The following is a 225,877-nucleotide window of genomic DNA, read 5'->3' as shown; positions in this document are numbered from 1 at the left end:
GCCGTGCTGGCGGTCGTCGCGGAGGGGCTAGAAATCGACGCGGATGCCATCGCGCGCAACCTCGCGGTCGCCGGGGTCGGCGACGATATCGGCGAAAGCGCGGCGATCATTGCCGAATTGCTCGATGGATTGGAGGACTGACGCCATGGCTATCACCCTTCGCGACGGCGTGCGCCTGCATTGGCGGATCGAGGGCGCAGCGGATCGTCCGGTGCTGGTGCTGCTCAATTCGATCGGCACCGACCTGTCGCTATGGGATCGCACCGTTCCCCTGTTGCTTCCGGCGTTCCGGCTGCTGCGCATCGACACGCGCGGCGCCGGCGGCTCGGACGCCCCCGATGGCGACTATAGCCTCGCCATGCTCGCCGACGACGTTGTGGCGATCCTCGACGATGCGGGGGTCGCGCAGGCTGCGATAGCGGGGGTGTCGCTCGGCGGCATGGTCGCGATGCAGCTGGCACTCGACCATCCCGGGCGGGTGATGGCACTGGCGCTGATCTGCACTTCGGCGACGATGGATCCGGCGGCCTGGGCCGCGCGGATCGACACCGTCCGCAGCGACGGTACGGCGGCCATTGCCGATATGGCGGTCGGACGCTTCCTGTCGCCCGGCTTCGCGGCACGCCACCCGGAGATTGCCGACACCCTGCGCGACGGCATCGCGCGCCAGGCCGATGCAGGCTATGCCGGGGCCGGTGCGGCGATCCGGGACATGGCGCTGGCCGACCGCCTTGCCGCCATCGCCGTACCGACGCTGGTGGTGACCGCGACGCTCGACGTTTCGACCCCCTATGCCGGGCATGGCGAGCATCTGATGACCATCGCCGGCGTGCGTCACGCCAGTGTCGACGGTGCGCACCTGCCGCCGATCGAGGCGCCCGCCGCACTGGCGACGGCACTGCGTGGGTTCCTGTGCGCCGATGCGGCTGCAGCACAGGCCGCCGACACTTTGTTCGAGGCGGGTCTGGTCAACCGCCGCCGCGTGCTGGGCGATGCGTGGGTCGACGCCAGCCTCGCGCAGCGCACCGCCTTCACCGCCGATTTTCAGGCGATGATTACCCGTATCGCCTGGGGTGAGATTTGGGGGCGCCCTGGACTCGACGACCGTACCCGACGCCTGCTCGTCCTCGCCATCACCTGTGCGCTCGGCCGCTGGGAGGAATTCGCCCTCCACGTCCGCGCCGGTCTGTCGCAAGGCGGTTTCACCACCGAGGATCTCAAGGAGGTGCTGATGCAGACCGCCATCTATGCCGGGGTCCCCGCCGCCAACACCGGTTTTGCCGAAGCCCGGAAGATCATCGCCCTCATCGAACAGGAAGCCTGATGCCCGACGCCTATATCTGCGACGCGATCCGCACACCCATCGGCCGCCTGAACGGATCGCTGTCCTCCGTCCGTGCCGACGATCTCGCCGCGATCCCGTTGCGCGCGCTGATGGAGCGGAATCCGAACGTCGACTGGAACGCCGTCGACGACGTGCTGCTCGGTTGCGCCAACCAGGCGGGCGAGGACAATCGCAACGTCGCGCGCATGGCGGTGCTGCTCGCCGGCCTGCCCGATACGGTGCCGGGCGGAACGATCAACCGGCTGTGCGGATCGGGACTGAACGCGGTCGGCAGCGCGGGCCAGGCGATCCGCAGCGGTGACGCCGGTCTGCTGATCGCGGGCGGGGTAGAGAGCATGACTCGTGCGCCGTTCGTGATGGGGAAGGCGAACAGCGCCTTCGACCGTAGCCAGAAGATCGAGGATACGACGCTCGGCTGGCGGTTCGTCAACCCGGCGATGCAGGCGGCGTACGGCGTCGATACCATGCCGCAGACGGCGGAAAACGTCGCCGACGACTGGCAGGTCAGCCGCGCGGACCAGGACGCCTTTGCGCTTGCCAGCCAGCAAAAGGCCGCCGCCGCCATCGCCAGCGGACGCATGGCTGCCGAGATCGTGCCGGTCACCGTGCCCCAGAGGAAGGGCGACCCCATCGTCTTCGCGCAGGACGAACATCCGCGCGCGACCAGCCTGGAGGCGCTGGCCAAGCTCAAGCCGGTGGTCCGCGCCGACGGCACGGTGACCGCGGGCAACGCATCGGGTCTGAACGACGGCGCGGCGGCGATGCTGATCGCATCGGAAGCGGCGGCGGCGCGACACGGCCTTGCCCCGCGCGCGCGCATCCTCGGCATGGCGTCGGCCGGCATCGCGCCGCGCGTCATGGGCGCGGGACCGATCGAGGCGGCGCGCAAGCTTTGCCGCATCACCGGCATCGGCCTCGACCAGCTCGACGTCATCGAACTCAACGAAGCCTTTGCCGCACAGGCCATCGCCACCTTGCGCGACCTCGACATCGCCACCAACGATCCCCGCGTGAACCGCAACGGCGGCGCCATCGCGCTCGGCCATCCGCTCGGCATGTCGGGCGCGCGCATCGCCATGACGGCGGTAGAGGAACTCCACCGCACCGGCGGCCGCTATGCCATGGCGTTCATGTGCATCGGCGTCGGACAGGGTATCGCGCTGATGCTCGAACGGGCTTGATGCTCTGACCGGTTGCCAAGTTGTTCAAACAGGTCGCTACAGCAAGCGTTGGGCCGCCCTGTAAGGGGACGCGGCGATCAGGTTGGCGGCCCGACATGATACTGACGCCACGAACCGATCCGACGAACCATCTGGAGCAGCCGTTCGATGTGGAGCGGGTGAAGGGAATAGGCCATTGCCGTGCGTGATTGGGGGCGATGGCAGGGTCGATGGCTCTTGCGATTTTCATTCTAAGGCCTGACGAAGCCGGCGATGCCCGAACCCGCGAACAACGCGTGCAGTGCGCGGGCAGGACAGGCCCACGCACTGCACGCCGTTGCAACATCAGGTTCCTTTGCCGGTAGCTGAAGAGCCTCAGAAGATCTCGGACAGGCGCACGAAGCCTGCGACGGAATTCTCGCTGCTGGCCGCAAAGGCGGCGGCCTGGCCGCTGAGGGACCAGCCGCTGCCGAGCGCCTGTGTTCCCGATGCCTGCAGCGAAACCCCCTTTCTTGCTCCCTGGGCCGCGCGGACTTCGAACGGCACGGGCGAACCTGCCATCAGCAGGCGCGCATCGGCGTCATTGCGCGGTCCCGTGACATAGCGCATCGACAGATCGGCATGGCCTTGGTCGGTGCGCCATCGGGCGACCCCGCCAAGCCCGTAACGAACCCAATGATCGCTGTTGCGTCCCGCGGACAGGTTTAGCGCCCCGGCGCCATTCTCCGCAAATCGTCCCAGTCGTCCGACGGCATAATGGACCGATGTGACCGGACCGAGCGACCATGAACCGCTCTTCCAGGCATAGCCGACCGATCCCGAGATTGCGGTCGAATCGAGGGCAACCTCGCTACGCGCGATACGCGCAGGAGCATCTATACCGATCGTCCGGGCCACCGTTGCTTCGCTGCGTGCGCGCAGGATGCCCGCCACGACCGACAGGCCGGTCGCGCGCTCTAGCCGACCATATGCACCGACCGTCCAGTCGCGCATCTCGGCGTGGGAGCGTCGCGACGGCAGGTCCAGGTCGCCCCGCTGTATCCCACCGCTCACGCCGAAGCTGAAGCCATCGGCGCGGTAATCGACGCCCATCTCGCCGCCGCCCTGGCGTTGCCCGAAGCGACCGCCATTGCCGTCCGCGTCGACGTGACCATTGTTCCCGGTAAGGCCGCCCCAGATGTCGATGCCCTCCGCAAGCGTTGCGTTACCGCGCATCATCATCCCTTGCGCCCGGTGCATCGTCCGCCGCTGGCCGCCGCCGATCAACGCCGCGTAGATTTCGCCCGATCCGGCATCGAAGGCATCGAGCGCCGCCTCCTGATCCAGCATCAGGATGGTGTTGTGGACTGCAAGCGAATCCGATCCCGGCGCCCGGTTCAGCGATTTCAGCGCTGTGGCCGCCTGCCGCTGGTTGAAGGTCTTCGCCACGTCCGGGAAGGTTCGGACTTGGCTGACGCGGATCGCCGCGCCCGACGGGTCGTACTGCAACGCGAAATCGAGGAATGCCGACGTCTCGGTCAGGGAGGCGAAGGTGCCGCTAGACCCGCCTGTCGCGTCCAGGATGCGATAGGTCGCACCGTCGCGATAGTCCGTTTCAGGGTCGAGCGTGGTGACCGCGACCGTGCCGCCCTCGATCCGCGCCGTTCCGGCGACCGAAAGCAGATCGGTGCCGCCCGCCGCCGTCAGATCGACCGCGTAGGTCGACCCCGCGCGAAGGATCAGATCGCCGTCGAGCCGCAGTGTCGCCGTGCCGCCGCCCGGCGCGATCCGGCCTGCGACGTCCACCGAACCCAGCCGCCCACTGCCGGTCAGCGCGGCGCCGGCAGCAACGACGGTCGTGCCGCCCAAGGTACCGGTCACGTCCAGCGATCCGGTCTCGACGCGCATCGTTCCCATGAAGCCGGGCGACGTTCCGGTCAGCGACAGCGTGCCGATGCCGGTCTTGCGGATCGATCCGGTTCCGGAGACCGCAGCTGCATAGCGCCCGTCCGTCGCCTGATCGATCTGCAGCGTGCCGCCGCCTTCGACCGCAACGCCGCCGGCAAGACTGCCCGACGCGGCGCGCAGCGTGCCACTGCGCACGGTCGTCCCGCCGCTATAGCTGTTCGCGCCGGTAAGGATGAGCGTGCCGAGATCGGTCTTGAGGAGGCCGCCGCTGCCGGTGAGGGCGCTGGAGATCGTCGTGCCGTAACCGGCACCGGCGGTCGTGCCGTCGCCTACGCGAAACACCGTGTCCGCCGCGTCGAGGCGGACGGTGCCGCCGGTGACGTTGTAGCCATCGGTCGCGAACTGCGCGCCATTCCTCAACGTTACCTGTCCCGCCGCATTGTCGACGGTGACGGTGCCCGCCGCACCCGCAAAGATCAGGAGCGTTGCCGGATCATAGGCGCCGTTGCGCGTGCCGTTGGCGATGGTCCAGTTGGTCGCCGTGCTGGCCCAACTGCCGCTGCCCCCGGCCACGGTGCCGTCGCCCGCCGCACCCGTGCCGTCCCAGAGATCGAAGCTGGAGACTGGCGCGGTGACCAGCAGATTGACCTGCCCGGCGGTGGCGGTTTGTACCGTCAGGTCTGCCGCGTCATAGCCCTCCGGCGTCAGGCCGATCGCGAGGCCATTGTCGGTCAGCGCGCCACCATAGTTGACGAGGCGATACAGTCCGGCCCCGAACCCGCCGGCGTCGATCACGTCGAGCGTGCCGTCGAGCGTAAGGTCGCCGCCGACATTAAGGAGGTCGCTAGACCGACCTGCCATCCCGTCCGGGGCGCCGAGCTGATAACGGAGGAACGATTCGCCGGTCAGCGCCAGCGATCCGTCGATAGTCAGCAGCCCGACGACGTCGTTCGGTGAGACAACTGCGTTCAGGGCGGTCGTCTGTTCGACCCCGGCGACCGGCTGGCCTCCCGCGGCGATCGTGCCGGCACCGACCGATACCGAACCGCCGATCCGCCCCGAACCGGACAGCGTCGCATTGCCGCCGACCACGACGCGGGCTTCGCTCCCGCCGAACTGCCCATCGACCCGGACATGCCCGCCGGACAGCGCCAGCGTCGACGCGAAGTCCGTGCTGGTCCCGCTCAGCCGCGTATCGCCCGCCAGATGACGGATCGTACCGATGCCACCGATCGCCGACGTCAGGTCGAAACCAGTGTCGCTGTGGTTCAGGATCAGTTGCGCATCGGTCGCCGCCAATTGCAGGGACCCGACGTCGAACGTACCGATCCGGCCCGCCGGCCCGCCCGCTACGCCGCCCAGGTTGATCACCGTGCCCAACGCGCTGCCCGACCCGCCGATGCTCGGCGCGCGGAAATTGGCGTCGATCAGGGTCAGGATGTTGTTGCCGTGGATCGAGCCCATGACAAGGTCCTGGTGCATCTCGACCGTTGCGCCCCGCACGTCGAGCGTACCGCTGTTGAGCAGCAACCCGCCGCCCGCGAAGGACAACCGGGCGCCGTTGCTGACGGTCAGCGTGCGCGGCACGCCGAAGGCGAGGGCGGAGGTGTTGGCGACGTTGACCTCGACCACCGCGCCGTCGGTGATGATCGCCGACCCCGCCGGCTGGCCGCTCAAGCTGGACGCGATGTTCAGGTCGTTGCCGGTGGTGAAGCGGGTGCCCGCACCGGCGATCAAAAGGTCGGCACCCTGGTCGATGACCCAGCCCTGCGCCGCCGCAGGCGCGTTGACCTGTGCGCCGCCGGTCACGGTCAGCGACCCGCCCGTCGCGATCCGTGCCGGCGTCATTGTTGCCACCGCGCCGTCGGTCACGACCATATTGCCGGACACGTCGCTGCGCGCGGCCCCGATGAGCGCGAACGTGGTGCCGGTGCCGCCGACGCGAAGCGTGGCGCCCTGGCCGACCAGCATCGACGCGGCCGACAGCGCCCCGCCATTCTGTACCGCCAGCGTCCCGCCCTGCGCCTCGAACGCGCCGGACAGCGCCGTCCGCCCGGTCAATGCCAGTGTGCCCAGATCGGTCTTGGTGAACCCGGTCGCGTTGCCGATGTCGGAGGCGATGGTCGCGGTGAATCCGGCACCGGCGGTGGTACCATCACCGACCCGGATGGTCGGCGTCTGGTTCGCAAGCCCGATCGCACCGCCGCTCAGTCGATAGCCATCGACCGCGAATTGCATGCCGCCACCGGTAGCGATCGCGCCCGCGCCATTGTCCACCGTGACCACTCCGCCGGTCCCAGCGAAGATGAGCAGCGCCGACGGATCATAGAGGCCGCTGCGGCTGCCATCGGCGTTCGTCCAGTTGGTCGCCGTTGCCGTCCAGCTACCGGTGCCACCCGTCACCGTCCCGTCCCGCGGGCTACCACTACCATCCCAGAAGCTGAGCAGTTCGACTGGTGCCGCCACCAGCAGGTTCACCTGCCGCGCGACCGATGTCTGGATGGTCAGGTCCGACGCCGCGAAGCCCGCCGGCACCGTGCCCATCAGCAACCCGTTGTCGGTCAGGCTGCCCCGGTAACCGATCAGGCCGTATAGCCCCGGGCCGAACCCGCCTGCGTCGGTGACGTTTAGCGTACCGTCCAGCACGAGATTGCCGGTGCCATCCGACGTGTTCACGTTGATGAAGTCGCTGCCCGCGCCGCCCGCCTGGTTCGGCGCGCCGAGCTGGAAGTTCAGCACCGATGCCGACGACAGCGACAGCGCACTCAGTTGCAAGGTGCCGATCCCGCCGTCGCCGGGCGCGACGATCCCGTCGAGCACGTTCAGCCTGCCGCTGAGCAAGCCTCCCGTGCCCGCGATCGTCGCGCCGCCGCTGACGCGCAGTTCGTCCCCGCGGAACGCGCCGTTCAGGACCACCGTGCCGCCGCTGAGGTCGAACAGGCCCGACAGGCTGGCGGATTCCGTGCTGGTCAGCCGCGTGACGCCGGCGCGGTGCAGGACGCTGCCCGGGCCGTTGATGAAGCCGCCGAAGTCGAGCGTGCCGTTGTGGTTGAATACCAGCCGGGTGCCGGCCTGCTCCAGTGTCACGCCGCCGGTCGCGAACGTGCCCGGCGCGCCGGGCGCGGCCCCGTCGGCGCCGCCGATGTTGAGCACAGCATTGCCGAGCATCCGCACCGAGTTGGACTGGAACGCCGAATTGACCAGCGTCAGGCTCGCCGATCCCGACATGCCGAGCAGCGATCCCACCTCGATCCGGCTATCGGTGGCGGTGACACGGGCGGTATCGTGAATCGAAAAGCCACCGGAATGGTTTACCGCGCCGGCGCGTAGCGTCGCACCGGCGACGTCGATGGTCCCGCCCCCATCGACCCCGATGGTCTCGAAACTTGCTTCGCCACCATTTTCGATCCGCAGATCGCCGGAGATGTCGAGCGCGGTGTCAATGCTCATCAGCGAGCCGGTGCCGCTGACCAGCACCGACCCGCCGAGGCCGATCACATTGGTGACGGAGTCGCCGCCCAGATATTTGCCGCCATCGGTGATCGTCAGCCGCGCGTCATAGGTGCCCGGCGCGTCGTTGACCTTGCCGAGGTAGAGCGCACCCCTTGCCTGTATCGTCGATCCCGCTCCCGCGATGCTCACTCTGGCGACCGAACCCGCCGCGGTCCCGAAAATCGCGGAATCGTTCGTCCGGAGAACAGCCCCGTCGGTTACGGTCAGCGTGCCGCGCGCATTGACCCGTGGCGCGACATAGAGTTGCGCGCCCAGCGACACCTCGGTGCCCGTCCCGCTGACCAGCAGCGTGCCGTTGCCCGCCGTTCCGGTGATCTGGCCACCGCCGATGCCCGACTGGCCGTTGACGGTCAGCTTCGTCCCGCCGCGCACCGTCAGCGCGCCGGCATTGTTCGGGCCGATCTGCAGTTCGCCGAGCGTCATCGTTTCGTTGCGGTCGATAAGGACCGGGCCACTGGTCGGGACGTCGATCGTCACCGATCCATTGCCGGCCGGAACCTGGTTCGGGGTCCAATTCCGAGGATCGAACCAGTCGTTGCTGACCGATCCATTCCACTGTTGCGCGTGTGCGGTGCCGCTGAGCGCGGTGCAGGCCAGCAGACCGACGATCGTGCCGCGGCGAATCCTTCCCCATCCCGGACGTACCATTTCCGTGCCCCTTTTCCTTTAGATGAAAGCAGGATGCGGCTGGACTGGCGTGTTGCCGGGAGGAAGCGGGCAAGCTGTGGTGCAGCGTAGCAAATTGTCGTATGGACGATTTGCCCGGTCGTACGACGATATCGTTCGGAAGCGTCGTTCGGCAGAGCCGGTGTGGACGGCAACACTTGTCGTGAGGAAAGCGACTGACTTGCAACCGAGCGCGGATATGGCTGCTGAGCTTGAAGGGGGCGGCGTCAACCAACGACTTGACGGCTGGAAGTCGATCGCGGCGCATTTCAACCGGGACCGCACCACCGCGATCCGCTGGGCGCGAGACCGGGGAATGCCGGTGTATCGCATCCCTGGTGGCCGTACCGGCACCGTCTATGCCTTCCGCCATGAGCTCGATCGGTGGGCGGGGGCAGCTTCGTCCCAGCTTACGGAATCGGGAGGGACCAGTGCGGCAGCTCCCGAACAGCAGGTTTCAGTCCACGTCCCGCAATTCCCCCGCCGCCTGATACGGCTGGGTATCGCAGCTTCAGCAACCCTGCCGATTGCCGCGATCGCGATGGGGATGCTGATATCCCCATCGGCGATATCGCCGCTATCGGCACCGGGCGTTCCGGCCGACCCCGCGCTGGCTACGCGTTTCCTCGCTGCCCGCGATCTGGCCGCCGATCGCAGCGCTGAAGGGCTGGAGCGGGCGATCCGCTTGCTGGAGGACCTGGTTCGTCGGAATCCGGACTTTGCCCCGGGTCAGGTAGCGTTGGGCGAGGCTTTGGTTCTTTCTCGCGAATTCGGTCGCCGCAGCGATGCCGATGCCTTTGCCGGCGCTCGTATCCCGGCCCGTGCCGCCGTCCGGCTCGATCCGCAGCTTGCTGCGGGGCACCGGCTGATGGGCTTCATCGCCTATTGGAGAGATGGTGATCTCGCGGAGGCCAAGGCGCGCTTCCGCAAGGCGCTGGCGCTCGACGACGGCGATTCGATGACCCATTTCTGGCTGGGCAATATTCTGTCCGACCATGGCGACCATGCCGCGGGGTTGGCCGAACTGGACCGCGCGCGCCTCTTGCAACCCGGGTCGGTGGCCATACGGACCGATTTCGCCTGGGCATTATGGATGAGTGGCGAGGGCGTGGCAGCGTCGAGGGAATTGCGCGAGATCGTGGCTCGCCATCCCGATTTCGCGGTCGCACAGGATTGTCTCGCCATCATCGCCCTGCTCGAAGGCAGGCCGACAGATTATGTCGACTACTTCAGCACCTTCGCTCGTCTGCGTGGCGATGCAAAACTGCTGGCAAGGGCGCAAAGACTGACTGCGGTTCGTTCGGCTCCCGTGGCAGTTCTGCACGGAATGATCCTACGCCACGCACTGGAGGACATAGCTGCCGGAAACGACAATCGGCTCTGGGCGGTAACGGTCGCATCGATTGCGCGGGATCGTGCCAGGGTGATGGCTCTGCTTCAGGATGCAGAACGTCATGACGAACGCTGGGGTGGCTCGGGGTTCGTCGATCGCGTGCGTGCCATCTGGCAGGACGATCCTGCGCTTTTGAACTTTATCGACCGTCGCAAGCAATTCAGGATCGCCTGAACGTCCGCACCAGCATGGTGATGGCGTGGCTCACCCGATGCAATGAACGCAAATGGCTTGGACAGAGATGTCGGTGCCACGTCGACCGGACGCAACATCGCCCACCGGCAGTGCCTGTCGTCGAACTGGAGCGGGTGAAGGGAATCGAACCCTCGTCGTAAGCTTGGGAAGCTTCTGCTCTACCATTGAGCTACACCCGCATTTCAACGGCTTGGCGCTGATCTGATCGCCTTTGGAGCTCCGGTTTACAAATCCGGTTTACACTCCACGTGCGATGCGACGGCCAAGTGCCACGTTTCGGGCAGTGTCGTCAACGTAGATACGACGAATTCGCTCGATCTCTTCGGGCGACCAGCCCATGATGCTGGCGATCTCCTCGTTGCTCAGATCAGTGGTGGTCATCAGGCGTGTCGCGAAGGTCCCGCGCACGTCATGGAGATGCTTGCGGCGGACCACGGGCGCACCTCCGGCTTCGTCTGGTTCAGTATGAACAATGCCGGCCTTCCTGGCCACCCTCGTGACCTCCTTGCTAAGTGTATCCAGATTCCAAGGCCGGCCGGCGGTGGTCACCAGCACTGTGTCCACGCCTTGTTCGCGATGGCGCGTGCGAAGTCGGTCGAGCACGGCATCCAGTTCGGGAATGCGCGGGACCGTCGCGAACCTTCGGCGGCCTCTGCTTGCCTTCAGCGCCTTCTTCACGATCGCGAACTCGCCGACAGCGGCCCAAGTCAGTCGGGCGAGGTCCTCACGCCGCAGGCCGGTGACCGATGCAAGCTGAACGGCGTCGTTGACGTGCTCGTCGACCTCACCGGCGGCTTTCGCAAATGCGAAAAGGTCCTCGTCCGTCCAGATAATCTCGGCTCGCTGCCCATTGACGTAGAGCTTGCCGATCTTCTCGGCGACGTTGATGCGCAGCAGACCGCGCTGGATCCCAAACTTCAGCAGCGCGCGGAGAACGTCGATGCCGATATCGGCGGCACGCGGCGTCGCGGCCCGGCTGTCCCGCCAGTTTATGACTTTCTCGATCATGCGTTGGTCGTCGAAGATCGCCAGCGGGACCTTGCCCCATTTCTCCTCGATACGGTCGAGCGCCGATCCCCAGGTTTTCTTCGTATTGACGCTAAGCCTCTCCCATTCGGGGCTGGACGGCCGGTTCGGATCGCAGGATCGCCATTTCCGGATCAGCGACATCAGGATGGTCGGATCGGGCGCTCGGGCCGCCTCGCGGATCTTCTCCGCGGCGGCGATCGCTTCCAACGCTGCGGGCGTCAGCTTGGGCTTCCTCTTGCCGTCGGCCCACATGACCTGTGGGCCGCCACGCCAAGCATAGACGTACCACCGCGAGTCGCCGCTTGCGAGGCGCTTGGAGACGAAGTGGACGCCCGTGATCACAGGCGGTCCGCCCATTTGGCGAACACGTCCTCGCCGTCGTCGTTGGCCGGTCCGGTCGTGCTCAGCACGATGGTGCCGTCCGGCCTTACCTCGAGCGAGCTGACTGGTAGGCCAGCGACGGTGGCAGCCTTCACCAGCCGCTTAATGTCGACGACACTGACCTGACTCTTGAGCCGCTGGCGGCGCACAGGCTTTTCCTCCCGAGAACTTGCTGCGTTCTCGGATCCTCGCTTCAGCCCTTTCGCGGCGGACACGCCTGCGCCGCTCCGCCCGGGCAGGGACGGGTCGGCAGTCCCCTCCATATCGGGGGGCAGCGGGAGAACAATCTGCTCGGGGGTTGCCCGGCCCGTGTTCTCGACCACCGCACGGCGCGCTGACGCCCCATGTGCGGCTGGATCTTTTTTTCGCGTCACGGGAGCAGGCTCACGCTTCGCCGCTGGCAGACCCCCGGCCTAGGTGACGACGATGGCCGAGGGTCGGCCAGCGGTAGCTTCTCTAAGATCGCCGCACCGAAGCACCTGACAAGGCAGGGCTTCGGTAATGAGCGTGGACTCGATCCGGCGTGCTGTCCACTACCCCCTCAAAAAGAAGATGGTTACCGTAGCTTCAATAACTAGCGGTACGTCTTGGCCGCCGGCGGTCCCGCCTTCCGGAACTGCGCTCGAACGGCGCGGTGGAGGACCTCGAGGCGGCAGCCTCGAACCCCATCGTTTGTCATAGGGCACGCGGCGAGCATGCGAATTTTGCCGCTATGACAAAAGATGGCGATCATGCGCGGGCAACCGCACACGATCGCATGTCTAGGCGCCAATCATGGTGGCGCCGACCCGGTCTAAGCGCAGCTAAAGTGGCTGCGGCACTTTAGCGGTATTGCGCTGCAAATTCTTGCTATGCCATTTCGTCGATCTTGGCATAGCTTTTCTGGGCGAGCGCGGCCGTTCGGGCCGCGTTTTGGCATAGCTGCCGCGAAAGCACTCGGATGGTCGGCGCTATGCCATTATCGGCTTGAATGTCACCGGGGCATCACGGCCGGACATCCGTTCTGCGGAGGTCTTCGGGCCGGCCGGCTTTGGGGCCGCGGCATAGTCGGGCCGAAGCTGTTAACGTCCGGCAAGGGGCCCCGCGGTGCTTCGTTGGGCGCTACGACCTACCGGCGTGGAATAACTGCAGGCAGGCCCAGCTTCGATTGCTGACGGGTAATCTGGCATCCGGTACGGTGCCGCCCAGCCGTCGGGATTGCGCAGCCGCACGAGTTCCGGACGAACGCCATAGATATCGAAGAAGCCACCTCCGCAGGATTTGGGCGAGATGCTTCTACGACGCGAGGCCGTCGATAAAGGCATCATCGATCCGACGTTTGAGGTTTTTGTGCATAAGTGCTTCGGTCCCGGGACGAAGATGCGGGCAGCGGAGCAGGTAATCAGCGTCGCCGCTTGCGAGATCGGGCGCTGTTCGACCTAGGTGTTTGATCCCACGGTTTGATGGTGCGATCCTTTCGTTGGAATGGAAGGAAGCCGCATGGGACAAGTTCGTCATGGGTGCGCCACGACCACGCACGCCGTCCGAGCAGCAATACAGCGATCGCAAGCTTCGCTCGCGACGCTGAGCCGAGAGCTGGGGATCAACCCGAAGACGGTTGCTAAGTGGCGCAAGCGGGCGACGGTTGAGGACCTGAAGACCGGGCCGAAGGCCCCTCATTCCACCACCCTGTCCAAGGAGGAGGAAGCAACGGTTGTCGCGTTTCGGCGGCACACACTGCTTCCGCTCGACGATTGCCTCTACGCGTTGCAGCCGTCGATCCCGCATCTGACGCGGTCAGCTCTGCACCGCTGCCTCCAGCGACACGGCATCTCGCGCCTGCCGGACATCGAAGGCGACAAGCCAAAGCGGCAACGCTTCAAGCGCTACCCCATCGGCTTCTTCCACATCGACATTGCTGAGGTGCAGACTGCCGAAGGCAAGCTCTACCTGTTCGTCGGCATTGACCGCACCAGCAAGTTCGCGGTCACCCAACTGGTCGACAAGGCCGATCGCCGGACAGCTTGGGAGTTCCTCGAACACCTGCTGAAAGCAGTGCCGTATCGCATCCACACGATCCTGACCGACAACGTCCTATGTCGGGAAGCAGCGGCGGGTTTTGGCCAGCAGATATCCATGCGCCGACAACCGTCGGCGCGGCATGCAATCTGAGCCAGATGGCTCCCACCGTCAACGGGATCGCTCCCTGCCATAGCAAACACAGGATCCAGCAGCGCCGAGGCGGCCGTGGTCCTCACCATCCTTAAAACGAGATACGCACCCAGGTGGAAGGCCCGAACATTATCTACAGGGTCGCTCGACGAGCGCCCTCACGGCACTTGCAGAGAGGGGTCCTTCCACCTGGCATCCGACCGTTCGAGGAACGGCCGGTACTCTGTCCCCGTCTTGATGACGGCGTGAGCCACGCGCGCCATCTTGGCGGTGAGCGCCGTCATCGCCTTGCGGCGACGGTCGGCATCGTCCGCGTGCCCGGCGACATATCGTCCGAGCTTGTCGCGGAAGCTGTTGTCGCGCTGACGCGCGGCGACCTGGGCAGCCATCCAGAAGGTCCGGCGCAGGCGCGCATTGCCGTACTTGGACAGCTTCGTGCGGCCACGGAACGTGCCTGACTGACACGTTGCGAGATCGAGACCGCAGAACTTCAGGAACTGACGATGATGGTTGAAGCGCCGCAGATCACCGGCCTCGGCCAGGATGGTCAGCGCGTTGATCGGACCGATGCCCGGAATGTTGCGCAGCAGCTGGTAGTCGACGTCATCGGCGAGCCGCGCATGGGCCAGCCGCTCGATCTCGTCTCGCTGGTGGATGAGGCTGCGGCCCTGCGCGATGACCATGCGGAACATGGTGATGGCGGCTGAGTTCTCCGGCACCGGCAGTGCCGTCGAGGCGGACGCCGTCTCGTAGATGTCGTTGATGAGGCGTGCCTTGGAGACCTTGCGGCCGATGAGCGGCCATGCCGCGGCCGAGAACGCCTCGCGGTCCAGCGCCGTGATGGTGGCCGGCGTCGGAAACCGCTCGATGAGCGCCAGGAACCAGTCGGACCGGCTGTTGCCTGCGAAGCGGGCGATCTCGGGGAAGTACAGCGGCAGGTAGTGGGTCAGGATCCGATGCCAGGTCTGCGTCTTCATCCTTGAGATCGTCTCGTGAGTCTTCGAGAGCTCCTGCAGGTCGTTGATTCCGGCCACCAGCGGGTCGACGTAGCGCTGCGTCGCACCGATCCGCAGCATGTGCAGGATGACCTGCGCGTCCTTGGAGTCGTTCTTGTCCCAGCCGTTGTGCAGCGCCTCGCGCGTTCTGGCGAGCGCGACCGACGAGATGAGGCGCAGCTCGAACCCTGCCGTCAGCAGCCGGTGCGCCAGCGTACGATGGTAATTACCCGTCGCCTCGAACCCGACGATGATAGGGCGCCCGATAGCAGCGAGTTGCTCGGCAAAGCCGTCATAGTCCTGCCTGGTCGCCATGACGGTCATCCGCCGGCGCCGGCCGCCTTCCGGTCGCTCGATGAGAACCTCCTGTCGGCTCTTGGACATGTCGATGGCTACCAGCACGGCGCCGGCAGGCGTAGAGGTGAGCTTGGTCATGGTCGGTCGGCCTCCAAAGTGTTGTCTCGACAACCTCACTTTAGATACCTGCTGACCGGCCATGGCTTGCCCTGATGAAGTCTGCGGCCGCTACGCGGCCTTGTCTTCATCAGGGCCATAGCGGCTCCCGAACCAGCGCTTCCCAATGTGCTATGGCATTCAGTTCGCCGAGCAGCCTCGCAATCGCAACACCGCCTGGTCCCGTCAGATGCGCTTCGACATGATCTGCGAGGTCAACGACATCGAGCACCGGCTCACCAAGCCGAACCATCCGTGGACCAACGGACAAGTCGAGCGGATGAACCGGACCATCAAGGAAGCGACCGTCAAACGCTTCCACTATGAGAGCCACGACCAGCTCCGGACGCACCTCGCCGACTTCATGGCCGCCTATAACTTCGCTCGCCGGCTCAAGACGCTCAACGGGCTCACACCCTACGAATACATCACCAAGATCTGGACGTCAGAGCCAGACCGGTTCATCGTCAACCCGATCCACCAGATGCCGGGACTGAACACCTAGCGATCGACAGCAAACTTCGAGGAGCCTCCAACGATCGGTCGACGAACGCGCAACACTGGCCGATAGGTGAATGTCAGGTTCGGAGCCGGACCATGGAGGTCGCAGATATCAATCGGCGTCGGTAGGACCCTTCTTCGCCACTCAGCTGCCGAATGTCCGTTCCCAGGTGCGGTCCGTCCGCTGATCCATTTTGGAAGCGCAAGACGGGCGCGTAGCCAGCAAAACTACGAAAGCCGGAGGGAGGCCGCCTCTCGGCGAACCTCCCAAATTCCTTTGACGATGAGGGGGCCGTAGCCCGCATTCTTAAAGCCCGGGGGGCGGTGATAGTTCGAGGGGGACCAGTTGTCATTGTGGTAGGTTCGCGCCCTCGCAAAATACGGCGTGCTCGATTATGCCATTCATATGGCAGGACCAAACCTAAACCAGCAGGCAGCAATCGAGGCAACGCAAGGCCCAGTCCTGATCATCGCAGGACCTGGTTCCGGCAAGACCTACACGCTGGTAGAGCGCATCGTTCGCCTGATATGGGTTGAGGGGAAGCGGCCGGAGCAGTTGCTGGTGGTCACCTTTACCGAGAAGGCTGCCCGCGAGCTGATCACTCGCGTGTCCAACCGCCTCCTTGAGCTCCGCATCTCGTTCAACATCAATGAAATGTATATTGGGACCTTCCACTCGATCTGCTTGCGCTTGTTGAAGGATCACCGCGAGTTCACCCGCCTCAAGCGCAATTTTTCCCTGTTCGATCAGTTCGACCAGCAATATTTCCTATTCCAGCGCTTGGGCAAATTTGACGAGATCGCCGACATCGATCTTGTCATCGGGAAGGAGCAAACCGGCCGCTGGAACCGCGCCACCCAGCTGATGAAGTGGCTGAACAAAGTCGCCGAGGAGGCGCTCGATGTCGCGGCCCTCAAGACCGGCGATGATCCCGCCATTGTCGCACTCGGTCACGCTGCCGACCTCTATCAAGAGCTGATGCTTGAGCATAACGCCTTGGACTTCTCCGGCATCCAGGCGGAGGCCCTGCGATTGCTGGAGGAAAATCCGGCAGTTTTGAGCGAGGTCCGCCAGCAACTGACCCACCTCATGGTGGACGAGTACCAGGACACGAACACCATCCAGGAGCGGTTGCTCTTCCTCCTTGCCGGGGATGAGCAGAACATCTGCGTCGTGGGCGATGATGACCAGGGCCTATATCGGTTTCGCGGTGCCACCATCCGCAATATCCTTGAGTTCCCGAGCAATTTCGCTCCCGGTCGGTGCAAGCAGGAGCGCCTGACGATCAACTACCGGTCAACGCCGGATATCATCGATTTCTACAACCGCTGGATCGCGGACGAGGATTGGAGCGAAGGCGACAGGACCTTCCGCTTCGACAAGAGCATCGTGGCGCGCGACGAGCAGTTTCCCGACACGCCGTCCGTCGTGAAGCTCCGCCAGTCCGATGACGGTGATTTCCATGAGGAGGTGGTGACCTTCCTCCGCTCCCTTCGCGACAAGGGTCTAACCGATTGGAACCAGATCGCGTTCCTGTTCCGGTCGGTGAAGAACGATAAGGTGCTCGCTCTGGCGCGGCACCTGGAAACGAATGGCATCCCGGTCTACTCCCCGCGTTCGAACCTTTTCTTCGAACGCGAAGAGGTTCGGTTGATGATCGGCGCATTGCTCTTCCTCTTCCCCCGCTACCCTTCGATCAGGCAGACGCGAGAAGGGATGGAGCTGGCGATCTGGGAATACTACGATCACCAGTGCTTCCAGGCGTTCGCGCAGGAGCTGCGCAAGCCCGAGAACGCGAGCTTGCTTGCGTTTGTTCGCCCACTCGCCAAGCGCCACATGGCTATGACGGAAGCAGCCGACTATGGCCTGACCGGGCTTTTCTATCAGCTCCTACAGTTCCCGCTGTTTAGCCGCTTCCTTGGCGAGGAAATGATAAACTGGGTGGATAAGGGGCGCGCATCGCGCAACCTCGCCCTGCTCTCGCAGCTGCTGACCAAATTCGAGTACCTGCATTTCATCACCGTCATGAACCCAGAATACCTGGATCGCGACCTCCTGAATCTGTTCAACCAGTTCCTGCGCTTCCTCTACGACGGCGGCATCGACGAGTACGAGGACGACAGCGAATATGCGCCCAGCGGGTGCGTTTCCTTCCTGACCGTTCACCAATCGAAGGGCCTGGAATTTCCCGTCGTGGTCTGCGGGTCGCTTGAGGCGGTGCCTCGCAAGCAGTGGACGGACATCGATGTGGCGATGGAGCCATACCTCGCCAAGCGGCCGTTCGAGCCCTTAGACCGGATCAAGAATTTCGATTTCCGGCGTCTCTTCTACACCGCCTTCTCCCGAGCCCAGAACCTGCTGGTGCTCGCCACCGAGGAGAAAGAGGGGCGCGGCCGGTCCCCCTCGAAATATTTCGCTGATGCCTGGGCGGAGCTGCCAAACTGGCGCGATCCCGAGTTCCATGCCGAGCGCATCGACTTCGATGTGGTGAAGCAGATCAACCTCAAGCGGCAATACAGCTTCACCTCCCACATCGCGCTGTTTGAGACCTGCGCAGAGCAATATCGCTTCTTCCGTGAGCTCGAATTTGCGCCCGTCCGCGCCAGCGCCCAGCTCTTCGGCACGCTCGTCCATCAGACGATTGAGGATGTCCACAAGGCGGTGTTGCGCGGCGAGGGGCACATCGTCACCTCTAGCCAGGTCGAGGATTGGTTCGAAACCAATTACCACTACCTTTCGCGCCGCGAACGACAGTACCTCAACCAGCTCGCGAAGGGGGCGGCGCTGCGCCATATCGAACGCTATGTGAAGCGCGAGCGGCGGCATTTCGACCGGCTGAAAGAGGCCGAGGTCGATATCTCCATGGTCAAGGACACCTACATCCTCAACGGATCGGTGGACCTGATCCGCGGCGAAGGCGATACGGTCGAGCTGATCGACTTCAAGGCCGAGAAGAAGCCCGACCTAGTGCGAGATCGGGAGCGATTGCAACAATACCGGAAACAGCTTGAGGTCTACGCACACCTGGTGGAGGAGAGGACGGGCCACACGGTCAGCCGCACCCATCTCTACTATACCAGCGAGGAGAGCGGAAATCCGTTCATCAGCTGGGACAAGGACAGCAAGGCGATCGACCGCACCATCGCGGACTTTGACCGGATCGTCGGCCGGATCGAGGCCCGCGATTATCGGATGAAGTCGCGGCCGGGGAAAAAGTGCGAGGACTGCGACGCGCGATTCTACTGTGACATGAAAAATTGGAAGTTCTTGGAAGGGTAAATGCGAGTGAGTGACGGACAGGAAAGCTTGGACTTGGGTCGGCAGCAGGAAGGCCGGGTCGAGGAATACAAGTTCGAGCCGATCAAGGGCTACCCCATGCTCAACTGGCGCGGCAAGCGCCCGTTCACCTCGACGCAGTTCTATCCAGCGCAGCTCAAGGAGGTGCACGGCGAAGAAGTCGATGGCTGGCGCAACAAGATTTTCTGGGGCGACAACCTCCAAGTCATGAGCCACATGCTGAAGAATTTTCGTGGACAACTCGATCTCATTTACATCGATCCGCCTTTTGATTCCAAAGCTGATTACCGTAAACAAATTTCGACAAAGACAGGCAAGGCGCATGGAAATTCAAGCGCGTTTGAAGAAAAGCAGTATGCCGATATCTGGGTGAATGACCAATATTTGCAATTTCTTTATGACAGACTTATCCTTCTAAAAGAATTGATGTCGTCGTCTGCCAGCATATTTCTGCATTGCGATTGGCATAAGGTGCATCATATCAGATGCATCATGGATGAAATTTTTGGATCTGCAAATTTTTGCAACGAAATTAGTCGCATAAAATGCAATCCAAAAAATTCTGGACTCAATAAATTCGGAAACATCCACGACACCATTCTTTTCTATCGAAATGGTGGAGGAGAATATGTCTGGAACCCTTTAAGGGAAGAGAAGTCATCAGATGATTTGACGCGCCTTTACGAGAAAGTAGATGGCGAGGGTCGTAGATTTACCACAGTGGCGTTACACGCTCCGGGCGAGCGTGCTGGCGAAACTGGTCGCCCATGGCGAGAAATTCCTCCGCCAAGAGGGAGGCACTGGGCCTATGTTCATGCTCAACTCGATCAATTTGATGATGACAACCTAATTGAATGGTCATCGTCCGGGAATCCGCGCCTCATTCGGTATGCCGATGAAGACGATGGCAACAGGGTCCAAGATATTTGGACCATGAAAGACCCACAGTATGTCGACTATCCGACTGAAAAATCAGAGCTTGTCCTTGAAAGAATTATTAGCTCATGCTCAAATGAGGGGCAAATAATATTTGACTGCTTTATGGGTTCAGGAACTACGCAGTCTGTAGCCCAAAGGCTTGGCCGGAAGTACATTGGCGCAGACATAAATCTGGGCTCCATTCAGACTACGACCAAGCGTCTCATAGAAGGCCGCGCGGGATCACTCGGTGCGCCTGGGCTCGAAGTTTATAATGTCAATAACTATGACATTTTTCGAAACCCAGTCGAAGCAAAGGACCTACTCATCGATGCGCTTGAGGTTTTCCCTCTCGAACAACACAGCGTATTTGATGGAGAAAAGGATGGGCGCATGGTGAAGATCATGCCCATCAATCGGATCGCAACGAAGGCTGATCTTGCTGAACTCGTATCTGGCTTCGATCAAAAGCTCTTCCAGCGACGCCAAGATGAGAAACCCAACCAGCCGGTAGAAAAAATCCTGCTCGTCTGCATGGGCCATGAGCCGGATTTGAAGGCAGAGCTCGAACTCCAGGCCAAGCCATTTAGGATTGATGTCGAGGTCGTGGACATCCTGCGCGACAAGTCTCAGCTTGAATTCAAGCGGGATTCCGAGGCCAAGATCGCAATCCGCGATGGCGAGCTCTTGATCGAGAACTTTTACCCAATGAACCTCCTTCAAAAACTGTCCTTGCAGCAGGAGCAGGTCGGCGAATGGCGCGAGCTTGTGGACAGTGTGATGGTCGATTGGAACTACGACGGTGCTGTCCTTCAGCCGACCGTCGTCGACGTCCCCGGCAAGGACGATTTTGTCATCGGCCGCTACAAGGTCCCGGCAGATGCTGGCACGGTCCGCGTGAAGATCACTGACCTCCTTTCTGAAAGCTGGGAAGGGGAGATCGATGGCTAAAGCAACCAATGCCAGCCAGCAGGAAGCCGTGCTTGGCGAGTTCGCCTTCTTCAACTTCCTATGGGGGTTCTACCGGAGCAACCGGGGCACGATCCGGCGCGAGTATCGCGATCTGACCAAGAAGTTTCTCGACTTCAACGACCCCGACCACAACCCCAAGGCGTTCCTGCGCACCCCGCAGTTCGAAGCCCTGGAAATGTATGTCTTCCTCAAGGAGTTTCTGGGCAACGCGCGCGTCGAGCAGATTTTCAAGGACTGGTTCGACCGTGCTGGCAAGTTTGCCGACCGGACCGAAGGTGGCGTTGCCAACTCGCAAGGCCAGGGAACCCTGTTCGAGGCGGTGACGCGCGAGCAGTACCAGGTCGTGTTCGATATGATGAAGCGCAACCGGCGCACATATCCGAACTACATCTTCGCGCTCACCATGGGGACCGGCAAGACCATCCTCATGGCGACCTGCATCTTCTACGAATTCATCCTCGCCAACAAATGGCCAAAGGACGGAAAATACTGCCATAACGCGCTGGTCTGTTCCCCGGACAAGACCGTGCTCCAATCACTCCGTGAACTGGAATCCTTCCCGCTCGCGCGCGTGGTGCCCCCCGAATATGTGAACTTCCTCACGACGCATATCCGCTTCCATTACCTGGAAGAGACGGGCACTTCGCTGGATACGCTCGACCAGTCGCGCTTCAATGTGATCGTCTCGAATGTGCAGAAGATCATCCTAAAGAAGAAGCACAAGCAGGACAGCGCCATCGACACGCTCTTCCGGGCCACCCCGGAGGTGTTCAAGGAGGCGGGCACCGTCTACGCCGATGCAGCCGATCTCTACGGGTTCGATGAGCCCGAGGACGAGGCGGAGCTGACCACCAACCAGCGCTTCGAGAAGCTGACCCGGCTCGAACAGCTCGGCATCTATGTCGATGAGGCGCATCACGCCTTCGGCAAGGATCTGGCGAAGGACATGGGCATCGGGGCGAAGGCCACAGACACCAGCCTGCGCACGACCATCGATAAACTTGCGGCCAAGCTGAAGTCGGCCGGAACGCAGGTCGTGGCCTGCTTCAACTACACCGGCACGCCCTATGTCGGAAAAACGGTCCTACCCGAGGTGGTCTACGCCTACGGACTGAAGGACGCGATCAGCAACCAGTACCTCAAGACCGTCGACCTGAAGGGATACACGAACTCGCGCACTTCCGAGTTTGTGAAGATCGCCGTGAATGACTTCTGCGATCAGACCGATGGGCTTTTGCCCGAAGGACTGACGCCGAAGATGGCCTTCTTTGCAGCCAGCATCGACGAGGCGGTGAATGAGCTGAAACCGGCCGTCGAGCAGGTGCTCATCGACCGGGGCATCCCGACGAGCCGTATCCTAGTGAATGTCGGTGACGCCAAGCACACTAGCAATGACGATGAACGCGCTTTCCGACGCCTCGATTACCCCGAAAGCGAAAAGCAGTTCATCATTCTGGTCAACAAGGGCCGGGAGGGATGGAATTGCCGGTCGCTATTCGGCGTTGCCCTCTACCGTCGGCCGACATCGAAGGTGTTCGTCCTTCAGGCGTCGATGCGGTGTTTGCGCGCCATCGGCGATATGCAGCATACTGGCCACATCTATCTGTCAGAAGGCAACCTGGCGATCTTGGACGACGAGCTCGAACAGAACTTCCGCATGACCGTGAAAGACTTGAAGGGCGCTGCCAAGGACAAGGAGACCGTCGAAGTCCGCGTCAACGAGCCGGTCAGGATCAAGATCAAGCGCGTCCGTCGCGAATTTCATCTGGAAGAGAAGGTCCTCACCGAAGGGGCGGACCTGAGGTTCAACATGGCGGACAAAGCGGCATGGGCCGATCTGACCGACCGCTATCGGTTGATGGCAACGCACAGGACCGAGTTGGCGCCTGGGAAGATCAGCGACCGAGTAACCGACCTCACCGCACAGCGGTCGAAGCTGACCTACTCGCCACTCATGATCGTGTCCGAGGTCGCGCGGTACTTGAATCGCAGTCCCATCGAGATGGAAGGCCTCCTTGCATCTTCCGTCCAAGGGATGGACGCCACGGTCGAAGCCGTGAACGCCTACAACGAGTTGCTGCACGATCTGATCATCCCGCAGCTCTTCGGACACCTGTTCACGGTCAGCTCGACCGTGACGCCGGAGGAATACGAAGTTGACCTCGTGAAGGTCCCTGCCGAAGGCTTCTACCGGGTTACGGCCGAAAAGGACAAGATTGTGCGGCAGACCGACGCGCCTGCTGTACCGGTCGCCCACAAAAGCTTCCACCTCGATACCTACTGCTTCGACTCAAAGCCCGAGCAGACGCTGTTCTGGGACCTCATTCGCGAGGGTAAGGTGCGCAAGCTCTATTTCACCGGCATGCTCACCCATGGGCAGAGCGACTTCTTCATCCAGTACATCGACCCGGATTCGAAAGCAGTTCGGACCTACTACCCCGACTTCCTCTTCGAGCGTGAGGACGGAAAGATGGTCATCGTCGAGGTCAAGGGCGACCACCAAGTGGACACGCCGGTCGTGCAGGCCAAGCGCGAGTTTGCCGAACAGATGGCCGTCGCTTCTGGCATGACCTACGAGCTCATCAAGGGGACGGACGCTGAAGCCCATAGCTATGCGCGGCTTCTGAACTGACGCGGCGCGGCGTGAGATCGGTTCTGTGCCACCGATCTCACGCCGTCCTCGGTTACCCACGAGCGCTGGAGGTGAACCGTAGGCAGCTTTCAAGGAGAGGCTATTTGAGGGCTCGAACGGCAGCAATGGCGGCAAACCCACCATACTCTGAGGCCGAGCCGAATGGCGGGTTCAACCGGAAGCCGACGTTCAGTGCCTGTTGTGCGGCGTGGCGTTACGACCGAATCTGGTCCACACCCGCCGATAGCCTCGCCGCCGCGAGGACCCAGAACCGGTCATTCGCGCGCCCTTCCCAACGCCCCAACTTCCGCCGCTCATTCATCCCCGCGTTATAGCCGCTTTTGGCACGTGATTACCCGCTGCGGATGTCGTGACGTGACGTTTCCTCAGAGAGTGGATGCGGAGGTAGTCCTCCGTCCGTTGCCAAGTACCTTTACAGCCCGCCGGGCAAATAGCGGGCCTCGACTCCGGCGCAGGACGACCCGATGATGTCGAGACGACGAAAGGAGATTCCGGATGGACAAGTTCACGCTGCACAAGGACGCAAAGACGGATAAATGGCGGCTGGAGAAGGAAGGCTCGGACCGCGCAGTCAAGCTTTTTGACAAGAAGGCCGACGCAACTAAGGGCGGCGCTCTCGCGGACGCAATCGGCAAGGGCGGCGGCTCGGTCAGGATACGCAAGGTCGACAATACGATACAGGAGGAACGGACCATCAGGCCAGCGAAGGATCCGCGAAAGTCTAAGGGCTAAAGGTGTTCACTCTCCTGCCGGGAGCTGACCGGACGCGCCGAACTACACGGCGATCGCGCTGATCGCGCCCAAGAGGCATACGAGACTCAAGGGCTGCGTGGGGCCGAGCTGTTTCCACGGCTCGGCGAAGACGCGACAGCCTGACTTCGAAAGCGCGCCATCGACATATGGGACCGGGAACTATGGAAGTGCCTCGACGTTTCGCGGCGATCAGTGCCAGCCATAGCGGCGGCAGTCGACCGACATAGAAGCCTTTGCCTGTACCGGCGAGCGCCTCGGTTTCCCGTAGCAGCAGGTCCGCCCGCGGAAGCGACACGACCCCCGATCCTCCCCGGCGCGAAATCGCGCAGGAAATTCGCCTCGGTGGACACGATCTCACGATCTACGAGTTGGAGGGATCGCCGGTCGGACAGCGCGTCAATCTCGATCTGCGTGCCGTGCCGCCGATAGAAAAGCACATTTATCAAGTTGGAACGATGGAGCGCCCCCGCAGGAATCGACGATCGCGCGCCATCCGTCCAGGTGGAGATCAGGTGCAGCAAATTCGGCGACTCAGGGCGTTAGTCCCTTAAAGGACAATGCCTCAATGCGGGCGCGCAACTCCAAATAGCGTTCATTGTCGGATGGACGTCCCTCCTCGTTGCCGGAGGCAATGAACACTTGAATGCCCGCACTTGTATACTGCCCAGACGATGGTCGGGCAAAGTCCGGACTAGCAGATGCGATAGGATTCTGACGTGCCTGCGCCCAGGTGCGGGGGGGGATGACGCAATACCGGCCCTGTGTCACCAAGTCGGTGCGAAGATGGGCTCGACATCGCCGGCGGGAAGGACAAGGATTGAGCGACGGACGGGAGTGCCGGCTATTTAGGTAATGAAGGACGACGATGGCGGAGGCTTTGTATCAATTGCTGGTGCTCGGACGTCCGGACGCGCGAAGCGACCGGGTCATCGCCCAGTTGCAAGCACGCATCGGCGAGCTTGGGCTGGCGTCCGACACGATCGAAGTCCTGGCCGAAGCCGATGCCGACCGCCGTAAGGCTGCGCTACCGGCCGTCGCGCTGTTCATCGGCTATGATGGTGCCAGCGATGCGGCGCATCCGGCCCTTGGTCCGCTCCTAAGCGATTCCATCACCATCATCACGATGGTTTCCCACCTGGAGCGCGTATCGCGCGAGTTGCCGGAGCGGCTCAGGCACATCAATGCGCTGCCGGTCGCCCCCGACCAAAATATCGACCGCGTGGCGTCGCTTGTCCTTGAAAGCTTCCGCCTGCTGCGCCGGGAACGGCGCCTGTTCATCAGCTATCGCAGGGACGATTCCCAAGGCGCAGCCAATCAGCTTTACGACGCACTCGACGCCCATGGCTTCGACGTGTTCATCGACACCAGGACAGTGCCGCCGGCGGTCGATTTCCAAGATGAGCTGTGGCACCGGCTCGCCGATACCGATGTCGTCGTCATGCTCGACACCAAAGATTTTCGCAGCAGCCGCTGGACCACGGAGGAGCTGGCGCGCGCCAACGCCACCAACATTCAGATCCTCCATCTCCTCTGGCCGGGCCAGCCGGAGGATGTTGCCTCAGCCTTCAGCTTCTTCCATCCCCTGGTGGATAGCGACTTCTCCGGCGCCGATCCGATCGGCAAGGAGTCACGGTTGAAGGATGCAGCAGTGCGCGAGATCTGCGACCATGCCGAGCGGCTGCGCGCGCGCGCAATTGCCGCCCGCCATGCCTATTTGGTCGACAGCTTCTGCGACAATGCCCGCGATCGTGGTTTCACGCCCAGCGTGCAGCCCGAGCGCTGGATCTCGATCGACGTGGCGCCAGGCAATACCCTCGCGGTTGTGCCGACCATCGGCGTGCCAAATTCGCTAGGCATCAACCAGACCTTCGACGCGATCTCGAAGGCTGGCAGCGGTACGGGCGGAATCTGGGTGCTTTACGACAGTCGCGGACTATTGGGATCCTGGCTCAGCCACTTGGACTGGCTCGATGGCTATCTGCCGGTACGGTCGATGCGACTCGCGTCGGTCGATGGGGCGCTCAGGAGCGTTGTGCCATGATTGACGTGTTTTTGTCCGCCAGCATACCGTTGCCGACGCGTCACCGACGCTTCTACGAAACCACGGACGTCTTGGCGATCCGCGAGGCGGTCAAGGCACTGGTCGAGATCGTTCTGCCCGTAGGGCGTCTCACCTGTGGAGGTCATCCAACGATGACGCCGCTGCTCGCCCTGTTCGTGCGCGAGGCCAAGCTCGACTCAGATCATTTGACCATCTTCCAAAGCAAGCTCCACAATGCGGTCCTCCCTGCAGAAAATGCGGCTTTCGCCGATGTCCGGATAGTCGACGCGGCAGGAACCGACGTCGAAGCCAGCCACAGCAAGATGCGCGAGGCGATGCTGGCGAGCCGGCCGTTCAAGGCTGCAGTGTTCATCGGCGGTATGGAAGGCATCCACACTGAGGCGGAAATGTTCTCCGCGCGCTGGCCTAGCGGCAAGCTAATTCCGGTAGGTACCACCGGTGCTGCCGCGTGCGAGCTCGCCAGCCAAGAGCGGTTCCCGGCAATATTCCGCACCGAGCGAACCTATCCAACGCTGTTCCGGCGCCAATTGCTCGAGGACAGAGCCGAAGATTGAGAGCTCGGCGTCGGTATCGGACAAATCGGTCGCCTAACGGTACGAAGGAGCTTGGGGAGAGGGTATGGCAAGACGGGTATTCTTCAGTTTCCATTATGCGCGCGACGTCCGTCGCATTCAGCAGGTTCGCCAGTCCTGGGTGGTCCGCCCCGGTGGGGAAGCTCAGCCATTTTACGATGCTGCGGCATTCGAACAGGCCAAACAGCGCGCCGGCGGCATTGCCAAATGGATCGACCAGCAACTGGCCGGCACCTCTGTCACTGTGGTTCTGTTCGGAGCCGAGACCTATCACCGCGAATGGGTTAAGCACGAAATCAAACGCAGCCATGAGCTGGGCAAGGGCATGCTCGCGATTGACATCCATCGCATCAAGGACCCTCAGCACGGCGCTGACGTGCAGGGTTTGAACCCCTTGACCCACTGGGCGGCTAACCAGAGCGGCCGCTCAATCCCTTTCACAACGCTTTACCGGACCTATGACTGGGTCAACGACAATGGGTACGGAAACATGCCCGCATGGATCGAGGCCGCGGCGCGGGCAGCAGGCCGATAGCTCCCGGCGGCTATTTTGACGACTTGGCAGATAGGCGAAGCGGGGCGATCTCATGGCGTGGCTGACCGATAGCCAAGTCCGCGCTCGGGCGGCTGGCCAGGATTTCGGCCTGGGTTTCGAGGCCGGGCTGATCCTGCACCGCCTGCCGGAGATTTTCCGCTCGCATTTCGACATTTTTCTGTCGCACACGATCTGCGACGCGGAACTAATCCTTGGTCTTAAACTGTTTCTAGAGGCCGCTGGCAAGACTGTCTATGTAGATTGGATCGACGATCCAAAGATGGATCGTAGGCAAGTCACGGGCGAAACGGCCGAAACGCTTCGGACGCGTATGCGTCAGTCCGACAGTCTGTTCTACGCCTATTCCCGGCATTCGCGTACCTCCCGCTGGATGCCGTGGGAGCTTGGCTATTTTGACGGGTTCAACGGCAATGTCGCGGTCTTGCCGATAGTCCCGGATACGGGAAGGCTCGACTTCGAGACGGAGGAATATCTCCAGCTCTACCCAAAGGTCGATGCAACCGCTGTGGCGACCACCCCGACCTTGTTCATCAATCGGGCCCGTCGTCTCGAAACCGGCGAGCATCTGGACTTCGAGCGCTGGCGCAAAGGCAGCGAGAAGCTTCGGCCGAACTTCTAATCATGGTCCGGCTTTGAAATTGCATCCGAATTGGAGGAAAACGTTCCCGTAACCACGGGATGGACCCATATCTGGCGGCCGCGCGCGGGAACGACACGAATCGATTTAAGAGGAATAGGCTGATGGCGAGGAAATGTTTTCTGAGCTTTCACTATGACCTAGACGCCTGGCGCGTCCAGCAGATCAAGAATATGGGCACGATTCAGGAGCAGCCGCTTTTGGCCGCCAACAAATGGGAAGAGATCGAGGCGGAGGGCGACGAGGCGATTCAGAAGTGGATCGACAACAATATGAAGGGCAAGGAATGCCTTGTTGTTCTCGTCGGTGAGAAGACCGCCGGCCGCCGCTGGGTGAAGTACGAGATCAAGAAATCTTGGGCGAAAGGGATGGGCGTGCTGGCCATTCATGTCCACAACCTCAAGGATGCCGGCGGCAATCAGGGCACCAAGGGCAGCAACCCGTTCACAGGCCTTACGGTCGATGGCGAAGCCGTATCGGGCAAGGTCTATGATCCGCCTTACTCGACCAGCACCAAGGTCTATGATCACATCAAGTCCAACATCGCCGATTGGGTAAAGACTGCGATCGATGCACGCAGCTGACGTCGGCGCGCTCGGGTCCGGCGCGTTTGTGATGTCGCCGGCGAAGTTGGGCTGAGCCGTTGGCGATCGATCTGGCGACATTGGCGGCGGCCGCGCGGCGGAGCCGCGTCGAGGTAGCTGCCACGGCGCAGGCTGCGCGTCAGCGCGGCATGCGCACTGCCTTTCTGTGCCACAGCCACAAGGACGCGACCTATGTCGAGGGCATGCTGGTCCTGTTGAGCGAAGCAGGCTGGCGCGTCTATGTCGACTGGAAGGATCATGCGATGCCGGCGGTGCCCGACACGCAGACAGCGGAAAATATCCGGAGACGTATTCGCCAGTGCGATTTCTTCCTGTTCCTGGCGACGCCGAACGCGTTGGCTTCGCGCTGGTGCCCGTGGGAAATCGGCGTCGCTGATGGAATCAAGGAACATGAACGCATCCTCGTGATCCCCACCCAGAACGGTCAGACCTATTATGGCAATGAATATGTCGGGCTCTATCGCCGGATCGACTTTGCGAGCGATCATCGCTTGGCAGTCTGGCGCCCGGGAATGAACACCGGTGGCAGCTATATGGCGTCGATCTAACGGCGCGTCAGCGCGCCGCTAGATCGATATCGGGAAAGATCGCTGCGCCCTTCGAATGACTGCTTTCGGCGTTCGAATTCTGCGATCTGAATGCCCGAAGTTGGGGCGCGTAGCTGCCGTTGCCGATTAGATGAACAAGCGTCCGGTTATCCCGTCTTCGTGCCCGGAACCGGACAGGCCCCTTTCCCACCATAAGGGGAACTTTACACCCCGAGCACGATCATTGGCGTTGGGTTACTGCCGATTAGCAACGTCAGCGATCGTAGGGCAGCAAGGCGTTACGCAACAGGCACACCCTTACGCAAAACCTACATTTTTGTTCGCCGGAACGATATGGGCGCGCTTTTCCAATCGTGATCTGATCGATAAATCAACTTTCTACCGACAGCACAGCTATTCCGATCGGCTTGCTACCATCCAACCCGGATCAGCAGGGTCGTTTGTAAGGTTTTCCCAACCGTCGGAATAAGTGTCGACTTTGCCGCACGACATTTCCCTACCGACTTCTTCATCCAGCATCATTTCCAACCGAGCAAGGATGTCCGCGTCTTCGCCGGATGCGGCGAATGACGAGCCGCCATATTCTGGCATCGTCCCCATGCCGCGGGGGCATGGTGTCCTTGCTTTAACCAGCGCGGCGCCGACTTCGTCGCGCCAGTTATGCCGATCGATTTGCCCATCCTCCAGAAACGCATCCAGCAAGCGCAGTTGTGCGATCTCATCCCGATCGTTCATGGTCGGCTCCTGTTTTTCGTTGCTCGCAGCAGGGCGCGTTTCAGCCGCCGGCGCAACGCGTCGAGCCCGCGCTCGTCGACACGGAGCCGTCGTTGCAGCTCGGTCCCCTGCTTCCCCTCGAGAATTGCTTCCTGCAAAGCCAATAGCTGCAGATCAGATTTGAGCGCATCGCGGATGCTGGCGATCGTCCGTCCGTAATCGACGGTATCGATCGCCAGGTTTTCGGCGTGGAACGGGTCATCTTCGAACCCTGGGACGTCCATGTCGTCGATCAGTGCCAAGGTCCGACCCTTTGCTTCCTCGCGGTGGTCATCCCGGATCATGCTGCGCATGACGCCGATCAGGAACGGCACCATTTCCCAGCTCTGTCGGCACTTCCGTCTGCCGTCGAGCGCTCGCACCATCGCCTCCTGACGAAGGTCGGCCGCCAGCAGGCGTTGGTGGCGGACGAGATACTGCGACCGCACGATAAGGCGGTCACGTTGTTCATGTGTCAGGGTCGCCAGCCTGTCGCGAACCTCGTCCGTCGATAGATATGGATCGTGCTCTTCGCTTTCGGAGATGGGCGCTGGATCGATGGATAGGATGGCGGCCTCCTCTTACCCTATACGGACGGGACGGCACATTCGGATGGCGAGGTAAAAATTTTGTGCCAGATGTCCGAATTGGCCGGCTCGTCCGTATAGGGTGAAAGACCCTCACCGATTTGTCAGGCGGCCTTCGCCCACATTGCGCATTGCGTTTCGTCATAGGCGATGTTCGGACTGGTGACCTGGCGGGCAAGCCAGACGCTGGCGCGTTCGATGCCGTCGTTCAGATCGTCGGCGGGCTTGCGATCGACGTGGACAATTTCGTCGGGAGCGAGACGGAAATGCCCCCGCACATGCGGCTGGGGTACGATAACGCCGCGGTTGCCGGACTTCGGAAGCCACAGTCGGCAGTGGGTCTGAATATGGCAACGGCCGTACCGCGGCAGGACCAGCGTGATCCCGGTCAGCGCCGGGTTCGCGCCGGCGAGAAAGTCGAGGTGCATCAGATCGGTGTCGGTATCGACCGCCTGGCGGCCCAACCGGATCCGACCATCGATATCGAGCGGGTCGCCGGCAGTGATGGAAACGCCGGGTTTCAGCTTTCGGGTGCCGAGCAGCAGCCGGACGACGGCACGGGTAACGGCGGCTTCGAAGGTTGCGGTGGTCATCTGTTCATCTCTTCTGTTTCATCCCCAATTCCGGGGACGCTTCCCAATCTTGCTGATCTCAACCCCGCGGCCGTTGCCTACAGGTACGAACGATCTGGGCTGCGGCGTACTCAAGGCCCGCCATCCGTTCCCAGTCGTTGCTCCACGGCATGGACATCGCCACCTTCAGTCCGTCGCAGGCGATGGCGAGGGACAGGTCGGCCCCCGACGGTGTGAGATGCAGGCGGCCGGTCGCATGGCGAAAAAAGCTCAGGTCCGTTAGCAGGATCGGCTCTGGCGCGGTCAGTAGCGCGACATCCACGCGGACGGGATCGAGCGTTTCCGGCTGGAAGCCGGACCGGATCAGCATGACGTCACGGTTGCGGGTTTCGGCACAGCGGATAAGGGCGCTGTCATAGAGCCGCTCGGTCACCGGGGTGATCGACACGATCAAATTCTGTGCGCGGCATTCGACGCCGTAGGGCAGTCCGGTGTTTCCAGTGAACGGGACCGGGCGATCCGGGTCGAGTTCGGCAAGGATATAGTCGAGCAGTGCGACCAATGTGGTCGGCAGTGCTTCATCGAGAATGGGATACATCGGGATACCTGTGGGTCAGCGTGATCGCCGGACCGGCTGGTCCGGTTCAGGCCCCTTTTTTCATTTCACTTGGGGGCTTCGCTTCAGCAATTCGCCCTTCTTCCCGACCCGACAGCGGTCGCGGTTATCGCGGGACAGGGCGTTGCCGAGGACGGCAAACGCCATGCGATCCACTGCGCTTGCGCTGTCAGCAACCGATACCGCGCGGCGCACGGTGGCCGCAGGGCAAAGTTCGGCCATTACCGCCATCATGCCACGCCCGACCGGTCCCAAAGGCTGACGCTGCCACCATTGACCGAAGACCAGCGCCACGAGCAGCAGGGCCGCCGCGAGGCGAAAAACGGTTGGAAATGGGCGACGCTTCATTTTCTTTTCTCCAGCAGATTGCAACGCCGGAGCCGCTACCCCTCTGTATTTTCGATCGATTCTTCGGCCTGGATGTGTTGCCATACGTTTGGCTGCGGCAGGCCGAGCGGCAATATCTCGCGGTGGGTCTTGGTTCGTTAACGGGTTCCCCCTAGACCAGACCCGTTCGCCAGCAGGCGGACCGAGGCGTGGAAACCTCGTCGATAAGTAGCCGTACGCCCGGCCCGAATTCCATTCGGCCGGGGAGCGGGCGTGTATGTCCAGGGCACCTTCGGGGGCCTAAAGACGCTCGCGCCTGTCTTATCGCAGGTTTCCAATCTCCGGCTCACGGGCCGGCACCGCCTCGTTTCAACAGGGCGGTGCCGCCGGCTGGGGAAGCCGTGCATCGCCCGACACGGGGGTGCATATGGTTGCGGGACTTGGCCGCCGATGGCGATCGGCTTTTCAAACGACATCGATCCTTTCGGGCGCGTTGCTGCTTACCGCTTGCGGCGGCGGGGGCGGGGGCGGCGTCAACTCGTCCGGGTCGACTGCTCCGGTTCCAACGCCAGCGCCTCTGCCGACGCCGACACCGACGCCACCGCCCACCGCCGCCGATAGTGCGGAGTATAAAGCCTCTCCCGCCATCGTCGGCGCCAAAGCCGCGTACGCCTATGACAAGGGCATCACCGGCAAGGGCGTGACGATCGCGATCATCGACACCGGCATCGATAGGACCGGCGGCGAGTTCGCTGGTCGGATATCCCCCGACTCGAAATCGTTTGAGACGAAGATTGCCCGCTGCGGCACATGTGCCCCGGAAACTATCCAGTTCGATCTGCAGGACATCAAGGGCCACGGCACCCAGGTTGCGTCGGTAGCTCTGGCTGCCAAGAACAGCACGGGGATTCAGGGCGTCGCGTATGAAGCGACCTTGCTAGCGCTGAAGATCGCAGCGCCGGACATGACGAACGTCACCGCAACCTCGGAGATCAAGGAAGGTGACACCGCGGATACGGCCAATATTGCCCCGGCGGTCGTGTATGCCGTCGACAAGGGCGCGTTCGTTATATCGCTTAGCCTCAACGGCTTCGCCCGTGGTTCGATTGCAACCGAACAGCGACAGGCGATGGACTATGTCGTCAAGAACGACCGCCTCCTCGTCCAGTCCGTTTCCAACTTCGTCGACGACAAAAGCGCAGACATGGACATGATTCCCCGCAACCTGGTCGGCGACACCTTTCAGAACAAGGCGAACTTCCTGTTTGGCGTCCGGGTCGATGCCAACCTGAACGCTCCCAGCGGCAATGGCCTGCCGGGCGACCTCGCCGACCGAACGCTGGCCGTCGTCGCCAGCAATGTGTCCGTTACCGACAAGGACGGGCAAACCACGACGGTCACCGGCAACAGCTTCGCCGCACCTGCCATTGCCGGGGCGGCTGCGCTGCTGAAGCAATATTGGCCGCAACTCGGCGGCAGAGCGATTTCGCGGATTCTGCTCGATACCGCGACCGACCTCGGCGACAAGGGCGTCGACCAGCGGTACGGCGTCGGCCTGCTCGATATCGAGGCGGCGATGAAGGCACAGGCGCCTGCCGCCGGCTTTGCTGCCGCCAATGCGGTGTTGGCACGATATTCTTCAATAAGCCTTTCGGGACCTTTCGGTGATGGCGGACGCCTTGCGGATACGGTCGCGCAAATGACTGTGTTCGATCGATACGGCCGGGACTTCGCCATGACGGGTAGCGCTGGCATGCGCCATCAAGGTTCCGGGTTGCTCGCTGGACACATGCTGGGGACGATCGATCCGCCATGGCAGGGCGGCACTGCCAGCGATACAAGGTTCGGCTTCGCATCCGCCAGCGTCGGGCCATGGGGCGGCATGCGCTCCACTCGGCCGGCGACGGTCGCCTTCTCGCCTGCAGCGGGACAGACGCTAACCTTTGTCACCAACGGGGCGGTTGGTCAGGGCCGAGGGATTGCCGGATCGGCGCTTCGCAACGTAATTGCCGCGCCGGTCGGCACATCCTCGACATGGAATGGTCATGGCTGGTCGGCCGGCTTTGCTACAGGTACGACCCGCGATGGCCGTGCCACCTTGCGGACCGTGTCGGTTGCCATGCCTTCGGGGTTGGGCGTCGAGTTGTCCGAGCTTGCCGAGCGGGATCAAGTCCTTGGCCTGCAGGGCGTCACCGGCTTTGGCGTTTCGAGCGGCCGGACGAACCTTGCGACCGTCTCTGCCCGTCGCATGCTTGGGCGGGTACTGCTGTCGGCATGCGCCACTGCTGCTACGACGCACGTCGCGGGCGGATCGGACCTGCTGCGCTTTACCGGACCATTGACCGGCACTGCCTTCGCGTTCGATGCCGCACATCCTCTCGGCGGCGGTACCGTGACGCTCGGTGTATCGTCACCGCTTCGGCTCGATCGTGCTCGTGCCGTGGTCAATGCGCCGGTCGCGTTCGATCTGATGACCGGTGCGCTGTCGACCCGATCGGCCGTTGTCGACCTGACACCGACTGCGCGCGAGATGGACGTCGAGATCGGATGGTCGGCTTGGTTGTCTCCGACATCGTCGCTGCGGTTCGGAATCGCCCACGCCTTCGATGCCGGCCACGTCCCAGGCGCACAGGACACTGCCGGCTTCCTTAGCCTCACACTCCACTGATCTATGTCAAATCGAAAGGAATATTCGTGTACGACCGAAAAACGTTCATAGCGATAGCCCTAGGACTGCAGACATTTGGGTCGTCCGCCAGCGCGGCCGACCCCGCCAAATTTGACGTGGCAGGCATCCGACTGGGTGATACGCCTCAACAGGTGAAAACGGCGCTGATGCAAGCCGGCTATAAAATAACCGAAGTTCGCGAGGCGCAATCCTTCTCCCAACGGGTCACGACTGAGATCGCGAACCGAAAGGGTAAGACATTGCCCAGTTTGAAAGATGCGGCGGTCAGCGCCATCATTGCTAGCGGCCCGCACCAGGAGCGAGCTGACGTCCAGTTCTTACAGTTGGCCGGCGGCGATAGTGTGTCGCGCGTCAGTATCGCCATTCCAGGGACATCGATGACCGAGTCTGCCATGCAAAAGCAGCTTGCGACAAAGTACGGCAAACCTGATGCAATAAAAGACCAGGGGCTGACATGGCACTGGTGCGCACCGCAAGCTGTGAAAATTTGCGGAATGCTATACACAGGCGGTGACCTCGATACGGTATGGCCGACCCTTCGGGGCAGCACTGCCATGGGTGAAAATTCCATCACATTAGAAGCCGGTACCGACGTGGAGCGCCAACAAAAGCGTGCGTTCGATGCCGCAGTGCTGTCCGGCGCACCTAAAACCGACAAGGCCGCGTTCTGATAGACAAGCGGGGCGGCGCTGGCCGCCGCCCCGTTTACGCTTCACGCTGCGGCGGACGTCTGCTCCCATACATTGCGGAACTTGGCCCACTCATCCGCCCATAGGGCATGGTTCGTGTCGGTCAGGTCCGCATGCTCAGCCCCCCAGCCGCTGGCAGTATGCTGACGAGCCAGAATGCAGATATGGACGTGCGGCAGCGCACGGCTGAGTTCATCACCCGGTACATGGGTGATGACGACACTCGTCAACGCCCGCCCGCAGGCGAGATTGATCGCAGCGTAGCTCGAAGCCATGTCGACAAGATCATGGACCGGCCGATCCTGATCCCCCCGTACCGTCAGCACGGCGGCCAGCAGGCGCTGGTGGGATCGGATTGCATCGTCATATCCGTCCAGCAGGGTGGCCAGCGATACGTCGGCTACCCCCCGCGCCAGTACCAGACGGTGCTGTCTCGCCGTGATGGGGATGCCGCATTCCGTCGTGGCGGTCGTACTGGTCGGCTGCACCGGTGCGAGTTTGCTGCGAATGAGGAGCCCGGCCTCATTCGCGACCTGTTTCGCACGTGGGCGAAGCAGCGCATACCCTATGCTGTCACACCCCGGCTGACGCACGTCGTACAGCATATCCATCACCTGTGCCGGGCTCAGCCATGAGCGTTCACCGGTCGTCCCCTTCGCCTTCACCATCATCAATTCCATCTAGGCGGCGCGGGCTGCTCGCGACGCTTCGGTCCATTTCACCATCATGGTGCAGCCAGAAGGCTCCTTTCCAAAGAACCTTAACCATGAGTCGCTCGACCTCAAAGCAACTCGAAATTACCGTTCAGGACTATGTCTGCGCACGATCTCATCAACGCAGTCGTCGTTTGGTCCTTGGCTCACTAAGCAAGGACGGCATTTGTTTGAGCTGCCCCCTTCTGGGTCGTCCATCACTATGATAGTCTGGACCAAGGAAGGCCGATGGCGAGAATGACACAGAGGACCAGCCCACCGACCAACAGGCTTTCGAGCAAGACCGACAGAAAATAAGTAATAGAACGCCAACGGTACAAGCGGATGAACGCCGGGATGGACAGGCGACCGTAGAAGCGAAAGCCATTCGCTTCGCGCGCGGCAATATGAAATCCAAGTGGCACGAGGGATACGATGAGGGCGGTGATCCAATAGCCGACTCGGACAGCGTGCGGCATGGATGTTCACTTGGATCGCGTCGTCGAAATCAACGCACCATTGTGAATCTTGCCGGGCTCGCACCGGTTTAGCCGCGTGCCGGAGGCCGAAATTACCGCCATCGTCGACAATACGGCGGGCGAACCTGTCTGGTAGGGGGCGGTATCTGGCTCTACGCCACCGCGATCATCCACGCATTCAAGGTAGCCGATCCGCCACATTACCGCCGCGTTCTATAGGTCAGTTACAGTACAGATGCGCTACCCGCCCCCCCGCGCTGGCGCTGCCTTTGAAGAGCCATTTCCGGTTTACACTGGCATCTGTAAGTAATTGAAAACGTTACCGGCGGACTTGGGCCAGTTTACAGCGCATCGAGCTGATTTCCGCCATTCCGTGTAGCTTGGGAAGCTTCTGCTCTACCATTGAGCTACACCCGCCCGGGTCCTCCGCACTTACCCCGCAGCGCGGCGCTGTCAAGTCGGCAGCAGCAGCGAGGCATCGCCATAGGAATAGAAACGATATTCCTGCGCGATGGCGTGGGCATAGGCTGCCTGCATCCGTTCGCGCCCCATCAAGGCCGATACCAGCATGAACAAGGTCGATTTGGGGAGGTGGAAGTTAGTCATCAGGCCGTCAATGCCACGGAAACGGTAACCGGGCGTGATGAAGATCGCGGTGTCGCCTTCGAACGGCTGGACCTGTCCCGCTTCGCCGCAGGCGCTTTCGATCAGGCGCAGGCTGGTGGTGCCGACCGCGATCACCCGGCCGCCGGCGGCGCGGACGGCGTTCAGGCGATGGGCGGTCGCGGCGTCGATGCGGCCCCATTCGGCGTGCATCCGGTGGTCGTCGGTATCCTCCGCCTTGACCGGCAGGAAGGTGCCCGCACCGACATGCAGAGTCAGGGTCGCATGGCCGATTCCCGCCGCGTCCAGCGCGGCCATCAATTCGGGGGTGAAGTGCAGCGCGGCGGTCGGAGCGGCGACGGCGCCGGCTTCGCGCGCGAACAGCGTCTGGTAATCCTCGGCATCGCGCGCATCGGCACCACCGCGCTTGGCGGCGATATAGGGCGGCAGCGGCATCCGCCCGGCGCGCTCCAGCAGCAGTTCGACCGGTTCGTCGCCGGCGAAGTCGAGCGCGAAGCTGCCATCCTCGCTCCGGTCGCCCGCAGTCGCGGTCACGCCCGCGCCGAAATCGATCGTGTCGCCGTCGCGCAACCGCCGCCCGTTACGGACGAAGGCACGCCAGCGCCGCGGCCCTTCGCGCTTGTGCAGCGTCGCGCCGATCGTCGCATCGCCACGCCGCCCCTCCAGTTGCGCCGGAATGACGCGGGTGTCGTTGAACACCAGCAGGTCGCCCGGTCGCAGACAGGCGGGCAGGTCGCGCACGCCGCGGTCGAGCGTGGCATCTCCATTGAGCACCAGCATCCGCGCCGCATCGCGCGGGGCGGCGGGGCGCAGCGCGATCCGGTCGGTGGGCAGCTCGAAATCGAACAGGTCGACGTGCATCGGACGCGAACTACGGGGGGATGTTAGCGGGCGGGCTTGGGCTGGACCCGCTTCGGCGCGGCGGCAGCGGGCTTGGCGCGCGGCGCGGTGGCAGGCAGCGGCGCGACCGTTTCGGGCAGCGCGACCGGTGCCTCGGGCTGATAGGGCGGGGGATTGTCGCTGGCGACATAGGCGTGGACGATGCGCGACGGATTGGCCGGCGGCTCGCCCTTCTCGATCGCGTCGACATATTGCATGCCGTCGATCACCCGACCGAACACGGTGTACTTCTTGTCGAGCGCGAGGCGCGGGGCGAGCATGATGTAGAACTGGCTGTTCGCGCTGTTCTCGTCATTGGCGCGCGCCGCCGCCACCGCGCCGCGGACGTGCGGCAGATAGTTGAATTCCTTTTCGACATTGGGCAGCTTCGACCCGCCGGTGCCGTCGCCATCGGGATCGCCGCCCTGCGCCATGAAGCCGTCGATCACCCGGTGGAAGGTCAGGCCGTCATAGAATTTCTCGCGCGTCAGCGTCTTGATCCGCGCCACCATCTTCGGCGCGACATCGGGGCGCAGCCAGATCGTCACCCGCCCGCCGGTCGACAGGTCGAGGATCCACAGGTTGCGCGTGTCGGTCGTCGATGGCGGCGGGGCGCGTCCCGGCACGTCCATGACCTGCGCCATGGCAGGCAGCGCGAACAGCGAGGCGAGGAAGGCGAACAGAAGGGCGATACGACGCATGGAGTTCCCGAAACACGCGAGGGACAGGGGGTCTGGCAGCGGCGCATAGACCATGTCGTCGCTTGCGCCAATCTGAACATCGATACGCCGCCATGGTGCGGTTTCGGCAAAAGGGATTGGCAAACGGTCGAACGCCCGGCTATCACCCCATGCGACTGGACGGAGAACCGATCGGTCCGGCGTCGCTTCCACGAAGGCGACCGGAGAGGGGCAGGGCGCGAATGCGCTCGACACAAGGGCTGTTGAATGGCGACTGACGACGATCAGCACGTACCCGCAGGCGGCGCGACCGCGCTGGACGGCGGGCCGGACAATCCCCGCAGGCGCGACTATCTGTCGATCGGCGCGGTGGCATTTGCCGGGGTCGGCGCGGGCGTGATCGCGCTGCCGCTCATCAACCAGATGTCGCCCGCCGCCGATACGCTGGCGCTGTCGACGACCGAGATCGACCTGTCGGCGATCGAGCCGGGACAGGCGATCAAGGCGACGTTCCGCAAACAGCCGCTGTTCGTGCGCAACCTGACGCCCAAGGAAATCGCCGAGGCGGACGCGGTGCCGCTCGCCGACCTGCGCGACCCGCAGACCCTCGAGGAGCGGACCAAGACCGGCAAGAACAACTGGCTGATCACGCTGGGCGTCTGCACCCATCTCGGCTGCGTACCGCTGGGTGCGGGTGAGGGCGAGAACAAGGGCCCGTTCGGCGGCTATTTCTGCCCGTGCCACGGTTCGGCCTATGACACCGCCGGGCGCATCCGTTCGGGTCCGGCGCCGCAGAACCTGCACGTTCCCGAATATGCATTCACGTCCGACACCGTCGTGACGGTCGGCTGAGGAGAGAGTCATGAGCTTCCCCTGGGCCAAGCATTACGAACCGAAACAGCCGCTGATGCGCTGGCTGGACGAGAAGCTGCCGCTTCCCCGTCTGGTCTACAACGCGGTCGGCGCGGGCTATCCGGTACCACGTAACCTCAACTATTTCTGGAACTTCGGCGTGCTGGCCGGCGCGGCGCTGGCGGTGCAGATCATCACCGGCATCGTGCTGGCGATGCATTATGCGGCGAACGGCGCGGTCGCGTTCGATTCGGTCGAGCGCATCATGCGCGACGTGCCGTCGGGCTGGTTCCTGCGCTATGCCCACGCCAATGGCGCGTCGATGTTTTTCATCGTCGTCTACACCCATATCGCCCGCGGCATCTATTACGGGTCGTACAAGGCGCCGCGCGAAATGGTGTGGCTGTTGGGCGTCGTCATCTTCCTGCTGATGATGGCGACCGCGTTCATGGGCTATGTGCTCCCCTGGGGGCAGATGAGCTTCTGGGGCGCGCAGGTCATCACCGGCTTCTTCTCGGCGATCCCGGGAGTGGGCGAAACGATCCGCGTGTGGCTGCTAGGCGGTTATGCGCCGGACAATGCCGCACTCAACCGCTTCTTCTCGCTCCACTATCTGCTGCCGTTCGTGATCGCGGGCGTCATCGTCCTGCATATCTGGGCGCTGCACATTCCGGGGTCGAACAATCCGACCGGCGTCGAGGTGAAGGGGCCGCAGGATACCGTGCCCTTCCACCCTTATTACACCGCCAAGGACGGCTTCGGGCTCGGCGTGTTCCTGATCGTGTTCGCGTCGCTGATCTTCTTCGCGCCGAACCTCTTGGGTCACCCCGACAATTACATCCCGGCCAACCCGCTTTCCACGCCGGCGCACATCGTGCCCGAATGGTATTTCCTGCCCTTCTACGCGATCCTGAAGGCGTTCACCGTCGACTTCATCCTGCCCGCGAAGCTGTGGGGCGTGCTGGCGATGTTCGGCTCGATCCTGCTGCTGTTCTTCCTGCCGTGGCTCGACAAGTCGCCGGTCAAGTCGGCCAATTTCCGTCCGACCTATCGCCTGTTCCTGATCGTGCTGCTGGTCGACGTGCTGGTGCTCGGCTATCTCGGCGGGGCGGAGGCGACGCCGATCACCGTGCTGCTCAGCCAGATCGCGGCGGGATATTATTTCGCCCACTTCCTGGTCGTGCTGCCGATCGTGTCGGCGATGGAGCGTCCGCGCCCGCTGCCCAATTCGATCACCGAAGCGGTGTTGAAGGGCGAAGGCGGCACCTCGCCCGCGCAGACCGCCGCCCATGGGTCCGTCCTTCCGGGGAATAACAGCCCGGCTGCGGCCGAGTAAGGGAATCACGATGCTCTCCTTCGCTTCCCGTTTTCTCGCCCGCAACCTCAACCTCGTCGTCGGCGCGGGCTTTCTCTTCGCGCTGCTGCTCGGCATCTTCTCGACCGTCGGTGGCATGCTGCACGACGAGCCGGTCCATTCCGCCGAGCACGAATTTCACCTGAAGCCGCGTGAGGCGGGGCTGCAATCGGCGGGGCTGTTCGGCACCTTCGACAACCAGCAGCTCCAGCGCGGTTTCCAGGTGTATAAGGAAGTCTGCTCGGCCTGCCATTCGCTGCGACTGGTGTCGTTCCGCGATCTTGCCGCGCTCGGCTATGACGAAGGTCAGATCAAGACGATCGCCACCGACTGGCAGATCGAACAGCCGAGCGTGAACCCGGAAACGGGCGAGCCGGCGACGCGCAAGAACCTGCCGTCGGATCGCTTCCCGCTGGTCTTCGCCAATGACGTCGCCGCGCGTGCCGCCAACAACAATGCGGTGCCGCCCGACCTGTCGCTGATGACCAAGGCGCGCGACGACGGCCCCGACTATGTCTATTCGCTGCTGACCGGCTATAGCGCGCAGCCCGCCGAATTGCTGCGCAAGTTCCCCGAGGCGAAGACGCCCGAGGGGCTGCACTTCAACCGCTATTTCGCGACGCTGAACCTCGCCATGGCGCCGCCGCTGACCGCGAACGACCAGGTCCAGTATCAGGACGGCACCCGCGCGACCGTCGACCAGATGGCGAAGGACGTCGCGGCGTTCCTGACCTGGACCGCCGAGCCGAACCTGCAGAAGCGGCACACCTGGGGCGTGGCGGCGGTGATCTTCCTGCTGATCTTCACCGGGCTTGCCTTCGGCGCCTATCGCAACATCTGGCGGGGCATGAAGCATTGATCGTTGCGGATGCCGCCGGGTCGGCGGAGATCGCCCGGCGCATCCGCACCATCCCGGACTTTCCCAAACCCGGCATCCAGTTTCGCGACATCACGACGCTGATCCTCGACCCCGAGGGCTTGCGGCTGGCGGTCGACGCGATGGTGGCGGCAGTCCGTGGGCCGGTTGATCTCGTCGCGGGGATCGAGGCGCGGGGCTTCGTCTTCGCACCCGCCGTTGCGCTGGCGCTGGGCGCGGGCGTGTTGCTGGTGCGCAAGGACGGCAAGCTGCCCGGCGCGACCATCGCCGAAGATTATGCGCTCGAATATGGCACCGACCGGATCGCGATCCACGCCGATGCCTGTGCGCCCGGCGCGCGGGTGCTGTTGGTCGACGACCTGATCGCGACCGGCGGCACGGCACGGGCGGCGGTGCGGCTGTTGCGCAAGGCGGGGGCGGTGGTCGAGCAGGCGGTGTTCGCGATCGACCTGCCGGACCTGGGCGGGGCCGAATCGCTGCGGTGCGAGGGGATCGGGGTGTCGGCGTTGGTGGCGTATCCGGGCGAGTAGGAGCGAGACGACCGCAAGCAGACCCGTTCGTCCTGAGTGGCCATTGGGCCTGTCGAGATGGCGTATCGAAGGGCCGTTAGTGGCCAAGTGCTTCGATGCGGGTCGTGGACAGGCTCAGTCCCTACTCCGCACCAACGGGTAGTCTTGCGGTCATCCCGGCCCTACCCCCGCGCAGGCGACCGGACCGGCACCCCCGCCGCTGCCAGCGCGGCATGTGCATCCGCGACCGATGCCTCGCCGAAATGGAAGATCGACGCCGCCAGCACCGCGCTCGCATGGCCCTGGGTAATGCCCGCCACCAGATGGTCGAGCGTGCCGACCCCGCCCGACGCCACCACCGGCACCGATACCGCATCGGCGATGGTACGGATCAGGTCGAGGTCATAGCCGTCGCGCGTCCCGTCGCGGTCCATCGACGTGACCAACAACTCGCCCGCACCCAGCGCCGCCAGCTTCAGCGCATGTTCGACTGCATCAATGCCGGTCGCGCGCCGGCCGCCATGGGTGAAGACTTCCCAGCGCCCGTCGCTGCGCCGCGCGTCGACCGATGCGGTGACGCACTGGCTGCCGAAGCGGTCGGCGATATCGGCGACCAGTTCGGGCCGGGCGACGGCGGCGGAATTGACCGCGACCTTGTCCGCCCCGGCCAACAGCAGCGCGCGGGCGTCGTCGGGCGAACGCACGCCACCGCCGACGGTCAGCGGCATGAAACATACTTCGGCCGTCCGCCGCACCACGTCGATGATCGTGTCGCGCCCCTCATGGCTGGCACCGATGTCGAGGAAGGTCAGTTCGTCCGCGCCGGCCGCGTCATAGGCGCGCGCCTGCTCGACCGGATCGCCGGCGTCGCGCAGCTCGACGAAGTTCACGCCCTTCACCACCCGCCCGGCATGGACGTCGAGACAGGGGATGACGCGCGCCCGCACGGTCATGCGGCGGCGACCCGGATCGCCTCGGCCAGGTCGAGGCGGCCGTCGTACAGCGCGCGGCCGGTGATGACGCCCTCGATCCCCGCCTTGCCCTTCAACGCATGGATATCCTCGATCCCCGCCACGCCGCCGCTGGCGATGACCGGGATCGAGACGGCGGCGGCCAGCGCGGCGGTCGCCTCGACATTGCAGCCCTTGAGCATGCCGTCGCGGCCGACATCGGTGAACAGCAACGCGGCGACGCCGGCATCCTCGAACCGGCGGGCGAGGTCGGTGACCGAGACGGTCGACACATCGGCCCAGCCGCGCGTCGCGACCATGCCGTCCCATGCATCGACCGCGACCACGACCTGCCCCGGACAGGCGGCGGCGGCTTCGCGTACGAAATCAGGGTCTTCCAGCGCGGCGGTGCCGATCACGACCCGCGCGACGCCCAGATCGATCCAGCGATCGACATTGGCGCGGTTACGAATGCCGCCACCAAGTTGCACCCGGCCCGGAAACGCCTTCAGCACGCCTGCGACCGCATCGCCATTGACCGACTCGCCCGCAAACGCGCCGTCGAGGTCGACGACGTGCAGATGGTCGGCTCCCGCATCGGCGAACAGCCGCGCCTGATGCGCCGGATCGTCGCCATAGACGGTGGCGCGGTCCATATCGCCCTCCGCCAGCCGGACGATCTGTCCGCCCTTCAGGTCGATGGCGGGGAAAACGGTCAAGCCACCGACGCGCTGCGTCGCGGCGGACATCAAGGACGCCATTCGAGAAACCTCTCCAGCAGCGCGATGCCATAGCGCTGGCTCTTTTCGGGGTGGAACTGCACGCCCAGCAGATTGTCGCGGCCGATCGCCGCCGTCACCGGGCCGCCATGGTCGGTGGTGGCGAGAACATGGTCGCCGTCGAACGCATAGCTGTGCAGGAAATAGGCCTCGCCCGGCACCAGCAGCGGGTGTGCGCGGGCAGGGACGACATCGTTCCAGCCCATATGCGGCACGGTGATGCCGGGTGACGCCGGCAGGCGGCGGACGCTGCCGGCGATCCAGCCGAGACCGGCATGGGTGCCGAACTCCTCGCCGGTCGTGGCGAGCAACTGCATCCCGACACACACGCCGAGGAACGGCACGCCGCCGTCCAGCGCCCGCTCGCGCATCGCCTCGACCATGCCGGGAATTGCGCTGAGGCCGTTCATGCACGCCGCGAACGCACCGACGCCGGGCAGGACGATCCGGTCGGCACGCCGCACCGCGTCCGGATCGGCGGTGATCGACAGGTTCGGGGCGCCCGCTGCCTTCAGCGCGTTCGCGACCGAATGGAGATTGCCCGCGCCGTAATCGATCAGTGCGATCAAAACAGCGCGCCGATCTGGTCCGTGGCCAGCGTCATGGTGAAGGCGACGATCTCGACCGTGGCGACGCCGTTCACGACGAACGGATCGGTTTCCGCCACCGCGCGCACCGCGTCTTCCTCACCGCGGAACAGCAACACGCCCCCGGTCGGCGGATTGCGACGCCCGGCGAGCAGCATGACGCCCTCGTCCATCGCCTTCTTGATCCACGCGACATGCGCCTCGCGGTGGACGTCGACTTCGTCGAGCGGCTTCACATAGGTGAGCATCGCAAGGCTCATCGGCTGCATCGGACGGGCTACCATGTCACAACACTCCCTTGGTCGACGGGATGGCATCGCTCTTGCGCGGATCGATCTCGGTCGCGGTGCGCAGCGCGCGCGCCAGCCCCTTGAAGATGCTTTCGGCGATATGATGGTTGTTGGTGCCGTACAGCGTCTCGACATGCAGCGTGATGCCGGCGGCCTGTGCGAAGCTGTGGCAGAAATGGCCGAACATCTCGGTATCCATCGTGCCGAGCTGCGCCTGGGTGAAGGTCACCTTCCACACCAGCCAGGGGCGCCCGGAAATGTCGAGCGCGACGCGGGTCAGCGTCTCGTCCATCGGCGACAGCGCGTCGCCATAGCGGCGGATGCCGCGCTTGTCGCCCAGCGCCTTGGCGAAGGCCTCGCCGATCGCGATCCCGGTATCCTCGACGGTGTGATGCGCGTCGATATGCAGGTCGCCGACCGTGCGCACGGTCAGGTCGATCAGCGAATGGCGGCTGAGCTGTTCGAGCATATGGTCGAAAAAGCCGACGCCGGTCGACACGTCATAGGTGCCGGTGCCGTCGAGATTGACCGTGACGTCGATCGACGTCTCGCTGGTCTTGCGGGCGATGGTGGCGGTGCGCATGCGCGGTTCCATAGCGCCTGTGGGCCGGCATGCAACGCAACGAATCTTGACGGACGGGCAAACGCCGCTAACCCAAGGCCCATGACCCAGTCCGTCGCCGATAGCCTGATCCCGTATGACGAGATCGTCCAGGAAGCTTTGCGCGCCGTCGTCGGGCGCGTGCTCGGGCAGGTATCCGCCAGCGGCGGCCTGCCCGGCGAGCATCACTTCTACATCACCTTCAAGACTCAGGCCCCCGGCGTCGACATTCCCAAGCGGCTGATCGAACGGTTCCCGGACGAGATGACCATCGTCATCCAGCACCGTTTCTGGGACCTGACCGTCGACGAGGCGCGCTTCTCGGTGGGCCTGAGCTTCGGCGGCATTCCCTCGACACTGGTCATTCCCTTCGCGGCGATTACCGGTTTCCACGATCCGGCGGTCAATTTCGAACTGCGGTTCCAGGCGAATGACGAACCGGGCGACGAACCCGAACCGCATGATCCGCCCGAAAACGACGCACCGATCGCGACCAGCGAGGACGGGTCGAACGTCGTCGCGGTGGATTTCAAGCGCAAGAAGTGACGATCGAGGTCGTCGCCAGCCCGAGCGAGGCCGAGCGCGACGCGATCCTGCGCATCCTGTCCGCGCATAACGACGCGGCGGTCGGCCCGACCGAGCGGCGGCAGGTGGCGATCGTCGTCCGCGACGATGCAGGCGCGATCTGCGGCGGCCTGTGGGGGAAGATCGGCTATCGCTGGCTGTTCGTCGAATTTCTCGCGGTATCGCCCGAGCGTAAGGGGCAGGGGGTCGGCCGCGACCTGATGCGACAGGCCGAGGATCTGGCGCGGGAGGCGGGCTGTATCGGCATCTGGCTCGACACGTTCAGCTTTCAGGCGCGCGGCTTTTACGAAAAGCTGGGTTTCGGTCACTTCGGCACGATCGACGATTTCCCGCCGGGCCATGCGCGCTTCTTCCTGTCGAAGCGGATCGACTGAAGCCGCAGGGGGTTTGAATGCCCATGACCGACACCCGTACCGAAACCGACTCGATCGGCGCGATCGAAGTTCCGGCCGCCGCCTATTGGGGCGCGCAGACCGAGCGATCGATCGAGAATTTCCCCTTTCCCCCGTCCGAACGGATGCCGATCGGCATCGTTCATGCACTCGCGATCGTGAAGCAGGCGGCGGCGCGGGTGAACCGGGCCCACGGCCTCGACGCCAAGCTCGCCGATGCGATCGAGGCGGCGGCGGGCGAGGTGATCGCCGGCAAGCTCGACGACCAGTTTCCGCTGGTCATCTGGCAGACGGGCAGCGGTACCCAGTCGAACATGAACGCCAACGAGGTGATCGCCGGGCGCGCCAACGAAGCGCTTACGGCCAAGCGCGGCGGCAAGTCCCCGGTGCATCCCAATGATCATGTCAACAAGGGCCAGTCGTCGAACGACAGCTTCCCGACCGCGCTGCATGTCGCAGCGGTCGTCGCGCTCAACCGCGACCTGATCCCCGCGCTCGACCGGCTGGCCGGGTCGCTGGAAGCTAAGGCAAAGGACTGGTCCGATATCGTCAAGATCGGGCGCACCCATTTGCAGGATGCGACCCCGCTGACGCTGGGGCAGGAATTTTCGGGTTATGTCGCGCAGTTGCGGGATGCCTATCGCCGGCTGCGGGCGGCAGAGGGCGACCTGCTACGTCTGGCGCAAGGGGGCACGGCAGTCGGGACCGGCCTCAACGCCGCGCCCGGATTCGCCGAAGCGGTCGCCGCCGAGATCGCCGCGATCACCGGCCACGCGTTCGTCGACGCACCCAACAAGTTCGAGGCGCTAGCGTCGAACGATCCGCTGGTCCAGCTGTCGGGCACGCTCAACACGCTGGCGGTCGCGCTGACCAAGATCGCCAACGATATCCGGCTGCTGGGGTCGGGCCCGCGTTCGGGACTGGGCGAAATCGACCTGCCCGCCAACGAACCCGGCAGTTCGATCATGCCGGGCAAGGTCAATCCGACCCAGTGCGAGATGCTGACGATGGTCGCCGCGCAAGTGATGGGCAATCACCTGTCGGTCACGGTCGGCGGCATGCAGGGGCATCTGGAGCTAAACGTCTTCAAGCCGCTGATCGGCGCGGCGGTGCTGCGCTCGATCGACCTGCTGGCGATCGGCATGGTCAGCTTCGCCGAGCGCTGCGTCGACGGGATCGAACCCAACCGCGCGCGGATCGGCGAACTGGTCGAGCGCTCGCTGATGCTCGTCACCGCATTGGCGCCGGAGATCGGTTACGACAATGCCGCGAAGATCGCCAAGCATGCGCATCAGGAGGGGCTGACGCTGCGCGAGGCGGGACTGGCGCTGGGGCTGGTCGATGAGGCGACGTTCGACCGGCTGGTCCGGCCGGAAACGATGGTCGGATAGGCGCGATCGCTGTCCTACAGGGACGGCTTGTGCGATGTCGCTGGCGGGCTTTTGCCTCCTGCCTTTTGACATGGTGGTTCAGTGTTGGGCGTAGTGCACGCAAGCTGCACGAGTGTGAACTTTGTGAACTTTGGCATTGGCCCGTGGTCGGCAGGTGCGGGTCGTAGGGAACATTCGAGCCCCTCCTGCGCTGTATTTGTATAATGTTGGCGAGGAAACCATGGGCGCAACGACGATAGGGGCACTGGTCGGTGCCGCCATCGACAAGATGAGTGGCGATGATGATTCGAGCATCGACGGCGCGATCAAGGGCGCCGTCGTCGCCAATGTTCTGAAAGTCGTCGTGCCCATGGCGATAACCTACGCCGTCGGCTGGGCCGTCTTGCGCGGTGCCGGCGAATTGAAGGCGCAATTGTTCGAAACGGAGGACGCAGCATGATCGGACGGATTATTGGCGCACTGGTCGGGCGCGAAATTGATCGTCGGGACGGTCGGGGCGGGGCCAAGGGTGCTGCGATGGGCTGGCTGGCCGGAAGCGCGATGCGCCGCATGGGACCGCTCGGCATGATTCTCGGCGGCGGCTACGTCGCCAAGAAGGCCTATGACCGCCGCAAGCTCGACAAGATGCGACGCGGCTATTGAGAGGTTCGCGGTTGCCGCCGACGGTGACGACCGCACCCGCCCGGACGCCGGGCCGGCATTGGATACCGGGCAACCGGATCACCGCAAGGGGCGATGGATTGCCGTCGCCCCTTGACGCCGTGCATCGCCCCGCGCGATGAGGCCCCGCCATGAGCCATCTGCCAGACCCCGACCTTCACGGCTTCAAGCGCCGGGGGGTGTTGTTCGTCCTGTCCTCTCCCTCCGGTGCCGGCAAGTCGACGATCGCACGCAAGCTGCTGGCGGCCGAAAACGACCTGTCCATGTCGGTCTCCGCGACCACGCGCGCGGCGCGCGAGGGGGAGGTCGATGGCAAGGACTATCATTTCGTCGATCTCGAGGAATTCCGGCGCATGGTGTCGGATCACGAATTCCTTGAATGGGCGCATGTCTTCGGCAACCGCTATGGCACGCCACGCGCGCCGGTCGAGGCGATGCTGAGCGCGGGCAAGGACGTGCTGTTCGACATTGACTGGCAGGGCGCGCAGCAGCTGTTCCAGATCGCGGGCGGCGACGTCGTCCGCGTCTTCATCCTGCCGCCATCAATGACCGAACTGCGCCAGCGGCTGGTGTCGCGCAACACCGACAGCGTCGAGGTGATCGACGCCCGCATGGCGCGGGCTGCGGCCGAGGTCAGCCACTGGGACAGTTACGACTATGTCCTCGTCAACGACGATGTCGAGGATTGCTTCCGCAAGGTGCAGACGATCCTCGCCGCCGAACGCCTCCGCCGGTCGCGCCAGACCGGACTCATCGGCTTCATCCGCAAATTGCTGCGGGCACCGGGCGAATAACGATTTGACACTCGCCACCCCGGTGCGAGGCCGGGGTGGCGATGTCGAGGCGGGTCGCGTCCTTACGGCTGGGCGACCTTGATCTCCGCGGCATTGGGAGCGACCGGCGCGCCCTCCGGCCGCTCCGAAAAGACCGGCTCGCTGCCCGGGATCGTCCCCTCATCGGCAATCCCGGCGGCGTAGGAAGCGCTGGCATCGGTGCCATCGGCCTGATGGGCGCGGGGCGGGGGCAGCAGCTTCACCTCGTGGTCGCGACGACGCGGCGTCGATCCGCGCAGCGACAGCAGCATGCCCGCCGCGACGCCGACCCCGCCGAGGATCGCCATTGCCGTCCAGGGCCGCATCTGTGCTTCGAGCGCAAGGCTCTGCTTGCGGACATGGATATCCTGGTTCGATCGCTCGCGCCCGTCCCTGCGCGGTTCGAACAGATTGTCCTTGGCACCGGGCGTTGCCGGCGTGTCGATCGTCTGCGCCTCTTCCTTGAAGAACATTTCCATGAAGCGGTCGGCGCTGCGCGGCAGCAGGTTGCTCATCTTGGTCATCGCCATGCCGGTGCCGCCGACGGTCAGGTCGCGCTTCGGATGGGCGGCGGCGAAGCAGATCGCCTTGGCGACCAGTTCGGGATCATAGACGACCGGCGGCACCCGCGCGGGCTTGTCCATGCGGTTGCGGGCATGTTCGGGATAGGGGGTGTTGATCGCCGCGGGCTTGATGAGTGTCACCGAGATCGGGCGCCCTTCGGCCTCCATCTCCATGCGGAACGCCTCGGTAAAACCCTGTACCGCATGCTTCATCGCGCTGTACGCGCCCTGCACCGGCACCGTCCGATCGGACAGGATCGAGCCGAGATTGACGATCGCCCCGCCGCCCCGCGCGGTCAGCTCGCGCGCGGCATAGAGCGAGGCGGCGACGGTCGCGAAATAGCCGACGTCGAACACGCGGCGTTGTTCGTCGATGCCGGTCTCCTCCAGCCGGGCATAGAGCGCGACGGCGGCATCGTTGACCCAGGTGTCGAACCCGCCGAACGCCGATCGCGCCTTCGCTCCGATTCGTTCGGGGGCATCGGCGGCGGTAATGTCGATCGCGAGGAAATCGGCCTTGCCGCCGCGCAGGCGGATCGAATCGACCGCCTCGCGAAGCGCGTCTTCGTTGCGCGCGACCAGCAGCACCTTGGCCCCCTCGCGCGCAGCGCGGCGGGCGGTGGCAAGGCCGATGCCCGACGAGGCACCGGTGATGACGATGGTCTGTTCGGACAGCGGCTTGAGCGTGACGGCCATGAGGGGAACCTCCGAATGTCTGGATGGCGCGCTCAACGCACGGCAACCGTCCGGGGTCCGGGCCTCTATTGTTCGAGGACGGCCATACGCTGCGGCAGCACCGCCATCACCGCGCGGCGGGCGTCGCCGTCGATCGCGGTCCAGCGCGCGATCTCGTCGCGCGTACGGCCGCAGCCGAGGCACCAGCCGGTGTCGGTATCGATCGAACAGACCAGCACGCAGGGGCTTTCGATCGCCTGCGGCGCGACCGATTCGAACACGTCGTCCACCCGATCAGACCGGGATGCGGACATTCAGGAAAGCGGGGAAGGGACCGTTCCAGCCGCCATCCTCGACCGCGTCCTGCTGGACATAGCGGGCCGGGCGTTCGTCGCGGCGCTCGGGGGCACGTTCCTCGCGGTCGCGACGCGGGCGGCGTTCCTCACGCTCGGCACGCGGCGCACGCTCGCGCGGTGCTTCCGGTTCTGCGGCGGCGGGACGGGTGCGACGGCCACGGCGCGGCGCTTCCTCGACCGGTTCCGCCTCGACCGGCGCTTCCACCGGGTCGCCGCCCATCTCGAGCACCGGAATCTTCTGCCCGGTCAGCTTTTCGATATTGGCGATATTCTCGGCATCGTCGGGCGTGACCAGCGTATAGGCGACGCCGGTCGCACCACCGCGCCCGGTGCGGCCGATGCGGTGGACATAATCGTCGGGATGCCATGGCGCGTCATAGTTGAAGACGTGGCTGACGCCCTTCACATCCAGCCCGCGCGCCGCGACGTCGGATGCGACCAGGATCGACACGTCGCCCTGCTTGAACCGCTCCAGCTCGGCGATGCGCGCCGACTGGTCCATGTCGCCATGGATCTCCGCCGAGCGGAAGCGGGCACGCTGCAGGCTCTTGTTCAGCTCGCGGACGGTCGTCTTGCGGTTGCAGAAGATGATCGCGGTCCGCACGTCGTCCTGCGCCAGCAGCGTACGCAGCACTTCGCGCTTCTTGGCGGCGGCGACTGGCACGACATGCTGGCTGATGTTCAGGTTGGTCGATGCGGGGCGCGACACCTCGATCGTCTTGGGATTGTCGAGGAACTTGTCGGCCAGCTTCTTGATCGGCGGCGGCATCGTCGCCGAGAACAACAGCGTTTGGCGCTGCTTGGGCAGCTTGGTGCAGATTTCCTCGATATCGGGGATGAACCCCATGTCGAGCATCCGGTCGGCTTCGTCGATGACCAGCATCGAACAACCGGTCAGCAGGATCTTGCCGCGCGTGAACAGGTCCATCAGCCGGCCCGGCGTCGCGATCAGCACGTCGACGCCCTTTTCCAGCGCCGCCAGCTGGTCGCCCATCGACACGCCGCCGATAAGCAGCGCCATCGACAGCTTGTGGTTGGCGCCGTACTTCTCGAAATTCTCGGCGACCTGCGCGGCCAGTTCGCGTGTCGGTTCGAGGATCAGCGACCGCGGCATCCGCGCCCGGCTGCGCCCCTGTGCCAAGATGTCGATCATCGGCAGCACGAACGACGCGGTCTTGCCGGTGCCGGTCTGGGCAATCGCGACCAGATCGCGCATCATCAGCACCGACGGGATCGCCGCCGCCTGGATGGGGGTCGGTTCGGTATAGCCCGAATCGTTGACGGAACGCAGCAGTTCGTCGGACAGGCCGAGATCGGCGAAGGTCATTGCGGTTCCATGGCTGGGGAACGCAATAGGCCCGCGCTCCGGTAAATCGGACCGCGCGTCGCGGAAAATGCCGGAAAAGTCAAGTTTCGCGTGCCGGCCGCCTGCAATTCAGCGCGCCGGCACCAGCGCGCGGAACTGCGCGATCCGGCACTGACCGCCGGTGCGCGAGCGAATGACGTCGCGCGATGCGCACATCCGCCCGTCGCTGCTCGGCTTGATATACATGCCCGAATAGAAATCGAGCGAGGGGCAGTCGTCGGCCAGCCGCGCGCGCACCCGCCCGCCGCCATTGAGCAACAGGTCGACGCTGTCGGTACGGCTGATCGTCACCGCCGCGACATTCTGGACGGGCAGGCAGCGGTCGGTGCGCTTCTCGACCCACTGGATCGGCGGCAGCGCGCGCGGTGCGCTGAACGCGACGGGGGCGAAGGGCGCGCGGGGGACGCGAATGATCATCCGCTGGATGCGAACCTCGGTCCGCACCGTCGTCGCCGCCGCTGGCGTGTCGGCAACGCGACGCTGCGCAGCGCCGGGCAGGGCTAGCAGAAGCAACATCATGGTCGCTGCGGGAAGCGGCAGGGCGGTCACGCGAACAACATCTCCGATCGGAATTTAACCACAGATGAACTGGTCGCAAGGGGGTAGCGATGCTAACCGACCGACCATGATGCCGTCGCCCGTCGCCGCGATGGTCGCCGATGCGCGCGAGGCGCTGGGCGACCGGATCGTCACCACCGATGCCGATCGGATCGCCCCGTGGCTGACCGACTGGCGCGGCCGCTATCACGGGCAAAGCGCCGCGCTGTTCGAACCTTCCGCTACGGAACAGGTCGCCCGGCTGGTTGCGCTGGCGGCAGGACATGGCGTGCCGATCGTGCCGCAGGGGGGCAACACGTCGATGGTCGGCGGGGCGACGCCCCCTGCCGATGGTTCGGCGGTGCTGCTGTCGCTGCGGCGGATGGACCGGTTGCGCCGTATCGATCCGGGACAGGCGGTCGTCGAAGCGGGCGTCCTCCTCCAGACCCTGCACGAGTCCGCCGCCGACACGGGGCAGCGATTCCCGCTGACGCTGGGCGCGCGCGGGAGCGCCACGATCGGCGGACTGGTGTCGACCAATGCCGGCGGTACGCAGGTGCTGCGCTGGGGGAATATGCGGCGGCTGGTGCTGGGCGTGGAGGCGGTGCTGCCCGATGGTTCGATCCATGACGGGCTGGCGGCGCTGCCCAAGGACAATCGCGGCTACGACCTGGCGCAATTGCTGGTCGGGGCGGAGGGGACGCTGGGCATCGTCACCGCCGCGACTCTGAAACTGGCGCCGGCGATTGCCGAGCGCGCGGTCGCATGGGCCGGGATCGCCGATCCGCAGGCCGGGCTCGACCTGTTGCGCGCGATGCAGGCCGCGACCGACCGGATCGAGAGTTTCGAGATCATCCCCGCCGACACGCTGGCGCTGGCCGTCGCGCATGTTTCGGGGGCGCGCGCGCCGCTGGCGGGCGAGCATCGGTGGCAATTGTTGATCGAGGCGGTCGCAGCGCCGGGCGAGTCGCCGCCCGCGCCCCTGCTCGAAACACTGCTCGCGCAAGGATTCACCGCCGGTATGGTCGAAGATGCCGTGATCGCCAGCAGCGAGGCGCAGGCCGAAGCATTCTGGCGCCTGCGCGACTCGCTGTCGGCGGCGGAGAAATCGACCGGGCCGGCGGTCCAGCACGACATCTCGGTGCCCGTCGACACCATGCCGCGCTTCATGGTCGAGGCGGCAGCGGCGGCGGAGGCACGCTTTCCCGGCACCCATGCCACCGCCTTCGGCCATCTGGGCGACGGCAATGTCCATTTCCACGTCCGCGCGCCGGCCGGGGCCGATCCGGCGCGCTGGTATGCCGAGGATGCACCGGTCGTCACCCGCTTCGTCCATGACGCCGTCACTGCGGCGGGCGGGTCGATCTCGGCCGAACATGGCATCGGCCAGATGAAGCTCGGCGAACTCGAACGGCTGGGTCCGCCCGCGCGCCTTGCCGCGCTGCGCGGGATCAAGGCCGGGCTCGACCCGCTCGGCCTGTTCAATCCGGGCAAGCTCGTATCGCTTGCGCCCCGCGCGGCCAACCCATAGACGGTGGCACGAGGTACGCCCGGGGGGGCGGCCGTCCGGCCAAATAGTCGGGCAGAATTGAGTATCTGGAGACCCTGAAATGGCCAGCGCGCCGCAGAATCAATCGCTTCCGCTGTTCTATAATAATCTCGAGCCGCTTTCGAGCCAGACGCACGGCAATTGGAAGGTCCGTTCGTCGGATCGTGCGCCGTTCCTTACCGGGCAGCATGCGATTCCCGTCACCGTCGAGGAATTCCCGCTGGTGCAGCGCCGGATGCCGATCGTGTTCTCGGTCGGCGACGATCCCGTGCCGCTCGCGCTGATGGGCCTGAACGAAGGGGTCAACACCTTCCTCGACGACGAAGGCCGGCTGCTCGACCAGGAAACCTATATCCCGGCCTATATCCGTCGCTATCCCTATCTCCTCGCCCGGCTGCGTCCCGATTCGGACGAGCTGTCGCTGTGCTTCGATCCGACGTCGGACGTGATCGGCCCGTTCGAGGATGGCGAGCCGCTGTTCGACGGCGATCAGCCGAGCGAAGTCACCAAGCAGATCCTCGCCTTCAACGAGCAGTTCGAGCAGGCCGGCCAGAAGACAGGCATGTTCATGAAGGAGATCAAGGATATGGGCCTGCTGATGGACGGCGAAGTGTCGATCCAGCAGGAAGGCAGCGACCAGCCCTTCGTCTATCGCGGTTTCCAGATGGTGTCCGAGGAAAAGCTGAACGAGCTGCGCGGCGACCAGCTGCGCAAGATGCAGCAGTCGGGCATGCTCCCGCTGATCTTCGCGCACCTCTTCTCGCTGTCGCTGATGCGGGATGTGTTCGCGCGCCAGATGCGCCAGGGCAAGGTGCAGGCACAGCCCGTCGCGGTGCCGACCTTCTAATGGCTGCGTCCCGGCCGTTCCATGCCCAGCGTTATGCGCGCGGTGCGATCTTCTTCCACTGGACGATCGCGCTGCTCGTGCTGGTCAATCTGTGGATCGGCCTGGTCGGCGGGTCGATGGGTGTCCATAAGGCGGTCGGCATTACCGTGCTGGTGCTGACCGCCGGACGCATCGTCTGGCGCATCGCCAATCCGCCGCCGCCGCTGCCCGCCCATGTCGCGGGATGGGAGCGGTTGGCGGCGAAATGGACCCATCGCCTGTTCTACGTCCTGCTCGTCATCCTTCCGCTCAGCGGCTGGGCGATGGTGTCGGGTGTCAAGCGCTACCCGCTGGACTGGTTCGGGCTGTTCCCGATCCCCTATCTGCCGATCCCGCCCGCCGTGGCCGGGGCGGGGCACGAGGCGCACGAACTGCTCGGACTGTTGATGGCGGGGCTGGTCGCGCTGCACATCGGCGCGGCGCTGCGGCACCAGTTCCTGCTGCGCGACGGCATCGTTTCGCGCATGCTGCCGGGCGGTCGCCGGACGCGCTGAGCCGCGTTGCGATAAAGTCACGGTCAAATACAAAAAGGCTCTTGAAGCCGTCCGCGCTGCTTCCTAAATACTGGTTACACGGTTCGATGTCCCCCCTTTCGTTGGACCGTGCGGCGCGTTTTACGCGCCTCCTCCCTGAACCTTGGCCACCCCGTGTTTTGCACGGGGTGGCTTTTTTCTTGGGTTATTCCGCTGCGATGCGGTGCGTGGCGTCCATCGCGAAATCGGTCATGCGATCGAGCACCGACCGCACCAGCGCGACCGTATCGTTCAGGCCCCCGCCAGGCTGGTCGAGCGCCCTATCGAGGTAGAGGCTGCGGTCGATCTCCATCTGCAGCGCGTGGATGTTCGCGCGCGGCCGTGCATGTTCCGACAGGATGTGCCCACCGGCATAGGGGTGGTTGATCGCCAGCGGCAGGCCATGGTCGTGCACTACCGCCGCGACCATATCGGTCAGCCGGCCGGCCGCGGTCCGTCCATAGCGATCGCCCAGCACAATCCGCGCGGGATCGAGTCCCACCAGCGGCGGCATCGAATGCAGGTCCAGCAGGATGGCGACGCCGAACCGTGCCTGTGCCGCCGCCAAAGCCGCCGCCACCGCCGCATGATAGGGTGCATGATCGCCGTCGATCCGCTCGGTGACTTCCGCCCCGGTCAGCTTGCGTCGCCACATATTCTCGGCCCCGCCGCCCCGGCGCGGGATCAGGCCGATGCCGCTGCGGACCTTGTCCGATGCCGACAGGCCGGCGATGCGCAGCTCGGCACCGGCATCGACCTGGGGATCGCGGTCGCGCAGCGGCGAGCGGTTGAGGTCGATCCAGCCGCGTGGGCGCATCGCGACCAGCATCGTCTCCTGCCGGTGCGCGCCCAGCGCGACCGCATCGATATGGCGATCCTCCAACGCCGTCAGCCGCGCGACCGGCACCGTCAGCAGCGCCTGCATCGCTGGCGGATAGTCGCGTCCGGCATGCGGCACTGACACCACCACCGGCGACACCGGATCGGCCGGGCCGATGCGGCGGAAGGACGGGGGAGGGGCGGGGATCATGTCCCGTACAGGATCACGGCCCGCCGCACTTGTCGAGCATATCGCTGGAAAATCTTAACCCGGCCGGGCATAATGTAGCGGCTCGGGTCGAAGGGGTTGGGATGTACAGGATTTTGCTGGCCGAAGACGACCAGGTGATGCGCGAGTATCTTACCCGCGCGCTGGAACGTGCCGGCTATGGCGTCAGCGCGGTCGATCGCGGCACGGCGGCGATCCCGCTGCTGCGGACCGAATCGTTCGATCTGCTGCTGACCGATATCGTCATGCCCGAAATGGACGGCATCGAACTGGCGCAGCGCGCCGGTGAGATGGTGCCCGACCTGCGCGTCATGTTCATCACCGGCTTCGCCGCGGTCACGCTGAAGGCCGGGCGGCAGGTGCCGCACGCCCGCATCTTGTCCAAGCCGTTCCACCTGCGCGAGCTGGTAGCGGAGGTCGATCGGCTGTTTGCGGAAGAAAGAGTGCCGACCAGCAATTAAGCGCTTGTCAGGCGGCAATCGCGCCGCTAACAGCGCCACTCCGGTTTCGCTCTCTCCGGCAACAGAGAGAGCGCCGGGCGCGTAGCTCAGTGGTAGAGCACTGTGTTGACATCGCAGGGGTCGCAAGTTCAATCCTTGCCGCGCCCACCATTTAGAAAGCCCGTCAGGTGAACAACCTGGCGGGCTTTTTCGATTCTGAGCCGTTGCTTCGCGGTTCTGTCGCGAGGATCACCCTTCGCTTTCGGCATCGCCCAAGTGCACTTGGTCGCTCGGTTGGCGAAGCAGGACCGGTAGCACTTCGCAACGGATTCACGGTTCGTGACGCGAGTCGCGAACCTCCCGCTGAAGTATGATCGAAGTCGGTCCGGCCAAATCCCCGGAATCACGCCGTAAATACTTATGCTTGAGGGAATTGATTAAAATCAGGTTGAAATAAAGTCGGCTGGCATGTCATCACTGATGAAACCAAAATCGCAGGAGAGGGTCGAACACAACTTCGGGGGGAAGACGACATGGAATCGGTGCGATCCTATCATCGCGAGGAGCCGCTTGCGGACGTGCCGCTCCGTAAGCCTGCGCATATTCCGGCGCTCGACGGCCTTCGCGGCGCGGCGGCGCTGCTCGTCGTGATCTCCCATTTCCAGACCCTCGGCCTGTCCAAAGGCTATGTCCCGCAATCGGGAACCTTCGGGGTGATGATCTTCTTCGTCCTGAGCGGTTTCCTGATGGGCCATCTTTACCTGTTCCGCCCGTTCGACATGGCGGCGGTCACCCATTTCATGGCATCGCGAATCGCGCGGGTTATTCCGCTCTTCTACGCGGTGATTCTCGCTTCCTACATCGCATCGCAGATCGTCGGTCCCGATTTCGTCTATTATCTGACGACCTTCGACGCGGTGAAGCATTTGCTGTTCCTCGGCAGCAAATATGTCTTCTGGTCGATCCCGCCCGAAGTCGAATTCTACGTCGTCTTTGTCGGACTGTGGTACGTCGTCGCGCGGCGCCTGGTCCTGCGCTATCTGCCGCTGTTCGGGTTCGGGCTGGCCGCCATGTTCGTGTTGCAGCCGATGTTCCCGGGGATCACGGTCTTCAATTCATTGCCGATCTTCCTCGTCGGGGTCGGCGCGGCGGTGCTGTGCCGCTATGTGCGGTTCGACCGGATCGACAAACGGTCGGCGACGATCGTCCAGTGCCTTGGCATCGCCCTGATGCTGTCGATCTTCGCCGGGATCGTGTCGACCGATCCGTCCAAGACCGGGTTCGGATGGGAGCGCGGACGCGTGTATGAGAACCTGCCGATGGCGTTGTTGTTCGGCGCGTTCGTCCTGTCGTTCACGATCGACACGGCATTTGCCCGCTTCTTCTTCGCCAACCGCGTCATGCGACTGCTCGGCGCGTACAGCTTTTCGATCTACCTGCTGCATGAACCGGTTGCCGATACGGTCCGCAACGTGCTGGCGGGGTTCGACATGCCGATCGTGCTGGAGATCTTCCTCATCCTTTCCGCGATCGTCGTCGCCGCCTCGCTCAGCTTCCGTTTCTACGAAATGCCGATGCAGGCGGCGGTCAAGCGCGCGATTTTAGGGCTCGATCGCATCCGCGGTCGCCACGCCGCGGCGTGGCGCGCATCGCGAGCGGTGACGCGGTAGGTTCGGCAGGGGCGGCTACGCGGCGCTGGCGCAGGCCCTGCGAAGCGTCTCCGCGCACGTCCCGCTAATCTTCTGGCCAGTCCAAGTTGGAATTTCCGAACAGTATCGCCGGAATAATTGTGTTGTTGCAAACCGAACCCGCTCTTGATCTCGTCGTAGTGTAATTTTAGGAAGATCAGCTTCTATTGCACCACGTCGAACGATGATGCCTGTGACGGAGCGAATCGCATTAGAATTTCGGCATATCGTATGGAGTGAACGGACTGGCTTGCATTCCTTTTTTGGCACGGCGTCGGATCGGAAATTTGCTGGACATTGTTCTGCCAATATGACGTTGGCAGCTTGGATTGCACCGGGGGGTGCCTTGGGCGGGGTGACGAGCATGACGGAAACGAACCAGACGGAAGCCGGCGCGGGGCGGACACCCCGTCAGTCGTGGATGGATTTGTTGCGCGGGCTGGCGATCCTGCTCGTCGTTGCGTTCCATTCGGTCACGATCCTGAATCGGGTCGACCTCCCGCCTCCAGCATGGCTGAAGGAAATCACTGATTTCTTTGGCCACTACCGCATGCCCACGCTCATGTTCCTCTCCGGTCTGCTGTTGCCGCAGTCGTTGAAGAAGGGGTCGGCGGTCTACTTCGCGGGCAAGATGCGTAGCGTCTGGTGGCCGTATCTCGTCTGGTCGGCGGTGACGGCAGTGGTTTTCGCGCGCGATGTCAGCAGCGTGTCGGCCGTCCTGAGCTTGCTGAACGGCGGCAGCTACCTCTGGTTCCTGTATCTGATCGGGCTGTTCTACATCTTCGCCTATCTGATTAAGTCGTTCAATTTCCTGCTCGTTGCCGTCGCGGTCTTCGGTATCGCCGTGCTGGTGTCGTTCGGGTCGCCGGGCATCGTCGTGCATACGCGCATGTTCCATTTGATGACCTATTTCTTCCTCGGCGCGTTTGCCGGCCGTCACTGGAATGCCTTCCTCGCGCTGATCGACCGGCGCGAGAGCCTGTTCGCGGCTGCGGCGGCAGCGATTGGCGGGGTTTGCGTCGCCTATTTCGACCTCAAGACCAATCCGGCGTTTATTGCGCTGACCCTCGCGTTCGTCATCGCGGCGTGTCATCTGTCGCGCAAGGGGGCGGGCCAGCGCTGGACGCAATTGCCGAACTATGTCGGCCGCAATTCGCTCAAATTCTATGTCAGCCATTTTCCGGCAATCTATCTGTTCGACGTCATGGCCGTCCGGCTCGGCGTAACGACCGCCGACATTGTTGCCGTGGCCAGCATGGTCTTTGCCCTGTCGGTCGGACTGATCCTGTCGGTCGCGTCCGAACGGTCGAAGGTGGTGCAATTGCTGTTCAGCATACCGAAATTCACGAAGCCCTCGACCGCGCGCCCGGCCAGCGCCTGAAGCGCGGCGCGAGCGTGGCGGTGGCAACGTCCCATCGCCATTGCGCCCGGCGCGCAGGACGCTAGCATCCTCGCAAACCATCGAAAGGTTCGGGATGCGGCGCTACGATTGGATCGGTCTTGTTGCGGCGCTGACGGTCGCCACCCCCGCCGCCGCGCAACGGGTCGAGGAAGTGTCGATCGACCAGTTGCAGGCGCAGATGCGCGCGGGCGCGACCGATAGCGTTACCGTGACCCGCGCCTATCTCGCCCGGATCGCGGCGATGGACCGGACCGGGCCGACGCTGCGCAGCGTCATCGCCGTCAATCCCGACGCGCTGCAACAGGCGGCGGCGCTCGATGCCGAACGGCGCGCCGGGCGGGTGCGCGGGCCGCTGCACGGCGTGCCCGTACTCATCAAGGACAATATCGAGACGGCCGACCGGATCGCGACCACGGCGGGCAGTCTGGCGCTGCGCGACAACATCACCGGGCGCGATGCGCCGCTGGTCGCCTATCTGCGCCGCGCGGGGGCGGTGATCCTCGGCAAGACCAACCTGTCCGAATGGGCCAATATCCGATCGACCCGGTCGATGAGCGGGTGGAGCGCGGTCGGCGGGCTGGTGCGCAACCCCTATGCGCTCGATCGCACCGCCTGCGGTTCGTCATCGGGGTCGGGCGCGGCGATCGCGGCCAGCTTCGCGGCGGCGGCGGTCGGGACCGAAACCGACGGGTCGGTCGTCTGCCCGTCATCGATCAACGGGCTGGTCGGGTTCAAGCCGACCCTGGGTCTTGTCAGCCGCAGCCGGGTGGTGCCGATCAGCCATAGTCAGGACACGCCCGGCCCGATGGCGCGGTCGGTGCGCGACGCGGCGCTGCTGCTTTCTGCCATGGCCGGCCCCGACCCGACCGATACCGCGACCGCACGCACCCAAGTCCGCGACTATGCCGCGGGCCTGTCGGCGGACGCATTGCAGGGGCGGCGGATCGGCGTGATCCGGCCGAAGGGTATGACGCCACCGCTGAAGCAGCGCTTCGACGCGGCATTGGCGGTCCTGCGCATGGAAGGCGCGACGCTGGTCGAGGTGACGCCGCCCAAGCTGGACGGGCTGGGCGAGGCGGAATTGCTGGTGCTCCAGACCGAGTTGAAGGCCGATCTCGACGCCTATCTCGCCACCACCCCGGCGGTGGTGAAGACGCGCACGCTCGATCAGGTCATCGCCTTCAACCGCGCCAATGCCGCCACCGAGATGCCGTTCTTCGAACAGGAGACGTTCGAGGCGGCGGCAAAGACCAGGGGGCTGGACGATCCCGCCTATCGCGCGGCGCGGGCCAAGTCGCTGCGGCTGGCCGGCGTCGAAGGGATCGACGCGATGCTGAAGGCCGCGAAGCTCGATCTACTGGTCGAGCCGACCTATGGCGGCGCATGGCTGAGCGACCCGGTCTATGGCGACCAATATGGCGGGCCGTCGGCGTCCGAACTGCCGGCGGTGGCGGGCTATCCGCATCTGACCGTGCCGATGGGATTGGCGCAGGGGTTGCCGGTCGGGCTGTCGTTCATCGGCACGGCGGGCGCCGATCAGCAGGTGCTGAACGCCGGCTATGCCTATGAGCAGAAGGCGCAGGCACGGGTCGCGCCGCGCTATCCCGAGCGGGCGGAGGTGGGACCGGGGCTGGACGGGGTTCGGTAGGGGGCCGACGGCGTGGTTCCGGCGCTCGGCCGTGTTCGAAGCACACTCTTAGAGCGTGGTGACAAGCGGCAGAACCGTTCGTGCTGAGTAGGGGCTGAGCGAAGTCGAAGACCCGTATCGAAGCACCTGCCACCAACGGTCCTTCGATACGCCATTTCGACAAGCTCAATGGCTATTCAGGACGAACGGGTCAGGTTCATCTCATCAAGCGCTAATCATATCCCCGGGCGGGTGCAGGCTGGGATCCAAGGCCACGTGCGCAAGCCTTTGTTCTGCTTGGCTTGGAACCCCGCCTGCGCGGGACCGCTGCGAAAGTCGCTCGATCACTCGGAAACTTCTGTACCCCGGCGAAGGCCGGGGTCCAGTTGGGAAGGCTTTTCCGCACCCTGCTGACGTCCCCCAACTGGGCCCCGGCCTTCGCCGGGGTACAGAAGGTACTTTCGCAGAGTCCTGCGCGCGACCCCTTCCAACGTTCCCGCACAGGCGATGGCGCGCACCTACCCCAGCGTCTTCAGCAATTCCTCCCACCATATGACCCCCGGATCGATCGTCGCCACCGGCACCCGTTCGTTCAGCCCGTGCGCGAAGATCTCGCCCGGCTTCATGAACACGCCGCCGACGCCGAAGCTCGGTATCCCCTTCGCGCGGAAGTGCATCGAATCGGTCGCGCCCGCTTCCTGCATCGGCAGCACCGGCGTGCCCGGTGCGCGCTTGGCGACGACCGCTTTCACCGCGCCGACCACCTTCGGGTCGAGTGGCGAGGCGCCGGCTTCGATCGTGCCATTGTCGCGGAACGTCACCTGCACCGTCGGATCGGCGACCAGTTCGATCAGCTTCTTCTCGATTTCCGCGCGGGGCGTGCCCGGAAAGATGCGGCAGTTGATGTTCGCCATCGCCCGCTGCGGCAGCGCGTTGGGCGCATGGCCGCCGTTGAACATCGTCGGGACGCAGGTGGTCCGCACCTGCCCGACATAGCGTTTGTCGGCGGACAGGATGTCGGCGGCGGCGGTATCGGCAGGGTTGGCGGCGAACGCCTTCATCGCGGCACCCAGTTCGCCCGGCGTCGCGGCGGCGGTCCCGGCCAGCGACGCCTTGGTGATCTCGTTCTGCTGCGGGGGGAAGCGATAATTGGCGATCCGCACCACCGCATTGGCCAGCACCGCGATCGCGTTGCGCGGCCCCGGGCGGCTCGAATGTCCACCGGGATCGGTGACGGTCAGGTGCCAGTCGCCATAGACCTTCTCCGCCGCCTGCAGGCCATAGGCGATCGGCTTGCCGTCCTCGCCCAGCGCCCCGCCGCCGGCATCGGCGTTGAGCACCAGGCCCGCATTGGCGAACGCATTGGCCGCTGCCTGCGTCGTCTTCATCTCGGTCTCTTCGTCGCCGGTCAGCACCAGCACGAGGTCGCGTTTCGGCACCCATTTCTCGCGCTTCAGCTTCATCAGCGTCGCGACGACCAGCGACACATTCGCCTTGTTGTCGAGGCTGCCGCGCCCGAACACATAGCCGTCCTCGACCACCGGGGTGAACGGATCGCGGGTCCAGTCCTTCGCGTCGGCGGCGACGACGTCCATATGCCCCAGCACCACCGTCGGCTTGGCCTTGCGGTCGCGCCCGGCGATGCGCGCGGTCAGATAGCCGGTCTCTCCGATCGGCACGAACGTCACGTCGCCATCGGCAAAGCCCGCCGATACCAGCTGCTGCTTCAGATAGGCGGCATAGGCCGGCACCTGTCCCTCGCCCTCCACCGTCTTGAACGCGATGCCGCGCGTCAGCAGGCTCAGCGCTTCCTTGCCGGTCGCGGAGGTCGGCGCGTCCTGTGCGAAAGCGGCGGTGGGGAACAGGGCGGACGCGGCAAGGACGGCGAACAGGTGACGCATGGACTTCTCCGGCTAGGCTGTCGGGAATGTGCGCCGGGGAAGGGCCCGTGCGCAAGACCGCCCGACAAGTGTCATGCCCGAGCACGACGATCGCTCAGGCATGACGGACAGCAGCCGGGCGCATCGGTGTCGGGGATCGCGCCATGCTTCAACCTGATCGCAACCACGGCCCGGGCAAAGGCTGTAACTATGCCCTTGTTTCTTCGTAGCTTGCGGGCTGCGCGGCTTGCGCTGACGGCATGCCGGGGGGTACGGAGCGATCGGTCGCGACCTGCCTCGCCGCGATGGAGTTTCCATCATGACCGATCCCATCGCCCATGTCGTCATCATCGGCGGCGGTACCGCCGGCTGGATGACCGCCGCTGCCTGCGGCCGCTATCTCGACGATGGTCGTCGCCGCATCACCCTGGTCGAATCCGACGCGATCGGCACGGTCGGGGTGGGCGAGGCGACGATTCCGTCGATCCTCAACTTCAACAGGCTGCTCGGCATCGACGAGGCCGAATTCCTGCGCGAAACGCGCGGCAGCTTCAAACTCGGTATCGAATTCGTCGGCTGGCACACCGCCGATCGCGGCTATTTCCACCCCTTCGGCAATTTCGGCCGCGATATCGAGGGAGTCAATTTCCACCAGCTCTGGGCCAGGTTGAAGGAGCAGGCCGGAATTGGTCCGATCGGCGATTATTCGCCGACGACGGTCGCCGCGCGTGCCAACGCGTTCGGCCCGCCGCATCCCGATCCGCGTTCGCCGCTGTCGGGCATGGCCTATGCCTATCATATCGACGCCACGCTCTACGCCCGCTTCCTGCGTCGCCGGGCGGAAGCGGACGGCGTCGCCCGGATCGAGGGGCGCATCGTCGCCGTCGAGCATCACGACAACGGCCATGTCGCCGCCGTCCGGCTGGACGATGGCCGCCGGGTCGCGGGCGACCTGTTCATCGACTGCTCGGGCTTTCGCAGCCTGTTGCTGGGCGAAGCGATGGGGGTGGGGTTCGAGGACTGGTCGCACTGGCTGCCCTGCGACCGCGCCATTGCCGTGCCGACCGAACGCACCGAACCGGTGCTGCCCTATACCCGCGCCACCGCCCACGCCGCCGGCTGGCAATGGCGCATCCCGCTCCAGCATCGTACCGGCAACGGAATCGTCTATGCCAGCCGCTACATGGACGACGATGCGGCGGAGGCGCTGCTACTCGGCCGCCTCGACGCCGCACCCACTGCCGCGCCGCGACGCCTGTCGTTCACCGCCGGGCGGCGCGATGCGATGTGGGCGGGCAATGTCGTCGCGATCGGCCTGTCGGGCGGATTTCTCGAACCGCTCGAATCGACCAGCATCCATCTGATCCAGCAGGGGATATCGAAACTGTTCGCGCTGTTTCCGGATCGCGGTTTCTCTGCCGTCGAGCGCGACGAATATAATCGGCAGATGGCCGACAATTACCGGTCGATCCGCGACTTCATCATCCTCCACTACCATGCGACCGCGCGCGACGACTCCCCCTTCTGGAACCATGTCCGCACCATGGCCGTGCCCGACAGCCTGACGCGCAAGATCGACCTGTTCCGGCAGAAGGGGCGCATCTTCCGCTACGAGGACGAATTGTTCGCAATGCCCAGCTGGGTCGCGGTGCTGCTGGGGCAGGGGATCGAACCGGTCGGTTATGACCCGATCGCCGATGCACTCGACGAGGAACGCCTGCTCCCCGCCATCCGCCAGATGCGCAGTGCCACCGCGGCAGCGGTCGCGACCCTGCCGCAACATGGGGCGGTGCTGGCGCGGCTGTCACAAGATCGGCCAGTACCCTAATTATCATATCAATTGCCGGTCGCGATCGTCTGCTACGTGTAACCTTCGTCACCTTCGTCCGATTGCCGACGAACCGCAGCTATGCCAAAAGCAATAAAATTACACGCGGATGAGTCGGCATCAGACCGTCCACCGCGACCGACAGGAGAGTTTATGCGGGTCATCGATCATGTGATCGCGGGCGGTTCAGGCAATGCGGACGGTGCGACCGGCGCCGTCTTCGATCCCAATCGTGGCGAGGTGCAGGCGCATGTCCGCCTCGGCACGGCGGCCGATCTCGACCGCGCGGTCATGGCCGCACAGGCGGCGCAACCCGGCTGGGCCGCGACCAACCCACAGAAGCGCGCCCGCGTCCTGTTCGCGTTCAAGCAACTGGTCGAGTCCAACATGGACTCGCTCGCCGAACTCCTGTCGAGCGAGCATGGCAAGGTCGTCGCCGATGCCCGGGGCGATATCCAGCGCGGCCTCGACGTCATCGAATTCGCCTGCGGCGTACCGCATCTGCTGAAGGGCGATTACACGCAGGGCGCCGGCCCCGGCATCGACGTCTATTCGATGCGGCAACCCATCGGCATCGGGGCGGGCATCACCCCGTTCAATTTCCCGGCGATGATCCCGATGTGGATGTTCGGCGTCGCCATCGCCTGTGGCAACGCCTTCATCCTGAAGCCCAGCGAACGCGATCCGTCGGTGCCGGTGCGCCTCGCCGAACTGCTGCTCGAAGCGGGTGCGCCCGAAGGCATCCTGCAGGTCGTGCATGGCGACAAGACGGTCGTCGACGCGATCCTCGACCATCCGGCGATCGGCGCGGTCAGCTTCGTCGGGTCGAGCGATATCGCCCACTATGTCTACAAACGCGGCGTCGCGGCCGGCAAGCGCGTGCAGGCGATGGGCGGGGCCAAGAATCACGGCATCGTCATGCCCGACGCCGATCTCGATCAGGTCGTCGCCGACCTCGCCGGGGCGGCCTTCGGTTCGGCGGGCGAGCGCTGCATGGCGTTGCCTGTGGTGGTGCCGGTCGGCGACAAGACCGCCGACCGCTTGCGCGAAAAGCTGATCCCCGCGATCGAGGCGCTACGCGTCGGCGTGTCGACCGATCCCGATGCGCATTACGGCCCGGTGGTGAATGCCCAGCACAAGGCGCGGGTCGAGGGCTGGATCGCCAAGGGTGTCGAGGAAGGTGCCGAACTGGTCGTCGACGGGCGTGGGTTCAGCCTGCAGGGGCATGAGCGCGGCTTCTTCATCGGCCCGACGCTGTTCGATCATGTGACGCCGCAGATGGAATCCTATCGCGAGGAAATCTTCGGTCCCGTGCTCCAGATCGTCCGGGCGAACGATTTCGAAAGCGCCGTCCGCCTGCCGAGCGAGCATCAATACGGCAATGGCGTCGCGATCTTCACCCGCAACGGCCATGCCGCGCGCGAATTCGCCGCGCGGGTCAATGTCGGCATGGTCGGCATCAACGTGCCGATCCCGGTGCCGGTCGCCTATCACAGTTTCGGCGGGTGGAAGCGCAGCGCGTTCGGCGACGTGAACCAGCATGGCGAGGAAGGCGTGCGCTTCTGGACCAAGGTGAAGACGATCACCCAACGCTGGCCCGACGGATCGGCGCTGGGCACCCAGGCCGAGGATGGTGGCGCTGCCCGAATGCAGGACGCGTTCGTCATTCCGACGATGGGGTGACGATTGGATGGAGCAGATTTCGGCTTCTGCTCCATCTCGCCGCAAACGTCGCCCCAGCGAAGGCTGGGGCCTCATGCGGCTCCTGTCCCGTGCTATCACGGAAGGTCCCAGCCTGCGCTGGGATGACGTCTGGTTCTAAGGGTGATGGGTGCCTAGCATGTTCGATAGCCGTCATTTGCCCGGAGGCATTGCCAAGATGATGCAACGCCTGATGGTGGTGATACTGGCGTGGTTGGCGGCTGTGTCACCCGCCGCCGCGCAGAAGCGCATCTCGCTGACCTTCGACGACGCGCCGCGGGCGCGCGGCCCCTTTCTGACGCCCGATGAACGCACCGAGCGGCTGATCGCGGGTCTACGCAGGGCGAAGGTGCGGCAGGCGGCGTTCTTCGTCGTGCCGGGCAACCTGTCCGCGCCCGACGGGGCGGGGGGCGAGCGGCGCATCGCCGCCTATGTCGCCGCCGGCCATGTGATCGCCAACCACAGCTTCACCCATCCGGCGCTGAAATCGATGACCGCGCAAGCCTATCTGGCCGATATCGATTGGGCAGGGGATTGGCTGAAGGGGCGGCGCGGGCTGCGGCCCTGGTATCGCTTCCCGTTCCTCGACGAAGGCGGCACCGACAGGGCGAAGCGCGACGCGGTCCGCGCCGGACTGGCCGCACGCGGGCTGTCGAACGGCTATGTCACGGTCGACGGGTCGGACTGGAATATCGAGAACCTTACCGCGCAAGCGCGCAAGGCCGGCAAGCCGATCGACATGGCCGGCTTACGCGACCTGTATGTCGAGACGCATGTCGAGTCCGCCGAATTCGCCGACCGTCTGGCCGAACAGGCGCTGGGGCGGCAGCCGGTGCATGTGATGCTGCTGCACGAAACCGATCTCGCCGCCTATTGGATCGCCGATCTGGTCGCGGCGCTGCGGGCGAAGGGCTGGACGATCGTGACCGCCGATGTCGCCTATCGCGATCCGATCGCGAAGCTGCATCCCGATACGCCATCGGCGCAGGGCAATTTGCTGGAAGCGATTGCGTGGGAGAAGGGGGTGCCGGCACCGCGCTGGTACGAACGCAATACGCTATCGATCGCCGATCCGCTGTTCCGGCAGCGCGTGTTGCATGAGGGCAAATGATGGTGCGTCGGCATAGCGCTTCGGCGTCCCCCTACGAAGCGACGATCGGTTTCGCGCGCGCCTTGCGCGTCGGCGACCGGATCTTCGTGTCGGGCACCGCGCCGGTCGAACCGGATGGCAGCAGCACGCCGGGCGACGCCGCCGCGCAGGCGGAGCGCTGCTTCGCCATCATCGCGCAGGCGATCGGGCAACTGGGCGGCCGGATCGACGATGTCGTCCGCACCCGCATGTACCTGATCGATCCGGCCGATGCCGAGGCGGTGGGGCAGGTACATGGGAAATTGTTCGGCAGCGTGCGGCCCGCCGCGACGATGCTGGTGGTGGCCGCACTTCTCCGTCCCGAATGGCGGGTGGAGATCGAGGCCGAAGCGATAGTGGAGAGTGAAGCGTGAACCCGTTCGATCTGACCGACGACCAGCGTGAGATTCAGGAGTTGGCGCGTCGCTTTACCGCCGACGCGATCACCCCCCATGCTGCCGAATGGGACGAGAAGCACATCTTCCCGCGCGACACGATCAAGCAGGCGGCGGAACTGGGCTTTGCCGCCATCTACGTATCCGAGGAATCGGGTGGGATCGGACTCGGCAGGATGGAGTCGGCGCTGATCATGGAGGCGATGGCCTATGGCTGTCCGTCGACGTCTGCCTTCATCTCGATCCACAATATGGCGGCGTGGATGCTGGACGCGTTCGGTTCGGCGGAATTGAAGGCACGCTTCCTCTCCGACCTCGTGACGATGGAAAAGCTCGCCAGCTACTGCCTGACCGAGCCTTCCTCTGGATCGGACGCGGCGGCACTGAAGACGAAAGCGGTGCGCGACGGCGACGACTATATCGTCACCGGCACCAAGCAGTTCATTTCCGGCGCGGGCGACAACGACGTCTATCTGGTGATGGTCCGCACCGGCGGCGACGGGCCGAAGGGCATTTCGTGCCTGCTGATCGAGCGGGACATGCCCGGCGTCTCGTTCGGCGCGAACGAACGCAAGCTGGGCTGGCATTCGCAGCCGACGCGCGCGGTCATCCTCGATCAGGTGCGCGTACCCGCCGCCAATCTGGTCGGGGCCGAGGGGCAGGGCTTCTCAATCGCCATGCAGGGGCTGGACGGCGGTCGCCTGAATATCGGTGCCTGTTCGCTGGGCGGGGCGCAACGCTGCCTCGACGAAGCGATCGCCTATACCAAGGCGCGGCAGCAGTTCGGCAAGCCGATCGCCGATTTCCAGAACACCCAGTTCACGCTGGCCGACATGGCGACCGAACTGGAGGCAGCACGTGCGCTGCTCTACACCGCCGCGGCCAAGGTGACCGCGAACGCACCCGACAAGACGCGCTTCGCCGCAATGGCCAAACGCTTCGCCACCGACACCGGATCGAAGGTGGTCGATCAGGCGCTGCAACTCCATGGCGGCTATGGCTATCTGATGGACTATCCGATCGAACGCTTCTGGCGCGACCTGCGCGTGCATTCGATCCTCGAGGGCACGAACCAGGTGATGCGGATGATCGTAGGCAGGGAGCTGGTGAAGTGAAGATCCGCGCAAATCCTCCCCGGCACGGGGAGGGGGACCGCCGCGAAGCGGTGGTGGAGGGGGGTGTCCTGCTCCACGACGGTCGCGATTACGGGGCTCCCCCTCCAGCATGCTTCGCATGGTCCCCCTCCCCGCGCAACGGGGAGGATTTGGGATGATCCTGACCTCTGTCGACAACCATCTCGGCCGAATCCGGCTTAACCGGCCCAAGGCGCTCCACGCGCTCAACCTCGAAATGTGCGAGGCGATGCTCGCCGCGCTGGAGGCGTGGCGCGACGACCTGTCGGTCCATGCGATCCTGATCGACCATGCCGAAGGGCGCGGCTTTTGCGCGGGCGGCGACATCCGCATGATCGCCGACAGCAGCGCCGGCGACGGCGCAGCGGCACGCGCCTTCTTCGCGACCGAATATCGGCTCAACCACCGGCTGTTCACCTATGCCAAGCCGACCATCGCGGTCATGGACGGGGTGACGATGGGCGGCGGCGTCGGCATTTCGCAGCCGTGCAAGGTCCGCATCGCGACCGAGAACACCCGTTTCGCCATGCCCGAAACCGCGATCGGCCTGTTCCCCGATGTCGGCGGCGGCTGGTATCTGTCGCGGCTGCCGGGCCGGATCGGGCAATATCTGGCGCTGACCGGCGCGCGGCTGGACGGGAGCGAGATGCTGGCGCTCGGCCTCGCGACGCATCTGGTGCCGGCCAGCGCGCTGGACGACATCAAGCGTGCCATCGCCGACGATCCGCTCGCGACCGAGACGATCCTCGCCGACCACGCGACCACGCCCGGCGAAGCGGCAATCCTGACGCAGCGCGAGGCGATCGACCGCCTGTTCGCGAGCGACGATTTCGAGGAAATCCTGTCGGCGCTGGAAGCCGACGGATCGGACTGGGCGAGCACGCAACTGGCGACGCTGCACCAGCGTTCGCCGCTCTCGTGCAAGGTGTCGTTGAAACTCCTGCTCGACGGCAAGACCATGCCGACCTTCGAGGACGAGATGCGGCAGGAATATGCGGTCGTCACCCGCATCGTTCAGCGGCCCGACATCGTCGAGGGGGTCCGCGCGGTGATTATCGACAAGGACCACGCGCCGAAATGGGACCCGGCTACCCCGGCGGCGGTGACCGACCATATGATCGACCGCATCTTCGCGCCGCTTGGCGAAGCGGACGAATGGCAGCCATATTGATTGGGGAATAGCATGCCCGACTATCAAACCATCCTGGTCGAGAAGCGCGACGCGGTGACGCTGGTGACGCTCAACCGGCCGCAGGCGCTGAACGCGCTGAATGCGCAGATTCTGTCCGAACTGCTCGATGCGATGCGCGCGTTCGATGCCGATCCGACGCAGGGCTGCGCGGTCATCACCGGATCGGCCAAGGCGTTCGCCGCCGGGGCGGATATCAAGGAGATGCAGGAGATGGACTTCGCCGCCATGTATGGCGGCGACCATTTCAGCGGCTGGGACGCCTTCACCCGCACTCGCAAGCCGATCATTGCGGCGGTCGCCGGCTTCGCGCTGGGCGGCGGATGCGAACTGGCGATGATGTGCGACTTCATCCTCGCCGCCAATACCGCGAAGTTCGGCCAGCCCGAGATCAAGCTGGGCGTAACCCCCGGCATGGGCGGGTCGCAACGGCTCGCGCGCGCGGTGGGCAAGGCCAAGGCGATGGAGATGTGCCTGACCGGCCGAATGATCGGCGCCGAGGAAGCGGAACGCTGCGGCCTCGTCGCGCGCATCGTGCCCGCCGACGATCTGGTCGAGGATGCGGTGAAGACCGCCGCGACGATCGCCGCCATGGCCCCGCTGGCGGTCAAGGCGAACAAGGAAATGGTCAACGCCGCCTTCGACACGACCTTGGCGCAAGGGGTCCAGTTCGAAAGGCGCCTATTCCACGGTTTGTTCGGCACGGCGGACCAGAAGGAAGGCATGACCGCCTTCGTCGAAAAGCGGCCCGGCAACTGGACGGGGCGGTAGGAGAGACCAGCATGGCACGGATCGGGTTCATTGGCCTCGGCAATATGGGCGGCGGCATGGCCGCCAATCTGGCGAAGGCCGGGCACGACGTCCGCGCTTTCGACCTGTCGGCCGATGCGCTGGCACGGGCAAAGGCGACAGGGTGCCTGCCGGTCGCCGACGCGGTCGAGGCGGCGACTGGTGCGCAGGCGGTGGTGACGATGCTGCCCGCCGGTGCCCATGTCGCACAGATCTATAACGACGCCCTGTTCGATGCGGTCGATACCGGCGCGGTGCTGATCGATTGTTCGACGATCGACGTCGATACTGCAAGACAGGTGGCCGAAGCCGCCCGTGCGAAAGGATTGCAGGCGGTCGACGCGCCGGTGTCGGGCGGGATCGCCGCCGCGAATGCCGGCGCGCTGACCTTCATGGTCGGCGGCAGCGCGGCCGCGTTCGCCAAGGCCGCGCCGTTCCTCGAGGATATGGGCAAGGCGGTGATCCATGCCGGTGCGAACGGTGCGGGGCAGGCGGCGAAGATGTGCAACAACATGCTGCTCGGCGCATCGATGATCGCGACCTGCGAAGCCTTCGCCCTTGCCGAAAAGCTGGGGCTCGACGCACAGACCTTCTACGACATTTCGTCGGTCAGTTCGGGGCAGTGCTGGTCGATGACGAGCTATTGTCCGGTCGCGGGTGTCGGCCCCGAAACCCCCGCCGATCGCGGGTTCCAGGGCGGGTTCGCCGCCGCGTTGATGCTCAAGGACTTGCGCCTTGCCATGCAGGCGGCGGCCGGGGCGGGAGCCGATACGCCGATGGGCGCACGGGCGGCGGAACTCTATGCCCGCTTCGTCGAGGACGGCCATGCCGCCACCGATTTCTCCGGCATCATCCAGACGTTGCGATAGCGGCGGCTTGACGGGGCAGCGCCGATCCGCTTGGAACGCGGCTCCCCACGCGGACGTGGCGAAATCGGTAGACGCAGCGGACTTAAAATCCGCTTCCCTTTGGGAGTACGAGTTCAAGTCTCGTCGTCCGTACCGGCGGTTTTCCGCCGTTTTTGAGACTAAGCAGCTTCACTAAATGCATCGGTTTCAGGAACTGGTGGTAGTTTTGGTGTAATTGCGATGGGTGCCGAATCGAGCGCACTGATCGCATTGTCGATATGCGTGCCGTAGATGTGAACGTAGCGCATCACCATGAGTAGCGTTTTGTGTCCGCTGATTTTCTGGATTGTCGGTAGGTCAACGCCTGCCTGTACCAGCCGGGTGATAGCCGTATGTCGCATGACGTGCGGTGTGACCCGTCGCGGGGATAGGCCCGCGCGCTCCACGGCCCGTTTGAACTGCTTTGCCATACTAAGGCGATGCGTTGCGTCTTCGCCTTTGCGTTGTGACGGGAAGACCCATCCTGCCTTGTCCGTCGCTCGCTCGCGTGCAGCGGCAATATGGGCGGCGAGGTTTGGCGTAATGGGCTGTTCGCGCGCTCCTGCTTTTGCCCTTGCAAGGTAAATCCGCCGAGCATCAAAATCGATCTGATCGTACCGGACGCGTAGGATTTCGCCGTGCCGCATTGCTGCGCCCAAGCCAAATTCAACAAACAGGTGTAACAGCCCGTCTTGATCCCCGATCGCGGCATTCCGTAGGGACGTTGCATCCCCGTCGCTTAGAGGCTGACCGGGAAAAGGTTGGATGACCTCGCCATGTATGATTCGATCGTGGTTGCGAAGCTACGAAAGGATCGACGATGGTTTGGAATGAGGCCACCCGGGAGCGGTATCGCCGGGCCGAGGGTCGGTATGCAAGCGACTTGAGTGCGGCGGAGTGGCGGGTATTGGGTCCGCTTCTGCCGCCGCCGTCGGTTCGTGGCCGACGGCGGCGGACGCCGCTGCGGCGGATCGTGAACGCGTTGCTGTATCTGCTATGGTCGGGATGTCCGTGGCGTGGTCTGCCGCGTGATTTTCCGCCGTTCACGACCGTACAGTATCATTTCTACCGCTGGCGCGATCAGGGCTGGTGGCCCCGGATCAATGCGTTGCTGGTGGCACGTTCGCGGATGCTCGAGGGGCGCGATCCCGAACCATCGGCCGTGGTGATCGACAGCCAGAGCGCGCGTACCACCGAGAGCGGCGGTCCGCGCGGGTTCGATGCTGCCAAGAAGGTCAAGGGTCGCAAGCGCCACATCGCGACCGATACGTCAGGCCGATTGATCGAGGCGCGGATCACTCCGGCAAACGTGCAGGACAGCCATGGCGCCGTGCCGTTGCTCAAGGCGCTGGCCGCCCGGTTTCCCGGCCTGCGCCATGCCTATGCCGACCGCGCCTATCGCGGCAACAAGCTGCTCGACGCGGTCGCCGATCCGCGGCCATGGACCATCGAGATCATCACCCGCTCGCAACGCGTCGGACACTTCGTCCAGGAACCGCGACGATGGGTCGTCGAGAGGACGTTCGCATGGCTCGGTCGAAACCGGCGTCTCGCCAGGGACTATGAAGCCTCCGAACAGTCGCAGGAAGCCTGGTGCAACCTCGCTTCCGTCAAAACCCTCACCAGACAAATCGCCAGATCTCAATAACGAGTCAGACTCTTAGGACCGTAATCGCCTTGGGCGGTTCTGCACCCTTAGACACTACCGGCGCATCCTCCGCCTTGATCCACTTCCATTCAACCATGCGTTTGAAGAGGTGGGAGAGGGTGGCAAGTTCGCGGTTCACCGTCGCCTGTGCAGCGCCCGTGGACAGGCGATCCCGCACATAGCTTTGCACCATCTGCGTCGTGATTTTGTCCGCCCGGTGTTTGCGGAATGCCGGGATCAAATGCGTTACTAGTTGTCGGCGCTTCGCAGTCAGGTTCTTCCCTGTGCCCTGTTCCAACCGTTCAAGGTAGCCGGTGGCGGCTTCCTCGAACATGCGATGCGTCTTTCGACCTGTCGGCAAGCTAAGGCGATCTTCGCGAGCGTGGGTGCGAAGCAGTTCGATAGCGTCCTCCGCCTGCTGACGGGTGACGCCCTCGCTTGCCTTCCCAATGGCGCGGTGAATCCGACGCCCGTCCACCATGATGTTCACCGCGTATCGGACATCGCCGCCCCTCAACCCGGTCGCAGTTATCCCGTGTTCGGTGAGCGATGCACCTGCCGCCAGCCGTTTGATTTCCGGTCGCGTGAGACGAGTAAATTTGAGTGACACAACATGTTCCTTTCTTGGAACATGATGTCGATCATTCTTGGGGAGTCAATGATTCAATTAATTTAAGCGTAGCCTATATAGTTTCACGTAGTCTAAAAATAATAAGTGCTATTAAAAATTCTAAAATAGGAAGTTGTACGAAAGAAGTACTGATGAGGTAGGAAATTAGACCTGCGGTGACGGGTTTTGCACTTAAAAATCTGGTTGACCTGCGCGAATTGAGCGCTATCTGGACCTCATCGACGGACTAGGAGCGATGACGTGCCCAAAATTGGTCTCATGGATGCTGTGCGCGGTGCCGAAGGTCGCTTAACCCGGGCCGAGGCTGCCCAATATCTGGGTATGGCTCAATCAACGCTGGCTGACTGGCATCGGCGGGGTATCGGACCGGCGAGCGTCAAAATCGGTGGAAGACGTTTTTATCGACTGTCAGCGCTTCAAGCGTTCATCGGACAGCAGGAATGAACTTCCTTTTCCAGATTAAGATATGTTGAATGGGAAAAAGTATCGTTCAAAGTGATAGAAAAATTCACACCGTGAGTCTACGTGCTTACTTAATGAAAAGTGCGCACGGTATCTTTCTGACACCATATGCCATTTAAGAAATAACGATAGGGTGCCATACCCGGATCGATATTTAGATTTTTCTGATCAAAACTGTCAGATGAGCATATGATGACAGATTGTTACCTTCAATAGGTGCTACTAATATGTCTAGTATGTTAACTAATCCGCAACAACAAGTTAACAATATTTAATATAGTTAAACACGCAGGTTGTTTGTCTGTATCTGATTGGATTTCAATGTATTAAAATAGACTGAAATCTATTTTCTATATTAAAAAAATACAACACCATTCAACCCCACTCACAACCAACCCCCTACCCTTTTCCCTTATAGTGTCGATTTGAGACCGGTTCATTCATGCCGACCTCGAAGCGATGCTGCTCGCCTTGGATCGAAGAATGAAAAAGAAGGAAAGAGACAAGCGGTGGTCGCGCGTGCTTTCGAAGATGCATAGCCTTGGGGCAAACGCGTCTCACGTTCGTCCTAGCGCTGAGCGCACGACCGATGACGACGCTTTCTTCTTCAAAAGCGGGAACGATGACGATGGCCTGTTCATGATGCTATCGCATGAACCTTACTCGGACGAGGCTAAAGCGCTTGCCGCAAAGCTAGTCGCAGGCTTTCAGCAGTCGAACCGTGGGGCAAAAGTACCGGCGCAAAGCGCAATCGGCATCATCGTTGCCGACTTGATGCGTGCGGCGAATGAAGGTCCCTATGCATACCTTTACCGGCCTATTGGGTCTCGGACGTTTGACGACAGCGTCGTAGGATACGGACCTTTCACGAAGGCCTATAAGGCCGTAGCCGAGCAGGGGATGTTGATTGTAGAGCCGGGGCGGATGGATTTCGCTCCCGGCTTCAAGGGCACGGCAACCCGCTTCCACCCGACGAAAGCCCTACTTGATCTGGCAAAGACTTTCGGGATTGATGCTGCCGATTTCGAGGCGCATTTCCGGCCCGTTCCGCCCCGTGCCGAAATCCGTCATCCCATCCAGCTGCGCGCATCGACAAAGCGGCAGTACGAAGCATTCGGGAACAAGATCGTCGGCAAAAGGATGATTGTCGATTACGATAATCCCACTGTCATCGCGTTTGCGCGACAGGTGGGCGAAATCAACGGGGTGATCGGCAGTGCTACCATCAGTGCTGCCCACATCGGCTTTCAGCGTATCTTCAACCAAGGCGACGTGGCTGGTGTAAATTACGACAGGGGCGGACGGCTTTATTCGATCGGCGGCGGCTACCAGCAGTTGAGTGGTGGCAAGCGTTCGCGGATGACGATTGATGGGGAACCCGTCGTTGAATTGGATATTTCGTCTGACGTGACCCCGGTCTTTCATCCAGCTGCAACCAGAGACCGACCGGTGTTGTCGCGCACGAGCGCAGGTGAAGCAACGAGCGGGGTTAAGCCCGCCCGTTGCTGTTCGAGCCCGGCAGCGAAGGCTACCGGAGTGGCGTAGCCGAGCGACGAGTGCGGCCGCTCGGTATTGTAGTCGTCGACCCAGCGCGCCAGGATCGAGCGGGCCTGGCCGATGGTGAAGAACAGCGTCTCGTTGAGCAGTTCGTCGCGCATGCGACCGTTGAAGCTCTCGACAAACCCGTTCTGCGTCGGCTTGCCCGGCGCGATGTAATGCCACTCGATGCCCACGTCGCCGGACCAGGCGAGCACCGCGTTCGACGTCAGCTCGGTCCCATTGTCGCTGACGATCATCTTCGGCCTGCCACGTTCGGCGATCAGATCGGCCAGCTCGCGCACGACGCGCCGGCCCGAGATCGACGTGTCCACCACCGCCCGGAGGCATTCGCGCGTCACGTCGTCGACGATGTTGAGCACACGGAACCGCCGGCCGGTGACGAGCTGGTCGTGCACGAAGTCCAGGCTCCAGCGCTGGTTCGGCAGCGCCAGCACCGGCGCGGGTGCCCGGCTGCCTGTAGCACGCCTTCGTCCTTTACGACGACGCACCGTCAGGCCCTCCTCGCGGTAGAGCCGCTGGGTCTTCTTGCGGTTGATCGTGATACCGTCCCGGCACAGCAGGATGTGCAGCCGTCGATAGCCGAACCGCCGACGCTGCTGCGCCAGCTCACGCAGCCTTGACCGCAGATCGCCATCATCTGCCCGGCACGAGCGATACCGCATGCTCGTGCGATCCGCTCCGACAACCGCGCATGCCCGCCGCTCGCTCATCCCCAACGTCGCCTGGAGATGCGCGACCGCTTGTCGCTTCGCGGCGGGCATCACCACTTTTTTGACAGCAGGTCTTTCAACCCCGCGTTGTCGAGCATCGTGTCCGCCAGTAGCCGTTTGAGCCGGGCGTTCTCCTCTTCGAGCGACCGCAGGCGCTTTGCATCGGACACCTCCAGGCCGCCGAACTTCGCCTTCCACGCATAGTAGGTCGCGCTCGACATGCCGTGCTTGCGGCACAGCTCCGTCACCACCGCACCCGCCTCGGCCTCCTTCAGAATGCCGATGATCTGCTCTTCAGAAAACTGCTTCCGCTTCATTCCGTCCGTCCCTTCGAAGGGCCGGTCTCTAGTTCCATCTGGATGAAGAAACGGGGGTCACGTCACGTCAAGTCATCTGACCATCGCCATGGCGAGGCTGGGGTTGCCCATTCCTGCCGCCGGGGACCTGTACGTGGTTCCCGGTGTTCCACGCGCGATAGTAAAGCTTTACGTTAATTCCTCCCTAGGAAACGGCAATCCGTTGGGTAAGTGGCCTAGCGACGCTATCAAGGAATATGCTCGCGACGGAACGAAGGCAAAGCCTAACAGGCTGAAAGATGGCGTTCTTGCCGAGAAAGGTGCGTATACCGGAAAACTCGGTAGCGACTGGCCCATCAAGCTGATGAAGAAGTCAGTGCTTCCGTATTTTCCGGCACTCGATAAAATCGGCAGCGAAGGCATTAATTGGGGTGTTTTGCAGTTTGAGGAAAGCCAAGCTGTTGTAGATGCTGTCCACGAACTATGCACTGTTCACGGTGTAGTCGCTTTACCGGTGCATGATTCGATTATTTGTAAGCAATCCGATGCTGCGATCGTTAATGATGTCCTGTCCCGCTGTTTTGAACGTCGGATCGGCGTAAAGCCGAAGCTTAAGTCGAAGTAAGGTTGGGGGCCATGGTTATATGCCCGCTATGCCCCGTAAATGGCACCTACAGCGCCAAGTTGCAATTTTGGCTACCCCAAGTAGCCAATGACTCCGGCGTGTGCTGTACGGGCTTCTACGGGGCTTCTAGCGGTATTCAATCCCATAGTATCTATAGTAAGGGTGATGCACTTGATCCGTAGTCCATGGAACATCCGGCCCGGTGAGAGGATCGCATCAATGTGCCGTCGTCAGGTCGGACTACAATGACTGAAAAGACGTTTTTTTCTAAGGGTTCGTCATTTCTATAAGGTCACGTTCGACTATTGATTAGCGCGATATCGGTACTTCCGATAATAGCGTTCCGGCATCGAGGTCTAACGCTCGGGCGATGTCAATGAATTCGACCGCATCCAGCCGCCTCTCCCCGATTTCGTACCGGCTGACGAACTGCTGATGCCTGCCAAGAAGCTTGGCAAGCGCAGTCTGACTAAACCCGGCTGCCTTCCGGGCGTCGACCAGCCGCGCGACCAGCGCCCGATAGCGGGTATCAGCAAAGCCTTTGTTCCGGGATGATGGTTTCGCTGCCATTCGGCGGCAGTCGCAGCTATTGACCGCTACACAGAAACCGTGTGGAAAGCGCCAAAGCAGGGGGCGTACACATGGTAGATGAAATTGCTTGTCCAGATTGTGCGGAAAAGATCAAAGCAGAAGCAAAGGTATGCCGGTTCTGCGGATTACGTTTGCAGCCTGTAGAAACGCCTGACAGTCAAATTTCGGCAGATACAACGCCTAACCGAGTTGCAAATCCACGTTGGATGAATATCACAATATTTGTTGTGATAGGTATCATGTTCTTTGGATTGATGTTCGAGTTATCCGGTATCAATGATGTATCCTTTAAAGGACCGGATAAAGAGCTTGTAAGTGCTGCGAAATCCGTGATTGCCCAACAGCTTTCTGATCCGGCATCAGCGCAGTACGAGAACATAACTACGCTTGGTGACTGCCTGATCGGAAAGGTGAATGCAAAAAATAGGATGGGTGGTTATGTCGGATTTCAGGAATTCATTTATTATCCGTCATCAAAATCAGTCGTTCTCGATGTCGGGCTACCGGAAGAAGATTTGCCACTTGGTTTGGGGACGGAGCAGTTGGCGAGGCATTCGGAATTTCTGGAAAAGCGAATGGATTGTTCTGGCAGCAGGCAATCCGCAGAGACGAAATAACCTCTCCGGGGTCAGGCGGCGGACCTCGATAACCTTTTCATCAGTAGTAGGTAGCGCTGCAATTAGCCACGGGCACGCCTAATTAGCCGCCGTCGTTCGCGGTCATCCTTCGCCCGCTCCCACTCGTTATGATCGATCCCCGGTGGCTTCCAATGCTGTGAAGCCTTCGGGCGTGCAAACCGTGGTCGCGGTGGGGGCGGGTTGTCATCCGGTGGTGGCGCGCTTGGCGACCAAGTAACCTTTGGTCCGCGCGCACCACACCGACAGCGGAGCCGTAGCGCGAAGTCGGGCCAGTCCGTTGGCCAACCCTTTCGCCGCCAATGGGTTTGCAACTCGAAGGGGGAGAATAGCGCAATTCTACCGCAAGTACGGCACTCTGCTTGAACGGAACCGTCCTTTAGGTCCGTGAGATACCGGATAGGCTGAACCATCGATCACAGCGGCAAGGGAAGTTGGTTTCGATCCTGCTTGGGGAGCGGTTCGCCTGCATAGTCGCAAAGGTGTGCAGCCAACGTCGTTGCCGCCTCTACACGAAGGCGAGAGTCAGGGGCAGTAAGGCCGACTCGCGCCCAACCCGGTGCCGACAGTAGGGCAGCGGCAATCATTTCCTGCGAATTCAACATGGCGTTTTCTCCTACCGCAAAATAGAACAGAAAGAGAACGATTCGCAAGCTGGTTTGGGTTCATGTCGTGACCCGCATAAGCTGCGTAGGGAATGGTGCTGCCAGTTCCAATGCCTCTTCCATGGGCGCGGTAAGCCAACGCTCTTCGTCTTCGGGGTGCAGCAACACCGGCATTGCCTTTGGATGGATCGGGGCCACGATCGCATTCGGTTCGGTTGTTAGGAAAGCAAACACCGCGCCTTCGTCGGTCGGACGCCATATCCCTGCAAAACTGGTTATTGGCTGCGATGGTACGTCAAACCAATGCAAGGGTAGCTTGCCGTCGTCGCCACGAATCTGACCGTACTCGGAGAAGGCAGAAAAGGGCACAAGGCAACGCCGTAATGGGTTTGCCAACGTCGATCGCCACATCGGCGACGTGTAGTTGCGGACGTTTGTCACGTCCTTGCGAACGTCCTTACCGCTCTTACCCTTCGTCATCATTGGGAAGCCCCAAGCCATAACGTCGAGGGTGCGAACGCCATTGGTATCATGGACAATGTAGGCGGGTTTGCGGGGGAATAGTTCGGGGGCTGGCAACGCTACTAGGTTAGCGGGATGAGTGGCGTTGTATCGGGGGAAGAGGGAAGCCGCAGGAACCGATAGGGCATAGCGGTTACACATCAGTCGCCTCCTGTGCTCGTCCCGATCCCGCCCTACGCCGCCAAGGCCCGGTAAACACTTGCGCGGCCGACACCTAGCCGTTTGGCGATCTCGGTTGGCCCTACGCCTTCTGCATGAAGCGCGTGGATGCCAACCGGGTCACTGACCGCGAATTTACAACGGGACGATGATAAGGCAATATATGGCGCTGCATTAACGCAGTATAGTCAGGGGGCTATATGAGGTTTTTTGCAATCAGCGTCACTCTTGCATGCCTGTATGCTGCGACTGCGAAAGCAGAACCAGACCAATGCAAGGACGTACTACGAAACGGAACTTTTCGTTATGAGGAATATAAGAGTAACTCTTATTTCCAGCAAATATTGTATTCAAGATTTCTAGAGAGCACATTCGAAAATTCCAAAACAGATACCAGTCTAGGCATTGGAGTTCCCATTGGAAAGGCCGTAATGGGATCACTAAATTATGGTAAAGACGAATACGAGGCTATGCGTCGAAGCGTTGAACGTACCAACTTTCAGAAGATAGAACGTATCAATGAACTGTCGACGATGCTTTATTCAGGAGACCAGGGAATCTTAGATGCTTGGTCCGAATGCATTAAAAAGTTCGGTGGCGGCGTGAGTGTAAGATTTGATCCGCTTACGTACAACACAGTTCGTCTCGTTGTCGAATATCTATCGCAAGGGGTGCAGCATAAAGCAAAATTGTCTGCGCCAATAATAATAGGTAATATTGATCCCAAACGGACTACGAATCCCTACTGTTTGAAGAAGGGTGCAATTATAACAGCAGGAAGCCCTTGCAGGACGACCATTACTTTACCCGATGCGTGGACCACGCTCTCGGTGGACGTTAACGCGATCCAAGGTTCCGCCAGCGCGTTTCTCCCATCGCGAATTAGGTTGGTCGAACACAGGCAACGAGTCCCGGTTGAGTCGCTAAGCGGCGAATACTTCCGACGCGGGAATGTACGAGAAGCTTCGGTTTTCAACCTAACTAGCGAACAGGCTAAAGAGGGTTGGATGCTTGATGCAAGTACTGCAACCCACGCTGTCGGTAAGGTTTTTGATAACGGGCGCAACAACAACTCATGCTATGAATCCTTCATTTCAGTAAGGCCATATTCGGCAGAATACGGTTACAACGTTATTTCCCATACACGGGGCCATGGTGGCTGGACCGTCGGGTGTCGCGGTACGTACTACTTAGAAATGTTCAGAAGAGTTTGGGAGCCGGACAAGACGCTTAGGCCGCCAGCCCTTCCAAGTGTCTGATAAGTAGCCAAGGCTTCGTTCATACAGAGCCTTGGCGTTCTTCTCATTTTACAAAATTTCAGTCGATTTGCGACGTAATTACCTGTGCCGGAGGTACGGCAATCATCCATGCTTGCGCTTTTCCACCCTTTGTATCGCCGCGCGTGTGACACCATACCGGGCCGCTAGGACGCCCAAGGATACGCCTTCGGCACGTTGCACTAGGATTTCCTTGTGCTGGGCGTCGGTAAGGCTCCTAGGCCGTCCTAGGGCTTTTCCTTCGGCCTTCGCGCGCTGCAAGCCCGCTTGGGTGCGCTCAATAAGAAGGTCGCGTTCGAACTCTGCGACGGCGGCAATAACTTGCATGGTCATGCGACCAGCCGCGCTGCATAGATCGACACCCCCAAGGGCGAGGCAATGAACCCGAACGCCGATGGCGCAGAGGCTATCGACTGTTTGGCGAACGTCAGTTGCGTTTCTGCCTAAGCGATCCAGCTTAGTGACGACCAGCACGTCCCCCGCTTCCAGCCGATCGACCAGCTTCGCAAAGCCTTTGCGTTCCATGGTGGCGACAGAACCAGACACCGTTTCGGTGATGATGCGGCGGGAATCGATACTGAACCCCGCCGCTTCGATCTCGCGAACCTGATTGTCCGTCGTCTGATCGAGCGTGCTGACCCTGCTGTAAGCGAATACCCGTGCCATCACCCACTCCGTATCGATTTCCTGTATCGATACTGTCAGCGTATCAAAACGCTGTCGAGTCTATTTTACGATACAGGGCTAGCGAGTGTATCGGAATCGACCGAATTCGTTCGTTCGGTACACCAGCTATCCTATGGCACTATTGATTACGTCCTGTTGCACGCAGGCTAATTAAGCGCCTGCTCAATTACCGCATCATAGAAATGTACCGGTAATTCCATATTGCCAGTCCAATTCCGTCGGTCAGTGAGTCCAGAGCGTCGCTTATCCAGCAAGCTGCACAAATGCTTTTTTAACGATGTGCCCTCTAGCTGTGTATTATCCCATTCAAGCTTCAAAAGCCTAAACAGCAAATTCACCCGGTCGGTGTCTTCTAAATACTCAGATTCCAAAAGCGTACTTGTTAATGTTACAAGTTCTGGGTCGTCCTTCCACGCCGCTGATATCTGTTCCGGCAGTTTCTCCGGTAATGGCGATCCTGGGTCTAATATGATTTTAAGTAGACTATGATACACCTTGTCCACATTATTATCGAATGCCATACTTGATATCGATCGGTAAACCGAACGATCTAGTATTTCGAGTTCCTGATAATCACCATTCAGCGAAAGGCAGCACGCCAAAATAGCCTTAACTAAAGGCTTATAACTCGATTTACGCAACATTGCCTGAGCTATGACACTTGGTAACTCCGCATCAACATAGAACTCTTGGTGAACCCCACGAGATGCAAGGCTCGACGCCATAGAGATAAACGTGTCGTCAGTCCACGCTTCGGCAGGTGCCAAGTTAAACGCCTTAGAGAAAGTGGGTCTATCACCTCGCAGTATTGCAGAAAAGAGAATCTTAGACTGTTCTATAGTAAGCTTTTGAGTTTCATCAACGCCGACAACGGCAAAGCTAAGGGCATTCGCAAGATGTCTTGCTGTATCTTCGGGAATAGGGGACAAAACTAAATCCGTGAGACGAACGATAGTATCAGATGACATTCCATGGCTTACGCTAACAGACGACAAGGGCGGGGCGCCTACCATCGCCCAATCATGAGCATCTTCCGCAAAACGGACTGAGAAATCTGCTTGCTGCAAACCTTTCGTCTTCCAACGGCGCTCTGCTGCTCGCCAAGCTTCGGGGTCGCCGAAGTGTCCCTCCAAGGCTCGCTCTGCGGCCTTCATGAATTCCAATTGTGAATGACAATTATGAACTACAATAGCCAGTGGCCATGGCATAGAACTCAGAAACTCAATCAAATCTTGTCTCGGAAAACTCGACAATGCCAAAATAGACTGCGAGAAAGTGTTAGTAGAAGGGCTTACTCCAAATATGGAAACTGCGTTCAGTAATTTCCATGACGGAACCGCCTCTCCCAATTCATGCATTAACTTATAGTAAGTCATATTATCTAAAGATTGATACAGAAACGATATGCCGTTTGTATCTGACTTATCTAGTGGAGCATCTTGACGATTTTGAGAAACCTTGACGACATTGACAGGAATCGCGTCTGAAAAGCTATCCCATTCCGAATAGAAGAGCCTAACTATTCGATCTAAACCTTCGGCAGCACCGAAGGCACTGAAACCATCTAGTATCTGAGGGCTAATATTATGACCATGAGGAAGGCGCTTGACCCGGCGCATCACTGCCCGTTTACGTCGAATATCGCTGGGCCAAAAGGATTTTACTAGACGTCCTACAATCCCCGGTTCGTCAATTTCGAACAATGTGTTCCAGGCTGCTCTGCTGCCCGCCATGTCCGCCCGGGATAATTCGTTACGCAGCGCCTCTTCGACAATCTCTTCGGTCCCCTTCTCCCACACGCCTGCCAATTGCCCTCCGACAATTTCCTCACCGGCACTCAGTGATGACATTGCGTGACGCGCTAGCGCGAGCCGGGTTCGGGGATGATCCGACCCTAGGCCATCCATAAATAATTCTAGGGCTAACCGCGCGCCGTTTTGAACGAGGCGATCAGTTGGTTCTTCGTCTAACGTGCGCGGAATCCCGATGATTGCTGGACGCCGGTGATGAAACCCGTCCTCGGAGAAGCATCGGCTTGCGACGATTAGCCACACGTGACGCCAATGAGCAATACCCGCGATATGTTCGAGACGGTGTTCTACAACACCCATTTCCCCCGCAGTTAAAGCAGCGGCAGCCATAAATTCTTGAAGTGATCGGACATCAAAGCGTATTCTGCCTTCCTCCTTAGCAGATAACAAAACTAACCTATTCAATGCCAAGGTAGTGAGTTCATCAGCGCGTGAACTGGATTCGAGAGCGTTATAACCTTGATTTAAAAAATATGAGGACGCTAAAGATTTAAATTCTTCCGAACTCAGACGCGATGCGGCTCCCCCGTCAACTTCACTCTTTACCTGAAGTACTAATCCAGCTGCTTGATGGATCGGCCCAATATGCGCCAGATTGTTTTCTATAACACTTTGGATAAGGCCGCCCTTCGATTTTTCGCGACGCTTAAGTACTTCAAAATACTCATTGAACAGGGTCCATCGTGCGGCAGGTGCACTACCTCCGGTGTCTACAATAAGATAAAGAATTGTAACTTGTAGGGGAGTCACCATTAGGCGGCTGGTTGCGGGCGCAACGGCTGCCGATTCTAAGGATTTTAGCACCTTTTCACGGCGGCGCTCGTCATCGGGGTAGCGCGCTTCCCCCAGCGCTGCCGCGTAAGCAAGCGCGCGTTCCGGCGGAAGTTCCGATAATTCCCAATGCTCCCATAGGTTGGGGTCTAAATCGTCGTTATACCCCTGCGGCCGAGTTGTTAGAATGAACAACACGTCGCCTGATACAGAATTAACCTCGCTCGAAAATGCATTTATTGCTTCGATTATAGCGTCCCGTTCCCCACTGGGCGGTACTTCGTCTAGGCCATCTAGTATCACGACCCATGGATAGCAGCCGAGCCAGAGGCGTACGTCAGCCTTCTCCACTGATATATCCGAGGATTCACCTAGTTCTTCGGCTATATGTAAGAGCAAAGAGGGAAGCTTTTCCTTTGAATTACGGCAAGCTGTGATCCTATCTGCATAAACAGGAAGAGACACAAAGATAGGGAATCTGGCGGGAACATCGCTATTTATACCTTCGTTCTTCGCCCGTTGAATGATCTCTGGCGACAAAGACTTGATTGTATCATCACGTATCGCAACGGGATCGTTAGTTAAAAGGTGTGCCCGAAAAATTTGGGATAGCATCGTACTTACGGTGGATTTCCCCTGTCCGGGGCCCCCGAGGAGTACTATTTTATTTCTGCGAAAACGGTACTGCCTTGCAGTAGATTCGATAGTTTCAGGGTCAAGTTTTTCTTTTGAGCGTCTAATTAGAGAGTCGAGGACATTTCTCGCTGTTTTCTGACGAGCGGAATCGCCTGTCGTAACCGGAACATCTATGAAAACCTGACTCGCTCTAACGTCCGGATCGGCTACACTTCCTGCGTCCTTAAGTTCCGCAAACTGTTTCCGGCGGAGTGAAGTTATTAGCGAACGGCGAAGTACCTCGCGGAAATCAGGTCGTGAAAACCGAAAAAAATTGAACATTTCGCTCAATATGTCACCCGGTGTTATCCAAGCAGCAAAAGTTTGCCGAGTTTCCGGATCAGCGGCGAGCATGTCAGTGATTTTGTCCAAAGGCCATATATCATAATCAACCAGACCAAGGTCGGTCTTCCAAGTTTCCATAAAATCAGATATTTTTGTATGGCCGCCCCTTCGGATATCAGAACCGCGACCTTTTCCATCGGCACCCGACAGCGAGATATTGGTAGCAATAATATAGTATTGAGGAATCCTTCGGCCGGAAGACTGATCCAGATAGCGCTCCTTTTCGGCGGCTAAATGCGAAAGAAGCCATTCTGTATCATTGACGGCCTTACTCGATGGCTCTCTGTACTTTGCTTGAACAACCAAATAGCCGTCCCAAGAACGGGGTTCGTAGCCGGGAATTCGACCGGCGAGGGTCAGGTCTCTTCCGCCATCCGGACCCGATCCAAAGACGGTTGCGCTAGCGCCGAAAGCCTTCAAGCACATTGCTCGTATCAGGCGCTCGAACGAGTTTCCGCTAAGGTTGTCGAGGGTTAGGTGCACACTCTTTTCCTCAAATTTCGCCTGTTCCTAACCTCGCTGATGACTTCGGGTAAAGGGCTGTGCGTATCGCGAACTGAAGGACCGCCCGCGCAATTCACGTTCCTTCGAGCACGCAGCCCATAGACACAGAGCGCACACAATCTTGGTAATTCCGGTGTAATTGTGTCCGCAATTCGCCGTACCTTCCCGGAATCATTCATAGGATCGATGCCATCGCATCATGGATAAGTGTCTATGAAATATAGCAATCTGGTGCGATCCGGAATATTGCGCAACGCCGCTAGCCGAGACTTAAAATCCGCTTCCCATCGGGAGTGCGGGTTCAAGTCCCGCCGTCCGTACCACGGGCTGGCCGCCGCCCCGGCTTTCATGGCATGGAGCGGCGCATGACCCGCTTGCTGTTTCTTGGCGCCCTGCTGCTCACGCTCGCCGCGTGCGACCGGGGGGCGGACGAGCGACCGGTGGTGGTCGATGCGATCGAGCAGGATGGCAGCGGTAATACCGAACGCGTGTTGCTTCGCGGTGCGTTGGCGCAGGGACTGGTGCGTTTCGATGCCGCTGGACAGGTCGAGCCGGCCATGGCCGAGCGATGGAACATGGTCGATGACGGCCGCAGCTATATCTTTCGATTGGGCGATGCGACATGGAGCGACGGGCGGCCGGTGACCGCCGATCAGGTCGTCGTCGCGCTGCGCCGGGCGGTGCGGGTCGATGCGGAACACCGGCTGACCCCGTTCCTGCGCTCGATCGACGAGATCGTGGCGATGACGCCGCAGGTGATCGAGGTCCGGCTGAAACGGCCCAATACCGAATTGCTTACCCTGCTGGCACAGCCCGAACTGGCGGTGATGCGCGGCGCGCAGGGGAGCGGCCCGATGCGGCGGCTGACGGGCGAGGGCGTACGCCTGCGGGCGCCGGTCGATCCCGACGCGCCGGCACCGGTTCCGGCCGACGAAGTGCGACTGAACGGCATGCGTGCGGCATTAGCGATGGCGCGGTTCCGGGAGAAGCGCAGCGATCTGGTGCTGGGGGGCGGGTTTGCCGATTGGCCGATCGTGGCCGCAGCCGCGCCGCGACCGGCCGATATCCGCGTCGATCCGGCGCGCGGGCTGTTCGGTTTTGCCATTGTCGGGCGCGACGCGTTTCTGGCCGCGCCGCTCAACCGCGCGGCCGTAGCCATGGCGATCCAGACCGCCAACCTGCCCGCCGCAATCGATGCGAACTGGAGCGGCGCCGATACCGTTCTGCCCGAAGCGTTTGATTCGGCGAGCGCACCGGCGCTGCCGCCGTGGCGCAATCTGACGGAGGCGCAACGCTGGCAGACCTCTCGTGCGCAGGTCGCCGCATGGGGACAGCCGGTGACGGTGCGCGTCGCATTGCCCGATGGTCCCGGCGCGACGCTGCTGTGGGGACGGACGGCGGCGGCGCTGGCGCGGATCGGGGTGCGCGGGCAGCGGGTCGGACTGGATACGCCCGCCGATCTGGTGCTGGTCGACAGGGTCGCGCCCTATGACAGTGCGCGCTGGTATCTAGCGACGGCGTGTCGGGGATGCGCACCGGATGCGATGACGCTGATCGCCGCGGCGCGCGATGCCACGTCGCTTCCCGAACGGGCGCAGCGGCTGGCGGCGGCGGACGCTGCGCTGGCGGCGGATGTCGCGTTCGTGCCCGTCGCGCGGCCATGGCGCTGGTCGCTGGTCGCACCCCGGCTGCGCGGATTCCAGACCAATCCGCGTGGGGTGCATCCGTTGAACCATCTGCGCGGCGATACCAGATAGGGGGCATGGCAAAGCCGACCCGCATCTCCCCCGAACTGTTCGAACAGATCGCCGGACATCTCGACAAACATCCCGACGCGGTGCGCCGCCGGGTGGTCGCAATCGAGCGGCTGATGGAGCGGTCGATGACCATTCCGGGCACCAACCATCCGGTGGGCCTCGACTTCCTGCTGAACTTCATTCCTGTGGTCGGCAGCTTCATCGGTGCGGCGATGGGCAGCTATATGCTGTGGGAAGCGCGCAACCTCGGCATGTCGCGGTGGCAGATGGCGCGGATGGCGGGCAATGTCGGCACCGACTGGGCGCTGGGGCTGATCCCGATCGTCGGCGCGGTGCCCGACTTCTTCTTCCGGTCGAACACCCGCAACCTGCGGATCATCCGCAAGCATCTCGACCGCCACCATCCGGCGACGGCAACGGTCGAGGGCTAATTACGCCGCCTGCCGTCCGCCACGCCAGATCTTGATCCGGGTGCCCGGCGTCACTCCGCCCTGATGCGCTGGACAAGCGGCGTAGCGGCGGCGTTTGTCGAGGCAGAGCCAGACTTCGTCGAGCCAGCCGCGCTTGTTGGTGGTGATCCGCATCGATTGCGGCGTGATCCCCGGATTGACGCGGGCTATGGCCGCGGCGAGCTGTCCGGCGGTCAGATTCGGGCGACGCGATAGCGCCATCATGTTCGGAAAGCGCAGCTTCTGGAACAGGCTGCGTGATTCGTCGAAATAGGCGGCGGGCGATACGCCCATGCAGGTGCCATGCTTGGCATATTCATGCTGCAACAACTGCGCCGACGGGGTGACGCACAGATTTTTGGCGATGACCGATTCGGGCAGGATCGGCGTCGCGGTGCAATATTGCGGCCAGTCCTTGCCCTTTCCATCGGGCCACAGGCCGTGCAGCGTGAAGCCGAAACGGTTGCCGCCGCCGCACTGGAAGGCATTGCGCGAATCGTCGGCGCGCGTGCGGCAATATTCGGGGCTCCAGGTGATGGCGAGCGTGTAGCTGCCGATCGGGAGGACGCGGCGCGGCTGCGACGGGGTTGGCAGGTCGGGGCGCGGACGGTCGATCTGGGCCGGGACCGCGCATTGCAGCGTCTGTGCCTGTACGGCGGCAGGCAGCAGCAGCGCGGCGATGGCTAGGGCGATCCGCTTCATGCGTCGTCCTCCACGCTGTCGAACGGCGCGAACCATGCGGCGGCGTCGGGACGGAACAGGAAGAAAGTCGCTGCGGTCTGTAGTGCGACAGCGAGGATGCGCAGGATTCCGCCATTGTCGACGATCACCGCATTGCCCGCCAGGCCGATGAACAAGCTGCCGAGGGCGAAGACGGTGAAGACGGTCACGATCCAGCGTGCGACGTTGCTGGCGCGCTTTGCGGCGAAGAACCAGAGCAATAGCGCGATCAGTACGCCGGTCGCGATCATGCCGCCCGCCGCGATCGTGGCGCCCGATCCCAGCGCCGCCGTGTCGGGATTCTCGTTCAGCCGGGCGATGGTCACCGGCCATTCGATGATATTGCCGATCAGCCCGACGACGATCGAGGCGAGGTAGAGCCGGTCGAACCGGACGATCGAGACTGGACGCATGGCGTTCCCCGTTGCAGCGCTGGGCCGTGGTTATGCGGCGTCGAGGGTGAAATCCAGCCCGATATCGGCCGCCGGGGCCGACTGGGTCAGTCGGCCGACGCTGATATAGGTCACGCCGGTTTCGGCAATTGCCCGGATCGTATCGAGATTTACGCCGCCCGATGCCTCGGCGGGGACGCGACCGGCGATCAGCGCGACGGCTTCGCGCAGGGTCGGCGGGGTCATGTTGTCGAGCAGCAGATGGGTCGCGCCGGCGGTGAGTGCGGGTTCGATCTGGTCCAGCGAATCGACCTCGACGATGATGCGGTCGATACCCGCCGCCCGGGCGCGGGCGGTGGCTTCGTCGACCGAACCGGCGACGGCGACGTGATTGTCCTTGATCATCGCCGCGTCCCATAGGCCCATGCGGTGATTGGTCGCGCCGCCCATGCGGGTCGCATATTTTTCGAGGACGCGCAGGCCCGGAATCGTCTTCCGCGTGTCGAGCAGGGTCGCGCCCGTGCCTGCGATTTCCGCTACATAGCGGGCGGTGAGGGTGGCGATGCCCGACAGGTGTTGGACGGTGTTCAGCGCCGAGCGTTCGGCGGTCAGCAGCGCGCGGGCATTGCCGCGCAGGCGCAGCAGCGCGGTGCCGGGCGCGACCCGATCCCCGTCGGAAACCAGCGGTTCCAGAACCACTTGGCGGTCGAGATGGCGGAAGAAGGCGGCGGCGATGTCGAGACCGGCGACGGTGATCGCGTCGCGGCTGTCCATCACCCCGGTAAAGACCGCGTCGGCCGGGATGACGGCGGCGGCGGTGATGTCGCCCGCCTCGCCCATATCCTCGGACAGGGTGGCGGCGACGAAGGCGGGAAGGTCGAAACCGGGGAGCATGGCATTGTCCGACAAGGAGGAAGTGGAGCGGCTATAGGGCGGGGGGCGAAGTTGGTGAAGGTTACACGTAGCGGACGTTGCGGGAGCGCGTCCGGGATGGGGGGATGGACGACGCCGCTCGCCAGCATGACGCGATCCGAAGGTGTAGGAAAGTTCATGAAGCCAAGCGCGGCGCCAGTCGTTTCCCTGTCCGAACGAAATCGGAGGATGACGTGGGCGGACGGACGGTAGTGGTGACGGGCGCGGAATCGGGGATCGGCGCAGCGTGCGCGGCGGCATTCGGACGCGAGGGCGACCGCGTGGCGGTGCTGTATCATTCGGACAAGGACGGGGCCGAAAAAAGCGCGGCGGCGGTGCGCGAGGGCGGCGGGGAAGCGGTCACAATCCAGGCCGATGTTGACGGCGAGGGCTCGGTCGACGCCGCCTTCGCACAGGTCGAGGGGCGATGGGGGCCGGCCGACGTGCTCGTCAATTCGGCCGGGCTGAACATGACCGGCGTCACCGTGCGCGACATGGCGCTCGAGCAATGGCGGCGGCTGATCGACACCGACCTGACCGGCGCGTTCCTGACGTCGCGCCGATTCCTGACGTCGCGCCGATTCCTGACCGGACGCGGCGACAAGGTCGGGGATGCGGCGATCCTGCACATTTCGTCGATCCATGCCTATGCGGTGCGCGCGGGCGGCGCGGATTATTGTGCGGCGAAGGGCGGGCTGACCAACCTGGTGGAAACATTGGCGATCGAGGAGGCGGCGCGCGGCATCCGGGTCAATGCGATCGAGCCGGGCATGATCCTGACGCCGATGAACGCGCGGGCGCAGGCCGATCCGACCTATCGCGCGACCCTCGAGCACAATATCCCGATGCAACGGGCGGGGCGGCCCGAGGAGGTCGCCGATCTGGCGGTATTCCTCGCCAGCGACCGCGCGCGCTACATCACCGGCGCGCGGATCGTGATCGATGGCGGGCTGTCGCTGATGCAGGCGATCGGCGCATGAGCGGCGGTGTCAACATCGACGATCCGCACCGCAAGGACGTGGTCGCCGACAATGAGGTCGAGCTGGATTTCAACGTCCGCCGGATCGAGGACGTGACGCTCGACGGTCCGCCCGCGCTGATGACGCGCGACCTGATGAGCCCCTATGTCTGGCAGGAAGGCGATGGGCGGTTCGGGATGATGGTCCGCGCCGTGACGCGTGCGGGCGAGCCGATGACTGATACCGGCGTGATCTGGGCCGGATGGAGCGAGGACGGACGCCACTTCACGATGCTGGCCGAGCCGTCGATCGTGCCGGGGCCGGACGACCACGATGCCGGCGGGGTCGAGGATCCGACGGTGGTGCGCCGCGACGACGGCTATATCGTCTATTATTCGGGGGTATTGGGCGACCATGCCCATGGCGAACTGTCCTATGCGACGGGGCCGTCGCTCGACCGGCTGACCAAGAGCGGCGTGGCGCTGGCGTCGTCCAAGTCGGAGGGCAATACCAAGGAGGCGACGATCGACCGGACGCCCAATGGGCGCTGGCGACTGTTCTACGAATATGCCGCCGACGAAGCGTCGCGGATCGGCATGGCGATCGGCACCGACGTGGCGGGACCGTGGGAGGAACAGCCGACGCCGTTCATGCCGCGCGTCGACAGTTGGGACGACTGGCATCTGTCGACCGGGCCGCTGCTGACCGACGATCCGGCGATGCCGGTGATGTTCTATAACGGCGCGACCCGCGATGCGCGGTGGCGGATCGGCTGGGTGGCGTTCGATGCCGATTATCGCCGCGTGGTGGCGCGCGGGATCGAACCACTGATCACCCCGCCGCCGGTTGATGACCGGAGTGCGACCGATATCGCGTTCGCGGCGTCGGTGGTGGTCGAGCGGGGGGCGATCTGGCTGTACTATTCGCTGGAAGATCGGAAACTGGCGCGGGCGTTGATCCGGCGGAGTTGAGGGGGGCTCTTCCTTTTTCCTCCCTACGGCTCCGCCTCCGGTCGCTTCGAGCGGAGGTTCGAGCTTGCCGAACACCGTAGTCGAGAAGGGGTGCCCAAAGCGGGCCGTTCTCGACGAGGGTTGGGTCGGATTGGCCCCCGGACAATCCTGAACCATGCGGGGCATGGTTCACCCAACCCTCTTCTCGACAAGCTCGAAGCTGCTCGAACCGAACGGTTTGGGGGTTGGGGGTTAAGGATAAGGGTGGGGGTTAGGGTACTCCCCCCCACCCCCGCACCCTACCCCTTGCGCTGCCCCTCGACGATCGCGATCGCGCGCTGGACCGATGCCTCGATCGACAGGAAGCTGGTGTCGAGCGGTGCGGCGTCCGCCGCCATGACCAAGGGTGCGGTGGAGCGTGACGAATCGCGTTCGTCGCGAGCGCGGATGTCGGCGAGCACGCGGTCATAGGTGACGGTCGAGCCGGCCTTGCTCAGTTCGGCGTGACGCCGCCGGGCGCGGATCGCCGGGGTGGCCTTTACGAACAGTTTCGCATCGGCTTCGGGGGCGATGACGGTGCCGATGTCGCGGCCGTCGAGGACCGCGCCGCCCGGCTGCTGCGCGAATTTGCGCTGGCGACGCAGCAGCGCCGAGCGGACCAGCGGGTGGGCGGAGACGATCGAGGCGGTCTGGCCGGCTTCGTCGGTGCGCAGCCATGGATCGGAAAGTAACGCGTCGGGAAAGTCGCAGGCGGCGACGCAGTCCGCCTCGCGCTCCGGGTCGAGCCCTTCGCGCAGGACAAGCGTCGCGACGGCGCGGTAGAGCAGCCCGGTATCGAGATGCGGCAGACCGAAATGCTTCGCGAGCGCCCGGGCGATGGTGCCCTTGCCCGATGCCGCCGGGCCGTCGACCGCGATGATCATAGCGTTGCGCCGAGGCCACGCAGCAGCGTGGTGAAGGTCGGGAAGCTGGTCGCCACGGGTGCCATGTCGTCGATGGTGACGGGTTCGCGCGACACGAGGCCGGCGACGACGAAGCTCATCGCGATGCGGTGGTCGAGCTTCGCGGCGATGGTGCCGCCGCCGGGCAGCGGGTCGCCACCGGTGCCGTCGATGATCAGGCCGTCTTCGGTCTCCTCGACCCGCGCGCCGATCGCGCGCAGCCCTTCGGCCATGGTGGTGATGCGGTCGCTTTCCTTGACGCGCAGTTCCTCTAGCCCGCGGGTCACCGTGCGCCCCTTGGCGAGTGCGGCGGCGACGAACAGGATCGGGAATTCGTCGATCATCGACGGGGCGACCGCCGGGTCGACCTCGATCCCGGTCAGGGTCGAGGCGCGCACGACGAGATCGGCGACCGGCTCGCCACCGACATCGCGGCGGTTTTCGAAGGTGATATCGCCGCCCATCGCGCGCAGCACGTCGAACAGCGCGGCGCGGGTCGGGTTCAGCCCGACATTGGTGATGGTGACATGGCTGCCCGGCACCAGCAAGGCGGCGACGACCGGGAAGGCGGCGGATGAGGGGTCGCCGGGGACGGTGATCGTCTGGGGTTTCAGTTCCGCTTCGCCATGCAGTTCGATGACGCGGCCGGCCGATGTCTGCTCGACGGTCAGCTTTGCGCCGAAGCCGGTCAGCATCCGCTCGCTATGGTCGCGGGTCGGCACCGGTTCGACGACGCGGGTGATGCCCGGCGTGTTCAGGCCGGCGAGCAGGATCGCCGACTTCACCTGTGCCGAGGCGACCGGCAGCGTATAGTCGATCGGCACCGCCGGCACGATGCCGCGCAGCATGAGGGGCAGGCGGCCACCCGGGCTGGCGGTGATGTCCGCGCCCATCTGGCTGAGGGGTTCGATGACCCGACCCATCGGCCGCTTGCTCAAGGAGGCGTCGCCGGTGAAGGTCGCGGTTATCGCGTGGGACGATACCAGTCCCATCAGCAACCGGGTCGAGGTGCCCGAATTGCCCATGTCGAGCGCGGCGGCGGGTTGCAGCAGCCCGCCGACCCCGACGCCGTCGATGGTCCAGATGCCGTCGTCGCCCCGCACGATCGTCGCCCCCATCGCGCGCATCGCGGCGGCGGTGGCGAGCACGTCCTCCCCCTCCAGCAGCCCGGTCACGCGGCTGGTGCCGACGGCCAGCGCCGAGAGCATCAGCGAACGGTGGCTGATCGACTTGTCGCCGGGAACGGGCGCGGTGCCGGTCAGCGGACCGCTGGCGGCGACGGACAGGGGGGTAGGCTGGGCGTGGTGCATGACCGGCGGCTTTGACAGCGCGTGCCCGCTATGGCAAGGCGCGGCGCATCCGGGGCATGTGCCCTGTTCTTCCACGACACCGAAAGGTTTGGCTACACATGGTGAAGCCGGAATGGGGTACGAAGCGTACCTGTCCGAAATGCGCGACGCGCTTCTACGATCTGGGTAACGAAGACCCGGTCACGTGCATCAATTGCGGCGTCCACTGGACGCCCGAACCGATCCTGAAGTCGAAGCAGCCGCTGCCGTTCGAACAGGTGAAGGTCGAGAAGGAAGGCGCCAAGGACGCCGATCTGGGCGACGATCTGGACATCGAGGGCGACGACGAGCCGTCGGCCGACGACGATGTCGATCTGGGCGGCGACGACGATCTGGGCGTCGACACGTCCGACGAGGACAGCGACGCCGAGCGTTGATTTTTTTGGGGCGGCGGGCGCAAAAGGCGCTTGCCAAACCGGCGCCCTCCGCATAGAGGGCGCTCCTCCCCGCAAGGGGAAGCGAGGCCGCCGACCAGCAGCGGCTTTGCAAAATGGACGGGGCCGTAGCTCAGCTGGGAGAGCGCTGCAATGGCATTGCAGAGGTCAGGGGTTCGATCCCCCTCGGCTCCACCATTTTTCCAAGAACCCCGCGGTGACGCGGGGTTTTTTGTTGCGATGCTTTCCGGCTTTCGGACACGGTATGCCGTGTACCGCCGGCATCGTCGCAAATGCCCGGCAAAATGCGCGAGAAACGCGCGCAATTAAACCAGTATAGCGAACGGAGCGGCAACAGCCGCTAGCGGAAACCCCCTATGACAGGGGGCCAAGCGCTGCGATATCGTTCGCGACTATTCGTATATTCCGGGTTATGCGACGCCGACCGTGTCCTGATCGACGAATTGCTCGATCAGCGTCAGCGCAGCATCGCGCCGCGCCGCGACATCGTGTCGGAAGGCGAGGCGCCGCGATTCGTGCACTTCGTGCTCGATGGCTGGGGCTGTCGGTATCGACAGATGCCCGACGGACGGCGGCAGCTGCTGTCGCTGCTGCTGCCGGGCGACCTGTTCGATACGAACCCGCAGGTCGTGGCGCGGATGGACCATGCGGTCGGCGCGATCACGGCGATGACGGTGGCGGAGGTGTCGCCCGACGCGCTGTCGGCGCTGGCCGAGGCGCGGGTCGGCATCGCGCAGGCGCTGTGGTGGAACGATCACGTCGCGTTCGGTACGCATCGCGAATGGATCGCCAGCCTGGGGCTGCGATCGGCGCGCGAGCGGATCGCCCTGCTGTTCTGCGAAGTGTATTTCCGGCTGCGGCTGGTCGGGCGCTGTCCGGGGCTGTCGTGCGAATTCCCGCTGACCCAGGCCGATCTGGCGGAGGCGACCGGGCTGACGCCGGTGCACGTCAACCGGATGGTGCAGGAACTGCGTCGTGAACGGCTGATCGAATGGGCGGGGCGGACGCTGACGATCCTCGACCTCGACCGGCTGTGCCAGGTGGCGTCGTTCACGCCGGGCTATCTCCATCTCGACCGCACGGTGCCGAGCGCTGTGTAGAGTTTAATCCATTTTCGTGGAAGCGGGCCGGGGCCGTTCTGATCCGGCTTTGCCGGATCAGACGCCAGCTGTACCGCACGTCCCGCTTTCGGACCGGCGGGACGCGTTTGACGTTGGGCGAAATCGTAAACGAAACGTTAAGAGCGGTAATGATGAAACCGCAGCCCGTCGCCCCGCGCCGTCACCCCTTCCGCGCCAGCTTGTCCAGGATGGCGGGCGTGCCGGTGTCGAGCGACGACAGCGACCTGAAGCTGTTCGCGGTCAGCTTCACGGCGTTCTTCATCTGCTTCTATACGTTTTTGCTGTAACTCTGACGGCTAGGCCGGGCAGCCGTCGCGGCACGCCTTGTTCAGCCGGGCCGCGAGCCATGCCGAAATCAGGCACATGCCGGCGACGATCAGCAGCATGTCGGTCGGGCCGAGTCCGGCCTTGGTCAGCAGGATCACGCTGATCGCGCCGACCGTCATCGACGCGCAGTTGACGACATTGTTCGCCGCCACCGTCCGCGCGGTCTGGTCCTTGGTCACGGTGGTGGTCAGGAAGGCGTAGAGCGGCACGACGAACATGCCGCCGAAGATCGCGATCAGCGCCAGCGTGGCGAGCAGCAGCAGCGATTGCGGATGGGTCACGAAATCGATGACGCCGTACAGGCCATTGTCGGGCGCCGGCACCCAGTTGCGCGCCTCGAACGCGAAGGCGAGGACGCACGCCGCCATGGCGATCACCGACGCGGGCGAATAGCGCGCCGAAATCTGTCCTTTCAACAGCGCGTTGATGATGATCGATCCGATCGCGACCCCGATCGAGAAGATCGCGATGGTCAGCGACGCGACCTGCTGGTCGGCGGTCAGGATATTCTTCACCAGCACCGGGAAGATGACGATCAGCACCGATCCGATCGTCCAGAAGAAGCTGATCGACAGGATGGCGAGGAACAGGCGGCGGATATGCATCGTCGCCGCGATCAGGTGCCATGACGACGTCAGCGGATTGAAGTTGATGGTCAGTTCGGGGCCGCTGCGCGGGGCGGGCGGCACGAACCGGCCCGTCACCCAGCCGATCAGCGCGACGACCACCACCAGGCCGGCGGCCCATTCGACGCTGATCCACCCCGCGACGATCGTGCCGGTCAGCACCGACAGATAGGTCGCCGCCTCGATCAGGCCGGTGCCGCCCAGCACCTGATGATCCTCCAGATGCTGCGGCAGGATCGCGTATTTGATCGGCCCGAAGAAAGTCGAATGGACGCCGAGCATCACGACGGCACTCAGCATCATCACCACGCCGGTCGTGACATATCCGGTGCGCGCGATCAGCATCCCCGCCGCGCCGTACAGCATGATGCCGATCTCGGCAGTCTTGACGATGCGGATGATCCGCGCCTTGTCATGCGTGTCCGCAAGCTGTCCCGACAGTGCCGAGAGCAGCACGAAGGGCAGGATGGCGAGGCCGGTGGCCAACGCGTTGAAATTCTGTTCGCTCGCCGGGTCCTTGAACAGCTGGTAGGTCGCGAACAGCACCATCGCGTGCTTGAACAGATTGTCGTTGAACGCGCCCAGGAACTGGGTGACGAACAGCGGCAGGAAACGGCGCTGCTTGAGCAACCCCAGCGCATTTATCATTCGAACAACGACCTAATTATGTCCCCGCAGGGTGTTGCGGGGGTGTAGCCGAGCCAAGCCGCCCGCTTCAATCGCCGATTGCCGCTTTCGCCGGGGGGCGCCGCGGTGCTAGACCGCGCCCGTGTTGACGCTTCCCAATATTCTGACCTTGTCGCGTATTCTGGCGGTGCCGCTGCTGGTCGCGTTCCTGTGGTGGCCGATGTGGGAGGCGGGCTATGCGATCGCCTTCGCCCTCTACTGCCTGATGGGAATCACCGATTATTTCGATGGTTACCTGGCACGTGCGCAGGGGACGGTGTCGAAGCTGGGCGTGTTCCTCGACCCGATCGCCGACAAGATCATGGTCGCCGCCGTCATCCTGATGCTGGTCGGCACCCGGCATGACGTGGCGATCATCACCGGTATCCACCTGATCGCCGCACTCGTCATCCTGCTGCGCGAGATCGCGGTGTCGGGGCTGCGCGAGTTCCTCGCCGGCATCCAGGTGTCGCTGCCGGTGTCGAAGCTCGCCAAGTGGAAGACGACGCTGCAACTGGTCGCGTTCGGCGCGCTGATCCTTGCCGGCGCGGTCCCGGCCTATCCGTTCGTCCATATCACCGGCCTGATATGCCTGTGGGGGGCGGCGGTGCTGACCGCGATCACCGGCTGGGATTATCTGCGGGTCGGTTTGAAGCACATGGACAGTTGATGGCGATCGAGATCCTCTATTTCGCATGGGTGCGCGAAGCGATCGGGCAGGGCAGCGAGCGGGTCGATCCGCCCGCCGACGTCACGACGGTCGCCGGACTGGTCGACTGGCTCGCCACGCGTGGCGGCGGCTATGCGACGGCGTTCGAACATCGCGAACGGCTGCGCGCCGCGGTCGATCAGGCGTTCGTGCCGCTCGACACCGCGATTGCCGGCTCGCGCGAGATCGCGATCTTTCCGCCGGTGACCGGCGGATGATCCGCGTCGTCGTACAGGAGACGCCGATCGACATCGCGGCGGAGTTCGCGCTGGCCGAGGCGGACGATGCCGGCGCGGTGGCGACCTTCACCGGGCTGGTGCGCGGCGACGATGGCGTGACCGAATTGGCACTCGAACATTATCCCGGTGCCACCGAGCGCGCACTGGAGGGGCTATGCGCGGAAGCCGTCGCGCGCTGGACCTTGGCGAAGGCGGCGGTCGTCCATCGGGTCGGGCCGATGGTGCCGGGCGACCGGGTGGTGTTCGTCGCCACGACCGCGCGGCATCGCGGTGCGGCGCTGGAAGCCTGTGCGTTTCTGATCGACCGGTTGAAGACCGGGGCGCCGTTCTGGAAGCGCGAGCGGCGCGGTGGCGATGCCCGCTGGGTCGAGGCGCGCGAGAGCGACGATGCTGCGGCGGCGCGGTGGGGGTGAAGGGGGCAGCGCCTCGATAAGGGCGTCGACGGGGGCGGCCTCCCATTAGCACCAACGGGGTTCCGCCGGGGTGGTCGGTAGCGTCGCGTTCGGGGTGGGGCGTTCTCGACGGGCGCTTCTCGACCTCGCTCGAAGCTGCTCGAACCCAACGGTAAAGCGTTAAGCCACGTCTCAAGCAGAAGCCGGACGGGATCGCTCCCGTCCGACTCGTTCGTTCCTCGAAAACGGATCAGCCCAGCTTCGGCGCCAGCACGCCGTTGACGACATGGACCACGCCGTTCGACTGTTCGACGTCATATTGGGTGACATAGCTCTTGCCGCCGCCGACATCGGTCAGCACCAGCGCGCCGTTTTCCAGCGTCGCCTTGATCGGCTGACCTTCGACCGTGGTCAGCGTCGCGGTGCCGCCGCCGGCCTCGACCTGCGCCTTGAGCGCGGCCGAATCGAGCTTGCCCGGGACGACGTGATAGGTCAGCACCTTGGTCAACGACGGCTTCTGCTCGGGCTTGAGCAGCGTGTCGAGCGTGCCGGGGGCGAGGCGGCCAAAGGCTTCGTTGGTGGGTGCGAAGACGGTGAACGGACCCGGCCCCGACAGCGTCGCGGTCAGGTCGGCGGCCTGTACCGCCTTGACCAGCGTGGTCAGGTTGCTGGCCTTCGACGCATTGGCAACGATCGTCGCGGTCGGCAGCATCGGCGCGCCGCCGACCATCACCGGCGCGGTCGCGGTAGCGTTGGTATTGGCCTGTACGCCGGTCTGGACCGTGCCGACCGGGGTGGTCACGGTCGCGGTCGTGCCGGTCCGCGCGCCGGTCGTGGCGGTGGGGGCCGGTTGCGCCGGCGCGGTCTGGGCATAAGCGGTGCCGGCCAGCGACAGGGCGAGCGCGGCGGTGGAAATGGTGGCGCGAATCATCGGTTTTCTCCGGTGGTTGCGAAAATTGGATATGCGGTGCGTCGCACACCGACCCCGGAAATACGGTTCAGCGGCGAAAACGGTTCCCGCCGGACTGATTTGGATCAGCCGCGCTCGGCCGCCAGTACCTCGGCCAGCAGGCGGAAATCGCGTTCGCGCGGCGAGGCGCGACGCCACACCAGCGCGATCCGGCGCTGCGCATTTTGCGATTCGATCGGGCGGGCAGTGACGCCGGTATTGTCGAGAATGCCGGCATCGATCGCCATTTGCGGCAACATGGTGGTGCCGAGACCGTTGTCGACCATCTGGACGATGGTGTGCAGCGACGTGCCCATCATCATCGCCTGTCCGCGCAGTTCAGGCTGTTCGCAGGCGCGCAGGGCGTGGTCCTTCAGACAATGGCCGTCCTCCAGCAGCAGCAACCGTTCGGGATCGATATCGTCGGCGACCAGCGGGGCGGGGTCGCCGCTGTCGTTGCCGGGGACGGCGAGCAGCAACCGGTCCTCGAACAGCGGCGCGACCTCGACCTCGCCACAGCCATAGGGAAGCGCCAGCAGCACGCAGTCGGTGCGGCCATGGTGCAACCCCTCGCATGCCGCCGCGCTCGGCTCCTCGCGCAGGAACAGCTTCAGGTCGGGATAGTCGCGGCGCAGGCGGGGCAGCAGGCGCGGCAGCAGGAACGGCGCGATGGTCGGAATGACGCTCATCCGCATCTCGCCCGACAGCGGCCGTCCGGCGGCACGTGCCATGTCGGTCAGTTCCTCGGCTTCGCGCAGCACCTTGCGCGCCTTGGTCACGATGCTTTCGCCAAGCGGGGTGAAGCGGACGACTCGGCGGGTGCGTTCGACCAGCACGACCCCGATCAGGGTTTCCAGCTCGCGGATGCCGGCGGACAGCGTCGATTGCGTCACGAACGACGCCTCGGCGGCGCGGCCGAAATGGCCCGCGTCGCGAAGCGCGACAAGATATTGAAGTTGCTTGAGCGTAGGCAGGTACACCGACATGGGTGCGTTACTTATCGATTGCACCGATCATTCCCAAGGGGAATTCCGATTGGATCGGTCCGGATCGTACCTTATATCGCGATGCAGCAATTCACGGTGCGGCAACGCACCAAAAGAAAGGGCATCCTATGCTGACCGTTGGCGACAAGCTTCCCGAATTCACCGTTCCCGTCCAGCAGGGCACCAGCGCGCTGCCCGCCGGCGAGACGCTGAGCCACGACGCGTTCCCGGGCAAGTGGAAGGTGCTGTTCTACTGGCCGAAGGACTTCACCTTCGTCTGCCCGACCGAGATCGTCGGCTATAGCGAACTGAAGGACGACTTCGCCGATCGTGACGCCGTGCTGATCGGCGCATCGACCGACACCGCGCACGTCCACCTGGCGTGGCGCAAGTCGGACCCGGATCTGGCCGCCGCCGACTTCCCGTGGATCGCCGACAATGGCGCGGTGCTGGCGAGCAAGCTCGGCATCCTCGACAAGAACGAGCATGTCGCGTTCCGCGCGACCTTCATCATCGATCCGGACAATGTCATCCAGGCGGTGCAGGTCAATGGCCTGAACGTCGGTCGCAACCCGGCGGAAACGCTGCGCGTGCTCGACGCGCTGCAGACCGACGAACTGTGCCCGTGCAACTGGAACAAGGGCGACGACGTCCTCCAGGTCGCGGCGTAATCCATCCGGGCGGGGCCGCGGTCCCGCCCCCATGATCCCATGCGTCACCCCAGCGCAGGCTGGGGTCTCTCCGTAACTGGGAGACCCCAGCGTGCGCTGGGGTGACGTGTTTTCATCGAAGGTAAGAACCCATGTCGCTCAAGGATTTTGCGGGCGCGCTGCCCGATTTCGCCAAGGATATCCGCCTGAACGTCGGCTCGCTGCTGAACGAGACGGTGCTCGACCCGCAGAAGAAGTTCGGGACGATGCTGGCCTGCGCGCATGCCACCGGCCACAAGCCGCTGGTCGACGCGGCCGAGGCGGAAGTCGCCGACAAGCTGTCGCCCGAAGCGGCCAATGCGGCGCGCGCGGCGGCGGCGGTGATGGCGATGAACAACGTCTATTACCGGTTCGTCCACCTCGCCAAGAACAAGGAATATGGCAATCTGCCGGCCAAGCTGCGGATGAACGTCATCGCCGCGCCGGGGATTGAGAAGGTCGATTTCGAACTGTTCAGCCTGGCCGTGTCGGCGATGAACGGCTGCGGCATGTGCATCGACGCGCATGAGGACGTGCTGAAGAAGCACGGCGTGAAGGCCGAGGTGATCCAGGGCGCGGTGCGGATCGGTGCGGTGCTGGCGGCGGTCGCTACGGTCCACGCGGCCGTGGCGTAAGTAAGAAGAAGTTTGGTTCGCGCGGAGGCGCAGAGGCGCAGAGAGGTTTTGGCGCACGATCGTCCCGCGACAGCGGGGCCACTGCCTTCGGCGCAGCGAAAGCGGTGGGCGATCGCTGCGCGATCGATCGCCCCGAACGAAACCCCGCTGCGCCTCTGCGCCTCTGCGCCTCTGCGCGAACCGCTTCTTATTTCCCTTTTGAACGGCTTACGACAGCGACCGGTACACGCTGTACAGGCTGGTGATCGTCAGCACGATGCCGACCAGGATCAGCAGCGTGCGCGCCGGGATGTGCTTGGCGAACATCGCCCCGAACGGCGCGGCGGCGATTCCCCCGATCAGCAGCCCGACCACGGCGGTCGTGAACGCCTCCAACCCGAGGTTGAGCAGGAAGGTCAGCGAGATGCTGACCGTCAGGAAAAATTCGGCGGTATTGACCGTGCCGATCGTCGTGCGCGGCGTCGCGCCCTGTACCAGCAGGTTCGACGTCACGACCGGGCCCCAGCCGCCACCGCCCGCCGCGTCGAGAAAGCCGCCGACCAGCCCCAACGGGGCGATGATCTTCGGCTCCTTCGGCTCGGGCGGCTTCCGCAGGCCGCGCCACAACAGATAGATGCCTATCCCGGCCAGATAGGTCATCACGAACGGCCGCGTGACCGACGCGTCGAGCGACGACAGCAGATAGGCGCCGGTCACCCCGCCGGCGATGCCGGGCAGCACCAGCCGCCCGAACAGTTTCCAGTTCACATTCCTGTGCAGCGCATGGCTGATCCCCGACACGCCCGTCGTGAAACATTCCACGACATGCACACTGGCCGAGGCGGTCGCGGGCGGTACGCCCAATACGCTGACCAGCAGCGTCGACGAAATCACCCCGAACGCCATGCCGAGCGCGCCATCGACGATCTGGGCAGCGAATCCGGCGGCAATGAATTCGGCCAGACGCGCCCAGTCGATATTCTCGAACATCCAATTTCCTTCGATATCGGCTCAAGCGGCGGACAGTGATGACGGCAAACGACAATGCCTACAAGATACATGGGCTTTGTTACGCCTACAGCATGGCTTGGCGGCGGGCGGCAGGGTGCCTACATGCAGGCATCGGTTAAGGGGATTGCCCATGTTCGCGCGGCTCGTGCGCTATCTGGATTCGATCAAGGCGCGCGACCCCGCGCCGCGGTCGCGCGCGGAAATCCTGACCTATCCCGGGGTCTGGGCGGTCGCGCTGCACAAGGTCGCGCATCGGCTGTTTCGCGGCGAATGGTTTTTCGCGGCAAGGGTCGTCAATCACGTTTCGCGCTTCATGACCGCGATCGACATCCATCCGGGTGCGACGATCGGGCGGCATTTCTTCATCGACCATGGCTTCGTCGTGATCGGCGAGACGGCGGAGATCGGTGACGGCGTCACCATCTACCAGAATGTCACGCTGGGCGGGACCAGCCCCGACAACGGCATCGCCGGCAAGCGCCACCCGACGATCAGCGACGGCGCGATCATCGGGTCGGGCGCGCAGGTGCTGGGACCGATCACCATCGGGCGGCGTGCGCGCGTCGGTGCCAATGCGGTGGTGACGAAGGACGTGCCGGAGGGCACGACGGTCGTCGGCATCCCGGCGCGTCCGACGGTGGTCGAGGGCGGGCAGGCGGGCGATCCGCGCTTCGTCCCCTATGGCACCCCCTGCCGCGATACGTTCGATCCGCAGACGCAGCGTATCGAACTGCTGCGTTGCGAACTGGAGACGCTTCGCAAGCGGCTGGACGAGGTGCTGGCCGAGCAACAGGACCATCGCGACCGGGCCTGATGGGAGTCGTCACGCCCTTTCCCGCCCCACGCCAGCCCGGACAGGTCGGCTTCGACCGCGCCGAACTGACCCGCATCCTCGACCTGTACGGGCGGATGGTCGCGGCGGGGCACTGGCGCGACTATGCGATCGATCTGGGGCGCGACGCGGCGGTGTTCAGCGCGTTCCGCCGCGCGACCGAACGGCCCGAATTCCGAATCGAGAAGCGGCCGTCCTTGCGCAACAAGCAGGGCATGTGGGCGCTGGTCGGCGAAGCAGGCGCTGTGGTGAAGCGCGGTCACGAGCTTGGCCCGGTGCTGGCCCCGGTCGAACGGCGGCTGATGAAGCTGGTCGAGGAATAAAAGACGGCCCCGGTCGCCCGGGGCCGCAAGTTCGCTGCTCAAGGAATGTTTCAGGCCATCGCCACCGGCGGCAGGCGTTGGCCCAGGCCGCCGAGCACCCCAACCACCGTACGGCGCATCGGTTGCCAGAATACCGATAGCGTCAGCAGCGCCGATCCGATGACGAAGGCGGTGAACGCCGCCGACAGTTCGACTGCGCCCGCTTTCTCGAACAGGGCGTAGAGCGCGTAGAGGACGTAAGCGAGGCTCGAGACCAGCAGCGCGCGGCGGTCGACGGCCAGCGCGACGAGGCCGAACAGGATGTAGAGCGCGATCACCACCGCCGCCATCGGAAGGGTCACGCTGGGACCGAATACGCCGAGCAGCTGGAACAGCGAATGCGCGATCAGCGGTGCGGCGACGAGGTGCAGCCAGAAGGCGACGTCACTGCGCCGGGTACGGCGATCGCGGTCGCTCATGTCCCAGCGCATCGCCGCGACGAACACGCCGATCCCGCCGAGCAGGGTGATCGGATAGAAGTTGTCCTTGAGCGCTGGAAACGCCGCGACGAGCAGCGACGCGACGGTCGCGACCAGCGCCGCCGCCCCGGCAGCGACGGTAATCGGCACCATGAAGCGCCGCCAATGCGCCCAGGCCGCACCCGCCGCAACGAGGCCGATGCCGGCGAAGATCATCGCCGTGGTACGATCGGGCACGTTCTGCGGATCGAGTTCGACGACGATGCCGAACAGCGTCGCGGCGACGCCGCCGACGAACGCAAGTAGCAGCAGGATGCTGGGCAGGGCCATGCGGCGACGTGCCGTGAAATATTCGGCGAGGAACCATGCGGCGCCGGCAACGCCAAGGCCGCCGAGCGGCGTCAGGATGGTCCCGCCGATCCAGGCGAGCGATACCAGCAGCAGGGCAAGCGCGACCGACACGAAGATGTCGTTGAAGCCGGTCAGCAGGCGGAAATGTTCCTCGTCCACCACCGGCGTCGCGCGTTGCCGCGCGATATGGGCGCGGAGTGCTTCGGCGGTGTTGGGGGACAGGACCCCGGCCTCCACCGCGCCGTTCAGATCGCTTTCGCTATACATGCTGCTACCTCCCTGTGTTGGTCGAGTATAGCAGTAGTGTATTGCTGTAGCAACACGGTTGTTTGGTGCAGTCGACCCTTGATCGGGCCTGCACCGGCGCGACGGAAAGACGGAGCTTCGACCGACCCTCTCTCTCCGCGAAACGCAAAAAAACGCCCCGCCAGTGAAGGCGGGGCGCGGATTGGGCCGCCAAGGCCCCGATTTTACCTGCCGCCGGGGTTGCGGCAGCTATCCTTTACGGTGCGCGAGCAGACCGGATAATTCTGCGGGGCGGGCGTGGGCGGGGTCACCTGCGGCGGTGCGAAGGTCACCTGTGGCGAACCGGCCATCGGCGCGCCAGCCATCGGTGCCGGCGGGGCGGGCGGTGCCATCGGCGCGTTGGGATCGGCCGCCATCGGGGCAGGCGGCGGCGGGGGCGCGTTCGGATCGGCCGGTGCGTTCGCATCCGGCGCCATCGGCGCGGGCGGCGGCGTCATGTTGTCGGCGGGCGGGGTCGGTGCGGCGGGCATGCCCGGCTGCATCGTCGAATCGGCGGGCGGCGTGGTCGGCGGGGTCGTCTGGGCGACGGCGGCACTACCGATCAGCAGAGCGGCCATGAAAGCGACAGTCTTCATCGGAAGATTCCTTTTCGACTTGTTTCGTTTAGGCTGCGGACCAAACGAGCCAAGTCGAAAAGGTTTCCGGTTCAGTCTTCAGCCGGTCGCGTCCAGTGCATAGCCCGCCGAACGCACGGTACGGATGATATCGGGCCGATCGCCCACATTGATCGCCTTGCGCAGTCGCCGGATATGTACGTCGACGGTCCGCGATTCGATGTCCGAATCATGGCCCCACACCGCATCGAGCAGTCGTTCGCGCGAAAAGACCCAGCCGGGATGTTCGAGGAAGTGCTTGAGAAGACGGAATTCCGTCGGGCCGAGCGGCACGACGTCGCCACCGCGCCGCACGCGGTGGCCGACCGTGTCCATTTCGATATCGGCATAGGTCAGCGCTTCGCCGGCCAGTGCCGGGCGGACGCGGCGGAGCACGGCGTTGACCCGGGCGACCAGTTCCCGGGGGCTGAACGGCTTGGTGACATAATCGTCGGCGCCGGTTTCGAGCCCGCGGACCCGGTCTTCCTCCTCACCGCGCGCGGTCAGCATGATGATCGGGACGTTCTGCGTCTCGGCCTGGCGACGCAGTTGGCGGCACACCTCGATCCCCGACAGCCCCTCGACCATCCAGTCGAGCAGGACGATGTCGGGCGTGGCCTCGCGCGCGAGCAGCAGCGCTTCCTCGCCTTCGTGCGTGCGGACGACCTCGAAATCCTCGCGCTGGAAATGAAAGGCGATGAGTTCAGCGAGCGCCGCATCGTCTTCCAACAGCAACATCCGTGCCTTGGTCATGATTATCCTGCGAATTCCGTGGTTTCACGCTCCGCCATCGTCTGACCGGTGGCGGCGAAATAGACCATTTCGGCGACGTTGGTCGCATGGTCGCCGATGCGTTCGAGGTTCTTGGCGACGAACAGCAGGTGCGCGACCTGGCTGATCGTCTTGGGATTTTCGACCATATAGGTCACCAGCACGCGGAAGATGCTGTTGTAATAATCGTCGAGCGCATTGTCGCGCTTGCAGATCTCGACCGCCGCCTGCGCGTCGCGCGCCGAAAAGGCGTCGAGCACGTCATGGACCATGTCGGCGGCGAGCTGCGCCATCGCCGGCAGGATGCTGAGCGGTTCGATGCGCGGATCATGGGTTTCGCCATGGATCGACGACACACGCTTGGCGATGTTCTTGGCATAGTCGCCGATGCGTTCGATGACGGCGGCGATCTTCAGCGCGGCGACCACCTCGCGCAGATCGTCGGCCATCGGCGCGCGCAGCGCGATGACGCGGACGGTCAGCTTCTCGACCTCCGCCTCGATCGCGTCGATCGCCTTGTCCTGCGCGCGGACCTGTTTGGCGAGCGCGGGATCGTTGCGGGTCAGTGCCAGCATCGCGTCGCTGATCGCCTGTTCCGCCAGGCCGCCCATTTGCGAGATCAATGCGCGCAAATGCCCGATATCGCGGTCGAACGCCTTGACGGTGTGTTCGTGGCCGGTCGCCATTTCGTCTCCCTCAACCATAACGTCCCGTGATGTAATCTTTTGTGCGCTCTTGGCGGGGGTTGGTAAAGATGTCGGACGTACGACCGTATTCGACCAGCGTGCCGAGATGGAAGAAGGCGGTGCGTTGCGACACGCGTGCTGCCTGCTGCATGTTGTGCGTCACGATGGCGATGGCGTAGCGGCCGCGCAGCTCGTGGATCAGTTCCTCGATCTTCGCCGTCGCGATCGGATCGAGCGCCGAACAGGGTTCGTCCATGAGGATGACTTCGGGGTCGACGGCAATGGCTCGGGCAATGCATAGCCGTTGCTGTTGACCGCCCGACAGCGCGGTGCCGCTGTCGGTCAGACGGTCCTTGACCTCGTTCCACAGCCCGGCACGGGTCAGCGAACGTTCGACGATGCCGTCCATTTCCCCCTTCGACGCCGCCAGCCCGTGAATGCGCGGGCCATAGGCGACGTTTTCGTAGATCGATTTGGGGAAGGGATTCGGTTTCTGGAACACCATGCCGACGCGGGCGCGCAGTTGCACCACGTCCATCGCCGGGGAGTAGATATCCTCGCCATCCAACCGGATGTCGCCGGTCACGCGGGCCGACGACACGGTGTCGTTCATCCGGTTCATCGTGCGCAGGAAGGTCGACTTGCCGCAGCCCGACGGGCCGATGAACGCGGTGACATGCTCCATGGCGATGTCGATCGACACGTCCTTGATCGCCTGTTTCTGGCCATAGAATACGTCGACACCGCGCGCGGACAGCTTCGGGACGGCGTTGGAGAGATTGGTGTCGGTCATTACCAGCGGGTCTCGAAGCGATTGCGGAGATAGATGGCGAGCGCGTTCATCGCGAGGAGGAACGCCAGCAGCACGAGGATGGCGGCGCTGGTCTTTTCGATGAAACCGCGGCTGACCTGGTCGGACCACAGGAAGATCTGCACCGGCAACACGGTCGCGGGATCGGCGAAACCCTGTGGCGGCTGGCTGATGAAGGCGCGCATGCCGATCATCAGCAGCGGCGCGGTCTCGCCCAGCGCGCGGGCCATGCCGATGATCGTGCCGGTCAGGATGCCGGGCAGCGCCAGCGGCAGGACGTGGTGGAACACGACCTGCACCTTCGACGCGCCGATGCCGAGCGCGGCGTCACGGATCGAGGGCGGCACCGCCTTGATCGCGTTGCGCCCGGCGATGACGATGACCGGCATGATCATCAGCGCCAGCGTCAGGCCGCCGACGATCGGCGCCGAGCGCGGCAGGTTGAGCGTGCCGAGGAATACGGCGAGGCCCAGCAGGCCGAAGATGATCGAGGGTACGGCCGCGAGGTTGTTGATCGACACCTCGATCAGGTCGGTCCAGCGGTTCCGCGGCGCATATTCCTCGAGATACAGCGCCGACAGCGTGCCGACCGGAAAGGCGATCAGCAGCGTCACCAGCATCGTCATCAGCGAGCCTTTCAGCGCGCCCCAGATGCCGACGGCGGTCGGATCGGTCGAATCGGCCGATTTGAAGAAGTCGGTGTTGAACCCGGTCGAGATCGCGCCGGCCTTTTCGAGCCGCGCGACCAGCGCTTCGTCCGCCGGTTCGCCATCGGCCTTGGTCGCTTCCTCGATCCCCGGCGCGGCGGGGACGGCGATGGTGACCTTGCGCGACAGGATCGACGGGTCGGCCTTGATCGCGTCGCGCACCGTCAGCCACGCGCTGTCGGAGACGACGCGGTTCTCCTCGCCGAACGCGGCGGCGGCGGCGCCGTTGACGGTGTTTTCGAGGCCCGCGCCGGCCAGCGCCAGATCGGCGCCGCGCGTCTGCAACTGCGCGCGATCGACCTCCAGTCCGGCGGCGGGGAAGTCGATCGGCAGCGAGACCATGGTCCGCTGGAACCCGCCGATCCCGCTCATCAACATCGTGACGAGCAGGAAGGCGAGGAAGCCGGCCGACAGGACGACCGCGGCGAGTCCGAAGAAACGGAAGCGGCGTTCGGCGGCATAGCGGCGGCGGATGCGCTTCTGCATCGCGCCCGTCTTCCAGTCGGTGGGCACGCGCTCGGGGGTCGCGGCGCGCTCGACGGCGGGCGATCCGGCGACGAGGCTGGGACTATTCATAGGCTTCCCGGTAGCGTTTCACGACGCGCAGCGCGACGACGTTGAGAAGGAAGGTGATCGCGAACAGCGTGAGGCCGAGGGCGAAGGCGGCGAGCGTCTTCGGGCTGTCGAACTCCGCCTCGCCGGTCAGCAGGTCCACGATCTGCTTGGTGACCGTCGTCGCACTTTCGAACGGATTGAGCGTGATCGACGCCGCGCCCGATGCCGCCATGACGACGATCATCGTCTCGCCGATCGCGCGGCTGACGGCGAGCAGCACACCGGCGACGACACCGGGCAGGGCGGCAGGGAGCAGCACCTTGCCGATCGTCTCGCTGGTGGTGGCGCCCATGGCGAGGCTGCCGTCGCGCATCGACTGCGGCACCGCGGCGATCGAATCATCGGCCATCGACGACACGAACGGGATGATCATCACCCCCATCACCAGCCCGGCGGCCAGCGCACTTTCCGAACTGGCGAACGGCATGCCGAGCATCACCGCGACGTCGCGGATCGCGGGGCCGACGGTCAGTGCCGCGAAATAGCCATAGACGACGGTCGGCACGCCCGCGAGAATCTCGAGGATCGGCTTCATCCATTTGCGCACGCCGGGCTTGGCATATTGCGTCAGATAGACCGCGCTCATCAGCCCGAACGGGATGGCGACGATCATCGCGATCACCGCGCCGATGAAGAAGGTGCCCCAGAAGAGCGGCACCGCGCCCAGCGTCGCGCCCGGATCGTTCGAGCGGATGACCTGCGGGCTCCAGTTGGTGCCGAACAGGAAGTCGGTGACCGGCACGATGCGGAAGAAGCGCCAGCTTTCGATGACCAGCGACAGGAAGATGCCAAGCGTGGTCAGGATCGCGATCAGCGAGGCAACGAGCAGCGCCAGCATCACCGCGCGCTCGACCTGCGTGCGCGCACGATAATCGGGGCGGATGCGGGTGAAGGCGAAGGCGCCGCCGGCAAAGGCGAGCAGGATGGCGAGCGTCGTGCCGATCCAGTCATAGCGGCTCTGCGCGGCGGCATAGGCAGGGGCCAGCACCTCCGCCTGTTGATTGAACGCGCCATAGGCGTTGCCCAGCGCCAGCGAACGAGCCTCCGCCAATATCGCCGAGCGTTCGAAGCCGGGGCCGGGCAGTCCGGCGGCGGCGGGCGTCGACAACACCGCGTCGCGCACCAGCGCCGGCGACACCGCGCTCCAGATGCCGAGGAACAGGAGGGCGGGCGCGGCGATCCAGATCGCCATGTGCCAGCCATGCTGGCCGGGCAGCGAATTGGGGCGATCGGCAGCGGTCGCCGGCTTGGCGAAGCGTGCGGCGCGGGCGCGCGCGACCATCCAGCCGATGCCGCCAAAGCCGAGCACCAACAGGATCAGCGTGACGCCGTGCATCAGTGCAGCTCCGCCGGGTTCATCGCGGTCTGGTTCGCGATCTCCGCCGTCGATTCGGCACGGACCGCAGCCGGCGCCGCGATCATGCCCCGCCGGGTCAGCGGGCCGCCCGGATCCCATGACTTTGCGTACATGGCGAGGAAGTCGTTCATGCCGGGCACCGGTTTGATGTGCGCCTTCTTCACATAGATGAACAGCGGGCGCGCACCCGGGTAGCTGCCATCGGCAATGCTGTCATAGCTGGGCGCGATGCCGTCGATCGGCACGCCGTGCAGCCGCGACTTGTTTTCCTCGAGATAGGAATAGCCGAAGATGCCGATGGCATTGGGATTGGTCGACAGGTTCTGCACGATCAGATTGTCGTTCTCCCCCTTGTCGACATAGCCGGCATCCTCGCGGATGCGGGTGCAGATATCCTCGTAGCGATCCTTGTCGCTGTCCTTCAGCGCCTTTGCCTGCGGAAAGGCGGCTTCGCAGGCCGGGACCATGATGAGTTCGACCAGCGCGTCGCGGGTGCCGCTGGTCGCGGGCGGGCCGAAGAACTGGATGGGGATCGCGGGCAGTGCCGGGTTGATCTGGTTCCACATCCGCGCGCTATTGGGTTTGCCCAGCGGATTGGCCGACAGCGCCATATAGACGTCACGCTTGGTAAGTTGCAGCTTGGGGCCGTTGTTCGATTCGGCCAGTGCCACGCCGTCGACGCCGACCTGCACCTCCATGATATCCTTCACGCCGTGCGACTGGCAGGCGGCATATTCCGACTTCTTCAACCGGCGCGATGCGTCGAGGATATCGGGATGCTGCGGTCCCACGCCGGCACAGAATAGTGCCGCGCCGGCGCCGGTGCCGGTCGATTCGACCAGCGGCGCGCGCAGATCGGGATTGGCGTTCACCAGCATCTCGGCGACGGCGGTGGTGAAGGGATAGACGGTCGACGACCCGACGACGCGGATATGGTCGCGCGACGTCTGCGGCTCGCACGCCGACAGCGCGAGCACGAGGGTCAAGGCGGACGCGATCCGACGGGTCATGCGGTTCCGGTTTCCAGATGCGTATACGGTCATTCGCGACGCTCCGCCGTGCTCTGTTACCATGGCGTTACGGCTTCATGACAGCGTGAAGCGGCAGCAACACGCTGACCGTCGTGCCGTCGCCGACGACGCTGCCGATATCCAGCCGCCCGCGATGGCGTTCGACGATGTGCTTGACGATGGCAAGGCCGAGGCCGGTGCCGCCCAGCGCCCGGCTGCGTCCTGAATCGACACGATAAAATCTCTCGGTCAGACGCGGCAGATGATCGATCGCCACCCCCTCGCCATGATCGCGGACGACCAGTTCGGCCATGGTATCGCGCGGCGTCAGCCGAATTTCGACCGGCGTACCGGCACGACCATATTTCATGGCATTGCCGATGACATTGTGCAGCAGCTGCGACAATTGCGCGCGGTCGCCGATTACCGTCACCGCCGGTTCGACCAGCAGCGACAGGTCGGCACCACGCGCGGGATTGGTCGCGCTCAATTCGTCGCGGACGGCACGCAGCATCGCCGACAGGTCGACCGACTGGTCGGGCGGCCGGTATTTCTCCGCCTCGATCCGGCTCAGGGAAATCAGGTCGTCGATCAGCCGCTGCATCCGCCGCGCTTCGTCGTTCATGACCTTCAGGAAACGTTCGCGCACGCCCGCATCCTCGCCCGCTTCGTCGCGCAGCGTTTCGATGAAGCCGAGCAGCGAGGCGAGCGGGGTACGCAGTTCGTGACTGGCATTGGCGACGAAATCGACGCGCATCCGCTCCGTCGCGCGGTTGCCGGTCCGGTCGCCCAGGTGGACGAGCCGCCGTTCGCCGCCGAGCGGGCGCACCCGCATTTCCCAGCTCTGGTCGCGCGAACCCAGTCCGACCAGCCCGACCGGTTCCGGGTCGTCGCTATTGCCGAACAGCCGTTCGGCGGCGGCGGGGTGGCGGATGGCAAGGCGGACGTCGCCGCCGACGATATGCTGGCCGAGCAGCGCGCGCGCCGCCGGATTGGCGGCATCGACATGGCCGGCGGCGATGACGAGGATCGGTTCGTCGATCGCGTCGATCGCCGCCTGGGTCGCGGCGGCACCGTGCTGGCGGGCGGTGTCGGGCGATTCGCCGCTGCTGCGATCGGGGCCGTGCAGCCCGGCGACCAGCACCGCCGCGACCGCACCGACCAGCACGACCGCACTCGCATTGATGCCCGCGCCCAGCAGAAAGGCCAGCAGGGCGACGCCGACCGCAACGGCGAGGGCGAGGGGCAGGCGGGGGCCGAATTCGTCCATCGGCCCCGATTAGGCGCAAGTGCCGCCGTAAGCCAGCGTCCGTCTTTACGATTGCGTAATCGCGCAGGTTCGGGAAGATGCGCCGATGGCCGATGATCCGCATCCCCCCGTCACGCCCGGTGCCGCGACCACGCGGCGCACGCTGCTGATCGGAGCGGCAGGCGCGTCGGCGGTGGTGTCGATCCGGCCGGCGCTGGCGCAGACCCAGGCGTCGGTGATGACCTGCGAAATCCCGGTGCCCGACAATGCCAGACGTGGTCAGATGATCGATGCCGATGGCAGCGTCGTCGCACCCGGCACGCCGGGCGCCTTTCCGGGTGCCAACCGCCCGTTCACCGGCGAAGAGGTGAAGCGTGCGATGAACGGCGCCAACCTGCCCGGTGCCGATGGCGACACGACCCGCGCCTATATGAAATATGTCCAGCGGTTGCAGAACGGGACCAGCGGCTTCACCTGCTTCGCATCGTTGCAGATGCCGCGCGGCTGACGCGCATGGGCGCACGCTATCGCGCGCCGCCGCCGGGGCATCTCCTGATCCTGTCGCTCGATCCGCTGACCGCGATCTATCATCGCGCATCGGGGCAGACGCATGTGGTCGCGCCGCCGGTGCCGGAAATGCTCGACCTGCTGGCCGATCCGCTGACGCCCGGGGAATTGCTGGCGGCGCTGGCCGAGCGATACGAACTGCCCGATGGCGATCTGGCGGCGCTGACCGCGCGGCTCGACGAACTGGCGGCGATCGGGCTGGTGACGCGCGATGCGGTTTAGCCGGACGCTGCGGATCGGCCCGGTCGGGTTCCGCATCGGCAGCGACTGGCGTGCACCGATCGCGGCGCTGGGCGACCTGTATCGCGACTATCCGCTGCCGGACGACGGGATCGTCGATTTCAACGTCCGCCTGTTCGCGGCGCGGCCGTGGCGGCGTTTCGTCCGGCCGGCGGTGACGATCGGCGGCGACTATATGCTGCCCGATGCGCTGCCCCTGCCGCTGGCACAGGGGTTGCTGGCGGCGGAGATGGGGATGAACTTGCAGATGGCGCTGGCGCAGCGACGCTTTCTGTTGCTCCATGCCTCCGTCGTCGAGCGCGATGGACGGGCATTGTTGCTGAGCGGGGTGTCGGGGGCGGGCAAGTCGACGCTCGCCGCGCTGCTGATGACGCGCGGCTGGCGGCTGATGGGCGACGAGTTCGCGCTGGTCGATCCGGCGACCGGGCTGCTCCATGCGTTTCCGCGGCTCATCAGCCTGAAGAACGAGAGCGTCGCGGTGCTGCAACGCGCCGCAGAGCAAGCGCGGTTCGGGCCGTTGCTGGCGGGCACGCCCAAGGGGGATATCCGGCATCTGGTCCCCGATGCGACCGCGATCGCGGCGATGGATCGCCCGGCGGTGCCGGCGTTGCTGCTGTTCCCGACCTTCGGTCCGGTGGAGGCGGTGCGAGCGGTCGGCGCGGCGGAGACGTTCGTGCGGCTGACCCAGGCATCGACCAATTATGTCGCGATGGGGGAGCGTGGCTTCGCGACGCTCGGGCGGCTGGTGCAGGATGTGCCGGTGCGGGCGATCGACTATGCCGACACCGATAGCGGCATTGCCTTGGTCGAGCGTTTGTGGCGTGAACTCGCATGAGCGGTTCGCTGGTCGCTTCGGTGCTGACCGATCCGGCCCGGGCGACGGCGCTGTCGTCGGACGCGTGGAATGCGCTGATCGCGGCGGCGCGGGCGGAGCAGTTGATCGGGTCGCTGGCGGTGCGGTTGGACGGGTTGCCGATTCCGCCAGCGGCTGTACGGATCATGGCCGATGCGCGGGCGTCGGCCGAACAGGGGCGGGTGGCGGCACTGTGGGAGGCGGAAATGGCGCGCCGCGCGCTCGCGCCGCTTGGCGTGCCGGTGGTGTTGCTGAAGGGAACGGCGTTCGTCGCCGCCGGGCTGGATGCGGGGCGGGGGCGGTCGATCGGCGACCTCGACATCCTGGTGCCGCGCGAAAGCCTCGACGCGGTCGAGGCGGCGCTGCTGGCGGCGGGGTGGGAATGGGTGAAGCCCGACCCTTATGACGACGCCTATTATCGGCGGTGGATGCACGAACTGCCGCCGCTGATCCACCGGGATCGGGATCGGATGATCGATGTCCACCACACGATCCTGCCGCCGACCGCGCGGCCGACGCCCGATGCGGCGCTGCTGATCGCCGATGCGGTGCCGCTCGGCAACGGGCTGTCGGTCTTGTCGGGCGAGGACATGGTCATCCATGCCGCCGCGCATCTGTTCGCCGATGGCGATTTGCAGGGCGGGTTGCGCAACCTGTGGGATATCGACCGGCTGGTCCGCGAGTTCGACGATGCCGGTCTTGTCGAGCGGCTGATGGCGCGCGCCGGGCGGCATGATCTGGTCCCGGCGACGGCGCGCGCGCTGCGGCTGGCGAAGCGTATCTATGCGACGCCGGTGGACGGGTTTGCTCCGGTTGCGTCCGATGCCCTGTTCGCCCGGCGGCTGCTGGCGCGCGACGGCTGGGGGCGGTTGCGGCACAAGGGGATCGAGTTCGGCTTCTACGTCCGCTCGCACTGGCTGCGGATGCCGCCGGCGATGCTGGCGCGGCATTTGTGGACGAAGTTTCGGAACAAGTAGGTTGGTTCACCGGTAAGCGCTGGGAAGAAGGTTTGACTTTCGCGCAAAGGCGCAAAGGACGCTGAGAGGTAGCGTTCGCTGCGAAAGCAGCCCTTAATCAACAGGGGGCGGGAAAGAAAAGGCTGCGCCAGACAGGCCGAACTGGCCTGCTCCACAACACCTCAGCGTCCTTTGCGCCTTTGCGCGAAATTATTCTTCGCGCCTTCGCGTGAACGAAATTCAGCGCCACATCCCGCGCGTGTCATAGATCTGCTTGCCCGCCCGGGCCTCCGCCGGCACCCGCTTGAAAACGCTATGGTCGACCAGCACGACCTGGATCGCGTTCGCCAGCCCGTCCTCCAGCGACACCAGCCGCCCGCCAGCCAGCGCCTTGGGCAGGCTGTCGACGAACGGTTCGACCAGGTCGATCCGGTCGCCATATCGCGCGATCAGCGCGGCGGCGACCTTCACCGCCGGGCTTTCGCGCAGGTCGTCGATATCGGCCTTGAACGCCAATCCCAGCAGCGACGCGCGCGCGTCCGGCGTGGCGTCGAGCATTGCCGAAGCGCGCGCGACGACATGGTCGACCTTGCCGTCATTCACCTCGCGCGCGGTGCGGATCAGCGGGGTCTGTTCGGGCGCGGCATCGACGATGAACCACGGGTCGACCGCGATACAGTGCCCGCCAACGCCGGGGCCGGGCTTCAGGATGTTGACGCGCGGATGGCGGTTGGCCAGCTCGATCACGTCCCAGACGTTGAGGTCCATCCGGTCGCACACGATCGACAGTTCGTTGGCAAAGGCGATGGCGACGTCGCGGCTGGTATTTTCGACCAGCTTGACCATTTCCGCCGTGCGCGCGGTGGTGACGGTGCAGGCCCCCTCCACGAAACGGCGGTAGAAATCGCACGCCGCCTCCGCACAGGCCGGCGTGATGCCGCCGATCGAGCGCTCGTTCGACACGAGTTCGAGGATGATCCGCCCCGGCAGCACCCGCTCGGGGCAATAGGCGACAGCGATATCGGGCGTATCCGACAGGCCGGGCAGCGACAGATCGGAGCGCAGTTCGGCGAGCAGGTCGCGGATCTGTTCGGTGGTGCCGACCGGCGACGTCGATTCGAGGATGACGGTATTACCCGGCGCCAGCACCGGCGCGATCGCACGCGTGGCGTCGAGCACATAGGACAGGTCGGGCGCATGACCGGGGCCGAACGGGGTCGGCACGGCGATGACGAACACATCGGCCGGGGCGGGCGTCGTCGCGGTGGTCAGCCGCCCGAGCAGCACGACGTCGCGCACCAGCGTGTCGAGATCGGCCTCCTCGATATGGATGTCGCCGCGCGCGACGGTGTCGACCACGCGCTGGCTGACGTCGATGCCGATGACGCGCGCACCCGACCGGGCGACGACGGCGGCGGTCGGCAGGCCGATATAGCCGAGGCCCACGACGCACACGTCATAGCTGGTGGCGGCGGTGATCCGCTGTTCAAGCATAGAGTGTCTCCACGATGCGTGCGGACGCATGGCCGTCTCCGAAGGGATTATGCGCCCGCGCCATGGCGGCATGGGCTTGCACGTCGTCGAGCAGCCGCGTGACTTCGGCAACGATGCGGTCCTCGTCCGATCCGATCAGCCGGGCGGTGCCGGCGGCGACCCCTTCGGGACGTTCGGTCGTCTCGCGCAGGACCAGCACCGGCTTGCCGAGGCCCGGCGCCTCCTCCTGCACCCCGCCCGAATCGGTAAGCACGAGGTAGCACAGGTCGAGCAGGCGGACGAAATGCGGATAGTCCAGCGGATCGATCAGCGCGACGCGCGGGTGGTCGCCGAGCATCGCCGCCATCACCCCGCGCACCTGCGGATTGGGATGCACCGGAAAGACGACGCCGATATCGGTGCGCCCGGCGATGCGGGCGATGGCGCGGGCGATGCTTGCCATGCCGTCGCCGAAATTCTCGCGGCGATGGGTGGTGACCAACAGGATGCGCTTGCCCGCGAACCGTTCGGCAATCGCGTCCAGCCCGGCGCCATGCCGTGGATCGGCGGCGATCCGTTCGCGCGCGAGGTGCAGCGCGTCGATCACGGTATTGCCGGTGACCTGCACCCGCGACGGCGGCACATTTTCCGCCAGCAGCGCGTCGGCGGCGGTTCGGGTCGGGGCGAAATGCAGGTCGGCGATGCTGCCGACGATCTTGCGATTCACCTCTTCGGGCCAGGGATGATAGATATTGTGGCTGCGCAGGCCGGCCTCGACATGCGCGACCGGTATCTTGCGATAGTAAGCGGCAAGGGCGGCGACCATCGCGGTCGCGGTATCGCCCTGCACGATCACCCGGTCGGGCTTCTCCGCGTCGAACACCGGCCCCAGCGCGTCGAGCAGTCGCGCGGTCAGGCCGTCCAATGACTGGCCGGCGGTCATGATGTTCAGGTCGATATCGGGGACGATGCCGGCAAAGGCGAGCACCTGATCGAGCATCTCGCGATGCTGTGCGGTCACCACGACGCGACAGTCGAAGCCGGTATGCGCGCGCAGTGCATGGATCAGCGGGAACAGCTTGATCGCTTCGGGGCGCGTGCCGAACACGACCGACACCCGTTGCACCCGCTTGCTCATCGACGACCCCCCGCGACCGGGATTGGCCGCCCACGCGGCCTGATGTAGCCGCGGGAGTTTAATATTTGGTGCGGCCAAGACCTGCTCCGCGGGGCGCCGGATCAGTTCAGCGATTTGCCCACCTGTTCCAGCATATCCTTCGACAGGCCCGGCACCGACAGGATCCGCTCCAGCTCCGCGCGCATCAGGCCCCCGCGCGCGTAATCGAACCGCCGCCAGCGGCCGAGCGGCGGCAGCATCTTCGCGGCGGTCTGCGGATTGATCCGGTCGAGCGCGATCAACTGGTCGGCAAGGAACCGGTATCCGGCGCCGTCGGCACGATGAAACGCCTTCTGGTTCATGCTGAACGCGCCGATCAGCGCGCGGGCGCGATTGGGGTTGGTCAGGGTGAAGTCGCGATGCCCGGCAAGCTCCGCGACCTGTTCGAACGCATCGGCGCGCGTCGACAGCGCCTGCGTCGTGAACCATTTGTCGAGCACCAGCGCATTGTCGCGATACCGGTTGTAGAAGATGTCGAGCGCGGCGATGCGGCTGTCCGAATCGGAATTGACCAGTGTCATCAGCGCACCCTGCCGGTCGGTCATGTTGTCGGCGTGGCGGAACTGGGCAAAGGCGATGTCGTCGGCATCGGTCGCACCCGATGCCGCGATATAGCCGAGCGCCACGGTGCGCAGCCGCCGCTTGCCCTTGGCATCGGGGCTATATTCGAACACGTCGGCCTCGGTTCCGGCATAGGCGGCGCGCCATTCGACCAGCAGCGCCCGGCCGATATCGGCGCGCAGTGCCTCGCGCGCCGTAAAGATCGCGTCGGGATCGACCACCCCCATCTGGTCGCCGATGAAGCTGTCGGAGGGCAGCAGTACTGCCTCGGCGATGAATGCACGGTCGAGCCGGTCGTCGGCCAAAGTGTTGCCGACCGCCTCGATCACCGCCGCATGGTCGCCATGCCCGCTGGCGACCGCGGCGACGAGCGTGTCGAGCATCAGTTGCTGCATCGCTTCGTACCGGGCGAAGGGATCGTCGTCCTGCGCGCTCAAGAAGGCGAGGTCGGCGGATCCGCGATCGGTCTCGACGATCACCGGTGCCGAAAAGCCGCGATTGATCGACAGGACCGGACGTTCGGTGACGGTTTCGAAGGTGATCGATCCCTGTTCCTCGTCGAGCAGGAACAGTTGTTCCTCGCTGAGCGGCCGGCCGGTCTCCGCGCCGAACAGCCGGACCTTGAGCGGCAGGACCATCGGCAGCTTGGTCCCCTGTCCCGGGGTCGGCGGTATGCTCTGCGTCAGCGACAGCGTCGCGCGTCCGCCGCCGGCTTCGTGCGCCAGCGTCGCGGTGACGCGCGGGGTGCCGGCCTGTTCGTACCAGCGGCGGAAGCGCGACAGGTCGACGCCCGACGCATCCTCCATCGCCACCACGAAATCCTCGCAGGTCGCCGCCGTCCCGTCATGGCGGCTGAAATACAGGTCGGTACCGGCACGGAACGCGGTCTCGCCCAGGATCGTCGCGATCATACGCACGACCTCCGCCCCCTTGTTATAAATGGTGGCGGTGTAGAAGTTGCTGATCTCCTGATAGGAATCGGGGCGGATCGGGTGGGCGAGCGGGCCGGCATCCTCGGGGAACTGCGATGCGCGCAGGCTGCGGACATCCTCGATCCGCTTGACCGCCGCCGACCCCTGGTCCGCCGAGAATTGCTGATCGCGCAGGACGGTGAAGCCCTCTTTAAGCGAGAGCTGGAACCAGTCGCGGCAGGTGACGCGGTTGCCCGACCAGTTGTGGAAATATTCGTGCGCGACGACGGCGGCGATGCCGTCATAGTCGTAATCGGTCGCGGTGTCGGGGTCCGCAAGGATGTAGCGGCTATTGAAGATGTTCAGCCCCTTGTTTTCCATCGCCCCGAAATTGAAATCGTCGACCGCGACGATGTTGAACACGTCGAGGTCATATTCGCGGCCATAGACGCGTTCGTCCCATGCCATCGACGTTTTCAGCGCGCGCATCGCATGGTCGGTCTTGGCCAGATCGGGTTCGCGTACCCAGATGCCGAGTTCGACCTCCCGCCCAGAGGCGGTGACGAACTGCGCGCGATTGGCGACCAGATCGCCCGCGACCAGCGCAAAGAGATAGCAGGGCTTCGGGAAGGGATCGTGCCATTCGGCCCAGTGGCGTCCGTCGTCCAGATCGCCCGACGCCACCGGATCGCCATTGGCGAGCAGCACCGGGAAACGCGCCTTTTCCGCCGTCATCTTCACCCGGTAGCGGCTGAGGATATCGGGGCGGTCGGGGAAGAAGGTGATGCGGCGGAACCCTTCGGCCTCGCACTGGGTGCAGAGATTGCCGCCCGATGCGTACAGGCCCATCAACTGGGTGTTGGCTTGCGGCTCGATCTCGACCTCGGTCGTGATTTCGTGGGCGTCGCCCGGCAGGTCGAGGATCAGCGCGCCGTCCTCCAGCCGCCAGTCGTTGCGGGCGGTGCCGTCGACCGCCACCGACAAGGGGGTCAGTCCGTCGCCGTCGAGGCGCAGCGGACCGGTGCCGTTCCGTTGCACCGACAGCGTCGCCCGCACCCGCGTGCCGCGAGGGTCCAAGTCGAATTCCAGTGCGATATCGGGCACATGCCATTCAGGCGCACGATAGTCGCTACGGCGGATGACGGGCGGAGCCGTGGGGGTACGCATCGCATCGACCATCATCTTCTCACCCGTTCCCATCGCGTTCGTGCCGTCGTTGCGTGGGGCCACGCCATTGGCTACGCCTGTATCTATGTTCGCTTGTCGAAGGATTCCAATGTTCCGTCCAGCCTTGTTGCTCGGTCTTCTCATCAGCACCGCCGGAATCGCGCAGAACGCGCCGCAGACCCCGGCTCCCGCCCTCACCGCCGCCGAACTGACGGCGCGTAATACGGAAGTGAATGCGGAACTGCCCGCGGCACAGGCGGCGATGAAGGCGCATGTCATGTTCCTGGCGAGCGACGCGATGCGCGGGCGCGATGCCGGGTCGCCCGAATATGATATCGCCGCCAATTATGTCGCATCGCAATTCTATGCGGCGGGGCTGCGCCCGGCGGGCGATGACGGCAGCTATCTGCAGAAGGTGCCGCTGATCCGCATGAACGCCGCCGACAAGGGGCAGGTGAGCCTGAACGGCCGGCCGCTGACCTTTGGCGAGGACTATCTGCCCGGCATCAATCCGCAGGCGCCGGAATCGATGACCGAGGGCAAGGTCGTCTATGTCGGATACGGCATCGTCCGGCCGGGTCGCGACGATTATGCCGGCGTCGACGTGCGCGGCAAGATCGTGGCGGTGGTGCGCGGCGCGCCCGAGGGGCTGGACAGCGAGGAAGCGGCGCATTTCGGCGGCATCGCGACCAAGGCGGCGATCGCCAAGGCCAAGGGTGCGGTGGCGGTAATCTCGCTGCAGACGCCCGACGCGGCGGCGCGCATGCCGATGAGCAAGATGGCCGGGATGTACGACAGCCCGAGCGTCAGCTGGGCGGGCGCGGACGGCGTCGGCCATGTCATGGGCGGCGGCGTACCGACCATCGCCACCATCGGCGCAGCGGGCGCGGAAAAGCTGTTCGCGGGATCGGGCACCAGCTGGGCCAAGGCGGCAGCGGCGCTGTCGGGCAAGGGCAAGTTCCGCGCCGTCGCGCTCAAGCCGACCATGACCGTGTCGATCAAGACCGCGACCAAGAAGCTGCCGAGCTACAACGTCGCGGGTATCCTGCCGGGCAGCGACCCGTCGGTCGCGCCGGAAACGGTGGTGCTATCGGCGCATCTCGACCATGTCGGCGTCGGCGCGCCCAATGCCAAGGGCGACACCATCTATAACGGCGCGATGGACAATGCGGTGGGCATCGCCTCGCTGATCGAGGAGGCCAAGCGCTTCAAGGCTGCGGGCAAGGCGCCCAGGCGCTCGATCCTGTTCCTCGCGGTCACCGCCGAGGAAAAGGGGCTGGTCGGCTCTGACTATTTCGCGAACAACCCGACGATCGACAAGGCGCGGATCGTTGCCGACGTCAATCTCGACATGCCGATCATCACCTACAAATTCACCGACGTCATCGCCTTCGGCGCGGTCCGGTCGAGCCTCGGCGATATCGTCAAGCGCGCGGCGGCGACGGCGGGGGTGAGCTTCTCGCCCGATCCGATGCCGGAAATGGCGCTGTTCGTGCGCTCCGACCATTATCGCTTTGTGCAACAAGGCGTGCCGTCGGTCTTCCTGTGGCCGGGCACGTCGGGGCCGGGCAAGGCGGCGGTCGACGCGTTCTTCGCCAACAACTATCACAAACCGTCCGACGAAGTGGTGCAGGGTCCGCCGATCGACTGGGAATCGGGCGAACGCTTCATCAACGTCAATTATCAGATCGCCCGCGAAATCGCCGACGCGCCCGCACGGCCGGCATGGAACAAGGGCGATTTCTTCGGGACGCTGTATAACGGCTACGGCGCGAAGTAGCGGTAGGGGGGCGTCCCTTCCCCGACGACGTCGCCCCAGCGCAGGCTGGGGCCTTCCGGTGGGGAAGGTCGCGCTTCGCCACCGGGAGATTCCAGCCTTCGCTGGAATGACGGGTATCATTGCGTTTGAAAAAGGACTCCCATGCGCCTCCTTCCGCTCGCGCTGTTGCTGGCATCGACCGGCGCGCTCGCCCAGACCGCGCCGCTGACCCCGGAGGAGGCGGCGATGCGGGCGCATGTCGCGTTCCTCGCCGCCGACGACATGAAGGGACGCGAACCCGGCACCCCCGAATATGATCGGGCCGCCGCCTATGTCGCGGATCAGATGCGCGCCGCCGGGCTGAAGCCGGGTGGCGACGACGGCAGCTATCTGCAACGCGTGCCGCTCATCTCGGCAGTGCCGGCGGGGAAGGGGAAGCTGACGGCGGCGGGGCGGCCGGCACTGACCTTCGGGTCCGATTACCTGACCTCGACCAGCTTCCTCGAACCCGATCTGCGGCGGTCGGGCGAGGTGGTGTTCGTCGGGCAGGGCGTGACCGATGCGGCGAACGGCATCGACGATTATGCCGGGCTGGACGTGCGCGGGAAGATCGTCGCCTATTTCTATGGTGCGCCCGCCAAATTGCCGAGCGAGATCCGCGCGCACCTGGCCAGCGGTGATACGAAACGCGCCAACGCGGCGGCGCATGGTGCGATCGGCGTGCTCCAGATCGAGACCGACGAACAGTCGAAACGCTATCCGTTCAGCTACCTCATGTCGATCTATCGCAGTCCGCGCATGACGTGGGTCGGCAAGGACGGTCGCGCGCAGGTCGCCGGGGCCGCCGCGCCGTCGATCGGCTGGCTGAGCGCGTCGGGCGCGGCCAAGCTGTTCACCGGATCGGCGATCGACTGGCCGACGGTGCTGAAGGCGGAAGCGGCGGGCACGCCGGTGCCGCGCGGTGCGACCGGCGTGCAGGTGACGACGCGCCAGCGGTCGAAGACCAGACGCTTCGACAGCGCCAATGTCGTCGGCATCCTGCCGGGCAGCGATCCCGCGCTCCGCGACCAATATGTCGCCTTGTCGGCGCATCTCGACCATATCGGCCTGTCGACCGACCCGACGCTGCCCAAGGGGGCCGACGTCATCAACAACGGCGCGATGGACAATGGCGTCGGCACCGCGGCGATGATCGAGGTCGCGAAACAATTCACCGCCGATCCGCGCAAGCCCCGCCGCAGCCTGATCTTCGTCAGCGTGACGGCGGAGGAGAAGGGGCTGATCGGCAGCGAATATTTCGCGATGAACCCGACCGTGCCCAGGGGCGCGATCGTCGCCGACGTCAATCTCGACATGCCGATCCTGTCCTACCGCTTTCAGGACATGGTCGCGATCGGGGCCGACCATTCGACCGTCGCGGACGCCGTGGCACGGGCGGCGGGCAGGCGCGGCATCGCGCTCAGCCCCGATCCCGAGCCGGAAGAAGCGATCTTCGTCCGGTCGGACCATTACAGCTTCGTCAAGGCCGGCGTGCCGTCGGTCTCGCTCGATACCGGCTGGGCGGGACCGGGCAAGGCGGCGGTCGCGGACTTTCTGGAGAAGCGCTATCACCAGCCGGGCGACGACATGTACCAGACGTTCGACTGGACGGCGGGGCGGGTGTTCGTCGCGATCAACCACGACATCGCGCTCGACCTGGCCAATGCCGACGACCGGCCGCGGTGGAACAAGGGCGATTATTTCGGCGTGTTGTACGACGGTTACGGGGCGAAGTGAGCCGGCTGCTGATCTTCGGCATGGGGTACACGTCGCGGGCGATCGCGGCGCGGCTGGAGACGCGGGGGTGGCGGGTCGTGGGCACGACGCGCGATGGGCGCGACGGCAGCATCGCCTTTGCCGATCGCGACCGGGTGCGGTTCGAGGCGGCTCAAGCGACCGCCATCCTGTCGAGCGTGCCGCCCGATGGGGAGGGTGATCCGGTACTGACCAACTACCGGGAATTGCTGGCAAGACCGACGCTGGCCTATCTGTCGTCGACCGGTGTCTATGGCGATGCCGGGGGCGGCTGGGTCGATGAGCGCACCCCGATCGCCGGGCGGCGGGCCAACCGCAATGCGGCCGATCGGGCGTGGCTGGACCTTGGGGCGCGGGTGTTCCGGCTGCCGGGTATCTATGGGCCGGGACGGTCGCCGCTGGAGCGGGTGGCGGCGGGGGAGGCGCACCGGGTCGATTGCCCCGGACAGGTGTTCAGCCGGGTGCATGTTGCGGATGTTGCCAAAGGTGTCACGTACGGGCTGTCGGCGGAACCGGGTTCGTATAATTTATCCGATAATGTGCCGGCGTCGCAGAACGAGGTCGTCGAATATGCGGCGCGGTTGCTGGGGCTGGAGCCGCCGCCGTTCGTCGCGCTGGAGACGCTCAGTCCGATGGCGCGTGCCTTTTATGGCGAGAATCGGCGGGTCGCGAACGGCAAGGCGAAGCGGGTGCTGGGCTGGGCGCCCGACTATCCCGATTACCGGTTCGGCCTGCGCGCCCTGAGCGCGACGACCAGCCCGGCCAGCGCCAGCGCCGCCCCGGCCCCGGCGAGCGGCGACCAGCGATAATTTTCGAACAAAGTTGACAGCAGCATCGCGATGACCGGCACGACGACGCCGTTATAGGCTGCCTTGGCCGGGCCGATCGTGCGGATCAGCCCGAAATACAAGGTGAAGGCGACCGCCGAGGCGACGATGCCGAGATAGAGCAGCCCGCCAACATAGGACCAGCGCCAGTCGAACACCGGCGGCCCGACCGTCGCGGCGGCATAGGTCGCATCCATCGCCGTGCCGATCAGCATCGCGACGCCGAGCAGCGGCACCATCGGATAGGCTTTGGCGGTCGGCGTCGCCTGCATGACATTGGCGACCGAGGCGGAGAAGACACCGGCCAGCGCGATGCCGAGACCGATCAGCACCGCCGCGCCGTTTTCGGGATGCTCGCGCGCCTCATGGACGAACAGCAAGGCCACGCCGGCCAGCGCGATCGCCGATCCGACCAGCAATTGCCGCCCCATGCGCTGGCCGAGGAAGATGCGCGCGAGGATCGAATTGGGCACGATCAACAGCGCGTACATCAGCGCGACCAGCCCCGAGGTGACATATTGTTCGGAGCGGTAGACGAAATTGAAGTTGAGGCAGAATTGCGCGAGGCCGAGGCCGGCGGCGAACAGCAGTCCCCGGCGATCGACCGCGATCCGGTCCCCGCGCTGCCATGCCCAGAGCAGCATGACGATGCCGGCGATCAGGAAGCGATAGGTCACCGACCACGACGCCGGGACGATGCCGAGCTGGTCGCGGATCACGATCCAGGTCGATCCCCAGATCAGGGTGACGATGCCGAACGGAATGAGGACCGCCGGCGTCGCCGAACGCGGTGTGTCGGTCACGTTGTCTGATCCACTTGCGTGAAGGCGGTACCGGCCCGCTCCCCCACCCGGCCACCCACAGCGTATCCTGACTGGGTGGCCGGGTGGGGGAGCGGGCCGGTACCGACCCGAGCCGGCTTTGCCGGATCGGACGACAACGCCGCGATCGCGTCGGCCAGCGGGCGGACGGTGGCCGCATCCTGATCCCAGGCGACGACCAGCCGCGCCTGACCGACGCCCCAGTCGTAGAAATCGAAGCCTTGCGCCCGCAACGCGGCGGCTTCGTCGGCGGTCAGGCGCAGGAAGACCTCGTTCGCCTCAACGACATGGACCAGCCGCTCACCCGCCGCCCGTGCCAACATCGCCGCCCCGGCATTGGCGGCGCGGGCGTTGGCGAGCCAGACATCGTCGTCGAGCATCGCCAGCAACTGCGCGGCGAGGAAGCGGCCCTTCGACGCGAGCAGCCCGGCGCGCTTGCGGCGATAGCGGGCGACCTTCGCCAGTTCGGGGCGGAAGAAGACCAACGCCTCGGCCGACATGCCGCCATTCTTGATGAAGCCGAACGACAGCGCGTCGACCCCGGCTTTCCACGTCACTTCGTCGGGCGTGCAGCCGAGATGGGCGACGGCATTGGCGAAGCGCGCGCCGTCCATGTGCAGGCCGAGACCGCGCGCACGGGCGACCGCGCCGATCGCGGCGACTTCGTCGGGGGTGTAGACGCGGCCGGCTTCGGTCGCCTGGGTGATCGAGATGGCGTGCGGCTGGACCTGATGCACGTCGTCGCGGATCGTTGTCAGATAGGCTTCGATGGCATCGGGCGAGAGCTTCGCGCCGTCGCCGTCCAGCAGCATCAGCTTGGCGCCATGGGTGTAGAATTCGGGCGCGCCGCCCTCGTCATTCTGGATATGGGCGTCGTGGTGGCAGACGATGCCGCCATGCGGCGGGCACATCGCGGCCAGCGCGATGCAGTTGGCGGCGGTGCCCGACGGCACCCACAGCACCGCGACCTCGCAGCCGAACAGTTCGCCGAAGCGCGCGTCGAGCCGCTTGCTCAAGCCGTCGCCGTCATAGGCGGTGTCCTGTCCGTTCGCGGCGACGATCGCGTCGAGCACGGCGGGGCAGGCGGGGGCGGCATTGTCGGAGAAGAAGCGCATGGCGATGCCTTGGGCGTATGGGGGGCGGGGGTCAACCGGGGGGGTCATCGCTTAAGGGCGCTGGGCATCCGGTCACGCGGAAATGGTTCGAGACCGTTGCGAGGGTCTTCATTTTCGTATCCCCGCGCAAGCGGGGATCCAGAGTCACACACACAAACCGTTGTTTTGCTTGGCCCTGGACCCCCGCCTGCGCGGGGGTACATAGTGGGTCGGAGGACGGCAACTTCCGAGACAAGCTGGACCCCTGCCGGCGCGGGGGTACGGCGCGCGGGGGATTTTCGCAGAGGTCTTGATCCAGTTCGCGATGGCGATGGCGATGGCGATGGGAAGGGCCGGCGCGCGCCCTATTGCTCGTCCTCTTCCGGCGGGCGTCGTTCTTCCTGCGGTACCGGTTCCTCCTCGCGGCGGCGGCGGTCGTTGGGGTTGAAGCGGACCTGGCCGTCGGGGTCGACCGAGACGTCGAAGCCCGGACCCTGGATCGTCGGTGGCGCGTCGAACGGGTTGCCGAGCATGTCCTGTACCGCGTCGATCGCATTGTCGATCGGTTCGGGTTCGGGCGCCGCGACCGGTACCGGATCGCGCAGGTTCAGCGCCTGTCGCATGAAGTCGCGCCAGATGCGCGCGGGCAGGCCACCGCCGGCCAGCCCCGGATTGGTGCTGTTGTCGTCGTTGCCGAGCCACACGCCCGCGACGATGCCGCCGGCATAGCCGACGAACAGCGCGTCGCGATTGTCCTGCGTCGTGCCGGTCTTGCCGAACGCCTCGACCGGCAAATTGGCGGCGATGCCGGTACCCTGTCGGATCGACGCGGCGAGCAGCGTGCGCATCCCCTCCAGCTCCTCGCGCGACAGCGTCTTGCGGGTCGAGCGCAGCCGGTCGAGCCAGGTCGGTTCGTCCTTTTCGGCAAGCCCACGCGGAATGACCGGCGCCTCGCCCGCCGCGATCGCGGCATAGGCGCTGGTGAGTTCGAGGAGCGACACGGTCGAGGTGCCGAGCGCGATCGAGGCTTCGTTGGCGATCGGCGTCGAGATGCCGAGGTCGCGGGCGGCACGGATGACGTTGCGTACCCCCACTTCCTTGGTCAGCCGCGCAGCAGCGACGTTGCTGGAGCGTTGGAAGGCACGTTCGAGGGTGATGGTGCCGAGATAGCGGCCGTCGCTGTTCTTCGGGCTCCAGTCGCCGATCGTTACCGGTTCGTCGAGCACCTGGCTCTGCGGAGTCAGGCCCGAGCGCATGGCGGCGAGATAGACGAACAGCTTGAAGGTCGATCCAGGTTGCCGCCGCGCCTGTACCGCGCGGTTGAACGGGCTGTTGCGGTAATCCTTGCCGCCGACCATCGCGATGACGCGGCCGTCGGGGCGCATGGCGACGATCGCGACCTGTGTCTGGCGCAGGCCCGCATTGCGGACGGCGCGTTCGGCGGCGCGCTGCATACGGACTTCGAGCGTCGTCGCGACCTTGCGATCGGCACCGATGCCGCCGGCGCGGTCGCGCGCCTGCGGCAGCACCCAGTCGGCGAAATAGGTGCCCGAGGGCAGCGTGCTGTTGTCGGTGACGCGCAGCACGGCGGGCTTGACCCGGCGCGCTTCGGACGGGGTCAGATAGCCGGCATCCTCCATCGCGCCGACCACGACCGCCTGCCGCGCCCGCGCGCCCTTGAGGTTGCCGGTGGGGGCGAGGCGCGAGGGGGCCTTGACCAGCCCGGCGAGCATCGCCGCCTGTCCGACGGTCAGGTCCTTGGGCGCGCGGCTGAAATAATGGCGGGCGGCGGCGTCGAGACCGTAGGCATTGTCGCCGAAATAGGCGTTGGAGAGATAGCGCGAGAGGATTTCGTCCTTGGTCAGCCACGCCTCCAGCCAGAAGGCGATCAGCACCTCGCGCAGCTTGCGCGCCGCCGTCCGGTCCGAATCGAGAAAGGCGTTCTTGGCGAGCTGCTGCGTGATCGTGCTCGCGCCCTGTCGCACGCCGCCCGCCTGGGTATTGGTCCACATCGCCCGAAGGATGCCGCGGGGATCGATGCCCCAATGGGTGCGGAACCGGCGGTCCTCGATCGCCATGAAGGCTTCGCTGACATGCGCGGGCAGTTTGGTCGCATCGACCGGCTTGCCGATATTCGCGCCGCGCTCGGCGATCGGCGTGCCTTCGGCCGAGAGCAGCGTGATCGAGGGCGGGGCGGGCGGTTCGAGCGATTTCGACAGCGGCGCGGTGAAGGCCAGCCACGCGATGGCGATCACCAGCAGGATGATGAGGATGCCGAAGCCGCGCATGATCCAGCGCAGCCACCAGCGGAGCGGTTTGCGGCGGCGGGCGGTCTGCGGCGCTTCGGGCGGCGGGGGTGGTGGCGGCGCTTCGCCCATGCCGGGGAAGCTTCGGTCGTAATCGGCCAGCGCATCGTCGAACGCGGCCAGCCGCCGTCGCCGCTCCAGCGCTTCGCCCGTCAACGGGGTCGACAGGCGCCCGATCCGGCTGGGATCGATCGGGCCGGAGGGCGGGGACGGGGGATCGTAAGCCATGATACCGACCGTGTATTACCGTTCTGATACAGCTTCGGCAAGCGCGGTTGCGTGCCGCCGAAGGTGCGCCATGGACCCTTACCGGAACCGGTTGCGCCCCCGAACGCTAGGTGCCGGACAGTCAAGGAGAATCGGCGTGGACGACGATCGCATCTGGAGTTTCGAGGAAAGCCTGTGGACCGCCGACGCGGCGCATTACGAGGAATCGGTCGACGACGAATGCCTGATGGTGCTGCCGACGCCACCGTTCGTCTTCACCGGGCAACAGGCGATCGATGCGGTGAAGGACACGCCGCGCTGGGAACAGGTGTCGCTGACCGAACGACAGGTCGCGCGGCCGCAGGAAGGGTTGATCGTCGTCGCCTACAAGGCGGAGGCGCATAAGGGCGGCGAGGCGTATCTGGCCTATTGCACCTCGACCTATCGCTGGATCGAACATGGCGTGTGGACGGTGGTCCAGCACCAGCAGACGCCGCCGCTGACGTCGAAGGGGGAATAGGGCGCGCTGCCCGACTGCAGGCAACCCATTGCCGCGCAGGCGGAATTTTTGCGAAAGTCCACCTCACCGTATCCCCGCGAAGGCGGGGATCCAGAGCCACACTCACAAACCTTTGTTTTGCCTGGCTCTGGACCCCCGCCTGCGCGGGGGTACGGAAGGGTCGGGATAGGCAGAGGAGGTTGGCAAAGGTCTTGCGCGAGCGAGAATGCCTGGACGCCACGATCCGCGATTGGAACACGTTTGCGTTTATGGGCGCTCTTGTGCGCGAGGACGGCGGGGGTAGCGCTACAAGCTGCGGACTGGCGACAATGGCAGACCATTGGTTCGGCGCGGTGCATCGAACGTCATCGGATCATGCCCATCCGCCGCATGATGTACCTTCGACACCCGTCCTTCGCTGCGCATCCGGCGATCAGCCTCGTGCCAGTCGGGCAGCGTGTCGTCCTGCTGCGTCCAGTGCGCAATGCTGGCCTGATCGCACCAGCGCATCAGCTTGGGCATGGCGCGGCGGTGCGGGCCGGACGTCATATAGGCGCGCATCGCCGCGGCATCGTCCCAAGCGGTCATCGTCCAATAGGCGCGATCGCGATCGGCGAGCAGCGCGCCGCCGCGATAGCCCGCCGCGCGCTTGACCTGCCGCATCGACAGCCATGTGTCGATCATGAACGCCGGCAGGAACCGCACCGACCGGATGCGCAGCCGCGTGATGCTGACGAAGGTCACGCCTCCAGCTCGACGTCCCAATAGAGCCAGTCGTGCCACGTTTCATGCAGATGGTTGGGCGGGAAGCGGCGGCCCTGTTCCTGCAACTGCCAGCTGGTCGGGCGGATCGGCTGGACGTGCAGCGGCATCGCCGCCTGTTTCGGCGTCCGGCCCCCTTTACGCAGATTGCACGGCGCGCAGGCGGTGGCGACATTCTCCCACGTCGTCCGGCCGCCCTGTGCGCGAGGCACGACATGGTCGAAGGTCAGGTCGTGGGTCGCGCCGCAATATTGACAGCTGAACCGGTCGCGCAGGAACAGGTTGAAGCGGGTGAAGGCCGGGAATTCGGACGGCTTTACATATTGCTTGAGCGCGATGACCGAGGGCAATTTGATGCGTGCGGTCGGGCTGCACACTTCGCGGTCATATTGGGCGACGATGTCGACCCGGTCGAGAAACACGGCCTTTACCGCAGTCTGCCATGGCCAGACGCTGAGCGGATAATAGCTCAACGGCGTATAGTCCGCGTTGAGCACCAGCGCGGGACAGCCATCGGGATGGCGGAGGCGATCGGGATGGTACATGAAGTCCCCCTCGCGTAAACGTCGCCGCCGATATGATCGGCAACGATGACGCGGACATGACAGCACGGGGCAAGGCCGAAAGTCAAACCGGGACGGTCGTCACCCGCTTTGCCCCCAGTCCCACCGGGGCACTCCATGCCGGCCATGCGCTGGCCGCGATCGAATCGCACGACCGCGCGCGGGCGGCGGGCGGGCGGTGGCTGCTCAGGATCGAGGATATCGATGGCGGCCGCAGCCGGCCGGAACATGTCGCGGGAATATTGGCCGATCTGGAATGGCTTGGGCTGTACTGGGACGGCGACGTCGTGTTCCAGTCGGCGCGGATGGCGCTGTATCGCGCAGCGCTCGACCGGTTGCGGGGGATGGGGCTGATCTATCCGTGTTTCTGCACCCGCGCCGATATCACGCGCGAGGTGGCGGCGAGTGCGTCGGCGCCGCATGGGGTCGATGGCGTCGTCTATCCAGGGACGTGCCGTGCGATCCCGGCGGACGTCGCGGCGGCGCGGCTGGGCGAACCGCACGCATGGCGGATCGACATGGCGAGGGCTGTCGACCGCGTCGGGCCGCTCGACTGGGTCGACGAACTGGCCGGACGGGTCCGCGCCGATCCGCTGGCACAGGGCGATGTCGTGCTGGCGCGCAAGGATGCCGGGACCAGCTATCATCTGGCGGTGACGGTCGACGACGCCGCGCAGGGCGTGACCCATGTCGTGCGCGGCATCGACCTGTTCGCGGCGACGCATGTCCATCGGCTGTTGCAGGCGCTGCTCGACCTGCCGGTGCCGGTGTGGCGGCATCATCCGCTATTGCTGGGACCGGACGGGCAAAGACTGGCCAAGCGCAACGGCGCACCGACGCTGGCGGCGCTGCGTGATGCGGGGGTGGAGGGGAAGGCATTCGCCGACGATGTGCGACAGGGCAGACTTCCCATTGGATTCGCGCTCGCAAATGCTTAGCTTCCCTCCATGAACACGTTCCTGGTCCTGTTGCTGATCGCGGCGATGATCGCGGTCGTCGTCGCGCTGGTGCGCGGCATCGTATCCTTCCTTGCCGAAGGAACCGCCGCCGCGCGCGGCGAGGGGCCGAGCGAACAGGCGCTGAAATCGAACAGGATGATGCAGGCGCGGGTGTTGTTTCAGGCGATCGCGATTCTGATCGTCGTCGTTATCCTGTTCATGGCCGGGCGCACCTGACGCAGTGATCAAGCTGAACAAGATCTACACGCGGACCGGCGATGCCGGGACGACCGGGCTGGTCGACGGATCGCGCGTCGCCAAGGATGCGGCGGTGATGCAGGCGATCGGCGATGTCGACGAGGCCAATTCGGCGCTGGGCGTCGCCGTCGTCGCGCTGGGCGATGCCGATACGGCGTTGCTGCGCCGGGTGCAGAACGACCTGTTCGATTATGGCGCGGACCTGGCGACCCCGCCGGGCATAGTGGGCGCGCTGCGGATCGTGCCGGCACAGGTGACTGCGCTGGAGGAAGCGATCGACCGGATGAACGCCGATCTGTCGCCGCTGACCAGCTTCATCCTGCCCGGCGGGACGGAAGCGGGCGCGGCGCTGCATCTGGCGCGGGCGATCGTCCGGCGCGCCGAGCGATCGGTGGTGCATGCTTCGTACGAGGCGGACCTTAATCAGAATTTATTGGCCTATATCAATCGGTTGTCCGATCTCCTCTTCGTATACGCCAGATGGGTGAACCAAAGTGGCGGCGGGGACGTTTTGTGGGTGCCAGGCGGGGTCCACCAGCCGGCATAGGAGCACCCCATGCGAGCGACACCGGTCAAACAGCCCGACCAGGCGCTCGCCACCCGATATGCGAAGGTCCGCGCGCTGACCGACGCGCTGGCCGGGCCGTTGTCCGACGCCGATGCGACCGTCCAGTCGATGGACGATGCGTCCCCGGCCAAATGGCATCTGGCGCATACCACGTGGTTCTTCGAAACCTTCGTCCTGCGCGACCACGTCGCCGGCTATACGCTGCACGACGAGCGTTTCCCGTTCCTGTTCAACAGCTATTACGAGGCCGAGGGCCGCCGCCATGCGCGCGGGCGGCGCGGTATGGTGACGCGCCCCAGCCTCGACGAGGTGCGCGCCTATCGCGCGGCGGTCGACGCTGCGTTGCTGGCGGCGCTGCCCGACCTTTCCGACGATGTGCGGCAACTGGTGGCGCTGGGGTGCAACCATGAGGAGCAGCATCAGGAATTGCTGCTGACCGATATCCTCCACCATTTCAGTGAAAATCCGCTCGAACCGGCGATGTTCGCACCCGAGCCGAAGCGTCCGGTGGCGGTGCCGCCGCCGACCGGCTGGATCGAGCATGGCGGCGGCATCGTCCAGGTCGGCCATGCCGGCGATGGCTTTGCCTTCGATTGCGAGGGGCCGCGCCACGACGTGCTACTCCACCCGCATGCCATCGCCGACCGCACCGTCACCAACGGCGAATGGGCGGCGTTCATCGCCGATGGCGGGTATCGCGACGCCCGACTGTGGCTGGCCGATGGCTGGGCATGGGTGCAGGCCAACCGGATCGAGGCACCGCTCTATTGGGAGCGCCAGGGCGAGGCGTGGACCCGTTTCGGGCTGGACGGGCGGCGTGCGATCGATCCCGCCGCACCGGTCACCCATGTCAGCTTCTTCGAGGCCGATGCCTATGCGAGCTGGGCGGGCGCGCGGCTGCCGACCGAGTTCGAATGGGAGGCGGCCGCCGCGTCGCACGACCCGGCGGGCGGCAACCAGCTCGACCATGCCCATGCCGTCGAACCGCGTCCGTCGACCGGCGGCCCGGCGTTCTTCGGCGATGTGTGGCAATGGACCGGCAGCGCGTACCGCCCCTATCCGCGCTTCCGTGCCGTCGAAGGCGCGGTCGGCGAATATAATGGCAAGTTCATGAGCGGGCAGTTCGTGTTGCGTGGGAGTTCCTGCGCGACGCCGCGTGGCCATGCCCGCCCCTGCTACCGCAATTTCTTCTATCCCCACCAGCGCTGGCAATTCACCGGCGTCCGGCTCGCAAAGGACCTGTGATGCTGCGTAGCGACGACGTACCGATGGCGACCCGCGCCGATCCCGCTTTCCGTGCCGATGTGCTCGCCGGACTGGCATTGCCGCAAAAGGCGATTCCGGCGCGCTGGTTCTATGACCGCAAGGGGTCGGAACTGTTCGAGGACAATACCCGGCTGCCCGAATATTATCCGACGCGGGCGGAAACGGCGATTCTGAAGACGATCTGTCCCGAACTGGTCGGGGCGGTCGGCGATGGCGTCGCCGTGGTCGAATTCGGATCGGGATCGTCGGTCAAGACGCCGATCCTGCTCAACTGCATCGAACCCGCCGCCTATGTCCCGATCGATATCTCGGGCGATTTCCTGCGGTCGTCCTCGGCGGCGCTGGCCAGCCAGTTTCCCGGACTGCCGGTCCTGCCGGTCGAGGCCGACTTCATGCATCCGGTGCCGTTGCCCGAAGAGGTCGCGGACCTGCCGAAGCTGGGCTTCTTTCCCGGATCGACGATCGGCAATATGGAACCGCTCGCGGCCGGGACGCTGTTGCGCGCGATGCGCGACTGGCTGGGCGAGGGGGCGATGCTGTTGATCGGCATCGACCGGATCAAGGACCGGGACACGCTGGTCGCCGCCTATGACGATGCGGCGGGGGTGACGGCGGCGTTCAACCTGAACCTGCTCGACCGGATCAATCGCGAACTGGGCGGCGACGTGCCGGTCGCGGCGTTCGAGCACGAGGCGCGCTGGAACGACGATGCCGCACGGATCGAGATGCATCTGCGCGCGACGCGTGACGTGACCTTCTCGATCGACGGCCGTGCTTTCGCGATGAAGGCCGGCGAGACGATCCACACCGAGAACAGCCACAAATATGGAGACCGCGATGCGCGGCTGCTGCTACGCAGTGGCGGATGGACACCGAAACAACAATGGTGCGGGGACGATGGCGCGTTCTGCGAAATCCTCGCCGAAGCACAGGGACTGCCGATCGCGCCGTGATCCGGCTGTTCGCGGGCATTTTGGCGCTGCTCGCGGTGGTTGCGCCCGCTTCCGCGCGCGACCTGACGGTCATGAGCTTGAATATCCGCATGCCATCGCCCGACGACGGCGCAAACCGCTGGGAATTGCGCCGCGATTTGACCGTGGCGACGATCCGTCGCGCGAACCCCGACGTGATCGGGACGCAGGAGTTGTTCAAGCGGCAGGGCGACGATGTCGTCGCGCGCCTGCCGCGCTATCGCTGGATCGGGGTCGGGCGCAGCGGTGCCGAACGCGCCGATGACGAGCATATGGGCATTTTCTACCGCGCCGATCGGCTGATCGTCGAGCGCTGGGGCAATTTCTGGCTGTCCGATACGCCCGGGGTGCCGGGCAGCAATAGCTGGGGCCACCCCTTTCCCCGGATGGTGACCTGGGCGATTTTCCGGGAGGCGGATGGCCGGCGCTTCGCCATGTTCAACACGCATCTGCCCTATCGCGCCGAAGATGAGGCTGCACGGGAAAAGGGCGCGGCGTTGCTGGCGGCGCGCATCCCGGCGATTGCCGGCGACCTGCCGGTCGTGGTGACCGGCGACTTCAACACCGTGCCCGACAGTCCGACCTATCGGCGGATGACGGAAGGATTGCGCGACGCGTGGGCCACAGCACCGGTGCGGACCGGGCCGGAGGCGACGTTCCACGGCTTTACCGGCAGGCCCGATCGGCGGATCGACTGGGTGTTTGTGAAGGGGTTCGCGGTCAAGCGCGCGGCGACGGTCGATACGCGGCGGGGGGACGTGTTTCCGTCGGATCATTATCCGGTGGTGGTGACGCTGGGGCGGTAGGGCGACTTCACCCTCGCCCTGCCCGCCGGGAGGGCGAATTTTAATCAGCGAACCAGCCGCACGGTCCAGGTCCGGATATAGTCGATATTGCCGCGGCATTCGGTCATGTCGCGCTGTTCGATCAGGCGGAAGCGGCTGCCGTCCCATGCGTAGCGCTGCGTCGTGCCGCAATCGCCGAGACCGCGACCGCGCGCGTCGGCGGTGAGGATGCCGTCGGCGAATGCGGCGTTGAACACCAGCGCCTGTTCGTCGGGCGCATCGCCGGCCGGGGGCGCGTCGAAGCTTGCCGGGACCGCCGCGCCGCGTTCGACGACGAACAGCGCCGACAGGACGTTATAGGCACCGACCGTGCAGGGTATGATCGCCAATGTCCGGCTGCCGAGCGGTTTGGTCGTGGCGGGGGGCAGGTCGTCGGCATCGCATTTCGCCATCTCGCGCATCCGGGTGACGAGCAGCGGGTCGAGCAGGGCAGCCTCTCCACGGACGACCGGCGCGTGGACGACCGGGAGCGCGGGGGCGGGGCGGGTGTCGGGGCGCTCGCCCGGGGCAGCGAGCGCGCCGATGGTGCCGTCGCGCCCTTGCTGCGCATCGATCCAGCGCAATGCGGCGGCGGCGCCGATCAGCGACAGGGTGGCGATGGTCTTGCCGCTGGCGTCGGCGATGGTGATCGCCCGGCCGTTTGCCAGCTTGCGCGTCAGGGCCAGGGCAGGTTCGCCCGTCAGTTCGGTCCAGTCGTCCTGCGCCGTGCCGCCGCGCGCGACCGCTTCGCCATCGACGGCGAAGGTCAGCGGCAGGGCGGGGGCATTGCCGCGCAGGCGCAGGGTGACGCCCGCGTCGGGGCCGGCGGCGCGTTCGATCGACATGGTAAGGGCGGGCGGTTCGCCGTCCTCGGGGGCCAGCGACCCCGCCTGACAGGTCGCGCCATTGTCGCAGCCCGCCGCCCAGTCGCCGAACGTCTTGAGCGGCAACGGCTTGGGCGGGGTGGCGGTGTCGGTCAGCAGTGCTGGCGAGGCGGTGGGGGACGGCGTCGGACCGGGCGTGGGCGCATCGGCGTTACAGGCAGGGAGCAGGAGCGGCAGGGCAAGGGGCAGGAAACGGCGCATGCGGGTGCGATACCGGCATGGACGGCCGACCGAAAGGCGCTATTCCCGCGTTCAGGCCGCAAAGGCGCAATGAGAGGACGTTCAGGATGAAGACGATTGGCGTGATCGGCGCGGGCCAGATGGGGGCGGGGATCGCCCAGGTATCGGCGCAGGCGGGCTATCGCGTGCTGCTGTCCGACGTATCGGTCGAGCGGGCGCAGGCGGGCAAGGACGGCATCGCCAAGCAACTCGCGCGCGCGGTGAGCAAGGAGAAGATCGCGCAGGCGGACGCCGATGCCGCACTGGGGCAGATCGAACCGATCGGCGATCTGGCGGCGATGGGCCCGTGCGATCTGGTGATCGAGGCGGCGACCGAGCGGGAGGCGATCAAGCGCCAGATTTTCGAAACCGTCGGCAAGGCGCTGTCGGATACGGCGATCCTTGCCAGCAATACCTCGTCGATCCCGATCACCCGGCTGGCGCAGGCCGCGCCCGATCCGGCGCGGTTCATGGGGGTGCATTTCTTCAACCCCGTACCGGTGATGGGGCTGATCGAACTGATCCGCGGCCTCGCCACCAGCGACGCGACGGTCGCGGCGGTCGAGGCGTTCGGGCAGAGCCTGCACAAGCGGATCGTCCATGCCAATGACGCGCCGGGCTTCATCGTCAACCGCGTGCTGATGCCGATGCTGAACGAGGCGTGCTTCGCGCTGGGCGAAGGGGTGGCGACGATCGCCGATATCGATGCGGCGTGTCAGCTCGGGCTGAACCACCCGATGGGGCCGTTCACGCTGGCCGATTTCATCGGGCTCGACACTTGTCTGGAGATTACGCGGGTGCTGTTCGAGGGTACGGGCGACCCGAAGTTCCGGCCGGCGCCGCTGCTGGTCAAATATGTCGAAGCCGGCTGGTACGGTCGCAAGGTCAAGCGCGGCTTCTACGACTATTCGGGCGCGGAGCCGGTGCCGACGCGGTGAGCGCGGGCGGGGGAGGCGAAGCGTCTCCCCCGGTGTCGGGCGTCAGATGAAGGTCGCGGCGGTCGCGCGATAGATGGCGGGCAGGATGATGCCCTGCAGGATGCCGATCAGCACCAGCACCACGAACGGCGCGAAGTCCAGCGCGCCGAAATCGGGCAGGATCCGCCGGATCGGGCGATAGACCGGCTCGGTCACGGTCATCAGTCCGCGATAGAGCGAGCGGATGAAATCGTTATGGGTGTTGATGACGTTGAACGAGATCAGGATCGACAGGATCGCCTGCACGACGATGATCCACCACAGGACGTTCAGCAGCACCTGAATGATATCGAGCAGGACGTTCAACGCATCGGGCCTTTCGCGAATGGTTCTCGACTATAGGGACGCATGCGCCCGGCTCCAAGCCTCAGGCGTGGACGAGCGTGCCGGCGCCCTGTTCGGTGAAGATTTCGAGCAACATCCCGTGCGGTACGCGACCGTCGAGGATGACCGCCGCGTCCACCCCCTGCGCCACCGCCGACACGCAGGTCTCGACCTTCGGAATCATGCCGCCGCTGATCGTGCCGTCGGCCTTCAACTCGGCGATGCGTTCGGCGTTCAGGTCGGTCAGCAGCTCGCCGGTCTTGTCGAGCACGCCCGCGACGTCGGTCAGCAGGAAGAAGCGCGACGCGCCCATCGCGCCGGCGATCGACCCGGCCATGGTGTCGGCGTTGATGTTATAGGTCTCGCCATCGGCACCCAGCGCGACCGGGGCCACGACAGGAATGAAGCCGTCGCGCGCGAGGCTGTGGAGAATGGTCGGGTCGACCGCGACCGGGGTGCCGACGAAGCCCAGATCGACATGGCGCTCGATACCCTGGCTGCGGTCGGGTTCGCTGCGGCCGACCTTTTCGGCGGTGACGAGGCGCGCGTCCTTGCCCGAAATGCCGACCGCCTTGCCGCCGGCCGCCGCGATCCATGCGACGATTTCCTTGTTGATCTTGCCCGCCAGCACCATTTCGGCGACCTCGGCGGTGGCGGCGTCGGTGACGCGCAGGCCGTCGACGAAGCGCGATTCGACGCCGAGGCGCTTCAGCATCGCACCGATCTGCGGCCCGCCGCCATGGACGACGACCGGGTTGATGCCGACCTGTTTCAGCAACACCACGTCCTCGGCGAAGTCGCGCGCCAGTTCGGGATCGCCCATCGCGTGGCCGCCATATTTCACCACGAAGGTGCGACCGGCATAGCGTTGCAGATAGGGCAGCGCCTCGGTCAGCGTTTCCGCCTTGGCGAGCATCTTCGGATCGGGTGCGTGGGTCATGACCGCGCCTTTAGCGGGGTGTCGTTCAAGAAGAAAGAATTGGGTTCACGCGAAGGCGCGGAGACGCGGAGGAGGAGAAGAGAGGAGGGGACGAGGTTTTGGGTCGCGCAAAGGCGCAAAGGACGCAGAGAGGGTGCGCTCGCCGCGACAGCGGCTTTCCTTCATTGGGTTCAGTGGGAGATAGGCTTCGCCGGACACAGGGCGGTTGCAGCGTCCGCAACCCCTTTGCGCCTTTGCGCCTTTGCGCGAATAATCTATTTCTCTTCGCGTCTCCGCGCCTTCGCGTGAACCAATTTCCTTCAGCGCGTCCGATCCAGACGGCGACCCAAGCCGACGAACGCGTAGATGAGCGGCGGGACCAGGACGATCGACAGCGTGACCTTGGCCAGCATCTGCCCGACGACCAGCTGCCCGATCGGGAACACGCCATAGAAGGCGACCGAGATGAAGATCAGCGTGTCGACGATTTGCGACAGGACGCTGGCGATCGCCGCGCGCAGCCACAGCAGGCGGCCTTTCCCACGCTTCAGCCAGCCGAAGATGGTGACGTTCAGCGTCTGCGACACGCCATAGGCGACGATGCCCGCCATCCAGATGCGCAGGTTGGAGCGCATGACGAGGTCGAAGGCGGCGAGCCGGTCGGCCTCCATGCTGGCGGCGGCAGGCAGTTCTAGGACGATCGCGACCAGCAGCATCGAGGCGAGCAGCGGCAGGAAGCCGAACCAGACCAGATGCTTGGCCCGAAGCGCGCCATAGAGTTCGGCGACCGCGCTCGACACCACCACCAGCAGCAGGAAGGCGAAGATGCCTGCTTCCACCGCCAGCGGGCCGATCGCGACCTGTTTGTTGCCCAGCACGCCGGCGATGCAGACCATGCCGCCGTAGAAGATCGCGAAGATGAACAGCGCGCGCGGCATGGTGATCGTGGCGGGCGCAGGATGGTCGGGTGTCGTCATGGCCCTTGCTAGTCCCGAAAATCGTCGATGGCAAAAGCGTTTGTCGCGCTGGCCCCCGCGCCGCCGCCATGGCATATCGCGACGGTTTGGGGCCGTCCGGGCGGACGGCGGGGCAGGGTATTGCGCTTCACATGACACGTTTCCTCATCGGCATCGCCGGCATCGTTGTGATTCTCGGCATCGCCTTTGCGCTATCGACCAATCGCCGCGCGATCCGGCTGCGGGTGGTCGGTGCCGCTTTTGCGCTGCAGGCGGGGATCGCGGTGTTGGTGCTGTACACGCCATGGGGGAAGGGCGTGCTGGGCTTCCTGTCGGGCGGGGTCGCGAACCTGTTGAGTTATGCCAATGCCGGCACGTCGTTCCTGTTCGGGCCGCTTGCCAAGCCGGAGATCGGCGGGACCAGCTTCGCCATCGCCGCGCTGCCGGTCATCATCTTCTTCGCGTCTTTGGTGTCGATCCTCTATTATCTGGGCATCATGCAGCTGGTGGTGCGCTGGATCGGTGGCGGCATCGAGAAGGTGATCGGCGTCAGCAAGGTCGAATCGCTGTGCGCCGCCGCCAACATCTTCGTCGGACAGAGCGAATCGCCGCTGGTGATCCGCCCCTATCTGGCGGGGCTGACCCCGGCACAGCTGTTCACGGTGATGACCAGCGGCATGGCGGGCGTGGCGGGCACGATCCTCGCGGCCTATGCATCGATGGGCATCCGCATCGATTTCCTGCTGGCGGCCAGCTTCATGGCGGCGCCGGGCGGCATATTGATGGCCAAGATCATCATGCCCGACACGCCCGAGCCGGCAGCGGGCGAATTGCCGCTGGGCGACGACCGCGAGGCGGAGGCGATCGCGCTCGCCGAGGCGACGCATGACGAGGAGCGCCCGGCGAATATCATCATGGCGGCGGCGCAGGGGGCGCAGACCGGCGTCAGGCTGGCGGTGGCGGTCGGCGCGATGGTGCTGGCGTTCGTCGCGCTGGTGGCGCTGGCCAACGGGCTGCTCGGCGGCATCGGCAACTGGTTCGGGATCGCCGATCTCAGCTTCCAGCGGCTGCTCGGCTATGTCTTCGCGCCGGTCATGTTCCTGCTCAACGTGCCGTGGCAAGAGGCGGGGATCGCCGGCGGGCTGTTCGGGCAGAAGGTCGTGCTGAACGAGTTCGTCGCCTATATTTCGCTGGGCGAGGCGGGCACGCAATTGTCGACCCGGACGATCGCGATCATCACCTTCGCACTGTGCGGCTTCGCCAATTTCTCGTCGATCGCGATCCAGATGGCGGTGACCGGCAGCCTTGCCCCCAATCAGCGACCGATGATCGCGCGGCTGGGTGTCCGCGCGCTGGTCGCCGGCAGCCTCGCCAATCTGATGTCGGCGGCGCTGGCGGGACTGCTGCTCAGCTGAAATCACGCGACGATCCGGCTGCGTCAACCGTCTGTTTACGGCGTTTCCGATAGGGTCCTCCGATCATGCCGGACGCGGCATGGGGTTGCGTGATGGGGACGACCATGGACGACGGACTGATCGATCAGCGAGCACTGGCGCAGGCGCGGGCGGAACTCGGGGCGAATTTCGTCCGCATCCTCGGCTATTTCCGCGAGGACGGGCTGAAGTCGCTGCTGGCGATCGAGAAGGCGATGCGCGAGCAGAATGCGGTGGCGATGGTGCTGCCGGCGCATACGCTGAAGGGGGAATCGCGGCAGTTCGGCGCGGAGGCGCTGGCTGATATCGCCGAAGGGATCGAGATGATCGCGCGCAAATGCGTCGAGACGCGCGACGAGCCGACCGAAGCGCTGGAGCATGTCGCGCAGCTGCGCCCGACGTTCAACGCGACGCTGGCGCTGCTCGACCGCGACAGCAATCCGCTGGCGCAGCGCAAGGCTGCCGGGTTCGGCAAGCGGCCGGTGGCGTTGTAGAGGCGGCGTTTACCACCGTTCAGGGCCAAGGTGGTTCGACCGTCGATCCGCCCCATACGGCTGTCGCCGACGGATGACCTGTCGTCACCCCCGCCTGCGCGGGAATGACGAACAGCCAAAGGGATCGCAGAACGTCGATCCGGCACAAATCGGGCCGGCCGCGCCATCGCGCGACCGGTGATCGGCCTTACAGCCCGTGCTTGTCGTATTCCGACTTTGCGTTCAGCTGGATATAGTTCTGGATGCCCATGCGCTCGATCATCTCGAACTGGGTTTCGAGCGTGTCGACATGCTCTTCCTCGTTCATCAGGATTTCCGCGAACAGATCGCGGCTGACGAAATCGCGGATGCTTTCGCAATAGGCGACGGCTTCGCGCAACTGGGCGACGGCCTCGACCTCGATCGCGAGATCGGCCTTCAGGATTTCCTCGACCGTTTCGCCGACGCGCAGGCGGCCGAGCAGCTGGAAATTGGGCAGGCCGTCGAGGAACAGGATGCGCTCCGCCAGACGATCGGCATGCTTCATCTCGTCGATCGATTCGTGGCGTTCGAACTGGGCGAGCTTGTACACACCCCAATGGTCGAGCAGGCGATAGTGCAGCCAATATTGGTTGACCGCAGTCAGCTCGTTCTTGAGCGCCTCGTTGAGGAATTCGATGACCTTTGCGTCGCCCTTCACGTCGTTCGTCCTTATGCTGTGATGGACGGGACTTACGCGGTTTGGCGCGACAGGGACAGCATCATAATGGCTGATTTCTGCGGGTTTTCGCAGGTGCGAACGCTACGCAGCCGCGCGTTCGGCATCGATAATGGCTCGCGCGAACGGGACGCACTGACCGCATTTCGCCTGGCATCCCAGCGCCCGATATGCTTGGCAGGCGCTGTTCGCGCCACTGCGCGCGGCTTCCCGCACATCGCGTTCCCGAATGGCATTGCAGACGCATACGACCATGTTCGACCCTCGCTCCGTTGGGCCGACTAATAATGGTAGTGAAAATCGTTCGCAACAATTATTGCGGATCATTCGCATCAATTCGTCGCGTTCCAGAGGTGCGACGGATTGCGTATCGGCTGCCATTGCCACCGCGCCAGCGATCGCCACAGCCATTCGAACGGGCCGTATCGGAAGCGCGCCAGCCACCAGGGCGACCAGAGCGCCATCGCGATGCACATCGCGCATACGGGCAGGTACAAGGCCGCGCGCGACCAGTGGCCGAACTGGCCGAGGCCCCAGCCGTAGAAGAGGGCGCACATGACGATGCTGGTGGCGAGATAGTTGCTGAGCGCCATCCGACCGACCGCCGCCAGCCGCCGCGCGATCGGGCCGCCATCACCTGCGAGCAGGATGATGGTCGCGGCCCAGCCGGGAATCATGATCGTGCGGATCGGGGTGGCGAGGGCGATCGGGCCGGCGACGATCGCCAGCAGGTCGAGGTCGCGCGAAGCGATCCACAGGGCGATCGCGCCATAGCCGGCGATGCCAATGCCCATGCCGCCGACCGCCCAGCGCAGCAGGCGGCGACGGGACCAACGTCCTTGCAGCATCCCGCTGCGCAGCGCGGCCATGCCGAACAGCATATAGGCGAGCGTTTCGAACCCGATGATCGGCGTTTCGTTCAGTATGTCCGGGATCTGCGCGATATTTTCGGTGAGGATCGCACCATAGCCGCCACGGAACAGCGCCAGTTCGCGGGCGATGATCGACGCGGCGGGAATACCAAAGGCGTTGTCGAAATCGCGTAGCCCCCGTGTTGCATCCGCGCCTCCGCCCGCCAGCATCGCCAGATAGGATAGCGGTATCGATCCCATCAGCAGCATGTCGACGACGGCAAAGGCGATGCCGAACGCCACCAGCCGGCGGGCACTATTGTGCCGGAACCAGTAGGCGATCGATCCGATCAGCGCATAATGGGCAAGGATGTCGCCGCGCCACAACAGCGTGGCATGGGCGATGCCGAGCAGGAACAGCCAGAACATGCGGGCGTAATGCACCGCCGCCGGATCGCGCCCGCTCGCCTCGGCCCGGTCGACGACCAGCAGCAGCGATGCGCCGAACAGGAAGGAGAACAGCCCGCGCATCTTCCCGTCGAGCAGGATCAGCGTGGCGTAATAGACGAAGCGATCGGCCGGACCATCCAGCCCATAGGCGCGCGGGCTGACATAGGCGGCTTCGGGCATCGCGAAGGCGATGATGTTGAGGAACAATATCCCCATCACCGCGACCCCCCGGACCGTATCGATCGTCGCGATACGGCCCATGGGCGTCGGGTCAGGCAAGGGCGGCGTCAGTGACGGCATAGTTGCGGGTTCGGGATGCCCCCGGCATCCCGAAGATCATGCCGGGGGCATGATCGACCCGCAACTATGCCGTCCCTCCCATCAGCGCGGGGAAGAAGCCTTCATGGGCCTTGCGCAGATCGTCGAGCGGGACGGCGAAGTCGCCATCGGTCAGTTCGAAGATGATGCGGCTGCCGATCGTCCGGCCGATCGGTTCGGCATCGACCCCGGCCTTTTCCGCGCCCTGCAGGAATTCGAGCAGCGCATGGTCGTGGACGGTAACGATATAGACACCCTGATCCTCGGCGAAGAGCGAGCGGGCGATATCGTCGAAGGGCAGCTTGCGGTCGAGGATCGCACCGATATTGCCGGCCAGCGCCATTTCGGCGACGGTCACGGCGATGCCGCCGTCGCTGACGTCATGGCAGGCGGTGATCTTGCCCGACAGGATCGCCTGGCGGATATAACCGCCGGTACTGCGTTCAGCGTCGAGATCGACCGGCGGCGGCGGGCCTTCCTCGCGGCCGTGCAGTTCGCGCAGCCATAGCGACTGGCCGATCGCGCCGGTACGGTCGCCGACGCGCAGGATGATGTCGCCGGTCTGCTTGAACGCGATCGTCGCCGATTTTTCCCAATCGGCCAGCAGCCCGACGCCGCCGATCGCCGGGGTCGGCAGGATCGCCGATCCGCCGCCGGTCGCCTTGGATTCATTGTAGAGCGAGACGTTGCCCGACACGATCGGGAAGTCGAGCGCGCGGCAGGCTTCGCTCATCCCGTCGAGGCAGCCGACGATCTGGCCCATGATCTCGGGCCGCTGCGGATTGGCGAAGTTCAGGCAGTTGGTGACGGCGAGGGGCGTCGCACCGACCGCGGTCAGGTTGCGATAGGCCTCGGCAATCGCCTGCTTACCGCCTTCGACCGGATCGGCGAAGCAATAGCGCGGGGTGCAGTCGGTGGTCATCGCCAGCGCCTTACGCGTGCCATGGACGCGGACGACCGCGGCATCGCCGCCGGGGCGCTGCACGGTGTCGGCGCCGACCATGTGGTCATATTGCTCCCAGATCCAGCGGCGGCTGGCGATATCGGGCGAACCCATCAGCTTGAGTAGGTCGGCGGCGGGATCGGTGCAGTCGGGCACGTTCGTCAGTTCGGCCGGCTTCGGCGTCGGGACATGCGGCCGATCGTAGAGCGGCGCTTCGTCGGCCAGCGGGGCGAGCGGAATGTCGGCGACGACATCGCCCTGCCATTTCAGCACCATGCGGCCGGTGTCGGTGACATGGCCGATGACCGCGAAGTCGAGTTCCCATTTGTCGAAGATCGCCCGGGCGAAGTCCTCGCGGCCGGGCTTGAGCACCATGAGCATCCGCTCCTGGCTTTCCGACAGCATCATCTCATACGGGGTCATGCCGCGCTCGCGCTGCGGCACGTCGTCCATGACCAGTTCGATGCCGACGCCGCCCTTCGACGCCATCTCGACCGAGGAAGAGGTGAGGCCGGCGGCGCCCATGTCTTGGATCGCGACGATCGCGTCGGAGGCCATTAGTTCAAGGCACGCCTCGATCAGCAGCTTTTCGGTGAAGGGATCGCCGACCTGCACTGTCGGGCGCTTCTCCTCGGCATCCTCGCCGAAATCGGCCGAGGCCATGGTCGCGCCATGGATGCCGTCACGTCCGGTCTTCGACCCGACATAGACGATCGGATTGCCGACGCCCGACGCGGCCGAATAGAAGATCTTGTCGGTGTCGGCGATGCCGACGGTCATCGCGTTGACGAGGATGTTGCCGTCATAGGCCGGGTGGAAATTGACCTCGCCGCCGACCGTGGGCACGCCGACGCAATTGCCATAGCCGCCGATGCCATGGACGACGCCCGCGATCAGGTGACGCATCTTCGGATGATCGGGGCGGCCGAAGCGCAGCGCGTTCAGGTTCGCGATCGGGCGCGCGCCCATGGTGAACACGTCGCGCAGGATGCCGCCGACGCCCGTCGCCGCACCCTGATAGGGTTCGATGTACGAGGGGTGGTTGTGGCTCTCCATCTTGAAGATCGCCGCCTGTCCGTCACCGATATCGATGACGCCGGCATTCTCACCGGGGCCGCAAATGACCTGACGCCCGGTCGTCGGCAGCTTCTTCAGATGGATGCGGCTGGACTTGTAGCTGCAATGTTCCGACCACATGACCGAGAAGATGCCGAGTTCGGTCAGGTTCGGCTCGCGCCCCATCGCGTGCAGGACGCGCGCATATTCTTCGGGGCTCAGGCCGTGTTCGGCGACGATCTCGGGCGTGATCTGGGTCATGGGCGTGCCTCTAGCGCGCGGGCGCGGGCGGTGCCAGCCGGTTTGTGATCGTTGCTTCCGCGTTTCCGGCGCGCCTGTTGCGTTGCAAAATAGGTACAGTTGCGGAACAAATATGGTCGGCCCGGTTTAATCCGCTTCGATTAACCCTTTTCCTATGGGAACCATGCATAGCGCTAGACGTCGGTGACCCGCGCCGCCGGTCGCTGGCGTAGCAGGGCGTTATGCCGAGCAAGGGAGAATCTGGATGGTTTCGAAGTTTCTGACGGCAATCGCCGCCACCACGCTGGTCGCGGCACCGGTCGCCGCCAACGCCGCGTCGAACGCGCAGGCACTGTCGGTCGCCAAGTCGGTCCGCGCATCGGCTCCGGCCAAGGGCCAGAAGCTGGCCGGCGGCGGCATCGTATTCGCGCTGCTGGCAGCGGCAATCGTCGCGGGCGGTGTGATCATCGCCGTCGACGACAATTCGGACAGCAACTAAGTCCGGTTGCGGGGCGGGGGCCGGTTCGGTCCCCGCCTTCGGTTCAGGCATCGGCCGATATGGGCGTGCCTTCTGCGGTTTCGGCCTTCTGGCTCATGTGCGTTCGCATCGCTTTACCGCCTTCAGCCTGCGCTTGATGCAGTAGGCCCCGCCTTCGCCGGGCGACGCCATGATGCGCGGCTCAGTCCTTCCGCTTCTTCCACGCCTGCCACAGCATCATGCCGATCAGCGTACCGCCGGCAACGGTGCCGCCGACCGCGACGGCGGTGACCACCGGCGACAGCGTGTTGTCGGCGCGGTGGAGATGGGGGCGGTGCTTCTTCAGCTTCTTGAGCAACGGCGTGCGCTGCGACAGCGCCTCGAACATCTCGTCCGGTCCTTCGGGATCGAGGATCTTGTTGTCGGCGAGCCATTCGGTGACCGCGCCGAGGTCGGGCACTTCATAGGGGCGTAGCGAACGGCCCTCCCCGCGCAGTTCTTCGATCGTCGCGATCAGCGAGTTGGTGCGGGCCAGCGTCGCCTGTACCTCCTCGCACGTCACGTCGAGATGCTCGGCCAGCAACGAATCACGAATGCCGGCGATGGTGTGGCGTTCGTCGGCATTGACGTGGCGGGTCGCGTCGACCGTGACGTCGCATTCGGTGTCGAGCCGCAGCGAGCGGTTGTTGAAGTTGGACGAGCCGACCCGCAGCAACTGGTCGTCGATCACCGTCACCTTCGCATGGACATAGATGGCGGTGCCGCCGGCGGTGAAGGGGTGGTAGAGGCGCAGCCGGTCGTGGCGGTCGCGTTCCTTCAGCGCCTGAAAGATGCGCGCACGGGCGCTATCCATCGCGACCGGTTCGAGCCACCCTTCGGCGGTGGTCGGATTGACGATCACGATCTCGGGACCATCGGCTTCCTCCAGCCGCCGCGCGATCGCCTCGGCGACCTTGCGCGAGGCAAAATACTGGCTTTCGGCATAGATGAAGCGTTCGGCACGGGCGATCAGGTCGAGATAGAGCGTCTCGATCTCATGTACCGGTTCCTGCTCGGCCATTTCGGGGATGGTGCGGGCGATGGCGACGTCGATCCCGGTGAAGTCGGCGTCGAGCCCGGTCGGCCAGCAGCCGCCGGTACCGGTCGGCGCGGGCAGTTCGTCGCCCCCCGCCACCGCCCAGCGACGGCGGCACATGTCGCCGAGCGCGGCGGCGACCGGTCCTTCGAGCGCGGTCGTGACGTCATGCCATGGCTGATAGGGGGTGCCGTCGGGCTCGATCCGGCGGGGATCGTCGTCGCGGTGCTCGCGCGTGTCCCAGCGGTCGACGGTCATGTCGATGCCACCGCAAAAGGCGACGTCGTCGTCGATCACCACGACCTTCTGATGATGCGACCCGGCGATCGGGTGATGGCCGTCGAGGCGTAGATGCACCTGCGGATCGGCGATCCATTTGGCGATGCGCACCAGCGTGCGGCCGTGGAACAGCGTCTTGATCGCGCCGGTATCCCAGCGAAGGATATGGACCTGTAGCCCCGGCGTGCGGCGGACCAGCCAGCTGATGAATTCGCCCACCTTTTCAGGGCCTTCGCTGTCGGGATCGGTCTTGAAGCGGATGCGCGCGTCGAAGTCCCAGCCGATCAGCAGGATCTGCTTCTTCGCCTTCAGCATCGCGTCGCGGGCGTGGCGAAAATAATTGTCGGCATCGACCAGCACGGTCGCGCGGGTTGCGCGCTCGATCCGCCAGCAGTTGCGACCCGGTTCGAGCGGAGGGGTATGACGCGCCATGCGGGTAGCCATGGCAGGGTATCGTTACGGTTCCAAGCGATTGCGGTGCGTTGGCGGCGGTTTGCCGGTTCAAAGTTCACAAAGTTCACACTCGTGCGCGGTTTGTGGCGCGGGTACGGGTGGAGCGGGCGAGGCGGACGGTGGAAAGAGCGGTCTGCGAGGCTGGCAGGTCGGGCGGGTGTAGGAAAGGGGGGGGCTTCCTCCTTCCGTCACCTCGCGCATGACCAAGACCGCTGCCAGATTTCCTATCGCCGACCTTATTGCGTAGCGCCGCCTGTGCGGGGGTACGGCAAGTATCCGGCGGATCGAGCAGACTTGCGCAGCGACCCCAGACGCGACGCGGAGTGACGGGTTGCAGCGGCGGTTACAGGATTTCGCGGACCCGTTCGGGTGGGCGGGCGATCAGGACGCCCTTCGCGGTCTCCACGATCGGACGTTCGATCAGGATCGGGTGTTCCGCCATGGCGTCGAGAATTGCCGCATCGTCGGCGGTTTTCAACGACCTGGCTTCGGTCTCGCCGGTGCGCAGCGCGTCGCGTGGGGTAAGGTTGGCGCGGGTCAGCAACGCGGACAATTCGTCGCGGGTCGGCGGGGTTTTCAGATATTCGACGATCGTCACGTCGGCGCCGGCTTCCGCGAGCAGGGCAAGGGCTGCGCGCGACTTCGAGCAGCGGGGGTTGTGGTAGATGGTGGCTTTCATTCGCAAATCCTCCCCGGCACGGGGAGGGGGACCGCCGGCGAAGCCGGTGGTGGAGGGGGCTGGCCGGCTCCACCATGGTTGGGTCTGGGGCGATCCCCCTCCACCATCCTTTGGATGGTTCCCCTCCCCGTGCCGGGGAGGAGTTTTACGTCAGTCGTTGTTCGCGAGCCATTCTTCCAGCCACTTGATCGTATAGTCGCCGGTCTGGAACTCGGGATCGTCTAGCAGTGCCTGGTGGAGCGGGATGGTGGTCTTCATCCCCTCGATCACGAATTCCTCCAGCGCGCGGCGCAGGCGCATCAGGCAGCGTTCGCGGGTGGTGCCGTAGACGATCAGCTTGGCGATCATGCTGTCGTAATAGGGCGGCACCTTATAGCCGGCGTACAGGCCGCTATCGACGCGGACGTGCATGCCGCCGGGCGCGTGGAAATGCTTCACCGTGCCGGGCGACGGCGCGAAGCTGCGCGGGTCTTCGGCATTGATACGGCATTCGATCGCGTGGCCGGTGAAGCGGATCTGCTCCTGCCGACAGGTCAGGCCATGCCCTTCGGCGACGCGGATCTGTTCGCGGACGAGGTCGAGGCCGGTGATCATTTCGGTCACCGGATGTTCAACCTGCAGACGGGTGTTCATTTCGATGAAATAGAACTTGCCGTCTTCCCAGAGAAACTCGATCGTGCCGGCGCCGCGATAGCCCATGTCCGCCATCGCCTTGGCACAGACCGCCCCCATGCGTTCGCGGTCGGCCTGACCGAGCACGGGCGAGGGGGCTTCCTCCAGCACCTTCTGGTGGCGGCGCTGCAGCGAACAGTCGCGCTCGCCTAGATGGATGGCGTTGCCATTGCCGTCGCCGAACACCTGGAATTCGATATGGCGCGGGTTGCCGAGATATTTTTCCATATAGACGGTGGCGTCGCCAAATGCCGCCTTCGCCTCGCTGCCTGCCTGCTGCATCAGCGTTTCGAGCTGGTCCTCGGACGCGCAGACCTTCATGCCGCGCCCGCCGCCGCCCGATGCGGCCTTGATGATGACTGGATAGCCGATCGACGCGGCGATCGCCTTGGCTTCCTCAACGTCGGAAATGGGGCCGTCGGAGCCGGGGACCAGCGGCAGGCCGAGTGCGCCGGCGGTGCGCTTCGCCTCGACCTTGTCGCCCATCACCCGGATATGTTCGGGCTTCGGGCCGACGAAGATCAGGTTATGCAGTTCGACGATCTCGGCGAACTTGGCGTTTTCCGACAGGAAGCCATAGCCCGGATGGATCGCGTCCGCGCCGCTGATCTCGGCGGCCGAGATGATGTTGGGGATGTTGAGATAGCTGTCGGTCGCCGCCGGCGGGCCGATGCAGATCGCTTCGTCGGCGAGGCGGACGTGCATCGCATCGGCATCGGCGGTCGAATGGACCGCGACCGTCTTGATCCCCATTTCATGGCAGGCGCGATGGATGCGCAGCGCGATCTCACCACGGTTGGCGATCAGCAGTTTCTTGATTTCGGGCATAACGACCTTCCTGAGCCGCGCAGCCACCCCGTTTGTCCTGCGTGCCATTGCGCTTGTCGCAATGGCGTATCGAAGGACCAGTGCTTCGATACGGGCCTTCGACTTCGCTCAGTCCCTACTCAGCACGAACGGGGGTGGCAGGCACGATTATTCCACGACCACCAGCGGCTGGTCGAATTCGACCGGCTGGCCGTTCGACACGAGGATCTGGGTGACGGTGCCGGCGGCAGGGGCGACGATCGGGTTCATGACCTTCATCGCCTCCACGATCACCAGCGTGTCGCCGGCGGCGACCTTTTGCCCGACCGCGATGAACGGCTTGGCTTCGGGGTTGGCCGCCAGATACACCGTGCCGACCATCGGCGAGGTGACCGGCGGCACGCTGCTGACCGGGGCGGCGGCGGCGCCGGCCTCGATCGTGGTCGTCGCGGCGCTGGCGAGCTGCGGCTGGGGCGCGGGCGCATAGGCCGGGGCGGGGGCATAGGTCGTTGCCGCCTGTACCGGCGCGGGCTTGCGCACCACGCGCACCTTGCGCGCGCCGTCCTCGACCTCGACCTCGGTCAGATCGGTTTCATCGAGCACCTGTGCCAGCGCGCGGACGAGGTCGATGTCGACGCGCATCGCGTGGCTGGTGAACGGCGTTCCTTCGCCCTGATTGTCGTCTGCCATGGTAACCCCCAATGGTATCGCTGATTATAAAAAACCGCGCCCTTGTCAGATGCGGGCGGCCGCTTCAAGCGCGACCAGATAGGAAAGCGCGCCGAACCCCGCCACGCTGCCGCGCGCGGCGCGGCCGACGAAGCTGGTGTGGCGAAATTCCTCGCGCGTATGCGGATTGGACAGATGAACCTCGATCACCGGGGTCTTCACCGCCTTGATCGCGTCGTGAAGCGCAATCGACGTGTGGGTATAGGCACCGGCGTTGAGCAGCACCGCCTTCGCCCCCTCCGCCTGCGCCTCGTGCAGCCAGTCGACCAGATGGCCTTCATGGTTCGACTGGCGCAGGTCGATCTGCAGGCCCAGTTCGCGGGCGCGATCCTCCAGCATGCCGGCAATGTCGTCGAGCGTGTCCGATCCGTAGATCGCCGGTTCGCGCAGGCCGAGCAGGTTCAGGTTCGGGCCGTTGAGGACGAAGATGGTGGCGGTCAACGCGGTGCTTTCGGTTGCGGGGGCTTGTCCGCCCTCCCTATATGCAGCGCACCATAGCCGGACCGGGCCCGGTAAGTCGAGAGAACGGCGCGCCCGCAGGAGACGACATGCATACCGACGGTACCATCACCATCACGGTCAATGGCGAGCATATGCGCGTCCGCGACGGCATCACGCTGGCCGAACTGGCCGCGCAGATCGGGCTGGTGCCGGAAAAGGTCGCGGTCGAACGCAATCTGGAGGTCGTGCCGCGCTCGACGCTGAAGGACGTGCAGGTCGAGGATGGCGACGAGCTGGAGATCGTGCATTTCGTCGGCGGAGGCGATCATGTCGCGCCAAAGGATTCCGATACGTGGAGCGTCGCGGGTCGCACCTTCCGATCGCGGCTGATCGTCGGCACCGGCAAGTACCGCGATTTCGAACAGAATGCCGCCGCCGTGGCGGCGTCGGGCGCGGAGATCGTGACCGTCGCGGTGCGCCGCGTGAACGTCAGCGATCCCAAGGCGCCGATGCTGACCGACTATATCGACCCGAAAAAGGTCACCTATCTGCCCAATACCGCGGGCTGTTTCGATGCCGACAGCGCCATTCGCACGCTGCGGCTGGCGCGCGAGGCGGGCGGCTGGGACCTCGTCAAGCTGGAGGTGCTGGGCGAGGCGCGGACGCTGTACCCCGACATGGTCGAGACGCTGCGCGCGACCGAGGTGCTGGCGAATGAGGGCTTCAAGCCGATGGTCTATTGCGTCGACGATCCGATCGCGGCCAAGCGGCTGGAGGATGCCGGCGCGGTGGCGATCATGCCGCTGGGCGCGCCGATCGGCTCGGGCCTTGGCATCCAGAATCTCGTGACGATCCGCCTGATCGTCGAGGGGGCGAAGGTGCCGGTGCTGGTCGATGCGGGCGTGGGCCAGGCGTCGGACGCGGCGGTGGCGATGGAGCTGGGCTGCGACGGGGTGCTGATGAACACCGCGATCGCCGAGGCGAAGGACCCGGTGCTGATGGCGCGCGCGATGAAGGCGGCGGTCGAGGCCGGGCGGATGGGCTATCTGGCCGGGCGGATGCAGCGGCGGCGCTATGCCGATCCGTCGAGCCCGCTCGCCGGTCTGATATGAATTAAGTTTCATGGAACGTCGGTGAGTGCCGCCCGTTACTAACCCTGCAATCCAGCGAGAGAAATCTCGCCAACCGACAGGAGCCTTTCATGGGTGAACTCACCGACAAGCTCGCCGCCGCCGGCAACAAGATCGCCGGCAACGTGAAGGAAGCGATCGGCGACGCGACCGACAATGAGCGGCTGGAAGCCGAGGGCCAGGCGCAGCAGGCCAAGGGCACCGGTCAGGACGTGAAGGGCAGCGTCAAGGGCGCGCTCGGCGACAAGATTTGATGGGTTAGGGTGCCGCGTACCGCCGGGTAATTGGCGGGTGGTGCCGAGGGGCCGCTCCGGGAAACCGGGGCGGCCCTTTTCCGTTGGGGCGGACGATCAGCGATTGCGGATCGCGATGATCGTCGTGCTGTGGGTGATGATCTCGATCTCGGTCCGGCAGTGGAGCAGGCGGACGCCGGTTTGTGCCAGCGCGCGGTTGAGGGCGGGGGCGAATTGTTCGGTATTCTCGACGGTTTCGGCCCAGCCGCCATAGGCGCGGGCGAGGGCGGCGAAGTCGGGATTGGCGAGCGTGGTGCCGCTTAGGCGCGCGGGATATTCGCGTTCCTGATGCATGCGGATCGTGCCGTAGCCGCCATTGTCGACGAGGATGACGAGCAGGTTGGCGCCGTGCTGGACGGCGGTGGCGAGTTCCTGTCCGTTCATCAGGAAATCGCCGTCGCCCGCGACCGCGACCGCGAGTTTGTCGGGTTCGCGCAAGGCTGCGGCGACGGCGGCGGGGACGCCATAGCCCATCGCGCCGCAGGTGGGTGCCAATTGCGTGCCGGTCCAGCCATAGTGCCAGTAGCGGTGCCACCAGCCCGAGAAATTGCCGGCACCATTGCAGATGACCGTGTCGTGGCCGGACAGGCGGTCGCGCATCGCGGCGACGCATTGGCCGAGATCGAGCGCGACGTCGCGGGGGGCGGGGGTCGACCATGCCAGCCATTCGGCATGCGCTTCCCGCCCTCCCGGCAAGGGGTTAGCCGGTGGTTCGGCCCGGGCCAGCATCTCGGCGAAGGCGTAAGGGTCGGCGGCGACGGCAATGTCGGCGCGGTAGACGCGGTCGAGTTCGGCCGGATCGGGATGGACATGGATCAGCGTCTGGCCGGGATGGTCGGGGGTGACCAAAGTATAGCCGTCGGTGGTCGCCTCGCCCAAGCGCGCGCCGACGATCAGCAGCAGGTCGGCGGCCTTGATGCGCTGAACGAGCTTCGGCGAGGGGCCATAGCCGAGGTTGCCGGCCCAGGCGGGGGTATCGTTGGCGATCGCGTCCTGTCGGCGGAAGGCGCCGGCGACGGGGATGCCCCAGCGTTCGGCGAAGTTGGCGAAGGTTACACCAGTGAAGGCGTCCCAGCCCGCCCCGCCAACGATCGCCACGGGGGCGCGGGCGGTTCGCAAAGCTGCGAAAACCGCGCCGAAGTTGACAGGGGCGAGCGTGGTTTCGAGTTTCGCGAGCGGCGGGCGGTCGATCGCGACCGCTTCCTCGATCAGCATGTCTTCGGGCAGGGCGATCACCACCGGGCCGGGGCGGCCGGAGGTGGCGGTGCGCCATGCGCGCGCGACATATTCGGGAATGCGCGCCGGATCGTCGATGCGCAGCACCAGCTTGGCGAGCGGTGCAAACATCGTCAGGAAATCGACCTCCTGAAACCCTTCGCGGTCGCGATTGCCGCGGTCGACATCGCCGATGAACAGCAGCAGCGGCACCGAATCCTGTCGCGCGACATGCACGCCGATCGACGCGTTGGTTGCCCCCGGCCCGCGCGTGACGAAGGCGATGCCCGGCCGTCCGCTCAGCACCGCATCGGCACAGGCCATGAAGCCGACCCCGCCCTCCTGCCGGCAGGTGACCAGATCGATGGCGGGCGTGTCGTGCAGCGCGTCGAGCACCGCGAGGAAACTTTCGCCGGGCACGTGGAAGATTCGGTCGCAGCCGTGGGTGACAAGGGCATCGACGAGGATGCGGCCGCCGGAGCGTGAAACTGTCATGGCCCCACGCTATCGCGGGGCGGCGACCGATACCAGCGCGGAGCAAAGTTGAAAGTCGGTTCAGCTTCTTGACCGGCCCGACCGACCCTGCGACATCGACGACGCGATCAGTTGGGAGAGAGGCGCGTGAACAAGCTGTACCCGAATGCCGAAGCGGCACTGCAGGGATTGCTCCACGACGGGATGACGATCTGCGCGGGCGGGTTCGGCCTGTGCGGCATTCCCGAACGGCTGATCGACGCGATCCAGGCGTCGGGCGTGCAGAAGCTGACCATCGCCAGCAACAATGCCGGAATCGACGGACAGGGCTTGGGCAAGCTGCTGCGCAGCCGGCAGGTCGCCAAGATGATCTCCAGCTATGTCGGCGAGAACAAGGAGTTCGAGCGGCAATATCTGAGCGGCGAGCTGGAGGTCGAATTCTGTCCGCAGGGGACGCTGGCCGAACGCTGCCGCGCGGGCGGGGCGGGGATTCCGGGCTTCTATACCAAGACCGGGGTCGGCACGCTGATCGCCGAAGGGAAAGAGGTGAAGCAGTTCGACGGGGAGGACTATATCCTCGAACGCAGCATCCGCGCCGACCTGTCGATCATCAAGGGGTGGAAGGCCGATGAGGCCGGTAACCTGATCTTCCGCAAGACCGCGCGCAACTTCAACCAGCCGATGGCGACCGCTGCCAATTTCTGCGTGGCCGAGGTCGAGGAAGTGGTGCCGGTCGGTTCCCTCGATCCCGACACGATCCACCTGCCGGGGATCTATGTGAAGCGGATGATCGTCGGTGCGCCGTACGACAAGCAGATCGAGTTCCGCACGGTGCGGGAGCGGGTGTGATGGGGCGGTCTTTCCGTGTCCCCGCGCAGGCGGGGACCCAGGGTTGCGGGTTACCGCGGTCTGCGATTGTGGCGCTGGATCCCCGCCTGCGCGGGGATAGGGGCGTGGCCGGTGTAGCGGCGCGCGCACTTGCGCTTGCCATGAGCGCGCTTGCCCTGTCGGGCTGCGTCGTGGCGGTCGGCAACCAGTCCGCCGCACCGGTCGCGCCGGCGACGGTGGCGGGCGTGCCGGCGGGGATGCAGTATCTCTATGGGTCGGGCGAGGCCGGCGCGGCGAGCCGGCAGGCCTATGCCGGGCTGGTCCGCTATGTGAACCAGTATCTGCGCGACCGGACGACGCTGCGCCGGATGCCGTTGCAGGCGGTGTTGGCGCCAGGCGCGACCCTGGCGCAACCGACGCAGCTGCCATGTACCGGCAAGCCCGCCGTCGTGTTCGACGTCGACGAGACGGTGCTGCTCAACACCGGATACGAATATGCCGATGCGCGTGGCGGCATGGGCTATGACGCGGCGCGCTGGGAACGGTGGGAGCGGTCCGACGGGCGCGCGACGCGGCCGGTGCCGGGGGCGGTCGAAGGGCTGGCGGCACTGCGCGCGGCGGGCGTGACCGTGGTGTTCAACTCCAACCGCAATGCCGCGACCGCCGAATATACCGAAGCGGTGCTGAACCGCGCGGGCCTCGGTCCGGCGAAGCATGGCGAGACGCTGTTCCTGAAGGGCGATGCGCCGGGCGGGTCGGGCAAGGATGCGCGGCGGGCGCTGATCGCGTCCAGATTCTGCGTGGTGGCGCTGGTCGGCGACCAGCTCGGCGATTTCAGCGACCTGTTCAATGCCGGGCTGAAGCCTGCCGAACGCCGCGCCGCCGCCGATGCACCCGCCTTTGCCAGCCTGTGGGGCAATGGCTGGTTCGTGCTACCGAACCCGGTCTATGGCACCGCGCTGGCCGGCGATTTCGACGATGTGTTTCCCAATGACCTGCGCTGGACCGATCCCGGCGCGCGCAAGGAGTAAGCGATGGCCTGGACCCGCGACGAAATGGCGGCACGTGCCGCGCGCGAGCTGAAGGACGGATTTTACGTCAATCTGGGCATCGGCATCCCGACGTTGGTGGCGAACCATATCCCCGAAGGGGTCGAGGTGACGTTGCAGTCGGAAAACGGGATGCTGGGCATCGGTCCGTTTCCCTATGCCGGGGAGGAGGATCCCGACCTGATCAACGCCGGCAAGCAGACGATCAGCGAACTGCCGCAATCGGTCTATTTCAGCAGCGCCGACAGCTTCGCGATGATCCGCGGCGGGCATATCGACCTGACCGTGCTGGGCGCGATGGAGGTGTCGGAAGGCGGCGACATCGCCAACTGGATGATCCCGGGCAAGATGGTCAAGGGCATGGGCGGGGCGATGGACCTGGTCGCCGGGGTCAAGAAGATCATCGTCGTGATGGAGCATACGTCCAAAAACGGCGATCCGAAGTTCATTCCCGAATGCACGCTGCCGCTGACCGGGCGCAATGTGGTCGACATGATCGTCACCGATCTGGCGGTATTCCAGCGGGGGGACCATGACAGCCCGTTCCGGCTGGTCGAATGCGCGCCGGGGGTTACGGCCGAGGAGGTTCGGGCGAAGACTACCGCGACGTTCGAGGGGTAGTAGGGTTCACGCGAAGGCGCGAAGACGCGAAGAAGAGCTGATTGGTTCACGCGGAGGCGCGGAGGAAAAAGTAGGAGAATGGATTCGCGCAAAGGCGCAAAGGACGCAAAGGGGTTGCGGAGCAGATGGGCGCAGGCTGTCCGGCGCAGCCTTTTCTCTACCGGCGGCCGGTGAAGGAAAGCCGCTATCGCGGCGAGCCCATTATCTTTGCGTCCTTTGCGCCTTTGCGCGAAAATCACCCTCTTCTTCGTGCCTTCGCGCCTTCGCGTGAACCAAGTCTCTACTGCGCGGCCGTTTCCGGCATCTTCCACCACAGCAGCGCGAACCCGACCGCCGCGATCGCGGCGAGTAGCAGGAACGCCGCATTATAGCCGCCCTGTACGATCATGACGCCGGCCAGCGTCGTGCTGAGCGCGCCGCCCAGCCCCTGCACCGTCGCGACCGCGCCCTGGGCCACGTTGAAGCGGCCGGTGCCGCGCATGATCGCGGCGACGACGACCGGCAGTAGCGCGCCGAAGATGCCCGCGCCGATGCCGTCGAGCAGTTGCACGCCAAGCAGCCATGCCGGTGCGTCGGCAAAGGTGTAGAGCACGCCGCGCGCGATCAGTACGGCCATGCCGACCAGCAGGATCGGGCGGTGGCCCCAGCGATCGGCATTGCGGCCGACGACGATCGCGACCGGCACCATCACCAGCTGCGCGCCGACGATGCAGGCGGCGACCAGCGAGGTGGCGGCACCCGCGCCGACCTCGCGCCCCAGCAACTGCCCGACCGAGGGCAGCATCGCCGCATTGGCGAGGTGGAAGAGGAAGCAGGCGCCGGCAAAGACGGCGAGGGCGGGCGATCCCCGGAACGTCTGGAGCAGGGTCGGCGGCGGGGTGCAGGGTTCCTCGCCATCGGTGCAGCCGCGCGCCACGTCATGGTCGATCGCCTTGTCGTCGACCATGAGGATCGCGACGATGCTGCACGCGGCGAGGCCCGCCATCAGGTAGAAGACGACCTGCGGCCCGAATTTCCACGCCAGCGCCCCGGCCAGCGCGGCGGAGACGGCGTTGCCGCCATGGTTGAAGGCTTCGTTGCGGCCGACGCGGCGGGTAAAGGCACGCGGACCGACGATGCCGAGCGTGATCGCGGCGATGCCGGGGGCGAAGATCGCGCCCGCGACGGCGGCCAGCGACTGGGTGACGGCGACGGCGGTAAAGCCCGACACGATCGGCAACGACAGCGAGGCGAGGGTGACGATCAGCGCGGCGGCGACCAGCAGCGCGCGCTTCGCCCGGCTCTTGTCGACCAGCGCCCCGGCCGGGGTCGTCGCCAGCAGCCCGGCGATGCCGGCAATGGTCATCACCATGCCGGCGGTCGCTTCGTCCCAGCCATGGTCGGGCCCGCGCACCGCGACCAGATAGATGGCGAGATAGGGGCCAAGGCCGTCGCGGACATCGGCGAGGAACGCGTTCATCCAGTCGAGCGCGCGCGCGTTGCGGGGGGAAACGGGCCGTTCGGAAGTTCGCTCGCGCATCGCCGGCCTCTGTATATGATGTATGAAGCCGCCGAACGCGGCGCGGCGACTAAGGCTCCCATGCCAAGTGAACGTAATATAATGTCGTCGACCCTTCCCGGCGCACGCATTTTCGGTTAACGCCGCACGATGACCAAGCCTGCCCGCACGCTGTACGAAAAGATCTGGGACGACCATGTCGTCGAACGCCGCGACGACGGCACCTGCCTGATCTATATCGACCGCCATCTCGTCCACGAAGTCACCAGCCCGCAGGCCTTTGCCGGGCTTCGCGCCGCCGGGCGGCAGGTGCGGCGGCCCGACCTGACGCTGGCGGTGCCCGACCATAACCTGCCGACGACGCGTCGGGTGGATGCGCAAGGCAACCGGCTGCCGATCGCCGATCCGGCCAGCGCCAGCCAGTTGGCGGCATTGGAGAAGAACGCGCCCGATTTCGGCATCCGCTATATCGACGCGACGGCGGCGGCGCAGGGCATCGTCCATGTCGTCGGGCCGGAGCAGGGCTTTACCCTGCCGGGGACGACGTTGGTGTGCGGCGACAGCCATACCAGCGCGCACGGGGCGCTGGGCGCGCTGGCGTTCGGGATCGGTACCAGCGAGGTCGAGCATGTGCTGGCGACGCAGACGCTGTTGCTGCAACAGTCGAAGACGATGGAAATCCGCGTCGACGGGACGCTGGGCTATGGCGTGTCGGCCAAGGACGTCGTGCTGGCGATCATCGGCAAGATCGGTGCGGCGGGCGGCACCGGCTATGTCGTCGAATATACCGGCGAGGTCATTCGCGGCCTGTCGATCGAGGGGCGGCTGACGATCAGCAACATGTCGATCGAGGGGGGCGCGCGCGCCGGGCTGATCGCGCCCGACGAGACGACTTTCGCGTATCTGAAAGGGCGGCCGATGGCGCCGACCGGGGCCGATTGGGACCGCGCGGTCGAGTATTGGCGGACGCTGCCGACCGATGCGGACGCCCGGTACGACCGGGTGGTGCAACTGCACGCCAGCGATATCGCGCCGTCGCTGACCTGGGGCACCAGCCCCGAGGACGTGGTGCCGATCACCGGCGTGGTGCCGTCGCCCGACAGTTTCGACGATCCGTCGAAGCGCGTCGCCGCGCAGAAGTCGCTCGATTATATGGGGCTGACGCCGGGCACGCGGATGCAGGATGTGCCGGTCAGCTATATCTTCATCGGCAGTTGCACCAACAGCCGGATCGAGGATCTGCGCGCCGCCGCCAGCGTCGTGAAGGGGCGGCACGTCGCCGACGGGATCAAGCAGGCGCTGGTCGTGCCCGGATCGGGGCTGGTCAAGCGGCAGGCCGAGGCGGAGGGGCTGGACCGCATCTTTACCGAGGCGGGCTTCGAATGGCGCGAGCCGGGCTGTTCGATGTGCCTGGCGATGAACCCCGACAAGGTGCCGCCGGGCGAACGCTGCGCTTCCACCAGCAACCGCAATTTCGTAGGGCGGCAGGGGCCGGGGGCGCGGACGCATCTGTTGTCCCCGGCGATGGCGGCGGCGGCGGCGGTGACCGGGCGGCTGGCCGATGTCCGCGAACTGGTGACGGAGCAAGCGTAATGAAGAAGGTGTTGATGGCGCTGATCGCGGGCGCGGTGCTGAGCGGGGTCGCTGCGGCCTATGCGTCGAGCGTGCGGCCGGCGGTGGCCAAGCCGGTCGTGCCGCGCAGCGGGGCGTAACATGGAAGCGATCACGCAGGTCGAGGGGCGCGCCTATCCATGGGGCGCCAAGAATATCGACACCGACATCATCATCCCGGCGCACTGGCTGAAGACCACGACGCGCGAAGGGCTGGGCAAGGGCGCGTTCGAGAGCGTGCGGGCGGAGCCGGACAATATCTTCGACGATCCGCGCTATGCCGGCGCGCCGGTGCTGATCGCGGGCGAGAATTTCGGCTGTGGCTCCAGCCGCGAACATGCCGCATGGGCGCTGGGCGACATGGGCGTCAAGGCGGTGATCGCGCCGAGCTTTTCCGACATTTTCTCTGGCAACGCGATCAAGAACGGGATCGTCACGGTCGTGCTGCCGCAGGCGGCGGTCGACCGGCTGGTCGAAGTGGCGAAGGATCAGCCGATCGCGGTCGATCTGGAGACGATGACCGTCACCACCCCCTATCAGGATCGCTTCCCCTTCGAACTCGACCCGTTTCGTCGCCAGTGCCTGATGGAAGGGCTGGACGAGATCGGCATGACGCTGGCACAAGATACCGCGATTTCGAAATATGAGTCCGGCGTGGCGAATGCCCGACCGTGGCTCAATGGGAGAAGCGGTGATGCGGGCGTTGCTGTCGACGGAGCCGGGCGGGCCTGAAACCCTAACGATCGGGGAATTGCCCGATCCGATGGCGGGCAAGGGGCAGGTGGTCGTCGCCGTCCGCGCCTGTGCGGTCAACTATCCCGATGTACTGATTATCGAGGATCGCTACCAATTCCGCCCGCCGCGCCCGTTCGCGCCGGGCGGCGAGGTGGCGGGCGTGATCGAGAGCGTCGGCGAAGGCGTCGAGGGCTGGGCGGTCGGCGACCGGGTGATCGCGGTCACTGGCCATGGCGGCATGGTCGAAAAGCTGGCGCTGCCCACCGCCGCGCTCCACCGCCTGCCGCCGAACCGCAGTTTCGAAGATGGCGCGGCGCTGCTGCTGACCTATGCCACGGCGATCCATGCGCTGGTCGATCGCGGGCGGATCGCGGGCGGCCAGACGCTGTTGGTGCTGGGTGCCGCGGGCGGGGTCGGGCTGGCGACGATCGAACTGGGCAAGGCGTTCGGCGCGCGGGTCGTGGCGGCGGTGTCTTCGCAGGAGAAGGCGGACGCGGCACGCAGCGCGGGGGCGGATGACGTCGTCGTCTACCCCTATGCGCCGCTCGACAAGGACGCGTCGAAGGCGCTGGCGGATGCGTTCAAGGCGGCGGTCGGTCCGGCGGGGGCGGACATCGTGTTCGATCCGGTCGGTGGCGACTATGCCGAACCCGCGCTGCGCAGCGTCGGGTGGGAAGGGCGCTATCTGGTGGTGGGGTTCCCGGCGGGGATACCGAAGCTGCCGCTCAACCTGACCCTGCTCAAGAGTTGCGATGTGTGCGGCGTGTTCTGGGGCGCGTTCGCAATGCGCGACCCGGCGGCGAATGCGGCGCATGTGGCGACGCTGTTCCGGCTGTGGGACGAAGGGGCGATCGCGCCGAAGGTGACGGGCGTGTTTCCGCTGGAGCGCGGCGGGGAGGCGATCGCAGCGCTGGCGGCGCGTCGGGTCGTCGGGAAGTTGGTAGTGGTGCCGTAGATTTGATTCGCGCAAAGGCGCAGAGGACGCAGAGGTGTCCGGATCGCGGCGATCGTAGCATTTCCGGCGAAGCCTTTCGCCATGTTGCCCCGAAAGCAAAGGGCCGCTGGCGCGGCGGGCCATTGCGGCCAAGGCATTTCCTTTGCGTCCTCTGCGCCTTTGCGCGAACCATTTTCCCTTCTTCTTCCTCCGCGCCTTCGCGCCTTCGCGTGAACCTCGTCTTTTTTCCCGAGCACCGCCTCAAACCGAGACGGCGTTGCGCGGAACCCGCGCTCGCCCTATCTCGCGGGGGAGGGACCATTAGGGGATTGCCATGACGACGTTCGACGACCGGGAGCGCGCTTTCGAAGCCAAATTCGCCCGTGACGGGGAAATGGCGTTTCGCGTGACCGCGCGGCGCAACAAGCTGCTGGGCCATTGGGCCGCCGAACGCATGGAACTGACCCCGGCCGAAACCGACGCCTATGCGACCTCCGTAGTGCAGGCCGATTTCGAGGAAGTCGGCGACGAGGACGTGATCCGCAAGCTGTTGTCCGATCTGGCCGCCGCCGGCGTCGATTGCAGCGAGGCCGATGTCCGCCAGGCGCTGGCCGATTGCGAGGTCGAGGCGCGCCGCCAGTTGCTGGGCAGCCTGTAATGCCGATGGAGGCACAGGCGATCGAGGCGCTGATCGTCGCTGCCATCCCCGATGCGGTGGTCGAGATCACCGATCTGGCCGGCGATGGCGATCATTATGCCGCGCGGGTCGTGTCGGAAAGCTTCCGGGGAAAGCCGCGCATCGCACAGCAACGCGCGGTCTATGCGGCGCTGGGCGACCGGATGGGTGGCGAACTGCACGCATTGCAACTGACGACCGGCGTCCCCACTCCACAGGCATGAAGCGCCCGCCGGGCGAACGATCAAGGATATGACGATGACCGACGATACCAACGCCCGCATCGATGCGGTGGTGAAGAACAACCCGGTAGTGCTGTTCATGAAGGGCAGCCCGCTTTTCCCGCAATGCGGTTTCTCGAGCCGGGCGGTGGCGATCCTGAACCACCTGAACACCCAGTTCGAAAGCGTCGACGTGTTGCAGGATCAGGGCATCCGCCAGGGTATCAAGGCCTATTCGGACTGGCCGACCATCCCGCAGTTGTACGTGAACGGCGAATTCGTCGGTGGATCGGACATCATGATGGAGATGTACGAGAGCGGCGAGCTGGCCGAACTGCTGGGTGGCGGCAAGGTCGCCTGAGCGATCCTTCTCGACGCGGTGTAGAAGCCCGGTCGCGCGGTGGCGCGGCCGGGCTTTTTCGTTGCAGCAAAGCCGAATTGCGACGCGGCAAGGCGTGGCGGTGCCCGGCGACCGATTGAAGGCGCAGGAGAGCGATGCTGGTGGAGAACCCGGGTGGGCGGACCGGCGGGGGTGCCGATCCGCCCGAATTGAAGCGCGAACGCATCGGGTACCCACTCTCTTGCAGGCCGCGTGCCATTTCCGGGAAATACGGGTTTTCGCGGGGGATTGCGGTTAATGGTCCTTCACCGGGTGTCCGAGTTGTAAGCCGTTCCGACAGTTTGCCGGCGGGTTGTAAATTACACTTGTAAACGTAACGACCACGGGTGTAGTCATTGCCCATGGCCGAACGAATCAGCGATGCCGAGCATGCCGTGATGGAAGTGCTCTGGGACAAGAACCCGCTTACCGCGCAGGAGGTGGTCGAACGTGTCGCCCCGTCGCGCGACTGGAGCGCGAACACCGTCAAGACGCTGCTCGGCCGGCTGCTCGCCAAGGAAGTGATCGGCGCGGAGGAGGATGGGCGGCGCTATCGCTATCGCCCGCTGGTCGCGCGCGAGGAATATGTCGCCGGGGAATCGCAGAAGTTCATCGACCGTCTGTTCGGTGGCAGCCTGACCCCGCTGGTCGCGCATCTGGCCGAACGCGACCAGTTGAGCGCGCGCGAAATCGACGAGATCGAGGCTCTGTTAAAGGCGCTGAAACAATGATCGGATGGGCGGTGGAGACGATCGCGGCGGCGACGCTGCTGATGCTGCTGGTGCTGGCGCTGCGCGGCCCCGTCGCAAGGCGGTTCGGTCCGCAGGCGGCCTATGCGCTATGGGCGCTGCCGGCGCTGCGCATGATCCTGCCGCCCATTCCCGATGCGTGGCGACCGGTCGACATCGCGCCGATCGGCGCCGCGACCGAGCCTGGGGTCATCATGCTGGGCGTGCCGGTCGCCGAAGTCCCCGCGCTGCCGCAGGGTTGGGGCATGGCCGACGTCCCGCTGGCGGTGATGGCGCTGTGGCTGCTGGGCGCGGTCGCGTTCGTGACATGGCATATCGTCCAGCACCACCGCTTCTGCGCAAAGGTGCTGGCGTCGGGCCGGGCCAAGGGCGTTGCCGGCGGGCACGTCAAGATGATCGAATCACGCCATGCCGCCGGGCCGCTCGCCTTTGGCGTGGTGCATCGCTACGTCGCGATGCCGGTCGATTTCCGCGAACGCTATGACGAACGCGAACAGGCATTGGCGCTGGCGCACGAGCTGGGCCACCATGCGCGGGGCGACCTGCTCGCCAACTGGTTCGCGCTGGTCGTGCTCGGCTGCCACTGGTTCAATCCGGTCGCATGGCGCGCGTTCCGGGCGTTCCGGGCGGACCAGGAAATGGCGTGCGACGCGATGGTGCTGGCCCGCGCCACGCCGGGCGTCCGCCACGCCTATGCCACCGCCATCGTCAAGTCCGCGCATGGCCAGGGGCTGTCGGCCGCCTGCCACCTGCACGGCGTCCATGAACTCAAAGGGAGGCTTGTCATGTTGTCGAAGCATCGGGTGATGTCGCCCGTGACGAAGCGCGTCGCAGGGGGCGCGACGCTGGCGCTGGCGGTGCTGGGGCTGGGGATCACCGCGTCGGGCACGCAGGCGGCCGAGACATTCCGCGGCAAGGTCGAGGATGCGACCGGCGTCGAGATCGCATCGGTCGAGGCGAAGGCGGCGGCGGTGCTGGCCCCGGTGGCGGCGATCGTTCCGGCACAGGCCGCGACGTTGCCGGTGGTGCCGGCCGAACCGGCGAGCCCTGCCGCTTTGCCGAAGCCGGCGGTACCGGCGACTGCGCCGAAGGTGCCGATGCCGGTCACCGTCGTGATGCCGGCAATGCCTGCCTTGCCGGCGAACCTGGCCAAGGCGCCCGAAGGCAAGGTCCGCAAGATCGTCGTCCAGCGCTATGACGGCGAGGGCAAGCTGATCGGGCAGAGCGTCAGCGACATTCCCGAGGTCAACATCGTCAACGGCAATTGCGGTCCGGGCAGCCAGACGACCATTACTCGCAACGACGGCGGCAAGCAGGTCACCGTCATCTGCTCCGACCGCATCCGCATCATCACCCGGCAGGCCGCCGCCCGTGCCCATGACGGCGCCCGGCTGGCAGCGCTGGGTGAAGCGGCGGCGGCGCGCGGCGAGGCAGCGGCAGCGCGGGGCGAAGCGCAGGCGGCACGGGGTGAAGCCTATGCCCGTCAGGGCATCCGCACCGCACTCGCCAGCCTGCGCTCGACCCGCGCGTCGATCGCGGCGAACCGCGACATGCCGGCCGCGGGTCGCACCAGCGCGCTTGCCGGCATCGACGAGAGCATTCGCGAACTTCAGGAAGAACTGGACGACCAGGACTGATCCCGGATCCACGGACGTTCTGCCCCGTTCGTCCGTGGCAGGGCCGGTCGGCATCGCGCCGGCCGGCCCGCTTGCCTTGTATCGCACGCCGCCAGCGGCCATGTTTCCCGGTAATGGCAGACTATCCAACCGGCATCGCCCAGCCGCTCGAACCGCTGGTGACCCGCGTGCTGGCGCGCAATGCCTCTCCCTATACCTATAGCGGTACGCAAAGCTTCGTCGTCGGGGGCAGGGGCGCGGTGGCGGTGATCGATCCGGGGCCGGTCGACGACGTGCATCTGGATGCGATCCTGGCGGCGGTCGGCGGGCGCGAGGTCGCGGCGATTTTGTGTACCCACACCCATCGCGACCATAGTCCCGGCGCGGCGCCGCTGGCGGAGCGGACCGGGGCGGCGATCATCGGCTGCGCGCCGCTGACGATGGACCACGAAGGGCCGCGATCGGATGCGGCGTTCGATACCGACTATCGCCCCGACCGGGTGCTGGCCGATGGCGAGGCGGTGGCGGGCGATGGCTGGACGCTGGTCGCGGTGGCGACGCCGGGGCATACGTCGAACCATCTCGCCTTCGCCCTGCCGGAGACCGGCGCGCTGTTCAGCGGCGATCATGTCATGGGCTGGTCGACGACGATCGTGTCGCCGCCCGATGGCGACATGGGCGACTATATGGCCAGCCTGTCGAAGCTGCTGGAGCGGGACGACCGCGTCTATTACCCGGCGCATGGCGAGATGGTCGCGACGCCGCAGCGGCTGGTGCGCAGCATGCTCGGCCATCGCAAGCAGCGCGAGGGGCAGATCGTCCGCGCGATCGAACGCGGTACGCAGGACGTGCCGGCAATGGTTGCGGCCATGTATGCCGGGCTGGCGCCAGCGCTGGTCGGCGCGGCGCGGCGGTCGGTGCTGGCGCATCTGATCGACATGGAACGGCGGGGACTGGTGCGGCAGGAGGCGGATACATGGCATCGCATGTAAGGCCGCAGGCGCTGCGGCTGGCGGTGGCGGTGGTCGTGCTGCTGGCGCTGGCGGTCGGCGGCTGGGTGCTGTGGCAGCGCTATGAGGAGCGCTACACCGTCACCACCGAGCCGGACAGCGGGCAGGCGGTGACGCGGATCATCACCGCCCGGCTGTCGGGGGCGAGTGCGCTGAAGGTCGCATCGCTGTCGGGCACGTTGCAGGCGACGGCCAGCGACGTACGCGGCTTTGGCTGGCTGCGGTCGGATCAGGTCGTCAAGATGCCCTATTCAGTCGATTATTTCGTCGATGTCGGCGGGATCGGCGAGGGGCAGCTCAGCTGGTCGGCAGATACGCGGACGCTGGTGGTCGATGCCCCCGACGTGACGGTGGCGCGGCCGAATATCGACGAGGCGGCGCGGACGCTGATCCAGACCAACGGGGTGTATGTCACGCGCGAGGCGGCGGCGGCGCTGTCGCAGCGCGTATCGGCGGTGGCCCAGTCGCGGGCCGAGCGCGAGGCGCGCAGTCCCGAACGGCTGGCGCAAGCCCGCGAGATGGCGCGGGCCGGACTGGCACGGCTGCTGGCGGCACCGCTGGCTGCGGCGGGCGAGGGGAATGTGCGGGTCGTGGTGACCTTTCCGGCCGAGCGCGGGGCGAGGGACGGCGAGCGCTGGGACGTTTCGGCCGATCCCGCCGATGTGGTCGCCAATCGGCAGTGAGTTTGGCTCCCCTCCTCGACAAGGGAGGGGAGATCGGTTGCTTGTTCTGATCGGGTTTGCACCCTAGGGGGCAGGTTCACAGGAGACGATGATGAACGCGCGCACCGAATTGCCCACCGGTACCGATTTGCTGGCCGAGATCGACCGGCTGCGCCGTGAGCGCAACGCCGTCATCCTTGGCCATTATTACCAAAAGCCCGAGATCCAGGACCTCGCGGACTTTGTCGGCGACAGTCTCGACCTCAGCCGCAAGGCGGCGGCGACCGATGCCGATGTCATCGCGTTCTGCGGCGTGCGCTTCATGGCGGAGACCGCCAAGATCCTGTCGCCCGACAAGACGGTGATCCTGCCCGACATGGATGCCGGCTGTTCGCTGGAGGATAGCTGTCCGCCCGAACAGTTCGCCGCATTCCGCGCGCAGCATCCCGACCATATCGCGCTGACCTATATCAACTGTTCGACCGAGGTGAAGGCGCTGTCCGACATCATCGTGACATCGTCGTCGGCGGAAAAGATCCTGTCGCAACTGCCCGCCGACCAGAAGGTGATCTTCGGTCCCGACCGCAATCTGGGCGGCTATCTGATGCGCAAGACCGGCCGCGACATGCTGTTGTGGCCGGGCGTGTGCATCGTCCACGAGGCGTTCAGCGAGACCGAGTTGCTGAAGCTGAAGGCGCAGCATCCCGGTGCACCGGTCGCGGCGCATCCCGAATGCCCGGCGATCATTCTCGACCATGCCGATTATGTCGGGTCGACCAGCGGCATCCTCGACTTCGCCAAGGCGATGGCCGGCGACACGCTGATCGTCGCGACCGAGCCGCACATCATCCATCAGATGGAAAAGGCGGTGCCGGAAAAGACGTTCATCGGCGCGCCGGGCGCGGACGGGAACTGCAACTGCAATATCTGTCCGTATATGGCGCTCAACACGCTCGAAAAGCTGTACATCGCGCTGCGCGACCTGACCCCGCGGATCGAGATCGAGGAAGGGCTGCGCCAGCGGGCGAAGGTGTCGCTCGACCGGATGCTGGCGATGGCGAGCGGGACGGTCGGGCTGGGCGACCTCGGGCCACTGCGCGCGAACTAAGCCCGGCGGTCAGCGGGGCGCGGGGTCACGCCCGCGCCCGTGCGCGCAGGTCGTCGGCAAGGGGCAACGGGCGCTGTCCCAGCCAATGGGCAAGGCCGCCGTGCCGCAGCCCGGTGATCGTGCCGATCATGACCAGCAGCGCGGCGACGACCACGGCGATCGCGACCAGCGCCGAACGCTGTCCGCCCGCCGCCCAGATCGCCGACAATGCCCAGAAGAACACCAGCGCATAGGGCGGACAGCCGCGCCCGGCGACCAGCGCCGCCGCCGCGATCGCCCCGCCCAGCACCACGACCGCCGCGGCGACGATCGGCGTTTCTCCGCCGAAATAAACACCGTGCGCGCGCAGCGTCGCGGCGATGTTGACGATCGAGGCGACGGTCAACCAGCTGGCGAGCGCGGTCAGCGGCAAAACCGCGCACCAGCGTTCGCCGGTAGTGAAACCGCCCGGCCAGGCCGACAGGAACCGATAGCTTTTCAGCAGGCACAGCAAGGTGAACAGGATGATCGCCGCCGACGGCACGCCCAGCCCCGCGATCTGCGTATAGGCGGCCCAGAGCGCATTGCCGAAGAACGCACCGGCGGCGGGACCGCGCAGCCGGGCGAGCAGCGGGTTGTCGCGCTGCGACGGCAATGCCTGATACAGCGCGAACGCCAGCGCGCCGGTGTAGAGCGCACCCCAGATAGCGAACGCCCATCCCGCCGGGGTGATCAGCGTGCGGACCGCATTCGACTGTTCGCCGATCGTGCGTCCGAAGCCGATCATCGGCAGGAACGGGGTCAGGATCTGCGCCACGGCGCAGATCAGCGGAAGCGCGCGCGACGGTGAAACCACGTCGGCGCTATTTGGGGAAGCCGTCGTCATGGCGTGCAAACTCGCAACCGCAAATTAGGTTGCCAAGTGCTACTTGCGCGTAAGTTCCCAAAACAGGACGATTTATGCCGCCATGACGTCACCGCGCGCCGTCGATCGTTCGCCGAAGCGGGCGTAGAGCGTCGGCAGCACGAACAGCGTCAACAGCGTCGCGGAGATCAGCCCGCCGATAACGACCGTGGCCAGCGGCTTCTGCACCTCCGCGCCGGTACCCGACCCCAGCGCCATCGGCACGAAGCCGAGGCTGGCGACCAGCGCGGTCATCGCGACGGGACGCAGGCGGAGCATCGCGCCGGTCCGTGCCGCCTCCGCCCGCGCCATGCCGCCGGCGACCAATTGCTGGATCGAGCTGACCATCACCAGCCCGTTGAGCACAGCGATCCCCGACAGCGCGATGAAGCCGACCGCCGCCGACACCGAGAAATCGATGCCGCGGGCGTAGAGCAGCAACACCCCACCGACCATCGCGAAGGGCACGCCGGTAAACACGATCGCCGCATCGCGCACCGACCGCAAAGCACCGTAGAGCAGCAACAGGATCAGCACGAAACAGGCCGGTACGACCAGTTTCAGGCGCGCGGTGGCGGAGGCGAGGTTTTCGAACTGGCCACCCCATTCGAGATAGCTGCCCGAGGGCAGGCGAACATTCTCGGCGATCGCCGCCTGTGCATCGGCGACGACCGATGCACAGGCGGCGATCGCCGCCTGTGCATCGGCGACGACCGATGCGACGTCGCGGCCGCGGACATTGGCCTGCACCACGACGCGGCGCTTGCCGTTTTCGCGGCTGATCTGGTTCGGCCCGTCGACGACGCGGATCTCGGCAACGCTCGATAACGGCACGCTGCCGCCGCCTGCGATCGGCACCGGCACGCGCTGCAATAGCTGCAGGTCGGCGCGCTGGGGGTCGGACAGGCGGATGACGATCGGCACGCGCCGGTCACCTTCGAAGATCACGCCGGACGGCCGGCCGCCGATGGTGGCGGTGATGACGTCCTGCACGTCCTGTGCGGTGACGCCGCGCTGTGCCATCGCCATGCGATCGACGCGGATGTCGAGCATCGGCAGGCCGGTCGTCTGTTCGACCTTCACGTCCGCCGCGCCCTTCGTCTGGCGCAGCACCGCGGCGATGCGTTCGGCGGTGCGGTTCATCGCGTCGAAATCGTCGCCGAAAACCTTCACCGCGATGTCGCCGCGCACCCCGGCGATCAGTTCGTTGAAGCGCATCTGGATCGGCTGGGTGATTTCATAGGCGTTGCCGGGAATCTTCGACAGGTCGTGTTCGATCCGCTCGACCAGTTCGGCCTTGGGCAAACGCGGGTCGGGCCATTCGGAACGGGGTTTGAGGATCACGAACATGTCGGTGGCGTTAGGCGGCATCGGGTCGGACGCGAGCTCGGCGGTGCCGGTCTTGGAATAGACGAAGCGCACTTCGGGCTGGCGCGACATCATCCGTTCGATCGGAACCTGCATCGCCTGGCTCTGCTGGACCGAAGTCGCGGGAATGCGCAGCGCCTGGATCAGCAGGTCGCCTTCGTCGAGTTGCGGCAGGAACACCTGTCCCAGCCCGGCAAAGGCGAGCAACGCGACGATCAGGCTGGCGATGCCCGCGCCGATCGTCAGCGACGGGCGCCGCATCGCGCGGTCGAGGCCGGGTTCGTAGTGGCGCTTGAGCCACGCGACGATCCGTCCGTCCTTCTCCTCGATCCGCCGCGACAGCAGCAAGGCGATCATTGCGGGGACGAAGGTCAGCGACAGGACGAAGGCGAAGGCCAGCGCAATGATGACGGTCAGCGCCATCGGTACAAAAGTCCGCCCCTCGACCCCCGACAGGGTGAGCAGCGGCACGTAGACGAGGATGATGATCGCCTGTCCATAGACCGACGGCCGGATCATCTCGCGCGCCGCCGCCGTCACGGTGGACAGGCGTTCGTCGGTGGTCAGCAACCGCCCCTCGGCATGTTGCCGATCGGCCAGACGCCGCATCGCATTTTCGACGATGATGACCGCGCCGTCGACGATCAGCCCGAAATCGAGCGCGCCCAGACTCATCAGATTGGCCGACACCCCGGCATGCAGCATGCCGAAGCCGGTCAGCAGCATCGTGATCGGGATGACCAGTGCCGCAATCACCGCCGCGCGGAAGTTACCGAGCAGCAGGAAGAGGACGACGATGACCAGCACAGCCCCTTCCGACAGATTCCTGGCGACGGTGGCGATGGTCGCGTTGACCAGCGCGGTCCGGTCGAGCACCGGCTGCACCACCACGTCGGGCGGCAGCGAGGCGTTGATCGATTGGAGCTTGTCGGCAACCGCCGTGGCGACGGTCCGGCTGTTCTCGCCGATGCGCATGATCGCGGTGCCGACCACGACCTCGGTACCGTTTTCGGACGCGGAGCCCATCCGCACCGCCTGTCCGGTGCGCACGGTCGCGACCTGATCGAGCGTAATCGGCACGCCTTCGCGGGTGGCGATGACCATGCGCGACAAATCGGCGGCGCTGCGCACCAGCGCGTCGGAGCGTACCGCCAGCCCCTCGCCACCGCGATCGACGAAGCCGCCACCGACGCTGCTGTTGTTGCGCTCCAGCGCGGTGCCGAGTTCGGTCAGCGTCAGGTTCAGCGCCGCCAGCCGCTGGATATCCGGCACGACGAGGAACTGCTTGGCATAGCCGCCGATCGAATCGACCCCCGCCAGCCCCGGCACGGTCTTGAGCAACGGGGTGACGATCCAGTCCTGCGCGGTGCGCAGATAGGTCGCCTTGTCCTCCTCGCTGACCAGTCGCTCGCCTTCGGGCGTGATATAGCTGCCATCGGGCTGTTGGCCTGGCTCGCCGGGCTTGTGCCGGTCGTCGGCGCGGTGCTGGAGCCGTACGGTGTACATATAGACTTCGCCAAGGCCGGTCGCGATCGGCCCCATTTCCGGCGTGACGCTGGGGGGCAGGCTTTCCTGCACGCCCTGCAACCGTTCGCCGACCTGTTGCCGGGCGAAATAGATGTCGGTCGATTCGTCGAAGACGGCGGTGATCTGCGCAAAGCCGTTGCGGCTGAGCGAGCGGGTATATTCGAGGCCGGGCGTGCCGGCGAGCGCGGTCTCGATCGGGAACGAGACCTGTTTCTCGACCAGTTCGGGCGACAAAGCGGGGGCGCGGACGTTGATCTGCACCTGATTGTTGGTGATGTCGGGCACGGCGTCGATCGGCAGGCGATAAAGCGACCATGCGCCGATGGCGGTGGCGATGAGGGTCAGCAGCAGCACCAGCCAACGCTGGGCCACCGACCACGATACGATGCGGGCGATCATCGATCAGTGATCCGCATGGGTGGCTTCGCCCTTGCCGAGTTCGGCCTTGAGCGTGAAGCTGCCGGTGGTGGCGATCCGTTCACTGCCCGACAGTCCCTTGCGGACGACGACCGCGCCGCCCGATGCCGTGCCGAGCTCGACCGGAACCGCCTTGAACCCCGTGGGCGTGCGGACGAACACGACCGATCGGTTTTCGACCGTCTGGACGGCGGTGGTGGGTACGCGGATCGCGCCGGTACCCTCGCTGCCGGTCAGGCGGATCGCCGCGGTGACCGGCTCGCCGACCCGCCACTGGCCGCCACGATTGTCAAGCGTGGCGATGGCGGGGACGAGCCGGGTTTCGGGATCGAGCGCTGGCGAGACGAAGCGCACGCGCGCCGTCGTCTCGCGACCCGGCGCGGTGACGGTGACGACATTGCCCGGTGCGATCCGGCCGGCATCCTCGGGCTTCAGGCTGAGCGACAGCGCGACGCGCGAGAGGTCGGCGACGCGGAACAGTTCGGCGTCCGCAGCGACGGTCTGGCCCAGCACCACCGGGCGGGCGATAATCCGTCCGCCGATCGGCGCGACGATGCCAATCCGGTTCAGGCTGCCGCCACCGCCGCCGGTCGCGGCCATCATCGCGTTCGCTTGCGTCAGCGCGATGCGTGCCTCAGTCGCGGCGGTGCGCGCGGCGACGAGGTCCTGTTCGGGCGAGACCTGCTGCGCGAACAGCCGCTGTTCGCGGGCAAGGTTGGTGTTGGCCAGCGCGAGGCGGGCGCGCGCGGCCTGAACCTCGCCCTTGATCTGCGCGGCCTCGCGGCTCTCGATCACGGCCAGCGTCTGGCCGCGTCCGACCGCTTCGCCGAGATTGCGGTTGAGCGCGACGATGCGGCCGCCGATCGCGGCCGAGACGACCTGCGTCGCCTGCGGATCGCCCTCGACGATCGCCGGTATCTCGATCGTCGCCGCGCCGTCATTGGTCGGGCGGCCCAGTTCGACGCCGGCCAGCGCGATCTGTTCGGCGGTCAGGGTGACGGTTTCTTCGTCATGCTCGCCGCCATGGTCCTCGCCATGGTCGGCTGGCGCCGCTTCGTTGGTGGGAGCGTCGGCGGTGTTGCAGGCGGACAGCAACAGGGCGAGCGCGAGGGTGGTGCGCAAGGTCATCACGGATTCTCCGTCAGCGGCGCAGGGGCGGTCAGACGCTCCAGCTGCGCACGGGCATTCTGATAGTCGGCGAGCGCGTCGATCGCGGCGAGCCGGGTGTCGGCGAGGGTGCGTTCGACGTCGAGCAATTCGGTCTGGCCGAACTTGCCCTCGCGATAGCCGATCCGGGCGATGCGCGCGGCCTCCTGCGCCGCCGCCAGCGCCGGACCGGCGGCGGTGCGCGCGGTGGTCGCGGCGTTGGCGGCCTGTACCTGCGCATCGGTGATCGCCTGCGCGACGTCTAGCGCCGTGACGCGGGCCTGCGCCTCGGCACGGGTGCGTTCGGCGCTGGCCTGCGCGATCGCGGCACGACCGCGGTCGAACAGGGGGATCGGCAGCGACAGCGCGAGGACGGCGGCGGTGTCGTTGGTCGCCTCCAGCCGCCGGATCGCCGGCCCGACATTCAGGTCGGGGATGCGGGCGGCGCGGGCGAGGCGGATGCCGGCATCGGCAACGGCGATATCGGCCCGCGCCGCCGCCAGTGCCAGCGTACCGTCGGGCGCGACCGGCGCGGCGGGGCCTTGCACGTCCGGGGGCAGGCGGTCGAGCAATGCGTCGTCGAGGCGGCCCATGACCGGCTGCCCGGTCCGCCGCGCCAGATTGGTGCGCGCCGCCGCCGCGAGTCGCTCGGCGCGTTCGATCCCCGCCTCGGCATTGAGGCGTGCGACCTCGGCGCGCTGGCGTTCCAGCGGCGATGCGCGACCGGCCTCGACCCGGATCGTGGCGACGCGCAGCGCGTCGGTCGCGATCCGCGCCTGTTCGCGCGCGGTCGCGACGCGGCGGTCGGCGGCGAGCGCGCCAACATATAGTTGCGTAATTTGCAGCCGGAGGTCGGCGGCGATCACTGCCGCCGCGATCCGGGTGCGCGACAGTTGCGCGCCCGCGACCGCGCCGCGCGCGTCGCGCTTGCCGCCCAGTTCGATCGGGATGGCGATGCCCAGCGTCGTCTCCGCGCTGCGCAGCCCCTGATAGGCACCCGATCCGATGATGTTTTCGACTTGCGCCTGCACCTGCGGATTGGGGCGGAGCGCGGCGACGGCGCGCGCCTGTTCGGCGGCGTCGATCGCGGCGGTGGCAGCATCGGCCGCTGGCGCGGACCCGCCGCCTGCGCGGAGTGCCGCTTCGAGCGTATAGACCGGCCCGGCGTCTGCGGGCGCGGTTTGCGCCATGGCCGGACCGGCGCACGACGCCGCGGCCAGTAGGGCCGCGAACCAGATTTGCATGATGGAAAAATCCCGACGAACTGCGTCAGGCCGGTCGCAACCGGCCGGCGGCGTTCGTCAGGCCGCAGGCGGTCGCAGCGCCGGATCGATCGCGCGCGACGCTTGCCCGCGATCCTGCGCCAGCGTCGCCGGTTTGGCGGTCGCCAGCGACAACAGCGTCATCGCACCACGCTGCGGCACGCTGAAGGCGCCGGCATGGCAGTTGCCGTGATGGTGTAGCGCCGCCTTGTCGCTATCGCCGCCATCGGGGGCGGTGTCGGCATCGTCATGGACCGTGCCCGAACATTCGACGGTCGCCGGCCCGGCCGATTCGCGCGCATGCACCGTGGTCGCCAGCACCAGCGACGACAGCAGCAGCATCAGCAACAGGGACCAGGCTCGGGTCAGCACATCGCGATGCTATCGCATCCGCAGCGTAAAGTCACCGAAAGACTGGACGAACAACGACGATATGTTATCACATGTCATATGTTAGCAACGATCACATCCGAACCTGCCCGCGCGATCGCCCATGCGAGCAGGACCACGCATGGGCGTGGACTCGAGGCCATTCTGGCCGAACCGGTCAACCTCGCCATCTGGCAGCGCAGCGACGCGCCACGGATCGGGGCAAGTGATCTCGACACGGTCGAGGACGTCGCGGTCGTCGTGCCGGCAGGGGAAGGCGCGCCGATCGCGGACGCGCTGGCCGCGGCGGGCTATGCCGACAGGGTGGCGACGCCGCTTTCGCATGATATCGCCGATCTGGCCGGACGCTTCGCCATGCTGCTCGGGCTCGACCGGGTCGCGATCCGGCTGGAGGTGGTCGAGACCGATGCCTGTCGCCGCTTCCACGCCGATTATGTCGCGGTGCGGATGATCTGCACCTATGTCGGGCCGGGGACGCAATGGCTGGCGAACGACGATGCGGAGGCGCTTGCGGCGGGCGTCGAGCCAGCAGCGGCGGCGATCCGTTCGATCGCGACCGGCGACGTCGCGCTGTTCAAGGGGCGCGACCGTTCGGACACGCCGATCGTCCACCGCTCGCCGCCGATTGCGGGCACCGGTGCGCGGCGGCTGGTGCTGGTGATCGACCCGCCGCGACCCGATCAACCGGCGGCGGCGATCGGTTCCGCTTCGACGGACGCGAAGCCGGCGAGATAGGGGTGCGCCAGCACGCGGCGGGCATTGCGTTCGCCGATCGCGGTATCGTTGACGAGGCGGCTGCCCGCCACCGTGCGATATTGCGCGACACAGGCGTCGATCCGGGCGAAGCGCGCCCCGGCCGCCCCGGCGCGGGTGTAGAAGTCCCAGTCGTTGCAATTGTGGAAGCTGGGATCGAACCCGCCGACCCGTTCGACCATCGCGCGGCGGACCACCGACCAGCTCGGCCCGATCACGCCCCCGCTGGCCAGCCCGGCGCGGATACAGTCGCCGTCCCAGCCGCATTCGGGATCGGTCGGATCCGCATCGCCCTCGACCCGTGCGAAATGACCGACGACGATGTCGTTGGCAGCGCTCGCCACTCTTCCCAGCAATGCGCGTGCCGCGCCGGGCAGCCAGACATCGTCGCTGTCGAGAAACGCGATCCAGTCGGCGGTGGCGAGCGCAGCACCGCTGTTGCGCGCCTGCGACGCGCCGACATTGCGCGGCAGGATCATCGCGACGACGCGCGCATCGGCGGCGGCGAGTGCGCGGATGACGGCGGCGCTGTCATCGCTCGACCCGTCATCGACCACGATCACGCGTTCCGGGGCCGGCACCTGTGCCAGCACGCTCGCCACCGCATCGGCGACGACGTGCGCGCGGTTATGGCACGGGATGACGACGTCGTAGGACGCGACGAACGGATCGGCGGATTGCAGCATGTCTGCCCCATGCCAGAACCACGCGCGCGATCAAGCGCTGCTACCGTACCCGATCAGCGCCCGGTGCCGTATCGCAGCCTTGCGCCGGCATAGTAATAGCGCCCGACCGGCGAGATGGGCACGTTGGTCTCGAACCCGATATCGGGCCGCTGATCGCCCAGATTGTTGACGCCGCCATAGAAGGAGAAGTCGTCATTGACCGCGAACTGCGCCTGCACGTCGTGGCTCCACAATTGCTTGTAGCGGAAATAGCGCGGATCGACGAGGCTGGGGTTGCTGTCGGTATCGATCCGGGCAAAGCGGCGGACGCCGTTCTGCCAGCGCAGATTATAGCTGAGCGTCAGCACGCCGCTGTTCCATGTCGGCGAGAAGGCGAGCGTGTAGCGCGGGCGGAACGGCTGATCGACATTGTTCTCGGTCACCGCGCCCGGCGTCGCCACCTGTTCGAGCCGGTCGAGATAGCCGCCGACGAGCCGCAGGTCGAAATCGCCCGCCGAGGCGGTCGAGAAGCGATAGGTCAGGTTCAGTTCGGCACCGGCGGTGCGGAAGGCGGCGACGTTCTGCGGCTGGACGATGAAGCCGTTGATGTAGCCGCTGCCCGTGCGGCGGCTGATCGATCCGCAATAGGCATTGTCGAGGCTCGGCTGATCGACGCACAATTCCGCGATGGTATTGGCGTCGGGCGTATTGATCGCGTCGCGCAGGTCGATGTCGTACCAGTCGAGCGCGATCGACAGGCCCGGCACGAAATCGGGACGCAGGACAAGACCGGCGGTCCAGGTACGGGCGACTTCGGGGCGCAAATTGCGATTGCCCTCCTGCGTGCCCGGTATGAAGATCGTCGCATCGGGATTGTTGGCGGCGGTGAAGTTCGCGAAATCACCGCCGGCGGCGGCGATCAGCGTCCGGCAATTCTCGGCGCGGAACGACGTGCCAAGGCTGCGATTGGCGACATAGCAGGGGTCGGAGAAGAAATTGCTGGTGCCGGTCTGCGGCCGGAAGATCTCCCCGATATTGGGCGCGCGCACCGATCGGCCATAGGATCCCCGGATGCTGATCGCCGCGATCGGCGCATAGATCGCGTTGAACTGATAGGCGCGGGTCGATCCGATCGTCGAATAATCGGACAGGCGGCCAGCCGCGCCGACCGACAACAGGTGCGCGAAGGGGACCTCCTTCAACAGCGGGGCATTGACCTCGCCGAACGCTTCCCACACGTCGAAGCTGCCGTCGGACGGCGTCGGGATGATATATTCGTCATATTGGTAGAAGGCGTTGTCGATCAGCGCCTGTGCCGGACGGAAGCGGCTCGATTCGCGGCGATATTCGCCACCGGCGGCAAAGGCGACCGGGCCGCCGGGCAGTTCGAAGAACTGGCCGAAATCGCCGGTCAGCGATGCGGTCGCGACATGTTGTTCGATGCGTGCGTTGCTGACCGGATTGCTCAGATAATAGCCGAACGAGCGGCCATCGACGGTATTGCCGCCAAAGGTATTGACCGGCACGCACCCCGCCGCCCGCGCCTCGGCCGAACGGCACACGATCGCGCCGCTGCCGTCGCGCACCGCATCCAGTGCGTTCAGGAATTGAGTATTGAGCCGGTCGTTGAGCTTGGTCGCGCGCACGTCGGTGCGGCCATAGGTGTAGGAGACGTCGTAGCTGGCATGATCGGTCAGCCGCCCGCTGACGTCGACGACGCCGCGCCACGTCCGCCGCCGATCGCGCTCGCCGCGGCGGGGAATGTCGAAATTGTTGCGGCTGATATCGACCGAGGTGAGACCGGCGGCGCGCGCCGCGGTCAGGATCGATGCCGGGATGAACGGATTGTCGAGCGCGATGGTCGCCGGATAATTGCCGCCATAGCCGCTGAAGCTGGTCACCTCGCTCTGCACGAACTTGCCCTCGACCGCCAGCTTGAACGCGTCTGAAACATCGAAATGTGCCAGCGCGTTGACGGCGTGGCGTTCGGTGCGCGGCAGGATGTCGCCGATATAGCCCGCGACCGGCGTATCGTCGCCGCCGATCGAATAGCCGTCATTCTGCAGGAACCGGCCGGGGGTATAGAGCGCGCCGTCGCCACGAAACACCTGATCGCCGATCACGACATAGCCCTGGTTCGATCCATAGGGATAGCGCAGGTCGGTGACCGGGCCGATCTTGTAGCTGCCCGGGCGGCTTGGGTCGTACCCGTCGAGGTTCACGAAATATTGCCGCTGTGCGAGGGTCAGATAGTCGCGATCGTCATTCGCCAGCGGATCATCGGCATTGTATTCGTAGGCGAGGGTCAGGTTGCCGCGCCCTTCGGCGAAATTGCGTCCGGCGATCAGCGACGCGAAACGGTTGCCGGCATCGCCGCGCTCCGAAATGCCCGCCTGCGCGCGCGCGGCGATGCCGTCGAAATCGCGGCGCAGCACGAAGTTGACGACGCCCGACACGCCGTCCGCGCCATAGATGGCGGAGGCGGCACCGGTCAGAACGTCGACCCGCTCGATCAGGTCGGTTGGGATCGCGTTGATGTCGACGGCGGCGGTGTCGGGCTGCCCGGCGACATGGCGGCGGCCATTGACCAGCACCAGCGTGCGGTTGGGGCCGAGCCCGCGCAGGTCGAGCAGGTTCAATCCGACCTGTCCCAGCGCACCGTCAGCTTGGTTGCGGCCGGCGGTGCGGGTGCTGTCGAGCGAGTTGGTCAGCGCGGGCACGCGTTGCAGGAAGCTGGTGACATTGGTGGTGCCCGACTGGCGCAGTTCCTCGGCGCCCAGCGACACGACCGGATTGGGCGCCGCATAATCGGGGCGGGCGATGCGCGATCCGGTAACGACGATCTCGCTGCCCTCGTCGTTCGCGACCGGCGTTTCCGGTGCGGTCTGGGCCTGTGCGGACGCGGCGGCGAACAGCGCCGCTCCAGCGAGCAGGCGACGACGGATGATGATCGGCATGTGTTGGTTCCCCCGACCAGCGCGTCCCGTGGACGTCGGTTCTGGTCGAACGGCAAAACGGTCGACTGTCGCAAAGGGTTCGGCTGTGTACGCGGCGGACCATGGAAAATGGAATTTCTACCGGTGTTTAGGGTCCGGCTCGCTGGCGCGCGGCGCAACGATCCGGCATCGTCGCGGCGTGCAGAGCCAGGTTGAACAGGGCGGGCCGACCCGCAGGACCATGCTCGGCATGCTGCCCGCACTGGCGATCGGGGCTTGTGCGCAACCGAGCGGGGTTCCGCCGCTGCGCGCCTGGGCGATGAGCTATGAGGGCGACTATTCGCCGTTCCTGATGCCGGGCTTTACCGCCGCGACCGGCATTCCGGTCGACGTCCAGTCGCTGCCGTCCACTGCCGCGCACGAGAAGCTGCTGACGGCGCATGCCGGGGGGGCGTTGCCCGACGTGTTGATGTTGTTCAACGGATGGATCCGCGAATTCGCGATGATCCGCGCGGTTGCGCCGGTGCCGTCGCCGGCGCTGACCGCCGGGTTGGTCCCCGGCATCCGCGATGCGCTGCGCATCGACGGGCGCGACTATGCGGTGCCATGGTCGGTCGCGCCGCAGGTCCAATATTATCGCACCGACATCGTGGGGGAGGCGGGCTATGCGACGCCACCGCTCGACTGGACCGGGTGGCTGACGATGGCGCGGGCGATCAAGCGGCGGCGGCCCGACAATTATGTCTTCCTGATGCTGCTCAACTGGCCCGGCGCCTTGCTGACGATGATGACGCAGGCGGGGGCGACGATGCTGCGCGACCATGCCACGCGTGGCAATTTCCGTTCGGAACCGGTCCGCGAAGCCTTTGCCTATTACGCCAATCTGTTCGCCGAGGGGCTGGCCCCGCGTGCCGCCTCGACCGAGGTACAGGATCCGCTGGCCGCATTCGCGCAGGGCTATTTCGCGATCTGGCCGAGTTCGCCGACGACATTGCTCGACCTGCGTCGCCGGGCCGCCGACATTCCGCCCGAACGCTGGGGCACCGCACGGCTCGCGGGACCGACGGGGCCGGGTCCGGTATCGGGCGACAGCGCCAGCCTGTGCGTGTCGACCACGACCGATCGCCCGGCCGAGGCATGGGGGCTGGTCCGGCACATGACGTCGCGCGACAGTGAACTGACCTTTCAACGGATGATCGGCAATCTGCCCGCGCGACTGGATGCATGGCAGTCACCGCAACTGGCGCTGCCGGTGCTGCGCGCGTTCCGCGAACAGATGGCGCAACCCGCACCGATCCCGCCGGTCGTCGAATGGGAACGCATCCAGGGCGAGATCCAGCTTGCCGCCGAACGGGTGGTGCGCGGACTCCAGACGATCGGGCAGGCGCTGACCGCGCTCGACGAACGCGTCGACCAGTTGCTGGCGAAGCGGCGCGCGCTGGTCGATGCGGGGCGGATCGCATGACCCGCCAGTCGCGCGCCGCATGGCTGTTCACCCTGCCGGTGCTGACCATCATCCTGATCGTGCTGGTGATCCCGACGATCGCGGCGCTGGCGCTGTCGGTTACCGATTATTCGGTCTATGCGCTCGCCGATCCCGCCAATCTCCATTTCGTCGGCATCGACAATTTCATCGAACTGCTTGCGACGCCGCTGTTCTGGCGATCGCTGAAGAACACGCTGATCTTCGCCGTGCTGGGCGTGCCGATGGCGATCGGCACGTCGCTGTCCGCCGCATTGCTGCTCAACGACGCGACGGTGCGGTGGAAGCCGTTGTGGCGCGTCGCGCTGTTCGCCCCCTATGTCACCAGCGTGGTCGCGACCGCCGTCGTCTGGCGGTTCCTGTTCAACGAACGTTTCGGCCTGCTCAATCGGGGCCTGGCGCTGATCGGCATTCCCGCCGTCGACTGGCTGGGCAACCCGAACAGTTCGATCCCCGCGATCCTGATCTTCGTGACGTGGAAGATTTTCGGCTACAACATGATCGTGTTCACCGCCGCGCTGTCGGCGGTGCCGCAGGATTTGATGGAGGCGGCGCGGCTCGACGGGGCGGGGCGGTGGCTGCGCTTTCGCCACGTCACGCTGCCGGCGATCGGGCCGACGCTGCTGCTGGCGGCGGTGATGAGCGTCGCCGGGTTCCTGCAGATCTTTGCCGAACCCTATGTGATGACGCTAGGCGGGCCGGCGCAGAGCACGATCACGGTACTGTATTTCATGTTCGAGGAAGGGTTCAAATGGTGGAACCTGGGACAGGCGAGCGCGGTCGCCTTCGTCCTGTTCGTCATGATCCTGCTGCTCACCTGGGTCCAGACCCGTATCGGCCGGCGCAACGAATGGCTGTAGGGAAGCTGCGCGCGCTTGTCGCCAATGCCGCGGTCGTCGCGCTGGTCGCGCTGACGGTCGCGCCGCTGATCTATATGGTCATCGTGTCGTTCATGCCGCGCGGCGAATCGGGCACGCTGCCGATCCCGCTGTGGCCGTCGCGCTGGTCGTTGGAAAATTACCACGAACTGCTCGTCCGGCGGCAGATCGACGAAGCGTGGTTCGATTATCGCATCCTGCCCGCGCTGCGGAACAGTATCGGCATCGCCATGCTCGCCACGCTGTTCGGGCTGCTGCTGACCGTGCCGGCGGGCTATGCCTTTGCGAAGCTGCGCTTTCGCGGCCGCGAACGGCTGCTGAAACTCCTGATCGCCGCGCTGGTCGTGCCCGGGCAGGTGGCGATGCTGCCGCTGTTCCTGATCTTCCGCCATCTGGGGCTGGTCAACAGCTATGCCGGGGTGATCCTGCCGGGGCTGGCCGGGATTTTCGGCGTGCTGTTCGTGCGGCAGGCGACGCTGGCGATCCCCGACGAACTGATCGATGCGGCGCGGATGGACGGGGCGAGCGAGCTGCGCATCTTTCGTACGATCGTCCTGCCGCTGCTGACGCCGGTGGTGGTGACGCTGGCGCTGTTCACCTTCCTCGCCAGCTGGAACGATTTCATGTGGCCGCTGGTGATCCTCGCCGACCAGCAGCGCTACACCCTGCCGGTGGCGGTCGCGGCGATCGCGCGTGAACATGCCGCCGATGGCGAATTGATGATGGCGGCATCAGTGGTGACGACGATGCCGGTGCTGCTGATCTTCCTGTTGCTGCAGCGCTATTATCTGACCGGGCTGCTCGGCGGCGGGGTCAAGGGATAGGCACGGCCGTCGGCGGCGAAGACATGGGCGTCGTGCGGCGCGATCGAGAAATGCAGTACCTCGCCCAGCGTCACCGAACGATCGCCGGGCAGCTGCGCGACGATCGTGTCGACATCGCCGCGCGCACCCAGATGCGCGAAGGATAGCGGCCCCAGCCGTTCGAACAGCTCGACCGCGCCTGCGAACGGGCCTTCGTCATCGGGCACCAGATGTTCGGGCCGGACGCCCAGCGTGACGGCGGTGCCGATATCGTCGATGCTCACCTGTGCCGCCGTCGCCACCAGCGCGCCGTCGGGCAGGCGCAGCGTCGCCCCGGTCGGCGTCAACGCGGCCAGCATCGCCGGCAACAGGTTCATGCCCGGCGATCCGATCGCGGCGGCGACGGCGATGCTGGCCGGGCGGCGATAGACCTCGATCGGATCGCCGACCTGTTCGATCCGTCCGGCGCTCATCACGACGATGCGGTTGGCCAGCGTCATCGCCTCGAGCTGGTCGTGCGTCACATAGATCATCGTCGCGCCCAGTTGTTGATGCAGGCGTGCGAATTCGTGCCGCATCCGCGCGCGCAGCGACGTGTCGAGGTTGGAGAGCGGTTCGTCGAGCAGCAGCACCTGCGGCCGGCGGACGATCGCGCGGGCGATCGACACGCGTTGCCGCTGACCCCCTGACAGCGCGCGCGGGCGACGGTCGAGCAGGTCGGTCAGGTCGAGCATCATCGCCGCCTCGGCGACACGCTCGGCAATCTCCTGCCTGGGCAGGCCGGCGACCTTCAACGGAAAGGCGATGTTCCCGGCGACGGTCAGATGCGGGTAGAGGGCATAGGATTGGAACACCATCGCCACGCCGCGTTCGGCGGGCGGGACGTCGGTGACATCGCGCCCGCCGATCAGGATGCGGCCTTCACTGGCACTCTCCAGCCCGGCGATCATCCGCAGCAGCGTCGACTTGCCGCAGCCCGACGGCCCCACCAGCACGACGAATTCGCCATCGGCGATCTGCAGATCGCTGGGGGATAGGGCGGTCGTATCGCCAAAGCGCTTGCCAAGTCCTGCAATGTCGACCGCCGCCATGATCTCTCCCGCCTATTACAGCGACTTACGCGTAACTGGGGGCGGCGCAACGATTGGTGCGGTAGCGGCGCTTCGGCGAGTCCCGTTACGGGCCGCATGAAATCCTCCCCGGCACGGGGAGGGGGACCAGCGAAGCTGGTGGAGGGGGGTGTCGGCAAGCGCCGCCCTGCCGTTTGTGGCGATCCCCCTCCACCATCCGCTGCGCGGACGGTCCCCCTCCCCGCGAGCGGGGAGGAGCCTAAATTGACTTAGAAGCGGAAGGCGGTTCCGACGTAGATCGCCTGGCTGTCGCGGCGGTCGGGGACGATACGCAGCATGCGTTCGCGTTCCGAACGATAGCGGACACCGGCCGTCACATCGAGGTTGCGGGTCAGCTTGTACGATCCGCCCATGTCGAGCGAATAACCCGACGGATCGGCGATCAGCGCGGGCTGATCGGCGAGCGGGCGATCGCTGCTCGCGCCGACGCGGCCGGTGAACTTGCGGCCCGAATAGCTGACGCCGACGCCCATCTGCTCGCGGCTGCCCGGCTGTCCGGCAAGATCGAGACGGGTCATGTCGCCCGACACCGCCAGCCGCTTCCAGCCGACCGACATGCCGAGATTATAGGCGACCGGATTGAGCGTCTGTACCGGCGCCGCCGCGGCGACGCGATCGGGCAGGCGGTTCGGCTGGATCGTACGGCTGCGCACCGCGACCTTGACCGAACGGTTGCCGATCACCGTCCCTTCGGACGGCGTGAACTGAAAGCCCGGTGCGTTCAGCGCGGTGCGCGACAGCGCGGCGGCGAGCCGGGGATCGGCCGAAGCCGGGGTGAACGAGCCGAAGGCGACCAGCGGCATCGATTCGGGATTGAGGCGCTTCAGGACACGTGGTGCGCGCTGTTCCTGCGCGAAGAGCGCAGGGGACGCACCGAGACCGGCGGCGACGATCGCCCCCAATCCTATGCCAGCCCAGATCCTGCTGCCCGTCATCATTTCCCTCACTCCCCGCCAATGGCGCTACCACGATTCGGTTGCGTGGCACCACCGGCTCCGGTCGCTTTCCGGCGACCTGTTGCATCGAACCCACATATTTGTCCGACCAACGGCGAAGCTGCATCGATCCGGGACCGCAATCGATCGCGCCCGCCCGGTTCCGGGCGCGTGTCACCAACCCGCTTGCCGCGTCCGCGCCACCTCCTATAGAAGCGGCGCGAACTGCCGTAATGGCCTGTAGTCAAGGAACCGCTCATGAACCGCCCGCTGCTGATCGCGTTGCTGGCAACCTTTGCCCTGCCGATGGCCGCATGCAGCGGTGGCAAGGGGCGCGTCGCCGGCGACCTCGCCGCGTCGAAGGTCACGACGATCGGCGTCAATAGCTATCTGTGGCGTGCCAGCCTCGACACGCTGTCGTTCATGCCGCTGACCCAGACCGATTCGAACGGCGGCGTCATCGTCACCGACTGGTACGTCAATCCGGCGACGCCGACCGAGCGGACCAAGGTGACGGTCACGATCCTCGATCAGGACCTGCGCGCCGATGCACTGCGCGTCGCGGCGCTGCGCCAGATCAATCGCGGCGGCCAGTGGGTCGAGGCGCCGGTCGAGGCGGCGACGGTGCAGAAGCTGGAAGACATCATCCTGACGCGGGCGCGCGACCTGCGCCGCGGGGCGGTGACCGGCTGAGCGACGCGCCCATGACCCCCCGTTTTTCGCCCGCCGAGGCCGATGCACGCTGGCAGGCGGCATGGGACGATGCCCGGACCTTCGTCGCCGACGATGCGTCGCCCAAGCCCAAGCGCTATGTCCTTGAGATGTTCCCCTATCCATCGGGGCGCATCCATATGGGCCATGTCCGCAACTACACGATGGGCGATGTGCTCGCCCGTTTCCTGCGGATGACCGGTCACGAAGTGCTCCACCCGATGGGGTGGGACGCCTTCGGCATGCCCGCCGAGAATGCGGCAATGGAAAAGAAGGTCCATCCGGGCCAGTGGACCTATGCCAATATCGCGGCGATGAAGGCGCAGTTGAAGCGGCTTGGCCTCGCCTTCGACTGGTCGCGCGAGTTCGCGACCTGCGATCCCGAATATTATGGCCACGAACAGGCGCTGTTCCTCGAACTGCTCAAAGGCGGTCTGGTCTATCGCAAGGAATCGGCGGTCAACTGGGACCCGGTCGACATGACCGTGCTGGCCAACGAACAGGTGATCGACGGGCGCGGCTGGCGTTCCGGCGCGCTGGTCGAGAAGCGCAAGCTGAGCCAGTGGTTCCTCAAGATCACCGACTTTGCCGACGATCTGCTTGCCGGGCTGGGCAGCCTCGACCAGTGGCCCGACAAGGTCCGGTTGATGCAGGAAAACTGGATCGGCAAGTCGGAGGGGCTGCAATTCGCCTTTTCGCCGGTCGCGCCATTCGATCGGTCGATCGAAGTCTATTCGACGCGCCCCGACACGATCTTCGGCGCGAGCTTCGTGGCGATCGCCGCCGACCATCCGGTCGCGCGGGCGCTTGCCGACGCCAACCCGGATGCTGCCGCGTTCATCGAACTGTGCAAGCAGGGCGGGACCACCGCCGCCGAACTGGAGACCGCCGAGAAGCTGGGTTACGATACCGGCTACCGGATGCGGCATCCCTTCGATGCGTCGATCGACCTGCCGGTCTATATCGCCAATTTCGTGTTGATGGACTACGGCACCGGCGCGGTGATGGGCGTGCCGGCGCATGACCAGCGCGATCTCGATTTCGCGCGGAAATACGGATTGCCGGTCCGCCGCGTCGTCGCCGATGGCGAGAACGTCGATCCGGTATTCGAAGGGACCGAAGCCTATACCGGTCCCGGCCGGCTCGTGAATTCCGACTTCCTGAACGACCTCGACGTCGCCGCTGCCAAGCGTGCGGTGATCGAGCGTGCCGAAGCGGGCGGCTGGGGCAAGGGTACGACCGTATGGCGCCTGCGCGACTGGGGGGTGAGCCGCCAGCGTTACTGGGGCACGCCGATCCCGATCGTCCATTGCGAAGCGTGCGGCGTGGTGCCGGTGCCGACCGACCAACTGCCGGTCAAGCTGCCCGAGGACGTGTCGTTCGACATTCCCGGCAACCCGCTCGACCGTCATCCGACCTGGAAGCATGTCGATTGCCCGGCCTGCGGCGCCCCTGCGCGGCGCGAAACCGACACGCTCGACACCTTTGTCGATTCGTCGTGGTATTTCATCCGCTTCGCCAGCCAGCCGACGGATAAGCCATTCGACCGGGCGGTCGCCGAAAGCTGGCTGCCGGTCGGCCAGTATATCGGCGGGGTCGAACATGCGATCCTGCACCTGCTCTACGCGCGTTTCTGGACGCGGGCGCTCCACCATGTCGGGCTGATCGACCTGAAGGAGCCGTTCGCCGGCCTGTTCACGCAAGGCATGGTCACGCACGAGACGTATTTCCGGTCGACTAGAAAAAACATCGTTGACTGGGATGGTACCAACCCGCGCGAAATGGTGACTATTGACGGTTACTATGCGCCGACAGAGATTGAAAAGAGCGGTGACAATGCCGTTCTGAAGTCGGACGGGGAGCCGGTGATTGTCGGCCGCGTCGAGAAAATGTCGAAGTCGAAGAAGAATACGGTCGATCCCGAACCGATTCTCGATCGCTACGGCGCCGATGCCGCGCGCTGGTTCATGCTGTCCGACAGCCCGCCCGAGCGCGACCTGCCGTGGAGCGAGGCCGGGATCGAGGGCGCCGAACGCTTCGTCAAGCGGGTGTGGAAACTGGTTGCCGCGCACCAGGCAGGCGGCGCAAGCCCCGAAGCCCTGACCCGCGCGGTCCATCGCACCATCGCCGGCGTCGCCGACGACATCACCGCGCTGCAGTTCAACAAGGCGGTGGCCAAGCTCTACACGCTGTTGGGTGAGGCGGAGAAGGCCAAGGGCATGTCGGACGCCGACATGGACGCGCTGCTGCTGCTGGTCAGCCCGATGATCCCGCATCTGGCGGAAGAAGCATGGTCGCAGCTTGGCCGCAGCGGGCTGATCGCCGATGCGCCATGGCCGGTGGTCGATCCGGCAATGCTGGTCGAGGCGGAGGCAACGATCGCGGTGCAGGTCAACGGCAAGCTGCGCGACACGATCGTCCTGCCCAAGGGCATAGCCAAGGAAGATGCCGAAGCGGCGGCGCTGGCGAGCGAGAAGATCGTCCGCGCGCTGGAGGGCAAGGCCCCGCGCAAGGTCATTGTCGTGCCCGACCGCCTCGTGAACATCGTCGCATGATCCGCGCCGCCGTCCTCGCCGCCGCCTTGCTGCTGGGCGGCTGCGGCCTGCGCCCGCTCTACGGCGGCGGCGAGGGCGGTGTGGTGCGCCAGACGCTGGCGGGGGTCGAGGTCGCGCCGATCGTCGGGCAGAATGGCTGGCTGGTCGCCAATGCGCTCCGCGATCGGCTGCGTGCCGAAGGACCGGCGCGCTACCGGCTCGAAATCAAACTGGACGACGATATCACCGGGCTGGGCGTGCGGCGCGACGATTCGATCACGCGCGAGCGGCGGACGCTGCGCGCGCGCTATCAACTGATCGACCTTGCCAATGGTGCAGTGACGCTCGACGCGACCGCCGGGTCGGATGCCGGCATCGACGTGGTCCGCTCCGAATATGCGACGATCGCGGCGGAGCGCACCGCGCTCGAACGGCTGTCGCTGATCGTCGCCGACCAGATCGTGACGCGGATCGCGCTGACGCTCCCCAAGTCGGGCTCGTGAAGCTCCGGCCCGAGCAGGTCGCGGCCAAGCTCGACCGGCCCGGCCCCGATATCCGGCTCTACCTGTTCCACGGGCCGGACACGGCGGGCGCGCTGGCGCTGGCCGCGCGACTGGCCAAGGGCGTAGGCGAGGGGGCCGAGCGCGTCGACATGGACGGCGCCATGCTGAAGGCGCGTCCCGGCCTGCTGGCGGACGAAGCGGCGTCGATGTCGCTGTTCGGCGACGCCCGCTGCATCCGCGTCACGAGCATGGGCGAGGAATCGGTCGAGGCGGTGACGTTGCTGCTGGCGGCCGAACGCGCGGGCAATCCGGTCGCCGCGATCGCGCCCAGCGTCAAGGGTACGTCGAAGCTGGTGAAGCTGGTCACCGCATCGCTGAATGCCGTCGCCGTCGCCTGCTACGTGCCCGATGCGGCGCAGGCGGCGAAGCTGGCGGTGGCGATGGCGCGCGATCAGGGACTGCGGCTGCTGGGCGACGTGCCCGACCGGCTGGCGGCGGTGACGGCGGGCGACCGCGCGGTGCTGGCCAGCGAGATCGAGAAGCTTGCGCTGTATCTGGACGCATCGCCGGAGCGGCCGCGCGATGCCGATGGGGAAGCGTTCGATGCGATCGGTGCGTCGATCGCCGATGCCGAACTGGGCGGGATCGTCAGCGCGATGATCGCGGGCGACGCGGCGGCGGCGGCACTGCCTGAAATGCCCGGCGGCGCGATCCCGGTACTGCGCGCGGTCGCCAGACGGCTGTTGTCGCTGGCCGAAATGCGCGCCGAGATCGACGACGGCGAGAGCGTCGACCGGGTGATGGAGCGCCACCGCGTATTCTTCAAGGAACAGGCCGCGACCGCGACGGCGCTGCGCCGCTGGGACGCAGCCCGCCTTGCCCGCGCGCTGGAACGCGTCCGCGATGCCGAGCGCGCGGCACTGTCGGGCAGCGGTCTGGGCGAGGTGATGACCGCCGCCGAAGCCGTCGCCATCGCCCGCGCAGCGGCCCGCGGCAAATAATCCATAAAAGCATTTGCACGACCGCAAACGCGCTGCTAGGGGCACGCTCCTGCCAGCCAAGGGGCCAGCCCCAAGGTGTTCACGTGCGGTCGTGGCGGAACTGGTAGACGCGCAACGTTGAGGTCGTTGTGGCCGAAAGGCCGTGGAAGTTCGAGTCTTCTCGACCGCACCATTCTCCCCCGGCACCGGCCGGGGGGAGAGTTACCTTCCGATCAGTTCGATGGGTTCGGCGTTGCCGGACTGACCTTCGGTTGCATCGCGCGTAGTAACTTCATACCGGCCTTCCCCTCGGTCAGCGCCGCTTCCCGCAATGCAATTTCCATGCGGCATATGTCGGCATGTTCGCCCTTGTTCGACAGCGCCTCGACCAGGCGGTTTTCGGACAGGCCGCTACGACGCAACATGTCTTCGACGATCGCACCCGGAATTTCGAACCGGCCGCTGAATGTCGTCGGTCGTTCATCCGATGCCAGAATGACCCGGTGGATCAGCGCGGTCTGTCGCTCGCTGGTTGCGGGGGTCAGCAACTTGTCCCCCGCCGGAAACTGGAAGTCGTTGCATTGGATCGGATCGGTGGCGGCGAAGGCCGTTTTGGCGTCGATCTCGAATTGAGCGATTTCGCGCAGCAGCGCTTCGGGTGCGTTGGCAAGGCCCGAGCGAAGACGCCGTTGTGACAGATCGATCAAGACTTCTTCTGCACGGCGCTTGTCGGACCCGATGTTCATCGCGTCGCTGGTCGAGCGAATGGCGTCGGCAAGGCCCGGATTGACCGCCCTGACCTGCATAAGGCCCATACCGGTCAGGTCGCGAGCGATCTGGTTGGGTTCGGCGACGTAGTTGATCCGAGGTGGCTGGTCGGGAAGAATATTGGGCTGAGGGCTATAGGAAAAGGCGATGCGTAGCCCGGCCACGATCACGAAGATGACGAGCCACACCGACCAGCCGGTAAAAGCGCTGGTGGCGCTGTCGACATCCGCCACTCGCCGCGGCTCCAGCCAGCTTTCGACCATTGGAAAACGATCGCGGATCAGCGACAGGATTTCCTTGCGCGGTCCTTTCGGATTCCACCACGGCGCTCGGCGATCGTCGCCGCGATTGAGTTCCACCCACGCCCGGTGCAACCGGTGCGCCGGATCGGCGACCAGTTTCGTGAAACGGATCGCCCCGATGCGTTCGACGATCGCCAGCGCTTCCGCCGACAGCGCATAGTCGTTGCGGCGCTCGATCCATCCGAACGTCGCCGCAGCAGGTTCGAGCAACGGGTCGCAGCGCGGGATGGTCGCTGCCAGCATTTCGGAGAACCAGCGTTCGGCCCCGGCCGCGAAATCGACCTGTTCGAGCCGGGGATCGGCGAGCAGCGCCAACCCGTGATGTTCGATCGCTGCCAGTTCCTCCGGCGTCGGCGGTGCGTCATGGTCGGGGAACAGCAACGCTTCGAGCGCGTGGAAATGCGCGTTGATCGCTTCGTGAAAGGCGGCGAGTTCTGGATCGGCTTCCGGCTCATTCTCTCCGGATGGGGCGGGCGGGAGGTCGGCTTCGATCGCCGGTTCGAACATCGGCTCCGCGTCCGCCTCCACGCCCGCCAACGCCGCATCCCGCGCTGCCCGCAGTGCCGCGAAGCCGGCCGGATCGGCGTCGACGTCCATCGCCTTCAGCCGGGCGGCATAGGCCTTGCGGATCGCGCTGCGGTCGGTCGTCGGGTCGATGTCGAGCGTCGCCCAGATGCCGTGCTTCACAGGAAGCGCTCGCCTTCGATCTGGTCGAGCGCCGCGCCGAACGCCGTGCGCGCTTCTGCGATGATCCGGTCGTCCTGCGTGGCGAGCGCGTTCTCGAACTGGCCGAGCATATGGCCGATCGCGGCGCGGGTATCGCCAAGGAAGGATTCATACGCCCGCCGCGCCCGCGCCAGCAGCGCGGCGTTGACCGCATCGTCGCGCGGATGGACCTTCAGCGCCGCCAGCGCGGCGCGGCGCTTCGCCAGTTCGGCGGGGTCGGGTGCATCCTCGTCGTCGACGATCACCAGATTGCGGGTCATGCCGGTCTCCGGCACGCTGACATCGACCTCGAGCAGCCCCGATGTGTCGTAGCTGAAGCGGCATTCGACCGTAACCTCGCCCGCGCGGCGCGGGGGGACGGGCACGGTGATCTCGCCCAGCTTGACGTTACCCGACACTTCGCGCGCCTCGCCCTGATAGACGCCGAACTGGACCTTGGTCTGCTGATTGGACAGCGTCGAGAAGGTCGAGACGCGGCTGATCGGCACCGCCGAATTGCGTTCGATGATCGGCGAGAACAGCCCGGTGCGAAACCCGCCGCGTCCGTCGGGCTCGCTGGTATCGACGCCCAGCGTGAATGGGCAGACATCGGTCAGCCGGATTTCCTCCAGCCCGGCGTCGCGCGCCAGCAGTCCGGCCTGTACCGCCGCGCCCATTGCCACCGCATGATCGGGATGGACGGTGGTCGCCGGGAACCGCCCGAACATGCGCGTGACTGCGCGGCGCACGATCGGCATCCGCGTCGCGCCCCCGACCAGCACGACTTCGGACAGGGTGGCAGCGGCGATGTTGCTGTCGCGCAGCGAGCGCAGCACGGGTTCGCGGATGCGTTGGAGCAGCCCGCCGGCGGCTTCCTCGAACGCAGCGGCGGTCACCGGCACGGTCAGCGCGGTATCGCCGATGGTGACGCTGAAGTCGGCGCCGTCCTGCTCGCTCAGCGCCCGGCGGCAGCGTTCGGCGGCTTGCGCCAGCAGGCCGGTGGCGCGGTCGGGCGGCAGCTTCGCCAGCAATCCCTGCGGATCGAGCGTGGCGCGGGCCAGCGCGATCAGGCAGTCGTTGAAATCGTCGCCGCCCAGCCGATTGTCGCCGGCCGAGGCGCGCACCTCGATCACGCCGTCGAACATCTCGACGATCGACACGTCGAACGTGCCGCCGCCCAGGTCGAAGACGAGGAACGGTTCGTGATCCGCCCGGTCGGCGATGCCGAAGGCGAGGGCGGCTGCGGTCGGTTCGTTGATGAGCCGGCGGATCGGCAACCCGGCCAGTTCGCCCGCGCGCCTCGTCGCCTTGCGCTGCCGATCGTTGAAGTAGGCCGGAACGGTGACGACCGCTTCGGTCACGCTCTCACCGGTGAACGCCTCGGCATCGCGCTTCAGGCTGGCGAGGACCAGCGCCGACAGCGCCTCGGCATCGAAGTCGCGTTTGGCGAGCTTCACCGTCTCGCGGGTGCCAATGCGCCGTTTGAAGCTGGTGACGGTGCGGTCGGGATGGGTCGCCATCCGGTCGCGCGCCGCCTGTCCGACCAGCACCGCATCGTCGTCGCCAATGCTGACCGCCGAAGGAGTTAGAAAATCGCCCAGCGCATTGGGAACCATGACCGGCGCATCGTCGCGCCAGATCGCGCAAGCGCTGTTGGTCGTTCCCAAATCGATGCCGACGATCATGCCTGTCCCCTTGGTATACGGAGGCAGGATGTAGCGCGCCGGCTTCGTCAGGCAACGGGGGCGCGTTCGTCCCTTGGAACGACGGCCGCGATCAGAACTCCGCGACCTTGCCCCAGGACGATTGTTCGAACCGGTCGGGATGATAGGGTTTGGGATCGACGATCGGCTCCGCCCCGCTGACCACATCGGCGATCAGATGCCCGGCGCCCGGGCCGATGCCGAAGCCGTGCCCGCTGAACCCCGATGCCAGCACGAAGCCGGGCAGGCTCGCCATCTCGCCGATGCCGGGGACGCCATCGGGCGTGCTGTCGACATAGCCCGCCCATGCGCCGGTCACCGCCCGTTCGCGCAGACGCGGCATCATCTCCAGCGCGCGCGCATGGGTGCGTTTGACGGTCGCGGCGTCGGGCGTCGGGTCGAGGATACGCATCCGCTCCATCGGCGTCGGCCGGTCGAGCTTCCAGCGCCTGACGTTCTCATGGCCCGACTGCACCCCTTCCAGCCCGCCTGGCGACAGCTTGCGCCAGCGCCGCAGGAACATCGGCAAGAACTGGGTGGAGAAGCGCAGGAATTGCGGGGTCGGGTCGACCTTGCCGCTGCCGCTGATCGACAGGGTATAGCCGCCATCGCCGCGCCGGGTCATCGAGATATAGTCGCTGTGCATTGCCGGCGGGAAAATCTCCTCGCCCGGCCCGACCGACATGACGGTCTGACGGATCGTCGCCTGCGGAAAGCGGATGCCATATTGATAGCAGAAGGACGACGCCCACGCCCCCGCCGACAGCACGGCGATCTTCGTGCGGATCACGCCCTGTTCGGTGACGACGGCAGACAATCGACCGCCCTCGGTCTCCAGTCCGCGCACCGCGCATTGCTGATGCACCGTGCCGCCCAGTGCCATGATCGCGCGGGCGACGGCCGGCGCGGCGCGCGACGGGTCGGCGGTGCCGTCGGTGGGGGAGAAAACGCCGCCCTTCCATGCCTTGTTGCTGAACCGGCCGCGCTCGGTCGCCTCGGCGGACGACAGCATGTGGGTGGTGACCCCGGCGGTCTTCGCGAAATCGCGCCAACGGGCCCAGCCGGCAATCTCGGCCTCGTTATCGCTCAGATAGAGCAGGCCGCAGCGGCTGAAGCCGGTATCCTCGCCGGTATCGGCGGCGAACTGCTCCCACAGGTCGAGCGCCATGGTTGCCATCGGCAGTTCGCGCGCGTCGCGGTTCTGCTGGCGGCACCAGCCCCAGTTGCGGCTGGATTGCTCGCCACCGATGCGACCCTTTTCGACCAGCGCGACCTTCAGTCCGCGCTTGGCGAGGTAATAGGCGGTGAAGCTGCCGACGATGCCCCCGCCGATGACCACCACATCGGCGGTCGCGGGCAGGTCGGGGGTCGAATCGACGAACGTCAGCGGTGCGGGCATTCCGATAGGCTCCAGCAGTTCCGGTACAGGGGAGGGACGCTCAGAGATATTTGAGCCAGCGAATGTCCTTGCGACGCTTCTTCAGGTTGGAGAACCAGCGCGTCGGGAAATAGAGCGGCACGATCATCGCGACCCACATCAGCCAGATCCAGTGGATCGACGGGAAGCCGAACACCTCGCCATGGTTGAGGCCGAAGATCGCCACCGCGCCGAGGTACAGCGTACGCAGGACATAGAGGTGGAAGAGGTAGAAGAACATCGGCGCGCCACCGAGGACCGACAGCCAGCCGGTGACCCGCGCATTGGCGATCCGGTCGAACAGCGCGAGCAGCAGCAGCCCGGCGCCCAGCGTCGCGAGCACGAACAGCAGCGACGGCGGATATTTGGTGAGCGCGAGGAAGCTCATCACCGTGCGCAGCGGCGATCCCGGCACCACGAACCACGGCGTGTCGCCATAGACATTGGCGAAGCGCAGCACGAGGAAACCGGCGAGCATGGCGAGGCCGGTCAGCACGAGCCGCCGCTGCCGCGTCGTCACGTCCAGCCGCGCGAACCACGGCCCGATCGTCCAGCCGAGGCAGATGACCCCGATCCACGGCAGCAGCGGATAGCTGAAGCGGATTGGCAGCCCGCCCAGCGTGATCGTGCCGCGCTCGTGCAGCAGCGACCACAGGGCGTAGAAGGGATGTTCGGGCGGCAGGACGATCGGGTCGAGCAGATTATGCCCGGCGACGATCGCCACGCCGAGGGCGGTGATCGCGGCGTGCGGCAGGCGGATCAGCCCGGCGAGCACGATCATGCTCAACCCGATCGCCCAGATCACCTGCAGATAGACGATCGTGAACGGAAATTCCGCGCGCCACACGAAGTTGACGACGGTCAGTTCGAGCAGCACGAGGAAGATGCCGCGCTTCAGGAGGAAGGCGACCGTCTCCGCCTTGCTGTGCTTCTGCGCATAGAGATAGGCGCCAAGGCCGGTCAGCGCGACGAAGACCGGGGCGCAGATCTGGCTGGTCATCCGGCTGAAGAAGCTGTCGGGTGCGACGGTCAGCGCATCGACCGGATCGCCGATCGGGACCCAGAGCAGAAACGCCTCCCGGATATGGTCGAGCAGCATCAGGACCATCACGAAACCGCGCAACGCGTCGATACTGACCAGCCGCGCGCCCGCCGCCGCCTTTGCCACGGGGGGCGGGGCGGTTCGGCCGGGAAAGGGGCGGTCCGTCGGGATGCTGGCCATGGAAAACTCCGTTGGTGGGAGAAGGGTCAGCCCTGCGGCAGCAGCGCGACGGCGTCGATTTCGACCAGATAGCCGTAATGGAGTTCGGGCACCGGCACGACGGTTCGTGCCGGTCGTGCATCGCCCAGCTTCGCGGCATAGACGCCGTTGAAGCGCGGCCAGTTCTCCACGCCGACGATATAGGCGGTGACGCGTGCCAGTTGCGCAGGGCTGCCCCCGGCGGCGGTCAGGATCGCCAGCATGTTGTCGATCGCCTGCGCCGCCTGCGCCTCGAAGCCCATGTCGTCCAAAGGCTGCTTGTCGGCACGGATCGGCAACTGGCCGGAGATATACAGGTGATCGCCCGCCCGTACCGCCTGCGTATAATGGCCGGCGGGGAAGGGGGCGTCGTCGGTCAGCACCGGCTGAATCGTCATGTCGGTCATCCTACCACCCCCCGAAGCGCGACCAGGTCGCGGTAACGGTCGGATCGTCGCCATGGACGACGTGATAGGCGGGATGCTGCGCGGCGGTCGAACACGCATGGTTGGGCAACACGCGCACCCGGTCGCCGATCTTGAGCGGCGGCAGCTGCCCGTCGGTCCCCGGCCGCACGGTGATGATGCCATGTTCCTGATTGGCGTCGGCAAGGATCAAATCGGGATAGGACACGCCGTCGAGCGTGCAGACGATGCCATAGCCTTGATCGACCGGCTGTTTGGCGGTGCCGCGATCGCGCGACATCGCCATCCAGCCGGCATCGATCAGAATCCAGCCCTTTTCCTTCTGGAAACCGATCACCGTCCCCAGCACCGACAGCGCGATATCGTCGACCGCGCAGACGCCGATGCCGTGCATCACCAGATCGAAGAACACGAACACGCCCGCGCGCACTTCGGTCACGCCGGTCAGGTCGGTGGCGAAATGTGCGGTCGGGGTCGATCCGACGCTGACGACGGGGCAGGGCAGGCCGGCGTCGCGCAGCGTGGTCGCGGCATCGACCACACTCTTGCGCTCCACTTCGGCATAGCGGCGCAGCTCCTCGGGCGTGCGTGCGGCATAGCTGCCGCCGGCATGGGTCATCACCCCGCGCAGCTCGCCGCCCTGGACCAGCACGCGACCGATCGCCAGCAACGCCGCGCTGTCGTCGGGCAGCACACCCGAACGATGCCCGTCACAGTCGATCTCGATCAGCGCCGGGATGGCGGTGCCCGCCTCGCGCGATGCCGCCGCGACCGCTTCGGCCTGTTCGACGGTGTCCAGCACGACCGCGATATCGACACCCCTGGTCCGCAGCGCCAGCACGCGCGGCAGCTTGTCGGGGGCGATGCCGACGGCATAGATCAGGTCGCGCACGCCGGCCGCGGCGAATTGTTCGGCTTCCTTCAGCGTCGAGACGGTGGCCGGACCCTGCGGCGTTTCCATCAGCCGGTGCGCGACCTCGATCGACTTGCCGGTCTTCAGATGCGGGCGCAGCGTGACCCCCATCGGCGCCAGATGCGCGCGCAGCCGGGCGATGTTGCGATCCATCCGGTCGGCGTCGAGGATCAGGCAGGGCGTCTCGACCGTCGCCAGCGTCGCGGCATCGTCCTGCGTCGCAGTCTTTTCCATCATGGTCGTCATGCCAGTATCGCCTTGGTCTCGAGATATTCTTCGAAGCCATGGACGCCATATTCGCGGCCATTGCCCGATTGCTTGTATCCGCCGAATGGCGCGTGCGCGGTCCATTTCGGCGAGTTGATATGGACCTGTCCCGACCGGATGCGCCGGGCGACCGCCTGTGCGCGCGCCGGATCGCCCGACTGGACATGCGCGCCCAGGCCATAGACGGTGTCGTTGGCCAGCGCGACGGCATCGTCTTCATCGCGATAGGGCATGATGCACAGCACCGGCCCGAAAATCTCCTCGCGCGCGATCCGCATCGTTCGGGTTACGCCCGAAAAGATGGTCGGGCGGACATAGTAGCCGCGATTGAGGTCGGCGGGACGGCCGGGGCCACCGCAGACCAATGTCGCGCCCTCCGCCATGCCCGCCTCGATCATCGCCTGCACTCGGGCATGTTGCGCGGCGTTGGCGATCGGCCCCATCGTCGTCGCATCGTCGAACGGCGATCCGACGCGCCATTCGGCCGCTGCGGCAGCCGCCAGCGTCTCCACCTCGGCCAGTCGGTCGGCCGGCACCAATATGCGCGTCGGTGCGCTGCACGACTGGCCGACATTGCGCATGCCGGCCGTCACCGCGCGCGGCACGGCGGCGGCGAAATCGGCATCGTCGAGGAACAGGTTGGGCGACTTGCCGCCCAGTTCCTGCACCACGCGCTTGACGCTGCCCGCTGCCGCCTGCGCCACCAGCACGCCGGCGCGGGTCGATCCGGTGATCGAGATCATCGCGACATCGGGATGCGCCGACAATGCCGCCCCGACCGCTTCGCCGGTGCCGTTGACCAGATTGAACACGCCTGCCGGCAGACCCGCATCATGCACCACCTGCGCGAACATCAGCGCGCTGTACGGCGACAATTCGCTGGGTTTCAGCACCACCGGGCATCCGGCGGCGATGGCGGGCGCGACCTTGGCCGTGATCTGATAGAGCGGCCAGTTCCACGGCGTGATGAGCGCACAGACGCCGATCGCTTCCTTGACGACCGTGAAGCAGTCGTCGGGCCGTTCGAACCGGTAGGACCGGAGCACATCGATCTGCGCGCGGACATGGGCGATGGCGAAGGGGACCTGCGATGCGCGCGCGAAGCTGATCGCCGCGCCCATTTCGGTGGCGATCACCTGTGCGAAGGCTTCGGCGCGTTCCTCCATCAGCGTCGCGATCCGGTCGAGCAGCGCGATCCGGTCGGCGACCGGCGACAGGGCGAAGCTGTCGAAGGCGCGCATCGCCGCCGCGACCGCACGGTCGACATCGGCGGCCGATCCGGCGGCGATGGTGCCGATCTGCGTCTCGGTCGCCGGATCGATCACGCCGATCCGCGGCGCGTCGCCGACCGGATCGCACCAGCCGCCGTCGATATAATATTGTCCCGACCTGTCGTGCGTCATGTCCATCCCGTCCGCGTGTCCGGCGCCCGATGCGGGCAGCGAACCCTAAAGGCCGCCTGTCGACCCCGAGTCTAGGGGCAAGCGTTCAGCAGACGCTTTCGAAAAGGACCGGCAAAACGGCATTCCCGCCGCCGTCGGGACGTGCAGTCGGCAATTTTGCATCGCCGGCCGCCATTTTCTGCCGCAACCTTCCTCGATTTTCGCGTGCATTCCGCGAAAAGGGGGCGCGGCGCATGGCAATGCAGGCGCGGCAGATTATGCCGGAGGCTGCGAAACGTCGTTCGCTTCGCCGTGCGAAACCGGACGAAACAAGACTATCTGCCGTGCCGTCGCCGCCAATATCTGCGTCGTTCCACACCAGCTTTACGAAGGGGGCTGACCGTGCTTCGTCCAAAGTACATCACGTTCGATTGTTATGGCACGCTGATCTATTTCGAAATGGCGCCGGTCGCCCGCCGCCTCTACGCCGATCGCATCGCCGAAGCCGATATGCAGCAATTCACCGACGACTTCTCGGCCTATCGCCTCGACGAAGTGCTGAGCGCGTGGAAGCCGTATCGCGACGTGCTCGAGGGTGCGCTGCGCCGGACCTGCAAGCGGTGGAACATCGAATATCGCGACAGCGACACGGCGGAAGTCTATGCGGCCGTCCCGACCTGGGGACCGCACCCTGACGTCGTCGAGCCGCTCAAGCGCGTCGCCGCCGAATATCCGCTGGTCATCTTGTCGAACTCGATGGTCGACCTGATCCCGGCCAGCGTCGAGAAGCTGGAGGCGCCGTTCCACGCCGTCTACACCGCCGAAGAGGCACAGGCGTACAAGCCGCGGATGCAGGCGTTCGAATATATGTTCGACCAGCTGGGCTGCGGCCCGAAGGACGTGCTGCACGTCTCGTCCAGCTTCCGCTACGATCAGATGACGGCGTTCGACCTCGGCATCAAGGACAAGGCGTTCGTCAATCGCGGGCACGAACCGCTCAATCCCTATTATCAGGTGCATGACATTCCCAGCATCGCGGGTCTGCCCGGGCTGGTGGGACTGTGAGCGTGGAGGCCAAGGTTCGGTCGTTCATCGACCTGCGCGCCTTCGCCGCCGATGCGGCGGTGAACGACACCGGCGACTATGCGACCGCGCGCACCGCGCTGCCGCTGGTCGACGGGCCGTGCGGCGTCGACCTGATCGCGCTCGACGGCGGCAGCGGTTCGGTGGCGGGCTTGCCCGGCGACGAATTCGTCATCGTCCTCGAAGGATCGCTACGGCTCGGCTCGACGACGCTTGATGCGGGGCGCAGCGCGGTCATTCCGACGGGTGTCGCCTTCGATTGGGAGGCCGCACCCGCTACCCGCGCACTGGCGATGCGCTATGCGATCGACACCGCTGCCGCCGATGCGGTGGTGCCGATCGACGAGGCGGCCGAACTGACCCCGTCCAACCCGCCGCTCGCCGAGCTGCTGGTCGGGCCGACCCCATCGTGCCGCAACCATACCGACTATCTGTCGAGCGACGGCGTGTTCATCTGCGGTACGTGGGATTCGACCCCCTATCACCGCATAGCGATGCGCTATCGCCACCACGAATTGATGCACCTGCTCGACGGCAGCGTGACCTTCACCGACGAAACGGGGGCCAGCCGGACCTTCTCGACCGGTGACATCTTCCTGCTCGAACATGCCGCGCATTGCGCATGGGACAGCCAGGAGCATGTGAAGAAGGTCTATGCGATCTGGCGGCCGGTGGTCGCCTGATCGGCATGTGACATAACCGGAACTACCGTACCCCGGCGCAGGCGGGGGTACGGTAGTTTAAAGACCTTACCGCCCCGCCAGCGTCTCGGTCGAACGGTGGCAGTAGATGCGGCGATCGTCCTCGATCAGCATCGGCGGCATTTCGCCGGCACATGCCTCGACTGCCAGCGGGCAGCGCGGCTGGAAGCTGCAGCCGACCTCGCGCATCCGCGCCCCGCCGGCAGCACCTGCGTCCCGCGCGGGCGTCTCTTCGAGCCAGCCGGGCCGCAACTCGGGCACCGACGCGGTCAGCAGCCGGGTATAGGGATGGTGCGCGCCATGGCGCAGGCCGTCGCGGGTCACCCGTTCGGCGACGCGCCCGGCATAGAGCACCAGCACGTCGTCGCTGATCGCGCGCACGATCTCCAGATCATGGGTGATGAACATATAGGCGAGGCCGAGTTCGCGGCGCAGTTCGATCAGCAGGTCGAGCACCGCTTCGGCAACGACGGGGTCAAGCGCGGAGGTCACTTCGTCGCACAGCAACAGGTCGGGCCGCGCCGCCAGCGCGCGGGCCAGGTTCACGCGCTGTTTCTGGCCACCCGACAATTCGCCGGGCAACCGGTCGGCGAGCGCGGCGGGCAGACGGACGAGGTCGAGCAGCCGTGCGACTTCCGCCCGTGCCGACGCGCGATCCATGCCGTGATAGAAAGCGAGTGGTCGCGCAATGGCCGCGCCGACGCTGACCGCCGGGTTGAGCGCGGTGTCGGCGCTCTGGAACACCATCTGCACCCGGCGCAGTTCGTCGCGCGAGCGGCGGCGGACGACCGGCGGCAGCGGCTTGCCATCGAGCAAGATGCGTCCGGCGGTGGGAGCGTGCAGTCCGGCGACGACGCGGGCGAGGGTACTTTTGCCGCAACCGGACTCGCCGATCACGCCCAGCACCTGTCCGCGCCGGATCGACACGTCGATCCCGTCGAGAATCTTCACGCGCGGACTGCCGTCATGGTTGGTCCCGCCATAGCCGGCGACGACGCCCCACAGGTCGAGCAGCGGCTTTTCCTCGACGACCGGCACTTCGGCCGGCTTGCGTGGCGCGGCGGCGGCGACCAGCGCGCGGCTATAGTCATGGGTCGGGAAGAACAATATCTGTTCTGTGGTGCCCAGTTCCTGGACCTCGCCCCCCTTCAGCACGGCGATACGATCGGCGATCTGCGCCACGACCGACAGGTCGTGCGTCACATAGACGGCGGTGGTGCCGAGGTCGCGGACCGCGTCCTTGAACGCCTTCAGAACCTCGATCTGCGTCGTCACGTCGAGCGCGGTGGTTGGTTCGTCGAAGATGACCAGCTTCGGATCGGTGATGAGCGCCATCGCCGCCATCAGCCGCTGCAACTGCCCGCCCGAAACCTGGTGCGGATAGCGGTCGCCGACCCCCTCCGGATCGGGCAGGGCCAGGCGGCGGAACAGGTCCTTCGCCTTCGTCTCGGCAGCGTTACGGTCGAGTGTGCCGTGGATCAGTGCCGGTTCGATCACCTGTGCCATGATCGTCAGCGACGGGTTGAACGCTGCCGCCGCACTCTGCGCTACATAGGCGACGGTGCGTCCACGGATGCTGCGCAGTTCCTCGGCGCTGGCGGTGTCGAGCCGCTGCCCCGCGACCTCGATCGTGCCGCCGGCGATGCGACAGCCGGGGCGGGCATAGCCCAGCAGCGACAGCGCGATGGTCGTCTTGCCCGATCCCGATTCACCGATCAGCGCCAGCACCTCGCCCGGTGCCACCGACAGCGTGGCGTCGGGAACGATCACGATCTCGCGTCCATCGTCACCGGTGGCGGTGATGCGCAGATGGTCGATGCGTGCCAGCGGAGCGGTCATCGCCGGCGGCGTCCGGGAAGGGAGTCGATCAACAGGTTCATCCCGATGGTAAGGGAGGCGATCGCCACCGCCGGAAACAGCACGGCAGGCGCGCCGAAGCCGAGGCCGGCGATGTTTTCGCGGACCAGCGCGCCCAGATCGGCTTCGGGCGGCTGTACGCCCAACCCCAGGAACGACAGGCCGCTGAGCAGCAGCACGACGAACACGAAGCGCAACCCGAAATCGGCGGCGAGCGGTCCGGTAACGTTGGGCAGCACCTCGCGCACGACGATATAGGGCAGGCCTTCGCCCCGTGCCCGCGCGGCGGACACGAAATCGAGCGCCATCACGCCCATCGCCAGCGACCGCGCGGTGCGGAACGCGCCGGGGGTATAGATCACCGCCAGCGTCCCGATCAGCACCGGGATCGACGCGCCCGTCGCCGCGATCACGACCAGCGCGAACATCAGGCTGGGGATGGCGATGACGATGTCGAACAGCCGCGACAGCAGAATGTCGACCCAACCGCCGGCTGCCGCCGCAAGGCCCAGCAGCACCCCCGTCACGACGGCGATGGCGGTCGCGACGAAGGCGATGAAAACCGTGTAGCGCGCACCGTAGAGCACCCGGCTGAGCATGTCGCGACCGAGATAGTCGGTGCCGAGCGGGAAGGCGCGGCTGACGCCGCTGAAGACGTCGAGGTCGACGACCTCCCCCACGCCATGCGGCGCGAGGGCGGGGCCGGCGAGGGCGACGATCACCCACAGCACGACGAGGGCTAGGCCGATCCGGCCGCTGATGGCGAGCCTGCTCACCGGTGGCGCAACCGCGGATTGGCGAGGATCGCGACGACGTCGGCGGTCGTCACCAGCAACAGATAGGCGATGCAGAAGATGACCGCGACGGTCTGCACCAGCGGCAGGTCGCGGGTCGCGACCGCATCGACCATCAGCCGCGCGACGCCCGGATAGTTGAAAATGATCTCGACCACGATCACGCCCCCCAGCAAGGTCGACAGGCTGAGCGCGATCGCATTGGCGATCGGCCCGATGGCGTTGGGCAAGGCGTGACGCAGCACGACCCGCGCGGGCGAACAGCCCTTCAGCCGCGCCGCTTCTGCGTAGGAGGTGTCGAGTGCGTCGATCACCGCCGCGCGCGTCATCCGCACCATCTGCGCCATCACGAAACAGGCGAGGCTGAACACCGGCATCGCGAACACCCGCACCAGATCCCAGGTGGAATGGACGTCGCGGGTCGACGACAGCGCCGGCAGCCAGCGCAGCGTCACCGCGAACAGCATCACCGCCAGCGTCGCGATCAGGAATTCGGGCACCGAGACGATGCCGATCGTCGCGATGCTGATCGTCCGGTCGAACGCCGTGCCGCGCTTCACCGCGGCGACGATGCCGAGCAGCAGCGCGAGCGGCACCGATACCAGGGCAGTCAGCCCGGCGAGCGTCAGCGAATTGCCCAGCCGCGCGGCGATCATCTCCCACACCGGCAGCCCGGTGATGAGCGAACGCCCAGGGTCCCCGGTCAGCACGCCAGTCGCCCATTCAACATAGCGTTGCCATGCCGGCTGATCGAGGTGCATCGCGGCGCGCAGCCCGGCCAGCGCCTCCGGCGTGGCGCTTTGACCCAGGATCGCCTCGGCCACGTCGCCCTCCATCAACTGCGCGATGCCGAATACCGCCAGCGATACGAACAGCAAGGTGACCAGCGACGCGCCGACCCGGCGGCCGATCAGCGAAACGAGCGGCGGCAGCGTCATTTGCCCTCCAGCCAGATATGGGCGGCGAAATCGAACCCCATCAATCCCCCCTGCGGCATCGGGCGCAACCCTTTGAGGCGCGGGCTGTAGGCGTCGATCGAACTGATGAACAACGGGATGCCGATGCCGGCCTGATCGTGGACCAGATGCTGCATCTCGCCATAGAGCGACTTGCGCCGCGCCTCGTCGGTCTCGCCGCGCGCCGCGACCAGCAGCCGGTCGAAGCGCGGATTCTTCCACGCGCTTTCGTTCCACAACGCGTTTGATGCGAAGAATTGCGTGAAGATGATGTCTGCGGTCGGGCGCGGGTTGGTGTTGCCGAAGCCCAGCGGCACCTTCATCCAGCTATTGGTCCAATAGCCGTCGGACGGCACGCGGCGGATATCGAGACCCAGCCCCGCGCGCCGCGCGGCGTCCTGGATCAGCACCGCCATGTCGTCGGACTTGTCGGCGGCGGTCGAGGTTACCAGCGGCACCCGCGCGCCCGCCAGTCCGGCGCGTTTGAACAGGAAGCGCGCACGGTCGGGATCGAAGGGCCGCTGCGGCACGCTCGGGTCGTAATAGGGGTTGGTCGGTGCGATCGGCTGATCGTTGGCGATCGTCGCATAGCCGCGAAAGATCGCGGTCCGCATCGTTTCGCGGTCGAGCAGCAGTTTCAGCCCCTCGACGAAATCGGGGTTGTTGCCCGGCGCCCGGTCCATCCGCGCGATCAGGTCGGTATAGCCGCTGGATTTGGATTCGAGCAGTTCGAACCCCGCGCCGGTCAGGTGGCGGGTGATGCGCGGGTTGATCGCATGGATCAGGTCGACATCGCCCGACAGCAGCGCGTTGATCCGCGCGCTGTCGTCGGGGATGGCGAACAGCTCACACTCGCCCAGCCGCACCGGCCCCCGCCAGTAATCGTCGTACCGCGCGGCGAGCGAACGGACGCCCGGCATATATTCGAGCATCCGCATCGGCCCGGTGCCGACGGGTTTGTTGAAATCGCGGGTGCCGTCGCGAACGATCTGGAATTGCTGGATGCCGAGGATCGTCGGCAGATCGGCATTGGGCGTCTTGAGCACGATGCGCACCCGGTCCGGGCCATCGGCACGCACCGATGCGAACTGGTCGGCGAACACCTTCGCCTTCGACCCCACGGCGGGGTCGAGATGGCGGCGCAGCGAATAGACGACATCGGCGACGGTCAGCGGTGATCCGTCGTGGAAGCGGACTCCCTTGCGCAGCCGGATCGACCAGTCGCGCGCGTCGGCGGTCTCGATCGCCTCGGCCAGCGCGGGTTGTGGCAGGAAGCGTTCGTCGAGCTTGGTCAGCCCGTCATAGACCATCGCGCAGCGGCAGAAATCGGTGACCACCGTCTGCCGTGCCGGGTCCATGGTGTCGGCGGTCGACGACACGGCAACGGCAACCCTCAGGCGACCGCCAGCCGGCTCGGGCCGCGCCGGTTCGAATCCGCACGCGCCGAGGCCGAGCGACAGCCCGCCGCCGCCGATCAGGCGGATCGCATCACGCCGGCCGATCAATGCCGCCAATCCTGATAGCGGTAATAGGCGCCGACCGCCGGCAGGAACCATGGCGGGCCGAAATGTCCCGGCACCGCCGGCCATGCGATCTCGTGGAACGGGTTTTCGTCGGCCTCGCGTGCGCCGCCGAGGATGCGCGCCATCGCTTCGCCCATCACCACCGAAATCTGCGTGCCATGGCCGCTATAGCCCATCGCGTAATAGATACCGTCGCGTGATCCGGCACGCGGCAGCCGGTCGACGGTCAGGTCGACGATCCCGCCCCAGGTATGGGCGATCTTCGTATTAGCTAGTTGCGGGAAGATGCGACGCATGCCGGCTTCGAGGATCGCGCCGCTGCGGGTGTCGCTGCGTGGGCTGGACAGGGCGAAGCGGGCGCGGCCGCCGAAGATCAGCCGATCATCGGCGGTGAGGCGGAAATAATTGCCGACATTGCGCGTGGTCGTCCCGTTGCGCCGCCCCGGCATGATGTCCTGCGCCAACGACCCCAATGGCTCGGTCGCGACGATGAAACTGCCGATCGGCACGATCCGGCGTCGCAGCCAGCGAAACGGCCCGGCCATCGACGCGCCGGTCGCCAGCAGCACCGCATCGGCTTCGATCGTGCCGCGCTTCGTCGTCAGCCGGTGGCACCCGCCCGAAATGCGCTCGATACCGGTCAGCGCCGCATCCTCGTACAGCTTAGCGCCGCGCCGTGCGGCGGCATGCGCCAGCCCGGTGGCGAAGCGCCCCATGTGCAGCGACCCACTGCGCGGATAGAGCAGCCCGCCGTGAAAGGCATCGGACCCGATCTCATGGGGCAAATCGATCTTTTCGATCAGGCGGATATCGGGTTCGACCGTCTGCGACAGCAATTCGGCCTGCCGCGCCAGCTTGCCGGCATGTTCGGGCTTGTCGGCCAGCTTGAGCTTGCCGTTGCGGGTGAAGTCGCAGGCGATGCCTTCCTCGGCGACGATCGCCTCGACCCGGTCGACGCCGGTGTCGAACGCGCGATAGATCGCCGTCGCGCGTTCGATGCCGAACCGGGTGATCAGGCCGGCAAAGTCGCCGGCGACGCCGTTGTTGCACTGGCCGCCATTGCGTCCCGATGCCTCACCGGCGATCCGGTTCGCTTCGATCACCACGACATCGGTTCCGGCCATTGCCAGCGCCCGCGCGGCGGAAAGACCGGTGAAGCCGCCGCCCACGACGACGACCGATGCGCGCGCCGGCACCGGGCCCTGTTCGGCCCCTGCGAAGCGTTCGCCGCTGTCCAGCCAATAGGATTCCAGCTTCATGACGTGTCGGCGTCCCCCTCGGAGCGATGCTGCCCCGGCACGGCATAATCTGCTCTATCCTGCCCGGCATCGTTACACTTTAGTTGCCGAAGCGACAGGTCATATGTGCCGATCGATGGCCGGGCGACCGCACAGCGTACCGCTTCCGCCGTAATTCCGCGGGGTAGCACGAAGGAGGTTTCGCTCCAGTGCCGCTACCCCCGTCAACGTTCTTGCGGCAGGATATTCCGGCGGGTGGCCGATTTATGCGCGATAAGATGCCGGCTGCCCGGCGGCGCGGCACCTCCTGCGCCGCTTGTCCGGCTACACCATGGTGTGAGGATAGCGATGGAACGCGAGACGATGCAGACAAGTGCCGATCCCCTGCCGGCCGAAAGCCGGACGATGCGCCTGCGGGCGATGACGCAGGACGATATCCCCGAACTCCATGCGCTGTCGAAGGCCGAGCAATGGCCGCATCGGGCCGAGGATCTCTCGGACATGCTGGCGGTCGGCACCGGCACCGTCGCCGAACTGGGCGGCGAAATCGTCGGCACCACCATGTGGTGGCGCGCGGGACCGAAGGTCGCGACGCTCGGCATGGTCATCGTGTCGCGGCGGCATCGCGGGGCGGGCATTGGCCGAATCGTGATGGAATCGGTGCTCGACCAGATTGCGGAGGCGCTGGGCGGCGATGCGACGGTCCAGTTGAACGCGACTGAAGACGGACTGCCGCTCTATCGCAAGCTGGGCTTCACCGGCATCGGCGAGATATTGCAGCATCAGGGCGCGGCGTTCCAGGCGCCGTTGGTTCCGCTCGGCCCCGGCGAACGCATCCGCCCGATGGGCGAGCGCGACGGGGCGGTGGTCGATGCGCTGGTCCGCGCCGGCAGCGGGCTGGATCGTCCGACGGTCATGACTGTGCTGCGCGACCGGGCGCATGGCGTGGTGCTGACCCAAGGCGACGACGTGACCGGGGTCGCGCTGTTCCGCCGGTTCGGGCGCGGCTATGTCGTCGGTCCGGTCATCGCCCCCGACATGGTGCGCGCACAGGCGCTGATCGCGCAGTGGATCGGGTCGCGCAGCGGCGAGTTCATCCGGCTCGACATTCACGGCAATAGCGGGTTGGGACCATGGCTGGAGGAACTGGGACTGGTACGGGTCGGGCGGGTAGTGACGATGGTGAAGGGCGCCGAGGCGCCGGCGACCGCCCCCGCGACGGCGTTCGCGATCGTGAGCCAGGCGCTGTGCTGAGCGACGCCGACCTGCGCGGCACCGGGCTGCTGCTCGAAACGATGCTGATCGGCGGCGAATGGGTCGCGGCACGGGATGGCGCGACGCTGGACGTGACCGACCCCGCGACTGGTGACGTAATCGGCACCATCCCGGCGGGCGGGGCCGCCGATACCGAGGCGGCGATCGCCGCCGCCGCCGATGCGCTGCCGGCGTGGAAGCGGCGCACCGCCGACGACCGCGCGACGCTGCTCGAACGCTGGCATGCGCTGATCCTCGACCATGCCGACACGCTGGCGGCGATCATGACCGGCGAACAGGGCAAGCCGCTGGCCGAGGCGAAGGGCGAGATCGGCTATGCCGCGTCGTTCGTGAAATGGTTCGCGAACGAAGGGCGGCGGATCGCCGGCCACACCATCCCGGCCCCGACCAGCGACCGCCGTATCCTGGCAACGCGCGAACCGGTCGGCGTCTGTGCCGCGATCACGCCGTGGAACTTCCCGGCGGCGATGATCACGCGCAAGGTCGCACCGGCGCTCGCGGCGGGCTGCACCGTCGTCATCAAGCCGTCCGAACTGACCCCCTATACTGCCCTTGCGCTGTGCAAGCTGGCCGAACGGGCCGGCATCCCGGCGGGTGTCGTCAACATCGTCACCGGCCTGCCGCAGGCGATCGGTGCGGCGCTGACCACGTCGCCGGTGGTGCGCAAGCTGTCCTTCACCGGGTCGACCCGCGTTGGATCGCTGTTGATGCAGCAATCGGCCGATACGCTGAAGCGGCTGAGCCTCGAACTGGGCGGCAACGCGCCGTTCATCGTGTTCGACGATGCCGATCTCGATGCGGCGGTGGCGGGCGCGATGGCTTCGAAGTTCCGCAACGCGGGCCAGACCTGCGTGTGCGCCAACCGCATCCTCGTGCAGGACGGCATCCACGACCGCTTCGTCGCCAAGCTGGGTGACGCGGTGCGGGCGCTGCGTGTCGGCGACGGCCGCGATGCGGGGACGACGATCGGCCCGCTCATCAACGCCGCCGCGACGCAGAAGGTCGCCGATCACCTGTCCGATGCGCTGGCGAAGGGCGCGAAGGTCGCCGCCGCGCCCGATGGCGCGCGCGACGACGAACGGTTCGCCCGACCGGTGGTGCTGACCGGCGCCACGGCCGAGATGCGGCTGGCGTCGGAGGAGACGTTCGGCCCGGTCGCTCCGATCTTCCGCTTCACGCAGGAACAGGAGGCGATCGACCTCGCCAACGCCACGCCGTTCGGCCTCGCCAGCTACTTCTACACCGAGAACCTGCACCGCGCATGGCGCGTCGGCGAGGCGCTGGAATTCGGCATGGTCGGGTTGAACACCGGCGGGATTGCGATGGAAATGTCGCCGTTCGGCGGGATCAAGGCGTCGGGCCTCGGCCGTGAAGGCGGGCGCGAGGGCATCGACGAATATCTTGAAACGAAAGCGTTTCACTGGGGGGGATTGAAGGGCCTGTGACCAATTATCGAATTGCGGTGATTCCGGGCGACGGGATCGGCAAGGAAGTTGTGCCTGAGGGTATTCGTGTGCTCGAGGCGGCGGCGTCGGTGCATAATTTTACCGTCGAGCAGCAATGGCATGATTTCGCGAGTTGCGACTATTATGTCCGCCACGGCCGGATGATGCCCGAGGACTGGAAGGCCCGGATCGGCAATGTCGATGCGATCTTCTTCGGCGCGGTCGGCTGGCCCGACACCGTGCCGGACCATATCTCGTTGTGGGATTCGCTGATCCAGTTCCGGCGCGAATACGACCAATATGTCAATCTGCGTCCCGCGCGGCTGATGCCGGGTGTGCCGTGTCCGCTAGCCGGCCGCAATCCGGGCGATATCGACATGATGATCGTGCGGGAGAATACCGAGGGCGAATATTCGGCGATCGGCGGCACCGCCTTCCCCGGCACCGACCGCGAGGTCGTGTTGCAGGAAACCGTGATGACCCGCATCGGTACCGACCGCATCCTGCGCTATGCCTTCGACCTCGCGCAGAAGCGGCCGGCCAAGCATGTGACGTCGGCGACCAAGTCGAACGGCATCGCCATCACCATGCCGTGGTGGGACAGCCGGGTCGCGGCGATGGCGGAAGACTATCCCGACATCCGCACCGACAAATATCATATCGACATTCTGGCGGCGCAGTTCGTGATGAACCCCGACCGGTTCGACGTGGTCGTCGCGTCCAACTTGTTCGGCGACATCCTGTCCGACCTCGGCCCGGCCTGTACCGGCACGATCGGCATCGCCCCGTGCGGCAACATCAACCCCGATCGCAGCGTGCCGTCGCTGTTCGAACCGGTCCATGGCTCGGCCCCCGATATTGCCGGGCAGGGTATCGCCAACCCGGTCGGCCAGATCTGGTGCGCGGCGATGATGCTCGACCATTTCGGCGAACATGCAGCGGCGAAGTCGATCGTGACCGCGATCGAGACGGTGCTGGCCAGCGAGACCGGCCGGACCCGCGATCTGAAGGGTACGGCGTCGACGGTGGAATGCGGGAAGGCGATCGCAGCGGCGATCCGGTAACGCCTTCTACTCCCCTCTCTTCCAGGAAGGGAGGGGACGTCGAAATCCTGCCGCGGCATAATCTGCCGCACATTCGCGAAGTTCGGCAGCTTGGCCCCGCAACGCCGCCCGCGCGATCATCCCACGCCCGCCGACGCGCCGTAAGATGGTCCCATCTTCAGAAACAGGGCCAGTCATGTTCTCCAATTCGCTGATCGAGGCCGACCGCCGCCACCTCATCCACCCCGTCACCGCATGGCGGGGGCACGAGGCGCGCGGCGCGACCGTGCTGACGGGCGGTCAGGGCATGTATCTGACCGATGGCGACGGCAATCGGCTGCTCGACGCCTTTGCCGGGCTGTGGTGCGTCAATATCGGCTATGGCCATGAAAGCGTGGTCGAGGCGGCGGCGGAACAGATGCGGCGGCTGCCCTATGCCACCGGCTATTTCTCCTTCGCCAGCGAACCCGCGATCCGCCTCGCCGAGCGGTTGGCCGACCTGTCGCCGCCGGGCCTCAACCGCGTCTATTTCTCTTTGGGCGGATCGGACGCGGTCGATTCCGCGCTGCGCTTCATCGTCAACTACTGGAACGCGAAGGGCCGCCCGACCAAGAAACAGGTGATCGCGCTCGACAAGGGCTATCACGGGTCGTCGTCGAACGGGGCGGGGATCACCGGCCTGCCCGCCTTCCACCGGTTGTTCGACCTGCCGCACGACTGGCAGCATCATATTCCGGCACCCTATCCCTATCGCCACAGCGTCGGCAGCGATCCGCAGGCGGTGATCGACGCCAGCGTCGCCGCGCTGAAGGCCAAGGTCGCCGAACTGGGCGCCGACAATGTCGCCGCCTTCTTCGCCGAACCGGTGCAGGGGTCGGCCGGCGTCATCGTCCCGCCCCGGGGTTGGCTGAGCGCGATGCGTGCCGCCTGCACCGAACTGGGCATCCTGCTGGTCGCCGATGAGGTCATTACCGGCTTTGGCCGTACGGGTCCGCTGTTCGCCTGCGAAACCGAAGGCGTCACCCCCGATCTGATGACGCTCGCCAAGGGGCTGACCGCCGGTTACGTGCCGATGGGCGCGGTGCTGATGACCGACGAAATCTATGCCGGCATCGCCGATGGTCCCGACAACCACCTGCCGGTCGGCCATGGTGCGACCTATTCGGGGCACCCCGTATCCGCCGCCGTCGCGCTGGCCGTGCTCGACCTGTACGAAGGCGGCATCCTTGCCAACGGTATCGCCCGCGCGCCGCAACTCGCGGCAGGGCTGGCGGCGCTGGTCGATCATCCGCTGGTCGGCGACGTGCGACAGGCGGGCATGCTGGCGGGCATTGAACTGGTCGCGGACAAGGCGAGCAAGACGCGGTTCGATCCCGCGATCGGCCTGCCCGACAAGCTCGCGCGGACCGGCTACGCCAACGGCATCATCTTCCGCGCGTTTGCCGACGGCACGATCGGCCTCGCCCCCGCGATCAGTTGCGACGAAACCGATATGGCGGCATTGCTGGAACGCCTGACGCGGACGCTGGATCAGGTCGCCGATCTGGCCGAGGTTCGCACAATATTGCGATAGACGTTGCGGTTACGGAATGACGGGATAGATTCGCTGCCATGACCCCATCGCCCAAACTCGATCGATTGGACTTCCGCATCCTTGCGCAGTTGCAGCGCAACGGGCGGATCACCAACGTCGATCTGGCCGATGCGGTCGGCCTGTCGCCAAGCCCCTGTCTGTCGCGGGTCAAGCGGCTGGAAAAGGCGGGATACATCACCGGCTATGGCGCGCATGTCGCGCTGGCGAAGCTCGGCGAGACGCTGACCGTCTTTACCGAGATCACGTTGAAGGATCACCGGACCGGCGACTTCTCGCGCTTCGAACAACGCGCGCGCAACGTGCCCGAAGTCGTCGAATGCCACCTGGTCAGCGGGGGTTACGACTATCTGGTCAAGTTCATCACCCGCAACGTGTCGCAATATCAGGAACTGATCGAATCGATCCTTGAAAGCGATTTCGGAATCGAGAAATATTTCAGCTATATCGTACTCAAATCTCCGATCGTGAAACGCTACGACCCGATCGAGGCGCTGTTCGACGAGCGGAGCTAACCCTCGCGAAAGGCGCCCGACGATGCGTATCGACGACCAGGATCTTGCCGACCTCGCGGCGTTGCGCCGCGACCTGCATGCGCATCCCGAACTGGGTTTCGCGGAACACCGTACCGCCGCGATCATCGCCGAGGCGCTGCGCGCCGCCGGGCTGGAGGTGGCGACCGGGATCGGCGGCACCGGCGTGGTCGGCACGTTGCGGAACGGGCCGGGCAACGGCGCGATCGGCTTTCGCGCCGACATGGATGCGCTGCCTTTCGCCGAGCAGACCGGGCTCCCCTACGCCAGCAAGACGCCGGGCGTGTTCCATGGCTGCGGCCACGACGGGCACAGTGCGACGCTGATCGGCGCCGCCCGGCATCTGGCGAAGACGCGCGACTTTTCGGGCACGATCCATTTCATCTTCCAGCCGGCCGAGGAAGGGCAGGGCGGCGCCGACGCGATGGTGCGCGACGGTCTGTTCGATCGCTTCCCGTGCGACCGGGTGTTCGCGCTGCATAACTGGCCCGACCTGCCGCTGGGCAGTGCCCGGACCCGGCCGGGGCCGATCATGGCCGCCGCCGACCGGTTCGAGATCACCATTTCGGGCAAGGGCGGTCATGCCGCCATGCCGCACCAGACGCCCGATGCGATCCTGGCGGCGGCGACGTTGGTTCAGCAGCTCCACACGATCGTCTCCCGCCGCCTGCCCCCGACCGAAAGCGCGGTCCTGTCGGTGACGAAGGTCCATGGCGGCGATTCGCACAACGTCATCCCGGCGTCGGTGACGCTGACCGGCACCGTCCGCACCTTTTCGCCGGCCGTACAGGACCGGATCGAAGAATCGCTGCGCCAGATGTGCGAAGGCGTCGCGCGATCGAGCGAGACGCGGATCGACGTCGACTATGTCCGCTATTATCCGGCGACCGTGAACGACGCGGAAAGCGCGGCGATCGCGCTGGCGGCGGCACGGGCGGTGTGCGGCGACGCGGCGGAAGCGCCGGCACCGGCCTTCACCTCCGAAGACTTCGCTTTCATGTTGCAGGCCCGGCCCGGCGCCTATCTCTGGATGGGGCAGCGCGACGAATCGCATGTCGCCGCGCTCCACCACCCGGCCTATGACTTCAACGACGCGGTGACGCCGATCGGCATCGCGTGGTTCGCCGAACTGGCACGGACGCAGCTTCCCACGACCTGACGGCATGAATGCATGGGCGCGTCACGCCTAAACCCGCATTTCGTTCCGAAGCTGTCATAGCTTCGCAACAAAATGCTTGAAGCTCCCCATCATGATGCAGGTGCCGCAGAGGTGGCGCTACATCGATCCGCCGGGGCATAGGCACCGGAACGAAGATCGAGACGCTGCCAGGTCGAGGACGACGCGATAGCCGTTTCACGCTTGGGGGTTCAAATGCGCAACCGACATCTGCTTTTCTTCAGCGCCGCCAATCTGGCGCTTCTGGCACCTGCTGCCGCATCGGCACAGGAGGTTGCGGTCGCCGCAGCCGCTGCGACCGCCGCTCCCGAAGGGGAGGGTGAGCCGCAACAGGACGAGATCGTCGTTCAGGGCGTGCGCCAGCAATATGTCGCCAACGTACCGACGATCGAGGTGCCGCAGAGCATCCAGGTTCTGTCGATGGAAACGTTGAAGGATGCCGGGATCACCCGGCTCGACAACGCACTCGACTTCGCGACCGGCATCGCCCGGCAGAATAATTTCGGCGGCCTGTTCGATGTGTTCGCCTGTCGCGGGTTCACCGGCGACGAAGGTGCCGGCAGCAACTATCTGGTCAACGGGTTCAACGCCGCCCGCGGCTATGGCGGCGCGCGCGACACGTCGAACGTGCAGCAGGTGCAGGTGCTCAAGGGACCGAACTCCTCGCTGTTCGGGCGCGGCGAACCGGGATGCACGGTCAACATCATCACCAAGAAGCCCGGCTTCGACCTGCATGGCGGGTTGATCCTGTCGGCGGGCAGCTACAATAATTTCCGCAGCGAAGGCGATTTCAACGTGCCGTTGTCGGACCGGGTCGCGGTGCGCGTGACCGGTGCCGCCGAGTCCGCCGACAGCTTTCGCGATTTCCTGTCGAGCGAAAAGGTGACGGTCACCCCGTCGATCCTCGCCAAGCTCGGGCAGGACAGCTCGATCAGCTATGAATTCGAATATATCGACCAGAAGGTCGTGTTCGACCGTGGCATCGTCGCGCCGACCGGCGACCTGAAGCTGGTGCCGCGCGAACGCTTTTTCGGCGAACCGGGCGATGGCCCGGTCCATGTCCGCGCCATGGGCCATCAGGCGCAGCTGCAACATGATTTCAGCCCCGACTGGTCGCTGGTGCTCGGCGTCGGCTATCGCGACACCTTCTTCCGCGGCGTATCGACCGAAGCCGAACTCGCCGCCGGTCGCCAGCGTATCTATACCGATGGCATCACCCTGTCGCGTCAGCGCCGCGAACGCGACTATGCGACCACCGACCTGACCTTCCGCGGCGAAGTCAGCGGCAAGTTCTCGACCGGGCCGCTGCAGCATCACATGATCATCGGTGCCGACTGGGACGATTATCAACTCGACGTCGTCCAGAACCGCTATCGCCCGCCCGCCGTGGCGTCGCAGACCGCGGGGAACCTGGTGCTCGGCAACCGCATCGACATCTTCGATCCGGTCTATGGCAAGCTGCCCACCCCTGGCCGGTTCCAGAGCTATCTGGAACGGCAGAATAGCTGGGGTACCTATCTGCAGGATCAGGTCGATGTGACCGATGCGCTGAAGGTCCGGTTCGGCGGCCGCTTCGACAATTTCGAACAGATTGTCGACGACCGTGTCGCCGCGCGTCGCACGATGCAGGAGAAGACGGCGTTCAGCCCGTCGGTCGGCGCGACCTATCTGTTCGGCGATAACGTCTCGATCTACGCCAATTACGGGCGCGGCTTCCGCCCGAACAACGGGACCGATGCGAACAACAACGCCTTCGAACCCGAACGCACCGTTTCGTACGAGGCCGGGGCGAAGGTGTCGCTGCTGCGCAAGCGGCTGACCGGAACGCTCGCCTTCTTCAAGACGACCAAGAACAACGTGCTGACCGCCGACCCGGTCAACGCCAACTTCTCGCTGGCGGTCGGCAAGGCGCGCAGCAAGGGCGTCGAGGCGGAACTGTCGGGCAACCTGCCGGCCGGTTTCCGCGTGCAGCTGAACTACGCCTATATCGACGCGGAAGTCGCCGCGGACGCGCTGGACCCCAATTTCGGCTTCGGCCTGCGCGAAGGCGATCCGTTGCTCAACATCCCCAAGAACAGCGGCAGCGCGCTGCTGTTCAAGGATTTCGACATCGGCAGCAGCCGCCTGACGCTGGGTGCGGGCGTCAACTATGTCGGCAAGCGGCTGGGCGAGACGGGCTTCCGCTTCGCGAACGGCGAATTCTATTATCTGCCGGGATATACGCTGACCCGCGTCATGGCGTCGTACGAACCGAACGAACGGCTGCGCGTGTCGGGCGAGGTGACGAACCTGTTCGACGAACATTATTTCCCCAGCTCCTATTCGCGGCTGTGGACGCTGCCCGGCGCACCGCGCCAGTTCATGGTCCGGGTCGGCTATTCCTATTGAGCGGACGGACGATGGACCCCGTCCTGCTCCATCTGGGAACGCCGGCGCGCGGGGAGCGGTGGCAGACGCTGCTCCCCCGGCTGGTGCCCGGGCTGACGGTACGGCTATGGCCCGACATGGGGGATCCGGCGGCGATCACCCATGTCGCGGCGTGGGCGCCACCCGACGACCTGTTCGCCATGCTGCCGAACCTGACGATGGTGTTCTCGGTCGGGGCGGGTGTCGACCAGTTGCGTGCCGATGCCCTTCCCGATCATGTCGCGCTGGTCCGCACGGTCGAACCCGGACTGGTCGCCGAAATGGCCGATTACGCGACGCTGGCGGTGCTGGCGCTGCACCGCGACCTGCCGCACTATCTGATGGCACAGCGTGCCGGGCAATGGGCGCCGCAGGCGGTGAGTGCCAAGGGGGCGCGGCGGGTGACCGTCCTCGGCCTTGGCGCGATGGGCGGGGCGATCGCGACGCAGATCGCGGCGCTCGGCTTTCCGGTGACCGGGTGGAGCCGGCGCCCGCGCGATCTGCCCGGTATCGATTGCCACCATGGCGCCGACGCGCTGCCCGACGTGCTGGCGATCAGCGACATATTGATCTGTGCGCTGCCGCTGACCCCGGCGACGCGCCATATCCTGAACGCCGCGACCTTTGCCCGATTGCCACACGGCGCTGCCATCGTGAACATGGGGCGGGGCGGGCATCTCGACCAGGGGGCGCTGCTCGCCGCGCTCGAGACAGGTCAGGTCGCGGCGGCGATGCTCGACGTCACCGAACCCGAACCGTTGCCGCCGGATCATCCACTGTGGCGTCACCCAAGGGTCGTGCTGACCCCGCACGTCGCCGCCGAGACCGATATCGATGGCGGCGCGCGCGCGGTGGCGGCGGCGATCCTCGCCCATCGCGCCGGGACCGTACCCCCGGGGCTGGTCGATCGCAGCGCCGGTTACTGATCGCCTTGCTTGCGTCCGGGGAGCCGGTTCGCGCGGCAAAACGATCGAATGAGGGGCGATCGCCCCGCCTGCGTACAGTCAAGCAGACGGTGGTTCGCCGTCCCCATTTCGGAGGTTTCCGTCCATGCGTCACGTCCTGACCGGTTTCGCTGTTGCCGCCCTGCTCGCCACCCCGGCGCTCGCCCATCCCAAGCTCGTATCGGCGACCCCGGCCGCCGAAGCGAAGGTCGCGGTCGCGCCCAAGACGCTGACGCTGACCTTTTCCGAAAAGCTGGTCGCGCCGCTGTCGGGCGCGGAACTGACGATGTTGCCGATGCCGGGCATGGGCCCGCACCGCATTCCCGCCACCGCGAAGGTCGGCGATGACGGCAGCTCGCTGGTGCTGACTTTGGCCCGCCCGCTGCCGCGCGGCAGCTACCGCGTCGACTGGCACGTCGTGTCGTCCGACACCCACCGGGTGACCGGCAGCTACACCATCACGGTCGGCTGACCGTGGGCGACGGGCCGCTCATCGTCGTGCGCGGCCTGTTGCTGGCGGTGTTGCCGGCGACGTTCGGGCTGGCATGGTTCGCGCGCCGGCAGCTGGTCACGCGCCGGGCGTTGGTCATCGCGACCGTGGCCGCGCTGCTGCTGTCGGGCGTCGCCTTCGTCCTGCTGGCGGCGGCGATGACCGGGGCGGGGGTGGCATCGGTCGACCGCGACCTGCTGCTGATGCTGGTGCGCGATACGACGCCCGGTACCGCCTTCCTCGTTCGTAGCGCCGCGTTGCTCGTGATGCTCATAGCATTGCTCGTGCCGCAGCCGCGCTTCACGCCCGTCGCGCTGCTGGCGGCGGTGGCCAGTGCCACGCTGGCGTGGAACGGCCATGGCGCGATGGAAGAGGGGGTGGCCGGCCGGTTGCACCTGATCGCCGACATCGTCCATCTGCTGGCGGCGGGGGCATGGATCGGTGCGCTGGCGGTGTTCGTCACCCTTGCGGTTCGGCGATCGCCGCAGGCCGCCGGGGCGCTGGCCGACTTTGCCGGCATGGGAACGGCGATCGTCGCCGCGATCGTGCTGACCGGCATCGTCAACGCCGCGATGCTGGTCGGCATCGACGGCCTCGCGCGGCTCGGCACCAGCCTGTACGGACAGTTGCTACTCGCCAAGCTGGCGCTGTTCGCGCTGATGCTGGCGCTCGCCGCCGCCAACCGCTTCGTGCTGACGCCGCGCCTGACCGCCAGCGGCGACCTGCGCGCGCTCAGGATCAGCCTGTCGACCGAGTTCGCCGCCGGCGTGCTGATCGTGCTGCTGATCGGCTGGGCCGGGACGCTCGAACCGCCGGTTTCGGCAATGTCCTAAACTGCCGTCACCGGCGCGGCATCCTCGGCGGTCAGCATCCGCACTTCGTAAATCACCGCATCGCCCTTCTTCGCGGTCAGATCGACCTTCGCGTCCGGTCGCCCCTGCGCGCCCGCCGACGGGATCGGATAGTCGAGCGCCACGAACCGGTCCGCCGCCGGCCCCTTGTGCGTCGCGGTCGCCAGCGGCGCACCGTCGATCGCGATATCGACCGCACGATCGACGTCGCGGCCCCAGATCAGCAGCCGCAGCACCGCCGGTCCCGGCCGCCGCGCCAGCGTCATCGACAGCGTCTGACCCGGCTTAATCCGCCGGGCCGACCGGCCCGACCAGTTGACGACCTCGCTGCCGCCCGGTGCCACCTGATGGTCGCGCTCGGGCTGCATCTCACCCATATACAGCGTGTCGACGGTGCGCCGTCCGAGCGCGCGCGCTTCCGCCTGGGCCTGTACATAGTCGCCCCGCGCCGCCGCCCAGCGGTCGCTGGTGAAGGTCGGCAGATATACCGCCGTTCGCCGGTCCCATTGCGAATAGAAGGGCCGGAACGTCAGCGCCTCGCCCAGCGCGCCGGTCGCGGTGAAGCGATTGTCGCCGGCGGGCGTCAGGCTGTCGGCGATCGCGCCGTCGCTGACCAGTGCCGGGCCGGTACTGTCGAACGGCTGCGCTTCGCTGCCCATATCGGCGGCCAGCACCAGCGGGCCATAGGTGAAGGCGACGATCGTCGGATCGTCGGGCGTCGGTTCGGCGGCCAGCGTCATCGGCAGCGTCAGCGCGACCCTGTCGCCCGCGCGCCACCGGCGATCGATCACCGCATAGCCGTTTCGCAGCGTCGGCGCGATCGCCTGTCCGTTGAGCGCCACCACCGGATCCTTCGCCCAGCCGGGCAGGCGGATCGCGATCGCCTGACGCCCGCGCGGTGCGCGCCGTACCGTCAGCGTCGCCGACCCCTGCAATGGCATTGCAGTGTCCAGATCGACCGCCAGCCCACGCTCGCTCCAGTCGAGCTTCGAGGGCACGAACAGGTTCAGGTACAGCGTGTCGGCATCCTGCCACCAGATCGAATCGGCGTGCTTGGCATGGCTTTCCATGCCCGACCCGACGCAGCACCAGAAACTGTCGTCGGGGCTGGAATAGGTCCGCCGCGCGCCCGCCGCCAGCGGCATGAAGTAGACAAAGCGCCCGTCGCGCGGCCGCTGATGGGCGAGCATATGATTGATCTGGACGCGCTCATAATAATCGAACCAGCGCGCCTCGGGCTGCCAGCCATAGAGGTGCCGGGTCAGCTTCAACATGTTGTAGCTGTTGCATGCCTCGCACGTCGCTTCGCCCAGCCGCTTCGACAGTTGGTCGGGCTGGCCGAAATGTTCGCGTTCCGAATTGCCGCCGATCACATAGCTGTGATGCCCGGTCACCCGCTGGTGAAAGAAGCGCGCGGCGGTCGCATGCGCCGGTGCGCCGGTCAGTTCGTGCAGTCGGGCAAGGCCGATCACCTTCGGAATCTGCGTATTGGCGTGCAGCCCGGCGAGCCTGTCCTGCTGCGCGGTCAGCGGGTCGAGCACCGCCTTGTGCCGGATCTTCTCCGCCATGCGCAGCCAGCGGGCATCGCCGGTCAGCGCATAGGTATCGGCATAGCTTTCGTTCAGCCCACCATGTTCGGCGGCCAGGATGCGCTGCATCTGTTCGTCGGACAGCGGTTCGAGCACGCCGGCCAGATAGCCGGCCATGCCGAGCAGCACCGGCATCGCCCGCTTGTTGCCCGCCAGCACATGCGCGTCGATCAGCCCGGCATGGACCTTGTGCCACGTATAGAGCGGTACCCAGCCGCCGTTGAGGTCGAACCCGCCGCTGCGGATGTCGCCACGGCGCAGTTCCTCGAGCACGATCTTGCCGTCGACGGTCTTCCCATCGCGTTCGACGGTGGTGCCACCGACATAGCCGTCGCCATGCGCCGCCTGTATCCGCGCCATTTCCTGCAACGCATGGTCCAGCCGCGTCGCGATCGCCGCATCGCCGCTATTGGCGACGGTCAGCGCGCAGGCCGACAGCCAATGGCCAAGGCTGTGCCCGGCAATCCCCTGCGCTTCCCAGCCGCCATAAACCGGCTTGGGCGCGGGCAGCCCGGCCGAGACGTAGAAATTGTGCAGCAGTCGTTCGGGGTCGAGGTCGAGCAGGTAGCGACGGTTCGCGGCGAACGCATCGGCGAAGGGCGAGGGCTGCAACGTCACGAATCGCGCCGGGACCGGTTCCGCTCGACGGATCGCCGGAGTCGCGGCCAGCGCCGATGCGCCGAACGGCATCAGGCTGGCGCCGATCAGCAGGCTGCGTCGACTAACGGTCATTTGCCGGACGGTTCCGGCGCAGCGCGGGGGCGGAGACGTGACGTGGTTCGACATTGCTAGTCCTGACTGACGTTTCTGTTTTTAATCCTCTTCCGATCGAAATTGTCTGACTTTATCGTATCGGTCAACCTGCAACGCTGCGTTCTTTTGGTTGGTATCGCTATCATGGCGACTGGTACGGCGGTGGGCTTTGTATCCGCCGAACATGGGATTCGGGGTTTTGCGGAAAGCAACCGTTCCCGTATGGGCTTGAACTGGATGCCCGCTGCCGATTGCGGCCAACTGACATTCTGAAAAAATTCGTGTCGGCTCTATTGCGTTCCCAAAACGCCACGATAATTGTCTGAGTATAAGTTTGTTGCCGGATCGGGGAGGATACCGTGGTTATCGCGGCAGAAATACCAGTGTCGGCAACCGCTATCGCTTGGTCGTTGCAGCTATGAGTGCCGCAAACGGGCCGGATGCGAGCCTGGTACCTCTGCGCAGGCGTTCCATGGCCGGTCGCGGACGACGGAACCACAGAACCACGATCATCGGATTTGACATGCCGATGGCCGGCCGGTGGCGCGCTACCATCGGCGTCGCACGCTCGCTGCTGTCGGTCGCCGCGCTGTCGCTCGCCGGGGTGGGGGGCGCGCAGACCGCTGCTCCGGAGGGGGATATCCGCCCGGTCCATGATCCGGTGCTGATCCGGCAGGGGGCGACATGGCACGTCTTTTCGACCGGCATCGGTCGCGACGGGCAAGGATTGATCGCCGAGCGGACCTCCAACGATCTGGTCCATTGGCAGGCGGGCACGCCGCCCTTCGCCAAGCTGCCCGACTGGGCGGTGAAGGCGATACCAGGCGCGCGCAATCTTTGGGCGCCCGACATCTCGTTCGTGAACGGCCGCTATCGCCTCTATTATTCGGTCTCGACCTTCGGATCGAACCGTTCGGCGATCGGCCTCGCCACCAACGTGACACTGGATCCACGGGCACCCGGCTATCGCTGGCGCGACGAAGGGATGGTGCTGCGATCGGTGCCGGGTGATGCGTATAACGCGATCGACCCGGCATTCGTCGTCGACAGGTCCGGTCGCCACTGGCTGTCGTTCGGCAGCTTCTGGAGCGGGTTGAAGCTGGTCGAACTGAACCCCCAGACCGGCAAGCCGCTGAACCCCGGGGCAAAGCCGCTGGCGCTCGCCAGTCGCCCGGTGCCCGCCGGGGCGCCGTCGATCATCGAAGCGCCCTATATCTTCGAACGCGGCGGATATTACTGGCTGATCGCCAGCTACGACTATTGCTGCAAGGGCGTGAACAGCACCTATTACACCGTGATCGGCCGGTCGAAGACGATCGCCGGACCCTATCTGGGCAAGGATGGCAGTTCGATGCTGGCCGGCGGTGGTACGGTGTTGCTGCGCGCCGATCTGGAGGAGAAGGGCCGGTATCGCGGACCCGGCCATGCCGGTCATTACCGTGGGCAGGACCGGATCGATCGCATCGTCTATCACGCTTACGACAAGGAAAATGCCGGTGCGCCGACCCTGCGGATCGCGACCCTGACATGGGGTGGCGATGGCTGGCCGACCGCACAGTGAAGGAGAGAATGCCGATGAACGAAGCCCTGTCCCGCCGCCTGTTTCTGGGCGGGGTGGCCGCCGCCGGTGCCGCGAGCGCAGTCCCCGCATGGGCGCAGCGGCGTCGCGGAGGCACGGCCGGCATCGTCAATCCGCTGGTCAAGAACCGCGCCGATGCGCAGGTGTTTCGCCACATCGATGGCTGGTATTATCTGACCGGGTCGGTGCCCGAATATGACCGGCTGGTACTGCGCCGGGCGAAGACGATCGGCGGGCTGACGAACGCGCAGGAAAAGGTCCTGTGGCGGCACGAGGCGTCGGGGCCGCGCTCC

The 225,877-nt window shown here is 65.3% G+C and carries 210 protein-coding genes, 5 tRNA genes and 4 pseudogenes (2 of these 219 running past the window's edge); 122 read left to right on the top strand and 97 right to left on the bottom strand.

All coding sequences use genetic code 11. From position 1 onward, the window contains the following. The 3 genes in view from ACZ1JS_RS11950 to pcaF are tightly spaced (at most 4 nt apart) and all read left to right on the top strand, a layout consistent with a single transcriptional unit that may run on beyond the window. Nucleotides 1-141, top strand: partial view of a lyase family protein gene (locus ACZ1JS_RS11950; protein ID WP_465166247.1) — the 3' portion only. It extends 1,002 nt beyond the left edge of the window; the window shows 141 of its 1,143 coding nt (coding positions 1,003-1,143); its start codon lies beyond the left edge, outside the window; it ends in the stop codon at nt 139-141. Nucleotides 142-145: 4 nt separating this feature from the next. Next, nucleotides 146-1,324, top strand: a complete 1,179-nt coding sequence (pcaDC, locus tag ACZ1JS_RS11945; RefSeq protein ID WP_465166246.1) for a bifunctional 3-oxoadipate enol-lactonase/4-carboxymuconolactone decarboxylase PcaDC — start codon at nt 146-148, stop codon at nt 1,322-1,324. After that, nucleotides 1,324-2,526: a 3-oxoadipyl-CoA thiolase gene (gene pcaF / locus ACZ1JS_RS11940; protein WP_465166245.1), complete on the top strand. Its 1,203-nt coding sequence runs from the start codon at nt 1,324-1,326 to the stop codon at nt 2,524-2,526. The genes pcaDC and pcaF overlap by 1 nt, the downstream gene beginning before the upstream one ends. 354 nt (nt 2,527-2,880) lie before the next feature. On the opposite strand, the gene ACZ1JS_RS11935 is transcribed toward pcaF, so the two are convergent. Beyond that, nucleotides 2,881-8,553, bottom strand: coding sequence for an autotransporter-associated beta strand repeat-containing protein (locus ACZ1JS_RS11935; protein WP_465166244.1), 5,673 nt, complete (start codon nt 8,551-8,553; stop codon nt 2,881-2,883). A gap of 217 nt (nt 8,554-8,770) precedes the next feature. Here ACZ1JS_RS11935 and ACZ1JS_RS11930 point away from each other — a divergent pair, with 217 nt between their 5' ends. Next, nucleotides 8,771-10,138 carry a tetratricopeptide repeat protein gene (locus ACZ1JS_RS11930; protein WP_465166243.1) on the top strand — a complete coding sequence of 456 codons (1,368 nt, stop codon included), beginning with the start codon at nt 8,771-8,773 and terminating at the stop codon, nt 10,136-10,138. A 126-nt stretch (nt 10,139-10,264) separates the two neighbouring features. On the opposite strand, the gene ACZ1JS_RS11925 is transcribed toward ACZ1JS_RS11930, so the two are convergent. The 3 genes from ACZ1JS_RS11925 to ACZ1JS_RS11915 form a co-directional block, all read right to left on the bottom strand. Further along, nucleotides 10,265-10,338: transfer RNA gene (locus ACZ1JS_RS11925), tRNA-Gly, on the bottom strand. A 58-nt stretch (nt 10,339-10,396) separates the two neighbouring features. Then, complete coding sequence (locus ACZ1JS_RS11920; protein ID WP_465166242.1) at nt 10,397-11,530, bottom strand: tyrosine-type recombinase/integrase; 1,134 nt, start codon at nt 11,528-11,530, stop codon at nt 10,397-10,399. After that, on the bottom strand, nt 11,527-11,784 hold the full coding sequence (locus tag ACZ1JS_RS11915; RefSeq protein WP_465166241.1) for a hypothetical protein: 258 nt from the start codon (nt 11,782-11,784) through the stop codon (nt 11,527-11,529). The genes ACZ1JS_RS11920 and ACZ1JS_RS11915 overlap by 4 nt, the downstream gene beginning before the upstream one ends. A gap of 1,264 nt (nt 11,785-13,048) precedes the next feature. On the opposite strand from ACZ1JS_RS11915, the pseudogene ACZ1JS_RS11910 reads away from it, so the two are divergent. After that, nucleotides 13,049-13,639 (top strand): annotated as a pseudogene (locus ACZ1JS_RS11910) (transposase family protein); the annotation flags it as partial. Nucleotides 13,640-13,853: 214 nt separating this feature from the next. On the opposite strand, the pseudogene ACZ1JS_RS11905 reads toward ACZ1JS_RS11910, so the two are convergent. After that, nucleotides 13,854-15,150, bottom strand: a pseudogene (locus ACZ1JS_RS11905) (IS110 family RNA-guided transposase). 154 nt (nt 15,151-15,304) lie between these two features. On the opposite strand from ACZ1JS_RS11905, the pseudogene ACZ1JS_RS11900 reads away from it, so the two are divergent. The 11 genes and pseudogenes from ACZ1JS_RS11900 to ACZ1JS_RS11850 all read left to right on the top strand — a co-directional run. Continuing rightward, nucleotides 15,305-15,673, top strand: a pseudogene (locus ACZ1JS_RS11900) (integrase core domain-containing protein); the annotation flags it as partial. Nucleotides 15,674-16,054: 381 nt separating this feature from the next. After that, on the top strand, nt 16,055-18,949 hold the full coding sequence (locus ACZ1JS_RS11895; protein ID WP_465166240.1) for an ATP-dependent helicase: 2,895 nt from the start codon (nt 16,055-16,057) through the stop codon (nt 18,947-18,949). A gap of 6 nt (nt 18,950-18,955) precedes the next feature. Next, entirely contained in the window at nt 18,956-20,836 is a 1,881-nt protein-coding gene (locus ACZ1JS_RS11890; protein WP_465166239.1) for a DNA methyltransferase, read from the top strand. Beyond that, nucleotides 20,829-23,489 carry a TnsA endonuclease N-terminal domain-containing protein gene (locus tag ACZ1JS_RS11885; RefSeq protein WP_465166238.1) on the top strand — a complete coding sequence of 887 codons (2,661 nt, stop codon included), beginning with the start codon at nt 20,829-20,831 and terminating at the stop codon, nt 23,487-23,489. The genes ACZ1JS_RS11890 and ACZ1JS_RS11885 overlap by 8 nt, the downstream gene beginning before the upstream one ends. Nucleotides 23,490-24,005: 516 nt before the next feature. Further along, nucleotides 24,006-24,242 (top strand): DUF2188 domain-containing protein, encoded by a 237-nt coding sequence (locus ACZ1JS_RS11880; protein WP_465166237.1) that lies wholly within the window; start codon nt 24,006-24,008, stop codon nt 24,240-24,242. An 886-nt stretch (nt 24,243-25,128) separates the two neighbouring features. Further along, a complete protein-coding gene (locus tag ACZ1JS_RS11875; RefSeq protein ID WP_465166236.1) occupies nt 25,129-26,304 on the top strand; it encodes a toll/interleukin-1 receptor domain-containing protein in 1,176 nt (391 codons plus the stop codon). After that, the gene (locus ACZ1JS_RS11870) at nt 26,301-26,879 is read left to right on the top strand and encodes an SLOG domain-containing protein (protein WP_465166235.1); all 579 of its coding nucleotides are present in this window, start codon (nt 26,301-26,303) and stop codon (nt 26,877-26,879) included. The genes ACZ1JS_RS11875 and ACZ1JS_RS11870 overlap by 4 nt, the downstream gene beginning before the upstream one ends. 64 nt (nt 26,880-26,943) lie before the next feature. Further along, nucleotides 26,944-27,432 carry a TIR domain-containing protein gene (locus tag ACZ1JS_RS11865; RefSeq protein ID WP_465166234.1) on the top strand — a complete coding sequence of 163 codons (489 nt, stop codon included), beginning with the start codon at nt 26,944-26,946 and terminating at the stop codon, nt 27,430-27,432. Nucleotides 27,433-27,484: 52 nt separating this feature from the next. Further along, nucleotides 27,485-28,072, top strand: coding sequence for a hypothetical protein (locus ACZ1JS_RS11860; RefSeq protein ID WP_465166233.1), 588 nt, complete (start codon nt 27,485-27,487; stop codon nt 28,070-28,072). A 122-nt stretch (nt 28,073-28,194) separates the two neighbouring features. After that, complete coding sequence (locus ACZ1JS_RS11855) at nt 28,195-28,674, top strand: TIR domain-containing protein (protein ID WP_465166232.1); 480 nt, start codon at nt 28,195-28,197, stop codon at nt 28,672-28,674. Between the two features lie 59 nt (nt 28,675-28,733). Continuing rightward, on the top strand, nt 28,734-29,243 hold the full coding sequence (locus ACZ1JS_RS11850; protein ID WP_465166231.1) for a toll/interleukin-1 receptor domain-containing protein: 510 nt from the start codon (nt 28,734-28,736) through the stop codon (nt 29,241-29,243). 393 nt (nt 29,244-29,636) lie between these two features. Here the strand turns inward: ACZ1JS_RS11850 and ACZ1JS_RS11845 are convergent, their stop codons facing one another. From ACZ1JS_RS11845 to ACZ1JS_RS11825, 5 genes are all read right to left on the bottom strand, one after another. After that, entirely contained in the window at nt 29,637-29,978 is a 342-nt protein-coding gene (locus ACZ1JS_RS11845; protein ID WP_465166230.1) for a hypothetical protein, read from the bottom strand. Beyond that, nucleotides 29,975-30,445: a hypothetical protein gene (locus ACZ1JS_RS11840; protein ID WP_465166229.1), complete on the bottom strand. Its 471-nt coding sequence runs from the start codon at nt 30,443-30,445 to the stop codon at nt 29,975-29,977. The genes ACZ1JS_RS11845 and ACZ1JS_RS11840 overlap by 4 nt, the downstream gene beginning before the upstream one ends. Before the next feature lie 242 nt (nt 30,446-30,687). Beyond that, on the bottom strand, nt 30,688-31,176 hold the full coding sequence (locus tag ACZ1JS_RS11835) for a hypothetical protein (RefSeq protein ID WP_465166228.1): 489 nt from the start codon (nt 31,174-31,176) through the stop codon (nt 30,688-30,690). Nucleotides 31,177-31,234: 58 nt separating this feature from the next. Further along, on the bottom strand, nt 31,235-31,753 hold the full coding sequence (locus tag ACZ1JS_RS11830) for a hypothetical protein (RefSeq protein ID WP_465166227.1): 519 nt from the start codon (nt 31,751-31,753) through the stop codon (nt 31,235-31,237). Nucleotides 31,754-31,813: 60 nt separating this feature from the next. Next, nucleotides 31,814-32,119: a hypothetical protein gene (locus ACZ1JS_RS11825; RefSeq protein WP_465166226.1), complete on the bottom strand. Its 306-nt coding sequence runs from the start codon at nt 32,117-32,119 to the stop codon at nt 31,814-31,816. 472 nt (nt 32,120-32,591) lie between these two features. Here ACZ1JS_RS11825 and ACZ1JS_RS11820 point away from each other — a divergent pair, with 472 nt between their 5' ends. Continuing rightward, the gene (locus tag ACZ1JS_RS11820) at nt 32,592-34,766 is read left to right on the top strand and encodes a S8 family serine peptidase (protein WP_465166225.1); all 2,175 of its coding nucleotides are present in this window, start codon (nt 32,592-32,594) and stop codon (nt 34,764-34,766) included. A gap of 26 nt (nt 34,767-34,792) precedes the next feature. Then, complete coding sequence (locus tag ACZ1JS_RS11815) at nt 34,793-35,458, top strand: hypothetical protein (RefSeq protein ID WP_465166224.1); 666 nt, start codon at nt 34,793-34,795, stop codon at nt 35,456-35,458. A gap of 41 nt (nt 35,459-35,499) precedes the next feature. On the opposite strand, the gene ACZ1JS_RS11810 is transcribed toward ACZ1JS_RS11815, so the two are convergent. From ACZ1JS_RS11810 to ACZ1JS_RS11795, 4 genes are all read right to left on the bottom strand, one after another. Then, on the bottom strand, nt 35,500-36,147 hold the full coding sequence (locus ACZ1JS_RS11810; protein ID WP_465166223.1) for a hypothetical protein: 648 nt from the start codon (nt 36,145-36,147) through the stop codon (nt 35,500-35,502). Between the two features lie 242 nt (nt 36,148-36,389). Continuing rightward, nucleotides 36,390-36,647: a hypothetical protein gene (locus ACZ1JS_RS11805; RefSeq protein WP_465166222.1), complete on the bottom strand. Its 258-nt coding sequence runs from the start codon at nt 36,645-36,647 to the stop codon at nt 36,390-36,392. A gap of 453 nt (nt 36,648-37,100) precedes the next feature. Beyond that, nucleotides 37,101-38,132, bottom strand: a complete 1,032-nt coding sequence (gene queA / locus ACZ1JS_RS11800) for a tRNA preQ1(34) S-adenosylmethionine ribosyltransferase-isomerase QueA (protein WP_465166221.1) — start codon at nt 38,130-38,132, stop codon at nt 37,101-37,103. A 23-nt stretch (nt 38,133-38,155) separates the two neighbouring features. Further along, the gene (locus ACZ1JS_RS11795) at nt 38,156-38,851 is read right to left on the bottom strand and encodes a peptidylprolyl isomerase (RefSeq protein ID WP_465166220.1); all 696 of its coding nucleotides are present in this window, start codon (nt 38,849-38,851) and stop codon (nt 38,156-38,158) included. 246 nt (nt 38,852-39,097) lie between these two features. On the opposite strand from ACZ1JS_RS11795, the gene petA reads away from it, so the two are divergent. The 4 genes from petA to ACZ1JS_RS11775 are packed head-to-tail and all read left to right on the top strand — an operon-like array spanning nt 39,098 to nt 42,443. Then, the gene (gene petA / locus ACZ1JS_RS11790; RefSeq protein ID WP_465166219.1) at nt 39,098-39,682 is read left to right on the top strand and encodes a ubiquinol-cytochrome c reductase iron-sulfur subunit; all 585 of its coding nucleotides are present in this window, start codon (nt 39,098-39,100) and stop codon (nt 39,680-39,682) included. Between the two features lie 10 nt (nt 39,683-39,692). Continuing rightward, on the top strand, nt 39,693-41,018 hold the full coding sequence (locus tag ACZ1JS_RS11785; protein ID WP_465166218.1) for a cytochrome b: 1,326 nt from the start codon (nt 39,693-39,695) through the stop codon (nt 41,016-41,018). A 10-nt stretch (nt 41,019-41,028) separates the two neighbouring features. Further along, nucleotides 41,029-41,895 (top strand): cytochrome c1, encoded by an 867-nt coding sequence (locus ACZ1JS_RS11780; RefSeq protein ID WP_465166217.1) that lies wholly within the window; start codon nt 41,029-41,031, stop codon nt 41,893-41,895. Then, nucleotides 41,895-42,443 carry an adenine phosphoribosyltransferase gene (locus tag ACZ1JS_RS11775; RefSeq protein WP_465168684.1) on the top strand — a complete coding sequence of 183 codons (549 nt, stop codon included), beginning with the start codon at nt 41,895-41,897 and terminating at the stop codon, nt 42,441-42,443. The genes ACZ1JS_RS11780 and ACZ1JS_RS11775 overlap by 1 nt, the downstream gene beginning before the upstream one ends. 161 nt (nt 42,444-42,604) lie before the next feature. On the opposite strand, the gene hisF is transcribed toward ACZ1JS_RS11775, so the two are convergent. The 5 genes from hisF to hisB are packed head-to-tail and all read right to left on the bottom strand — an operon-like array spanning nt 42,605 to nt 45,611. Further along, nucleotides 42,605-43,375, bottom strand: coding sequence for an imidazole glycerol phosphate synthase subunit HisF (gene hisF, locus ACZ1JS_RS11770; RefSeq protein ID WP_465166216.1), 771 nt, complete (start codon nt 43,373-43,375; stop codon nt 42,605-42,607). Continuing rightward, entirely contained in the window at nt 43,372-44,121 is a 750-nt protein-coding gene (gene hisA, locus ACZ1JS_RS11765; protein WP_465166215.1) for a 1-(5-phosphoribosyl)-5-[(5-phosphoribosylamino)methylideneamino]imidazole-4-carboxamide isomerase, read from the bottom strand. Before hisA ends, hisF begins: the two co-directional genes overlap by 4 nt. Beyond that, nucleotides 44,121-44,720: an imidazole glycerol phosphate synthase subunit HisH gene (hisH, locus tag ACZ1JS_RS11760; protein WP_465166214.1), complete on the bottom strand. Its 600-nt coding sequence runs from the start codon at nt 44,718-44,720 to the stop codon at nt 44,121-44,123. Before hisH ends, hisA begins: the two co-directional genes overlap by 1 nt. Continuing rightward, a complete protein-coding gene (locus ACZ1JS_RS11755; protein WP_345876928.1) occupies nt 44,717-45,022 on the bottom strand; it encodes a YciI family protein in 306 nt (101 codons plus the stop codon). The genes hisH and ACZ1JS_RS11755 overlap by 4 nt, the downstream gene beginning before the upstream one ends. A gap of 1 nt (nt 45,023) precedes the next feature. Next, the gene (gene hisB, locus ACZ1JS_RS11750) at nt 45,024-45,611 is read right to left on the bottom strand and encodes an imidazoleglycerol-phosphate dehydratase HisB (RefSeq protein WP_465166213.1); all 588 of its coding nucleotides are present in this window, start codon (nt 45,609-45,611) and stop codon (nt 45,024-45,026) included. An 81-nt stretch (nt 45,612-45,692) separates the two neighbouring features. On the opposite strand from hisB, the gene ACZ1JS_RS11745 reads away from it, so the two are divergent. From ACZ1JS_RS11745 to gmk, 6 genes are all read left to right on the top strand, one after another. Continuing rightward, nucleotides 45,693-46,175 carry an SspB family protein gene (locus tag ACZ1JS_RS11745; RefSeq protein ID WP_242120453.1) on the top strand — a complete coding sequence of 161 codons (483 nt, stop codon included), beginning with the start codon at nt 45,693-45,695 and terminating at the stop codon, nt 46,173-46,175. After that, nucleotides 46,172-46,588 carry a GNAT family N-acetyltransferase gene (locus tag ACZ1JS_RS11740; RefSeq protein ID WP_465166212.1) on the top strand — a complete coding sequence of 139 codons (417 nt, stop codon included), beginning with the start codon at nt 46,172-46,174 and terminating at the stop codon, nt 46,586-46,588. Before ACZ1JS_RS11745 ends, ACZ1JS_RS11740 begins: the two co-directional genes overlap by 4 nt. 23 nt (nt 46,589-46,611) lie before the next feature. Beyond that, nucleotides 46,612-47,997 carry a class II fumarate hydratase gene (fumC, locus tag ACZ1JS_RS11735; protein WP_465166211.1) on the top strand — a complete coding sequence of 462 codons (1,386 nt, stop codon included), beginning with the start codon at nt 46,612-46,614 and terminating at the stop codon, nt 47,995-47,997. A 220-nt stretch (nt 47,998-48,217) separates the two neighbouring features. Further along, nucleotides 48,218-48,436, top strand: coding sequence for a hypothetical protein (locus ACZ1JS_RS11730; protein WP_345876924.1), 219 nt, complete (start codon nt 48,218-48,220; stop codon nt 48,434-48,436). Then, the gene (locus tag ACZ1JS_RS11725) at nt 48,433-48,639 is read left to right on the top strand and encodes a hypothetical protein (protein ID WP_465166210.1); all 207 of its coding nucleotides are present in this window, start codon (nt 48,433-48,435) and stop codon (nt 48,637-48,639) included. Before ACZ1JS_RS11730 ends, ACZ1JS_RS11725 begins: the two co-directional genes overlap by 4 nt. 149 nt (nt 48,640-48,788) lie before the next feature. Next, on the top strand, nt 48,789-49,451 hold the full coding sequence (gene gmk, locus ACZ1JS_RS11720) for a guanylate kinase (protein WP_465166209.1): 663 nt from the start codon (nt 48,789-48,791) through the stop codon (nt 49,449-49,451). Nucleotides 49,452-49,513: 62 nt separating this feature from the next. On the opposite strand, the gene ACZ1JS_RS11715 is transcribed toward gmk, so the two are convergent. From ACZ1JS_RS11715 to ACZ1JS_RS11700, 4 genes are all read right to left on the bottom strand, one after another. After that, nucleotides 49,514-50,728 (bottom strand): SDR family oxidoreductase, encoded by a 1,215-nt coding sequence (locus ACZ1JS_RS11715; protein WP_465166208.1) that lies wholly within the window; start codon nt 50,726-50,728, stop codon nt 49,514-49,516. Nucleotides 50,729-50,793: 65 nt separating this feature from the next. Beyond that, nucleotides 50,794-50,997 carry a DUF1289 domain-containing protein gene (locus ACZ1JS_RS11710; protein ID WP_465166207.1) on the bottom strand — a complete coding sequence of 68 codons (204 nt, stop codon included), beginning with the start codon at nt 50,995-50,997 and terminating at the stop codon, nt 50,794-50,796. A gap of 4 nt (nt 50,998-51,001) precedes the next feature. Next, nucleotides 51,002-52,390 carry a DEAD/DEAH box helicase gene (locus tag ACZ1JS_RS11705; RefSeq protein ID WP_465166206.1) on the bottom strand — a complete coding sequence of 463 codons (1,389 nt, stop codon included), beginning with the start codon at nt 52,388-52,390 and terminating at the stop codon, nt 51,002-51,004. A gap of 108 nt (nt 52,391-52,498) precedes the next feature. Then, nucleotides 52,499-52,948 (bottom strand): hypothetical protein, encoded by a 450-nt coding sequence (locus ACZ1JS_RS11700; RefSeq protein ID WP_465166205.1) that lies wholly within the window; start codon nt 52,946-52,948, stop codon nt 52,499-52,501. A gap of 106 nt (nt 52,949-53,054) precedes the next feature. Between ACZ1JS_RS11700 and ACZ1JS_RS11695 the strand changes: the two genes are divergently transcribed. The 3 genes from ACZ1JS_RS11695 to ACZ1JS_RS11685 all read left to right on the top strand — a co-directional run bounded on the left by ACZ1JS_RS11695 (nt 53,055) and on the right by ACZ1JS_RS11685 (nt 55,895). After that, nucleotides 53,055-54,497, top strand: a complete 1,443-nt coding sequence (locus ACZ1JS_RS11695) for an FAD-binding oxidoreductase (protein ID WP_465166204.1) — start codon at nt 53,055-53,057, stop codon at nt 54,495-54,497. 79 nt (nt 54,498-54,576) lie between these two features. Continuing rightward, entirely contained in the window at nt 54,577-55,362 is a 786-nt protein-coding gene (locus ACZ1JS_RS11690; protein ID WP_242120433.1) for a SapC family protein, read from the top strand. After that, nucleotides 55,362-55,895 (top strand): cytochrome b, encoded by a 534-nt coding sequence (locus tag ACZ1JS_RS11685; RefSeq protein WP_465166203.1) that lies wholly within the window; start codon nt 55,362-55,364, stop codon nt 55,893-55,895. Before ACZ1JS_RS11690 ends, ACZ1JS_RS11685 begins: the two co-directional genes overlap by 1 nt. A gap of 184 nt (nt 55,896-56,079) precedes the next feature. On the opposite strand, the gene ACZ1JS_RS11680 is transcribed toward ACZ1JS_RS11685, so the two are convergent. Continuing rightward, the gene (locus tag ACZ1JS_RS11680) at nt 56,080-56,943 is read right to left on the bottom strand and encodes an N-formylglutamate amidohydrolase (protein ID WP_465166202.1); all 864 of its coding nucleotides are present in this window, start codon (nt 56,941-56,943) and stop codon (nt 56,080-56,082) included. Between the two features lie 101 nt (nt 56,944-57,044). Between ACZ1JS_RS11680 and cpdR the strand changes: the two genes are divergently transcribed. The 5 genes from cpdR to ACZ1JS_RS11655 all read left to right on the top strand — a co-directional run bounded on the left by cpdR (nt 57,045) and on the right by ACZ1JS_RS11655 (nt 62,139). Then, nucleotides 57,045-57,422 carry a cell cycle two-component system response regulator CpdR gene (gene cpdR / locus ACZ1JS_RS11675; RefSeq protein ID WP_056455298.1) on the top strand — a complete coding sequence of 126 codons (378 nt, stop codon included), beginning with the start codon at nt 57,045-57,047 and terminating at the stop codon, nt 57,420-57,422. 75 nt (nt 57,423-57,497) lie between these two features. Then, a tRNA-Val gene (locus tag ACZ1JS_RS11670) sits at nt 57,498-57,572 on the top strand. A 362-nt stretch (nt 57,573-57,934) separates the two neighbouring features. Further along, entirely contained in the window at nt 57,935-59,071 is a 1,137-nt protein-coding gene (locus tag ACZ1JS_RS11665; protein ID WP_465166201.1) for an acyltransferase family protein, read from the top strand. Between the two features lie 202 nt (nt 59,072-59,273). Then, nucleotides 59,274-60,470, top strand: a complete 1,197-nt coding sequence (locus ACZ1JS_RS11660; RefSeq protein WP_465166200.1) for an acyltransferase family protein — start codon at nt 59,274-59,276, stop codon at nt 60,468-60,470. Nucleotides 60,471-60,564: 94 nt separating this feature from the next. Then, on the top strand, nt 60,565-62,139 hold the full coding sequence (locus ACZ1JS_RS11655) for an amidase (protein ID WP_465166199.1): 1,575 nt from the start codon (nt 60,565-60,567) through the stop codon (nt 62,137-62,139). Between the two features lie 497 nt (nt 62,140-62,636). Here the strand turns inward: ACZ1JS_RS11655 and ACZ1JS_RS11650 are convergent, their stop codons facing one another. Beyond that, nucleotides 62,637-64,019, bottom strand: coding sequence for a M20/M25/M40 family metallo-hydrolase (locus ACZ1JS_RS11650; protein WP_465166198.1), 1,383 nt, complete (start codon nt 64,017-64,019; stop codon nt 62,637-62,639). A gap of 298 nt (nt 64,020-64,317) precedes the next feature. Between ACZ1JS_RS11650 and ACZ1JS_RS11645 the strand changes: the two genes are divergently transcribed. The 9 genes from ACZ1JS_RS11645 (at nt 64,318) to ACZ1JS_RS11605 (ending at nt 73,163) form a co-directional block, all read left to right on the top strand. After that, nucleotides 64,318-65,826, top strand: coding sequence for a tryptophan halogenase family protein (locus tag ACZ1JS_RS11645; RefSeq protein ID WP_465166197.1), 1,509 nt, complete (start codon nt 64,318-64,320; stop codon nt 65,824-65,826). Between the two features lie 153 nt (nt 65,827-65,979). Then, nucleotides 65,980-67,509 (top strand): CoA-acylating methylmalonate-semialdehyde dehydrogenase, encoded by a 1,530-nt coding sequence (locus ACZ1JS_RS11640; protein ID WP_465166196.1) that lies wholly within the window; start codon nt 65,980-65,982, stop codon nt 67,507-67,509. A 157-nt stretch (nt 67,510-67,666) separates the two neighbouring features. After that, nucleotides 67,667-68,638, top strand: coding sequence for a polysaccharide deacetylase family protein (locus tag ACZ1JS_RS11635; protein WP_465166195.1), 972 nt, complete (start codon nt 67,667-67,669; stop codon nt 68,636-68,638). Beyond that, a complete protein-coding gene (locus ACZ1JS_RS11630) occupies nt 68,635-69,030 on the top strand; it encodes a RidA family protein (protein ID WP_465166194.1) in 396 nt (131 codons plus the stop codon). Before ACZ1JS_RS11635 ends, ACZ1JS_RS11630 begins: the two co-directional genes overlap by 4 nt. After that, entirely contained in the window at nt 69,027-70,166 is a 1,140-nt protein-coding gene (locus ACZ1JS_RS11625) for an acyl-CoA dehydrogenase family protein (protein WP_465166193.1), read from the top strand. The genes ACZ1JS_RS11630 and ACZ1JS_RS11625 overlap by 4 nt, the downstream gene beginning before the upstream one ends. Before the next feature lie 154 nt (nt 70,167-70,320). Then, the gene (locus tag ACZ1JS_RS11620; protein WP_465166192.1) at nt 70,321-71,355 is read left to right on the top strand and encodes an enoyl-CoA hydratase/isomerase family protein; all 1,035 of its coding nucleotides are present in this window, start codon (nt 70,321-70,323) and stop codon (nt 71,353-71,355) included. 12 nt (nt 71,356-71,367) lie between these two features. Further along, nucleotides 71,368-72,144, top strand: a complete 777-nt coding sequence (locus tag ACZ1JS_RS11615) for an enoyl-CoA hydratase (RefSeq protein ID WP_465166191.1) — start codon at nt 71,368-71,370, stop codon at nt 72,142-72,144. An 11-nt stretch (nt 72,145-72,155) separates the two neighbouring features. After that, nucleotides 72,156-73,031, top strand: a complete 876-nt coding sequence (mmsB, locus tag ACZ1JS_RS11610) for a 3-hydroxyisobutyrate dehydrogenase (protein ID WP_465166190.1) — start codon at nt 72,156-72,158, stop codon at nt 73,029-73,031. Between the two features lie 49 nt (nt 73,032-73,080). Further along, nucleotides 73,081-73,163 (top strand) — tRNA-Leu (locus tag ACZ1JS_RS11605). A gap of 26 nt (nt 73,164-73,189) precedes the next feature. Here the strand turns inward: ACZ1JS_RS11605 and ACZ1JS_RS11600 are convergent. After that, nucleotides 73,190-73,726 carry a tyrosine-type recombinase/integrase gene (locus ACZ1JS_RS11600; protein ID WP_465168683.1) on the bottom strand — a complete coding sequence of 179 codons (537 nt, stop codon included), beginning with the start codon at nt 73,724-73,726 and terminating at the stop codon, nt 73,190-73,192. 143 nt (nt 73,727-73,869) lie between these two features. Between ACZ1JS_RS11600 and ACZ1JS_RS11595 the strand changes: the two genes are divergently transcribed. Then, nucleotides 73,870-74,697, top strand: coding sequence for an IS5 family transposase (locus ACZ1JS_RS11595; protein WP_465165962.1), 828 nt, complete (start codon nt 73,870-73,872; stop codon nt 74,695-74,697). A 4-nt stretch (nt 74,698-74,701) separates the two neighbouring features. On the opposite strand, the gene ACZ1JS_RS11590 is transcribed toward ACZ1JS_RS11595, so the two are convergent. Then, nucleotides 74,702-75,307 carry a phage integrase gene (locus ACZ1JS_RS11590; RefSeq protein ID WP_465166189.1) on the bottom strand — a complete coding sequence of 202 codons (606 nt, stop codon included), beginning with the start codon at nt 75,305-75,307 and terminating at the stop codon, nt 74,702-74,704. Nucleotides 75,308-75,568: 261 nt separating this feature from the next. On the opposite strand from ACZ1JS_RS11590, the gene ACZ1JS_RS11585 reads away from it, so the two are divergent. Beyond that, nucleotides 75,569-75,772, top strand: coding sequence for a helix-turn-helix transcriptional regulator (locus ACZ1JS_RS11585; protein ID WP_465166188.1), 204 nt, complete (start codon nt 75,569-75,571; stop codon nt 75,770-75,772). Nucleotides 75,773-77,211: 1,439 nt separating this feature from the next. On the opposite strand, the gene ACZ1JS_RS11580 is transcribed toward ACZ1JS_RS11585, so the two are convergent. Further along, nucleotides 77,212-78,377, bottom strand: a protein-coding gene (locus ACZ1JS_RS11580; RefSeq protein WP_465166187.1) for an IS3 family transposase whose coding sequence is annotated in 2 segments (ribosomal slippage) — nt 77,212-78,125 and nt 78,125-78,377 — 1,167 coding nt in all. Because the reading frame shifts where the segments join, the coding sequence is not laid out codon by codon here. Between the two features lie 88 nt (nt 78,378-78,465). Between ACZ1JS_RS11580 and ACZ1JS_RS11575 the strand changes: the two genes are divergently transcribed. Then, entirely contained in the window at nt 78,466-78,981 is a 516-nt protein-coding gene (locus ACZ1JS_RS11575; RefSeq protein WP_465166186.1) for a hypothetical protein, read from the top strand. A gap of 309 nt (nt 78,982-79,290) precedes the next feature. Here ACZ1JS_RS11575 and ACZ1JS_RS11570 read toward each other — a convergent pair whose 3' ends face one another. Then, a complete protein-coding gene (locus ACZ1JS_RS11570; protein ID WP_440492061.1) occupies nt 79,291-79,551 on the bottom strand; it encodes a helix-turn-helix domain-containing protein in 261 nt (86 codons plus the stop codon). 71 nt (nt 79,552-79,622) lie between these two features. Between ACZ1JS_RS11570 and ACZ1JS_RS11565 the strand changes: the two genes are divergently transcribed. Further along, a complete protein-coding gene (locus ACZ1JS_RS11565) occupies nt 79,623-80,189 on the top strand; it encodes a hypothetical protein (RefSeq protein ID WP_465166185.1) in 567 nt (188 codons plus the stop codon). 434 nt (nt 80,190-80,623) lie between these two features. On the opposite strand, the gene ACZ1JS_RS11560 is transcribed toward ACZ1JS_RS11565, so the two are convergent. The 3 genes from ACZ1JS_RS11560 to ACZ1JS_RS11550 form a co-directional block, all read right to left on the bottom strand. After that, a complete protein-coding gene (locus ACZ1JS_RS11560; protein ID WP_465168682.1) occupies nt 80,624-80,794 on the bottom strand; it encodes a DUF6771 family protein in 171 nt (56 codons plus the stop codon). Nucleotides 80,795-80,872: 78 nt separating this feature from the next. After that, on the bottom strand, nt 80,873-81,475 hold the full coding sequence (locus ACZ1JS_RS11555; protein WP_465166184.1) for an SOS response-associated peptidase: 603 nt from the start codon (nt 81,473-81,475) through the stop codon (nt 80,873-80,875). A gap of 32 nt (nt 81,476-81,507) precedes the next feature. Beyond that, nucleotides 81,508-81,603: a helix-turn-helix domain-containing protein gene (locus ACZ1JS_RS11550; RefSeq protein WP_465168681.1), complete on the bottom strand. Its 96-nt coding sequence runs from the start codon at nt 81,601-81,603 to the stop codon at nt 81,508-81,510. Between the two features lie 90 nt (nt 81,604-81,693). On the opposite strand from ACZ1JS_RS11550, the gene ACZ1JS_RS11545 reads away from it, so the two are divergent. Further along, nucleotides 81,694-82,752, top strand: a complete 1,059-nt coding sequence (locus tag ACZ1JS_RS11545; RefSeq protein WP_465166183.1) for a hypothetical protein — start codon at nt 81,694-81,696, stop codon at nt 82,750-82,752. Nucleotides 82,753-82,854: 102 nt separating this feature from the next. On the opposite strand, the gene ACZ1JS_RS11540 is transcribed toward ACZ1JS_RS11545, so the two are convergent. Continuing rightward, nucleotides 82,855-83,436, bottom strand: coding sequence for a recombinase family protein (locus tag ACZ1JS_RS11540; RefSeq protein WP_465166182.1), 582 nt, complete (start codon nt 83,434-83,436; stop codon nt 82,855-82,857). Between the two features lie 167 nt (nt 83,437-83,603). After that, complete coding sequence (locus ACZ1JS_RS11535; protein WP_465166181.1) at nt 83,604-87,479, bottom strand: NACHT domain-containing protein; 3,876 nt, start codon at nt 87,477-87,479, stop codon at nt 83,604-83,606. Nucleotides 87,480-87,928: 449 nt separating this feature from the next. Between ACZ1JS_RS11535 and ACZ1JS_RS11530 the strand changes: the two genes are divergently transcribed. Together ACZ1JS_RS11530 and ACZ1JS_RS11525 are read left to right on the top strand one after the other, a co-directional pair. Next, nucleotides 87,929-89,320, top strand: a complete 1,392-nt coding sequence (locus ACZ1JS_RS11530; protein WP_465166180.1) for an ABC transporter substrate-binding protein — start codon at nt 87,929-87,931, stop codon at nt 89,318-89,320. Between the two features lie 5 nt (nt 89,321-89,325). Further along, nucleotides 89,326-89,751 (top strand): DUF4112 domain-containing protein, encoded by a 426-nt coding sequence (locus tag ACZ1JS_RS11525; protein WP_345877934.1) that lies wholly within the window; start codon nt 89,326-89,328, stop codon nt 89,749-89,751. Here ACZ1JS_RS11525 and ACZ1JS_RS11520 read toward each other — a convergent pair whose 3' ends face one another. The 3 genes from ACZ1JS_RS11520 to nadC are packed head-to-tail and all read right to left on the bottom strand — an operon-like array spanning nt 89,752 to nt 91,775. After that, nucleotides 89,752-90,471, bottom strand: a complete 720-nt coding sequence (locus tag ACZ1JS_RS11520) for a ribonuclease T2 family protein (protein ID WP_465166179.1) — start codon at nt 90,469-90,471, stop codon at nt 89,752-89,754. Next, nucleotides 90,468-90,902 (bottom strand): hypothetical protein, encoded by a 435-nt coding sequence (locus ACZ1JS_RS11515; RefSeq protein WP_465166178.1) that lies wholly within the window; start codon nt 90,900-90,902, stop codon nt 90,468-90,470. Before ACZ1JS_RS11515 ends, ACZ1JS_RS11520 begins: the two co-directional genes overlap by 4 nt. Nucleotides 90,903-90,932: 30 nt before the next feature. Further along, complete coding sequence (gene nadC, locus ACZ1JS_RS11510) at nt 90,933-91,775, bottom strand: carboxylating nicotinate-nucleotide diphosphorylase (protein ID WP_465166177.1); 843 nt, start codon at nt 91,773-91,775, stop codon at nt 90,933-90,935. A 212-nt stretch (nt 91,776-91,987) separates the two neighbouring features. Between nadC and ACZ1JS_RS11505 the strand changes: the two genes are divergently transcribed. Both ACZ1JS_RS11505 and ACZ1JS_RS11500 read left to right on the top strand, forming a co-directional pair. Continuing rightward, nucleotides 91,988-92,773: an SDR family NAD(P)-dependent oxidoreductase gene (locus ACZ1JS_RS11505; protein WP_465166176.1), complete on the top strand. Its 786-nt coding sequence runs from the start codon at nt 91,988-91,990 to the stop codon at nt 92,771-92,773. Then, nucleotides 92,770-93,723 (top strand): glycoside hydrolase family 130 protein, encoded by a 954-nt coding sequence (locus ACZ1JS_RS11500; protein WP_465166175.1) that lies wholly within the window; start codon nt 92,770-92,772, stop codon nt 93,721-93,723. The genes ACZ1JS_RS11505 and ACZ1JS_RS11500 overlap by 4 nt, the downstream gene beginning before the upstream one ends. 278 nt (nt 93,724-94,001) lie before the next feature. Here the strand turns inward: ACZ1JS_RS11500 and ACZ1JS_RS11495 are convergent, their stop codons facing one another. After that, a complete protein-coding gene (locus ACZ1JS_RS11495) occupies nt 94,002-94,625 on the bottom strand; it encodes a (d)CMP kinase (RefSeq protein ID WP_465166174.1) in 624 nt (207 codons plus the stop codon). Further along, nucleotides 94,622-95,953 carry a 3-phosphoshikimate 1-carboxyvinyltransferase gene (aroA, locus tag ACZ1JS_RS11490; RefSeq protein WP_465166173.1) on the bottom strand — a complete coding sequence of 444 codons (1,332 nt, stop codon included), beginning with the start codon at nt 95,951-95,953 and terminating at the stop codon, nt 94,622-94,624. The genes ACZ1JS_RS11495 and aroA overlap by 4 nt, the downstream gene beginning before the upstream one ends. A gap of 98 nt (nt 95,954-96,051) precedes the next feature. On the opposite strand from aroA, the gene ACZ1JS_RS11485 reads away from it, so the two are divergent. The 4 genes from ACZ1JS_RS11485 (at nt 96,052) to ACZ1JS_RS11470 (ending at nt 97,795) form a co-directional block, all read left to right on the top strand. Then, entirely contained in the window at nt 96,052-96,369 is a 318-nt protein-coding gene (locus ACZ1JS_RS11485; RefSeq protein WP_242116827.1) for an FYDLN acid domain-containing protein, read from the top strand. 119 nt (nt 96,370-96,488) lie between these two features. Further along, a tRNA-Ala gene (locus ACZ1JS_RS11480) sits at nt 96,489-96,564 on the top strand. Between the two features lie 338 nt (nt 96,565-96,902). Continuing rightward, entirely contained in the window at nt 96,903-97,487 is a 585-nt protein-coding gene (locus ACZ1JS_RS11475; protein WP_465166172.1) for a Crp/Fnr family transcriptional regulator, read from the top strand. A 149-nt stretch (nt 97,488-97,636) separates the two neighbouring features. Next, a complete protein-coding gene (locus ACZ1JS_RS11470) occupies nt 97,637-97,795 on the top strand; it encodes a hypothetical protein (protein ID WP_465166171.1) in 159 nt (52 codons plus the stop codon). Nucleotides 97,796-97,804: 9 nt separating this feature from the next. Here the strand turns inward: ACZ1JS_RS11470 and ACZ1JS_RS11465 are convergent, their stop codons facing one another. After that, the gene (locus tag ACZ1JS_RS11465; RefSeq protein ID WP_465166170.1) at nt 97,805-99,109 is read right to left on the bottom strand and encodes an MFS transporter; all 1,305 of its coding nucleotides are present in this window, start codon (nt 99,107-99,109) and stop codon (nt 97,805-97,807) included. A gap of 121 nt (nt 99,110-99,230) precedes the next feature. On the opposite strand from ACZ1JS_RS11465, the gene pgsA reads away from it, so the two are divergent. The 3 genes from pgsA to ACZ1JS_RS11450 are packed head-to-tail and all read left to right on the top strand — an operon-like array spanning nt 99,231 to nt 100,488. Further along, entirely contained in the window at nt 99,231-99,797 is a 567-nt protein-coding gene (gene pgsA / locus ACZ1JS_RS11460) for a CDP-diacylglycerol--glycerol-3-phosphate 3-phosphatidyltransferase (RefSeq protein WP_242116831.1), read from the top strand. Continuing rightward, nucleotides 99,797-100,054, top strand: coding sequence for a molybdopterin converting factor subunit 1 (moaD, locus tag ACZ1JS_RS11455; protein WP_465166169.1), 258 nt, complete (start codon nt 99,797-99,799; stop codon nt 100,052-100,054). Before pgsA ends, moaD begins: the two co-directional genes overlap by 1 nt. After that, the gene (locus ACZ1JS_RS11450; RefSeq protein ID WP_465166168.1) at nt 100,051-100,488 is read left to right on the top strand and encodes a molybdenum cofactor biosynthesis protein MoaE; all 438 of its coding nucleotides are present in this window, start codon (nt 100,051-100,053) and stop codon (nt 100,486-100,488) included. The genes moaD and ACZ1JS_RS11450 overlap by 4 nt, the downstream gene beginning before the upstream one ends. 229 nt (nt 100,489-100,717) lie before the next feature. On the opposite strand, the gene ACZ1JS_RS11445 is transcribed toward ACZ1JS_RS11450, so the two are convergent. Next, the gene (locus ACZ1JS_RS11445; protein WP_465166167.1) at nt 100,718-101,398 is read right to left on the bottom strand and encodes a fasciclin domain-containing protein; all 681 of its coding nucleotides are present in this window, start codon (nt 101,396-101,398) and stop codon (nt 100,718-100,720) included. Nucleotides 101,399-101,502: 104 nt separating this feature from the next. Beyond that, the gene (locus ACZ1JS_RS11440; protein WP_465166166.1) at nt 101,503-102,402 is read right to left on the bottom strand and encodes a hydrogen peroxide-inducible genes activator; all 900 of its coding nucleotides are present in this window, start codon (nt 102,400-102,402) and stop codon (nt 101,503-101,505) included. 128 nt (nt 102,403-102,530) lie between these two features. Between ACZ1JS_RS11440 and ACZ1JS_RS11435 the strand changes: the two genes are divergently transcribed. Both ACZ1JS_RS11435 and ahpD read left to right on the top strand, forming a co-directional pair. Further along, a complete protein-coding gene (locus ACZ1JS_RS11435; protein WP_345877914.1) occupies nt 102,531-103,073 on the top strand; it encodes a peroxiredoxin in 543 nt (180 codons plus the stop codon). A 131-nt stretch (nt 103,074-103,204) separates the two neighbouring features. Further along, a complete protein-coding gene (ahpD, locus tag ACZ1JS_RS11430) occupies nt 103,205-103,726 on the top strand; it encodes an alkylhydroperoxidase, AhpD family (protein ID WP_465166165.1) in 522 nt (173 codons plus the stop codon). Between the two features lie 207 nt (nt 103,727-103,933). Here the strand turns inward: ahpD and ACZ1JS_RS11425 are convergent, their stop codons facing one another. Then, nucleotides 103,934-104,695 (bottom strand): sulfite exporter TauE/SafE family protein, encoded by a 762-nt coding sequence (locus ACZ1JS_RS11425; protein WP_465166164.1) that lies wholly within the window; start codon nt 104,693-104,695, stop codon nt 103,934-103,936. Nucleotides 104,696-104,846: 151 nt separating this feature from the next. On the opposite strand from ACZ1JS_RS11425, the gene epsC reads away from it, so the two are divergent. Both epsC and ACZ1JS_RS11415 read left to right on the top strand, forming a co-directional pair. Further along, a complete protein-coding gene (gene epsC, locus ACZ1JS_RS11420; RefSeq protein ID WP_465166163.1) occupies nt 104,847-105,530 on the top strand; it encodes a serine O-acetyltransferase EpsC in 684 nt (227 codons plus the stop codon). After that, nucleotides 105,530-105,871 carry a DUF2794 domain-containing protein gene (locus ACZ1JS_RS11415; RefSeq protein WP_242116838.1) on the top strand — a complete coding sequence of 114 codons (342 nt, stop codon included), beginning with the start codon at nt 105,530-105,532 and terminating at the stop codon, nt 105,869-105,871. The genes epsC and ACZ1JS_RS11415 overlap by 1 nt, the downstream gene beginning before the upstream one ends. A gap of 50 nt (nt 105,872-105,921) precedes the next feature. On the opposite strand, the gene ACZ1JS_RS11410 is transcribed toward ACZ1JS_RS11415, so the two are convergent. From ACZ1JS_RS11410 to ACZ1JS_RS11370, 9 genes are all read right to left on the bottom strand, one after another. Continuing rightward, entirely contained in the window at nt 105,922-106,947 is a 1,026-nt protein-coding gene (locus tag ACZ1JS_RS11410; protein ID WP_465166162.1) for a hypothetical protein, read from the bottom strand. A 203-nt stretch (nt 106,948-107,150) separates the two neighbouring features. Continuing rightward, nucleotides 107,151-107,561 carry a Fe-S oxidoreductase gene (locus ACZ1JS_RS11405; protein ID WP_465166161.1) on the bottom strand — a complete coding sequence of 137 codons (411 nt, stop codon included), beginning with the start codon at nt 107,559-107,561 and terminating at the stop codon, nt 107,151-107,153. Nucleotides 107,562-107,639: 78 nt separating this feature from the next. Beyond that, entirely contained in the window at nt 107,640-108,332 is a 693-nt protein-coding gene (gene phoB / locus ACZ1JS_RS11400) for a phosphate regulon transcriptional regulator PhoB (protein WP_242116842.1), read from the bottom strand. A gap of 2 nt (nt 108,333-108,334) precedes the next feature. Continuing rightward, entirely contained in the window at nt 108,335-109,036 is a 702-nt protein-coding gene (gene phoU, locus ACZ1JS_RS11395; protein ID WP_465166160.1) for a phosphate signaling complex protein PhoU, read from the bottom strand. Nucleotides 109,037-109,046: 10 nt separating this feature from the next. Then, nucleotides 109,047-109,829, bottom strand: a complete 783-nt coding sequence (gene pstB, locus ACZ1JS_RS11390; RefSeq protein ID WP_242116844.1) for a phosphate ABC transporter ATP-binding protein PstB — start codon at nt 109,827-109,829, stop codon at nt 109,047-109,049. Then, the gene (gene pstA, locus ACZ1JS_RS11385) at nt 109,829-111,040 is read right to left on the bottom strand and encodes a phosphate ABC transporter permease PstA (RefSeq protein WP_465168680.1); all 1,212 of its coding nucleotides are present in this window, start codon (nt 111,038-111,040) and stop codon (nt 109,829-109,831) included. Before pstA ends, pstB begins: the two co-directional genes overlap by 1 nt. 82 nt (nt 111,041-111,122) lie before the next feature. Beyond that, nucleotides 111,123-112,505 (bottom strand): phosphate ABC transporter permease subunit PstC, encoded by a 1,383-nt coding sequence (pstC, locus tag ACZ1JS_RS11380; protein WP_242116845.1) that lies wholly within the window; start codon nt 112,503-112,505, stop codon nt 111,123-111,125. After that, nucleotides 112,505-113,536 carry a substrate-binding domain-containing protein gene (locus ACZ1JS_RS11375; RefSeq protein ID WP_465166159.1) on the bottom strand — a complete coding sequence of 344 codons (1,032 nt, stop codon included), beginning with the start codon at nt 113,534-113,536 and terminating at the stop codon, nt 112,505-112,507. The genes pstC and ACZ1JS_RS11375 overlap by 1 nt, the downstream gene beginning before the upstream one ends. 67 nt (nt 113,537-113,603) lie before the next feature. Further along, entirely contained in the window at nt 113,604-114,806 is a 1,203-nt protein-coding gene (locus tag ACZ1JS_RS11370; protein WP_465166158.1) for an ATP-binding protein, read from the bottom strand. An 85-nt stretch (nt 114,807-114,891) separates the two neighbouring features. Between ACZ1JS_RS11370 and ACZ1JS_RS11365 the strand changes: the two genes are divergently transcribed. From ACZ1JS_RS11365 to ACZ1JS_RS11350, 4 genes are read left to right on the top strand one after another with little or no spacing between them, the layout of a single operon-like run. Continuing rightward, a complete protein-coding gene (locus ACZ1JS_RS11365; protein WP_465166157.1) occupies nt 114,892-115,293 on the top strand; it encodes a hypothetical protein in 402 nt (133 codons plus the stop codon). Nucleotides 115,294-115,298: 5 nt separating this feature from the next. Next, nucleotides 115,299-115,574 (top strand): HPr-rel-A system PqqD family peptide chaperone, encoded by a 276-nt coding sequence (locus ACZ1JS_RS11360; protein WP_465166156.1) that lies wholly within the window; start codon nt 115,299-115,301, stop codon nt 115,572-115,574. Continuing rightward, on the top strand, nt 115,564-116,427 hold the full coding sequence (locus ACZ1JS_RS11355; protein ID WP_465166155.1) for an HprK-related kinase A: 864 nt from the start codon (nt 115,564-115,566) through the stop codon (nt 116,425-116,427). The genes ACZ1JS_RS11360 and ACZ1JS_RS11355 overlap by 11 nt, the downstream gene beginning before the upstream one ends. Beyond that, complete coding sequence (locus tag ACZ1JS_RS11350) at nt 116,424-117,422, top strand: nucleotidyltransferase domain-containing protein (protein WP_465166154.1); 999 nt, start codon at nt 116,424-116,426, stop codon at nt 117,420-117,422. The genes ACZ1JS_RS11355 and ACZ1JS_RS11350 overlap by 4 nt, the downstream gene beginning before the upstream one ends. A 219-nt stretch (nt 117,423-117,641) precedes the next feature. Here the strand turns inward: ACZ1JS_RS11350 and wecC are convergent, their stop codons facing one another. The 3 genes from wecC to pepN form a co-directional block, all read right to left on the bottom strand. Then, nucleotides 117,642-118,895: a UDP-N-acetyl-D-mannosamine dehydrogenase gene (gene wecC, locus ACZ1JS_RS11345; protein ID WP_465166153.1), complete on the bottom strand. Its 1,254-nt coding sequence runs from the start codon at nt 118,893-118,895 to the stop codon at nt 117,642-117,644. Continuing rightward, entirely contained in the window at nt 118,888-120,012 is a 1,125-nt protein-coding gene (gene wecB / locus ACZ1JS_RS11340; RefSeq protein ID WP_465166152.1) for a non-hydrolyzing UDP-N-acetylglucosamine 2-epimerase, read from the bottom strand. The genes wecC and wecB overlap by 8 nt, the downstream gene beginning before the upstream one ends. Nucleotides 120,013-120,113: 101 nt before the next feature. After that, on the bottom strand, nt 120,114-122,702 hold the full coding sequence (gene pepN, locus ACZ1JS_RS11335) for an aminopeptidase N (protein WP_465168679.1): 2,589 nt from the start codon (nt 122,700-122,702) through the stop codon (nt 120,114-120,116). Nucleotides 122,703-122,799: 97 nt separating this feature from the next. On the opposite strand from pepN, the gene ACZ1JS_RS11330 reads away from it, so the two are divergent. The 3 genes from ACZ1JS_RS11330 (at nt 122,800) to ACZ1JS_RS11320 (ending at nt 127,052) form a co-directional block, all read left to right on the top strand. After that, nucleotides 122,800-124,470 (top strand): M20/M25/M40 family metallo-hydrolase, encoded by a 1,671-nt coding sequence (locus ACZ1JS_RS11330; RefSeq protein ID WP_465166151.1) that lies wholly within the window; start codon nt 122,800-122,802, stop codon nt 124,468-124,470. 141 nt (nt 124,471-124,611) lie between these two features. After that, nucleotides 124,612-126,225: a M28 family metallopeptidase gene (locus tag ACZ1JS_RS11325; RefSeq protein ID WP_465166150.1), complete on the top strand. Its 1,614-nt coding sequence runs from the start codon at nt 124,612-124,614 to the stop codon at nt 126,223-126,225. Nucleotides 126,226-126,245: 20 nt separating this feature from the next. Then, nucleotides 126,246-127,052 carry a Rossmann-fold NAD(P)-binding domain-containing protein gene (locus tag ACZ1JS_RS11320; RefSeq protein WP_465168678.1) on the top strand — a complete coding sequence of 269 codons (807 nt, stop codon included), beginning with the start codon at nt 126,246-126,248 and terminating at the stop codon, nt 127,050-127,052. Here the strand turns inward: ACZ1JS_RS11320 and ACZ1JS_RS11315 are convergent. The 3 genes from ACZ1JS_RS11315 to ACZ1JS_RS11305 form a co-directional block, all read right to left on the bottom strand. Then, a complete protein-coding gene (locus tag ACZ1JS_RS11315; RefSeq protein ID WP_465166149.1) occupies nt 126,962-127,873 on the bottom strand; it encodes a DMT family transporter in 912 nt (303 codons plus the stop codon). The genes ACZ1JS_RS11320 and ACZ1JS_RS11315 overlap by 91 nt on opposite strands. Beyond that, nucleotides 127,870-129,006, bottom strand: coding sequence for a threonine aldolase family protein (locus tag ACZ1JS_RS11310; protein WP_465166148.1), 1,137 nt, complete (start codon nt 129,004-129,006; stop codon nt 127,870-127,872). Before ACZ1JS_RS11310 ends, ACZ1JS_RS11315 begins: the two co-directional genes overlap by 4 nt. A gap of 344 nt (nt 129,007-129,350) precedes the next feature. Beyond that, nucleotides 129,351-131,363: a transglycosylase domain-containing protein gene (locus ACZ1JS_RS11305; RefSeq protein WP_465168677.1), complete on the bottom strand. Its 2,013-nt coding sequence runs from the start codon at nt 131,361-131,363 to the stop codon at nt 129,351-129,353. Nucleotides 131,364-131,655: 292 nt separating this feature from the next. On the opposite strand from ACZ1JS_RS11305, the gene ACZ1JS_RS11300 reads away from it, so the two are divergent. Beyond that, nucleotides 131,656-132,018, top strand: coding sequence for a DUF4440 domain-containing protein (locus ACZ1JS_RS11300; RefSeq protein ID WP_465166147.1), 363 nt, complete (start codon nt 131,656-131,658; stop codon nt 132,016-132,018). Between the two features lie 285 nt (nt 132,019-132,303). On the opposite strand, the gene ACZ1JS_RS11295 is transcribed toward ACZ1JS_RS11300, so the two are convergent. Together ACZ1JS_RS11295 and ACZ1JS_RS11290 are read right to left on the bottom strand one after the other, a co-directional pair. After that, nucleotides 132,304-132,741 carry a DUF3291 domain-containing protein gene (locus ACZ1JS_RS11295; RefSeq protein ID WP_465166146.1) on the bottom strand — a complete coding sequence of 146 codons (438 nt, stop codon included), beginning with the start codon at nt 132,739-132,741 and terminating at the stop codon, nt 132,304-132,306. Continuing rightward, the gene (locus tag ACZ1JS_RS11290; protein WP_465166145.1) at nt 132,738-133,304 is read right to left on the bottom strand and encodes an HNH endonuclease; all 567 of its coding nucleotides are present in this window, start codon (nt 133,302-133,304) and stop codon (nt 132,738-132,740) included. Before ACZ1JS_RS11290 ends, ACZ1JS_RS11295 begins: the two co-directional genes overlap by 4 nt. Nucleotides 133,305-133,360: 56 nt before the next feature. Between ACZ1JS_RS11290 and gluQRS the strand changes: the two genes are divergently transcribed. Genes gluQRS through ACZ1JS_RS11260 form a run of 6 tightly spaced genes read left to right on the top strand, consistent with a single transcriptional unit; the run spans nt 133,361 to nt 138,129 of the window. Beyond that, nucleotides 133,361-134,260 carry a tRNA glutamyl-Q(34) synthetase GluQRS gene (gene gluQRS, locus ACZ1JS_RS11285; protein ID WP_465166144.1) on the top strand — a complete coding sequence of 300 codons (900 nt, stop codon included), beginning with the start codon at nt 133,361-133,363 and terminating at the stop codon, nt 134,258-134,260. 9 nt (nt 134,261-134,269) lie between these two features. Next, a complete protein-coding gene (locus ACZ1JS_RS11280; RefSeq protein WP_242116870.1) occupies nt 134,270-134,497 on the top strand; it encodes a twin transmembrane helix small protein in 228 nt (75 codons plus the stop codon). Between the two features lie 4 nt (nt 134,498-134,501). Further along, nucleotides 134,502-135,065 (top strand): cob(I)yrinic acid a,c-diamide adenosyltransferase, encoded by a 564-nt coding sequence (locus ACZ1JS_RS11275; RefSeq protein ID WP_465166143.1) that lies wholly within the window; start codon nt 134,502-134,504, stop codon nt 135,063-135,065. Nucleotides 135,066-135,074: 9 nt separating this feature from the next. Further along, nucleotides 135,075-136,331, top strand: coding sequence for an ergothioneine biosynthesis protein EgtB (gene egtB / locus ACZ1JS_RS11270; protein WP_465166142.1), 1,257 nt, complete (start codon nt 135,075-135,077; stop codon nt 136,329-136,331). Further along, on the top strand, nt 136,331-137,305 hold the full coding sequence (gene egtD / locus ACZ1JS_RS11265; RefSeq protein ID WP_465166141.1) for an L-histidine N(alpha)-methyltransferase: 975 nt from the start codon (nt 136,331-136,333) through the stop codon (nt 137,303-137,305). Before egtB ends, egtD begins: the two co-directional genes overlap by 1 nt. Beyond that, a complete protein-coding gene (locus ACZ1JS_RS11260; protein ID WP_465166140.1) occupies nt 137,302-138,129 on the top strand; it encodes an endonuclease/exonuclease/phosphatase family protein in 828 nt (275 codons plus the stop codon). The genes egtD and ACZ1JS_RS11260 overlap by 4 nt, the downstream gene beginning before the upstream one ends. Nucleotides 138,130-138,173: 44 nt before the next feature. On the opposite strand, the gene ACZ1JS_RS11255 is transcribed toward ACZ1JS_RS11260, so the two are convergent. After that, nucleotides 138,174-139,232 carry a DUF1176 domain-containing protein gene (locus ACZ1JS_RS11255; RefSeq protein ID WP_465166139.1) on the bottom strand — a complete coding sequence of 353 codons (1,059 nt, stop codon included), beginning with the start codon at nt 139,230-139,232 and terminating at the stop codon, nt 138,174-138,176. A gap of 86 nt (nt 139,233-139,318) precedes the next feature. Between ACZ1JS_RS11255 and ACZ1JS_RS11250 the strand changes: the two genes are divergently transcribed. Further along, complete coding sequence (locus ACZ1JS_RS11250; protein WP_465166138.1) at nt 139,319-140,188, top strand: 3-hydroxyacyl-CoA dehydrogenase NAD-binding domain-containing protein; 870 nt, start codon at nt 139,319-139,321, stop codon at nt 140,186-140,188. A 42-nt stretch (nt 140,189-140,230) separates the two neighbouring features. Here the strand turns inward: ACZ1JS_RS11250 and ACZ1JS_RS11245 are convergent, their stop codons facing one another. From ACZ1JS_RS11245 to ACZ1JS_RS11235, 3 genes are all read right to left on the bottom strand, one after another. After that, a complete protein-coding gene (locus ACZ1JS_RS11245; protein ID WP_465166137.1) occupies nt 140,231-140,533 on the bottom strand; it encodes a YggT family protein in 303 nt (100 codons plus the stop codon). A 61-nt stretch (nt 140,534-140,594) separates the two neighbouring features. Further along, nucleotides 140,595-141,491: an acetylglutamate kinase gene (argB, locus tag ACZ1JS_RS11240; RefSeq protein WP_465166136.1), complete on the bottom strand. Its 897-nt coding sequence runs from the start codon at nt 141,489-141,491 to the stop codon at nt 140,595-140,597. Nucleotides 141,492-141,790: 299 nt separating this feature from the next. Continuing rightward, nucleotides 141,791-142,447, bottom strand: a complete 657-nt coding sequence (locus ACZ1JS_RS11235; RefSeq protein ID WP_465166135.1) for a queuosine precursor transporter — start codon at nt 142,445-142,447, stop codon at nt 141,791-141,793. Between the two features lie 131 nt (nt 142,448-142,578). Here ACZ1JS_RS11235 and ACZ1JS_RS11230 point away from each other — a divergent pair, with 131 nt between their 5' ends. Together ACZ1JS_RS11230 and ACZ1JS_RS11225 are read left to right on the top strand one after the other, a co-directional pair. Continuing rightward, the gene (locus ACZ1JS_RS11230) at nt 142,579-143,841 is read left to right on the top strand and encodes a NupC/NupG family nucleoside CNT transporter (RefSeq protein ID WP_465166134.1); all 1,263 of its coding nucleotides are present in this window, start codon (nt 142,579-142,581) and stop codon (nt 143,839-143,841) included. A 92-nt stretch (nt 143,842-143,933) separates the two neighbouring features. Beyond that, complete coding sequence (locus ACZ1JS_RS11225) at nt 143,934-144,353, top strand: Hpt domain-containing protein (protein WP_465166133.1); 420 nt, start codon at nt 143,934-143,936, stop codon at nt 144,351-144,353. A gap of 187 nt (nt 144,354-144,540) precedes the next feature. Here the strand turns inward: ACZ1JS_RS11225 and bfr are convergent, their stop codons facing one another. The 4 genes from bfr to purL form a co-directional block, all read right to left on the bottom strand. Beyond that, the gene (gene bfr / locus ACZ1JS_RS11220) at nt 144,541-145,032 is read right to left on the bottom strand and encodes a bacterioferritin (protein ID WP_056453358.1); all 492 of its coding nucleotides are present in this window, start codon (nt 145,030-145,032) and stop codon (nt 144,541-144,543) included. 102 nt (nt 145,033-145,134) lie between these two features. Beyond that, nucleotides 145,135-145,305 carry a (2Fe-2S)-binding protein gene (locus ACZ1JS_RS11215; RefSeq protein WP_465168676.1) on the bottom strand — a complete coding sequence of 57 codons (171 nt, stop codon included), beginning with the start codon at nt 145,303-145,305 and terminating at the stop codon, nt 145,135-145,137. 77 nt (nt 145,306-145,382) lie between these two features. Beyond that, nucleotides 145,383-146,612 carry a DUF418 domain-containing protein gene (locus ACZ1JS_RS11210; RefSeq protein ID WP_465166132.1) on the bottom strand — a complete coding sequence of 410 codons (1,230 nt, stop codon included), beginning with the start codon at nt 146,610-146,612 and terminating at the stop codon, nt 145,383-145,385. A gap of 103 nt (nt 146,613-146,715) precedes the next feature. Continuing rightward, nucleotides 146,716-148,929, bottom strand: coding sequence for a phosphoribosylformylglycinamidine synthase subunit PurL (purL, locus tag ACZ1JS_RS11205; protein ID WP_465166131.1), 2,214 nt, complete (start codon nt 148,927-148,929; stop codon nt 146,716-146,718). Between the two features lie 244 nt (nt 148,930-149,173). On the opposite strand from purL, the gene ACZ1JS_RS11200 reads away from it, so the two are divergent. Then, nucleotides 149,174-149,407 carry a hypothetical protein gene (locus ACZ1JS_RS11200; RefSeq protein ID WP_242116898.1) on the top strand — a complete coding sequence of 78 codons (234 nt, stop codon included), beginning with the start codon at nt 149,174-149,176 and terminating at the stop codon, nt 149,405-149,407. 181 nt (nt 149,408-149,588) lie between these two features. Here the strand turns inward: ACZ1JS_RS11200 and ACZ1JS_RS11195 are convergent, their stop codons facing one another. The 5 genes from ACZ1JS_RS11195 to aroQ all read right to left on the bottom strand — a co-directional run bounded on the left by ACZ1JS_RS11195 (nt 149,589) and on the right by aroQ (nt 154,521). Further along, nucleotides 149,589-151,172 (bottom strand): phospholipase D-like domain-containing protein, encoded by a 1,584-nt coding sequence (locus ACZ1JS_RS11195; protein WP_465166130.1) that lies wholly within the window; start codon nt 151,170-151,172, stop codon nt 149,589-149,591. 364 nt (nt 151,173-151,536) lie between these two features. Continuing rightward, the gene (gene arsC, locus ACZ1JS_RS11190) at nt 151,537-151,872 is read right to left on the bottom strand and encodes an arsenate reductase (glutaredoxin) (RefSeq protein ID WP_465166129.1); all 336 of its coding nucleotides are present in this window, start codon (nt 151,870-151,872) and stop codon (nt 151,537-151,539) included. Between the two features lie 150 nt (nt 151,873-152,022). Beyond that, entirely contained in the window at nt 152,023-153,372 is a 1,350-nt protein-coding gene (accC, locus tag ACZ1JS_RS11185; protein ID WP_465166128.1) for an acetyl-CoA carboxylase biotin carboxylase subunit, read from the bottom strand. A gap of 147 nt (nt 153,373-153,519) precedes the next feature. After that, the gene (gene accB, locus ACZ1JS_RS11180) at nt 153,520-154,041 is read right to left on the bottom strand and encodes an acetyl-CoA carboxylase biotin carboxyl carrier protein (RefSeq protein ID WP_465166127.1); all 522 of its coding nucleotides are present in this window, start codon (nt 154,039-154,041) and stop codon (nt 153,520-153,522) included. 45 nt (nt 154,042-154,086) lie between these two features. Then, complete coding sequence (gene aroQ, locus ACZ1JS_RS11175) at nt 154,087-154,521, bottom strand: type II 3-dehydroquinate dehydratase (RefSeq protein WP_242116903.1); 435 nt, start codon at nt 154,519-154,521, stop codon at nt 154,087-154,089. A 107-nt stretch (nt 154,522-154,628) separates the two neighbouring features. On the opposite strand from aroQ, the gene thiS reads away from it, so the two are divergent. Continuing rightward, entirely contained in the window at nt 154,629-155,633 is a 1,005-nt protein-coding gene (gene thiS, locus ACZ1JS_RS11170; RefSeq protein WP_465166126.1) for a sulfur carrier protein ThiS, read from the top strand. An 89-nt stretch (nt 155,634-155,722) separates the two neighbouring features. Then, a complete protein-coding gene (locus ACZ1JS_RS11165) occupies nt 155,723-155,905 on the top strand; it encodes a CsbD family protein (protein WP_465166125.1) in 183 nt (60 codons plus the stop codon). A 96-nt stretch (nt 155,906-156,001) separates the two neighbouring features. On the opposite strand, the gene ACZ1JS_RS11160 is transcribed toward ACZ1JS_RS11165, so the two are convergent. After that, the gene (locus tag ACZ1JS_RS11160) at nt 156,002-157,654 is read right to left on the bottom strand and encodes a thiamine pyrophosphate-binding protein (RefSeq protein WP_465166124.1); all 1,653 of its coding nucleotides are present in this window, start codon (nt 157,652-157,654) and stop codon (nt 156,002-156,004) included. Nucleotides 157,655-157,780: 126 nt separating this feature from the next. Between ACZ1JS_RS11160 and ACZ1JS_RS11155 the strand changes: the two genes are divergently transcribed. The 3 genes from ACZ1JS_RS11155 (at nt 157,781) to ACZ1JS_RS11145 (ending at nt 160,131) form a co-directional block, all read left to right on the top strand. Then, the gene (locus tag ACZ1JS_RS11155) at nt 157,781-158,482 is read left to right on the top strand and encodes a CoA transferase subunit A (RefSeq protein WP_465166123.1); all 702 of its coding nucleotides are present in this window, start codon (nt 157,781-157,783) and stop codon (nt 158,480-158,482) included. A gap of 140 nt (nt 158,483-158,622) precedes the next feature. Beyond that, complete coding sequence (locus ACZ1JS_RS11150) at nt 158,623-159,492, top strand: 5'-nucleotidase, lipoprotein e(P4) family (protein WP_465166122.1); 870 nt, start codon at nt 158,623-158,625, stop codon at nt 159,490-159,492. Between the two features lie 3 nt (nt 159,493-159,495). Then, nucleotides 159,496-160,131 (top strand): CoA transferase subunit B, encoded by a 636-nt coding sequence (locus ACZ1JS_RS11145; protein WP_465166121.1) that lies wholly within the window; start codon nt 159,496-159,498, stop codon nt 160,129-160,131. Between the two features lie 280 nt (nt 160,132-160,411). Here the strand turns inward: ACZ1JS_RS11145 and ACZ1JS_RS11140 are convergent, their stop codons facing one another. Next, on the bottom strand, nt 160,412-161,650 hold the full coding sequence (locus tag ACZ1JS_RS11140) for an MFS transporter (protein WP_465166120.1): 1,239 nt from the start codon (nt 161,648-161,650) through the stop codon (nt 160,412-160,414). Between the two features lie 129 nt (nt 161,651-161,779). Between ACZ1JS_RS11140 and leuC the strand changes: the two genes are divergently transcribed. The 11 genes from leuC to nadA all read left to right on the top strand — a co-directional run bounded on the left by leuC (nt 161,780) and on the right by nadA (nt 171,330). Further along, a complete protein-coding gene (gene leuC, locus ACZ1JS_RS11135; RefSeq protein WP_465166119.1) occupies nt 161,780-163,222 on the top strand; it encodes a 3-isopropylmalate dehydratase large subunit in 1,443 nt (480 codons plus the stop codon). Between the two features lie 120 nt (nt 163,223-163,342). Then, nucleotides 163,343-163,972: a 3-isopropylmalate dehydratase small subunit gene (gene leuD, locus ACZ1JS_RS11130; RefSeq protein ID WP_465166118.1), complete on the top strand. Its 630-nt coding sequence runs from the start codon at nt 163,343-163,345 to the stop codon at nt 163,970-163,972. Next, nucleotides 163,935-164,930: an NADPH:quinone oxidoreductase family protein gene (locus ACZ1JS_RS11125; RefSeq protein WP_465166117.1), complete on the top strand. Its 996-nt coding sequence runs from the start codon at nt 163,935-163,937 to the stop codon at nt 164,928-164,930. Before leuD ends, ACZ1JS_RS11125 begins: the two co-directional genes overlap by 38 nt. A gap of 313 nt (nt 164,931-165,243) precedes the next feature. Continuing rightward, entirely contained in the window at nt 165,244-165,567 is a 324-nt protein-coding gene (locus ACZ1JS_RS11120) for a DUF1476 domain-containing protein (protein ID WP_242116921.1), read from the top strand. Continuing rightward, complete coding sequence (locus ACZ1JS_RS11115; protein WP_242116923.1) at nt 165,567-165,809, top strand: BolA family protein; 243 nt, start codon at nt 165,567-165,569, stop codon at nt 165,807-165,809. Before ACZ1JS_RS11120 ends, ACZ1JS_RS11115 begins: the two co-directional genes overlap by 1 nt. A gap of 34 nt (nt 165,810-165,843) precedes the next feature. Continuing rightward, nucleotides 165,844-166,167 (top strand): Grx4 family monothiol glutaredoxin, encoded by a 324-nt coding sequence (gene grxD, locus ACZ1JS_RS11110; protein ID WP_465166116.1) that lies wholly within the window; start codon nt 165,844-165,846, stop codon nt 166,165-166,167. Between the two features lie 380 nt (nt 166,168-166,547). Continuing rightward, nucleotides 166,548-166,916: a BlaI/MecI/CopY family transcriptional regulator gene (locus ACZ1JS_RS11105; RefSeq protein ID WP_242116928.1), complete on the top strand. Its 369-nt coding sequence runs from the start codon at nt 166,548-166,550 to the stop codon at nt 166,914-166,916. Then, on the top strand, nt 166,913-168,571 hold the full coding sequence (locus ACZ1JS_RS11100) for a M56 family metallopeptidase (RefSeq protein ID WP_465166115.1): 1,659 nt from the start codon (nt 166,913-166,915) through the stop codon (nt 168,569-168,571). Before ACZ1JS_RS11105 ends, ACZ1JS_RS11100 begins: the two co-directional genes overlap by 4 nt. Nucleotides 168,572-168,684: 113 nt before the next feature. Next, nucleotides 168,685-169,542 (top strand): MBL fold metallo-hydrolase, encoded by an 858-nt coding sequence (locus tag ACZ1JS_RS11095; RefSeq protein ID WP_465166114.1) that lies wholly within the window; start codon nt 168,685-168,687, stop codon nt 169,540-169,542. Next, nucleotides 169,527-170,243 carry a DUF4230 domain-containing protein gene (locus ACZ1JS_RS11090; protein WP_465166113.1) on the top strand — a complete coding sequence of 239 codons (717 nt, stop codon included), beginning with the start codon at nt 169,527-169,529 and terminating at the stop codon, nt 170,241-170,243. Before ACZ1JS_RS11095 ends, ACZ1JS_RS11090 begins: the two co-directional genes overlap by 16 nt. A 91-nt stretch (nt 170,244-170,334) precedes the next feature. Further along, nucleotides 170,335-171,330, top strand: coding sequence for a quinolinate synthase NadA (gene nadA / locus ACZ1JS_RS11085; protein ID WP_465166112.1), 996 nt, complete (start codon nt 170,335-170,337; stop codon nt 171,328-171,330). Nucleotides 171,331-171,355: 25 nt separating this feature from the next. Here nadA and ACZ1JS_RS11080 read toward each other — a convergent pair whose 3' ends face one another. The 5 genes from ACZ1JS_RS11080 to ACZ1JS_RS11060 form a co-directional block, all read right to left on the bottom strand. After that, nucleotides 171,356-172,165, bottom strand: coding sequence for a hypothetical protein (locus tag ACZ1JS_RS11080; RefSeq protein WP_465166111.1), 810 nt, complete (start codon nt 172,163-172,165; stop codon nt 171,356-171,358). 102 nt (nt 172,166-172,267) lie between these two features. Then, nucleotides 172,268-175,507, bottom strand: coding sequence for an efflux RND transporter permease subunit (locus tag ACZ1JS_RS11075; RefSeq protein ID WP_465166110.1), 3,240 nt, complete (start codon nt 175,505-175,507; stop codon nt 172,268-172,270). A gap of 3 nt (nt 175,508-175,510) precedes the next feature. Continuing rightward, nucleotides 175,511-176,653, bottom strand: coding sequence for an efflux RND transporter periplasmic adaptor subunit (locus tag ACZ1JS_RS11070; RefSeq protein WP_465166109.1), 1,143 nt, complete (start codon nt 176,651-176,653; stop codon nt 175,511-175,513). Further along, complete coding sequence (locus ACZ1JS_RS11065) at nt 176,653-177,915, bottom strand: TolC family protein (RefSeq protein WP_465166108.1); 1,263 nt, start codon at nt 177,913-177,915, stop codon at nt 176,653-176,655. Before ACZ1JS_RS11065 ends, ACZ1JS_RS11070 begins: the two co-directional genes overlap by 1 nt. Nucleotides 177,916-177,972: 57 nt before the next feature. Then, nucleotides 177,973-178,305 carry a hypothetical protein gene (locus ACZ1JS_RS11060; protein WP_465166106.1) on the bottom strand — a complete coding sequence of 111 codons (333 nt, stop codon included), beginning with the start codon at nt 178,303-178,305 and terminating at the stop codon, nt 177,973-177,975. Nucleotides 178,306-178,383: 78 nt separating this feature from the next. Between ACZ1JS_RS11060 and ACZ1JS_RS11055 the strand changes: the two genes are divergently transcribed. Beyond that, the gene (locus ACZ1JS_RS11055) at nt 178,384-179,058 is read left to right on the top strand and encodes a DUF1826 domain-containing protein (RefSeq protein WP_465166105.1); all 675 of its coding nucleotides are present in this window, start codon (nt 178,384-178,386) and stop codon (nt 179,056-179,058) included. Here the strand turns inward: ACZ1JS_RS11055 and ACZ1JS_RS11050 are convergent. Together ACZ1JS_RS11050 and ACZ1JS_RS11045 are read right to left on the bottom strand one after the other, a co-directional pair. Next, entirely contained in the window at nt 179,004-179,762 is a 759-nt protein-coding gene (locus tag ACZ1JS_RS11050; RefSeq protein WP_465166104.1) for a glycosyltransferase family 2 protein, read from the bottom strand. The genes ACZ1JS_RS11055 and ACZ1JS_RS11050 overlap by 55 nt on opposite strands. Before the next feature lie 53 nt (nt 179,763-179,815). Then, a complete protein-coding gene (locus ACZ1JS_RS11045; protein ID WP_465166103.1) occupies nt 179,816-182,698 on the bottom strand; it encodes a TonB-dependent receptor plug domain-containing protein in 2,883 nt (960 codons plus the stop codon). A gap of 178 nt (nt 182,699-182,876) precedes the next feature. Here ACZ1JS_RS11045 and ACZ1JS_RS11040 point away from each other — a divergent pair, with 178 nt between their 5' ends. Genes ACZ1JS_RS11040 through ACZ1JS_RS11030 form a run of 3 tightly spaced genes read left to right on the top strand, consistent with a single transcriptional unit; the run spans nt 182,877 to nt 185,862 of the window. Beyond that, complete coding sequence (locus tag ACZ1JS_RS11040; RefSeq protein WP_465166102.1) at nt 182,877-184,142, top strand: extracellular solute-binding protein; 1,266 nt, start codon at nt 182,877-182,879, stop codon at nt 184,140-184,142. Continuing rightward, a complete protein-coding gene (locus ACZ1JS_RS11035) occupies nt 184,139-185,020 on the top strand; it encodes a carbohydrate ABC transporter permease (protein ID WP_465166101.1) in 882 nt (293 codons plus the stop codon). The genes ACZ1JS_RS11040 and ACZ1JS_RS11035 overlap by 4 nt, the downstream gene beginning before the upstream one ends. Next, nucleotides 185,011-185,862, top strand: a complete 852-nt coding sequence (locus ACZ1JS_RS11030) for a carbohydrate ABC transporter permease (RefSeq protein WP_465166100.1) — start codon at nt 185,011-185,013, stop codon at nt 185,860-185,862. Before ACZ1JS_RS11035 ends, ACZ1JS_RS11030 begins: the two co-directional genes overlap by 10 nt. Here the strand turns inward: ACZ1JS_RS11030 and ACZ1JS_RS11025 are convergent. Both ACZ1JS_RS11025 and ACZ1JS_RS11020 read right to left on the bottom strand, forming a co-directional pair. After that, nucleotides 185,823-186,932: an ABC transporter ATP-binding protein gene (locus tag ACZ1JS_RS11025; RefSeq protein WP_465166099.1), complete on the bottom strand. Its 1,110-nt coding sequence runs from the start codon at nt 186,930-186,932 to the stop codon at nt 185,823-185,825. The two genes, ACZ1JS_RS11030 and ACZ1JS_RS11025, sit on opposite strands and share 40 nt — an antisense overlap. 248 nt (nt 186,933-187,180) lie before the next feature. Further along, on the bottom strand, nt 187,181-187,909 hold the full coding sequence (locus tag ACZ1JS_RS11020) for a hypothetical protein (protein ID WP_465166098.1): 729 nt from the start codon (nt 187,907-187,909) through the stop codon (nt 187,181-187,183). A 255-nt stretch (nt 187,910-188,164) separates the two neighbouring features. On the opposite strand from ACZ1JS_RS11020, the gene ACZ1JS_RS11015 reads away from it, so the two are divergent. The 5 genes from ACZ1JS_RS11015 to ACZ1JS_RS10995 all read left to right on the top strand — a co-directional run bounded on the left by ACZ1JS_RS11015 (nt 188,165) and on the right by ACZ1JS_RS10995 (nt 192,827). Continuing rightward, on the top strand, nt 188,165-188,599 hold the full coding sequence (locus ACZ1JS_RS11015) for a DUF3576 domain-containing protein (protein ID WP_056453460.1): 435 nt from the start codon (nt 188,165-188,167) through the stop codon (nt 188,597-188,599). An 11-nt stretch (nt 188,600-188,610) separates the two neighbouring features. After that, entirely contained in the window at nt 188,611-191,172 is a 2,562-nt protein-coding gene (leuS, locus tag ACZ1JS_RS11010; RefSeq protein ID WP_465166097.1) for a leucine--tRNA ligase, read from the top strand. After that, entirely contained in the window at nt 191,169-191,654 is a 486-nt protein-coding gene (gene lptE, locus ACZ1JS_RS11005) for an LPS assembly lipoprotein LptE (RefSeq protein WP_465166096.1), read from the top strand. Before leuS ends, lptE begins: the two co-directional genes overlap by 4 nt. Beyond that, the gene (gene holA / locus ACZ1JS_RS11000) at nt 191,651-192,655 is read left to right on the top strand and encodes a DNA polymerase III subunit delta (protein WP_465166095.1); all 1,005 of its coding nucleotides are present in this window, start codon (nt 191,651-191,653) and stop codon (nt 192,653-192,655) included. Before lptE ends, holA begins: the two co-directional genes overlap by 4 nt. A gap of 85 nt (nt 192,656-192,740) precedes the next feature. Next, a tRNA-Leu gene (locus tag ACZ1JS_RS10995) sits at nt 192,741-192,827 on the top strand. Nucleotides 192,828-192,867: 40 nt separating this feature from the next. Here ACZ1JS_RS10995 and ACZ1JS_RS10990 read toward each other — a convergent pair. From ACZ1JS_RS10990 to ACZ1JS_RS10960, 7 genes are all read right to left on the bottom strand, one after another. Beyond that, nucleotides 192,868-194,391, bottom strand: a complete 1,524-nt coding sequence (locus tag ACZ1JS_RS10990) for a hypothetical protein (protein ID WP_465166094.1) — start codon at nt 194,389-194,391, stop codon at nt 192,868-192,870. After that, a complete protein-coding gene (locus ACZ1JS_RS10985) occupies nt 194,388-196,094 on the bottom strand; it encodes an Hsp70 family protein (protein ID WP_465166093.1) in 1,707 nt (568 codons plus the stop codon). Before ACZ1JS_RS10985 ends, ACZ1JS_RS10990 begins: the two co-directional genes overlap by 4 nt. A 91-nt stretch (nt 196,095-196,185) precedes the next feature. After that, nucleotides 196,186-197,511: an NAD(P)/FAD-dependent oxidoreductase gene (locus ACZ1JS_RS10980; RefSeq protein WP_465166092.1), complete on the bottom strand. Its 1,326-nt coding sequence runs from the start codon at nt 197,509-197,511 to the stop codon at nt 196,186-196,188. A gap of 40 nt (nt 197,512-197,551) precedes the next feature. Continuing rightward, entirely contained in the window at nt 197,552-198,751 is a 1,200-nt protein-coding gene (locus ACZ1JS_RS10975; RefSeq protein WP_465166091.1) for an acetyltransferase domain-containing protein, read from the bottom strand. Nucleotides 198,752-198,777: 26 nt separating this feature from the next. Continuing rightward, nucleotides 198,778-199,176, bottom strand: a complete 399-nt coding sequence (locus ACZ1JS_RS10970; RefSeq protein ID WP_465166090.1) for a RidA family protein — start codon at nt 199,174-199,176, stop codon at nt 198,778-198,780. Nucleotide 199,177: 1 nt separating this feature from the next. After that, nucleotides 199,178-200,353 carry a DSD1 family PLP-dependent enzyme gene (locus ACZ1JS_RS10965; protein ID WP_465166089.1) on the bottom strand — a complete coding sequence of 392 codons (1,176 nt, stop codon included), beginning with the start codon at nt 200,351-200,353 and terminating at the stop codon, nt 199,178-199,180. Then, complete coding sequence (locus ACZ1JS_RS10960) at nt 200,350-201,777, bottom strand: aldehyde dehydrogenase family protein (RefSeq protein WP_465166088.1); 1,428 nt, start codon at nt 201,775-201,777, stop codon at nt 200,350-200,352. The genes ACZ1JS_RS10965 and ACZ1JS_RS10960 overlap by 4 nt, the downstream gene beginning before the upstream one ends. Nucleotides 201,778-202,158: 381 nt before the next feature. Here ACZ1JS_RS10960 and ACZ1JS_RS10955 point away from each other — a divergent pair, with 381 nt between their 5' ends. Both ACZ1JS_RS10955 and ACZ1JS_RS10950 read left to right on the top strand, forming a co-directional pair. Continuing rightward, nucleotides 202,159-202,821, top strand: coding sequence for a haloacid dehalogenase type II (locus ACZ1JS_RS10955; protein WP_465166087.1), 663 nt, complete (start codon nt 202,159-202,161; stop codon nt 202,819-202,821). A gap of 2 nt (nt 202,822-202,823) precedes the next feature. Then, entirely contained in the window at nt 202,824-203,522 is a 699-nt protein-coding gene (locus ACZ1JS_RS10950) for a cupin domain-containing protein (RefSeq protein WP_465166086.1), read from the top strand. Between the two features lie 66 nt (nt 203,523-203,588). Here the strand turns inward: ACZ1JS_RS10950 and ACZ1JS_RS10945 are convergent, their stop codons facing one another. From ACZ1JS_RS10945 to ACZ1JS_RS10925, 5 genes are read right to left on the bottom strand one after another with little or no spacing between them, the layout of a single operon-like run. Next, complete coding sequence (locus ACZ1JS_RS10945) at nt 203,589-205,379, bottom strand: ABC transporter ATP-binding protein (protein ID WP_465166085.1); 1,791 nt, start codon at nt 205,377-205,379, stop codon at nt 203,589-203,591. Continuing rightward, nucleotides 205,376-206,173, bottom strand: a complete 798-nt coding sequence (locus ACZ1JS_RS10940) for an ABC transporter permease (protein ID WP_465166084.1) — start codon at nt 206,171-206,173, stop codon at nt 205,376-205,378. Before ACZ1JS_RS10940 ends, ACZ1JS_RS10945 begins: the two co-directional genes overlap by 4 nt. Continuing rightward, entirely contained in the window at nt 206,170-207,129 is a 960-nt protein-coding gene (locus tag ACZ1JS_RS10935; protein ID WP_465166083.1) for an ABC transporter permease, read from the bottom strand. The genes ACZ1JS_RS10940 and ACZ1JS_RS10935 overlap by 4 nt, the downstream gene beginning before the upstream one ends. Then, complete coding sequence (locus ACZ1JS_RS10930; protein WP_465166082.1) at nt 207,126-208,652, bottom strand: ABC transporter substrate-binding protein; 1,527 nt, start codon at nt 208,650-208,652, stop codon at nt 207,126-207,128. The genes ACZ1JS_RS10935 and ACZ1JS_RS10930 overlap by 4 nt, the downstream gene beginning before the upstream one ends. Beyond that, nucleotides 208,649-209,929 (bottom strand): NAD(P)/FAD-dependent oxidoreductase, encoded by a 1,281-nt coding sequence (locus ACZ1JS_RS10925; protein ID WP_465166081.1) that lies wholly within the window; start codon nt 209,927-209,929, stop codon nt 208,649-208,651. The genes ACZ1JS_RS10930 and ACZ1JS_RS10925 overlap by 4 nt, the downstream gene beginning before the upstream one ends. A gap of 327 nt (nt 209,930-210,256) precedes the next feature. On the opposite strand from ACZ1JS_RS10925, the gene ACZ1JS_RS10920 reads away from it, so the two are divergent. The 10 genes from ACZ1JS_RS10920 (at nt 210,257) to copD (ending at nt 221,645) form a co-directional block, all read left to right on the top strand. After that, complete coding sequence (locus ACZ1JS_RS10920; RefSeq protein ID WP_465166080.1) at nt 210,257-211,162, top strand: GNAT family N-acetyltransferase; 906 nt, start codon at nt 210,257-210,259, stop codon at nt 211,160-211,162. 41 nt (nt 211,163-211,203) lie between these two features. Further along, nucleotides 211,204-212,628, top strand: a complete 1,425-nt coding sequence (locus tag ACZ1JS_RS10915) for an NAD-dependent succinate-semialdehyde dehydrogenase (protein WP_465168675.1) — start codon at nt 211,204-211,206, stop codon at nt 212,626-212,628. Further along, nucleotides 212,625-213,692, top strand: coding sequence for a tartrate dehydrogenase (locus ACZ1JS_RS10910; protein WP_465166079.1), 1,068 nt, complete (start codon nt 212,625-212,627; stop codon nt 213,690-213,692). The genes ACZ1JS_RS10915 and ACZ1JS_RS10910 overlap by 4 nt, the downstream gene beginning before the upstream one ends. Before the next feature lie 175 nt (nt 213,693-213,867). Further along, complete coding sequence (locus ACZ1JS_RS10905) at nt 213,868-215,244, top strand: aminotransferase class III-fold pyridoxal phosphate-dependent enzyme (RefSeq protein ID WP_465166078.1); 1,377 nt, start codon at nt 213,868-213,870, stop codon at nt 215,242-215,244. A 38-nt stretch (nt 215,245-215,282) separates the two neighbouring features. Continuing rightward, entirely contained in the window at nt 215,283-215,777 is a 495-nt protein-coding gene (locus tag ACZ1JS_RS10900; RefSeq protein ID WP_242116998.1) for an Lrp/AsnC family transcriptional regulator, read from the top strand. A gap of 22 nt (nt 215,778-215,799) precedes the next feature. Continuing rightward, the gene (locus tag ACZ1JS_RS10895) at nt 215,800-216,954 is read left to right on the top strand and encodes a M20 aminoacylase family protein (RefSeq protein WP_465166077.1); all 1,155 of its coding nucleotides are present in this window, start codon (nt 215,800-215,802) and stop codon (nt 216,952-216,954) included. 213 nt (nt 216,955-217,167) lie between these two features. Then, a complete protein-coding gene (locus ACZ1JS_RS10890; RefSeq protein ID WP_465166076.1) occupies nt 217,168-219,360 on the top strand; it encodes a TonB-dependent siderophore receptor in 2,193 nt (730 codons plus the stop codon). Nucleotides 219,361-219,371: 11 nt separating this feature from the next. Beyond that, nucleotides 219,372-220,304 (top strand): 2-hydroxyacid dehydrogenase, encoded by a 933-nt coding sequence (locus tag ACZ1JS_RS10885; protein ID WP_465166075.1) that lies wholly within the window; start codon nt 219,372-219,374, stop codon nt 220,302-220,304. Nucleotides 220,305-220,428: 124 nt separating this feature from the next. Continuing rightward, on the top strand, nt 220,429-220,794 hold the full coding sequence (gene copC / locus ACZ1JS_RS10880) for a copper homeostasis periplasmic binding protein CopC (RefSeq protein ID WP_465166074.1): 366 nt from the start codon (nt 220,429-220,431) through the stop codon (nt 220,792-220,794). Nucleotides 220,795-220,796: 2 nt separating this feature from the next. Continuing rightward, on the top strand, nt 220,797-221,645 hold the full coding sequence (gene copD, locus ACZ1JS_RS10875) for a copper homeostasis membrane protein CopD (RefSeq protein ID WP_465166073.1): 849 nt from the start codon (nt 220,797-220,799) through the stop codon (nt 221,643-221,645). Here the strand turns inward: copD and ACZ1JS_RS10870 are convergent. Continuing rightward, the gene (locus ACZ1JS_RS10870) at nt 221,642-223,984 is read right to left on the bottom strand and encodes a beta-L-arabinofuranosidase domain-containing protein (RefSeq protein ID WP_465166072.1); all 2,343 of its coding nucleotides are present in this window, start codon (nt 223,982-223,984) and stop codon (nt 221,642-221,644) included. The two genes, copD and ACZ1JS_RS10870, sit on opposite strands and share 4 nt — an antisense overlap. Nucleotides 223,985-224,528: 544 nt before the next feature. Between ACZ1JS_RS10870 and ACZ1JS_RS10865 the strand changes: the two genes are divergently transcribed. Beyond that, nucleotides 224,529-225,566: an arabinan endo-1,5-alpha-L-arabinosidase gene (locus ACZ1JS_RS10865; protein WP_465166071.1), complete on the top strand. Its 1,038-nt coding sequence runs from the start codon at nt 224,529-224,531 to the stop codon at nt 225,564-225,566. A 14-nt stretch (nt 225,567-225,580) separates the two neighbouring features. Further along, nucleotides 225,581-225,877, top strand: a pseudogene (locus ACZ1JS_RS10860) (glycoside hydrolase family 43 protein) (its annotated part continues 750 nt past the right edge of the window); the annotation flags it as partial.

Source organism: Sphingomonas sp. BL-S-05, assembly GCF_055521695.1.
This window is presented reverse-complemented; position numbering and strand designations above follow the sequence as displayed.

Bases quoted from the DNA above. Each gene is read 5' to 3' on its own strand.
- ACZ1JS_RS11370 (WP_465166158.1), bottom strand. From the start codon at position 114,806: ATGGACGAATTCGGCCCCCGCCTGCCCCTCGCCCTCGCCGTTGCGGTC.
- ACZ1JS_RS10975 (WP_465166091.1), bottom strand. From the start codon at position 198,751: ATGGCCAGCATCCCGACGGACCGCCCCTTTCCCGGCCGAACCGCCCCG.
- ACZ1JS_RS11875 (WP_465166236.1), top strand. From the start codon at position 25,129: ATGGCGGAGGCTTTGTATCAATTGCTGGTGCTCGGACGTCCGGACGCG.
- ACZ1JS_RS11835 (WP_465166228.1), bottom strand. From the start codon at position 31,176: ATGACCACCGCAACCTTCGAAGCCGCCGTTACCCGTGCCGTCGTCCGG.
- ACZ1JS_RS10985 (WP_465166093.1), bottom strand. From the start codon at position 196,094: ATGATCGTCGGCATCGATTTGGGAACGACCAACAGCGCTTGCGCGATC.
- ACZ1JS_RS11805 (WP_465166222.1), bottom strand. From the start codon at position 36,647: ATGCCGCACGCTGTCCGAGTCGGCTATTGGATCACCGCCCTCATCGTA.
- ACZ1JS_RS11725 (WP_465166210.1), top strand. From the start codon at position 48,433: ATGATCGGACGGATTATTGGCGCACTGGTCGGGCGCGAAATTGATCGT.
- ACZ1JS_RS10945 (WP_465166085.1), bottom strand. From the start codon at position 205,379: ATGACCGCTCCGCTGGCACGCATCGACCATCTGCGCATCACCGCCACC.
- hisF (WP_465166216.1), bottom strand. From the start codon at position 43,375: ATGACCGTGCGGGCGCGCGTCATCCCCTGTCTCGACGTCCATGCCGGG.
- ACZ1JS_RS10970 (WP_465166090.1), bottom strand. From the start codon at position 199,176: ATGACCGACATGACGATTCAGCCGGTGCTGACCGACGACGCCCCCTTC.
- ACZ1JS_RS11485 (WP_242116827.1), top strand. From the start codon at position 96,052: ATGGTGAAGCCGGAATGGGGTACGAAGCGTACCTGTCCGAAATGCGCG.
- ACZ1JS_RS11025 (WP_465166099.1), bottom strand. From the start codon at position 186,932: ATGGCGGCGGTCGACATTGCAGGACTTGGCAAGCGCTTTGGCGATACG.
- pstB (WP_242116844.1), bottom strand. From the start codon at position 109,829: ATGACCGACACCAATCTCTCCAACGCCGTCCCGAAGCTGTCCGCGCGC.
- ACZ1JS_RS10960 (WP_465166088.1), bottom strand. From the start codon at position 201,777: ATGACGCACGACAGGTCGGGACAATATTATATCGACGGCGGCTGGTGC.
- ACZ1JS_RS10890 (WP_465166076.1), top strand. From the start codon at position 217,168: ATGCGCAACCGACATCTGCTTTTCTTCAGCGCCGCCAATCTGGCGCTT.
- ACZ1JS_RS11195 (WP_465166130.1), bottom strand. From the start codon at position 151,172: ATGGCGCGTCATACCCCTCCGCTCGAACCGGGTCGCAACTGCTGGCGG.
- egtD (WP_465166141.1), top strand. From the start codon at position 136,331: ATGCTGCGTAGCGACGACGTACCGATGGCGACCCGCGCCGATCCCGCT.
- leuC (WP_465166119.1), top strand. From the start codon at position 161,780: ATGACCAAGCCTGCCCGCACGCTGTACGAAAAGATCTGGGACGACCAT.
- ACZ1JS_RS11235 (WP_465166135.1), bottom strand. From the start codon at position 142,447: ATGACGACACCCGACCATCCTGCGCCCGCCACGATCACCATGCCGCGC.
- phoU (WP_465166160.1), bottom strand. From the start codon at position 109,036: ATGGCGACCGGCCACGAACACACCGTCAAGGCGTTCGACCGCGATATC.
- ACZ1JS_RS11200 (WP_242116898.1), top strand. From the start codon at position 149,174: ATGGTTTCGAAGTTTCTGACGGCAATCGCCGCCACCACGCTGGTCGCG.
- ACZ1JS_RS11065 (WP_465166108.1), bottom strand. From the start codon at position 177,915: ATGCAAATCTGGTTCGCGGCCCTACTGGCCGCGGCGTCGTGCGCCGGT.
- ACZ1JS_RS10885 (WP_465166075.1), top strand. From the start codon at position 219,372: ATGGACCCCGTCCTGCTCCATCTGGGAACGCCGGCGCGCGGGGAGCGG.
- pepN (WP_465168679.1), bottom strand. From the start codon at position 122,702: ATGGTCGATGCGATGCGTACCCCCACGGCTCCGCCCGTCATCCGCCGT.
- ACZ1JS_RS11525 (WP_345877934.1), top strand. From the start codon at position 89,326: ATGGCAAAGCCGACCCGCATCTCCCCCGAACTGTTCGAACAGATCGCC.
- ACZ1JS_RS11495 (WP_465166174.1), bottom strand. From the start codon at position 94,625: ATGATCATCGCGGTCGACGGCCCGGCGGCATCGGGCAAGGGCACCATC.
- ACZ1JS_RS11530 (WP_465166180.1), top strand. From the start codon at position 87,929: ATGACCCGCTTGCTGTTTCTTGGCGCCCTGCTGCTCACGCTCGCCGCG.
- ACZ1JS_RS11885 (WP_465166238.1), top strand. From the start codon at position 20,829: ATGGCTAAAGCAACCAATGCCAGCCAGCAGGAAGCCGTGCTTGGCGAG.
- ACZ1JS_RS11375 (WP_465166159.1), bottom strand. From the start codon at position 113,536: ATGACCCGTCGGATCGCGTCCGCCTTGACCCTCGTGCTCGCGCTGTCG.
- ACZ1JS_RS11050 (WP_465166104.1), bottom strand. From the start codon at position 179,762: ATGCTGCAATCCGCCGATCCGTTCGTCGCGTCCTACGACGTCGTCATC.
- ACZ1JS_RS11070 (WP_465166109.1), bottom strand. From the start codon at position 176,653: ATGACCTTGCGCACCACCCTCGCGCTCGCCCTGTTGCTGTCCGCCTGC.
- ACZ1JS_RS11310 (WP_465166148.1), bottom strand. From the start codon at position 129,006: ATGCGCTTCTTCTCCGACAATGCCGCCCCCGCCTGCCCCGCCGTGCTC.
- ACZ1JS_RS11290 (WP_465166145.1), bottom strand. From the start codon at position 133,304: ATGTACCATCCCGATCGCCTCCGCCATCCCGATGGCTGTCCCGCGCTG.
- thiS (WP_465166126.1), top strand. From the start codon at position 154,629: ATGCATACCGACGGTACCATCACCATCACGGTCAATGGCGAGCATATG.
- ACZ1JS_RS11730 (WP_345876924.1), top strand. From the start codon at position 48,218: ATGGGCGCAACGACGATAGGGGCACTGGTCGGTGCCGCCATCGACAAG.
- gluQRS (WP_465166144.1), top strand. From the start codon at position 133,361: ATGACAGCACGGGGCAAGGCCGAAAGTCAAACCGGGACGGTCGTCACC.
- ACZ1JS_RS11250 (WP_465166138.1), top strand. From the start codon at position 139,319: ATGAAGACGATTGGCGTGATCGGCGCGGGCCAGATGGGGGCGGGGATC.
- ACZ1JS_RS11015 (WP_056453460.1), top strand. From the start codon at position 188,165: ATGAACCGCCCGCTGCTGATCGCGTTGCTGGCAACCTTTGCCCTGCCG.
- ACZ1JS_RS11325 (WP_465166150.1), top strand. From the start codon at position 124,612: ATGCGCCTCCTTCCGCTCGCGCTGTTGCTGGCATCGACCGGCGCGCTC.
- ACZ1JS_RS11160 (WP_465166124.1), bottom strand. From the start codon at position 157,654: ATGACAGTTTCACGCTCCGGCGGCCGCATCCTCGTCGATGCCCTTGTC.
- ACZ1JS_RS11035 (WP_465166101.1), top strand. From the start codon at position 184,139: ATGACCCGCCAGTCGCGCGCCGCATGGCTGTTCACCCTGCCGGTGCTG.
- ACZ1JS_RS11630 (WP_465166194.1), top strand. From the start codon at position 68,635: ATGATGGTGCGTCGGCATAGCGCTTCGGCGTCCCCCTACGAAGCGACG.
- ACZ1JS_RS11225 (WP_465166133.1), top strand. From the start codon at position 143,934: ATGGGGACGACCATGGACGACGGACTGATCGATCAGCGAGCACTGGCG.
- ACZ1JS_RS11415 (WP_242116838.1), top strand. From the start codon at position 105,530: ATGGGAGTCGTCACGCCCTTTCCCGCCCCACGCCAGCCCGGACAGGTC.
- ACZ1JS_RS11705 (WP_465166206.1), bottom strand. From the start codon at position 52,390: ATGACCTTCGCCGATCTCGGCCTGTCCGACGAACTGCTGCGTTCCGTC.
- ACZ1JS_RS11100 (WP_465166115.1), top strand. From the start codon at position 166,913: ATGATCGGATGGGCGGTGGAGACGATCGCGGCGGCGACGCTGCTGATG.
- argB (WP_465166136.1), bottom strand. From the start codon at position 141,491: ATGACCCACGCACCCGATCCGAAGATGCTCGCCAAGGCGGAAACGCTG.
- leuS (WP_465166097.1), top strand. From the start codon at position 188,611: ATGACCCCCCGTTTTTCGCCCGCCGAGGCCGATGCACGCTGGCAGGCG.
- ACZ1JS_RS10900 (WP_242116998.1), top strand. From the start codon at position 215,283: ATGACCCCATCGCCCAAACTCGATCGATTGGACTTCCGCATCCTTGCG.
- ACZ1JS_RS11355 (WP_465166155.1), top strand. From the start codon at position 115,564: ATGCGGTTTAGCCGGACGCTGCGGATCGGCCCGGTCGGGTTCCGCATC.
- ACZ1JS_RS11515 (WP_465166178.1), bottom strand. From the start codon at position 90,902: ATGCGTCCAGTCTCGATCGTCCGGTTCGACCGGCTCTACCTCGCCTCG.
- ACZ1JS_RS11635 (WP_465166195.1), top strand. From the start codon at position 67,667: ATGTTCGATAGCCGTCATTTGCCCGGAGGCATTGCCAAGATGATGCAA.
- ACZ1JS_RS10980 (WP_465166092.1), bottom strand. From the start codon at position 197,511: ATGCCCGCACCGCTGACGTTCGTCGATTCGACCCCCGACCTGCCCGCG.
- ACZ1JS_RS11320 (WP_465168678.1), top strand. From the start codon at position 126,246: ATGGGGTACACGTCGCGGGCGATCGCGGCGCGGCTGGAGACGCGGGGG.
- ACZ1JS_RS11825 (WP_465166226.1), bottom strand. From the start codon at position 32,119: ATGAAGCGTCGCCCATTTCCAACCGTTTTTCGCCTCGCGGCGGCCCTG.
- queA (WP_465166221.1), bottom strand. From the start codon at position 38,132: ATGCACGTCGACCTGTTCGATTTCGAGCTGCCCACCGACCGGATCGCG.
- hisA (WP_465166215.1), bottom strand. From the start codon at position 44,121: ATGTCCGCCGCGACGCAGCGCGTCGGTGGCTTGACCGTTTTCCCCGCC.
- fumC (WP_465166211.1), top strand. From the start codon at position 46,612: ATGACCGACACCCGTACCGAAACCGACTCGATCGGCGCGATCGAAGTT.
- ACZ1JS_RS11565 (WP_465166185.1), top strand. From the start codon at position 79,623: ATGGTAGATGAAATTGCTTGTCCAGATTGTGCGGAAAAGATCAAAGCA.
- ACZ1JS_RS11520 (WP_465166179.1), bottom strand. From the start codon at position 90,471: ATGAAGCGGATCGCCCTAGCCATCGCCGCGCTGCTGCTGCCTGCCGCC.
- cpdR (WP_056455298.1), top strand. From the start codon at position 57,045: ATGTACAGGATTTTGCTGGCCGAAGACGACCAGGTGATGCGCGAGTAT.
- accB (WP_465166127.1), bottom strand. From the start codon at position 154,041: ATGGCAGACGACAATCAGGGCGAAGGAACGCCGTTCACCAGCCACGCG.
- ACZ1JS_RS11645 (WP_465166197.1), top strand. From the start codon at position 64,318: ATGACCGATCCCATCGCCCATGTCGTCATCATCGGCGGCGGTACCGCC.
- pstC (WP_242116845.1), bottom strand. From the start codon at position 112,505: ATGCACGGCGTCACGCTGATCCTGTTGGTGCTCGGCTTTGGCGGCATC.
- ACZ1JS_RS11165 (WP_465166125.1), top strand. From the start codon at position 155,723: ATGGGTGAACTCACCGACAAGCTCGCCGCCGCCGGCAACAAGATCGCC.
- ACZ1JS_RS11570 (WP_440492061.1), bottom strand. From the start codon at position 79,551: ATGGCAGCGAAACCATCATCCCGGAACAAAGGCTTTGCTGATACCCGC.
- ACZ1JS_RS10935 (WP_465166083.1), bottom strand. From the start codon at position 207,129: ATGACGCTGCCGCCGCTCGTTTCGCTGATCGGCCGCCGGGTCGGCGCG.
- ACZ1JS_RS11105 (WP_242116928.1), top strand. From the start codon at position 166,548: ATGGCCGAACGAATCAGCGATGCCGAGCATGCCGTGATGGAAGTGCTC.
- ACZ1JS_RS11880 (WP_465166237.1), top strand. From the start codon at position 24,006: ATGGACAAGTTCACGCTGCACAAGGACGCAAAGACGGATAAATGGCGG.
- ACZ1JS_RS11215 (WP_465168676.1), bottom strand. From the start codon at position 145,305: ATGGTCGTATGCGTCTGCAATGCCATTCGGGAACGCGATGTGCGGGAA.
- petA (WP_465166219.1), top strand. From the start codon at position 39,098: ATGGCGACTGACGACGATCAGCACGTACCCGCAGGCGGCGCGACCGCG.
- ACZ1JS_RS11445 (WP_465166167.1), bottom strand. From the start codon at position 101,398: ATGATTCGCGCCACCATTTCCACCGCCGCGCTCGCCCTGTCGCTGGCC.
- ACZ1JS_RS10895 (WP_465166077.1), top strand. From the start codon at position 215,800: ATGCGTATCGACGACCAGGATCTTGCCGACCTCGCGGCGTTGCGCCGC.
- ACZ1JS_RS11545 (WP_465166183.1), top strand. From the start codon at position 81,694: ATGAGGTTTTTTGCAATCAGCGTCACTCTTGCATGCCTGTATGCTGCG.
- ACZ1JS_RS11280 (WP_242116870.1), top strand. From the start codon at position 134,270: ATGAACACGTTCCTGGTCCTGTTGCTGATCGCGGCGATGATCGCGGTC.
- ACZ1JS_RS11575 (WP_465166186.1), top strand. From the start codon at position 78,466: ATGGCGAGGCTGGGGTTGCCCATTCCTGCCGCCGGGGACCTGTACGTG.
- ACZ1JS_RS11615 (WP_465166191.1), top strand. From the start codon at position 71,368: ATGCCCGACTATCAAACCATCCTGGTCGAGAAGCGCGACGCGGTGACG.
- ahpD (WP_465166165.1), top strand. From the start codon at position 103,205: ATGTCGCTCAAGGATTTTGCGGGCGCGCTGCCCGATTTCGCCAAGGAT.
- ACZ1JS_RS11795 (WP_465166220.1), bottom strand. From the start codon at position 38,851: ATGCGTCGTATCGCCCTTCTGTTCGCCTTCCTCGCCTCGCTGTTCGCG.
- ACZ1JS_RS11660 (WP_465166200.1), top strand. From the start codon at position 59,274: ATGATGCCTGTGACGGAGCGAATCGCATTAGAATTTCGGCATATCGTA.
- grxD (WP_465166116.1), top strand. From the start codon at position 165,844: ATGACCGACGATACCAACGCCCGCATCGATGCGGTGGTGAAGAACAAC.
- gmk (WP_465166209.1), top strand. From the start codon at position 48,789: ATGAGCCATCTGCCAGACCCCGACCTTCACGGCTTCAAGCGCCGGGGG.
- ACZ1JS_RS11745 (WP_242120453.1), top strand. From the start codon at position 45,693: ATGACCCAGTCCGTCGCCGATAGCCTGATCCCGTATGACGAGATCGTC.
- ACZ1JS_RS11145 (WP_465166121.1), top strand. From the start codon at position 159,496: ATGGCCTGGACCCGCGACGAAATGGCGGCACGTGCCGCGCGCGAGCTG.
- ACZ1JS_RS11030 (WP_465166100.1), top strand. From the start codon at position 185,011: ATGGCTGTAGGGAAGCTGCGCGCGCTTGTCGCCAATGCCGCGGTCGTC.
- ACZ1JS_RS10920 (WP_465166080.1), top strand. From the start codon at position 210,257: ATGGAACGCGAGACGATGCAGACAAGTGCCGATCCCCTGCCGGCCGAA.
- ACZ1JS_RS11470 (WP_465166171.1), top strand. From the start codon at position 97,637: ATGATGAAACCGCAGCCCGTCGCCCCGCGCCGTCACCCCTTCCGCGCC.
- ACZ1JS_RS10870 (WP_465166072.1), bottom strand. From the start codon at position 223,984: ATGACCGTTAGTCGACGCAGCCTGCTGATCGGCGCCAGCCTGATGCCG.
- ACZ1JS_RS11870 (WP_465166235.1), top strand. From the start codon at position 26,301: ATGATTGACGTGTTTTTGTCCGCCAGCATACCGTTGCCGACGCGTCAC.
- ACZ1JS_RS11780 (WP_465166217.1), top strand. From the start codon at position 41,029: ATGCTCTCCTTCGCTTCCCGTTTTCTCGCCCGCAACCTCAACCTCGTC.
- ACZ1JS_RS11830 (WP_465166227.1), bottom strand. From the start codon at position 31,753: ATGTATCCCATTCTCGATGAAGCACTGCCGACCACATTGGTCGCACTG.
- ACZ1JS_RS11855 (WP_465166232.1), top strand. From the start codon at position 28,195: ATGGCGAGGAAATGTTTTCTGAGCTTTCACTATGACCTAGACGCCTGG.
- egtB (WP_465166142.1), top strand. From the start codon at position 135,075: ATGCGAGCGACACCGGTCAAACAGCCCGACCAGGCGCTCGCCACCCGA.
- ACZ1JS_RS10925 (WP_465166081.1), bottom strand. From the start codon at position 209,929: ATGAAGCTGGAATCCTATTGGCTGGACAGCGGCGAACGCTTCGCAGGG.
- nadA (WP_465166112.1), top strand. From the start codon at position 170,335: ATGAACGCGCGCACCGAATTGCCCACCGGTACCGATTTGCTGGCCGAG.
- accC (WP_465166128.1), bottom strand. From the start codon at position 153,372: ATGCCCGAAATCAAGAAACTGCTGATCGCCAACCGTGGTGAGATCGCG.
- ACZ1JS_RS11305 (WP_465168677.1), bottom strand. From the start codon at position 131,363: ATGGGCGAAGCGCCGCCACCACCCCCGCCGCCCGAAGCGCCGCAGACC.
- pcaDC (WP_465166246.1), top strand. From the start codon at position 146: ATGGCTATCACCCTTCGCGACGGCGTGCGCCTGCATTGGCGGATCGAG.
- ACZ1JS_RS11450 (WP_465166168.1), top strand. From the start codon at position 100,051: ATGATCCGCGTCGTCGTACAGGAGACGCCGATCGACATCGCGGCGGAG.
- ACZ1JS_RS11125 (WP_465166117.1), top strand. From the start codon at position 163,935: ATGCGGGCGTTGCTGTCGACGGAGCCGGGCGGGCCTGAAACCCTAACG.
- ACZ1JS_RS11210 (WP_465166132.1), bottom strand. From the start codon at position 146,612: ATGGGCCGTATCGCGACGATCGATACGGTCCGGGGGGTCGCGGTGATG.
- pstA (WP_465168680.1), bottom strand. From the start codon at position 111,040: ATGCAGAAGCGCATCCGCCGCCGCTATGCCGCCGAACGCCGCTTCCGT.
- ACZ1JS_RS11140 (WP_465166120.1), bottom strand. From the start codon at position 161,650: ATGCGCGAGCGAACTTCCGAACGGCCCGTTTCCCCCCGCAACGCGCGC.
- ACZ1JS_RS11435 (WP_345877914.1), top strand. From the start codon at position 102,531: ATGCTGACCGTTGGCGACAAGCTTCCCGAATTCACCGTTCCCGTCCAG.
- ACZ1JS_RS11230 (WP_465166134.1), top strand. From the start codon at position 142,579: ATGACACGTTTCCTCATCGGCATCGCCGGCATCGTTGTGATTCTCGGC.
- ACZ1JS_RS11860 (WP_465166233.1), top strand. From the start codon at position 27,485: ATGGCGTGGCTGACCGATAGCCAAGTCCGCGCTCGGGCGGCTGGCCAG.
- ACZ1JS_RS10865 (WP_465166071.1), top strand. From the start codon at position 224,529: ATGCCGATGGCCGGCCGGTGGCGCGCTACCATCGGCGTCGCACGCTCG.
- ACZ1JS_RS11700 (WP_465166205.1), bottom strand. From the start codon at position 52,948: ATGATGTTGCTTCTGCTAGCCCTGCCCGGCGCTGCGCAGCGTCGCGTT.
- ACZ1JS_RS11255 (WP_465166139.1), bottom strand. From the start codon at position 139,232: ATGCGCCGTTTCCTGCCCCTTGCCCTGCCGCTCCTGCTCCCTGCCTGT.
- ACZ1JS_RS11665 (WP_465166201.1), top strand. From the start codon at position 57,935: ATGGAATCGGTGCGATCCTATCATCGCGAGGAGCCGCTTGCGGACGTG.
- lptE (WP_465166096.1), top strand. From the start codon at position 191,169: ATGATCCGCGCCGCCGTCCTCGCCGCCGCCTTGCTGCTGGGCGGCTGC.
- mmsB (WP_465166190.1), top strand. From the start codon at position 72,156: ATGGCACGGATCGGGTTCATTGGCCTCGGCAATATGGGCGGCGGCATG.
- pcaF (WP_465166245.1), top strand. From the start codon at position 1,324: ATGCCCGACGCCTATATCTGCGACGCGATCCGCACACCCATCGGCCGC.
- ACZ1JS_RS11680 (WP_465166202.1), bottom strand. From the start codon at position 56,943: ATGATCCCCGCCCCTCCCCCGTCCTTCCGCCGCATCGGCCCGGCCGAT.
- wecC (WP_465166153.1), bottom strand. From the start codon at position 118,895: ATGCTTGAACAGCGGATCACCGCCGCCACCAGCTATGACGTGTGCGTC.
- aroA (WP_465166173.1), bottom strand. From the start codon at position 95,953: ATGCACCACGCCCAGCCTACCCCCCTGTCCGTCGCCGCCAGCGGTCCG.
- moaD (WP_465166169.1), top strand. From the start codon at position 99,797: ATGGCGATCGAGATCCTCTATTTCGCATGGGTGCGCGAAGCGATCGGG.
- ACZ1JS_RS11440 (WP_465166166.1), bottom strand. From the start codon at position 102,402: ATGTCGGTGTACCTGCCTACGCTCAAGCAACTTCAATATCTTGTCGCG.
- ACZ1JS_RS11360 (WP_465166156.1), top strand. From the start codon at position 115,299: ATGGGCGCACGCTATCGCGCGCCGCCGCCGGGGCATCTCCTGATCCTG.
- ACZ1JS_RS11075 (WP_465166110.1), bottom strand. From the start codon at position 175,507: ATGATCGCCCGCATCGTATCGTGGTCGGTGGCCCAGCGTTGGCTGGTG.
- ACZ1JS_RS10905 (WP_465166078.1), top strand. From the start codon at position 213,868: ATGTTCTCCAATTCGCTGATCGAGGCCGACCGCCGCCACCTCATCCAC.
- leuD (WP_465166118.1), top strand. From the start codon at position 163,343: ATGGAAGCGATCACGCAGGTCGAGGGGCGCGCCTATCCATGGGGCGCC.
- phoB (WP_242116842.1), bottom strand. From the start codon at position 108,332: ATGACCAAGGCACGGATGTTGCTGTTGGAAGACGATGCGGCGCTCGCT.
- ACZ1JS_RS11090 (WP_465166113.1), top strand. From the start codon at position 169,527: ATGGCATCGCATGTAAGGCCGCAGGCGCTGCGGCTGGCGGTGGCGGTG.
- ACZ1JS_RS11540 (WP_465166182.1), bottom strand. From the start codon at position 83,436: ATGGCACGGGTATTCGCTTACAGCAGGGTCAGCACGCTCGATCAGACG.
- hisB (WP_465166213.1), bottom strand. From the start codon at position 45,611: ATGCGCACCGCCACCATCGCCCGCAAGACCAGCGAGACGTCGATCGAC.
- ACZ1JS_RS10915 (WP_465168675.1), top strand. From the start codon at position 211,204: ATGCTGATCGGCGGCGAATGGGTCGCGGCACGGGATGGCGCGACGCTG.
- copC (WP_465166074.1), top strand. From the start codon at position 220,429: ATGCGTCACGTCCTGACCGGTTTCGCTGTTGCCGCCCTGCTCGCCACC.
- ACZ1JS_RS10965 (WP_465166089.1), bottom strand. From the start codon at position 200,353: ATGACGACCATGATGGAAAAGACTGCGACGCAGGACGATGCCGCGACG.
- ACZ1JS_RS11410 (WP_465166162.1), bottom strand. From the start codon at position 106,947: ATGTATAGCGAAAGCGATCTGAACGGCGCGGTGGAGGCCGGGGTCCTG.
- epsC (WP_465166163.1), top strand. From the start codon at position 104,847: ATGTTCGCGCGGCTCGTGCGCTATCTGGATTCGATCAAGGCGCGCGAC.
- ACZ1JS_RS11595 (WP_465165962.1), top strand. From the start codon at position 73,870: ATGGTTTGGAATGAGGCCACCCGGGAGCGGTATCGCCGGGCCGAGGGT.
- ACZ1JS_RS11045 (WP_465166103.1), bottom strand. From the start codon at position 182,698: ATGCCGATCATCATCCGTCGTCGCCTGCTCGCTGGAGCGGCGCTGTTC.
- wecB (WP_465166152.1), bottom strand. From the start codon at position 120,012: ATGAGCAAGCGGGTGCAACGGGTGTCGGTCGTGTTCGGCACGCGCCCC.
- ACZ1JS_RS11650 (WP_465166198.1), bottom strand. From the start codon at position 64,019: ATGCGTCACCTGTTCGCCGTCCTTGCCGCGTCCGCCCTGTTCCCCACC.
- purL (WP_465166131.1), bottom strand. From the start codon at position 148,929: ATGACCCAGATCACGCCCGAGATCGTCGCCGAACACGGCCTGAGCCCC.
- ACZ1JS_RS11115 (WP_242116923.1), top strand. From the start codon at position 165,567: ATGCCGATGGAGGCACAGGCGATCGAGGCGCTGATCGTCGCTGCCATC.
- ACZ1JS_RS11555 (WP_465166184.1), bottom strand. From the start codon at position 81,475: ATGTGTAACCGCTATGCCCTATCGGTTCCTGCGGCTTCCCTCTTCCCC.
- ACZ1JS_RS11620 (WP_465166192.1), top strand. From the start codon at position 70,321: ATGATCCTGACCTCTGTCGACAACCATCTCGGCCGAATCCGGCTTAAC.
- ACZ1JS_RS11500 (WP_465166175.1), top strand. From the start codon at position 92,770: ATGAGCGGCGGTGTCAACATCGACGATCCGCACCGCAAGGACGTGGTC.
- ACZ1JS_RS11095 (WP_465166114.1), top strand. From the start codon at position 168,685: ATGGCAGACTATCCAACCGGCATCGCCCAGCCGCTCGAACCGCTGGTG.
- ACZ1JS_RS11640 (WP_465166196.1), top strand. From the start codon at position 65,980: ATGCGGGTCATCGATCATGTGATCGCGGGCGGTTCAGGCAATGCGGAC.
- ACZ1JS_RS11690 (WP_242120433.1), top strand. From the start codon at position 54,577: ATGGCCAGCGCGCCGCAGAATCAATCGCTTCCGCTGTTCTATAATAAT.
- arsC (WP_465166129.1), bottom strand. From the start codon at position 151,872: ATGAAAGCCACCATCTACCACAACCCCCGCTGCTCGAAGTCGCGCGCA.
- ACZ1JS_RS11020 (WP_465166098.1), bottom strand. From the start codon at position 187,909: ATGATGACGGGCAGCAGGATCTGGGCTGGCATAGGATTGGGGGCGATC.
- ACZ1JS_RS11055 (WP_465166105.1), top strand. From the start codon at position 178,384: ATGTTAGCAACGATCACATCCGAACCTGCCCGCGCGATCGCCCATGCG.
- nadC (WP_465166177.1), bottom strand. From the start codon at position 91,775: ATGCTCCCCGGTTTCGACCTTCCCGCCTTCGTCGCCGCCACCCTGTCC.
- ACZ1JS_RS11655 (WP_465166199.1), top strand. From the start codon at position 60,565: ATGCGGCGCTACGATTGGATCGGTCTTGTTGCGGCGCTGACGGTCGCC.
- ACZ1JS_RS11120 (WP_242116921.1), top strand. From the start codon at position 165,244: ATGACGACGTTCGACGACCGGGAGCGCGCTTTCGAAGCCAAATTCGCC.
- ACZ1JS_RS11365 (WP_465166157.1), top strand. From the start codon at position 114,892: ATGGCCGATGATCCGCATCCCCCCGTCACGCCCGGTGCCGCGACCACG.
- ACZ1JS_RS11865 (WP_465166234.1), top strand. From the start codon at position 26,944: ATGGCAAGACGGGTATTCTTCAGTTTCCATTATGCGCGCGACGTCCGT.
- ACZ1JS_RS11150 (WP_465166122.1), top strand. From the start codon at position 158,623: ATGAGCGCGCTTGCCCTGTCGGGCTGCGTCGTGGCGGTCGGCAACCAG.
- ACZ1JS_RS11755 (WP_345876928.1), bottom strand. From the start codon at position 45,022: ATGGTAGCCCGTCCGATGCAGCCGATGAGCCTTGCGATGCTCACCTAT.
- ACZ1JS_RS11405 (WP_465166161.1), bottom strand. From the start codon at position 107,561: ATGAAGACTGTCGCTTTCATGGCCGCTCTGCTGATCGGTAGTGCCGCC.
- ACZ1JS_RS11330 (WP_465166151.1), top strand. From the start codon at position 122,800: ATGTTCCGTCCAGCCTTGTTGCTCGGTCTTCTCATCAGCACCGCCGGA.
- ACZ1JS_RS11425 (WP_465166164.1), bottom strand. From the start codon at position 104,695: ATGTTCGAGAATATCGACTGGGCGCGTCTGGCCGAATTCATTGCCGCC.
- ACZ1JS_RS11810 (WP_465166223.1), bottom strand. From the start codon at position 36,147: ATGATGGTGAAGGCGAAGGGGACGACCGGTGAACGCTCATGGCTGAGC.
- ACZ1JS_RS11845 (WP_465166230.1), bottom strand. From the start codon at position 29,978: ATGAACGATCGGGATGAGATCGCACAACTGCGCTTGCTGGATGCGTTT.
- ACZ1JS_RS11685 (WP_465166203.1), top strand. From the start codon at position 55,362: ATGGCTGCGTCCCGGCCGTTCCATGCCCAGCGTTATGCGCGCGGTGCG.
- ACZ1JS_RS11560 (WP_465168682.1), bottom strand. From the start codon at position 80,794: ATGATTGCCGCTGCCCTACTGTCGGCACCGGGTTGGGCGCGAGTCGGC.
- ACZ1JS_RS11695 (WP_465166204.1), top strand. From the start codon at position 53,055: ATGATGCCGTCGCCCGTCGCCGCGATGGTCGCCGATGCGCGCGAGGCG.
- ACZ1JS_RS11465 (WP_465166170.1), bottom strand. From the start codon at position 99,109: ATGATAAATGCGCTGGGGTTGCTCAAGCAGCGCCGTTTCCTGCCGCTG.
- ACZ1JS_RS11930 (WP_465166243.1), top strand. From the start codon at position 8,771: ATGGCTGCTGAGCTTGAAGGGGGCGGCGTCAACCAACGACTTGACGGC.
- ACZ1JS_RS11350 (WP_465166154.1), top strand. From the start codon at position 116,424: ATGAGCGGTTCGCTGGTCGCTTCGGTGCTGACCGATCCGGCCCGGGCG.
- ACZ1JS_RS11715 (WP_465166208.1), bottom strand. From the start codon at position 50,728: ATGGCCGTCACGCTCAAGCCGCTGTCCGAACAGACCATCGTCATCACC.
- ACZ1JS_RS11785 (WP_465166218.1), top strand. From the start codon at position 39,693: ATGAGCTTCCCCTGGGCCAAGCATTACGAACCGAAACAGCCGCTGATG.
- ACZ1JS_RS11935 (WP_465166244.1), bottom strand. From the start codon at position 8,553: ATGGTACGTCCGGGATGGGGAAGGATTCGCCGCGGCACGATCGTCGGT.